This window comes from Maritimibacter fusiformis, assembly GCF_008086115.1.
In the GTDB taxonomy this organism is placed as follows: Bacteria; Pseudomonadota; Alphaproteobacteria; order Rhodobacterales; family Rhodobacteraceae; genus Muriiphilus; species Muriiphilus fusiformis.
The window spans coordinates 54,654-275,886 of the sequence record NZ_VSIY01000006.1 but is presented as its reverse complement, the minus strand read 5'-3'; the positions used below and the strand labels follow the sequence as shown (position 1 = coordinate 275,886).

Sequence of the window (221,233 nt, the reverse complement as noted above, 5' to 3'; positions counted from 1 at the left end):
TCGTCTGGGCCGTGGCCTGCAGGCTGAACGGCACAGCGTTGTTGAGAAACCCCATCACCAGCAGCGCGCCCCACAGGCGGGGATCGCGCGGCAAGGGAAAACGCCGCCACAGCACGTAGGCCCACAGAACCAGTGTCGCCCAGAGCACCCGGTGCGTGACCACATGCAACGGCACCATGGTGTCGAGCAGCGTGCGTGTCGCAAGGAAACTGCCGCCCCAGATGAAGGCGAGCATCGCCATCAGGAACCAGGCGCGCGGAGAGAGGGAAGCTTGGGTCATGCCCCCGCTCTAGCCCGGTCCGCACGGCGAGGCGACCCGGAATTTGCGCATTGTGGGATACCGGCCCAGCCGCGCATGCCGGTGGCCCGGCAAAAGGCCGACGCGGGGCCACGCGGGCCGGCTTCCCGTGGCTTGACCCGATCCGGGCCGGCAACTACGGTTGCCCGTCCCGACAGGTGGGAAAACTCCGAAATGATATTCCGCCACGTGCGCCGCGAATTGCCCAAGATCGTCGATCCGACAAGGTTCGGGGGCAGGCTGCGCTTCGCACAGGGCCGCCTGGGCTTGAACGACTTCATCCGAATCAAGGACACCCCGTTGCAGAACGCGGGCTTCGGCGTGCCGAAGTATCCGATGGCCGACCTCGCCGACATGCCGCGCCGGGTCTATCTCTATTGGGACAAGGGGTTCGAGCAGGCGCCCGAGTTGGTGCGCATCTGCGCGAAAAGCTGGCGCGTTCAGAACCCCGACTGGGAGATCACGCTGCTCGACGCCACCGCCGCGCAGACGATCGTCGACCGAACCGCCTTGCCGGCCAACATCCGCGAGGCGCATTATTCCGACATCCTGCGCACCCGGCTTCTGGCGCAACACGGCGGCGTCTGGGCCGATGCGACCCTGCTTGCGCTGCGCCCGCTGGACGACTGGTTGTTGCAGATCATGACACAGACCGGGTTCTTCGCGTTTTCGCGCGAAACCCGCGACCGGATTATGGCAAGCTGGTTTCTGGCCGCGCGCAAGGACGATGCGGTCGTCGCGGCGATCGACGCCAGGGTGCAGAGGTTCTGGAACGGCGACCGCCCCGATCCGCTGCCGTATTTCTGGTATCATTACCTCGTGGAATACCTGCATCGCACCGACCGCCGCGTCGCACGCGCCTGGGTCGACATGCCCGGCCTCAACGCCCACCCGATGCTGTTGATGTTCCTGGCCTACAAATACCGCACGGATCTCGGCCCGCATGTCGACCTGATCCGGGCAATGCCGCTGCAAAAGCTCAACTACAGAATCGGGATCGACACTGGTGCGCTTGAACGCGATGTGCGTCTCATCGCGCCCGCACTGGCCGATCGGCTGTTCTGACCGGCGGGCGGGCGAAATCGCATCACGCCAGCATGTCGACGGACACCCGCGATTGCAGCCCGATCATCCCCAGAATCCCCCAGACCCCGGCCCGCAGCGCGTTGCCCCACAGCTTGACCGACCCGGTGGCCGCCATCACGATCGTGCCGCGCCGGCCATAGACCGAAAACGCGCTCGAGGCGCAGGCCACCTCCGGCGTCAGCCCGGCCCAGGAAAAGCTCAGCCAGGCGCGCCAGACGTGAAAACCCTCGGTCACCAGCAAGATCTGCGGCGTATCCTCGAGGAAGGGCTTGGAAAACAGCGCGTTCTGCAGCGTCGAGGCCGACAAGGTCTCGGCACTGATCGCCTCGATGGGTATGCCTGCAGCCACCGCGCGCGCCTGCATCAGCCCGCCCCCGGTCATCCCGTCCCAGCCGCCGCCCGTCAGATGCAACCGCGGCGCCGCGCCCCGGTCAAACAGCGCGATGGCCGCGTCGATCCGGTCGCGCGCATCGGCATTCAGATCGCCATCCTCGAACCCGGCGCCGGGCACAACGATAACGTCGAACCGCCCCGCGATGCTGTCGCAGGACGGCGAGAAATACGCCGATCCCAGCGTCACCGCCGCTCCTGCCACGAACGCCACCAGGGCGGCGATTGCGCCCTTTCGGATCACTCCCACTCGATGGTGCCCGGCGGTTTCGAGGTGATGTCATAGGTCACGCGGTTGATGCCCTTGACCTCGTTGATGATCCTGGTCGCGGTCTCGCCTAGGAACTCGTGGCTGAACGGGTAGTAGTCCGCCGTCATGCCATCCACCGAGGTGACCGCGCGCAGCGCGCAGGCGAAATCGTAGGTGCGTCCGTCGCCCATCACGCCGACCGTGCGCACCGGCAGGATCGCGACGAAGGCCTGCCAGATCTCGTCGTAAAGCCCGTGGCGGCGGATCTGGTCGATATAGACCGCGTCGGCCTTGCGCAGGATCGCCAGCTTTTCGCGGGTGATCTCGCCGGGGCAGCGGATCGCAAGGCCGGGGCCGGGGAAGGGGTGGCGGCCGATGAAACTGGCGGGCAGGCCCAGTTCGTGCCCCAGCGCGCGCACCTCGTCCTTGAACAACTCGCGCAGCGGCTCGACCAGCTTCAGCCCCATCTTTTCGGGCAGGCCGCCGACATTGTGATGGCTCTTGATGGTGACGCTCGGCCCGCCGGAGAACGACACGCTTTCGATCACGTCGGGATAGAGCGTGCCCTGGGCCAGGAACTCGGCCCCCTCGATGCCGCCCGCGTATTTCTGGAACACGTCGATGAACAGCCGCCCGATGGTCTTGCGCTTTTCCTCGGGGTCCGAAACGCCCTCGAGCGCGCCGAGAAACAGCTCGCTTTCCTCGGCATGGATCAGGGGGATGTTGTAGTGGTCACGAAACATCGCCACCACCTCGTCGGCCTCGTTGTGACGCAAAAGGCCATGATCGACGAACACGCAGGTCAGGTTCTCGCCGATCGCCTCATGGATCAGCACGGCGGCCACCGAACTGTCGACTCCGCCCGACAGGCCGCAGATGACCTTCTTGTCGCCGACCTGTTCGCGGATCAGCCGGATCGCCTCGTCGCGGTAGGCCTCCATCGTCCAGTCGCCGGTAAAACCCGCCAGGCGCACGAAATTCTCGTAAAGCGTCCTGCCGTTCGGGGTGTGATGCACCTCGGGGTGGAACTGGACGGCATAGAAGCGGCGCGCCGGGTCGGCGGCTATCGCGAAGGGCGCGCCGGGCGAGGTGCCCAGAACCTCGAAACCCGGGGCCAGGGCCGCGACGTGGTCGCCGTGGCTCATCCAGACCTGCTCGCGCCCCTCGAGAAACCAGCCGAACAGGAAATCGTCCGACCGGCCCGCCGGCTCGACATAGGCGCGGCCGAACTCGGCGGTGGCGTGTTCGCCCGCCTCGACGGTGCCACCAAGGTCCTGCATCATCACCTGCTGGCCATAGCAGATGCCCAGGATCGGCACGCCCAGTTCATAGACCGATTTCGGCGGCCGCGGCGAGCCGGGGCGCATCACCGAATCCGGCCCGCCGGAAAAGATCACCGCCTTGGGCGCGAAGGCATCGAGAAAGGCATCGTCGACCTTCTGGTAGGGATGGATTTCGCAATAGACGTTGAGTTCACGCAGGCGCCGCGCGATGAGCTGCGTCACCTGGCTGCCGAAATCGATGATGAGAAGGCGGTCATGCTGGGTCATGCCGCTGATTAGGACGCGCCCGCGCGGCTGGCAAGGCTGAATGGGGGGTTTGCGCCCCCCACGCGCCCAAACTTGCAACCCGGACGTGGGGGGCAGACAGCCCCCCGGCGCGGTGTCGTTTTCGCGCGCGATAAGTCGCAAACCCGAGAGGGCTTCGACGCGGCCCGCGCTATCACGGGGAAACCTTGTCGAGGAGAGCGCGCGATGACCGATGAGAGCACAACCACCGACCCCACGCCACGCCGGACCCGGGGCGGCGGCGGGGCCGCGCGCCGGGCCGCGCGCAGCCAGGTCAGTTTCGACGTGTCCCCGGTGATCCAGCGGCGCATCCGCGACTACGATCTGCTCGACGACGAGACGCTCGACATCATCGAGCGCAACGCCGAGACCGTGCTGGAAGAGATCGGCGTCAATTTCGTCGAGAACCCCGCCGCGTTGGAGCGCTGGCGCGAGGCCGGCGCCGATGTGCGCGGCGAGCGGGTGCATATTCCGCGCGGGTTGGCGCGCAAGCTTTGCGCCACCGCACCCGCGTCGTTCGTCCAGCACGCCCGCAACCCGGAGCGTTCGGTCGAGATCGGCGGGCGCAGCCTGGTGCTGGCCCCGGTCTACGGCCCGCCCTTCGTGCGCGACGTGGCGGGCGGGCGGCGCTATGCCACGATGGCGGATTTTCGCAACTTCGTGCGCCTCGGCCAGATGTCGAAATGGCTGCACCATTCCGGCGGCACGGTGTGCGAGCCGACCGACGTGGCCGTCAACAAGCGCCATCTGGACATGCTGCTGGCGCATATGACGCTGTCGGACAAGCCGTTCATGGGCTCGGTCACCGAACCCAGCCGGGCGGCGGATTCGGTCGAGATGGCGGAAATCCTGTTCGGCAAGGACTTCGTTCAGGCCAACACGGTGATGACCAGCCTGATCAACATCAACTCGCCCCTGACCTTCGACGCCACCATGATGGGGGCGCTGGAGATCTATGCCGCGGCCAATCAGGCCTGCATCGTCTCGCCCTTCGTGGTCGGGGGCGCGATGGCGCCGGTGTCGGTGGTCGGGACGCTGACCCAGGTTCTGGCCGAGGTGCTGGCGGGGGTGGCCTATTCCCAGCTCGTGCGCCCCGGTGCCCCGGTGATCGCGGGGGCCTTCGTCACCTCGATCGACATGAACTCGGGGGCGCCCACCTTCGGCACGCCCGAAGCCAGCCAGATCACCTATGGCGCCGGGCAGCTGGTGCGTCGTCTGGGCCTGCCGTTCCGCTCGGCGGGGGCTTTCACGGGGTCGAAACTGCCCGATGCGCAGGCCGCCTACGAGACCGCCAACAGCCTCAACATGGGGCTGTTGTCGGGCGTCAACTTCATGCTGCACGCCTGTGGCTGGCTCGAGGGCGGGCTGGTCGCGAGCTTCGAGAAATTCGTGATGGACGCCGACCAGTTGGGCGCGCTGCACAAGCTGGCCGCGGGCGTGCCCGCCGACGAGGCGGCGCAGGCGATGGACGCGATCCGCGAGGTCGGGCCGGGCGGGCATTTCCTGGGCTGCGCCCATACGCAGGCACATTTCCGCGAGGCTTTCTGGCGCTCCGACATGCTCGACTACAAGCCGTTCGAGACCTGGGACGAGGAGGGCGCGCGCGACACCGAGGCACTGGCCAGCGCGCGGGTCGCCAAGCTTCTGGCCGACTACCGCGAGCCGGGCATCGACATCGCCCGGCGCGAGGCGCTGGAGGCCTATGTCGCCGAGAAGAAGGCCTCGATGCCCGACGCCTTCGCCTGACATCACGCGCCCGGGTGGCGGATGACGCGCGGCGCAAGGCGGGCCTCGGCCAGAAGCGCGATCAACACGTCGACATGGCGGGTCGGCGAATAGCCGGCCCGGCCCGTGCGCCGGTCTTCGTCCATCCGCGTTTCCTCGGCAAACAGACGCTCGAACGCCGCCCGGGGCGATGGCGGCGTCGGGCTTTTCGTCAGGCGCTTGAGGTCGCGGTCGCGGTTGTAGTCGGCCAGCCCGATGCGGGCGGCCCGGATCAGAAGGCTGGGGCGGCGCAGGCGGGCAAGGCGGGTCATCGCGTCGGTCATGGTGGCTCCTTTCGCTGAGTCGCACCACTTTGCCACAACCTTAACGGGTGTTGCGCAAACCCGCCACCTTGCGCACGCAGGGTTCAACAAACCTGAATTTTTATGCCTCAAGCTGCACTTCCACGCCGCGATTAACGTCCCGGTAACCATTTGGGCAGAAATATGTCCACGAAGTAATCGCCCTAGGGTTGTTTTCAATCCCGGGGGAAGGGAAGGGAGCGCCATGACGCCGGGGGGCAGCCATGGACATGACACGGGGGTCGCTCCGGCCTGGTTGCCGGACGCGATGCGCACCTATCTGGCGCATACCGAGGGCGGCCTGCCGATAAGGGCGCTGGCGCGGCGCGCGGGGTGCCATCCCTCGACGGTGCTGCGCCAGGTCCGGCGCACCGAAACCGCGCGCGACGATCCGCTGGTGGATGCCGGGCTCGACCGGCTGGGACGGATCTGGCGCCATCACGGCGGGCGCTGCGCAGACGATACAGACATCAGGGGAGACAGGATGCCGACGACCAGACCGAAAATGGAGGCCGCGCCCGACAGCGCCGAGACGCTGCGCGTGCTCAGGGCGTTGTGCGAACCCGACACGCTTCTGGTGATCGCCGCCGGGATCGAGGATGCCGTGGTGGTCTACAACGCCAGCGGCGACCGGCCGGTGCGCCGTGCGGTGCTGACCCGTGTGCTGGCCGAGGAACTGGCCCTGCGAGGGCTGATCTCAGGCAGGCAAAGCGGGCGGATCGCGCGCTATGCGATCACCGCCGCGGGGCGGGCCGAGGCCGGGCGGCTGATGGCGGCGCGCGAATCGCGTTGCATGTCGGCGGTCGGAAAGACCGGCGGCACGACACGAGAGGCCGTCGTCACGCCATTTCCCGACCGCGCCGCGGGGCGAAACCGGGGCGAGGCGTCACGCCGCCCGGTCGGGGCGGATGCGCCGCTGCATGTGCTGGCGCGTCGCAGCCGCCCGGACGGCACGCCCTATATCGGCCCCGAACTGGTGGCCGCGGCGATCCGGTTTCGTGAAAGCTTCGAGATCGCATCGCTGGGCAACGGGCTGACCGGCGACTGGAGCCGGCTGATCGCCGGGCGGATCGACGGCGGCCAGGGCGGCGGGCGCGGGGGCAGGGACGGCGGCCCGACCCGGCGGCTCGAGGCGGAACAGAGCCTTGCCGCGGCGATCCGCGCGCTGGGGCCGGAACTGGCCGAGACCGCGATCATGGCGATCTGTCAGGAAAAGGGCATGGAAACGGTCGAGCAGGCGCTCGATTTTCCGGCGCGCTCGGGCAAGATCGTTCTCAGGATCGCGCTCAACAGCCTGGCGCGGCACTACGGCACGACGGGCGGCGACGGCTTCGAGATGATCTCGTGACCGCGCGCCGGATCAGTGGTCGGCGCCGTCGCCGTGCGGCCGGATCAGGATGATGTCGAAGTCGATCCCGGGCGCGCAGGCCCGGATCTCGCGCCGCACCAGGGCAGGGTCGGGGATATGCGCGGCCACCGCGCGGTAGCGGCCGCGAAACCCGGCCTCGGCCAGCGCATGCGCCAGGTCGATGCAGTCGAAGGCGTCCGACACCAGCGGCGAGAGGATGACATCAGGCTCATGCAGGGCGAGGCTGGCGGCGCTGATATCGTGAAACCGCAGGACCACCAGATCCGGGCCTTCGGCGACCGGATCGTCATCGCGGCCACAGACCGCGATGCAACGCAGGGCTGAGGCGGCTGCCGTTGCCCGTCGTTTGCCTGTTGTCCGCGTCAACCTGTTGCGAACCGTGCGCTGCATTCTGCACCTCGCCGATGCTCTGGATGATCGCAAAGCCTGCTCTCGTTGCAATTATAAGGCGTTTCAATAGCAGCACAATCCCCATTGGCGGGTAGCGATCAGGGGGCAGGCGATGGGGAATTCGAAGGGTGAATTGAGGCAAGCATGAGTCGCATAATCAGTATTATGTAATAGATCTGTTAACCACAGGGCGGACACGATGCCAGCCGCCTCGCGCCTGCCACCATTGACCCCGGCCCGGTGACAAATTGGTGACGTGGCCACGGCCACCGCCACGCCACTTCGTGAAAAACCATTAATTACATATGCCTGGAGCGCAACATTGACCAGACACCTGACCCGGCGGATGCAGCGGCGCGCGGCGTCTTGCGCTTGACACCACGGCGCCGGGTCGCAAACCTTGCCGAGACCCTGGCGAGGACCTTGGTTCTGATCACCGTTCGCCAGGATGGTGTTGAGAGTGCCGCCCTGCGCGAACCCCGGAACGGTCCGATGCGCGGGCGGGTTTTAGGGGGTATCATGCTCGAATACTTTTCGCGATTGGCAGCGGCGACCAGCCAGGATGACGCCTGGAAGCTGCACTGCGAACAGATGGCGGAATTCGGGTTCGATCGGTTGCTGTTCGGCTATGCCCGCTATTGCCGCCCCGATGGGTCGGACAGGACGGACGATGTGCTGTTTCTGTCAAATCACGACCCTGCCCTGACCCGGCGTTATGTCGAGGACGGGCTCTATCGTCACGACCCGGTGCTGAACTGGGCCGCACGCCATGTCGGGGCCCGGTCCTGGCGTGACGCCATGACCAGGGCGGTTCAGGACGACAGCCGGCTGGAGAAAAGCCGCTCGCTGCACAGTCTGATGAACGTGACCGCCGGGTATTCGATCGCGTTCGCGCATCCCTCGGCGCGCTGTCGCGGTTTCATCCACCTGGCCGCGCGGCCGGACCTCGACCAGGACGCGGTCGATGCGATCTGGCACAGGGACGGCCGCCTGATCGAAACCATGAACCACATCCTGAACCTCAAACTGATGGCCCTGCCCCGCAGCGGCCAGCGCGCGCCGTTGTCCGAGCGCCAGCGCGAGGCGCTGGAATGGGTCGCGGACGGCAAATCCTATCGCGACATCGCGGCGATCATGGGGGTGACACAAGCGACGGTGGAAAAACACCTGCGCCTGGCCCGCGGCAAGCTGGAGGTCGAGACCACCGCGCAGGCGATCCTGAAGGCGGCGATCCAGAATCAGATCTTTCAGGACTGACCCGCCTGCGGCGTGAGTTGTCAGGCGCTAACATGCCTGTTTTACAAGGGTATGGGTTACCCCACTTTGCGGCGGGCCGGTTTCGCGCGCACACTCGTGATGTTCCGTGAGTGGGGCTTTGGCCCGGGAACCCGGGATGAGGGCCCGCGATTACGGCACCCCTCATCCCGACCACGGAACACGGTGTGCGACCGTCCCTCCTGCACGCCGACAGCCGGGTGTGGCGGCCGCGACCTCCCCGCGGCGCAGTGCAAGTGCTGATGATCGGCCCCGACGCGATGGGGAACATGAAAACGGCGCCGACCTCAACAGGTCGGCGCCGAGATCGTATCCGGCCCGCGCGGTGGCGGGCGAAACGGATCAGCCCTGCGCGGCTTTTGCCACTTCGGCGGCGAAATCCTCGGTCTTCTTCTCGATGCCTTCGCCCACTTCCATGCGCACGAAGCCGACGATTTCCGCGCCGGCCTCTTTCGCGGCGGCTGCGACGGTCAGGTCGGGGTTGATCACGAAATCCTGACCCAGAAGCGTGACTTCCGACAGGTATTTGTTCATCCGACCCTCGATCATCTTTTCGATCACCGCTTCGGGCTTGCCCGACTCGCGCGCGATCTCGATCTGGATCTGGCGCTCTTTCTCAAGCACCGCCGGGTCGAGGTCGGCCTCGCCCAGGGATGCCGGGTTGGCCGCCGCGATGTGCATCGCGACCTGCTTGCCGAACGCCTCGTCGCCGCCCTTGAGCGCGACCAGGACGCCGATCTTGCCCATGTTCTCGGCGGCGGCGTTGTGGATGTAGCTGGCCACCACGTCGCCCTCGACCGACGCCATCCGGCGCAGGGTCATGTTCTCGCCGATGGTGGCGATCTTGGCGGTGATGGTCTCGGCCACGGTCTTGCCGCCGAGGTCGGCCTGGGCCAGTTCCTCGATATTCGACACGCCGGTGGCGGCGTTTGCGATGGCGGCGACCATCGACTGGAACTCGGCGTTCTTGCCGACGAAATCGGTTTCCGAGTTGACCTCGACCGCGACGCCCTTGCCGCCGGCCACGGCGACGGCCACAAGGCCCTCGGCGGCGGTGCGGCCGGATTTCTTGGCGGCCTTCGCCAGGCCCTTGGTGCGCAGCCAGTCGACCGCGGCCTCCATGTCGCCGTCGCTTTCAACCAGGGCTTTCTTGGCGTCCATCATGCCCGCGCCGGTCATTTCGCGCAGCTCTTTCACTTGTGCGGCTGTGATTGCCATCTCTCGGCTCCTCTTGAAGGAAGTCGCCTGGGCGGGGTCCGGCCCCGCCCGGCGAGGGGTTCGTGATAATCGCGGACCTCAGTCCTTGTTGGCCAGATCGTAGGGCGCGTCCTTGGCGATCGCATCGTCGTGCACAGCCTCGTCGCTGACCGCGACGGTGTCCTCGGCGTTTGCCGGCGTCTTGACCACGTCTTCTTCCGGGGCCTCTTCGAGCGCGCCGAGATCGACGCCGGCGGCGCCAAGCTGGGCCGACATGCCGTCAAGGGCGGCGCGGGCGACCAGGTCGCAATAGAGCGCGATGGCGCGCGCGGCGTCGTCGTTGCCGGGGATGATATAGTCCACGCCATCGGGCGAGCAGTTGGTGTCGACCACGGCCACGACCGGGATGCCCAGCTTCTTCGCCTCGGCGATGGCCAGGTCTTCCTTGTTCACGTCGATCACGAACAGAAGGTCCGGCACGCCGCCCATTTCGCGGATACCGCCCAGCGAGGCCTGCAGTTTGGCCTGCTCACGCTCCATGCCCAGGCGTTCCTTCTTGGTCAGGCCCTCGGCGCCGGCTGCGAGCTTTTCGTCGTATTCCTTCAGCCGGTTGATCGACTGCGACACGGTCTTCCAGTTGGTCAGCGTGCCGCCCAGCCAGCGGTGGTTCATGTAGTATTGCGCCGATTTCTCGGCGGCCTCGGCGATCGGCTTGGCGGCCTGACGCTTGGTGCCCACGAACAGGATGCGGCCGTTCTTGGCCACGGTCTCGCGGATCACGTTGAGGGCGGCGTCGAGCATCGGGACCGTCTGGGTCAGGTCGATGATGTGAATGCCGTTGCGGTCACCATAGATGTATTCGCCCATACGCGGGTTCCAGCGTTGGGTCTGGTGGCCGAAGTGAACGCCAGCTTCAAGCAGCTGACGCAATGAAAACTCGGGGAGCGCCATGTCCATGTTCCTTTTCCGGTTTGCGCCTCGGCGGGGCGTCAAGGGCAGATGCCCAACCGGCGGACCTGTGCGGGATGTCTCCCCGCAAGGCCCAAACCCCGCCTGTGAAGTGCGCGCGTCCTACGCCTGTTGACAGCCTATTGCAACCCCCTCGCGTGGCTGCGACAAACTCTCATGCAAACTGCACACGACATTCTCTGCATCGGATCGGTCCTGTGGGACATCGTCGGGCGTGCGCCGGGGCCGATGGTGTTCGGCGCCGACGTGCCGGGCCGCATCCGGCGCATTCCGGGCGGCGTTGCGCTGAACATCGCGATGGGGGTCAGGCGCTTCGGGATGCGTCCGGCGCTGATCTCGGCGGTGGGGTGCGATGCAGAGGGGGACGAGCTGATCGCGGCCTGCGGCGAGATGGGGCTGGTCTGCGATTACGTGCTGCGCGACGAGCACCTGCCGACCGACCGTTACATGGCGATCGAGGATGTGGGCGGGCTGGTCGCGGCGCTGGCCGATGCGCATTCGCTCGAGGCCGCCGGGGCGCGCATTCTGGAGGCGCTCGAGGATGGCCGGCTGGGGTCGGCCGAGGCGCCCTACCCCGGGCCGATCGCGCTTGACGGCAACCTGACCGAGCCGCTTCTGACCGAGATCGCCGTCCGTCCGACCTTTGCCGCCGCCGACCTCAGGGTCGCCCCGGCCAGTCCCGGCAAGGCGACACGGCTGCGCCCGCTGATCGGCCACCCCGGCGTCACCTTCTACGTGAACCTCGAAGAGGCCGGGCTGATTCTCGGCACCGTCTTTACCAGCGCCGACCGCGCCGCCGAGGCGCTGATCGCCGCCGGCGTGGCGCGCGCGCTGGTCACCGATGGCGCGCGGCCGGTCGCAGAGGGGCGCGCGGAAGGCGTGATCACCGACCACCCGCCGGTCGTGACGGTGACACGCATCACCGGCGCGGGCGACACGCTGATGGCGGCGCATATCGCGGCGGACACGCGCGGAATGGCGCGCGACGCGGCGCTTGCGGCGGCGCTCACGGCGGCTGCGACCTATGTATCGGGGGGCGATCCGTCCTGGACGGATGCGGTGGCTGCGCCATGAGGCGCCGATTTCCCGTGACGCGCCCCCGCCCCTTGACGCGGTTCCCGGCACTTGGCATGGCGGCGGTGCCCGGATACGCGGATCTTTTTCAACATCGCCATTAGCACCGAGGAGCCTTTCAATGTTCACCCTCACCAAATCTCCCGAGGTCGCCGACGCGCTCGCCAATGGCCGGCCGGTGGTGGCGCTGGAATCGACCATCATCACCCACGGCATGCCGTTTCCCCAGAACGTCGAGACCGCCCGCGCGGTCGAGGAACTGATCCGCTCCGAAGGCGCCACGCCCGCCACCATCGCGGTGATCGAGGGACGGCTGCACATCGGGCTGACCGCGGATGAACTCGACACCCTGGCCGGGTCGAAGAACGTCGCCAAGCTGTCGCGGGCCGATCTGGCCGCCTGCATCGCCACCGGCGGCACCGGGGCGACGACCGTGGCCTCGACCATGATCGCGGCACATCTGGCCGGCATCCGGGTGTTCGCCACCGGCGGCATCGGCGGCGTGCATCGCGGCGCCGAGACCACATTCGACATCTCCGCCGACCTGCTGGAACTGGCGCAAACCCCTGTGACGGTGGTGGCGGCGGGGCCCAAGGCGATCCTTGATCTGCCCAAGACGCTCGAGGTGCTGGAAACCCACGGCGTGCCGGTGATCGCGGTCGGGCAGGATGCCTTTCCGGGCTTCTGGTTCCGCGATTCGGGGTTGAAAAGCCCGCTGCGCATCGACGACCCCGCGGCCATCGCGCGCGCCGCCGACACGCGTGCGGCGATGGGGCTGGCGGGTGGCCAGCTTGTCGTCAACCCGATCCCCGAGGCCGACGAGATCCCGCGCGAGGTGATGATGCCGGTGATCGAAGCCGCGCAGGCGGCGGCGGCGGACCAGGGCATCGCGGCCAAGGATGTGACGCCTTTCCTGCTCGACCACATCTTCCGCGCCACCGACGGCGCGTCGCTGACCGCCAATATCGCGCTGGTCGAAAACAACGCCCGCCTTGCCGCCCGCATCGCGCTGGCGTTCGGATCAACTGGCTGAGAGGAACGCCGGCGAGCCTTCCCATATTGCCGGCACCGCTCTAAGACCCTACATTCGCGCGGTAGGCGTGGACAGGGCGCATGGATCTCAAGGACCTCAACCAACTGGCCGAAGAAGGCGAACCGCAGCGCAGGCGGTTTCGCCCCTTTGCCGGGCTCAGGAACAACTTCCTGGCCGGGCTGGTCGTCGTTGTGCCGATCGCCATCACGCTGTGGCTGATCTGGACCTTTGTCGGCTGGATCGACAGCTGGGTGCTGCCCTTCGTGCCCTCGGCCTATCACCCCGACGCGCTGATCGACCGCTTTTTCGGCGATGCGGCCTGGTTCAAATGGCTGTTCGGCGAGGAAAACGTCCACGTCAACGTCCGCGGCGTCGGCGTGGTGCTGTTTCTGGTCTTCACCGTTCTGGTCGGCTGGCTGGCCAAAGGGCTGATCGGCCGCTCGCTGCTGAGCTGGGCCGAAAGCCTGGTCGACCGGATGCCGGTGGTGCGCTCGCTCTACAGCGGGGTCAAGCAGATCGCGGTGACGGTCTTTGCCCAGACGGAGTCGAAATTCGACACCGCCTGCCTGATCGAATATCCGCGCAAGGGGATCTGGGCGCTCGGCTTCATCTCGACCAGCGCCAAGGGCGAAATCGACAAGCGCATCCCGGTGGATGAGCCGCTGCTCTCGGTGTTTCTGCCGACCACGCCGAACCCGACCTCGGGTTTTTTGCTGTTCGTGCCGCGCCATTCGGTGATCGAGCTGGACATGACGGTCGAGGACGCGGCCAAGCTGGTGATCTCGGCCGGGCTGGTCTATCCCAACGGCAAGGAACCGGGCAAGGTGGCCGAAGGTCCGGTCCTGTCGCCCGAGACAGATCCGGCCGCCGGCAAGGCATGATCGCCGCCGCGGCCACCGGATTTTTCACCGGCTTTTCCCTGATCCTCGCCATCGGTGCGCAAAACGCCTTCGTCCTGCGCCAGGGGCTGATCGGGCAGCACGTCTTCTGGCTGGCGCTGTTTTGCGCCGGGTCGGACGCGGCTCTGATCGCGGCGGGGGTGGCCGGGTTCGGCGCGCTGACCGCCGCCCTGCCCGCGCTGCCGCTGGTGATGAGCCTGGGCGGCGCGGCGTTCCTCGTCGTCTATGGTGTCTCCCGGCTGATCGCGGCCTGGCGCGGCGGGCATCGCCTGGAGGCGGCGGGCGGCGGGCGGGCGCTGTGGCCGACGCTGGGAATTGCGGCGGCGTTCACCTGGCTCAACCCGCATGTCTACCTCGACACGCTGGGGCTGATCGGGGCGGTCTCGACCGGCTTTGCAGACCCCGGTCCCAAGCTGGCATTCGGCGGCGGTGCGGTGGGCGCGTCGTTCGTGTTCTTCTTCGGGCTGGCCTATGGCGCGCGGCTGCTGGCCCCGGTCATGCGCTCACCCCGAGCCTGGCGCGGGCTGGACGCGCTGATCGGTGTGACGATGCTGGCGATCGCGGCGAAACTGATCCGGGGCGTCTTGTGAACCGCTGATCCGCTTCGGCGCAAAAAAAGACGCTGGCACAAGGCCAGCGTCAAGTCATTGAGGCAGGTTTCATACAGGCAAGAAACCTATCGAGCAGTGCCCCCTTTATAAGCCGTCTGTCGCGTCTGTCCAAGCTAAAAGTTTGAAAAGCCACGCTCCCGCCTCTAGGCTCGGTCCATACGAAACAAGGCGCTGAGAGGATTGTCCCGAAAATGGCACCAGTGTTTTTCCCCCGAATCCTTGCGAAAACCCGCGCATTCCTTGGCCTCGCGGGCGTTTTGTCCGCCCTTGCCGCACCGCCGGCGATGGCCGAGCCGATGCACGGGATCGCGATGTATGGCGATCCGGCGTTGCCGTCCGATTTCACCGCCCTGCCCCATGTGAACCCCGATGCGCCCAAGGGTGGACGAATCGTTTTCGCCGAATCGGGCAGCTACGATTCGCTGCATCCGGTGATCCTCAAGGGCCGCGCGCCGTGGCAATTGCGCTTCATGCTGTTCGAAAGCCTGATGGGCCGCAGCTATGACGAGCCGTTCACGCTCTACGGTCTTCTGGCCGAAACCGTCGAGACACCGCCCGACCGAAGCTGGGTCGAATTCACCCTGCGCCCCGAGGCGCGGTTTTCCGATGGCAGCCCGGTGACGGTCGAGGACGTGATGTGGTCCTACGAGGTCCTGGGCGAAAAAGGCCACCCGCGCTATGCCGCCGCCTGGGACAGCGTTGCCGCGATGGAGCAGACCGGCCCGCGCTCGGTGCGCTTCACCTTCAACGAGGAAGACCGCGAATTGCCCCTGATCATGGGGCTGCGCCCGATCCTGAAAAAAGCACAGTGGGAGGGGCTGGATTTCGAGGCCTCGGGGATCGCCGTGATCCCGATCGGCTCGTCGCCCTACGTGATCGACGATTTCGAGACCGGGCGCCACCTGACGCTGCGGCGCAATCCCGACTACTGGGGCCGCGACGTGCCGTTCATGCAGGGCCAGGCCAATTTCGACGAGATCCGGTTCGACTATTACGGCGACGGCGACGTGGTGTTCGAAGCCTTCAAGGCCGGCGAGGCCTCGACCTACCGCGAGACCAACGCGGCGAAATGGGCGACGCAATACGACTTTCCGGCGGTGGCGCGCGGCGACGTGGTGCTGTCGGACATCCCGCACCAGCGCCCTACGGGCATGAACGGTCTGGTGATGAACACCCGCAGCGATGTGTTCAAGGACTGGCGGGTGCGCGAGGCGATGATCCGGGCCTTCAACTTCGAGTTCATCAACCAGACCCTGAACGGCGGCACCCTGCCCCGGATCGAAAGCTATTTCGACAACTCGGTGCTGGGCATGGCGGTGGGCGAGCCTGCCGAGGGTCTAGTGGCCGAGTTGCTGGCGCCCTTCGCCGATGACCTTCTGCCCGGCGTGATAGAGGGATATGCCTTTCCGGTCTCGGACGGGTCCGAACGCAACCGCGCCGGCATCGCCGCCGCCATCGACCTGATGGACGAGGCCGGGTGGACGGTGCAGGACGGGGTGATGGCGGATGCCGACGGCAACCCCTTCAGCTTCGAGATCGTGGTCAGCCAGAACGCCACCGAAAGCCGGCAAATCATCGACATCTATGCCGCCGCCCTTGGCCGGATCGGCATCACGCCGAAGATCACCGCGCTGGATTCAGCGGCCTTCACCGAGCGCACCAAGGGGTTCGACTACGACATGATGCCCTATCTATGGGGTCTGTCGCTGAGCCCTGGCAATGAGCAGAAGCTCTATTGGGGCAGCGAACTGGCCGACGAAGAGGGTTCGCGCAACCGGATGGGGGTGAAAAGCCCGGCTGTCGATGCGATGATCGACGCGATCCTGACCTCGACCAGCCAGGAGGAGTTTCGCGCCGCGACCAAGGCGCTCGACCGGCTGTTGACGGCGGGGCGCTACGCGATCCCGATCTGGTATTCCAACGTCTCGCACGTCGCGCACGTCAAGGAGTTGCGGTATCCCGAGCGGCTGCCGATGTATGGCGACTGGCTGGGGTTCCAGCCGGAAGTCTGGTGGTGGGAGGAGTAGGCTCGACACACTTCGCGCGCCGATGTTTGCGGAGTGGAGGCTCGACGCGCTTCGCGCGCCGATCCGGGTGTGTGCTTTCAGTTGGTTTAATACCCCCATTTCAGTGGGTTTGATACCGGAAGAGCCAAGCAGTCCCGAGCCTATCCGGGATGGGTTGGCAACGTCCAGCTATCCCTGTTGGCGTTTCCACCAGGCGTGAATGGTGCTTTTTCCGACGCGGCGGTCGGGTGGGAAGTGGGCGGCGACCTGGGCTGCGATCTCTTCGAAGGTGAGGCGGTCGATCCGGGCGCGGATGAATGCGGCGAGTTCGGGGTCGGTGTCGATTTTCGGCGGGCGGCCCGAGCGGTGTTCGCGCCGGTGGTCGGTGGCCGGGGGAAGGGGCGCAAGGGTGGTTTGAACGGGGCCTTGAAGGACGGTTTCAGCCACATCTTCAAGGTCGCGTTCAAGACGGTCGAAACGGTCCATCTGACCACGCACCAGACCTTTCAACTCGGCAATGATGGCGAGGGCGTTTTGCAGCGGGCCGGGATCAACTGTCATGGCGTTCTCTCCTGGGGCCAGCGGAAGGGCCGGACCGGGCGCACCGGGTGAAGAGGAAACCCCGATGCCTGGCCCGACCTTCCCGCTGGCGTCTTGCCGGGACACCCCGACCGGCAAGGAGGTCAGCCGTCCAGCGCGTCGGGCGCAAGCCCGAGCTGATCGGCAATGGCGAGGGTGAGCGGGTCGCGGCTCGGGCTGCGGGGGACGGCGGCGTTGAGCGCGGGACTGGTGAAGAGATGGGCATAGGTGGGCGCGGCCGAGGACATGAAGGCGTCAAAGCTCTCCGGGTTCTGGTGGCAGAGCGCGACGGCCCAGTCGCGCATTGCGGGGGTCAGATAACCCGCATCCATCGCCGCCGTGACCTTGATCTCGGCTTCGCGCGCACTCATCGTCGCGGTGCGGGTGTTGCGTTCGGCGAGAAGCTCGTTTACCGCCTTGATGGGAACGTATTTCGAGGGGTCGGGATCGCCGCCGAGCGCGTCGATCCTGGCAAGGGTCGCATCGATCCCGGCATCGGGGGCAAGCCCCAGCGCCTCGGCCACGCGGGCGAGGTCTTCGGTCATGGTGTCCTCCTGACTGGAAAGGGCGGTGAGTTCGAGGTTTGGCCGGTGCACCAGGCTTGCGCCCTTGAGGCGCACAACCTCGCCATTTGGGCGATGGGTGAGCACCGGGCTCAGGTAGCGGTATTCGCGGTTGGCGATCATGTTGCGGGCGCGTTCCGTCCACACCACGCGGCCCCAGATGCCACTGGTCTTGAGCACCAGGTCCTTGATCCACCCGGCCGCCGGAACCGGCCCGCGTCCCCGGCGCGCGGGATCGTCGCCCTGGTGCTCGTAGTCGATCACCAGATCGAGCCCCTGGCTGAGCGAGGCGCTGACCACGCCCTCGGGGTTGCCGAGGACGAAGCGCCGCCCGTCCCGCCCCCTGATCTCGCCAAGGGGCAGAAGGTGCACCAGGTCCGGGGCGGTCTGACCCGTGCCGAGGTCCGGCCCCCGGCAAAGTGCTGTGGCAAGTTCGGTCATGGCACTCACGCGACGTAGGGCGTGACGATCAGCTCGGCCGTGCCCTTCCAGGGGTTAGAGCCGCCGCCGTCATTGGTCTCGGTGTTGAGGACGTGGCGCGCCGCGTCTTCCAGGTCGGGCGAGACCACAAGAGCCGTCGGGTTGATCCCGAGGATACGGCCCTGGTCGCCGCGCAACATCTGCATCGCGGCGCGCGCCGCCGCATAGTTGGCTGCGGTCAGATCAGCCTTCGATCCGAAGGCGAGTTGCCACAGGCCGAGCCCCGCATTCACTCGGGCGCGCACGCCATACCGGTAGATGTCGGTCATGAACACGGTCGGATCATTCGGCGCGGTGATGTTCTGGAACTCGTATTTCTCGCGCTCCTGCCAGATCAGCGGCTTCACGGCGCGCGACGTGTCGAGCAGAAACCAGGCGGGGCCGGTCCCTGTCTGGATGTTGCTGACCGTCACGTCGACCCCGCCCGCATCCTTGGCCGGATGGTCGGGGTCGAAGAACGGTTGCCCGTCATAACCCAGCTCAGTGAAGCCCGCCTTGAGCAGGCCGAACACCAGTTCGTCGGGGTGTTGGCGTGCAAGGTGGCCCATCTCGGCGAACATCGGCTTGAACACCCCGAGACGGTCATCGGCGATATCCTCGCGGCGGACGCCCACGGTGCTTTCGAACTTGCGGTTGGTGATCGAGAAGCCATGCGCTTGCAGGTCTTTCACGATCCGCTCGCCGTCGAGCCATTCGCGCAATTGCGGAAACTGCCCGAGCCAGCCGTAGGTCTCGTCGCGCCCGCCCGAGGGCACGGTCATCGCGACCTTTTCGAAATGCGCGGGCGCGGCCGCGTAGGCATCGGTGTAGGTGGTCTTGAAGCCCTTGAAGGCGAGGGCGAGCGCCTGGTCATTGACGATCATCTTGGGGGTCCTTGGTGGTGAACTCGGTGTCGATCAGAAGTCCGCGCCGGGCGAGCTCCTTTTTGTTGCGGGTAACGGTGCGGATGTGGCAGCCGATGGATCGGGCGATCTGCGAGGACGACTGGCCGTCACGAAACTGCGAATAGATCGCCCAACGCAGCCGGACAGACCGGTTGGCGGGGCCCATCGGGATCAAGATCGTCCCCCAGCCGATTTCCGTGCGAAGCCATTCGCTCACCTCGTGGTGCGGACGCCCGGCCGTGGTTTTGGTGCGCCGCACGGAATACTGCCGCCCCGCCTTATCGGCGAGAAAGGCGCGGACCATCTCTGCGCCCAATGCGTCTTCCATGCTCACCAGGAGGTCGGGCATGGGGATGCCGATGGCCCGGCAGTCGCTCACGGACGGGATTGGAAGCGTATCGGTTGCGCTGGTCGAGGTCATGCCCGCACCATGCGTCAACCCTGACAGCGATCATACCATGACACCTGACAGGGGGTGCGGCTGGGGGGACGTCACATCCCCCGCAACCCGAGGTTGGCTAGACGGGAAACTTGGCTCAGCCGCTGCACCTGGAGGGGCGGTCATCCCTCGCGGTCCAAGCCGGTGCCCATGGCTCAGGTGCACGCCGTTGATGGCCCAGTTTCGCGCGAAATGCAATGCCGAGCGCCAATCCCGCCGAACCACCGCGCCAGACTTCGCCGTTAAATACCCCTTAAACGGGTCAGGAGCGGCGCAAGGGTGTCTTTGCACCCCACCCACCACCGCGCGTGGAAAGGCCGCTCAGCGGCCCGCTCAGGGGCCGGAACAAATGAGGGGCGGTGCACCTGCAATGGCACCGCCCCTCCAGGCCGGGCAGAATGGACGAACCGCCCGACCCGTTCACGCCGCGCGAGACTTCATCACCTTGAGCGCGGTGATCGCCTTGCGCGCGGTTTCGAACGCCAGAAACCGAAGGCTTGAAACCTTGAAGGTCCGTCCGAGCCACTTGTTCAACTCGTCTTCGCCCTTGTAGGCGTGATGGGTGTATTCCGCCCAAAGCGTGCGGATCAACTCAAGCTGGGCAAAGCTCGCCATGCCCGGCCGCGTGCCGTAGTCCTTGCCGCGCGACGAAGCTGGCGCGAAGCCGCTCCATTCGAAATAGCCCATCACCAGGTTGAAGCCCTCGCGGTCCAGCTCGGTGGAACTGGTGACCCCGGCAAGCTGCACCAGGATCAAGCGGTATTCGGCATCGGTGAACCCGAGCTTGGTGCGCGCGACGTGAATGAGCGCCTTCTGTTTGTTGCTCAATGCCATGATCATTTCCCCCTGTTGGCGTTGCGTGCCTGGTAGACGGCTCTCTGGAGCTTCGTGAAATGGCGCATCAGCGTCGCACCGTCCGTGTCGGCCTTGTGCCCCATGGCGATCCCGGCCAGGTAGCAGAGCGAGGCCGCGCCCGGCTCTTCGTTCAGCCAACCGCCGGAGAGCCCGTTGTGAAGCGTGGCGAGGGCTTCCGCCGCATGGCCGAAGAGGTATTGCGCATCTTCGAGCGCTTGCCCCACCTCGTCCGCATCCTGTGCGGTCATGTGCAGCGAGACCGGAAATTCCTCAGTCGCGTAGCGCTGTTGTTCGGTCTTCACCTGGTCGGCCGACTTGCCGGAAACGTAGATCGCGCGGCCCTCGTCTGCCATCCGCTGGCGAAACTCATGGTCCGTCTCGACCCGCTGTTTGTTGCCTTTGGTCATTGCGCACCGCCTTTCTTTTTAAGGTGCAAGTCGCCTGCCCACTTCCCGCGCGCGAGCAAGCCGCCCAACGCCTGGAACGCGGCGATCTCATCCTCACCCCCGTTGGCTTCAATGAAGCGTTCAAGGGTCGCCATGGCGATCAGGAGCCCGCGCCGCTGAGCTGGCGTTGCCGGGATCAACAGGAGGTCGCGCCCCCGGAATTCCTTCACCTCGGCATCCGTTAGCGGCAAGGTGATGTTCAGGTTAGACATGGGCACCTCCTATCCGATGGAGATTGAGGTATTCGATTGCGGCCAGGACGTGCTTGGGCTCGATCCGGCCGCCGCCGGCTAACCGGGCGGCATGGCTTGTGATGGTCTCGACATAGCCGAGTCCGCCTTCCCGTCGCGACACCTGATAGAGGGCTTCGACCGATGCCGCGTCGGAAACACCGCGTTGCGCCGCCACCGCTTCGACGTCGCCGCGCTCTATGGTCCGCACGACAAGGCGACGGCACTGGCCGGACCGTCGCCACAGGCCCGCCCGCTTGTCGGATATTTCCAAGAGCGACAGATCGCCGACGAAGGCGATGGAGAAACACGCCTCTTCGGACATGGCGCGCAGCCAGTCGAATGCCGACCAATCGTCGGCCCCGCGAGTATTGCGCCGGACCAGATACTGCGCCTCATCCACAAGCAACAGCCCGTCGCATCCGATCGCCTCGCCGATGCGCTGCCGTTCGGCCATCAGGTTGCGCCCGTTCGGCGCGCCCATGTCCAGGAGCTGCATGAGCTGACAGGCAACGCCCCAAGGACCGCCCCCGCCGTCAACTGCGGTGAACATGACTGCATCGGGCCGCCCTTGGCGGAAGTGGTGAAGCGTATCGGTCTTGCCGATACCCGGCGCCGCCGCGATCAGAGTGATCCCGCACCAGGTCGCGCCAGCCAGGTCGATTGACCGCAGGATGTTTTGCGCTGTGGGCGTCATGACGAAACCACCACGCACGGGCGGTGCCTCGGGCTTCTTGTCGAACTGGAATACTTCTGCCATCATGGCCTCCATTAACCTTGCGGGCGTCGCCCGCGTTGAATGGCCCGGCGGGTGGTGTCAGCACTCGCCGGGCCGCCTATCGCCCGTAGCGGGACCTTTCGATCCCGTTCACACGGTCGAGTTCCGCCATCATTTCCTCCGTCAACACGCTCTTGGGCTTTGCCTGCCGTTTCGGTTTGGGCGGCTTGAGCGTTGCCTTGATCGGGGAATTGAACTGCCCCTTCACCACGTCCTTGGCCCCCTCGAAGGGTTCGGGGTCGGGACCGTCGAGCGCAGCAAGCGCGCGCTCAAAGTCTTTGCGTTTCATTCTGTCGTTTTCCGCTTCGCCGGCGGCCACGGCTTCCCGCGCGGCCTTGCGGTTGCGGGCCGCGTCGCGGATGCCGTCAACACTGCCGTAGGCCCCGGACTTCACCGGCTCGATGCCTTCGCATATCAGGTGTCCGTTCTCATCGAACGCGAGCGCGGGCGTGCTGAAATCGTCCGGGTCCCGGCCGAGCAAGATGCGCTTGCCGGTGCCGTGATAGGGCAAGAGTTTCTCCTGTGTGGAAGGGCCGCCGTAGGCCCAACCGTTGCGGCGCACCTGCCCGAACCGATCAACGGCAACGGGCGTGTAGATTAGCCCGGCCAGATAGAGCTGACGTGCAGTCGGCCTGCGGGTCACGCGATCCGCGAGACCTTCGCGGAACGCCTGTTCATAGGACCGGCCGCGCGCACCGTGAGACCGTCGCCCTTGCTCGCTGTTGTGCCGTCTGACCTCGCGCTCGATCACGCGCAACGCGGTTTCCAGCGGAATGGGCTTCACATCCGCGCCGGGGCTGGCGCCGGGCTTGTGGCCCGCGTGAGCCCCCTTGAACTCCGGCCGGTCGTAGATCACCCGAGATAGGGTCGCGAAGGTCCGTTCCGCGATCTTGGCTTGGCCGTTGCCGGGCGTAGCGAAATGAAGCTGAATGCCCATGATCTGACAGATACCCGGCGGCTGCACACCTTCCGGCTTTTTGCCACCATTGCGGAACCGGAACACGTTGCCGCCCGCCACCAGGTGCCCGGCAAAGGCCGCGCCGTTGTCAGTATAGAGACGATCAAAGATGCCGTATTTCTCGCAGGTGCGCTTGATCAGGCGCACTGTCGCGGCCGCGTTTTCGCTGGTCGCCAGCTCCCAATCAAGAACGTGGTTCGATGCCACATCCACGAGGGCGAGGAAGGTGGCGCGCACCGCCCGGCCGTCGCCGAAATCAACCCAGAAATCCTTGGTGCGCCCGTCCAGCGAGACCCATTCGAGCACCTCGCCCGGCTTGTCCCGTGTGGCCGGAATGGCCAGCCGTTTGACGGCTTCCGCCCGTCCGATCCTCGCCGCGAGCCGTTGTGCCTCGGGAAGCGCCTGCCAACGGCGATAAACAGTCGAAGGTGACGGCCATGCCCAGCCTGTCTTGGCAGCAACGTCCCGCGTGTCGCGCCACGCTTGTTTCAAAGGGAAATCCGGCCCGGCATTGCGGATCGTGGTCAGGAAGAACCGCCACGCATCGCGGCCGATCTCGGCCGAGCGCGCCGCGCCCTGGTATTTGTCCAGGAGCGCCGGGGCGAAGTTGATCGGATCGACCCCGCGAACGGCGCTCAAGATGGCCTTCAAGCGAGGTTTGGAATGGCCTTCAACACCGAACTGTTCATGCACCAGGGCGAGGCGCTCGGTCCAAGGCACACGCGACCCAAGCGCGACCAGGAGCCGCGCCACCGCCGCCTTGCGTTCCGCCCGTTCGCGCCGCGACGGCGACGCCTGCCAGAACTCATCGTGCGCCGCGTCGTCATAGGTGCCGGGGTCAAGGTGGAACTCTTTGATCTTGCAGCGGAGATAAGCAAGCCGAACATCGCTGGGGAGCTGCGCCAACTCCACCGCCTCGGCTTCCCCGCCGTTCACGGGAAGGCGAAACGTCGGGATGTTGTGCCGGGCCAGCCATTTCGACGCGCTTGTCCTATCTGAAGGGATGCGCCCAAGCCCTAATAAGCTCCTGACGAATATCATTTTCCACCCTGCACCAAAGCGGCTTCCTTTACCTTTTCCAGCAGAGTTTGAGCTTTGGGTCCCCGCCATTCGCCCAACAAGGCTTTGGTCAGGTTCTGGCGCTTTACCCCATGCGCCTCGGCCCAGCGAGACAGAGAAGTACCCTGCAACACCAAGCCCGCGCGAACGGCTTTCAAAAGTTCCGGCGAAGGGTTAGTATTCGATGTGAACAAGGCAATCTCCATGTCTTCGCATGTGAAGTATGCACGTCGCATTGTGAAGTTTCAAGAGGCATTCATGACCGAGACCGTCGAAGCCGTGATCGAGCGTTTGAAAAAGGCTTTTCACGTGAAAACCGAGGCTGATCTTGCTCGCGCGCTAATGATCGGCCAGAGCACAATCTCCACTTGGAAGGCACGCGGGAGAGTACCGGAAAGAATCGTACGGATCGCAGCCGGAGAGACGACGCCAACCTTGGGGCGGGCCCCGGTTTCTTGGTGGGGCGACGAGAATATCGCCCTGGGTCTGGCATTGGTCCGTTTTGGTCGGCTGGTTTGTAAAGAGATCAGCAAAGAGGATTTTCGGGCCAGTCTTGCCATCGCAAGCCGTCCAGGGGACTTCTGGTCACTGTTTCTTCAAGCGCAAAAGGACCTTCGCGCGGAAGCTGAGAAGACCGCCGACGGTAAGGTCTCGAGCGCCCTTCCTATCATTCTTCACGATGATGCTGCCGACCCCGAACGCTCAATGGTGCGAGATCGCGAAACAATCGAGGCGGGGCGGTCAAGAATCGAGTTTTCCGATGGAACGAAGGTTGAGCTATGAGGTGTAGGGTGTGGGCAATCTTGCACACACCTTGCAAATCGGCCCGTTGAAAACATTGCGTTTTTTACTGCAATTTTCTGTGTCAAACGCGGTTTTCCGCGCACACCGCCCCCCAGCGGTATCAAACCCACTGAAATCGCCACTCCATAACATATTGAAAAGGCGTGATGAAATTTTCGAGGGGGTTCAAATCAGTTGAAAGCCGTCACCGGGGGAGGGCCAGCCCTCCCCTCCCGGGGTATTTTCCGGAGCAAAGAAGGGGGCGTATCAGCGGGCTGTCAGCGCGTCTGTCAGGACGGCCCTGACAACGGCGGGGTCGACATCGTCCGCCACGAAAGCCTCGCCGATGCCGCGCGCCAGCACGTAGCGCAGACGCCCCGCCTCGACCTTCTTGTCCTGGGCCATCAGCGCCAGCAGCCCGTCGGCATCGGGCAACTCGCCGGGAATGTCGGCAAGGCGGCGCTTCATGCCCATCGCGGCCAGGTGTTCGACAAAGCGCGACGGTGCCTCCTGGCTCATCAGCCCGAGGCGCGCCGAGGTCTCGAACGCCAGCGCGCAGCCGATGGCCACGCCTTCGCCATGCAACAGCCGGTCGCTATAGCCGGTCGCGGCCTCGAGGGCGTGGCCGAAGGTGTGGCCGAGGTTCAGAAGCGCGCGGTCGCCCTGCTCGGTCTCGTCGCGGGCCACGATATCGGCCTTCATCCGCACCGACCGGCGCACCGCCTCTTGCCGCAGGGCGCGGTCGCCCGCCGCCAGGTCGGGGCCGTGGTCTTCGAGCCATTCGAAGAAGGCGAGACTGCCGAGACCGCCGTATTTCACCACCTCGCCGTAGCCCGCCAGGAAATCGCGCGGGCTGAGCGTGTCGAGCAGGTCGATATCGGCCAGCACCAGCGAGGGCTGGTGAAAGGCGCCGACCAGGTTCTTGCCGTGCGGCGAGTTGATGCCGGTCTTGCCGCCGACCGAACTGTCGACCTGGGCCAGCAACGTGGTCGGGATCTGCACGAAGCGCACGCCGCGCCGCAGGATCGCGGCGGCAAAGCCCACGAGGTCGCCGATTACGCCGCCGCCGAAGGCCACGACGATATCCTTGCGCTCGACCTGCCGTTCCAGCAGCCATTCGACCACCTCGGTCAGATGCGCCCAGCTCTTGGTGGTCTCGCCCGGCGGCAGCACCAGCGTCTCCGCCTCGATCCCGGCGCGGGCCAGCCCGGTGATGAGCGCGTCGAGATGCAACGCCGCGACGCGCTCCTCGGTCACGATGGCGACGCGGGGGCGGTTGAGAATCGGCGCGATTTCGGCTCCGGCGCGGGAAAGCAGACCTGAGCCGATGCGCACCTCGTAGGCGCGCGCGCCAAGCTTGACCTCGACCACATCCATCAGCCTGTCTCCTCAAGCACGTCGGGCCGGGTCAGCAGCACCTCGATCACCCGGCCGGTCATGTCGGCGATGGAATAGCGCGCCTTGGCATCGACCACCAGATCGGCCTTGGCATAGTCCGGCTCGCGCGCCGCACAAAGCGTGTTCAGCGTGGCGCGCGGGTCGGGGGTGCGCAGGAGGGGTCGTGTGTTCTTGCGCCGCACGCGCTCCCACAACAGATCCGGGTCGGCGCGCAGCCAGACCGCCACCCCGGCGGCTGAAATCGCCTCGCGGTTGGCGGGCGCGAGATAGGCGCCGCCGCCGGTCGACAGGATGCGCGGGCCACCTTGCAGCAGGCGCGCCAGCACCTCGCCTTCGCGGTCACGAAAGAACGCCTCGCCGTCACGTTCGAAGATCTCGGGGATGCTCATGGCCGCCGCCCTGACGATCTCGTCGTCCGAATCGACGAAGGCCACCCCCAGCCGGCGGGCCAGCGCCTGCCCGACCGCGGTCTTTCCCGCGCCCATCATGCCGACCATGACGACCGGTTTTTTCAGACCATAGCCCAAACTGGCAGCACCTTGCCGAAACTTTCCCTCGCGCCTCAATGGTGTGAACGCGTCGGAAATGCCATATATGAATCGCCCGCGGGAAAAAACCTGTGAAAAAAGAGGGGGCGGGAAGATGTTGTGGCGCCTGGTCAAGTTTCTGTTGCTGGTCGTGGTCCTGGTCGGGATCGGATTGTCGGTGTTCGCCTACCTGGGCGACCTGTCGCCCACGCCGCGCGAGCAAAGCCTGTCGGTGACGCTGGATGCGAACTAGGGCGGCGGCAGTCCTGGCGCTGGCGGGCCTTGCCGGCGCAGCCATGGCGCAGGACGCCGGCGCGCCGATGTCGGCGATCCCGTGGCTGTCGGATTCGGTTGCCACGCCGCAGGCCGTGCCGGGCGGCGAGGACGGACTGCCGCGCGTCGACGAACCCGCGGTCACCCCCGGCGCCCCGATCGCCACCGTCACCGTCACCACCTTGGGCGGCACCCGCCCCGACGCGATCGGCATCCTGCCCCCGAGCGTCACCGGCCTGCCGGGCGATCTGTGGGGCCAGTCGCGGCCCGAGGACATCGCCCGACGTTTTCGCGAACTGCCCGACGAAACCCTGCCCGCGATCAGCGCGCTGGCCTATCGCCTGCTGCTGGCCGAGCTTGACCCGCCGGTGATGGAAACCGCCGAGAACGGCGCCGCGATCTTCCTGGCCCGCGTCGACAAGCTGCTGGAGTTAGGCGCGCTGGATCAGGCCGAGGCGCTGCTGGAGCGTGCCGGGCCGCAAAGCCCGGAGGTGTTCCGGCGCTGGTTCGACGTGACGCTGCTGATCGGCGAGGAGGACAAGCTGTGCGAAGTGCTGTCAGACACGCCGGAGTTGTCGCCGACCTACCAGGCGCGGATCTTCTGCCTTGCGCGGATGGGCGATTGGGACGGGGCGGCCTTGCTTTTGGGCACCGGCAGCGTGCTGGGGCTGATCCCCGAGGACGACGCCGACCTGTTCGCGCGCTTTCTCGACCCGGACCTCTTTGAGGAAGAACCGCCCCTGCCCCTGCCCGACCAGCCCACCCCCCTGACCTTCCGCATGTTCGAGGCGATCGGGCAGGCGATTCCGACCAATTCGCTTCCGGTGGCCTTCGCCCAGGCCGACCTTCGCGCCAATATCGGCTGGAAGGCCCGTGTCGAGGCGGGCGAACGGCTGGCGCGCACCGGCGCTGTCAGCGACAACCAGTTGGTCGGGCTTTACACCGAGCGCCGCGCGGCGGCATCCGGCGGAGTCTGGACCCGGGTCGAGGCGCTGCAAACGCTCGAAGCGGCGCTGGAAGCCGAGGACCGCGAGGCGATTGCAGCGGCCCTGCCGCCGTTATGGAACAGCCTGTCGGCGGCGCGGGTGGAGGTGCAGATCGCACATGTTCTGGGCGCGGACCTGGCCGGGCTGGGCCTGCCGGGTGAGGCCGGGCGCATCGCCTTTCGCATGGGGCTTCTGTCGCCGGACTACGAGGCGGTGGCCATGGCCGGGCTGCCCGAGGCGGCTGGGCCGCTCGACCGGGTGCTGGCCGGGGTGGCGCGTGGGCAGGTCGAGGGGCTGACCTCGACCGAGGCGCGGGCGCAGGCGGTGATCGACGGTTTTGCCGCCGAGGGGCCTCCGGCGCGACTGGCCGACCTCATCAACGGGGACCGGCTGGGCGAGGCGATCCTGCGCGCCATGGCGCTGTTCAGCGACGGGGCGCCGGGCGATCTGGACCAGATCACCGATGCGCTGGCACTGTTTCGCGCCGTGGGGCTTGAGGAAACCGCGCGGCGCGCGGCGCTTGAATACCTGGTGCTGGACCGGAACGGATGACCCTGTCGGGCGAAGCGGCGCGCTGGATATCGACCTTTCTCGATGCTCAGGCGGCGGAACTGGACGCGGCGCAAAACACCCTTCTGGCTTATGGACGCGATCTCAAGGACTTCGCGGGATTTCTTGAGGCGCGCGGGTCGGATTTCGCCACCGCGCGCCGGGCCGATATCGAGGCCTACCTGGTGAGCTGCGAGGCCGAGGGGCTGGCCGCCGCGACCCGGGCGCGGAGGTTGTCGGCGGTCAAGCAGCTTTATCGTTTTGCCTATGAAGAGGGCTGGCGCGCCGACAACCCGGCCCTGCGCATCACCGGCCCGGCCAAGGCGCGGCGCCTGCCCGGCACGCTGAGCGAGGCCGAGGTCGAGGCGCTCTTGGCGGCGGCGACCCGGCACGGGCGCAGCCCGACCGACCGGCTGCGCAACACCTGCCTGATGGAACTGCTCTATGCCACCGGGATGCGGGTGAGCGAACTGGTCGGCCTGCCCGCCAGCGCGGCCCGTGGCGACCCCCGGATGCTTTTGGTGCGCGGCAAGGGCGGCAAGGAACGGCTGGTGCCGCTGTCGGAACCGGCCCGCGCGGCGCTGGCGGCGTGGCTGACCGTCCGCGACGACGCCGAAGCGGCGAAACCGCCGCCGCAGAAACCCTCGCCCTACCTGTTCCCGTCGCGCGGCAAGGCCGGGCACCTGACCCGGCACCGGTTCCACGGGCTGATCAAGGAGATCGCGGTGGCCGCCGGGGTCTCACCCGAAACGGTCACGCCGCACCGGCTGCGCCACGCTTTCGCCACGCATCTTCTGGCGCACGGCGCCGATCTGCGGGCGATCCAGACACTGTTGGGCCATGCCGACGTGTCGACCACCGAGATCTACACCCATGTGCTGGAAGAAAGGCTGCGCGAACTGGTGCTGACGCGTCACCCGCTGGCGAAAAAGACCTGACGCGCCCTACCCGCCGCCGCCATAGAGCGCCGCCGCGCGGTCCTCGAACGCCTTTACCGAGCGGCGCATCGCCTCGTTGAACACCACCCCGATCAGCTTTTGCAAGACCGCGCTCTTGAACTCGAAATCCACGAAGAACTCGATCTCGCTTTTCTCGCCGAGATCGCGAAAGACCCAGTAGCTCTTGAGATACTTGAACGGCCCGTCGAGATAGCTGGTGTCGATGCGCATCTTGCCGGGGTCGAGCACGACACGGCTGCCGAAGGTTTCCCGGAACACCTTGAAGCTGACCACAAGGTCGGCCTCCATCGCCACGGTCCCATCCTCGCGCTCGGTGCGCATCCTGACGCGGGCGGCGGATATCCAGGGCAGAAAGGCGGGGTAGTGCCCGACATCGGCAACCAGATCGAACATCTGCTGTGCCGTATAGGGCACGATCCGTTTTTCCGCATGTGTCGGCATGTCGCCCTTTCCTTGCGTGACCTTGGCCGCAGATGTCATAGGATGGGCCGAAACTTCAAGGGGGGTGCCATGTCGGCGCGGCCATATGTCATCGACGAAATGATCTCGGCCAAGGCGATCGCCGCCCGGATCGAAGCGCTCGCCCGCGAGATCACCGAGGCGTTTGGCGACACCGACAAGCTGGTGGTGGTGGGGCTTTTGCGCGGCTCGTTCGTGTTCATCGCGGACCTCGTGCGCGAGTTGGATCTGCCGGTCGAGGTCGACTTCATCGAGGTCAGTTCCTACGGCGACGCCACCGAGTCGAGCCGCGAAGTGCGCATCCTCAAGGACCTGCGCGGCGAGATCGCGGGGCGTGACGTGCTGGTGGTCGAGGATATCGTCGACACCGGCCATACGCTGAAACACGTGGTCGGCTATCTCGGGGCCAAGGGGCCGAAGCGGCTGCGCACCATCGCGCTTCTCGACAAGCCCACACGGCGCGAGGTCGACGTGAAGGCCGACTGGACCGGGTTCGAGATTCCCGACCGTTTCGTGGTCGGCTATGGCATCGACTACGCGCAGCGCAACCGCAACCTGCCGCATATCGGTGCGGTCCGGTTCACCGGGTAACACCCCGCAATGATGAACCCGCGCCACTTTTTCCGCATGGCCAAATGGGCGCGCAGGCCGCCCTCGTCGAAACAGGTCAAGCTGGTGCTCGGGATCATCGTCGTGGCGCTGGTCATCTTCGGGCTGGAACGGCTGTTCGGAACGCCCGACTGGATGATCCTGAACGACATGCCGCGCGGTGGACGGATCAACCGATAGTCGCGGCAGCACCCAGCAGCCGCGCGGCCTCGCGCTCCAGGGCCCGCACCAGCATGTCGCACACCGCGCGGATGCGTGGCACATCGGCCATGTCGGGATGGCTTGCGACCCAGATGTCGGTGACCATCGGCGGCATGGCGTCGGCCAGCCGTATCAGCCTCTGATCCTCGTCGCCCAGCACGCAGGGCAGGATCGCCCGGCCCTGCCCCGCTGCCGCCATTTCCCGCAGGACAACGAAACTGTCGGCCCGACCGGTGATCCGTTCCGCCGCCACGTTGGCGCGCAGCCATTCCGACGCCGGCAGCGGCGCGAGGCTGCCCGTCATTCCCAGCCAGTTGCCGATCGCCGGGCCGGTGGCATAGACCGCAAAGCCCATCTGGCAGGCCCGCACCCCGGTCAACCCGTCCGGCAGGCTGCGCGCCGGGCGCACCGCGATATCGGCATCGAGCCGGCCAAGGTCGAGATGCAGGTTCTGCGAATTCAACTCGATGGTCAGGTCGCCCTCGCCCGCCTGCAGCGTCTCGACGATGCCGGGCATCACCGCCAGGCACAGCGTGTCGGTCGAGGTCACCCGCACCACCCCCGCAAGCGGCGACCGCGCCGCCGACATCACCCGCTCGACCCCGAGAACGGCGGATTCGGCCTGCTCCATCGCCGCGATCACCTGCGCGCGCCGCGGCGCAACGCGGTAGCCGCGCGCGGTGCGGTCGAAGATCGTCACATCCAGGTCGCGTTCGAACCCGGTGATGCGGCGCAACACCGTCGCATGGTTGACCCCCAACGCCCGCGATGCCCCGGCCAGCGACCCCGCGCGCGCCACCGCCAGGACAAAGCGCAGGTCATCCCAGTTCATGTGACGCATTTTTGCACAGACCCCCTGCAAAATTCCCGAGTTCACAGGGATTTTCTAACAGATAGAGTAGGGATGGGCCAAGTAATCCCATGTTCATCCCATGTTCAGGAGGTTTTCATGTCGTTTTCCCGCTCCCTCGTCCTCGGTCTTTCCGGGGCCGCCCTTGTCGCCGGTGCCTTGTTCGCCGCCAGCCATGCCGAAAAGAACCCGGCCGTCGAGGCGCGAAAATCGCTGATGCAGCTCATGGCCTTCAACCTCGCCCCCATCGGCGCCATGGCCAAGGACGAGATGCCCTATGATGCCGAGACCGCCAGCACGGCCGCCGGCAACCTCCTGACGCTCAGCCGGGTCAGCGTCGGACCGATGTTTCCCGAGGGCAGCGACAGTTTCAGCCGCGACGACACCCGCGCCCTGCCCGAGATCTGGGACGACATGGCCGGATTCAGCGCGCACCTCAGCGATCTGACCGCCGCCGCCGAGGCGATGGTCACCGCCGCCGGCACCGATCTCGATGCACTCAAGCAGGCGATGCAGCCGCTTGGCGGGGCTTGCGGCGGTTGCCACAAGGACTTCCGCCAGCCCGAGTGACGGCGATGCGCTGGCTGGTTCGCCTTGCCATTCTGGCGCTGATCGTGGTGGCGGTCGGCCTTTGGCTCACGCGCCCGAGAACCGACGCGCCCGACCTGTTGGCCGGGCTGGTGCCCGATGCGGACAACGGCGAACAGGTGTTTCACGCCGCCGGCTGCGCGTCCTGCCACCAGCCCGAGAAGGCCACCGACGAGACCAGGCTGGTGCTGTCGGGCGGCCAGCGCTTCCCCTCGCCCTTCGGCACCTTCGCCGCGCCCAACATCTCGTCCGACCCCGAGGCCGGGATCGGCGGGTGGTCGGCGCTGGACCTGTGGAACGCGTTGCACCACGGCACTTCGCCCGAGGGACGCCATTACTACCCGGTGTTTCCCTACGGCAGCTACACGCGGATGGCGCCGCAGGATGTGGTCGATCTGCACGCCTTTCTCGAAACCCTGCCCGCCGACCCCACGCCGAATGCCGCCCACGACGTTCCGTTCCCGTTCTCGATGCGCACCGCCCTCGGCGGCTGGAAGCTGCTTTTTCTCAATGATGACTGGGTGATGCAGGGCGATCTTTCGCCACAGCTTGAACGTGGCCGCTACCTTGTCGAGGCGATGGGGCATTGCGCCGAATGCCACAGCCCGCGCAACCTGCTGGGCGGGCTCAAGACCGGGGCCGACTGGATGAGCGGCGCGCCCAACCCCGCCGGGCGCGGCAGTTTTCCCGACCTCACCCCGCCCGAGATGAGCTGGAGCGAGAGCGACCTGGTGGAATACTTCACCTCGGGCTTCACGCCGGATTTCGACACCGCCGGCGGCCACATGGCGCTGGTGGTCGAAAACCTGGCGCACCTGCCCGAGGCCGACCGCGCCGCCATTGCAGCTTACGTCAAGGCGCTGCCGTTGGACTAGGTTCAGTCGTCGGCCTGCGCCTCGGCGCGCGACTTGCCGTGCACGTCCATCGCCAGCGTCGCCGCCATCAGCCCGCCCAGATCACCATCGAGCACCCCCTGGGTATCCGAGGTCTCATACCCGGTGCGCAGATCCTTGACCATCTGGTAGGGCTGCAGCACGTAGCTGCGGATCTGGTTGCCCCATCCGGCCTCGCCCTTGGCCTCGTGCTGGGCGTTGATCTCGGCGTTGCGCCGGTCAAGCTCCAACTGGTAAAGCCTTGATTTCAGGGCCTTCATGGCAATGTCGCGGTTCTGGTGCTGCGATTTTTCCGAGCTTGTCACCACGATCCCGGTCGGGATGTGGGTGATGCGCACGGCGGAATCGGTGGTGTTGACGTGCTGTCCGCCCGCCCCGGACGAGCGGTAGGTATCGAGCCGGATATCGGCGGGATTCACCTCGATCTCGATATTGTCGTCGACCACCGGATAGACCCAGACCGACGAGAACGAGGTGTGCCGCCGGGCCGCGGAATCGTAGGGCGAAATCCGCACCAGCCGGTGCACGCCGGATTCCGATTTCAGCCAGCCATAGGCGTTGTGGCCGGTGATCTTGTAGGTCGCGGATTTGATCCCCGCCTCTTCGCCGGGCGTTTCCGACTGCAACTCCACGTCATAGCCCTGCCCTTCGGCCCAGCGGACATACATCCGCGCCAGCATCGCGGCCCAGTCGCAGCTTTCGGTGCCGCCGGCGCCGGAATGCACCTCGAGAAAGGCGTCGTTTGCATCCGCCTCGCCGTTCAGAAGCGCCTCGAGCTCGGCGGCGGCGGCCTTGTCGCGCAGGGTCTTCAACGCGGCCTCGGCGTCGGCCACCACCTCGGCGTCGTCCTCCATCTCGCCCAGTTCGATCAACTCGACCGAGTCCGACAGGTCCTGCGCCATCGCGGTGTAACCGTCGATCGCATCGGCCAGCGCCTGGCGTTCGCGCATCAGCTTTTGCGCGCGCGCCGGGTCGTCCCACAGGGTGGGATCTTCGGTCATCGCGTTGAATTCCTCAAGCCGGTGCTCGGCAGTCTCCCAGCCGATCCGTTGCCTGAGCAGCGCAAGCGACTTCTCGATCGCCTCGACGTTGTTCTGCGCCTCTGCGCGCATGATGCTGCCTCTCGGGTTCAGTCCGTTCGGCAGGGATGTATCGTTCCCGGCCCGGCGGTTCAAGCGCCGCCGGTCAACGGGTGCGCAGCGACAGCCCCTGGTGGAACACCTGCACGCGGGCCGGATCGGCTGTCAGCTTGACGGTCTGGCCGCGCAGATCGCTGTGGGTGCCCGGCAGCTTGGCGATCATCGGATCGGCGTCGCCTTCAGCCTTGAAGTAGAGCAACGTCACCTCGCCAAGCGCCTCGACATAGTCCACCGCGCCTTCGAAGAACACGTGCTCGCCTTCCTCGGCGATGCGGAAATCCTCGGGCCGCACGCCGACATTGACCTCCTGGCCCTTCTCGGCGGCCTGGGTCTCGATATCGGCGATGGCGATGTGGCCATGGGTCAGGTCGATCTCGGTCTGCTTGCCGGTGCCCTTGATCGTGCCGTGCAGCAGGTTCATCGCGGGCGAGCCGATGAATTGCGCCACGAACTCGTTTTCCGGGCGCTCGTAGAGGTCGAGCGGGCTGCCCATCTGGGCGATGCCCTTGTCGGCCAGCACCACGATCTTGTCGGCCAGCGTCATCGCCTCGACCTGGTCGTGGGTGACGTAGATCATGGTCGAGTCGGGCATCGATTCCTTGAGTTCGGCAATCTGGATGCGGGTGGCCACGCGCAGCGCCGCGTCGAGGTTCGAGAGCGGTTCGTCGAACAAATAGACCTTGGGGTCGCGCACGATCGAACGGCCGATTGCCACGCGCTGCCGCTGCCCGCCCGACAGTGCCTTGGGCAGGCGGTCGAGATAGTCGGTCAACTGCAACAGCCCCGCCGCCTTGCGCACCGCCGCGTCGATCTCGGACTTCGATTTCTTGGCGATCTTCAGCGCGAAGGCCATGTTGTCATAGACCGTCATGTGCGGATACAGCGCGTAGGACTGGAACACCATGGCGATGCCGCGCTGGCTGGGCGGCACGTCGTTCATCACCACCCCGTCGATCTCGAGCGTGCCGGAGGTGATCTTTTCCAGCCCCGCGACCATTCGTAGGAGCGTGGACTTGCCGCAGCCCGAGGGGCCGACGAACACGATCAGCTCGCCGGTGGCGATGTGCATGTTGATGTCCTTGAGGACTTCGACCTTGCCGCCGTAGACCTTCCCGACATTGGTGAGTTTCAACTCGGCCATGGTTTTCCTCTCCTACGCGCGCGCCTTGGCCCGCAACATGATGCAGGGCTGCCAGTGGCCCAGGTGCACCTTTCCGTCCGCGCCCGGATGTGCGCTGTTCAACTCCGCGCCAAGCCAGGTCCAGTCGCCCGCGGGCGGCGTGATCGTGACCGGCGCTTCGCCCATGTTGAGCGCGAAAAAGATCTCTTCGCCCGCGTGGCGGCGGGTGAAGCTCAGCACGTTGCCCTCGACCGCGAGCGCCTCCAGCGTGCCCTTCATCAGGGCCGGATGGGCATGGCGCAGCGCAATGGCGCGGCGGTAGTGGTGAATCAGCGCGCCTGGGTCGGCCTCGGCAGCCTCGACCGACAGGGCCAGGTGCTCGCCCGGCACCGGCAGCCATGTGCGTGGTGCTGTGGAAAACCCGCCCGAGGCGTTGGAGCGTTCCCAGACCATCGGCGTGCGGCACCCGTCGCGGCCCTTGAACTCGGGCCAGAATTCGATGCCGTAGGGGTCTTGCAGGTCGTCGAACCCCACTTCGGCCTCCGGCAGCCCCAGTTCCTCGCCCTGGTAGATGCAGGCCGAGCCCTTGAGGCACATCATCAGCGTGGTGAAGCCGCGCAGCGCCGGCGGCGTCAACTGCCAGCGGGTCGCGTGGCGGGTGACATCGTGGTTGGAATAGGCCCAGCAGGCCCAGCCATCGGCGGCCACCTCTTCGACCTTGGCCATCACCTCGGCGACATAACCCGCCGTGGGTTGATCGCCCGACAGAAGCTCGAAGGCATAGCACATCTGCATCAGGTCATCGCCGGCGGTGTATTCGCCAAGAATCTCCAGCCCGCGCTGTTCGTCGCCCACCTCGCCCACGGCGGCGGCATTGAACGGCTTCATCACCGCGCGCAGCTTTTTCAGGAAGATCAGGTTTTCCGGTCGCGACTTGTCGTAGAGATGTTCCTGCCAGTTGTAGGGGTTCACCGCGGGCGCGGTGCGCGAGGTGCGCAGCGCCGGGTCGAGCGGCGGGTTGTTCCTGAGTTCCTTGTCGTGGGTGTAGAAGTTGATCGTATCGAGGCGGAACCCGTCCACGCCACGCTCGAGCCAGAAGCGGGCGACATCCAGCAGCGCGTCGTGAACCTCGGGCTCATGGAAGTTCAGGTCCGGCTGCGAGGTCAGGAAGTTGTGCAGGTAATACTGCATCCGCCCGCCATCCCACTGCCAGGCCGAGCCGCCGAAGATCGACAGCCAGTTGTTGGGCGGCGTGCCGTCCGGGTTGGCCTCGGCCCAGACATACCAATCGGCCTTGGCATTGTCGCGCGAGGCGCGGCTTTCCTTGAACCACGGGTGCTGGTCCGAGGTGTGGCTGAGCACCAGGTCGATCATCACCTTGATGCCAAGGGCATGGGCGGTCTCGATCACCGCGTCGAAATCGGCCAGCGTGCCGAACATCGGGTCGACATCGCAGTAATCGGCCACGTCATAGCCGAAATCCTTCATCGGCGAGGTGAAGAACGGCGAGATCCACACCGCATCGACCCCAAGCGAGGCGATGTAGGGCAACCGCCGGACGATGCCCAGTAGGTCGCCGACCCCGTCGCCATTCGAATCCTGATACGAGCGCGGATAGATCTGGTAGATCACCGCGCCGCGCCACCAGTCCGGGTCTTTTGCCAGATGTGTCATCCTGGGCGCCTCATCCTGTGCCGTCATTCAACCCCTCACTTCACCGAGCCGGCCAGAAGGCCGCGCACAAGGTATTTCTGCATTGCAAAGAACACGATCAGCGGCACCGAGATCGACACGAAGGCCGCGGTGGCCAGGATTTCCCAGTTGCCGCCCCGGGTGCCCAGAAGCTCGACGATCTGGTTGGTCATCACGGTGGTTTCGCCGGAGGCGTCGATCAGGAACACCTTGGCGACCAGCAGGTCGTTCCAGGTCCAGAGGAACTGGAAGATCGCGAAGGACGCGAGCGCCGGGAAACTGAGCGGCAGGATGATCTTGGTGAAGATCTGGAAATCCGTGGCCCCGTCGACCTTGGCATTCTCGATGATGTCGCGCGGCAATCCGACCATGTAGTTTCGAAGCAGATAGATCGCCAGCGGCAGCCCGAACCCGGTATGGGCCAGCCAGACCCCGAGGTAGCCCTTGCCTATGCCGATCCCCAGGTGCAGCTTCAACAGCGGGATCAGCGCCAGTTGCAGCGGCACCACCAAAAGCCCGACGATGACGGCGATCAGAAGCGCACGGCCCCGGAAATCCATCCACGCCAGCGCATAGGCGGCAAAGGCCGCGACCACGATCGGGATGATCGTCGCCGGGATCGTCACGGTCAGCGTATTGAAGAACGCCCGGGCCATGTTGTCGGTGGGCGAGCCGGAAAACAGCACCGTCTTGTAGTTGTCGAGCGTGAACTCGGGCGGCGTCACGGCGGTGGCAAAGATGCGCTGGCCGCGCCCGGTCAACTGCTCGGCGTCGCCGGTCCAGACGTAGTCGCCATTGCTCTCGACCGTCATCGTCTCGCCGTCGCCAAGATCGGCGGTCTCGCCCGCCTCATAGGCCGAAATCTCGCGCGACGAGGTGCCCCAGACGCTGATTTCCGCCTCGGAGCCGGTGGCGAACAGGTTGCCCTCGACGACGAAGACACCGTCCCTCTCGACGCGCTCGTCATCCGGGTCGCCGGTGCGCAGAACGAGGTTCTGCTCGGACGGGAACATCGCCTTCCACCAGCCCGAGGTGGCGATCTGGTCGGCGGTGCGGAAAGATGAAATCAAGAGCCCCAGCGTCGGGAACAGCCACAGCACGACCAGAACCACGACCGAGATGTTGACCGCCCAGGTCAGGCTCGACTTGGTGCCTGCGATATTGTCCATGTCTCTGCCCCCTCAGCGCATTTCGCGGCGCGCGGTGCGCACGTTCCAGACCAGGATCGGCAGGACCAGCAGCATGATCACCATCGCCGAGGCCGATCCGATGCCCCAGTCGCCGGCGCGAAACAGCTTGTCATACATGTAGTTGGCCAGCACCTGCGTCTCCCACTGGCCGTTGGTCATGGCGAACACGATGTCGAAAATCTTGAGCACGGTCAGCGTGATCGTCGTCCAGACCACCACGATGGTCCCGGCGATCTGCGGGATCTTGATCTTGAAGAAAATCTGGAACGGATTGGCCCCGTCGACGATCGCCGCCTCGATGGTTTCCTCGGGAATGCCGCGCAGTGCGGCCGACAGGATCACCATGGCAAAGCCGGTCTGAATCCAGACCAGCACGATCATCAGGAAAAAGTTGTTCCAGAACGGCGTGGTCAGCCAGGTGTGCGGCTCACCGCCAAGGCTCACGACAATCGCGTTCAGGATGCCGATCTGTTCCTGGTCGATCGGGCGGAAGTCATAGACCAGTTTCCAGATCACCGCGGCACCGACAAAGCTGATCGCCATCGGCATGAAGATCATCGACTTGGCGACGCTGCCCCATTTCAGCCGGTCGGTAAGCTGCGCGACCAGAAGGCCGAACACCGTCGACATCGCCGGCACCACCAGAAGCCACAGGAAGTTGTTGCGCACCGCCTCCCAGAACTTGGGCTCGTCCATCATCTTGGCGTAGTTGTCGACGCCCACGAATTCATAGGTGAATGCCCCGCCGCCGCCGGGCACCGGCACCCGCTCGGTGACGGACAGGCGCAGCGTCTCGACCACCGGGTAGGCAAGGTAGAGGCCGAGCGCGAACAGCGCCGGGAACAGGAAAAGCCAGGGGCGGATCAGGTTGGCGCGGTTGATGTTCTTGCCGATATTCTTGCCGCGGGCCGGAAAGATCACCTTGTCGAGCACCTGGTTGGACAACCAGAAATAGGCAAGGCAGCCGCCGACACCCAGAACGATGGTCATCAAGCCTTGAAGTGCCGGATTCATCGCGTCCTCCCCCATAGTCCCTGAACTGTGGTCCGGGTATCAGCCTACGCGTCTTGACGCGCGCATGGCAATTCTTTCCCGGGGAACCTGCTGGTCGGGTCCGGGCCACACGGCCCGGACCCATCTTGTTTCGGCGCGTGCGCCCTACGGCCAGCTTGCCTGGATGTCGCTGGCGACCTCTTCGGCCGACTTGCCGCCGACATAGTCGACCATGCCGGTCCAGAACGATCCCTGCCCGACGGCGGGCGGCATCAGGTCGGAGCCGTCAAAGCGGAAGGTGGTCGCGCCCAGCAGGATCTCGTTCATGCCGCGCAGCGTGTTGTCCGAGAACACGCTGAGGTCGACGCCCTTGTGCGGCGTGAGGAAGCCCTTGCGCGCCATCCACAGCTCGTTCGCCTCGACCGTCTCGAGGAAGGTGATCAGGTCATGCGCCGCAGGGCTGTCGTTGGTGATCGCCCAGAGCGTGCCGGCCCCCAGGACCGGGTTGCCCAGGTCCTTGTCGGCGTAGGACGGGAAGTAGAAGAAATCGGCATCCTCGCCCACCACGGTGCCTTCGGGGAAGAAGGACGGGATGAACGACGCCTGGCGGTGCATGTAGCACTGCGGCGGCGACGAGAACAGGCCCTTGGGGCTGTCGCGGAAGTCGGTGGTGGCCACCGCACCGGCACCGCCGGCGACGAAATCGTCATTGCGGGCGAACCAGCCGAACTCCTCGATCGCGGCCACAACGCGCGGGTCGTCGAATGGCATCGCGTTGGAGACCCAGTCGTCATAGACCTCCGGCGGCTGGGTGCGCAGCATCAGGTCTTCGACCCAGTCGGTCGCCGGCCAGCCGGTCGCGGCGCCCGAGCCCAGCCCGATGCACCACGGCGTGCCGCCATCGGCGACGATCTGCTCGGTCAGCGCCTTCAGGTCTTCCATGGTCTCGGGCACCTCATAGCCCGCGTCCTCGAAGTTCTCGGGCAGATACCAGACCAGCGATTTCAGATCGACCTTGTAGAAGAAGCCGAACAGCTGATCGTTGCCGTCAGCATCCGGGAACGTGCCCAGATCGACCCAGGATTGGCCGGCGGCGTAGTTTTCGCGAATCCAGTCGTCGGTGCCATCGGCCAGCGGCGTCAGGAACCCCTTGGCGGCCAGGCTGGCGGCCAGCGCGGGCTGCGGGAACACGGCGACGTTGGGGGCGGACCCCGCCTCGGCGTCGATCACGATCTGCTGTTCGAAGCTGTCGGAGCCGACATAGCTGACGTCGTGGCCCGAGGCTTTTTCGAAGGCGTCGAGCACGACTTGCACGTGCTCCTCGTCCGCGCCGATCCACGGCCCGGCGATGGTGATTTTCTCGGCGGTGGCAGAGCCGGCCGAAAGCGCCAGCGTTGCTGCGCCGGCAAGAAGTGCATGTCTCATGTGATCCTCCCAGATGCGCGCCGAACATCGGCGCCAGAAATAATCCACCATGGCTCGGGACGGTCATCGACTCACCCCAAAGCGCTTTGGATGGCGCAACCGTCGCCGATGGGCTCGTCCCTGTCAACGATCCAGATCAGACCGGGCCGAAAAAAGCTATGTTATCGCAGCAAAATCGCTTTCCACCGGTTTCTTTTGACCTTTCCGGCAAGCCGGATTACCGTCCGAAGTTACCCAAACCGCTTTGAAGTGCTTGCGCCGCCCATGAAACTGAAAGACCTCTCGGACCTGCTGCAACTGTCGCAGACCACCGTCAGCCGGGCGCTGAACGGCTATCCGGAGGTGTCCGAGGCGACCCGCAAACGCGTGATGGCGGCGGCCGAGGCGCATGGTTACAGGCCCAACATGCGCGCCCGCAGCCTCGCCACCGGGCGCGCGATGGCGATCGGCCACGTGATCCCGCTGGCCTCCAAGCACGAGATGGTCAACCCGGTCTTCGCCGACTTCATCGCAGGCGCCGGCGAGGTCTATTCCGCCAAGGGCTACGACATGCTGATCTCGATCGTGCCGGACGAGGAACAGGCCCGCGCCTACCGCGAGTTTCGCACCCGCGGTTCGGTCGACGGCATCATCGTCCACGCCCCCAAGGTCGGCGACCGGCGCATCCACCTGCTGAACGAGATCGAGATGCCCTTTGTTGTCCATGGCCGCGCATCGGACGCCAACGAGCCCTACAGCTGGGTCGACATGAACAACACCCGTGCCTTCCGGCGTGCCACCGACTTCCTGCTCGACCTCGGGCACCGGCGAATCGCGCTGATCAACGGGCTGGAGAACATGGACTTCGCGATCCGTCGCCGCGCCGGGTTTCAGGAGGCGCTGGACGCGCGCGGCCTTGCCCCCGATCCCGACCTGATGTTCGCCGACGAGATGACCGAAAGCTACGGCCACGACACCGCCCGCGCGCTTCTGGCCCGCCCGGATGCGCCCACCGCCTTCCTGGTCTCGTCGATCATCCCGTCCATCGGGGTGCGCCGGGCGATCGAGGAATTGGGGCTGCACATGGGCCGCGACATCTCGGTCATCACCCATGACGACGAGTTGAGTTACCTCAAGAACGGCGCGGATGTGCCTGTTTTCACGGCCACACGATCCTCGGTGCGCGAAGCGGGACGGCGCGCCGCGCGGATGCTGCTCGAGATCATCGAAGACCCCGACAGCGGCGCGCGCCAGGACCTGCTCGAGGCCGAGCTGATCCTCGGCCAGTCCACCGGCCCGGCCCGCGCCTGACCCCTCTTCAAGGATTGCCATGCAGTTTTCACGCTCAGACTTCCCCGACGACTTCCTGTTCGGCACCGCCACCTCGGCCTACCAGATCGAGGGTCATTCCTTTGGCGGCGCGGGGCAAACCCATTGGGACAGCTTCGCCGCCACACCGGGCAACGTCGCCAAGGCCGAGACCGGCGCCACCGCCTGCGACCACTACCACCGCTGGGAGGCCGACCTCGACCTGGTCGCAGCGGCCGGGTTCGACGTCTACCGATTTTCGACAAGCTGGGCGCGGGTGATGCCCGAGGGGCGCGGCGCGCCCAACCCCGAGGGGCTGGATTTCTACGACCGCCTGATCGACGGGATGCTGGAACGGGGGCTGAAGCCCGCCGCGACGCTCTATCACTGGGAACTGCCCTCGCCCCTTGCCGATCTGGGCGGCTGGCGCAACCGCGATGTCGCCGGGTGGTTCGGGGACTTCACCGAAGTGATCATGGGCCGGATCGGTGACCGCCTATGGTCGGCGGCCCCGATCAACGAGCCTTGGTGCGTGTCCTGGCTCAGCCACTTCCTCGGCCACCACGCCCCCGGCCTGCGCGACATCCGCGCCACCGCGCGCGCCATGCACCACGTGCTTTTGGCGCATGGCACCGCGACCGCCGCGATGCGCGGGCTTGGCATGACCAACCTCGGCGCCGTGTGCAATTTCGAATATGCTGCGCCCGCTGACGACAGCGCGGAAACACGCGCCGCAACAGAGACTTACGACGCGATCTATAACCAGTTCTTCCTCTCCGGCATCTTTCGCGGCACCTACCCCGAGGCGGTGCTGGCGGGGCTGGAGGCGCATATGCCCGACCGCTGGCAGGACGACATGGCCCTGATCTCGCAACCCGTCGACTGGTGCGGGCTGAACTACTACACCCGCAAGCTGATCGCCGCCGCCCCCGGCCCCTGGCCGGGCCTCGCCGAGGTCGACGGGCCGCTGCCGAAAACCGAGATGGGATGGGAGATCTACCCGGACGGGCTGCACCATTTCCTGGCCATGGCCGCGCGCGATTTCACCGGCGACACGCCCTTGTTCGTCACCGAAAACGGCATGGCGGCACCGGACCGGATCGCAAACGGCAAGGTGCAGGACGACGACCGCATCGCCTACATCGACGCCCACGTCGCCAAGGTCCGACAGGCGATTGCCGAGGGCGTGCCGGTCAAGGGCTATTTCGTCTGGTCGCTGATGGACAACTACGAATGGGCGCTGGGCTATGACAAGCGTTTCGGCCTCGTGCATGTGGATTTCGACACGCTTGAACGCACCCCCAAGGCTTCGTATCACGCGCTTGCCAAGGCCCTGACCCGGAGCTGACCATGCCCCCGCGCCCCGCCAACCTCTATTCGCTGCTCGCCGATATCGGCGGCACCAACACCCGCGTGGCGCTGGCCGAGGGCACGCGGCTGTTGCCCGATACCATCCGGCGCTACTGCAACGCCGACTACCCGGGGCTCGAGACGGTGCTCGGCACCTATCTCGCCGACGAGGGCAACCCCGATTGCGCCGGGGCCTGTGTCGCCGTGGCCGGGCCGGTGCGCGACGGGGCCGCAACGCTGACCAACCTCGACTGGACGATCGACCTGGCCACCGTTGCGCGGGCCGCGCGGGCGGAAAAGGTTTCGATCCTCAATGACTTGCAGGCACAAGGTTACGCGCTGGGCCATTTGCCCGCGGCATCGCTGCGCCCGATCGTCGAGGGACCCGCGCCGCGCCCCGATGCCACCCGCCTGGTGATCGGGGTCGGCACCGGCTTCAACTGCGCACCGGTCTACGAGACTGCGGCGGGGCGGTTCGTGCCGCCGGCCGAAGCGGGCCACGCCAACCTGCCCATCCGCACCGAGGAAGAACTGGAACTGTGCCGCGAGCTTGAGACTGCGCACGGGTTTCCGGCCATCGAGGACGTCTTGTCCGGGCGCGGGCTGAGCCATGTCTACGCCTGGCGCGCCCGGCGCGCGGGTGCGCCGGCCGAATTGTCGGGAGCCCAGATCATGCAGGCGGCGGAGGCGGGCCAAGACCCGATCGCCACCGACACGATCCGGTTTTTCGTGCGTATCCTCGGCACCGTCACCGGGAACCTGTCACTGATCCACCTGCCGTTCGGCGGCGTCTTTCTGGTCGGCGGCGTGGCACGCGCCGTCACGCCTTGGCTGGGGCGGATGGGATATGGCGATGCCATGCGTGACAAGGGCCGGTTTGCCGGGTTCATGAAGAACTTCGCCGTGACCGTGATCGAGGACGACTACGCGGCCTTGACCGGATGCGCGCACCACCTCGCGAACCTGCGTTCGATTGTGCCGACCGCGCGACGTTGACAGCCGGCCTGCGCCGAGATGCGCCCCGGTCGCGTTTTGGCAGCGTCGCCCAAACGAAATCCAACCCGGGCCGCTTCAGGAAAGCCGCCGGGGGTTCGCTACACGCGGTTCGGCGAACGCAAGGCGCGGAATTTGGTCTTCGGCCGAAGACGTGACCAACCGCAGCAACACAACCATAGACGCCAAGGCTTTCGCGCCGCCACAATGCGGCCGTGCCGGACCGCCGTGGAACGGCGACGGGGTCTAGGCAAACGCATCGACGTCGCCGAGCTCGACGACGATGGCGAGATTCCATAGGGCGACAAGCTCATCCTCCTGGGCTTGGGCCTCTTCTTTCGACCCTGCGTGGATGCGTTCGACCCGAAATCCCAGATGTTCGAACCCGGATCGGTGAACGTGGCTCAGGATGACGGGGAACGTGTTTCGTTCCATCGCGGCCGCGACGAGGCGCGCGGCAATGGGACGAACATCGGGTGGCGCCGCGCGCACGCGCACGCCGAAGCGTGCAGCCGAGCAGTCAGCCAGCGGCCATAGAAGAGTGGTGGGTCGCGCGACCTGCCCCCTACTGTCGGCGCTGTCATCCTGCAGCCGTGGGCCGCTTGCCGCGGGCTCCGGCACGGTGCCGGCGGCACTGGTGCCAATCTCGGGTATCGCCCCCACCGCCAACCTGGACGTCATCTCAAGCCAGTCTTCTCGCGTCATCCTGTCCTCCCGATATGTATGCCGCGGCCTCTGCATTGCCCGGGCGGCGCAGTGTTGCGTCGTTCAGGCGGCGTCGCAATTCGTCGGTGCCGCCGTCCGCAATCAGCGCCCCGAGGCGGCGTTCCAGCAGCAGCAAATCCTCCGGCAACACCATTTCGGCCAGCCCGCGGTCGACGGCGGAACGAGCCCGGCGTTCCTGGTCGTCCATGAAGGGCGCGGTCTGCGGCACGAAAAGCGCGGGTATCCGGTTGTAGAGCATTTCGTGAAACGAATTGTAGCCGACCGCGGTGACCACCAGATCTGCGGCCTGCGCCAGCCGCAACGCATCGAGCGAGCGCACGACGCGGGTGTTGTTCCACAGCATCAGTCCGGGGGCGACCTGGGCGTTCGGCCAGACCACCACGAGGTGCAGGGTGTCAGGCCGGGCTTCCAATGCGGCGGCTATCGTCTGAAGTTGGGGACCCCGATCTGCGGCCTGACCACCGCCGAGCATCGACACGACCATCCGGTCGAAGTCGCGGCCCAGGTGGCGCGCAATCGCCGCGCGCGTGGACCTGTTTCGTGCGGCGTTGGTTGAGGCCGCCTGGACGATCGGGCCGACATGGCGGATATGCGCCCCGAACGAGTAGTGCTGATTGAGTTCATCGAACGCCTCCTCCGGCACGATCACCTGGTTGAAGACGTGTTCGCGCGATAGTGCGGCGGTGTTGGTCTGGTGCGTCCGCCACAGCCCGCGCCGGATCCAGGTCGCGTCGAGCCCGCGTTCCTGGATCGTCCGATAGATCGAATCGAACACGAATACGCCGTCGAAGATCAGCCGGTCACCCGGTGAAAGCCAACGTCCGAGCCTGCGGTGATTCACCATGTCGTTGGCGAAGGGATCAACATGTGCCGCGCTTTTCTGCACCAGCGGACGACAGGGGAATCCGCGACGCTCGATCAGTTCGACGCAGCTGGGAAATGCGGTGAAGGAAACAGCGTTGCCGGCGGGCATTTCGCGCGCGATCAGCGCACATCGCTGCGCGTGCCCAAGCCCGACACCGTTGGTCGGCAGGAACATCGTGCGTGGCGCCCGTTCGGGGGCACCCTTCGACGTGAGCATGGCGCACGTCGCGCCGGGATCGCGCCCGAATGGCAGGCAGGAGGCTAGGTTTTCAAGCCGGTTTCGCCGTGTCCATTCGCTGGCGCGGACTTCGGCCTTGATCTCTGGCAGCCGTGGCAGGATCTCGTGTTCGACGAAGCCGGGAATGAGCGCAAGCGTCTGGGGGCCGCGCACCACGGGCGCGCCTGAGGCTGCGAGAGACCCGACCTCGGTGCCGTCGATCACCACGCCGCCGCGCGCGAGCACCTCGGCACAGATCTGACCTATGCGCACACCGGGGGAGCCCGCTCCCATGATCACGGCGATATCGGTTTGTGAACCCAGCGTATCGGGCGCAAGCTCGGCATAGGCGTAGACGCGGCGCAACCCGCCCGGTCCGCCGCGCGCTTCGAGCGCCGCCTTGCCGCTGGCCGATGTGATGGTTGCCGCCAAGATCGAGCGGCTGGCGTCGAGTTGGGCGAGGCCGCCGGCATTGTCGGGGTGTTCAGCGAGGTCGCCCGGCAGGTAGAGGAGTAGACGCGGGAGATTGGTGGCGACCGGCGCGTCCGACGGATGGAGAGCGCCGAGGAGAGGTGCGATGCAGCCGGAGATCAGGGGCGCGGGTTGTAACTCGGTAAGGTCGATCACCTCGGGTTCTCGTCCGATGGCAAAAGCGATACGTCCACCGGCCCCAAAGCGTTCCTGGCGGGATGCAAAGCGGCCCAGGGCGACGACCGGGCGGTCCGGCTCAAGCGCATAGCTGCGCAGGCTTGCGAGCGTTGCGTCGGAGACGGAGTTGGCGGCCAGCACGATGACGCCGTCGGGTGCGCCGCGATCGGGCCGCACCGCCAGCGACGCAAGGTCGTATTTTTGGGTGCGGTGCAGGGGTTCGGGCAAGGTCCGGTCGTCGAGCACCGCCGGGTAGCCGGCCCGCCGGAGGCTTTGGGCGAAGATCAGGCGCGCTTCGAAACTCTGGTCGGTTCGCTGACCGGCGTCGATGATGATCATGCAGCTCTTTCCCTTTCGGCCATTCTGGCCGCAAACATGGTGCCGAAGCGCTTTGCCGAATAGGCCGCAAGGTCAGCCTGGGCGCGGCAGACCCGGTCGCGGTATCGCGACGGGGCGGCGAGGTGGTGTGACACGACCTGGTCCACGTCCGCGGGCCGCGCGCCGATCACGCCTTTGCCGAAGCTCTGCGCCGTGTCGCGGTCGGTGATCACCAGTTTGCCCGCGGCGATGGCTTCGGCGATGACCCGCCCGAAACTTTCGCGCCAGGTGGGTGCGGTGAAGTAGACGAAGATGTCGATGCCGGCGAGGAAGGCATCCACCGGCATGGCGCGGAACGGCTCAAGCCGCCAATGCGGGCGTGTCGTGCCCTCGGCGATGAAGGTGTCGGCGCCCAGGATCAGGTTGGTCTCGGCATGCGCCGGGAAACAGGCCTCCATCGCCGCGAGGTCGGGGAATTTCTCGTAGCCGGGGCGCGAATGGCGGCCGCGTCGGTCGCGCGGCGCGGTGCTGGGGGCGATGAGGTCGAAATCGCAGATGTTGAACCAGTCCTCCGGCAATACACCCCAGTGGGACCAGGCCGGGCGATCTGCCAGCCAGGACATGACGCCGGCCCGGTTGGACGGCGAGATCGGGGCGAGGGTTTTCTGTGCGGCCAGTGACGCCCGGTCGATAAGGTCGAGGCAATTGTCCATGTCGAACCCCTCTGCCCCGCCCGGGCGGATCAGGTTTTCGTGGGTCACCACGATCAGGCTGCGGGCCAGGATGCGCGGCGCGAGGGTCCGGTCGAACTTGAGAAAGGCCGGGTTGTGCAGGATCACCCGGTCGGCAGAGATCGCGGGCGGGTCCCAGACCAGATCGAGGCCCAGATCCTCCAGCGCCTCGGCCAGGACCGGGGCCGGGTCCGCACCCCGGAACATGGCCGAGGTGATACCGTAGACCGACACCCGGTAGCCAAGCCCGCAGACCACCCGCAACTCCCGCGCCACCGCCGAAGAGGTGCCGCCGGGAAAGCGGGGGTCGAGGATATAGGCGATGTCCGGCAACGCTGCGGCGGAAATCATCGCCGCCGCCTCAATAGGAATCCCTGGCCGCCGCGAGCGCATCGAGACTGGGCCGCGAGGCCGGGGTGATCGACGCGATGGTGCCGCTGGCGACTTCGGCCAGGAACCGGCGCAGTTCCGTGGCCAGCGGATCGTCGCCCTCCAGCAGCGCCGGGTTGGCGGTCAGGAAGGCGCGCAGCCTCTGCCATTGTCCGGTCGCGATCAGTTGTTCGATCTGCACCAGTTGGCTGAGCGAAAAGGCCGCCTGTGCCCCCTGCCCGCCCACGGTGAGCATCAGTGCGGTGACGATTGCGACGAGTTTTCCATTTGCCATGACGAGTCCCTCCAGATGGTCATTCGGAGGAACTAAACACCACAGGCATTAAGGAACGGTTACGCCCCGGCCAGATCCGACCGGGGCGCGCAATCTGTCCGGATCAACGCGGCGCCATGCGGATCGCGCCGTCGAGGCGGATGACCTCGCCGTTCAGCATCTCGTTTTCGGCGATGTGGCGGGCAAGGGCGGCAAACTCCGCCGGATCGCCCAGGCGCGAGGGGAACGGCACCTGCGCGGCGAGGCTGTCCTGCACCTCTTGCGGAAGGCTTTCGAGCAGCGGCGTCAGGAAGATGCCGGGCGCGATGGTGGCCACGCGCACACCGTCACGGCTGAGGTCGCGGGCCATCGGAAGCGTCATGCCCGCGATGCCGGCCTTGGAGGCGGCATAGGCAAGCTGGCCGATCTGGCCCTCGAAGGCCGCGACCGAGGCGGTCGAGAGGATCACGCCGCGCTCGCCCGAGGCGGTCAGCGGCTCGGCGGCGACCATGCCTTCGGCGGCTTGCGAGGCGCAGTTGAAGCTGCCGATCAGGTTGACGCCGATGACCTTGGCGAACAGGGCCGGATCGTGGGCCACGCCCTTGGCCACGGTCTTGGACGCGGGCGCGATGCCGGCGCAGTTCATCATCACGCGCTCCTGCCCGATCGCGGCGCGGGTGGTGGCAAATCCCGCGCGCACGCTCTCGGGGTCGGCGACATCGACGCGGGCAAAGACCCCGCCCAGTTCCTTGGCGATGGCCGCGCCCGCCTCTTCGTTGAGGTCGAAGATGCCGACCGGCGCGCCGGCCTCGGCAAAGGCGCGGGCGACTGCCGCGCCCAGGCCCGATGCGCCGCCGGAGACGACGATGGGGGTGTCTTTTGAAATCTGCATGTCCGGTCCTCCCGATTAGGTTCGCGGGCCGGGGTAGCAGCCGCCCGGGCGCGGCGCAATCGGGGACGCAGCGTCTATTGCGCGGCGATCCCCTGGGGCGCGTCATCGACCGGGGCAAGGGCGCGCATCGCCTGGTATTGGCTGAGAAAGACCTGGCCCGACAGCGACCCGAGGAAATGCGTGCGCGCGAGGCGGTCCATCACCGGCCCCTTGACCTCGGACAGGTGCAGGGTGATGCCCATGTCGGCCAGCCGCCGGTCGATGTCTTCGAGGCTTTCCAGCGCCGACAGGTCGATCACGTTCACCGCCGAACACATCAGCACCACGTGTTTCACCGGCTGGCCGCGCCCGATCCGGTCGAGCAGATAGTCCTCGATATAGCGCGCATTGGCGAAATAGAGGTTTTCGTCCAGCCGGAGCGTCACCAGCTCGGGGTGGGTCAGCACGTCGTGGCGGTTGATGTTGCGGAAATGCTCGGTGCCCGGCACCAACCCGACCTCGGCGATGTGGGGCCGCGAGGTCTTGTAGAGATAGAGCAGGATCGACAGGACCACGCCCGCCGACACCCCGGCCTCGACCCCCAGCCCCAGCGTCAGGGCGATGGTGGCGGCGACGGCGATGAAATCGGCCTTGGAATAGGCCCAGGTGCGCTTGAGGATCGAGAAGTCGACCAGGCTCAGCACCGCAACGATGATGGTGGCGGCCAGCGTCGCCTTGGGCAGAAAGAAGATCAGCGGCGTCAGGAACAGGGCCGCGAGCGTGATGCCGATGGCGGTGAAGGCGCCGGCGGCCGGGGTCTCGGCGCCCGCGTCGAAGTTCACCACCGAGCGCGAGAAGCCGCCGGTCACCGGAAAGCCGCCCGACAGCGCCGAGGCGATGTTGGAGGCGCCAAGGCCCACAAGCTCCTGATCGGGCTGGATGCGCTGGCGGCGCTTGGCGGCCAGCGTCTGGGCGACCGAGATCGACTCGACGAAGCCGATGATCGAGATGATGAAGGCCGACCCGGCCAGCGACGACCACAGCGACAGATCGAAACTGGGAACGGTCAGGGGCGGCAGGCCCGACGGCACGTCGCCGACGATGGCCACGCCCCGCTCGGCCAGGCCAAGGCCCCATGTCACCAGCGTCGTCGCCACCACCGCCATCACCGGGCCGGCCTTGGCCAGAAGATCGGCGAGGCGCGCAGGAAGGCCCAGCCGGATCACCGCGGGCTTCAACCCCTTGCGCACCCAGAATAGGAACGCCGTGGCGCTGGCGCCGATTGCCAGGGTGATCATGTTGGTCTCGCCCAGATGGGCGATCAACGAGCCTGCCAGCGCGAACAGCGAATGTCCGCCCGCATCGATCCCGAGGATGTGTTTGAGCTGCGACACCGCGATGATGATGCCCGAGGCTGTGATGAACCCCGCGATCACCGGGTGCGACAGGAAGTTCGCGATGAAGCCCAGCCGAAACAGGCCCATCACCAACAGCATCAGCCCGGACAGGAACGCCAGCGCGATGGCGGCCACGATGTAGTCAGAGGTGCCCGGCAGCGCGAGGTTGCCCACCGCCGCCGCGGTCAGGAGCGACACCACCGCCACCGGCCCCACGGCCAAGGCCCGCGACGTGCCGAAGATCGCATAGGCGATGAGCGGCAGGATCGAGGCGTAAAGCCCCATTTCCGGCGGCAACCCGGCCAGCAGCGCATAGGCCAGCGATTGCGGGATCAGCATGATGGTGACGATCAGCGCGGCAACGCTGTCGGATGTCAGCGCGCTGCGGTCATACTGCCGCCCCCAGTCGAGAATGGGCAAATAGCGGCGCAGCGCCCCCGTCGCGGGGCGGTGAACGGAACGGGCCATGGCGGCGTCCTCGGTGTTTGAACGGGTCTCGGGATCGCGCCCCGGCGCGGCGGTGCGCCGGAACGTCTGGTGGAGTGCGTCGGGTGTGCTCAGCCCGCCTTGCGGGCCTTCACGGCGTTATAGAGGATCTCGCACCGCGTGCCGGTGCGGCAGAAGGCAAAGACCTTGCCCGGCGTCTCGGCCATCGCCTTGGCAAACCCGTTGATCGCGTATTCCGTCGGGTTGCGGTCGGCTTGCGGCACATAGCGCGGCTCGATCCCGTGGGCGCGGCAGGTGTCCGCGATCTCGTCCCAGTCGGGCTGGCCGGCCTCTTCGCCATCGGGGCGGTTGCACATCACGCATTTGTAGCCGGCAGCGGCGATCCTGGGCACGTCTTCGGGACCGATCTGCCAGGCCACGGTGACCTGATCGTCCAGTTCCTTCCAGTCCATGACCGCCGCGCCTTTCATAGCGTGTTCACCGGCACCTTGAGGAAGGTCTTGCCATCCTTGTCCGCCGGCGGCATTTCACCGGCGCGCATGTTGACCTGAAGCGACGGGATGATCAAGCGCGGCATCGCCAGCGTCGCGTCGCGTTCGGTGCGGAACTTGACGAAATCCTCCTTGGTCTTGCCACGTCCGACGTGGATGTTGTGTTCTTTTTCCTCGCGCACGGTGGTTTCCCACTGGATATCGCGTCCGTTCGGGCCGTAGTCGTGGCACATGAACAGCCGGGTGTCCTCGGGCAGGCTCAGCACGCGCTGGATCGAATCGTAGAGCGTGCCGGCATCGCCGCCGGGGAAATCGGCCCGCGCCGAGCCGCCATCGGGCATGAACAGCGTGTCCCCGACAAAGGCCGCATCGCCGACCACATGGGTCATGCAGGCGGGCGTATGGCCGGGCGTGTGCAGCGCGACCACGTCCATGCCGCCGATCCGGTAGGTATCGCCATCCTTGAACAGCCGATCGAACTGGCTGCCGTCGCGCTGGAACTCGGTGCCTTCGTTGAAGACCTTGCCGAAGGTGTCCTGCACCACGGTGATCTTCTCGCCGATGCCGATCTTGCCGCCCAGCTTTTGCTGGATATAGGGCGCGGCGGACAGGTGGTCGGCGTGGACATGGGTTTCGATCAGCCATTCCAGCTTGAGGCCGTTGTCCTCGATATGCTTGATGATCTTGTCGGCGTGTTCATAGGTGATGCGCCCGGCGGCATAGTCGATGTCCATCACGCTGTCGATCACCGCGCAGGCGTTGCTGTCGGGGTCTTTCACCACGTAGGAAATCGTGTTGGTGGCCGGGTCGAAGAAGGCTTCGACCTCGGGTTTGATCGAAGGGTCGACGGGTAGTTGCATCGCAAGGTCTTCCATGTCTCGCATCCGTTTCTGCCGGGCAGATGATCCGGCCTGACGCGCGCGCGGCGCGGGGTGGATTGACCCCGGCGCGCCTGTGCGCCGGGTGGGTTTTCCCTTATCTAGGGTGCGGGCGGGGGTCAGTAAAGGGTCATATGCCATCTTTTGAATTTGTTTCCCATTCCCCCTGCCCCCGGCGTCACGCCGTGGCGAAGACCCGCGCCAACCACGACCGCTGGATCGCGGCACGGGCCAGCAGGATGCCCAGGATCATGGCCCCGACAAAGATCAGGACCGCCGGATCGCCGGTGCCAAGCGCCGGTAACGCCGCCCCCGGGCAGAACCCCGAGATGCCCCAACCGATGCCGAACACCGCCGCGCCGCCGACGAGCTTGGCGTCGATTGTGCGGCTGGTCGGCACCTGGAAACGGGGCGAGAACAGCGGCCGTTCGCGGCGGAACACCAGCCGGTAGCCGATGGCGGTCACCACCAGCGCCGAGACCATCACCACCAGAAGCGTCGGGTCCCAGATCCCGGCAAAGTCGAAAAAGTTCAGCACCTTGGCCGGGTTCATCATGCCGCTGATCGCAATGCCGACGCCAAAGCCCAGTCCGGCGAGATAGATGAGAAACAGTCGCATGGCTCAGCCTCCGATCACGTGGCGGATCACGAAGACCGTGGCCGCCGTCGATGCCATGAACGTCGCCGTCGCCACGATCGAGCGCGGCGACAGGCGCGCCAGCCCGCAGATGCCGTGGCCCGAGGTGCAGCCTGACCCGTAGGTCACCCCTGCCCCGACGATCAGCCCGCCGACCACCAGCATCCAGGTCGACACCGGCACCTCGATCGCCGGCATCTGCCCGGTTACGGCGAATACCGCCACCGGACCCGAGATCATGCCCGCCATCAGCACCGCCCGCCAGGCCCACTCGCCCGAGGACGACGGCGACATGACGCCGGCCAGGATGCCGGTCGCGCCGAATACATTGCCGCGCAGCGCCATCAGCAGCACGGCCCCCAACCCGATCATAGCGCCACCAACTGCGGCGCTCACCGGTGTGAACGTCGTTTCGATCATCTGTTCTTGCCTCACTCAAGATATGTCTGTTCGCAAGGCCAGCTTGCATACGCCCGCCGGCGGATGCAACCGTGTATTCAGATAAATGAATTTGTTGTGATCGGCACCACCGCCCCGCCCGGGTCAACCGGACGGGGCCGTATGGGCCGCGGTCGCCTGATGCGCGCTACATGCCCGTGGCCGCGCGCGCGATCTCGTCGAGCAGCGCCTCGACCTCCTGCATCGGGCCTTCGGGCAGATTGCGATAGCCGACCGCGACCTCACCGTCGGCCTCGGTGACGAAGATGCCATAGGGGCAATGGGCGATGTTCATCGGGTCGGCCTCCATCACCTTGCGGCTGAGGACGGCCGAGCAGAACAGGTAGATGTCCGCCGCCTCGAAGATGGTCGCGCCCGAGCCGACATCGACGCCGGTGCGGTTGAGCATGTCGCCGGTGTGGCTGACATAGTCGATCACCAGCCCCTTGCCGATGATGGCGTTTTCCACGGCGAAGGTCGCGTCTTCAAAGCTGCCGTCGTAGGCATAGGTGGTCGCCTGCCCGCCCGAGGGGCCGTTGGCGAGGGCGCCGGTCACGGTGGCAAGCGCCAGTGCGGTGCCCAGGATCAAGGTGCGCATCATCTGTCCTCCTGTGATGGTCCGAAACGAAAATGGCAGGGCCGCGCGGGCCCTGCCATGATCGAGGTCAATGGGGTGTTCAGCCGAAGATGTCGGCCGAAATCCCCTCGTACCAGCCGATGCTTTCCTCGTAGGTCTGCTTGCGCAGCGCCGCATCCTCGCCGGGCTGGCTGATGAAGCTCTCGACCGAGGCGATCTTTTCGTCGGTCGCCTCGTAGGACGCGCCGACCTTGACGCCGTTGTCGGTATCGATCAGCGACCAGCAGGTGTTCGAGTACTTGGCCGGGAACATCTTGGAATCGGTCAGCGCCGCGCGCACCGACATCGCCGCAACCTTGGCCTGGCTGTTGGCCGAGAAGCCCGATTTCGGCATGTCGCCCTGCGCCGAGGCATCGCCGAGAACATAGATGTTCTCGTCCGCCCGGCTTTGCATCGTGTGCGGCGACACCGGCGCCCAGTTGCCGTCGTTGATGCCGGCGGCCTCGCAGATGATCCCCGCCTTCATCGCCGGGATGACGTTGCAGACATCGACCTTTTCGACGCTGCCGTCGATATCCACCGTCATTTCGTCGGCATTGACCGAGACGTTGTTGCCGCCGAAGTCGGGCCCGATCCGCTCGACCATGCCGGGATAGTTGTTGTTCCACCCCTCCTCGAACAGCCCCTGCTTGGAGAACTTCTCTTTCGGGTCGATGATCAGGATCTTCGCCGTCGGATTGATGTCGCGCAGCAGGTGCGCCACCATCGACACCCGCTCATACGGCCCCGGCGGGCAGCGGTAGGGGTTGGGCGGCGCCACCATCGCGAACAGCCCGCCCTCGGGCATCGCCTCGATCTGGGCCTTGAGCAGTTCGGTCTGCGAGCCGGCCTTGTAGGCGTGCGGCATGGCGTTCTGCTTGGTCACGTCCCAGCCGGGCACCGATCCGTCGACAAAGTCGATGCCGGGCGACAGGATCAGCCGGTCATAGGGCAGCGTGTCACCGCCGGCCAGTGTCACGGTCTTGGCATCGCGGTCGACCCCGACGGCATAGTCGTGGATCACGTTGATGCCGTATTCCGAGGCCAGGGTGCCGTAGGAATGCGCCAGGCTTTCGATCGTGCGGAATCCGCCGATGTAGAGGTTCGAGAAAAAGCAGGTGTAGTAGGTGCGCGTCGGTTCGACCAGGGTGACGTCGATCGCGCCATCCGCATCCTTGGCGATATAGCGCGCCGCCGTGGCACCGCCGGCGCCGCCGCCGATGACCACCACCTTGGGCTTGCCGCCGTGGCTGGCGGCATAGACGTGTGGTGCGGCCAGCGTCGTCGCGGCAACCCCCGCGGACGCGGCCATGAAATGGCGTCTGTTCAGTTTCATGTTGTTATTCCTCCCGTGGTTTCTCGGACCGGGCTTCGCCTCACTCGAGGCCCTCGAAATACGCGGCCAGCGCCGCGATCTCCTCGTTCGACAGCCGCCCTGCCATCATCTGCATGACGGGGTGCGGTCGCACTTTTTCCTTGTAGGCGTGCATTGCGACGACGAAATCCTCGCTCGGCCAGCCGATGATCGCCGGAATGCCCTGGTCGTCGCCGTCCAACTGGTGACAGGTCGTGCACTCGCTTGACAGATATTCACCATAATCCTTGTCGCCCTGCAAAGCGAGGATGTCTTCGCTGAGTTCGACTTCGCGCGGCATCGCGGTCGGCGCCGCCTCGGGGATGTTGGCCGGGCTGGCCGAGAATTGCCGCAGATAGGCCAGCACATCGGCCCGCTCTTGGGGGTCGTCGAGCCCGTCGAAGTTCATCCGCGTGTCCGACGCGAACGCCTTGGGGTTCTCGATATAGGCCCCGAGCGCGTCGAAATCCCAGAACAAGCCATCGGCGCCCATCCGTTTCAAGCCGTCGGAATACCGCTTGAACCCCTCGAGCGAACCGGCACGCCGCCCGAAGATGCCATTGAGATGCGGCCCGACCCGGTTGAACGCGTCCGGGCCGACCATGTGGCAGGAAAAGCATTTGCGGAACACCTTGGCGCCCGCTTCGGCGTCACCAAAGCCGCTCTGCCCGGCGGCGGGGGCGACCAGCGCGAGATAAAAGGCGGCGAAAACAACGGGTCCGGGTCTTGTCATGGCTCAAGACTAGCCGAATGGGATCGTTCCGACAATAATATTCATACGTATTGGTTTCGGAATTTGTCACAAATGACATTCATCTTTTGCTGCAGGTGCAACATTATTGCGGCGCCTGCATCATTGCCATATCTCGACCTCCTGACCCTCCTCGCGCATCCGGTCGGCGCGGGCCTGCAACCAGCGCTGGAAATTCGGCTCGTCGCGGTAGCCGTCGCTGGACACGTAGTCGAGCGCGGCAAGGTGGTGGAACGGCTTGAAATAGCCCGGCAGCACGAACACCAGCGCGTCGAGCGCATCCGTCGGCGGCGCCTCGCCGTCGCCCATGGTGAAAAACAGCGTGGTCGGGGTGAAACTGGCCCCGAGGCTGCGCACGAAGTCCTTTTCCGGCATGACGCGCCCGTCGAAATCGGTCACCTCGCGCGACCCCCACATATCGAGCTGCACCACGAGGTAATTGTCCTCGATCGCCGTCACGATGTCCTCGCGGGCGAAATTGACGTTGTGCATCTCGGCGCAATAGGGACAGCCGCGTTGTTCGACCAGCACCAGCAGATCCTTGCCCGCCGCGTTGGCCTCGGCCAGATCCTCGGCCATGTCGAGGAATGTGTCGGCGAGGAAGGGTTGTTTGTGCAGCCCGTCATCACCGACCTCGGCGGCGAAACCGGGCGCGGCGAACAACGCCAGCGCCAGCGCGATGCGAACGATTGCGGTCATCATGTCCTCCCTTTGGCGCAGGATAGCACAGTCGCGCCCTGCACCGCTTCACATCCGGGCGAGGCTCAGGCGCCCGCCACCTCGACCGAGGTGTTCGGCGCCACCGTGACGGTGCCCAGCCGGCGCACATGGTCCTCGACCACGTCCCAGATCGGCGGGCCCTCGGTGCCCTCGTTGACGCTGGCCCAGCCGGCAACGACATAGCTCTGGCCCGGGTCGATCGCCTCGCCGCTCGACAACAGCACCATTTCGGAAATCCGCTCGCCCTGCGGCTTTGCGATGTCGATCCGGTAGCCAAGGCCGCCGACCCGCACCATGTCGCCGCCCTGCTGGTAGTAGGGGTCGGGATTGAACAGGTTGTCGGCCACGTCCTCCAGCACCACCTTGAGGAATTCCCCCGTCATTTCCGTGCGGTAAGCCTGTCCGTAGCTCATCGAGGTGACGTTCCAGATATCCTCGCGGGTGATGTCCGCCCCCGGCAGAAGCGACGGCCCCCAGCGCACGCCCGGGCTCAGCGCGATCTCGGCATCGCGCTCCGAGATCAGCGCGTCGCAGATCAGGTCGTCCCAGGAGCCGTTGAAATTGCCGCGCCGGAACAGCAGGCTGTCGGTCCGGCCGATCACCTCGGTCAGATCATCCAGATAGGGCGCGCGTTCCGCCTCGATCGCCGCCGCGACCTCCGGGTCGGGCGCGATCACGTCGGAAAATACCGGGATCAGCTTGTGGCGAAAGCCCATCATCCGCCCGTCGCGCACATCCAGGTCGACGCGGGCGACGAACTTGCCGTTCGACCCCGAGGCGACGATCAGCGTCTCGCCCACCAGCACCGGCTCGGGCAGCGCGTCATGGGTATGGCCCGACAGGATCACGTCGATGCCCTTGACCTGCCCGGCCATCTTGCGATCCACGTCAAAGCCGTTGTGGCTGAGGCAGACCACCAGGTCGGCCCCCTTGGCGCGCACCTCGTCGACCATCTGCTGCATATGCGCATCGCGGATGCCGAACGAGTATTCGGGGAACATCCAGCCCGGGTTGGCAATCGGCATATAGGGGAACGCCTGCCCGATCACCGCGATGTTCACGCCGCCCCGCTCATAGAATTCGTAAGGCTTGAACAGCTCCGCCGGCTCGTCCCACTCGGCATCGAAAATGTTCTGGCCCAGGGCGGCGAAGGGCAGACCCTCGACGATCTCGGCCACCCGCGCGCTGCCCAGCGTGAATTCCCAGTGAAAGGTCATGGCGTCGGGTTTCAACGCGTTCATCACGTTGACCATGTCCTGCCCCGCCGTGTGGTGACAGGTGTAGGAGCCATGCCAGGTGTCGCCGCCATCGAGCAGGAGCGCATCGGGCCGCTCGGCCCGGATCGCCTTGACCACGGTGGCCACCCGGTCGAGCCCCCCGACCCGGCCATAGCTTTGCGCCAGCGCCGAAAAATCGTCATGCGTCAGCGCATAGGCCGAGGCCGAGCCGTCCTCGATGCCATACCGCGCCCGGAAATCCGCGCCGGTCAGATGCGGCACCTTGCCCTTCGCGGCGCCGACCCCGATGTTGATCGAAGGCTCGCGGAAATGGATCGGCACCATCTGGGCATGGATGTCGGTGACATGGATCAGCGAGACGTTGCCGAAGGTGTCGAACCCGAGCAGATCGTCCTGGGTCAGCCGCTGTTGCGCCGCCAGCCGCGCCCAGTTGCCGAAACCCGAAGCCCCGACCAGCGCCGAGGCCGCCATCGAAACCTGCAGAAAATCACGCCGTGAGATCATCGCAGCCCGTGCCCTTCATCTTGGTGAAAATACTCCGGGGGGGCCGGGGGGCTGGCCCCCGCTCCGGTCGGGCCGGCAGCGCCGGCCCGATCCCCGTCAGTTGCGCACCGACGGTCCTTCGACCGACAGCCCGTTGCCCCGGCTCGCGACATAAAGCTCGAGCGCCACGAATTCCGGGCTGCCCGGGTTGAAGGTCTCGGCCCTGGTGTCGCGCACGCAGCCCTTGAAGCGGCTGTGGACCCCGTTCAGCTTGGTGTTCTTCAGCCGGTAGGTCGGAAAGCCGTTGGTCTGGCCCTGGCTGAGGTGGTCGGCGCGGATCATGTTGCCGTAATTGTCCTCGTGACAGGACGCGCAGCTCAATTCGAGCTGGCCGAACCGGGTGTAGTAAAGCTCGCGCCCCATTTCCCAGGTTTCGGCGGCGGGTCCGTCGATCGCCACGTCCATCGGCATCCCGCGCGACACCGAGGCCAGAAGCGCCTCCATCGGGATCGACTGGCCCTTGTCGGTGCCCCAGGGCTCGGCGCCCATCCGGTTCACCCGGCAGTCGTTCATCATCATCTGGAGGGTGAAGACTTCGCCCGCGGTCTCGTTCCATTTCGGATAGACCGGCCGGACCCCGGCCATGTCCTCGGGCGCGCCGTGGCAATCGGCGCAGGCCTTGCCCTCGCTGCCGTCGGGCGTCGCCCAGACCTCGCGGGCCGCGTCGACCCAGATCATCCCGGGGTTGTCGAAATCGTCCATTTCCATCGATTGGGTCTCGTCGCTGCGAAAGCGCCAGCCCGACAGGATCTCGTCGAAGGCCCCGTCAAGATGCGCCGGGGCGGCGGTGCGGGTGACGATCTCGATCTCGCCGTTGATGATCAGTTCGGCGTTCTCGTCCGCCAGCGCCGGCGCAGCCGCGAGCGCAGCGGCGAATCCGAGCGCCGCGAAGTGAAGCGTGTTCGCTTTCATGTTGTTTTTCCTCCCTGTGCCCGGATCACCCGACGGTGATCGGGCTTGACGCCTCGTAGACCGAGCCGTCGTCGTCATACCAGGTGAAGCTGAACTCGCCGCTCGCATCGACCCTGGCTTCGAATTCGAAATACGGGTTCGTCGAGATCGCCGGCTCCATCTTCACGTCGACCACGGTTTCGCCGTTCAACGCGCAGACGAAGCGGTTGATGATCGAACGCGGGATCACGTTGCCGTCGCCGTCCTTGCGCAGGCCCGACTCCATCGGGTGACTGATCAGGGTCTTGAGCGTGACGACCTCGCCAGCGGCGGCGGATTTCGGGGCCTTGACCCGGGGTTTCACACCAGATGCCATGTTTTCTTCTCCTTTTTCCGGGTGCCGCTCAGCCGCCGCAGCCGCCGATGGTGACTTTGATGGTGGCGCTGGTCTGGATGAAGCTGCCATCGGCCATGCGCGCGATGGCCAGCACATCCTGGGTGCCGGCCAGGCGAATGCGGGTCGCGGCGGTCTGCGACCCGGCGGCGGGACCGAAATTGAAGGTCGCGACCGGCGGCGACGGGTTGCCGGTGGCCAGGATCAGGATCGCCTCGGCGCCCGGGGCGGAGACGCCGATCGGCACGGTGTTGCCGTTCTCGGCGATCTCGGGCGCCTCCAGCGTGATGTCGCCGGTCCCGATCTCGGCCCCGCCGGTGAATTCCGCGATCTTTTCTTCCGCCGCGGCAGTCGCGCGCAGCGGCAGCATCGCCACCGCGGTTGCCCCCAGCCCGATGGCCAGCGCGTCACGTCGAGTGAGTTTCATGTAGGTCTCCCGTTGTTCAGGTGGTGTCAGGCGCGTCAGTCGAGCGTCATCAGGAACGCCACCGCGTCCTCGATCTGCTGGGCGGTCAAGAGCGGGCCGAAGGTGTCGTCGGCGGCCTTGCCGGTATAGGCCTTGCCCGGGCGGATGAAGCCGTCGACACGGTAGAACGACGGCATCACGCTGTCCGGAAAGACCTCTTTCGAGTTGACCAGGATGGCGCGCAGCTCGGCCTCGGTCCAGCGGTCGCCGGCCCCGTCGAGCAACGGCCCGACCTCGCCGTGAAACGGCACGTCGGCCAGCGCGGTGACCTCGTGGCAGGCGATGCAATTGCCGATGGATTTCGACGACAACACCTTGGCGCCCTCGGCCGGATCACCGGCCACCCCGGTCAGCGATTGCGGGATGGTGCCGTCCTGCCAGACGACATCGCCCGGGGCAACGGTGTCGGCGTGCGCGACCCCCAGCCCCGCAACCCACAGCACGAGCGTGAATACTCTGCGCTTCATGTCTCCTCCCTGAATTTTTTCTTTTTGGTGGTCATGGACGCTAGCGGGGCTGCGACATTTTGACAACAACAAATTCTGAAACTTGAATTAATATTTCTCAAAACCACTGTGAATCGAAACGAAGTTCCGCTGGCGCCGGATCTGAAAAGACCAGTGTTCTCCGAGACATGGCGCGCGTCAGTCCCCTGTGCCCGCCCCCTTGGCCTCCTGGCGCGCGTTGAACATGCGGGCGTGGTATTTCTGGAAATTCTCGCCGCTCAGGTAGCCCTCCTCGTTGACCCAGACCAGCAGATCCCACATCGTCTCGGCCCCGAACGCGCCCGGCAGGGTGACCGCCGCCGCCTCGGGCGCGCTGACCCCGTCGTCAACCTCGGGCGGAAAGAACATCAGGGTCGGCGTGAACATCACACCCCATTTCATCGCCATGTCCTTTTCGGCCAACGCCTCGCCGTCGAAATCGGTGACCTCGACATCGCCGAACAGGTTCATCTGCACCACGAAGTAGTTGTCGCGCACATAGGCGTCGATGTCCGGTCGGCTCAGCACATCCTCGTGCATCTTGCGGCAATAGATGCAGCCGCGCTGCTCCCACATGACGAGCAGCCGCTTGCCCTCGGCCCGCGCCTCGGCAAGGTCTTCTGCCATGTCCTTGAAAGTGTCGCGCATGTAGTCGGTCTTGTGCAGACCGTCATCGCCCATCGTCGCCCCGATTGCGGGCAGCGCCATGAGAAAAGCGGTCACGAAGCCAAGGAAATGTCGCATCTGTCGTCCTCCCGGTTTCAACCCATGTTCGAGAACACGGGGAAAGTTTCGATCATCCAGTTCGAGATCGCGTTGACCGATCCGGTCGCGATCAGGGCGGCAAAGACGATCAGCATCACGCCGAGCACCTTTTCGACCACCGGCATGTATCTGCGGTTCTTCGCCATGAAGCGCAGGAACGGCTTGGCGAACACCGCCGCGATCACGAACGGCGCGGTCATGCCCAGCCCGAACACGACCAGCAGCGTGCCGCCCTGCCACAACGTATCCTTCATCGAGGCGACGAACAGGATCGAGGCCAGCACCGGCCCGACACAGGCGGTCCAGCCGAACCCGAAGGCCAGCCCCATCACGTAGGCGCCGACCACGGTCGAGGGGTCCATTTTCGACTGCACCCGCGCCTCGCGCATCAGAAACGGGATGCGGATGATCCCGAGAAAATGCAGGCCGAAGACGAAGATGATCGCGGCGGCGGCGTAACTCAGCACCTCGCGCCACTGGGCAAAGACCTGCCCCAGCGCCGTCGCGCCCAGCCCGAGCAGCGCGAAGATCGTGGTCACGCCGAGCGCGAAGAGCGCCGCTGACACGACCAGCCGGCGCTGCGCCCCGGGCGCGATCTCGTCCTCGCCCTGCAGTTCGGACATCGAGATGCCGGCCATGTAGCTCAGGTAGAAGGGCACCATCGGCAGGATGCAGGGCGTGAAAAACGCAACGAACCCGGCCAGCGCAGCGCCGCCATAAGAGATTTCACCGAACATCCGTCCTCCCGGGCGCCCTGTCTTTTCCGCCGTTTCGGCCGGCGTTCACGCAACATTCTTGATCCTGACGCATTGTCAAATTATGATCCGTGCAAGCGACCGGTCAAGGGACTCGACCCCATTGGATGTTTTTTCGCTCCGCCGGCTCCTACATTCTGGGGCATTTGCGCTTGTCGCCGCGACCGCGCAGGCTGCGGATCTGGTGATGGTCGAACAACCCGGCTGCGTGTATTGCGCCGAGTGGAATGCCACGCTCGGCCCGATTTACCCCAAGACCCCGGAGGGCGCCTTTGCGCCCTTGCAGCGCGTGCAAAAAGCCGCACTGAACGAGTCAGGTATCGCCTTCGCCAGACCGGTCGTCTATACTCCGACCTTCGTGCTGGTCGAGGATGGCGCCGAGATCGGCCGGATCGAGGGCTATCCGGGCGAAGATTTCTTCTGGGCCATGCTCGGGCTCATGCTGGCCGCCAAGACCGACTATGACCCCGACCGCGGGGCCGGTGGCGACGAATTGAATTGACCGTCCGTTCCCGCTAAGGGAAACGGACCCGAACAAGTGAATTGTTGGGAGAAACCGGATGACCCTGCCCGTGATACGGGAAGACATGTCGGAAGATGACATGGACAAGATGATGGCCAGCGCCTGCGACGCTTCGGCGCTCTTGAAGGCGATCAGCCACGAAGGGCGGCTGATGATCCTGTGCCATCTCGTCACCGGCGAGAAATCGGTGACCGAACTGGAAGAATTGCTTCACGCCCGCCAGGCGGCAGTGTCGCAGCAGTTGGCCCGGCTCCGGCTGGAAGGGCTGGTGACGCCCCGGCGCGACGGCAAGGCGATCTATTATTCGCTCGCCGACGACCGGCCCCGGCGCATCCTCGAAGTGATCTACGAAATGTTCTGTTCGGTTCCGAAACAGGCGCCTGCGGGCGAGATCGACTAGCGTTTCGGCCTCGTCGCGCGGGCCGGACCAGTCGTGAGCGTTTTCTCTGCGCGTTTGCCACGGATGCAAGGGGGGCGGCGGTTCAGCACCCCGCCCCGGCGCAAAGATATGAAAACCCTGACCGAGCCTGGCTGCGCCTAGCCCTTGGGCTTTCGGGGTTTGCGCGGCGTCGCGCCCGATCCGGCGGGTTTGCCGGCCAACGACAGGCGCGCCCGGTTCTTCTTGCTCGACGGCTTGCCGACCGGCGGTTTCGGTCCCTTGGGGCGGCCTTCCGGGCTTGCCGCGCGCTTCGGCTTTGCCGCGCCGGACTTGTAGGGTTTCCAGCCTTTGCCCTCGCCCGCCGCGCCCGGCTTGGGCTTGCCGTGCCGCGGCTTGGTCTTGTGGGCCGGTTTTGCGCCGCCCTTGGGTTTTTTCGCCCGAGGTTCGGGCGCATCGTTCCAATCGACCGGCGTTGTCGTTCCGAGTGTTCTGGCCTTGGGCGCAGGGGCCGCGCTGTGCGGCTCGGCGGCCCGCGGCGCCTGTTCCTTCGGGCGGGCGGGCCTTTCGGGCCTCGGCGCACGGTCGAAACTCGGGGGCGAGTCCAGACGGGTCAGCGCAGCCCCGCCTTCCAGCGTCATCGCCGGGCCGATTGCCGCGAGAAACCCGGCGACCGCACCTTCGCGCAGTTCGATCAGCGAGACATCCGGCTGAATGCGGATCGCCCCGATATCGTCGCGCGACACGTTCCCCAACTTGCACAGCATGGGCAGCACGCGCCTTGGTTCGGCGCCGACCGCCGCGCCGCCTTCCAGCGAGAACCACACGCTGGGGCCGAACGGGGCGCGCGGTTTGGGCGCCTCGTTCGCGTCGGACAGGTCTTCGGGGGCCGAATGACGCTCGCGGTAGAGCCGGAGATAGGCGGTGGCGATCTGTTCGGCGGTGAAGGTTTCGCACAACGTCGTCACGATGGCGCGGTCGGATTCCTCCGCCGGCTCATGCCAGTCAGGACTGGCGAGCATGCGCTGCTCATCCTTTGCCGAGACCGCTTCGGCCGAGGGCGCCTCGGACCATTGCGCCGTCAGCTTGGCCCAGCCAAGCAGCCGCTCGGCCTTCTTGCGCGCGGCGGGCGGCACGATCAGGGCGCTCACGCCCTTGCGACCGGCCCGGCCGGTGCGCCCGGAGCGGTGCAAAAACGTGTCCTGGTTGGTCGGCAATTCGGCGTGGATCACCAGATCGAGGTTCGGCAGGTCGATCCCGCGCGCCGCCACATCGGTGGCGACGCACACCCGCGCGCGTCCGTCGCGCATCGCCTGCAAGGCATGGGTGCGTTCGCTCTGCGACAGTTCTCCCGACAGGGCGACGACGGAAAAGCCGCGGTTGGACAGGCGCGTCGTCAGCCGGTTGACCATCGCGCGCGTGTTGCAGAATACGATGGCGTTGGGGGCCTCGTAGAACCGCAAGACGTTGATGATCGCGTTCTCGCCGTCGCGCGCCGAAACCCTGTAGGCGCGATAGTCGATATCGGCGTGCTGGCTCGCGCCGCTGGTCGTGGCGATGCGCACCGCGTCCTTCTGATAGCTCTGGGCGAGCCTGGCGATGGCGGCGGGCACCGTGGCCGAGAACATCAGGGTCTGGCGTTCGGCCGGAGCGTTTTCCAGGATGAACTCGAGATCCTCGCGAAAGCCCAGGTCGAGCATCTCGTCGGCTTCATCGAGGACAACCGCCTTCAGGGCGCTCAGGTCGATGGAGCCGCGCATGATGTGGTCGCGCAGCCGTCCGGGGGTCGCCACCACGATATGCGCACCGCGTTCCAGCGCACGGCGTTCGTCGCGCATGTCCATGCCGCCGACGGTCGAGGTGACAACGGCCCCGGTATTGGCAAACAGCCACGCCAGTTCGCGCTTGACCTGCATCGCCAGTTCGCGCGTCGGTGCGATCACCAGCGCCAGAGGGGCACCGGCGGGATCGAAGACATCGCCGTCCCCCAGCAGCCCCGGCGCAATCGCGAGGCCGAACCCAAGGGTTTTGCCGGACCCCGTCTGGGCCGAAACCAGCAGGTCCTGGCCGACGATATCGGGGTTCGTCACCGCCTCCTGAACAGCGGTCAGCGACGTATATCCGCGCGTTTGCAGCGCATCTGCCAAGGTCTTCTTCACAGCCGTTCCACGTTCGTTGAGTTGCTTGGTGTCCGGGCGGCCCGCAATCATTTGCCAACCGACAAGGGCGCGCGTGTACGCCCTTGGGAGAGGGATGTATAGGTCTGTTGCGGATCGCGTGACCACGACGGCGACCCCGACACCTGCCAGAAAGGCGTGTTGGTCCGCGAGGCGGCCGCCGCAAACGACCGATATTGCCCTGATCCAGCCCCGGCCCCGGCGCATCACCGCCCGCCCGGCGCGATTTTCCTTGATCACAACCCCCGACCTCTGCGCAGAATGATCCGTGACGCGCGCCAAAGCGGCGCGCAGCCGACACCGCGTCCGAGGGGAGGAGGGCACGATGTTCGACATCATCAGCGATGCCAACCTGGCGGCCCTCGCCGGGCTGGTTGGTGGCGTGATGCTGGGTCTTGCGGCCCGGCTGGGCCGATTCTGCACCCTGGGCGCGATCGAGGACATGCTTTATGCCGGGTCCACCGTCCGGATGCGGATGTGGGGCATCGCCATCGGCACAGCGCTGATCGGAAGCTTCACGCTGATCGCCACCGGCCTGCTGGTGCCCGCCGAGGCGGTCTATCTGCGCTTTGCCTGGGTGCCCTGGGCCTCGGTCGCGGGCGGGCTGGTGTTCGGCTATGGCATGGCGCTGGCGGGCAATTGCGGATTTGGCGCGCTGGCACGTCTGGGCGGCGGCGATCTGCGCGGGCTTCTGGTGGTGCTGGTGATGGGGTTGTCGGCCTATGTCGCGCTGTCCGGTCCGTTGGCGCGGCTGCGGGTCGCGCTGTTTCCCGAACGCGCGCTGGCCCCGGGCGAGGACTTGCCCGGGCTGGCGCATCTGGCCGAACGGCTGACCGGGGTTTCGGCGCCGCTGATCGGCATCGCGCTGGGCGCGGTCCTGATCGCGGTGACGCTGGCCAGCCCCGAGATGCGCAATCGCAAGGCGCTGCGACAGGCGCTCTGGGGCGCGGTGGCGGGGCTGGCGGTGGTGTCGGGCTGGGCCGCGACGCAATGGATCGCGGCCACCGGGTTCGAGCCGGTGCCGGTCGAGAGCCACACCTTTTCCGCCCCGCTGGGCGACAGCATCATCTACCTGATGACCTCGTCCGGCGGCGCGCTCAACTTCGGGGTCGGCTCGGTCGCGGGGGTGCTGCTCGGGGCCTTCATCGGCTCGTCGATCCGGCGGCATTTCCGCTGGGAAGCCTGCGAAGACCCGCGCGAATTGCGTCGTCAACTGGCCGGCGCGGCATTGATGGGGCTTGGCGCGGTGGTGGCCTTCGGCTGCTCGATCGGCCAGGGGCTGTCGGCGTTCTCGGTGCTCTATTACGGTGCGCCGGTGACATTCCTCGCCATCTTCGCGGGCGCGGCGCTGGGCCTCAGACACCTGATCTCCGGCTTTGCGCCCGCCGAATAACCCGGGTGCCTTTCGCATCCGCGCGTCACCGGCTAGGGTCGCCGAAAGGCGGCAGGACAGGCAGCACATGACAGAGACCTTCACCCCGGGGCCCGGCAAGAGCCGCGATCTGCGCGATGCGCTTGGAACCTTTGCGACCGGCGTGACGGTGGTCACGGTGGCCTCGCAGCATGGGCCGCTGGGCATTACCGCCAACAGTTTCGCCAGCGTCTCGCTCGATCCGCCGCTGGTGCTGTGGTGCCCGGCCAAGGCGTCGCGCCGCTTTGAGGCTTTCGTCACCGCCGAGCATTTCGCCATCCACGTGATGGGCGAACACCAGGACGCTCAGACGGTCGGGTTCTCGCGCTCGGGGACGGCTTTCGACACCTGCGACTGGACGCCGTCAGAGCACCAGGTGCCGCTGATCGCGGGCTGCCCGGCGCGGTTCGAATGCACCACCCGCGACCGGATCGACGCCGGCGACCACGCCGTGATCATCGCGCGCGTGACCCGCGTGACGACCGAGCCGACCCGGCCCCGGCTGTTTCATGCGGGTATCTACGGCGGGTTCACGCCGCTGAACTGAATCGCACCTCAGGGCATCAGGATCGAGCGGCGATCGTAGCTGGCGCTGTCGGTGGTGCCGTCGTCGTAGTCCAGATCGATCTTCACGGTCTCGATCGAGCCCAGCGGATAAACGGCATGCAGCGGTTGCTCGGGGGACTTGATCGCGTTGGGCTTGGCTTCGTCCGCATGACACGGTTCGCCCTGCCAGGTCTTCGACGGTTCGCCATTGACCGAGTAGCGGATCGAATCGAGACCGCAGCGCCAGTCCATCAAATGCGTGAAATCGAGCAGATCGTTGCCATCGAACTCACGCACCGAAACCCAGTTGGCGCGGGTCGCGTCGAGGATCGGCCTGATCTCTTCGGCGGTGGTGAACTGCTGCGCATAAGCCGGCGCAAGCGCCGGCAGCGCCAGCATGAGCGCGGCAGTGGTCAGGGTCTTGAGATTCATTGTCGCTCTCGCCTCATTTCGTCGTCACGCGGCTTTCCCTCGCGCCGCGTGCGCCTATAGTGACAGAAGTTTCAGGGGCAGGCAAAACACGGATGAGTGGATCAGCGGAAAACCCTCCGGCGTTCAACGTGATGGTGGTGGGCCAGGCCGGGCGGCTGCAATACGAAGCCCTGTTGTTCGCCTCGTCGCTGCGGCTGGCCGATCCCGGCTTTTCCGGGCGGCTGATCGTGGCCGAACCCCAACCCGGCGGCGCCTGGGAGCGCGAGACCCGCATCGCGCCCGATGTGCGCGCCGAGCTTGAGCATCTCGGCGCCGAGATCATCCCGTTTCAGGCGGTGCATTTCGGCCAGTCCTATCCGCAGGGCAACAAGATCGAGGGGCTGGCGACCCTGCCCGAGGGCGAGCCGTTCGTGTTCTTCGACAGCGACACCCTCGTCACCGGCCCGCTGTCGCAGGTGGCGTTCGATTTCGATCGCCCATCGGCCTCGATGAACCGCGAAGGCACATGGCCCGAGCCTGAATTATACGGCCCCGGCTACAGCGACATCTGGGCCGCGCTTTATGACCGCTTCGGGCTGGATTTCGCCAGTTCGCTCGACCCGGCCCAGCCCGAGGAATACTGGGAGCGCTATCTCTATTTCAACGCCGGCTGGTTCTTCGGTGCCGATCCGACCCTGTTCGGCCAACGTTACCTCGAAACCGCGCTGGCGATTCGCGACGATGCGCCCGAGGAACTGGCGCTGCAAAGCCTCGATCCCTGGCTTGACCAGATCGCGCTGCCGCTGGTGATTCACGGGCTTGGCGGCGGGCGGCCCGGGCCGGAGCTGGACGGGCTGGACGGCGACGTGACCTGCCACTGGCGCGTGCTGCCGCTGGCCTACGCGCGCGAGAGCGACCGGGTGATCGCGGCGCTGGAGGCGGCGGCGGCGCCCAACCGGATCAAGAAGGTGCTCAAGGGCTACGACCCGATGCTGCGGATGATCTACCAGGGGCGCGGGCAGAAGGTGCGCGACATGTTCGACCGGGACGACCTGCCCACCAAGGAAAAGAACATCCGCAACCAGATCAAGCGGGCCGGCTACTGGATGCGGTGAAGCCTAGATGATCCGCGCGCCGAGGGTCTCGGCCCAATGCGCCAGCCGCGCCGCGCCCACTCGCTCACGGGCAAGCGCCGACAGTTTGGGGTCGAGCCGTTCGACAACCTCGACGGTGATCGCCTTAGTGTCGGTCCAGGCCGTCTGCATGTCACCACCCAGCCCTGCCCCCTGACGCAGCATGAAACGCACCCGGTTCTCGAAGGATGCAGGGTCCGGCGTGAGCTTCAGCCAGACCCCGGCCCCGATCCGAACCGACGCGATGGCCCAGTCTTCCTTGCGCTCGCGCCACTGTGCCTTCGCTGCGCGCCGGTCCATTTTGTCCATACATCTTGACCTTGCTTTAACCCGGGTATAAATGCGGCGTAGCTGATTAATATCCGGGTGTAAATATGACAACCGACAGGTTCACCGCCTTTCAGGGCAGCAAACGCATCGCTCAAGGCAGCCGCGAGGCGCTTGCCCGAGAGCTTTCGCCCCTTGGCCCGCATCCCGAAGGTCTGCTGGTCTTTTCCGACGACAGCGGCAGCCAGACCGACCTCGACCTGACCGGCACCGCCCCTGCCCCGCGCGGGCGGCCCAGGCTGGGGGTGAAGGCGCGCGAGGTCACGCTTTTGCCCCGGCACTGGGACTGGCTGGCGCGTCAGCGCGGCGGGGCGTCACCGGCGCTGCGTCGCCTGGTCGAAGAGGCGATGCGCGCCGACCGGGATGGCCCGACCCCCGACGCCGCCTATCGCTTTCTCAGCGCCATCGCGGGCGATCTGCCCGGCTTCGAAGCCGCGATCCGCGCGCTTTACGCTGGCGATGCGGACGGGTTCGCGGCGGCGATGGACGGTTGGCCCGGCGACATCCGCGACCACGCGCTGACGCTGGCGGGTTATCCGGCCCCCTACCCCGCGAACACCTGAGCCATGTCGCGAAAGCCCTTGATCTCTATGGGGTTTCCTGACGGGTCACGGAAAAACATGGTCCATTGCTCGCCCGGCTCGCCCTCGAACCGGACGGTCGGCGCAATCACCCAGTCGGTGCCCGCCGCCTCCAGCCGGTCGGCCAGCGCGCGCCAGTCGTCGTAACCCAGCACCACTCCGAAATGCGGCATCGCCACCATGTGCGCGCCCACCTTGCCGGTGTCGGCGGTCGCGAACGGCGTGCCAAGATGCAGGCTGAGCTGATGGCCGAAAAAGTCGAAATCCACCCAGCTTTCGGTCGACCGCCCCTCGGTGCAGCCCAGAACCCCGCCGTAAAAGGCGCGCGCTGCCGCGAGGTCGGTCACGTTGATGGCAAGATGAAAGGGTGTGGGCATGGCGAACCTCGGTATGTCATTCGTCCCGACCCTATCGCGTCCGGAACCGGGTTCCACTGCCAAATCGACGAAAGAAACAGAGTTCTTTTGTCACCCATTCCACACACATGCGATTGCCCGGCTGCCGGAAATCCCATAGCGTCCGCGCAACGCAAGAATGGAGAACCACATGAGCGACGACAACACCCTGGCTTTTGACACCCTGCAGGTGCACGCCGGCGCCGAGCCGGACCCGGCCACTGGCGCCCGGCAGGTGCCGATCTACCAGACCACGGCCTATGTTTTCCGCGATGCCGACCACGCGGCGGCGCTGTTCAACCTGCAGGAGGTCGGCAACATCTATTCGCGCCTGACCAACCCGACGGTCTCGGCACTGGCCGCGCGGATCACGGCACTCGAGGGTGGCGCGGGCGGCGTCTGCACCTCGTCCGGTCACGCCGCACAGATCATGGCGCTTTATCCGCTGATGGGGCCGGGGCTGAATATCGTCGCTTCGACAAGGCTTTACGGCGGCACCTACACGCAGTTCACGCAGGTCTTCAAACGCTTCGGCTGGGAAACCAAGTTCGTCGATTTCGACGACACCGCGGCGGTCGAGGCGGCCATCGACGACAACACCCGCGCGATCTTTTGCGAGACCATCGCCAACCCCGGCGGCTATATCACGGACCTCGATGCCATTTCGGCAATTGCCGACAAGGCGGGCGTTCCGCTGGTGGTCGACAACACCTCGGCCACGCCCTACCTGTGCCGCCCGATCGAGCACGGCGCGACGTTGGTGGTGCATTCGGTCACCAAATACCTGACCGGCAACGGCACCGTCACCGGCGGCGCCATCGTCGACTCGGGCAAGTTCGACTGGTCGGCCTCGGGCAAGTTCCCGTCGCTGTCCGAGCCGGAGCCGGCCTATCACGGGCTGAAGTTCCACGAGGCGCTGGGGCCGATGGCCTATACCTTCTATTCCATCGCGGTGGGGCTGCGTGACCTTGGCATGACGATGAACCCGCAGGGCGCGCATTATTCGCTGATGGGGATCGAAACGCTGTCTCTGAGAATGCAGAAACACGTCGAGAACGCCGGCAAGATCGCGGCCTGGCTGGAAGCCGACCCGCGCGTCGAGGCGGTGACCTATCCCGGCCTCGCCTCGTCGCCCTATCACGACCGGGTCGCGCGGATCGTGCCCAAGGGCGCGGGCGCGCTGTTCACGGTCGCGCTGAAAAGCGGCTATGAGGGCTGCGTCAAGTTCGTCGGCGCGCTCGATCTGTTCAGCCATGTCGCCAACCTGGGGGACACCCGTTCGCTGGTGATCCATCCGGCCTCGACCACGCATCGTCAGTTGTCCGCCGAGCAACGTGCGGCCGCCGGGGCTGCCGACAACGTCGTGCGCCTGTCGATCGGCACCGAGGATGCCGACGACCTGATCGCCGACCTCGATCAGGCGCTGGCCAAAGCATCAGCCTGATTTCGGGCCGCAGAGACAGGAAAGCCCCGTGCAGCGCGCGGGGCTTTTCCTTTTCATTCATGAGGTTGCGGATGTCAGATCATCCATCCGACCCCGCCATCAGCACCGCCGACAGCGGCGCCAGCGTGACCGTTTGCGCGCGGTTGCCAAGGCTCCATTCCAGCAGCGCCTGGATCGTGTCGGGCCGCGCCCGCGCGACCACGATCACGCCCCGCTCGCCACGCGCCCGGAAGGCGGCGTTGTCGAGAAAGCGGCGGATCACCACCGGCGCCTGGCCTTCGCCGTCGAGGTCGCGAAACACCAGCCCGGCGGCAACGCCTTCCTTGATCGCGGCCTTGTGGCCGGTGTTCAGCCCTTGCGGAAAGCTGACCAGCCCGTGCCCGCTCTCGGCCAATCCGGCGGCGACCTGCACCGCCCCCGCGCCCAGGGTCTGAAAGCCCGAGGCTTCGTCGACCATCGCGGCGACCGTGCGCTCCAGAAGCGACGCATAGGCCTCGAAGGTCACGGCGACATCGGTGGCGGTCGCACCCTCCGGCAGGGGCACGCTCAGCACGGTTTCGGCCCCGAGCGCGCGGTAGTAGCCCAACGCGTTCGCCGCATCGGGCGTGGCGGCATCGACCGCGACGGTGATCGGAAACGGCAGCTTGTCGAGATCACCCAGCCCGACCCGGTCAGGCCCCTGATCGAGCAGCAGAAACGCCATCATCGGCTGGCCCGAAGGCGCATCGAAGGGAATGGCGTTGCGGGTGAGCGCCGGCTCGCGGCCCGGCAGGGCGGCGATTTCCGGCGGGGCCGCGCCGATCGAGGGCAGGCGCCCGGTAATCACGCTGGCCGCACTGTCGCTTGCCGGTGTCTCCGGCTCCGGCTCGGGCTCGGGGGCGGGCGTGGCCGGCAGGCGCGGGGCCGGTTTCGGAGGCTCGGCGGGCACCACGACCATCGGCGGCGCGGTCCCGGTGTCGGGGGCGGTGTCGGGCGTGCCGGCCTCGGCCATGTCCGGCGTTTCGGTCGCGGCCGGCTCCGGCGTTTCCTCCTGCGGTGCGGCCTTTGGCGCATCGCCCGGCGCGGGGTCGTCCATCGCGTCCGCCGCCGCCATGTCATCGTCGGCCACGACCGGCGCCGGCGGCACCTCGGGCGCAAGGGGCTGTTCGGGCGAAGGCGGCGGGGTCTGGCGCGCCGGCTCTGCGGCGGAGGGGGCAGTGCTGCCCGCGGCCACACCGCCGGGTGCGCCGCCGTCATCCGCCGGCGACACCGGGGCCTCGGGCGCATCGCTTGCGGCCTCGGGCATCGGCGCGGGATCGGCCACCGGCTCGCCCGTCTCGGCGTCGGCCGGGGCCGCCATCTCCGGCGCATCCAAAGGCACCTGCGTCACTTCGGGCGCAGGCGGCGTGCGGGGCGCAGTGTCGGCGCCGGCCGCGGCCAGGTCGGCGGCCTCGACCGCCTCGGCCTCGGGCGGCACCTCGGACAAGGGTGCGCGCACCGGCCCGGTGGCCAGCGAGGCGATGCCCAGCCCCACCGCCGCGACGACGACGCCGGTCACGATCCCAGACAATACCCCGCGTGCCAAATCCGCCCCCTGTGCTTGCTCTGTGCCTGTCTCGTTTCCACCGGCGCGGCCCTTGACCCCGGGCGATGGCTCTGAACATGTATAGCGCGAGTGTTTCGACAGAAAACCCCCTTTGCCGGACAGGCCGCGCATGATCCTCTTGATCGACAATTACGACAGCTTCACCTACAACCTCGTGCACTACCTTGGCGAACTGGGTGCCGAGGTGAAGGTGGTGCGCAATGACGCGCTGGGCGTCGACCAGGCGATGGCGCTCGGTCCCGAGGCCATCGTGCTCTCGCCCGGCCCCTGCACGCCTGACCAGGCCGGCATCTGCCTGCCCCTGACGTTGGCCGCCGCCGAGGCGGATGTGCCGTTGCTGGGCGTGTGCCTGGGTCACCAAGCGATCGGACAGGCGTTCGGGGCTAGGATCGTGCGGGCCGATGCCATCGTGCACGGCAAGGTCGCCGAGATCGAGCACAACGGCAAAGGCGTGTTCGCGGGCCTGCCCTCGCCGCTCAAGGCCACCCGCTACCACTCGCTGACGGTGGCGCGCGACAGCCTGCCCGACTGCCTCGAAGTGACGGCCTGGGTCGAGGACGGCACCATCATGGGGCTGCGCCACCGCACCAAACCGATCGAAGGCGTGCAGTTCCACCCCGAATCCATCCGCTCGGAGCATGGCCATGAGATGCTGAAAACCTTCCTCGACCGGGCGAAAATCCCGGCATGAGCGACACGATCAAAACCCTGATCGGGGCGGCCTGCGAACGCCCCCTGACCCGCGCCGAGGCCGAACAGGCGTTCGAGATCCTGTTCGAAGGCGAGGCCACGCCCAGCCAGATCGGCGGTTTCCTGATGGCGCTGCGCACCCGCGGCGAAACCGTCGAGGAATACGCCGCCGCCGCGCACGTGATGCGCATGAAATGCAAGCCGGTGCGCGCGCCGAAGGGCGCCATCGACATCGTCGGCACCGGCGGCGACGGGCGCGGCACGCTCAACATCTCGACCGCCACCGCCTTCGTGGTCGCGGGCGCCGGTGTGATCGTGGCCAAGCACGGCAACCGCAACCTGAGTTCGAAATCCGGCGCGGCGGACGCGCTGGGGCAGATGGGCGTCAACGTCATGGTCGGCCCCCAGGTGGTCGAGGAGGCGCTGAAAGAGGTCGGCATCGCCTTCATGATGGCGCCCATGCACCACCCGGCCATTGCCCATGTCATGCCCAGCCGGCAAGAGCTTGGCACGCGGACAATCTTCAACATTCTCGGACCCTTGACCAACCCGGCGCAGGTGAAACTTCAACTGACCGGCGCGTTCTCGCGCGACATGATCCGGCCGATGGCCGAGACCCTCAAGGCGCTGGGCAGCGAGCGCGCCTGGCTGGTGCATGGCAGCGACGGGACCGACGAGTTGTCGATTGCGGGCGTGAGCCATGTCGCGGCGCTGGAAGGTGGCGAGGTCACCGAACGAGAGCTGCACCCCGAGGACGCGGGCCTGCCCCAGCATCCGTTCGAGGCGATCATCGGCGGCACGCCCGAAGAAAACGCCCGCGCCTTCCGCGCGCTTCTGGCTGGCGAGGCCTCGGCCTACCGCGACGCGGTGCGCTTGAACGCCGCCGCGGCACTGGTGGTATCCGGCAAGGCGGCAAACCTGTCCGAAGGCGTCGAGATGGCCAGCGCCTCGATCGACTCGGGCGCCGCCCGCGCCAAGATCGAGGGGCTGGCCCGCGTCACCTCGGCGGTCTGACCCCCGCCACGCTCACAGCACCCGATCTAGCGCCGCGATCAGCCGGTCGACCTCGGCCGCCGCGGTGTAGTGCACGAAACTCAGCCGCAGCACGCCCTTGTCCGGGTCGATCCGCATCGCCTCGAGCGGGCGCTGGCCGTAGAAATTGCCGCCCTCGGCCATGATCCCCTGCCCGGCCAGTTCGGCTGCCGCCGCCGCACCGGGCCCGGCCAGTTCCACCGCGACCGTGGGCGCGCGCGCCGCCGCGTCGGTCGGGCCGATCAGCCGCACCGAGTTTCGCGCCGACAGATAGTCGAGCAGGGGTTGCAGCTGCGTGCTTTCATGCGCGCGCATCAGGTCATGGGCATGACGCGCCGCGCCCGCGCCCGCCTTGGGGCCGCCATGATGCGCCGACAGCGCCTCGAGATAATCCGCCATCCCCGCACTTGCCGCCACCTGGGCATGGTCCGGCCCGGCCGGGGTGAAACGTTTGTAGAGCGGCCCGGCGTTGAAATGATGCGCCTGGTTGGGCAACAGATCCCCCAGCGCGCGGCGGATCACCATGATGCCCTGGTGCGGCCCGTAGGTCTTGTAGGCCGAAAACAGGTAGATATCCGGCCCCATCATCCCGACATCGGGCAGGCCATGCGGCGCATAGCTGACCCCGTCTACGCAGACGAAGGCTCCGGCGGCATGGGCCAGCGCAGTGATCGCGGCGACATCGTTGATCTCGCCCACGATGTTGGAGACATGCGGAAACACCACCAGCCGCACCTTTTCGTCAAGCAGCGCATCCAGCCCGGCGGGGTCGAGGTGTCCGGTCGCGGGATCGACCCGCCATTCGCGGATCTCGATCCCGTCCGCCTCCAGCCGCCGCCACGGGCCGGAATTGGCCTCGTGGTCCTGGTTGGTCACCACGATCGCCTCGCCCGGCTGCATGAACTGGCGAAACGCCTGTGCCAGCACATAGGTGTTCTGGGTGGTCGAGGGGCCGAAGCTCAGCTCGTCGGTGGCGACCCCCAGCATCGCGGCCAGCCGCGCGCGGGCCTCGTTCATCTCCTCGCCGCCCAGCCGGCTGGCCTCGTAGGGGCCATAGGGCTGCACCTTGCGCTGAGTATAGAACCGCGTCAGCCGCTCGATCACCGGGCGCGCGGTATAGCTGCCGCCGGCGTTTTCGAAAAACGCCTGATCTTGCAGCGATGGTTCGGAAAACGCGGGAAACTGCCCCCGCACCCAGTCTATGTCGAGCGCCATGAAAACCTCCGTTTTGCAGGGTTTTATGGGGCTGACCGGCCGCGCTGTCCACCGGACAAAATGCCCCCGGCGCCCACGGGCGCCGGGGGCGACAGAAAGATCAGGCGCGGCGTTCGGCCCTCAGCCCTTTCCAGATCGCATAGCACATCACCAGAAGCACCAGCGTGAACGGCAGGCCGGTCGAGATCACCATGCTTTGCAGCGAGGCAAGCCCGCCCGCCGACAACAGGAGCACGATCGCCACCGCGCCCTCGAAGATGCACCAGAACACCCGCTGCGGCACCGGCGCATCGACCTTGCCGCCCGCGGTGATGGTGTCGATCACCAGAGAGCCGGAGTCCGACGAGGTGACGAAAAACACGATCACCAGCACGATCCCCACCAGCGACGTGATCGCGGTCAACGGCAGCATGTCCAGCATCTTGAACAGCTTGAGCTCCAGCGGCGCGTCCTGGGCCGCGGTATAGCCGTCCTGAATCACCTGCTGGATGGCGGTTCCGCCGAACACGCTCATCCACAGCACACAGACCAGCGACGGCACCAGCAGCACCGCGATGATGAACTCGCGAACGCTGCGGCCCCGGCTGACGCGGGCGATGAACATTCCGACGAAGGGCGACCAGGAAATCCACCAGGCCCAGTAGAAGCTTGTCCAGCCCTGCAGGAAGTTCACATCCTCGCGCCCGACCGGATTGGACAGCGACGGCAGGTATTGCACATAGGCCAGCAGGTAGTCGAGAAACCCGGTCAGGATCGCCAGCGTCGGCCCGACGATCAGCACGAAGGCCAGCAGCAGGAACGCCAGCCCCATGTTGATCTCCGACAGCACCTTGACGCCCCCGTCCAGCCCGCGCAGCACCGAAATCAGCGCGATCGCGGTGATGCCCGAGATCAGCAGAACCTCGGTTGTCGGCCCCACCGGCAGGCCGAACAACTCGTTCAGCCCCGCATTAGCCTGGGTCGCACCGAAGCCCAGCGAGGTGGCCAGGCCAAACAGGGTCGCGAACACCGCCAGCGTGTCGATGACATGGCCCCACCAGCCCCACACCCGCTCGCCCAGGAGCGGGTAGAAGGCCGAGCGGATGGTCAGCGGCAGGCCCTTGTTGTAGCTGAACAGGGCCAGCGCCAGCGCGACGATGGCGTAGATCGCCCAGGGGTGAAGGCCCCAGTGATAGATCGTCGCCGCCATGCCCAACCGGACCGCGTCGGCCTCGTTGCCCGCGGCCCCGCCCAGCGGCGCCCAGTCGGTGCGCACGCCGCCTTCGGAGGCGATGCCGCCCATGGCAGAGGAGAAATGCGTCATCGGCTCGGCAACGCCATAGAACATCAGGCCGATGCCCATGCCGGCGGCGAACAGCATCGCGAACCACCCGACATAGGAATAATCCGGCGTCGCCTCGGCGCCGCCCAGGCGCACCTTGCCCAGCGGCGTCACGATCAGCATGAGGCAGAACAGCACGAAAATGTTGCCCGCGCTGAGGAAAAACCAGTCGAAGCGCTGCGTCACGAAATCGAAACTCGCCGAGAACGCCCGGCCCGCCTGTTCTGGCAGCGCCAGCGTGTAGAACACGAAGGCGACGATCGTCAGCCCCGAGATCAGGAAGACCGGGTTGTGGATGTCCAACCCGAACGGTCCGATCGAGGTTTCGATGTTGTCCTGTCCGATCTCGTAATCGGTGTCGATCAGATCGGCGCGGCCCTCGGGCGCGGGAATGCCTTGCGGATCACTGTCGCTCATTGTCGAAATCCTTCCCTGTTGGAAATTCTCTTGCTGGGGCGCATCAGCCGCGCACCACGAGGACCGAGGCCCTGGCATGCGCCGCAATCTTGCCGCCGTTCGAAGGCCAGATGTAATCCATCAGCCCCGGCACGTGGCTTTGCATCACCACCAGGTCCGCCCCGGTCGCGTCGACCGCACGCAAGAGCGCGTCGTCGACCTCGGTGGTCGGATCGTGCGCCATGGCGGCATGGGCATCGGCGTTTATGCCGTGCAGTTCGGCCTGACCGGCGGCGAACTCGCCCAGAAGCCGTTTGAACTCCTCGGGGTTGTGGGCCAGCTTGCCCGGCGTCGCGGTGCCGACCCCGACATAGGTCACCTTCGCGCCCCAGTGCGCGGCCAGGTCCGCCGTCACCTTCAAGGCATGTGACAGCCTGTCCTGATGCGCCAGGTCCACCGGCGCCATGATATGCTGGAACATGGTCTCTCCCGTTCGCGCGCGGGACAGGTCCACCCGATGTCGTCCGGGCAAATGCCCTCGCGTCGTCGTTCAGGGGGGTGGCCCGGCGCCTCCGAACCACGTCCGCCCGGGGTCAGGCTAACGTGAAACCCGGGCGGATGGCAAAGAGGTGCGGCGGTTTTCCGGGCGAAACCGACATGCGGCGGCACCGGGGATCGGGCGGCAGGCGGGCGGCGGCGCGTGCCCGCAGACGCGGCCAGCCCGGCGCACGCAGACGCCGGGCGGGAATCGGGATTGGCTCGGATCGACTGCGGCAGGCCGTTCAGGCGTTCACATCGACCACGACGCGCCCCTTGACCTGCCCTTTCAGAATGTCGGCCCCAAGGCGTGGCAGGTCGGCCAGTGTTGCCGGCTCCACCATCGCTTCGAGCTTGTCCATCGGCAGATCGCGGGCAATCCGTGCCCAGGCGCGCAGGCGGTTGTCGTAGGGCTGCATCACGCTGTCGATGCCCAGCAGGTTCACGCCCCGCAGGATGAAGGGCGTGATCAGCGCGCCCTCGATCGCGGCGCCGCCGGCCAGGCCGATCGCTGCCACCGATGCGCCGTAGTTCATCTGCTTGAGCACCCGGCCAAGCATCGCACCGGCCACCGCGTCGACGCAGCCGGCCCAGCGTTCGCTTTCCAGCGGCTTGCGCGTCACCTCGGTCAACTCGTCGCGGGCCACGATCTCGGTGGCGCCAAGGTCGCGCAGGTAATCCGCCTGTTCCGGCCGGCCGGTGACCGCCGCCACCTCGTGCCCAAGCTGCGCCAGGATCGCGGTCGCGACCGAACCGACGCCGCCCGCGGCCCCGGTCACCAGCACCGGGCCCTTGCCTGGCACCAGCCCGTGATCCTCGAGCGCCATCACCGCCAGCATCGCGGTCAGCCCGGCGGTGCCCACCGCCATCGCCTGCCGCGTGGTCAGGCCTTCGGGCAAGGGCACCAGCCAGTCGGCCTTGACGCGCGCCTTCTGGGCATAGCCGCCCCAATGCACCTCGCCCACCCGCCAGCCGGTCAGCACCACCTTGTCGCCGGGCGCATAGCGCGAATCCTCCGACGCTTCGACCGTGCCGGCGAAGTCGATGCCCGCGACATGCGGGTAGTTGCGCACCAGCCCGCCGCCCTTGGGCGACAGGCACAGCCCGTCCTTGTAGTTCACCGTGGAATACTCGACCGCGACGGTCACGTCGCCTTCGGGCAGTTGCCCCTCGTCGATCTCGGTGATCGCGGGGCTGGCCAGCCCGTCCTCGCCCTGTTGCAACAGAAGTGCCTTGAACATGGTGTCTCCTTTCGGTCGCTTGCCTGCACGCCCCGCGCGGCACCCGTGTGATACCGGCCACAAACGGCAATGAGAAGCCCAGTCCTCGCCTCTCCCGGTTGACTGTCGCCGGGCGGCGGTCAGGATAAAGGCAGGATCGGGGGTCTGTTGCGCGTGGCCATTTTCGGCGTGGAGGTGACGCAGGCACCGATTTGGACTGACCGGGGGAGCCATGCATCTGAGAGCCGTAATCCTTGCGCTGGTCGTCCTTGCCGGGATGATACCGCCGGAAGGGGCCGGCGCGCAGACCCGATACACCTCGTCAAGCACCGGTCTTTACTGGGAATGGGGCTCGTTCAGGGACGGGTGCAACGGCGATTGCGCGCTGACGGTATTTGGCGGGCGCCACACCTCGGTTCGGATGACCAGCGCCTTCGGCATTGCCGATTTCACCAACGGCGATTTCGGTTTCGTGCCGATGGTTCCGGTCTGGGACTGGCCGTGGGAGGATACCGGACTGGTCGGCGGCGCCTATTCGCGGCGGCTGGCCTCGTTCGGCTACGAACCCTGGGGCGACCTTTTCGACATCGAGGCCGAGCTTGGCATCGCGCAACGCTTTGGCGATCAGGACGAAACCGAGGTCTGGGGCGCGCTCTATTTCCGCTGGAAGGCGTTTCCCTGGAACAGCCTGCTCTACACCACGGTCGGGGTCTCGACCGGGCTGAGCTATGCCAGCGGCGTATCGGACTGGGAAAAGGGGACCAGCGGCACCAACGAGGGGTCGCGCCTGTTGCACTACCTGTCGCCCGAGATCACCTTCGCCCTGCCCGACCGGCGCGACCGGGAACTGGTGTTCCGCTTCCACCACCGTTCGGGCGGCGGCGATTTCTTTGCGAGCGACATTTTCAACCACGCCGACGGCGGATCGAACTACGCCACGGTGGGCCTGCGCTTTCGGTTCTGAGGCGGGGCCGCGGGATCTCGCCGCCCCCGGCCCGGCGCAATTGCAGATTCCAGGCGAACATGAAGTTCACCGAAAAGCTGCCCCGGGGTGCTGGTGGTGGCGCCGTTGTTGCTGTCTCCGACATGGCTATCCAGCCCCTCGACGACGATCAGGCGCACCAGGCCGCCGTTCGGGCCGTCCGCCGGACGGGCGCAATCATCGGTTTGCGCCTCGATGGGAAAGCTGCCGCATTGCGGCAGGTTCGACTACGCGCCTGCGGCGCCCGCGATGATCTAAAAAGCTGCAATCCCAATATCTTGCAATACGAGTTTCATGTAAAACATTGCCTGAAAACGCACCGGCAAGGGCCAGCCATGCCGCCAGATCGCTGCCCGGCCCACATTTAAGGCAAGCGTCACGCAATCCCTTGAGATTGCCGCGCCCTGCGCCTATATTCGTCTTGTCCTTCGGGACTATGGACATAAACGCGCTCGTAATAAGCGGATCGGACCCGGGGGCGGTACCCGGCGGCTCCACCAAAATCCCTTTGTTGGGGGGACATGGGGCCGAAACAGGATCGACGAACGTCTAAAGGAGATTGCTTTGTCCCGGTGAGGTACCACCGTTATCGGTCCGTAAAGCATAATTGCCAACAACAATCGTGCTCCGGCTATGGCTCTGGCTGCTTAAGCAGTCCGAGTTGCCGAAACTTAAGTCCTTGCGCCTAGCCGCGTAAGGCGGGGTTCGCAGGCACCTGGCAACAGAAGCCTGCACTTTCCCTTTTGCCAACACGTCAGAGTTCCCCGCCGCCGGCATCGCGGCCCGTGGCGACGCAATCGGGATTCGCGGCTTTTCTTCGATCCCGAATCCCCTATTGTGGGGGCGAACCGGCCCAGAGGATCAAGATGTCGGACGACGAGATCGACTATGGCAACATGATGCACGACGCCATGCGCGGGTTGATCCGCGACGTGCTGGCGCGCGTGGCCAAGACCGGGCTGCCCGGTGAGCATCACTTCTTCATCAGCTTCGACACCGGGCACCCGGATGTCGAGATCGCGGACTGGCTGTCGGACCGGTTTCCCGCCGACATGACCATCGTGATGCAGCACTGGTTCGACGATCTCGAGGTCGATGACGACGGTTTTGCGGTGACGCTGAATTTCAACGACCAGCCCGAGCGCATGTATGTGCCCTACGACGCGATCCGCACCTTCGTCGACCCCTCGGTCGAGTTCGGGCTGCGCTTTGAATCGCAGGAAGCCGAGAACATCGAGAAAGCGCCGGAGGAACCCCGCCCCCTGCGCGAGCCGCGAAAGGACGGCGAGGATGCGCCCGACCGCGCCGAGGAGGCATCGCGCGCCGCCGAGGTGGTCAGCCTCGACAGTTTCCGCAAGTAGGCAGCTTTCGCAAACGGGCGCCCCTGCGACCCCTTGCATCCCATCGTATACCATATTGAAATTGCACTTTCGGCGCGGCTTGGTATGTAAGCCGCGACCAATCGCATCAAGAGGGCTGCCCGATGACCAAGACCCGCACCGAGACCGACAGCTTCGGCCCGCTCGAGGTTCCCGCCGACAAGTATTGGGGCGCGCAGACCCAGCGGTCGCTGATGAATTTCCCGATCGGTTGGGAGCGCCAGCCGGTCGCCATCGTGCGCGCTCTGGGCGTGATCAAGCAGGCCTGCGCCGAAGCCAACAAGGCCGCCGGCGGGCTCGACGCGCGGCTGGCCGACGCGATCATCGCGGCGGCGGGCGAGGTGATCGAAGGCAAGTTCGACGACAACTTCCCGCTGGTCGTCTGGCAGACCGGGTCGGGCACGCAGTCGAACATGAACGCCAACGAGGTGATCGCCAACCGCGCCATCGAGATCCTGGGCGGCGAGATCGGATCGAAAGACCCGGTCCATCCGAACGACCATTGCAACATGGGGCAAAGCTCCAACGACACCTTCCCGACCGCGATGCACATCGCCACGGCCACATCGGTGCGCGACGTGCTGTTGCCGGGGCTGGAAAAACTCGCCGCCGGGCTCGAGGCCAAGGCAGGCGAGTTCAAGGACATCATCAAGATCGGGCGCACCCACACCCAGGACGCGACCCCCCTGACGCTGGGGCAGGAGTTTTCCGGCTATGCCCACCAGATCCGCCAGGGCATCGCGCGGGTAAAGCTCACCCTGCCCGGCATCTACGAGCTTGCCCAGGGCGGCACCGCCGTCGGCACCGGGCTGAACACCCGGCCCGGCTGGGGCGAAGAGGTCGCCGCCAACATGGCGCGCATCACCGGACTGCCCTTCGTGACCGCGCCCAACAAGTTCGAAGCCCTCGCTGCACATGACGCGATGGTGTTCATGTCGGGCGCTTTGGCCACCGTCGCCGGGTCATGCTACAAGATCGCCAACGACATCCGTTTCCTTGGTTCCGGCCCGCGTTCGGGGCTGGGCGAACTGATCCTGCCGGAGAACGAGCCGGGGTCGTCGATCATGCCCGGCAAGGTCAACCCGACCCAGGCCGAGGCGCTGACGCAGGTTGCTGCCCACGTCATGGGCAACGACGCCGCGATCAAGTTCGCAGGCAGCCAGGGGCATTTCGAGCTGAACGTCTACAATCCGATGATGGCCTACAACCTGCTTCAGTCGATCCAGCTTCTGGGCGACGCCGCCGACAGTTTCACCGAACGCATGCTGAACGGCATCAAGGCCGATGAGCAGCGGATCGGCAAGCTGATGCGCGAAAGCCTGATGCTGGTCACGGCGCTGGCGCCCACCATCGGCTATGACAACGCCACCAAGGTCGCCAAGACCGCCCACAAGAACGGCACCACCCTGAAGGAAGAGGCGATCGCGCTGGGCTTTGTCGATGCCGAGACCTTCGACCGCGTGGTGCGGCCCGAAGACATGATCGGTCCCAAGGGCTGATGGCCAAGGTCGCGTCCCTGTCCAAGGCCCGCAAGACGCGCGCGCGCGACGAAAAGCGCGCGGCTGCGGACGCGAACGCGGTGAAATACGGGCGCACCGGGGCCGAGAAGGCGGCGGACAAGGCGCGGGCCTACAAGGCCGCGCGCGATCTCGACGGGAAAAAGCGCGAATGAGCGCGCGTCCGGCCAAGCATTCGCTGACGCTCAAGGGCCACCGCACCTCGGTGTCGCTGGAGCCCGAGTTCTGGCAGGCCTTCCGCGACATCGCCGCCGCCGAAGGCAAGGGCATCAACGAACTGGCCGCCGAGATCGACGCGGCGCGCGGGGTCTCGGCGGGGCTGGCCTCGGCGATCCGGGTCTATGTGCTCAGGTATCACGCCGGGGGAAAAACCTGAGGCGGTTGGGCAAAAAAGCTTCCAATCCCGACTCTGATTTGTAACTTTCCCCCCCCTGAGGGGGAGTTTCCATGATCAAATCCATTCTAGCAGCCGCGGCAGTCATGTTTACGGTCGGGACCGCGCAGGCCCAGACCTTCGAAGGCGCGACCGCGCGGTTCGAATTTCTGCACTACGACGATGGCGCAGGGTTCACCCTGTCGCAGGTGAACGCCGGCGCCGATGCCGCGTTCCGCTTTTCCAGCGGGTTCGGCGTGCAGGTCGGTGTCAACGGCATGACCGAGGTAGCCAGTTCCGACCCGTTCCTGACCTTCCAGACCATCGGCGGCGTGGCGGTTCACAATTTCTACGACGTGTCCGGCACCACCCGGCTGGGCGCGCTTGTGGCCTATGACACCTTCAACGGCGGCGACTGGTTCCTCGGGGCCGAGGCGACCTATGTCAGTGGCCCCTGGCGCCTCGAGGCGCGCGGCGGGCATTATTTCTCGTCCGTGGAACCGGCCTGGCTGCTCGAAGCCTCGGGGTCTTATGCCGTCAGCGACCGATTTCGCCTGCGCGGCTATCTGCGCAACATCGACTACGGTGCGGGCTTTGGCTATTACCGTCTCGCCGGGGTGGGGGCGAGCGTGGCCGTCACCGATCAGATCTCGTTCTATGGCGATTATGCTCTGATGTGGAACGACTTCGGCAAGCCTCCGGTCTATCGCGGTTCGGTCATTTCGGCGGGGCTGACGTTCCGGCTGGACGGGGCCGGCGACAGCGACCGCATGTTCACCTACAAGCCGTATTACTAGGGGTTTGTTGACCACGACCGCGTCGCGGCCGGCGCGATATCGAGCGCATCGTCGGCTGGGCGGCGTTCGGAGTTGAGTTGCGGCGGCGCGGCTTTCACGCGGTCGAAAACGCCGGGCAGATGGTGATCATCTGCAACACCGAAATGGTGCGTGTGGTCTGCTGAGGCTGCGGGCAAGAGCTTTCCGAAGGCTCTTGCCAAGATCATTCGGAATGATCCTGGCCGCTTCGGTGCGCCTTTCAGTATACAACCGCATACCATCTTCCCACGCGCTCCGATCTGCGCTAGAAGGCGCCAACCGATTCACAAACAGTCAAGGAGCGCCCCATGACGAAGATCAAGGTGGACAACCCCATCGTCGAGATCGACGGCGACGAGATGACCCGGATCATCTGGGACATCATCAAGAAAAAGCTGATCGAGCCCTATCTCGATGTCGACCTGCTCTACTACGACCTTTCGATCCAGAAACGCGACGAGACCGACGACCAGATCACCATCGACGCCGCCGAGAAGATCAAGGAAGTCGGCGTCGGCGTGAAATGCGCCACCATCACGCCCGATGAGGCGCGCGTCGAGGAATTCGGCCTGAAAAAGATGTGGCGCTCGCCCAATGGCACGATCCGTAACATCCTGGGCGGCGTGGTGTTCCGCGCCCCGATCATCTGCTCGAACGTGCCGCGCCTTGTGCCGGGCTGGACCAAGCCGATCGTCGTCGGCCGCCACGCCTTTGGCGACCAGTATCGCGCCACCGATTTCCGCTTTCCGGGCAAGGGCAAGCTGACGATGAAATTCGTCGGCGAGGACGGCGCCGTGATCGAGCACGAGGTGTTCGACGCCCCCGGCGCCGGGATCGCGATGGGCATGTACAACCTCGACGCCTCGATCTACGACTTCGCCCGCGCCTCGCTCAACTATGGCCTCAACCTTGGCTGGCCGGTGTATCTGTCGACCAAGAACACCATCCTCAAGGCCTATGACGGCCGCTTCAAGGATATCTTCCAGGAAGTCTACGAGGCCGAGTTCGCCGACAAGTTCAAGGCAAAGGGCATCCACTACGAACACCGCCTGATCGACGACATGGTCGCGGCGGCGCTGAAATGGTCGGGCGGCTATGTCTGGGCCTGCAAGAACTACGACGGCGACGTGCAGTCCGACACCGTGGCGCAGGGCTATGGCTCGCTCGGGCTGATGACCTCGCAACTGATGACGCCGGACGGCAAGATCGTCGAGGCCGAGGCGGCGCATGGCACCGTCACCCGCCACTATCGCCAGCACCAGAAGGGCGAGGCGACCTCGACCAACTCGATTGCGTCGATCTACGCCTGGACCGGCGGGCTCAAGCACCGCGCCAAGCTCGACGACAACAGCGCCCTGATGCAGTTCGCGGAAACGCTCGAAAAGGTGGTGGTCGACACCGTCGAAGGCGGCCAGATGACCAAGGACCTGGCGCTGCTGGTCGGCCCCGACCAGAAGTGGCTGACCACCGAGGGCTTCCTCGACGCGGTCGACGAGAACCTGCAAAAGGCGCTTGCCTGATCCGGGCCGCCTGACGAAACCACCTGCAAAGGCGGCATCCCGGTGCCGCCTTTCGCTTTTTTCGCCGCGCGCACTGGCGCGGTGCTGCGTGCGGGCGTAGCGTCGGCCCCGACAGCGGACCACAGAGACCATGATGCAGAGCCATAACGCCGTCGAGGCGCAGATCACCTTTCCCAGCGAAGACCTGGCACTTGCCGCCGCCGATCGGCTGGTCGGTGCCGGTCTGATCGCCTGCGGGCAGATCGCGCGCATCGCCTCGGTCTATACCTGGCAGGGCCGCACCGAACGCGCCGAGGAATGGCTACTGACCGCCAAGACCACCCGCGCCTGCCTGACCGCGCTCGAGGCCGACATCCGCGCCCATCACCCGGACGAGGTGCCGCAGATCACCGCACTTGCCATCGTCGGGGGCAGCGCCGATTACCTCGACTGGGTTGAAACCACCTGCAAAGCCCCGGATTGACCATGCCCTACCTGATCCTGTTCATCGCCGTCGTCGCCGAGACCATCGGCACAACCGCGCTGCAAGCCAGCCAGCAATTCAGCCGGCTGGTGCCGTCGCTGATCGTCGTCGTCGCCTATGCGGTCAGTTTCGCGCTGCTGGCCTGGGCCTTGAAGTTCATGCCGGTGGGCATCGCCTATGCGATCTGGTCCGGGCTGGGCATCGCGATGATCGCGGTAATCGGGTTCATCGTGTTCGGCCAGCGGCTCGACCTGCCCGCGATCCTCGGCATGGCGATGATCCTCGGCGGCATCCTCGTCATTCACCTGTTCTCGAACACCGGACCGGCCTGACCCATGCTCCTGCTCTCGTCCCCTCCTGACCGGCATTCGCCGGTCGAAGACCTGATCGGCTTTCTGTCCGGCACCGTGCTGGTTGCGGTTTCGGTGCAGTTTCTTCAGGCCGCCGGGCTGATCACCGGCCAGATCGCAGGGCTGTCGCTGATCGTCGCCTACATGGGTGGCTGGTCGTTCGGGATGGTGTTTTTCGTGCTGAACCTGCCGTTCTATGCCTTCGCGCTGGCGCGGATGGGCTGGCGCTTCACGCTCAAGACCTTCCTTGCCGTGGCGCTTTTGTCGGTCATCACCGACCTTCTCAGCCGCTTCACCACGCTCGAGGTCACGCACCCCGCGGTCGCGGCCCTTGCCGCCGGCATCCTGGCCAGCGCCGGGCTGGTGATCCTGTTTCGCCACGGCGCCTCGCTGGGCGGGGTCGGGATCATGGCGCTTTACCTGCAGGACCGGGCCGGGATACGGGCCGGGCTGGTGCAGTTGGTGTTCGACCTGGGCGTGCTGGTGCTGGCGCTGTTTTTGTTCCCGCTCACGGTTGTGGTATGGTCCTTCGCGGGGGCAGCACTTCTCAATATCGTGATCGCGCTCAACCACCGCCGCGACCGCTACATCGCGAAATAGAGCCTTTTTCGTTTTCGCACTGGCAATTGCTGCAACCGCGCTGTAATGCCGCGCGATGCAGACAAAGGACGCGTTCATGGACCTTCGCAATATTGCGATCATCGCCCACGTTGACCACGGCAAGACCACTCTGGTGGACGAATTGCTCAAGCAATCGGGGGCGTTCCGCGAGAACCAGGCGGTGGCCGAACGCGCGATGGACAGTAACGACATCGAGCGCGAGCGCGGCATCACCATCCTGGCCAAGGCCACGTCGGTCGAGTGGAAGGGCACGCGCATCAACATCGTCGACACGCCGGGCCACGCCGATTTCGGCGGCGAGGTCGAGCGCATCCTGTCGATGGTCGATGGCGTGGTGCTGCTGGTCGACGCCGCCGAAGGGCCGATGCCGCAGACCAAGTTCGTCACCGCCAAGGCGCTGGCGCTGGGGCTGCGCCCGATCGTGGTGCTCAACAAGGTCGACAAGCCCGACGCCGAGCCAGACCGGGCGCTGAACGAGGTGTTCGACCTGTTCGCCAACCTCGGCGCCGACGACGACCAGCTTGATTTTCCGCATCTCTACGCTTCGGGCCGCTCCGGCTGGGCCGATGCCACGCTGGATGGGCCGCGCAAGGGCCTGGATGCGCTGTTCAAGCTGGTGGTGAACCATGTGCCCGCGCCGCGCCAGATCAAGCGCCAGGGCGAGGATTTTCGCATGCTCGCCACCACGCTGGGCGCCGATCCGTTCATCGGCCGCATCCTGACCGGCCGCGTGGAATCGGGCCGTCTCAAGACCGGCGCGACGGTGCAGGCGATCAGCCGCATCGGCCAGAAGATCGAACAATTCCGGGTGTCCAAGATCCTCGCCTTCCGCGGCCTCGGCCAGCAGGAGATTCCCGAGGCGATTGCGGGCGACATCGTCACGCTTGCCGGCATGTCCAAGGCCACCGTGTCGGACACGATCGCCGCACTCGCGGTCGACACCCCCCTGCCCGCCCAGCCGATCGACCCGCCGACCATCTCGGTCACCTTCGGGATCAACGACAGCCCGCTCGCAGGCCGCGACGGCAAGAAGGTGCAAAGCCGCGTGATCCGTGAGCGCCTGATGAAAGAGGCCGAAAGCAACGTCGCCATCAAGGTCACCGACACGCCGGGCGGCGACGCCTTCGAGGTTGCGGGCCGCGGCGAATTGCAGATGGGTGTGCTGATCGAGAACATGCGCCGCGAAGGGTTCGAACTGTCGATCTCGCGCCCGCAGGTTCTGTTGCGCGAACAGGACGGCGTGACGCTGGAGCCGATCGAGGAAGTCACCATCGACGTCGACGACGAGTATTCCGGCGCGGTGATCGAAAAGATCACCGGCGCGCGCAAGGGCGAGCTGGTCGAGATGAAGCCCGCGGGCACCGGCAAGACCCGGATCATCGCGCATGTGCCGTCGCGCGGGCTGATCGGCTATCACGGCGAGTTCCTGACCGACACCCGCGGCACCGGCGTTCTGAACCGGGTGTTTCACGACTGGGCGCCGCACAAGGGCGCCATCGAGGGCCGGCGCGCGGGCGTGCTGATCTCGATGGAGGCGGGCGAAGCGGTGGCCTATGCGCTGTGGAACCTCGAAGAGCGCGGCAAGATGTTCATCGGGCCGCAGGAAAAGGTCTACCAGGGCATGATCATCGGCGAACATGCGCGGGAAAACGATCTCGAGGTCAACCCGCTCAAGGGCAAGAAGCTGACCAACGTGCGCGCCTCGGGCACCGACGAGGCGGTGCGGCTGACACCGGCCACGATCTTTTCGCTGGAACAGGCCATCGCCTATATCAACGACGACGAACTGGTCGAAGTGACACCGAACGCGATCCGCCTGCGCAAACGCCACCTCGACCCGCATGAACGCAAGCGCGCGGCCCGGGCCGCCGTATAGCCGGGGCTGCCAGCCGCGTCGCCGGGATGATAGGGTCGAACCCTGTCACGAAGATGGGAGCGAGCCATGCAGAAGCTGCAAGTTCAGGGCGTGCACCACATCACGCTGACCGGGGCCGACCGGCAGACCTCGATCGACTTCTGGCAGGGCACGCTGGGGATGCCGTTCGTGTTCGAACAACCCAACCTCGACACGCCGGGCGAGAATCACCTCTATTTCGACCCCGGCGACGGGCGGCTGATCACGGTGTTCACCCACGAGGCGCGCAAGCCCGATCCGTCGCCCACGCCGCGCGGGGCGGGCAATCTGCACCACCTTGCGTTCAACGTCTCCGCCGCCACCTTTGCCCAGGCGGTCGAGCGGCTTGCTGCGCGCGGGATCACGCATTCCGGGGTGAGGGATCGCGGCTTCATGGACTCGATCTATTTCCGCGACCCGCTGGGGCTGTTGATCGAACTGGCCTGCTACAGGTTCGAGCCGCCCGCCGGGTTCAGCCATGCCGATGTGCTGCGCGAGGCGCATCTCATCCGGGTGGCACGCAATGCCCACGCCATCGCCCCCCCGCACCTTGCCGACGCCATCGAGCGGCTGGTGGCCCGCCGACACGGCGCCGGAGCCGAGGACGACACGGCGAACTGATCGGATAGTCCGGCAGGCGCTCAGGGCGCGGTCTGACCGGATATCAGCTTTCCGGGTCCTGGTAGACGCCCTGTTCCTTCAACGCGTCCACAACCTCGCGCGGCACGTATTCCTCGTCGTGTTTGGCAAGGATTTCCGAGGCCTCAAAAACCCCGTTCACCAGTTTGCCGGTGCCGATCATGCCCTGGTTTTCCTCGAAGAGGTCGGGCAGGATGCCGGTAAAGACCACCGGCACCGAGGCGCCGCCGTCGGTGACGGAAAAGCGGATGGTCTCGCCGTCGCCGCGCACCAGCGTGCCCTCTTCGACCAGCCCGCCAAGGCGGAACACCTCGTTCGGCGCGGGCGGCTCTTCCATCACCTGCACCGGCGAGCGGAAATAGTTGATGCCATCCTGAAAGGCATAGCCGATCAGCCCCGTCGACAAGATCAGCGCCAGAATTGCGATCACGATGACCTGCACCCGGCGGCGCTTTTTCAGACCCTTCATTCCGGCCATGTCAGCCTCCTAAGGAAAGACCGGGGCCAGCATCAGCCCGGTGGTTTCGTCTTCGCCCAGCATCAGGTTGGCGTTCTGCACCGCCTGCCCCGATGAGCCCTTGGCGAGATTGTCAAGCGCGGCCACGACCAGCGCGCGGCCCGGCGTCCGGTCCCCGATCACGCCGATATGGCACAGGTTCGAACCCGTGACCTGCCCCGTCCCCGGTGCCTGCCCGAACGGCAGAACGTGGATGAACGGCTCATCGGCATAGCGCGCGGCCAGCACCCGGTGGATGACCTGCGCGTCGCCCTCGACATAGCAATCGGCGAGGATGCCGCGATTGATCGGCACCAGGTGCGGCGTGAAGGTGATGCGCACATCGCGCCCGGCAATGGCGGAGAACTCCTGGTCGAACTCGCCCAGGTGCCGGTGCTTGCCGCCCTGGGCATAGCCCAGGACATCCATCGCCCGCTCGGCGAACAGCATGTTTTCCTTGAGGCTGCGCCCGGCACCGGACACCCCGTTCTTGAGGTCGCAGATGATCCGGTCGAGGTTGATCAGCCCGTTCTCGATCAGCGGACGCAGCGCGTATTGCACGGTCGCCGCGTTGCAGCCGGTGCCGGCCACAAGCCGCGCACCCCGGATGTCGTCGCGGTAGAACTCGGTCAGGCCATAGACCGCCTGTTTCTGAAGCTCGACCGCCACATGCGGCGCGCCATACCATTTTTCGTATTCCGCCGGGTCGCGCAGACGGAAATCGGCGCCGAGGTCAACGACCTTCACGCTGTCCGGCAGATCGCGCACCAGCGCCTGACTGAGGCCATGTGGCAAGGCGGCGAAGGCCAGGTCGACGCCCGAGAAGTCGATGTCCTCGATGGTGGTCAGCACCGGCAAGTCGAGGTGGGCCAGGTGCGGATAGACATCGGCCATTCGCTGCCCGGCCTTGCGGTCAGCCGACAGGGCGACGATCTCCATCGTCGGATGCGTGGCGATGAAGCGGACAAGCTCGGCGCCGGTGTAGCCGGACGCGCCCAGGATGGCGATCTTGTGGGTCATGGCGGCCCTTCGTGCGTTCGCAGATGAGATAGGGGCAAATCCGGTCCGGCGCAATCACGCCGGCTCGAAAGTGATCTTTCGCCGCAGGAAGCGGGTGGCCTGGTCGGACACCTTGCGCGCATCCCCGGTGGTCAGAAATCTTGACCGCGTGCCCGGCCCGGTCATGCCCGGGTGGCGGGTGAGGTAATCGGCAAGGCTGGCCGCGACCAGCCCGGCCTGGCTGAAGACCGCCACGCCTTCGCCCAGGGCGTCCTGAAATACCTGTTGCATCAGCGGGTAATGGGTGCAGCCGAGCACCGCCGCATCGGGCCCCGGCATCTTGCGCTTGAGCGCATCGACATGGCTGCGCACCAGCGCTTCGGCCAAGATCAGGTCGCCCTCCTCGATCGCGTCGACCACGCCGCCGCAGGCCTGCGCCTCGACATCGACGCCGATGGCGCGAAACGCAAGCTCGCGCTGAAAGGCGCGGCTGGCCACGGTGGCGGGGGTGGCGAACAGCGCCACGTGCTTGACCGCCACTTCGCGCGGCGGCGAGTTGTCGCCCCATTGCCGTTCGGTCAGCGCCTCGATCAGCGGCACGAAAACGCCCAGCACGCGCTTGCCCTCGGGCAATCCGCCCTCCTGCATCCGCCTGAGTGCGGCCGCCGAGGCGGTGTTGCAGGCCAGGATCACCAGGTCGCAGCCCTCGTCCCAGAGCCGCTCGACCGCGTGTTTGGTCAGGGCGAAAATGTCGTCGGCGTCGCGCACCCCATAGGGCGCATGGGCGTTGTCACCGAAATAGACGAACGGCACTTCGGGCAGACGCTGCGATACCGCGTCGAGCACCGTCAGCCCGCCAAGACCCGAATCGAAAATTCCGACTGCCATCTGCCTGTCCTGCCTGTTTTCGCGCCACAGGGATAAGCCGGTCAGGGGCGGAAATCCATCGTGAATTCGACCCCGGCGGGTGCGCTCAGCCCTCGCGCAGCGACCTGCGCATGATCTTGCCGGTGGCGGTCAGGGGCAGGCTGTCGACGAAATCCAGCGCACGTGGCGCCACGTGAGGACTGACCTTGTCGCGCACCCGCTGGATCAGGGCGTCGCGCAGGGTATCGCTTGCGGTGCCGTCGCGCGCGATGACAAAGGCCTTCACCACCTCGGTGCGCAGCGCGTCCGGCACGCCGACCACCGCCGCCATCACCACGTCGGGGTGGCCGTTCAGGCAATGCTCGATCTCGGACGGCCCGATCCGGTAGCCCGCCGAGGTGATCACGTCGTCGTCGCGGCTGACAAAGCCGACATAGCCGTCGGCGTCCATCATGCCGAGGTCGCCGGTCTTGAGCCAGTCGCCGATGAATTTCTCGGCGGTCTTCTCGGGCTGGTTCCAATAGCCCAGGAACATGACCGGATCGGGGCGCTTCACCGCGATCTCGCCGGTCTCGCCCCGGGGCACCTCATGCCCATCCGCGTCGATGATCGCCACCTCGTGGCCCGGCACCGGCTGGCCGATCATGCCCGGGCGAACCTCCATCGCGCTGGCCATGGTGTTGACGACCAGGTTGCATTCGGTCTGGCCGTAGATCTCGTTGATCGGCGCGCCCAGCACCTCGCGCCCCCAATCCAGCAGGTCCGGCCCCAGGCTTTCGCCGCCGGAATTGATCGCGCGGATATCGACCGCCTCCGGCACGCTGGCCCGGCGCATGAGTTTGAGCGCGGTCGGCGGAAGGAACAGGGTGCGCACCTTGTGCCGGGCGATCAGGTCAAAGGCGCGGTCGGGGTCGAACTTGCGCATCCGGTGACTGATCAGCGGCACGCCGTGGTAGAGGCACGGCATGGCCAAGTCCATCAACCCGCCGATCCAGGCCCAGTCGGCGGGGGTCCAGCCGACATCGCCGGGCTGCGGAAACCGCTCCAACTGGCACTCGATGCCGGGCAGATGGCCCAGCAGCACCCGGTGGGCATGCAGCGCGCCCTTGGGCGGGCCGGTGGTGCCGGAGGTATAGACCAGAAGCGCCGGATCGTCGGGGCCGGTCTCGACCGGCGGGATCGGCCGGGCGGCTTCGATCTCGTCCCAGAGGTTGCGCACAGGGGCCGATGCGGGATCGGTCGCGTAGACCTCGGCGAGGTCCGGCAGGTCGGCGCGGATGGCGTCGATCTTGGCCAGCCCGCCCGCGTCGGTCACCACCAGTTTCGCACCGCTGTCGGCCAGCCGGAAGGACAGTGCGTCGGGTCCGAACAGCGAAAACAGCGGCAGCACGATGGCGCCGCGCTTTTGCGCCGCGAAATGGGTGATCAGCACCTCGGGGCCCTGTTCCAGCAGCACCCCGACCCGGTCGCCCGGCCCGACGCCGCGCGCGGCGAAACTGGCCGCCAGCCGGTCGGAGGCGCGTTTGAGCTGGCCATAGCTCCAGGTCGTTGCAGCCCCATCGGCGGCGACATGGGTCAACGCAAGGCGGTCGGGGTCATCGCGCGCCCAGGAATCGCAACAGGCCTCGGCGATGTTGAACCGGGCCGGGATGTTCCAGCGAAAATTGGCGCGAATCTCGTCCCAGGTGCCCCAGTGCCGGATCATGCGGCGGTCGGTCATTTCGCGAACACCTCAAGCTCGTGTAGGCCGGTCAGCCCGACCTCGAGCAGCCTGAGAGCGGCAAGCGAAATCCGGCTGCCCGCCCCCGCCGGCCCGTCGATCGGGCGCAGTTCAAGCTGCACGCTCTTGCCGTTGGCTATGGCGACCACGCGACCCGGCCCGGCCTGCGTCACCAGGGGCGTTTCCAGCCAGAACCCGGGGTTGGCGGGGCTGCCCAGGGCGGCCACCGTGCGCCCCAGCCGCGCCTCTCCCGCCGGTTCGGGCGCGGCCACGGCGGCGGCGCGCTCCTCGGGTGTGGTGGTATCGAAGGCGTCCGCCGTCGCGGCCCCGCGCGGCACCACGGCCCCGCCCGCATCGGGGCGCGGCATCGGGCGGGTCATGCCCTCGGGCGGCGCAAGATCCGGCGCGGTGCCGGTCAGGCTGCATGCAGAGAGGAGCAGGACAAGGGCGAGACTGCGTTTCATGGCCCGAGGTTACGGTCAATTCGGCGTGCAGACAACGGCCAAGGCTTGTCCCCGGCGCGCGCCCGGCATAGCTTGACCATATGACTCAGGCATCACTCATCGACCCGTTCCAGCGCCCGATCACCTATCTCAGGCTGTCGGTCACGGATCGCTGCGATTTTCGCTGCACCTATTGCATGGCAGAGGACATGACCTTCCTGCCGAAAAAGCACCTTCTGTCGCTGGAAGAGCTCGACCGGCTGTCCACCGCCTTCATCGGGCTCGGCGTGCGCAAGCTGCGCATCACTGGCGGAGAGCCCTTGGTGCGCAAGGATATTCTCAAGTATTTCAACGCCATGTCGCGCCACCTTGAAAGCGGCGCGCTGGACGAATTGACACTGACCACCAACGGCTCGCAGCTTGCGCGCTTCGCGCAGCCGCTGTTTGACGCGGGCGTGCGGCGGGTCAATGTCTCGCTCGACTCGCTCGATCCCGACAAGTTCGCCGAGATCACCCGCCGTGGGCGGCTCGATCAGGTTCTGTCCGGCATCGACGCGGCGCAGGCGGCGGGGCTGCGGGTCAAGATCAACGCGGTGGCGCTCAAGGGCTTCAACGAGGACGAGTTGTTCGACCTGGTCGACTGGTGCGCATCGCGCGACATGGACCTGACCTTCATCGAGGTCATGCCGATGGGCGACGAGGGCCACGAGGACCGGATCGACCAATACTGGCCTCTCACCGACCTGCGCGACCGTCTGGCGGAGCGCTTCACCCTGACGCCGCTGGCCGAGCGCACCGGCGGCCCGGCGCGCTATGTGCGGCTTGAGGAGAGCGGGCAGAAGATCGGCTTCATCACGCCGCTCACGCATAATTTCTGCGAAAGCTGCAACCGGGTGCGGATGACCTGCACCGGCGAATTGTTCATGTGTCTCGGGCAGGAGGACCGCGCCGACCTGCGCGCGCCCCTGCGCGCCGCGCCAGACGATGACGGCCCGCTGATCGCGGCGATCCGCGAAGCCATCTCGCGCAAACCCAAGGGGCACGATTTCGACTATTCGCGCCAGCGCCCCGAGGGCCAGGTCAGCCGCCACATGAGCCATACCGGCGGCTGAAGCGTGAACCTGTTGTGGACACGCCCAAGTGAGCAGCTACATCTTGCGCGCGCACCCCGCCCCGCCATAGGGTAAGCACGGGTTCGACGGGGCGCGCGGTTTGAGGCAGGCACAGACACGGCACAGGGGTATTCTTCGCACGCTCGTGGTGGTCGCGGCGGTGCTGATCGGCGTGACGCGGGCCGTTGCCGGGCCGCTCAGCGTCGAAACCCTGGCCGAAACCTTCGAGCCGTGCGAGCTGTTGCACCTCACCCGGCGCGGATATCCCGGCTGGCGCGGGGCCGAGGCCCGGCCCGAGGTCGTCACCCGCCGCAGCCTGCAGGCGCTGGCCGATCACGCCGCCACGCTGTCACCCTCCCTGTCCGAGCGGGGCAGCTTCCCCCTGCAACAGGGCGCGGCCAGTTCGATCCAGGCGGCGCAGGTTTACCGGCGGCTGGCCGTGTTGCTGGACGATGCCGGGCTGGCGTTCAACGAAGGCTACGGTTTCAACGATGTCGAGGCGATGGCCGAGGCGGCGCATGACCGGCTGCGGGCCGCACGCGGCATTCACGCCTGCGTCACCTTCAAATGGGCCAACAAGCGGCCCGACATGTTCATGCAGCCTCTGTTCGAGGTCGATTTCCAACGCATCGCCGCGCTGTTCTCGCCGGCCGCGTTCGAGCGCCAGCGCGACTGGCCGCGCGATCCCGATCTGACCGCGCGCGAAGCCTTCGAACTGCGCGCGACCCGGCTGGCGACCTTCTATTTCGAACTGCTGTTCGACGTGGTCGGCAAGGATAAGGGCGATTTTTTCGGCAAACTTCACAAGCGGTTCACCGCCACCACGGTCTGCACCGACGAGGCAACGATTTCGCAGGGTTTCCTGGCCGATATCCTGATCGCCGAGGGCTTGCTGACGAAGTTCGAACTGATCCGGCCCAGCCGCTATGCCCATCGCCGCCCGCCGATGGGCATTCCCTTTGCCGAGGCGCTGTCACCGATCAACGATATCGGGCAGTTGACTGACCATTTCGCACCGATCCTGGTGCGCAAGGGCGACGGGCTGCTTTTGGTCGTCGACAGTTGGGTCGAGGATGGCGGGCTGCCGTCGCATATCGCGCGGCTCGGTCCCTGGAGCGATCAGCGCGAGAACGAAAACGTGGTGTCGCTGACCGCGCGCCGGGATCATGTCGTCGACCGGTTGATGGATCGGGTGGTGCTGGAACCGGACGGCAGCAAGCTGCGGGTGCGCCGGGCAACCGCGGCCTTCGACGAGGTGCAGGAGTACCTGCTGGCCAGCCATTTCGGCGGGCATCGCCCGGCATCCCTGCCCGATCCGCGCTCTGTCAGCCTCGACCAGGTGGATGGGCGCTGGGTCGGCGTGATGCGATTCGGGCGCTACTGACGGGTCCGGTGGCGGGCGCGGGCTGATCGGGATCGTCGCCCTTCTTCTCGCGCATCAGCCATTTCGTCGGCAACATCAGCCAGGCGGTCGCGATCCAGAACAGAAGCTCGAACAGCGCGTTGCTGCCTGGTGCTTTCTGGCCCTTGAGCCGCGCCGGAAAGGCGTCGAAGGTGTTGCCCAGCAGGTTGCCGAAAAAGATCACCCGGATCATCAGCATCACGTCGCGCGCGGTGGTCTCGCCATAGAAGTCGTTGAGCCGCGCGGTCATGTCGGGGTCCGGCTGGCGGTTGGTTTCGGCGTAGTGCTGGGCGTAAAGCAGTCCCGGCAGTTCGTGCTCGGTGGCCGAGGCTTCGAATTGCAGATCGAACATGCTTTGCATTTCCTCCTGGCTCATGCCGCCCTCAACCGCCTGCTTGGCGTGAAACCAGGTGCAATAGGTGCAACCGTTGATCGCGGTCACCACCATCATGATCTTGCCGATGAAATCGCGGCCGACCTCGGGGTTCTTCATCGCCCGCCCGATCGCGCGACCGTGCGAGATCAGGTAGCCCAGGTCGCTGAACAGCAGCGACGGGGTAAAGATCTTCTTGTCATAAACGTCCGTGCGGTTGGTCGTGTCGGTCATGGTCACGCCCCCCTTTCACATTACAGGTGGGCATGTGATAGGGTTATTACAACGAGGCGGGTCGTCGCGGCTGGGGGCTCACAGGCTCGGGCCGCGTTCAAGCCTCGACCCGTCGGTGAAACGCGACAGCCGGAACCGGGCCAGGTCATGCCCCGGATCGCGGCCCATCACGAGGTCGGCGGTGATGCGCCCGAAGGCCGGGCCGATGCCGAAGCCGTGACCGCACATGCCGGTCGCGATGGTCAGGCCCGGCCGTTGCGCGGCGCGATCCACCACCGGCACAAGGTCCGGCAGCGTGTCGATCATCCCGGCCCAGGCGCTTTCGATCACGGTCTCGCCAAGCCCCGGGAAGGTCTCGGAGAAGCCGCGCGCGGTGCGGGCGACGATGCGCATGTTCGGCGCGGGGTTCAGCACCCGCATCCGCTCGAACGGCGAAATCGCGTCGGGCGACCAGCGGCGCGGCGTCGTCCAGGCATCGGGATAGTGCCGCGGCGCCGCCGGGCGAAAGGCTGTGGCGAACGGATTCGAGATGATTTGCGGCAGATAGCGGGTGAAGGCGCGAAAGGCATCGGGGCCGATATCGAACTCGTGGTGGGCCTCGGCGGCCAGGGTATAGCCGCCATCGGCGCGCCTGCGAAACGCCAGCCGATGATCCAGCGCGCCACCAGCGAAAACCTCGTGCATCGGCCGGGTGCGCATCGCGGTGCCGCGCACCGACAACTGCGGGATGGACACGCCGGCATGGCGCAGCAAGAGCGACGACCATGCCCCGCCGGCCACCACGACCTCGGGGGTCGCGATGCGGCCGCGCTCGGTCACCACCCCGGTCACGCGCCCGGCCTCGTGCTCGATCGCGCGCGCGGCGCAGGCTTCGATGATCGCGACCCCGGCGCAGACAGCCAGCCGGGCGATGGCGGGCACCGTGACGAACGGTTCGGCGCGCATGTCGGTCGGGGTCCAGAGCGCGCCGGGCCAGCGCATCGCGGCCTCGGGCAGCAGCCGTGCGACCCCGTCGGCATCGAGAATCTGTGACGACACGCCAAATGGCGCCGCCCCCTTCAGCCAGTCCTCGAATTCGGCCAGCTCGCGCGCGTCCCTGGCCAGGTAGGCAACGCCCCCCTGTGTCAGCGAAATATCGGTATCGACCTCGGCGGCGAGGGTCGGCCAGATCGCCTGCGCCTCCTGCGCAATAGGGATCTCGGCGAAATCGCGGCCCTGAACCCTGATCCAGCCCCAGTTGCGGCTGGATTGTTCGCCGGCCACCCGGCCCTTTTCCACGACTACCACCCTGCGCCCGGCACGGGCGAGGAACAGCGCGGTGGAAATGCCGATCACCCCGCCGCCGATCACCACGCAATCGGCGCTGTCGGGCAAGGGCGCATCATGGGCGACGGGGTTGCGTTCGGAAATCGGAAACGGGGTCATGGTCATCGAGACTCCTTCAAGGCCGGGTGGGAGATGCAGCGATCATTCCGGGTGTTGGCGGGGTGCGGCAAGGACCGCCGCAAGCCTGTCGAAATAGCCCGCCACCAGCGCCTCGGCGCCCGCCCGGCTGTCTGCCTCGGCATAGACGCGGAACTCGGGCGCGTTGCCGGAGGGGCGCAGGTGGACGACCTCGCCACTGTCGAAGGTCACGCGCAACCCGTCGGTCTGGTCGATGCCGGCAATCTCTCCGGTCGGCTCGAAGAAGGCGGCGCGCGCGGCGGCATCGCCTGACAGGTCCGCGAGCAGACTGCGCGCCCTGGCGGGGTCGATCCGTTGCACCCGGTTGGCGGCGGTGAAGCGCGGCGGCAGGTCGGCAATCAACCCGGCAAGGGTGCCTCCGGCGGCGCGCGCGGCGGCGAGTGGCGCAAGGATGGGCAGGAGTGCATCGCGGGTCATCAGGGGCGGGAGCGTCCCCGCCGCCGCACTGGCCGCGAACCCGAGCAGAAAGCCGCCGTTGGCTTCGAACCCGACCACCTTCGCCGCCGGGTCACTGTCCAGCACCGTCTCCATCGCCGCCACCACATAGGGCGAGCCGATGCGCGTCAGCGTGGTGTCGAACAGCCCCGTCACCATCGAGTTGGACGACACCGGAGTCACCACCCTTTGCGCCCCCAGCGCCTGCGCGGTCAGCACGCCCAGCACGTCGCCGGGAATGACCGCGCCGGTCCCGTCCGTCAGCATCGGCCGGTCGCCATCGCCATCGGTCGAGGCCACTGCATCAAGCCCCTGCCCCGTGCACCATTCGGCCAGCATCGTGCGGGTTTCCGGGTCGACCGCCTCGGTATCGACCGGGATGAAGGTGTCGGAGCGCGCCAGCGGCACCGGCGCGGCGCCAAGTGCGGCCAGCACCTCCACCAGCACGTCGCGCGCCGCCGAGGAATGCTGGTAGACCCCGATCCGCAGCCCGGCCAGCGCATCCGGCCCGAAGGCAGCCGCGTAGCGGGCGACATAGCCCGACCGCGCGCTGGCGCTGGTCGTTCCTGTCCCGGCCCGGCCCTCTGGCGCCGCCCCGGCGCGGTAGGCTGCCGTGATCGCGGCCTCGTCTTGCTTGGTGATCTCGCCGGTCGCGCGGTAGAACTTCAACCCGTTGCGGTCTGCGGGAATGTGGCTGCCGGTGACCATCACCGCGGACGATCCCGCCGCCATCGCCGCAAGCGCCAGCGCCGGGGTCGCAAGCGCGCCGCAATCCACCGTATCGACACCCGCACCCTGGGCGGCGGCGATCACGGCGGCGGCGATGTCCGGCGAGGACGGGCGCAGATCGCGCCCGACGAAGAGCGGCCCTTCCGGCGGACAGGCGGCCAGAAAGGCCCGGGTGTAAGCCGCGACCGTCGCCGCATCCAGCTCGGTCACGAGCCCGCGCAGGCCGCTGGTTCCGAAAGACAGGGACATGGCCGCCTCCGCTGATGTTCTTTGCGGTTGATTATGCCAATCGCGGGGGCGGCTCAACCGCAATGCCGATGCGGGATGCCCGCAGGCGCCCGCTGCTGCCATTCAGGGTTGTGCTTGGCTTGCGTTGCAAAGAAGATGCCGAAAAGCATCAATTCAGGCAGGAAACCAATGATCATTCCAGTCATCCTCTGCGGCGGATCGGGCACGCGGCTTTGGCCGTTGTCGCGGCAATCCTACCCCAAGCAGTTCGTGCCGCTGATGGGCGAGCGGACCCTGTTCCAGGCCTCGGCGCTGCGCCTGTCGGGCAAGGTTGGCGGGCTGGATTTCGCACCGCCCGTGGTGCTGACCAACTCGGATTTCCGCTTTATCGTCACCGAACAACTGGCGGGCGTGGGCATCGACTCCGGCGCCATCCTCATCGAACCCGAGGGGCGAAACACCGGCCCCGCCGTGCTGGCCGCGGCGCTGCATGTCGCGCGCACCGACCCCGAAGCGGTGATGCTGGTGGCGCCCTCCGACCATGTCGTCACCGACCTGGGCGCGTTCCACGCGGCCATCGCGCAGGGCTTGTCGGCGGTGGCCGATGGCAAGCTCGTGACCTTCGGCATCGCGCCCACCCATCCCGAGACCGCCTATGGCTACCTCGAGCTTGCCGAAAGGCCGGACGGCAACGGCGCGCCGGTCGCACTGTCGCGCTTCGTCGAGAAACCGGATGCCGCGCGCGCCGCCGAGATGCTCGCCGCCGGCACCTACCTGTGGAACGCCGGCATTTTCCTCGTGAAGGCCGCCGACATCATCGCGGCCTTCCAGACCCATGCGCCGGACCTGATCGCGCCGGTCAGTGCCGCCGTCGAGGCGGCCGAGCCCGACCTCGGCTTTCTGCGCCTCGCCGCCGAACCGTGGGCGGACGCCGAGAACATCTCGGTCGACTATGCGGTGATGGAACGCGCGGGCAACCTGGCCGTGGTGCCGTTTTCCGGCGGCTGGTCGGACCTTGGCGGCTGGGACGCGGTCTGGCGTGAGGCCGGGCCGGATGCGCGCGGCGTCAGCCTGTCGGGCAACGCCACCGCGATCGACTGCGACAACGCGCTGATCCGGTCGGAAAGCGACCGGCTCGAGGTGGTGGGCATCGGGCTGAACAACATCATGGCCATCGCGATGAACGACGCGGTGCTGGTCGCCGACATGTCGCGCGCACAGGACGTGAAACAGGCGGTGTCGGTCCTCAAGGGCCGCAACGTGGCGCAGGCCACCACCTTTCCGGTCGACCACCGCCCCTGGGGCTGGTTCGAGAGCCTCGTGATCGGCGAGCGATTCCAGGTCAAGCGCATCCACGTCCACCCCGGCGCGACCCTGAGCCTGCAAAGCCATGTCCACCGCTCGGAACACTGGATCGTGGTCTCGGGCACCGCCAAGGTGACGGTGGACGACGAGGTCAAGCTGGTGGCCGAGAACGAGAGCGTCTATATCCCGCTGGGCGCGCGCCACCGGATGGAGAACCCCGGCAAGGTGCCGATGGTGCTGATCGAGGTGCAAACCGGCAGCTACCTCGGCGAAGACGACATCGTGCGTTACGAGGATGTCTATGCGCGCGGCCAGGGGGCCAAGGGCTAGGCGCGCGTGGTCAGCCGCCGGAGCAACCCGCCGCGTTTCGGGCGCGGGCCGATGAGGTCGTCCATCCAGGCCTCGACGCGCGCGCCGGGCACGATGGTCTCGCCCCGCGCGACTTCGGCGAACAGAAACTCGGCCAGCGGCACGATGGCGTCGCGCATCTTCGGCGCGCGGAAGATCTCCAGCGCCACGTCCTCAAGCTCGAACCAGATATCCTCCGGTTCGCGCCGCCCGTCGAGGCCCGAGATCAGCCGGCACAATTCGTCGATCCGCGCCACGTCGCCGGTGCAGCACGACGCGGTGGCACACGCGTGATCCTCGGCGATCTGGCCGCCGAACAGCTCGATGCAGCGGTTTTCCAGCACCGTGGTCAGCGAGCGGAAGGTGTTGCCCAGCACCTTGTCGCTTTCCATGACCGGCGGGCGCGGGCGCATCTTGACGCTCAGCACCCGAAACCCGAGCGCGCGTGCGGTCAGGGCATGGCCCGCCTCGTAGACCGCGAGCCGAAAGGCGAGGTCGCCGCAGCGGCCCTCGGGCAGCGCGCAGGGGTCGGTTTCATGCATGTCAGGTGTCCGTCGCGCTTTTGTCATCCGCCGGTTCGCGCACGGGGTCCGGTTCCGGCAAGGGCGTCGGGTCCGGTTCGGGCGCGGGCTTGGCCGAGGGGTCGGCATAGCGGTCGTTGAGGTTCTGGATATGGCCCGCGACGGTGTCGCGCAGCGTGCGCAGCCGGGCCTCTGTGCGCCGGGTCCAGCCTGCGGGCGCGCGCAGGAAAATACTGCGAAACCAGCGCGTTCCCTTGAGAAACGCGGATTTCAGATCAAGATCGACTTCGCCGTAATCCTCGGGCAGTTTTTTCGCGATGCGTTTGGCCATCATGCCGCGCGCCCAGAAATGCACCGCCGCGAACATCACACCGATGGCCAGCACGACCGCCAGCGCCTCGATCCGATGCGCCGCCAGCCAGTCGACCGAGAACACCGCCGCCGACGGCCACCAGCCGAACAGCGACAACAGCCCGCCGGTCGCCGCCAGCCCCAGCACCAGGGCGCCCGCGTCGATCATTGCCACGCCCCGGCGCCAGCGCTGCCGCGCGGCCTGAAGCTGGGGCAGAAGGTCATGCTCGATCTCTTTCGCCACCGTCTCGATGAAGCTGACGATGCGGTAGTTGCGGTGCAGCTCGACCTCGTCGATGCGGGCATGGATGCGGGCCAGGTCGGCGTCGCGCTTGGCCTGGAACCGGGCGCGGCGGGTGTGATCGGCGATCGGCACCGCCGCGTCTTCGTTGTAGATGGTGAAGAACTGGCCCGACGACAGCCCGGCATGGGCCAGCGCGCGTTGCCAGGCGCCGGTGATGTCCTCGGGGTTGTCTTCCATCGCGGCAGTGTCGATCTGGTTGAGGATATAGAGGAATTTCGACGCGTCGGTGCGCTTGGCGGTGCGCGCGACAAGGTGCTCCAGCGTGTCCTGCATCGCCCCCGGTTCGGGGTGGCGGGCGTCGAAGAACACCAGCACGAGGTCGGACAGGTCGATGATGTGATCGGTGATGCGCAAGGTCGAGCGGCGCTGGTCGTCGGCATCGAAGCCGGGGCTGTCGATGATGATCTTGTTGGCGATGGTCGGCTGCTGGGTGGTGCGTAGTTGCAGATAGCTCTCGATATGCTTGCCCTCGCCCTTTGCCACCTTCTCGATCTCGCTGGAAATCCGGTAGAACGGAAAGCGCGGGTCGGCGTCGAGCGCGGTGCCCGGCAGGGTGCGGTTGGCGGTGGTGTCCGAGGTGCGCTGGCAGATCACGGTGAACTTGTCGTCGACCGCCTGGTTGCCGGTGTCCTGTATCTTTTCACCGATGAAGCTGTTGATGAAGGTCGACTTGCCCGAGGAAAACGTGCCCATCACCGCGATCAGCGGCCACCACGAAATGCGCGACGCCAGCGAGGTTTCGCGCCCGATCAGGCCCATGCGGTAGAGGATCTTGTCGAACTTGTAATAGGTCGGCAGCACCTCCAGCAGCACCGGGTTCTCGGCCTGTAGGTGACGTTCGAGACGCGTCAGGCGGTTGGCGAGCGACTGGTTCATCTAAGGCTCCCTTTCGCCCCCCGTTTAGCGGTTTTGCAGCCGGGCGGCGAGGGTCTCGGCCTTGCCGGGGTCGATTTGGCGCAGGACGGGCAGAAGACCGCCGGCGCGGGCGAATTGATCTTGTGCGATCAACAGGTTGGCGGCTTCGAGATAGGCGGTCGCGGCGGCCGGATAGTCGCGCTGGGAAAAGTGCAGATTGCCAAGCTCGCCCTTCAGGTCCGGGTTGTCGGGATGGGCGCCGGCCAGCGCGATCAGTTGCGCCCTGGCCCCGGCGATGTCGCCCGCCCAATAGGCCGCGCGCGCGGCGTTGATGGCGGTGGCGAGGTCGGCCTCGGTCACGGTGTCCGGCTGGGTGGCGGGCTGGACGGCAGGCGTCGGCGCGGCCACCGGCGTGGCGGGTTGCGCCGGGCTGGGCGCCGGTGCGGCGGGGGCGGCGACGGCCGGGCGCGGCATCGGCGCGGGCGTCTCGGCGGCGGGCAGGTCGCCCGCGACAAGCCGCATCAGGTTGTCGCGCTTGAACACCCCGACCACGGCGAGCGTCAGCACCAGGTAGATCAGGACTAGGCGAAGGATCGGCATCAGCATCGGGGTCGCTCCTATCGGGCCGGGCCATGGATCGCGCGCGCCAACGCATCAAGCTCGCGCGCCGCCTTGCCGCCCGGCTCCAACTCGCCCGGCGCCAGCCCTTCCGAGAACGACCGGCGAAAGGCCAGCCGCTGCACCAGTCTGGGTTGCAAGGCCTCGATCCCGGCCAGTGCGGTCAGCGCCGCCACGGTCTCGGCATTCTCGCGCGAGCGCGGGTGCGGGTCGGCACGGTTGACGAAGCCCAGCACCTCGGGCCGGTCGCCCTCGGCGCGTTCTTCGGCAATGATTTCAAGGAAATGCTGGGTCGCCCAGATGTCGGCCTGCGACGGCGTCACTGGCACCACGATGCGCCCCGCCGCGCGGATCGCGGCCCGCATCGCGCCGGAGTCCGACAGGCCGACATCGGCCAGCCATTGGCCGGTGGTCTTGCCCCGGTCGGGCAGCGCATGGGTGACGGCCAGCGTCGGCTCAAACCCCATCTCGTCGCGGATTTCGGCCACGTCGGTGACGGTGCGCTGCGGGTCGAGGTCGCAGATCGTCACCGAATGGCCGCGCGCCGCCAGCCAGACGCCCATGTTGAAGACGATCGTGCTCTTGCCGGTGCCGCCCTTGAAATTGGCGTAGAGTGTCAGCATTGCCGCCCCCGCCGCGCTCAGTTGCTGCCAGCCGGCGGGATCGGCGGGGCCGGCATCTCGATCCGGGTCCAGCCTTCGGGCACGTTGAACAGCGCCGGGTCGACCGGGCCGACCGCGATGTCCTCGAGGCTGCGGCTCTCGCCCGAGGGCAGAACCTCGCGGATCTCGACGCGCAGTTCGGGGTCATAGAACCATTCGCCGCTTTGCGGCGGCTGGCTCGGGCTGGTGGCCGCGATGCTCCAGTGTTCGACGGTGCGGCCAGACAGCTCGACCATCGCCTTGAAGGTCATCTTCATCTGGCTGCCGTCCGGGTAGGTCTGGCGCAGCGCGCGGTGGCGCGCGCCGTCCCACAAGATACGCGTCACGCCCTCGGCGCCGGGGGTGGCGATGTCCCAGATCTCGGCGGTGATGCCCGAGGCGACCTCGGTGCCGATGAAGGTGCAGACCAGCATCGGGTCGCCCTCCTGGCACGGCGGCAGGTAGCCGACGCCGCCGGGATCGGCGGACGGGGCGCCGCGCATCTCGAAAAAGCTATGTGCGGCCGGGTCGAGCAGATACATCACGCCCTCGGCGCGGCGGATGATCTGGACCATGTCGCGGCCGTTCTCGGTGTATTCCATGCGCATGTCGGGGCCGGATTTGATCACGCGGCCCGCGTTCACCGTGCCATCGGGCAGACGGTGCAGCGCGGTGGCCGAATAGGCCGGCGGCGCGTCGGTCTGGGCCGCCAGGGGCAGCGCCAGCGAAAGCGTCAGGGCCAGGGTGCCCATGGCGCGGGCGGTCAGCGTTTTCAGGGTCATCGACGGGCCTCCGATCTCGGCAGGGGGTGCCCGCCCCCCGGGCCTGGGGGGCGGGCGGTGTCATGCAAGACCGGTCCGATTACTCGGTCGGGGCCTCGGGGGCCGGCGTCTGCGGCGCGTCGCCGGTATCGCCGGGCGCGGGTTGGGCGCCGGGCGCGGGCATCTGGCCCGGCTGCATCGGCGGCATCTGGCCCGGCTGCATCGGCATCATGCCCGGCTGCATCGGATAGCCCGGCGCACCGTAGTAGGGGTTGCCGTAGTAGGGGCCGTAGCCGCCATAGCCCTGGTTGTAACCCTGGCCATAGCCCTGACCGCGGCCACGGGCATTGGCATCGCCCGAGAAGCCGAAGTTGAACGACCCCGAGCCGTCGCCGTCACCGTCGAACGGGCCCCAGTTGTTGCCCCAGTTGTTGCCCCAACCGTTGTTCCACGGCATCCAGCCGCCGTTGTTCCACGGGCCACCCCAGCCGCTGTTGTTCCAGGGGCCACCCCAACCGCCGTTGTTCCACGGACCATAGCCGCCATAGCCGGGGCCGTAGCCGCCGTAGCCCGGCGCATAACCGGGGGCATAGCCGCCGTATCCGGGGGCATAGCCCGGGCCCCAGCCCTGGGCGGCAGCGGTGGTGACGAGCGCGCCGGACAGGCCGGCGGCGATGGCGACAGTGGCGAGAAGCTTGCGCATGTTCTCAACTCCCTTTCAAACGTCCCGTGTCCAGGTTTGGAGACCGGCACCGGGACGCATGCCATGCTCCAACTTCTTGCGCCCGAGGGCGCGGTCGACTGCCTCGGCTTCGTCAGAAGCCGAAAGGCGAAAACCCTCCCATCGGCATGCCGAGGCCGCTGGGCCCCCAGCCGCTGGTCGGGCCATTCCATCCGGTGCCGTAGGCCGGCAGGCCGTAGCCGGTTGCGCCATACCCGGGCAGGCCGTAGCCCGCCCCGCCATAGCCGGGCATTCCATAGCCGCCCGGCACGCCGCCATATCCCGGCACGCCGCCAAAGGACGGATAACCACCGCCATAGGGGTAGGCCGTGGCGGGATAGCCGCCGCCGTAGGGATAGGCCGTGGCCGGATAGCCGCCGGTCACGACCGGCGCGCTCGGGTAGGCGGACAGGTAGCCATAGCCGCCGCTCAGCGGCAGCCCGGCATAGGGCGGCACCACCGCCCCGGCGCCCGGCGCGACAGGTGCGACCGGCTGGCCGGGGGCCACCTGCGGCTGGGCCGGGGTCGCGGTGACGGTCGGGGCCGACAGGCGCGCCTCGAGGTCGGCCGGCGCATAGGTGCCGGTTGCCGGTTGCGGCGGTGCGACCGGCGCGGTCGCATAGCCGGTTGCTGCCGGGCGCTGGCTCCAGGGGTTCGCGTTCTGGGCCACGCCCGGCGCGGCCAGAAGGCTCAGCACGAGGCCACCGGCAAGGGCCTGGGTTCGGTGCATCACTGGCCACCTCCGCCTTGAGGCATCACCCAGCCCGGTCCACCCCAGCCCGGTTGCGGCGCACCCCATCCGGGTGGCTGCATCCAACTGCCCTGCGGTTGCCAATAGGGTTGCGGCACGTAGGGCTGATTGGGTTGCCCCTGCCGCCCGACCCCCGGCACCGGGGCATAGTCGGCACCAGGTCCGGTCGCGGCCGGCGCATCGCCCACCGGCACGCCCGGCGCGGGTTGCTGCATCCAGTAGGGCACGCGCATGCCGGCCTGCGGCCCCGGAAACACCGGCGCGGGGCGCTGGCTGACGCCGGGCTGCGAATAAGGCATCGGCACCGGCATCAGCGGATAGGGTCCGGGCACCGGCGGCGCGGGCAGTTGCATCTGCGCAGCGGCGGGCGTTGCCAGACCGGTGACGAGCACGGCGAGCAGCGCGAGCGATCTGGCGGCGGGCCTAGTCATTCCTGCCTCCGTCCTGTCCCTTGAGCCGGATGCCCCGCCGCCCCGGCGCGGGCTTGCTGGCCGGTTTCGCTGTGCGCTTGTCGGCGGCCCTGCCAGCGGGCTTTTGTGCCGGTTTCTTCGCGGGTTTCTTCGGCGGCGCCTTGGCAGACGGTTTCGCCGCAGTCTTGGCGCGCGGCTTGGCGGCAGGCTTCGGGGCCGGCTCCTTCACCGGCGAAGGCGCTGGGGCCGGTTCCGGCGGCACGGGCGCGGCGGCGGCCGTGGCCATCGCCGGGCGCTCCTGGCGCGGGGCCAGGGCCGAGACCAGCTTGCGCAGGCCAAGCGCGATCAGATCAACCATGAGCACCACGAGGTCGACCGCCCCGCGCAGCACCGCGACCAACCCGCCGATCAGCCCGCCCCCTGCCCCGCGCTCGGCGCGCGCCCGCGCCAGCGCGGTTTTCGGGTCCTGGGGCGCGGCCACTCCGCCGCCGCCCATGTCATCCTCGCCCGCCGAATTCAGCAGCGCCTTGCGGAAACTCACGCAGCCCAGCGGGATCACCACCAGCGTGAGCAGTGTCGAGACCAGCCCGCCGAACATCAGCGAGATCGCCATGCCCTGGAAGATCGGGTCCGACAGGATCACCGACGACCCCGCTATCAGCGCCGCGGCGGTGATCAGGATCGGCCGGGTCCGGGTCTGGCAGGCGTTGATCACCGCGTCCTGCACATCCATGCCGCGCCGGACCGCGTGCATCGAGAAATCGACCAGCAGGATCGAGTTTCGCACGATGATCCCGGCCAGCGCGATGAAACCGATCATCGAGGTGGCGGTGAACGACGCACCGAACAGCCAGTGCCCCGGCACGATTCCGATCAGGGTCAGCGGGATCGGCGCCATCACGATGGCAGGCAGGGTGAAGTTGCCAAACTCCCAGACCACGAGGATGTAGATCAGGATCAGCGCCGCGCCGAAGGCAAGGCCCATGTCGCGGAAGGTCTCGTAGGTGACGGTCCATTCGCCGGTCCATTCCAGCGCCGAGGCCATGCTGTCGGCGGGCGGACCGATATAGTTGGTGTCGACGCGCACCCCGTCGGGCGTGGTGTAGCCGTCCAGCAGGTCTTCCATCTCGAAGATGCCGTAGATCGGCGCGCCCAGCCGCCCGGCGACGTCGCCGGTGACGTATTCGACCGCGCGCAGGTCCTTGTGATAGACCGGGTCGTCGATCTGGAACTGCTCGAAATGGCCCAGTTCGGTCAGCGGGATCATCGCGCCGGAGGCCGAGGGCACCGGCAGTTGCCCGAGCCGCCCGAACTGGCCGCGCAGCGCCAGCGGCATCTGCAGGTAGATGAAGCGGGGTTCGACCGCGCGTTCGTTCTTGACATCGCCCAGGATGAAGCCGCCCATCACCATGTCAAGCTGGCGGTTGATATCCTCGACCGAGACACCCCGGCGCGAGGCTTTTTCGCGGTCGACCACGAAGCGCCATGACGGATAGGGCGCCTGCAGGTAGGCGTCGACATCGACGATGGTCTCGGCCTGCTCGAACAGCGCCTCGACATCGCGCGCCACGGCACGCCGGGTGGCCGCGTCGGGGCCGTAGATCTCGGCCACCATGGTTTGCAGGACCGGCGGGCCCGGCGGCATCTCGACCACCTCGATGCGCGCGCCAAGGCTGCGGGCGATCGGGGTCAGGATCTCGCGGGTGGCGGCGGCCATATCCTCGGACGACCGGTCGCGGTCATGCTTGGGCACCAGCTGGACCTGGATATCGGCCTGCCACGGATCGGCGCGCATGTAGCTGTGGCGCACAAGGCCGTTGAAGTTGAACGGGCTGGCGGTGCCGACATAGCTTTGCAGCGCCACCACTTCCGGCAGGGCAACCAGTTCCTCGGCCAGCCGCGCCACCACGTTGGCGGTCACCGGCATCGGCGTGCCCTCGGGCATGTTCACGGTGACGTTGTATTCCGGCTTGTTGTCCTTGGGCAGCATCTTGACCGTCACCGAGGTGGTGTAGAACAGCCCGAGGCTTGCCACGAACACCGCCAGCAAGCCGACGGCAAAGGCCCAGCCGTTGACCCGCTTGGTCAGGAGCGGCACCAGCAGACGCACGAAAAAGCGGTTCAGCGCGAGGTTCTGGCGATGCTCTTTCGCCTGGGCCTTTTCCAGCAGGTGCATCGGCGGGCGGATGCGCTGCGCCAGCCACGGCGTGAAGATGAAGGCGGCGAACAGCGAGAACAGCATCGCCACCGACCCAAGCGCCGGGATCGGCTCCATGTAGGGGCCCATCATGCCCGACACGAAGCCCATCGGCAAAAGCGCCGCGATCACCGTGAAGGTGGCCAGGATGGTCGGGTTGCCGACTTCGCGCACCGCATCGACGTTGCAGCTTTCGCTGCACTGGCCTTCCTCGAGCCAGCGGCGATAGATGTTCTCGACCACCACGATGGCGTCATCGACCAGGATGCCGATGGAAAAGATCAGCGCGAACAGCGACACCCGGTCGATGGTGTAGCCCAGCAGGTAGGCGGAAAAGACCGTCACCAGGATCACCACCGGGATGACGATCAGCACCACCGAGGCGGCGCGGATGCCAAGCGCCAGCCAGATCAGCACGGTCACCGCGCCGGTCACCACGAACAGCTTGAAGATCAGTTCGTTGACCTTCTCGTTCGCGGTCTCGCCATAGTTTCGGGTGACCTCGACGGTGACGTTGTCGGGGATCAGGTCGCCCTGCAGCCGCTCGACATAGGCCAGCACCGCATCCGCGACGCTGACGCCGTTCGACCCGGCCTTCTTGGCCACCGCGATGGTGACGGCGGGTGCGCCGATCGGGGCCAGCGGGCCGTGGGCCGCGTCAGCCGCCGCGCCGTGACCGTCGTGGCCATAGGCGGGGCCGGTGTAATAGCTGACCATCGAGGTCGCGTCGTCGGTGCCCTCGGTCACCAGTGCAACGTCGCGGATATAGGTGGGCTGGCCCTGGTGCACGCCGACCATCAGGTTCTCGATGTCGCGCGCCGAGGTCAGGAATGCCCCGGTATAGAGCGTGAACGAGCTTGCCCCGGCCTCGACCGTGCCGACGCCGCGTTCGGAGTTCGCAGCCCGAATGGTGCGCGCGATCTCGTCCAACCCGATGCCGAAACCCGCCAGACGCTCGGGGAACACCTCGACCTTGATCGCGTCCGAGCGCCCGCCGACGACAAAGCTCTGGGCCGTGTTGGGCACTTCCTTGAGCCGCTGCATCACGTCGAGACCCAGCGCGCGCAGCGCGCCCTCGTCGACCTCGTGGCTCCACAGCGTCAGGGTCACCACCGGCACGTCATCGACGCCCTTGGGGCGGATCAGCGGCTGGCTCACGCCCGGCGGGATCTTGTCGAGGTTCGAGGCGATTTTGTCGTTGAGCTTGACCAGCGACGGCCCCATCTCTTCGCCGACCTCGAATTGCACCGTCACCATCGCGCCGTCACGCTCGGAGGCGGAAAACACGTGCTCGACGCCCGGGATCTCGCTCATCAACCGCTCCAGCGGATCGGTGGCGAGCGAGGCGACCTGCTCGGCGGACATGCCGGAATAGCTGAAGAAGATGTCGACCATCGGGACCGAGATCTGCGGGTCTTCCTGTCGCGGCGTCAGCGCCAGCCCGGCCAGACCCAGCGCCAGGCAGGCCACCAGCAAGAGCGGCGACAGCGGCGAGGTGATGAAGGCCTTGGCCAGGCGCCCGGCCAGGCCCAGGCCTTCGGCCCCGGGGTCGTCCCTGTTCTGGTGGGGGTGGTCGGTCATGGCGGCCCCCTACTGTCCGGACACCAGCGAGGCGGGCGGATTGAGGATCACCACCTCGCCGCCCGACAGGCCCGACACCACCGACACCCGGCCATCGGCCAGCGGATAGCCGACGCGCACGATGCGCAGCGAGGGCCGGCCATTATCCAGAACGAAGACCGAGGGCAGGCTGCCGCGCCACAAAAGCGCCTCGGCGGGCACCGCGGTCTGGGTCTGCACCGGCACCGAGGCGTCGGGCACGGTCACCTCGGCATACATCCCCGGCCCGCCCGGCGTGCCCAGCGGCAGGTCGAACTTGACCGTCACCGTGTGGCGCATCGGGTCGGCGACGGGGTAGATCTGCGCCACCTTTGCCTCGACCTGCGCGCCGGCATCGAGCCGCGCGGGCACCAGCATGCCCTCGGCCAGACCGGCGGCCAGGCGCACCGGCACGTCGGCCTCGACGCGCAGGTAGTCGACGAAGGCATAGGTCACCAGCGGCATGCCCGGCTGCACGGTGTCGCCGACCTCGACATGCTTGGCCACGACGATCCCGGCAAAGCCCGCCACCGACTGATAGTCGCGCAGGCCCGCGTCGATCGCCTCGAGGTTGGCCTGGGCGGCGGCCAGCGCGTTCTGCGCCTGATCGACGCCGACGCCTTGTGCGTAAAGGTCGGCCTGACGCTCCAGCCCCGGGTTGGACTGGCCGGTCATCGAGGAAAAGCCGCGGGTGAAGAACTGGTCGAAGGTGGCCGGAACGCCCATGCCGGGAAAGCCGGTGACGGAGTTGACGCGCGGCGAGTAAAGCTCGCGCGAATACTGCATGTAAGAGTTCCTCAGCGCCGCCTCGGCCTGGTAGACCTGGCTCAGCGCCGCGCGGCGCTGGGCGGCGAGGTTCTGATCGTCGAGGCGCACAAGCACCTCGCCCTCTTCGGCCCGGTGCCCCTCGGCGCCCGCGAGAAAGGTCACGATCCCCGGCGCCTGGGCCGACAGCGTCACCTGTTTGAACGGCACCACCGTTCCCCCTACGGTTGCGCTGCCGCCGATCTGGGCGGTCACCACCGGCGCGGTCAGGAAATTGCCGGCGATGGCGGAATAGGCGGGGGTTTCGGCGAAGCTCGCCGTGGCGGCGAGGCTCAGGACTGCGGCGCAGAGTGCGTGACGTCCAAACGGTCCCATCGTCGTTCCTCAAGGCTGAGACAGAAAATAGATCTTTCGCATTCGAATATCGTAATATTCGTATGTCTAAACATGTTTGGCGAAAATTTCATTGATTTTTGTCAGAGTCAGCGCTCACACCGGCAAATCGCGTCACTTTGGCGCAGATTTTCGGGCGATTTCCCGGCGCTCGCCGGGGTGCGGGACTGGCGATCCGGTCTTTTTCAGGCGTTACCTGCGCGCCTGAGACCGAATGCCCGGCCCCGCGCACTCGCCGTTAGCGCGAAACGATTCGCGGTCCGCTCGCCCCTGTCCCGGTCAGAACGGGAACGGGCCACCGCCGAACATGTAGGAGGCCGGATTGGAGAAGGCATAGGATGCCCGCCCCACATCGGCGATCATCCGGGCGATATTGGCGGTCATCGCCTGCATCGTGCCGGTCATCTGCGCCATCCGCCCGGTCATGTCGCCGATGTTGCCGCTCATCGCGGCGATATCGGCGGACATGCCAGCCATGGTCCCTTCCATCCGCCCCATGCTGTCGCGCATCGCGACCATATTGACGTTGATGTCGTTCATGTCGACGACCATGGATTTGAAACTGCCGTTCAACTCGACCATCACGTCGGTCATCACGTAGACCTGCCGCGACATGCCCCACATCACCCAGGTGAAAACCGCCATCACGATGACGATGCCCAGGGTCATGGCCCCGATGAACCCGCCGCTGTTGACCCTGCGATACATGCCTGTGCCCTCCCGCACCGGGTTGCCCGCGCCCACGAGGTCTGGCCCGGCGAACACATCGTCATCTTGCAATATTTCTAACTGATATTCTCTGGCAAGCCATTCCTGCGCGGCATCGCGGCGCAGGCGGACGCCATGGTTTCGGCATCAAGAGGCCCCGGACCTGCCCTGACCATGCCCATCTCGGGTGCGATGCTTGCCTTACGGACCTTCCCCAGAAGAGGGCCGACAGGGCACCGCAACCGAAGCCCGCGCAAGCGCCGGGCCGAATACGGAGAAGCGCAGATGGCGTCATTCACCGACCCCAGGAGCCGGACCAACCCCGAGCCGAAACGCACCCGCGTGGACACCCAAGACAGGTCCGACAACAGCACCCGCACCCGGCCAGAGCCGAAGCCGGTGCCGGTTCTCAAGCCGATCTTCACCGACTGGGCCGCATTCTGAATTGAACCTGCGCGCCGGGCGGGCATAGTGGCGGCATGACATGGCTATGCGTGCCCGACCGATGAGATTGGTCCTCCTGCTCCTGCTGCTCGTCGCCGCCCCCGCCCGGGGCGAGAGGCTGCGCTTCACCCTCGACGGTCATGCGCGCGAGGTTCTCGTCACCATCCCCGAACACCTGCCCGACCCGGCGCCGCTGATCCTGGTGCTGCACGGGGTGCTTGAAAGCGGCCCGCGCATGGCGACCACCACCCGCCACCGGTTCGACGCACTCGCCGCCGAACAAGGGTTCGTCACCGCCTATCCAAGCGCCCTGCACCGGGTCTGGAACGTCGGCGAAGGCCCCGGCGCGGCCCGGCTGGTGCCGCCGCGCGATGACCTCGCCTATCTCGATCAGGTCATCGCGGCGGTCGACACGCAGGCCCGGATCGACCGCGACCGCATCTATCTGGCCGGGTTTTCGCAGGGCGGCATTATCGGGCTGTCCTATGCCTGCAAGCGCGCAGGCGTGCTGGCCGGCGTGGCGGTGGTGGGGATGACCTTGCCGGCGATGCTGCGCGACGATTGCGCCGATGCGCCCGCCTTTCCGTTGCTGCTGATCCACGGCACCGACGACCCCATCGTGCCCTTCGACGGCGGACGGATCATTTCCGGCTGGGGCACCGACATGACGCTTCTCAGCCACGATGCAAGCATAGCCTTCTTCGCCGATCAGGCCGGATGCACGGGGGTCGGCGCGGTCACGACCCGTGACGCGCTGGACGATGGCACCGCAGCGGAACGCAGCGACTGGGCCGGGTGCGATGTGCCGCTGGCCGGTGTCAGGATCACCGGCGGCGGGCACAAATGGCCCTCGGGCGGGCCTGACCTGCCGTTCATCGGGCGCGCGACCTTCGAATTCGACGGCGCGACCGAGATCTGGGAGTTCTTTGCGACCCTCGAATAGGGCGTGTCCTCAGCCGCGAAACCCGGTCGCCACCACGAATTTCTCCGACGAGTCCGAGCGGCTGGCTGGGGGTTTGACGTTCACCACCTTGGTGAACTTCTGCTTGAGAAGCTTCTGCAACTCGCCCTCGGCGCCACCGGCCAGCACCTTGGCCACGAAGGTGCCGCCCTCGTCGAGCACGTCGAAGGCGAGATGTGCCGCCGCCTCGCCCAACGCGATGATGCGCAGGTGGTCGGTCTGCTTGTGGCCGGAACTGGCCGCCGCCATGTCGCTCATCACCACGTCCGCCTTGCCGCCCAGCCAGGCCTTGACCTGGTCGTCGGCCCCGTCCGCCATGAAATCGAGCTGATGCACCTCGGCGCCCGCCACCGGCTCGACCTCCTGCAGGTCGACACCCAGCACCCGACCCACCGGCTTGCCCCTGCGCGTGCCAAGCGCATTCACCCGCTCGACCGCGACCTGAAGCCAGCCACCGGGCGCCGAGCCCAGGTCGACCACCCGCGCGCCGGGCTTGAGAAAGCCGACCTTGTCGTCCAGCTCGAGGATCTTGAACGCCGCCCGCCCGCGGTAGCCCTCGGCCTGCGCGCGCTTGACGTATGGGTCGTTGAGCTGCCGCTCCAGCCAGAGCGTCGACGAAAGCTTGCGCCCGCGCGCAGTCTTGACCTTGACCCTCAGATCGCGCTCGCCGCGCCCGGATGTGCGTTTTGCCATTGTCTCACCTGTCTCGATCCAAGCCGTCTACACCCGATCGCGCCTGCGGGAAAAGCTCAGAACGGTCCGCCTTCCAGCACCCCGTCCGACGACATCTGCGAATAGAGCAAGCCCTCGCGCAACCCACGGTCCGCCACCGACAGCCGGTCGGTCGGCCAGATCCTGAGCAGCGCCTGCAGGATCGCCGCCCCAGGCATGATCAGCGTCTGCCGGTCGCGCCCGATGCGCGGATCGGCCCGCCGTCCCTCGGGCCCGGCGGCCAGATAGCCGCGGATCACCCGGTCGATCTGTTCCGAGGTCATGCGCAGCCCGTCGACCTTGTTGCGGTCATAGCGTTTCAGCCCCAGATGGGTCGCGGCCACCGTCGTCACCGTGCCGGAGGTGCCGATGATCTGGAACCCTTCCTTGGCGGTCTCGCGGTGGAAGGGCGAAAACTCGCCAAGCTGCTCCTCGAAGAACCAGCTCATCAAGGCAAAGCGCCCGGCGTCGTCCTCGACATCGTCGAACTGCTCGCGCAGCGTCGCCACGCCCCAGGGCACCGAGATCCAGTCGACCACGCGCGCCGCCGGAAACGGCCCGATCTCGCCGGCAAAGCCCGAGCGCAGCCGCATGATCGCGCGCGGCCGTTCCATCGCCGGCACCTGCGACAGGTCGATCCACACCAACTCGGTCGAGCCGCCGCCGATATCGACCACCAGAAGCTGTTCGGTCCGCGTCGAGACCAGCGGCGCGCAGGACACGACCGCCAGCATCGCCTCTTCCTCGGGCTTGATGACCTCGAGCCGCAGCCCGGTCTCACGCTCGACATAGCGCATGAAATCGCTTGAATTGGTGGCCCGCCGGCAAGCCTCGGTGGCGACCAGCCGCATCCGGGCCACCTCGTGCTTGTGAAGCTTGCGCTGGCAGATCTTCAGGGCCTGCACCGTGCGCGCCATCGAGCCACGGCTCAGCCGTCCCGAGCCGCCCAGCCCCTGTCCGAGCTGCACGGATTTCGAGAATGAATCGACCACGTGAAACTGGCTGCCCTTGGGTTGAGCAATCAGCATGCGGCACGAGTTGGTTCCGAGATCCAGAGCCGCATACAGGCTGTCCGGATCCGGCAGTTTCGGCGCGGGTGGCTCGACCGGCTTTGGGAACGCGCCCGCACCCTTGGGACGCCTGGGCGCCATCGTTACGCCCTCCAAATCGTAGTTGCCTCAAAGGTAGTGGCCCGGCGGCGATCTGGCAAGCGCCGTGGCCCTGCGCCATGATGATAATGAGAAGAATTCAAGCCGTCGGCGCTGGTCCGGGCGGGGTTTACCGACTATGGCTTCTGCTTGAAACGTCGCTTCCCGCGCGCGGTTCGTCGATATCCGGCGCCGCCTGCCCGCGTCGAGCGCGTATCAGCGAACAGAAGACCTGAAAGGACCGAGATGCCCGACCTTACCATCGTCTACTGGCGCGACATCCCGGCCCAGGTGATCGTCGGCAAGGGTCGGGCCGCCGCCAAGGTGCAACTGCCCGAACGCTTCGAGCAGGCCATCGACCGCGCCGCGATGGCGGCGGGTGCGCGCGACAGCACCGCCTATCTCGAGGATTGGCGCCGCGTCGGGCCGGTCGCGGTCGAAGGCGAACCGCGCGCATTGGCCGAGGCCGAGGCCGCCCGGCTCGATGCCGAATACGACCGTGACCACCTGAAACGCCTGATCGCCAACCACGGCCGCGCCTGAGCGCCCCCTGCCCAACCCCATGAGGACCACATGACCCGCACCGTTCTGGAAAGCGCCACCAAGTCCGTCACCATCGGCTTTGACGAGCCGTTCTGCGTGATCGGCGAGCGTATCAACCCCACCGGCCGCAAGAAGCTGGCCGCCGAGCTCGAGGCCGGAGACTTCACGACCGTCGAGCGCGACGCGGTCGCCCAGGTCGCCTGCGGCGCCACGGTGCTCGATGTCAACGCGGGCGTGGTCTACAACTCCAACCCCAACCCGAACGAGACCGAACCGCCGCTGATGACGGCGATGCTGGAACTGGTGCAGGGCCTGGTCGACGTGCCGCTCTGCATCGACTCGTCCGTGCCCGCAGCACTCGAAGCCGGGCTGAAGGTCACCAAGGGCCGTCCGCTGGTCAACTCGGTCACCGGCGAGGATGAGCGGATGGAGTTCGTGCTGCCGCTGGTGGCGAAATACAACGTGCCGGTGGTGGCGATCTCGAACGACGACACCGGCATCTCCGAAGACCCGGATGTGCGCTTCGCGGTCGCCAAGCGCATCGTCGAACGCGCGGCGGATCACGGCATTCCCGCGCATGACATCGTGGTCGACCCCCTGGTGATGCCGATCGGCGCGATGGCGACGGCGGGCAAACAGGTGTTCGCGCTGGTGCGCCGCCTGCGCGAGGAACTGGGCGTCAACACCACCTGCGGCGCCTCCAACATCTCGTTCGGCCTGCCGAACCGGCACGGCATCAACAACGCCTTCCTGCCGATGGCCGCCACCGCCGGCATGACCTCGGCGATCATGAACCCGCTGGCGCTGCCGGTGAGCCAGGCCAAGATCGCCGAGAAGAAGGCCGAGGTTCAGGCCGCCGGGATCGTCCTGCCCGACGACATCGACGACGAGACCTTCGTCACCCTGTTCGGCCTCGGCTCGACCGCCTACAAACCCGGCAAGGAGATGGAAGCGATCCGCGCCGCCAACCTCCTGCTCGACAACGACCCCAACGGCGCCGAATGGATTCGCTTCAACCACGCGGCCTCGGGTGGCGAAAGCCGTGGCGGGCGCGGCGGGCGCGATGGCGGACGCCGGCGGCGCCGGGCCTGATCCCCTTCATCCGGGCTTCATCTTGGCCAAAATACTCCGGGGTTCGTTCAGTTTGCGTGCAAACTGGACGTGAGGGGCAGCGCCCCTCCCCCTTTGGCAACCTGCGCGCCGCAGGCGCTCTGCCGGGTCAGGCCTACGCCTCCAGTTCGGCATCCCAGTAGAGGAAATCCATCCAGCTGTCGTGCAGATGGCCCGGCGGGAACTTGCGGCCCAGGTTCATCAGTTCCTCGGCCCCGGGCTGGCGCGGCGGTTTGCGCAATTGCATCCCCGACTGGTGCAGCGCCCGCGCGCCCTTGCGCAGGTTGCACCGCGAACAGGCGGCCACGACATTTTCCCAACTCGTGACCCCGCCGCGCGCGCGCGGCACCACGTGGTCGAAGGTCAGATCGCCCTTGGCCCCGCAATACTGGCAACGGAACTCGTCACGCAGGAACAGGTTGAAGCGGGTGAAGGCCACGCGTTTTTGCGGTTTGACGAAGGATTTCAGCACCACCACCGAGGGGATCCGGATCTCCAGCGAGGGCGAGCGCACCACCTCGTCATATTCCGCGATGATGTCGACCCGATCCAGAAACGACGCCTTGATCGCCTCCTGCCAGGGCCAGAGCGACAGCGGGTAGTAGGACAGGGGCCGGTAGTCTGCATTCAGGACCAGCGCCGGGTGCGCGCGGGGGTTGGCGTGCTCTCGCACGAAATGTGTCCTGAAGTCGCTGTCCATGTCGCGCACAGCCCGCCTAGCCCTTGCCATCCATGCAGGGCGGGGACATCCCCCCCCGACACGGTTTCGTTGCGGACTATATATGGGTCAGACGGTCTGACAACCCCATCATATGCGCATCACGAACAAGGGAACGTGGCCCGGGGACACGACCAGCGCAGGCCGGTCCGCCGTTCACCGGGCCTCGGGGTCGATCCCCAACCGCTGGGCCATGAAGGTCAGCGCCACCGACAACCCGTCCGGCGCGATGCCGTGGCCGGTGCCTTCCATGATATGCCCGTAGACATCGAACCCCGCCGCCTCGAGCGCCTTGCCGGCCTCGTGGAAATGCCCCGGCGGCACCATCTCGTCCTGGTCGCCATGCACCAAGAGCACCGGCGGGCGGCTCAGGATGCCCTGGCCGAAACTCTCGGGGTCGAGCACACGGCCGGAAAACGCCACCAGCCCGGCAATCTCGCCCGCCCGGCGCGGCACCACCTGCAGCGCCATCATCGAGCCTTGCGAGAACCCGAACACGATCAGCCTGTCGGGCGTTATCTCTTCCTGTTCAAGCACCTGGTCGATGAAGGCGTCGATGTCCTCGGCCGCCCGGATGGCGCCCGCGGTCATGTCGGCCTCGCTCGATCCGTCGAGCCAGGGGATCGGGAACCACTGGTAGCCCATCGGGTTACCCGCGCAGGGTTCGGGCGCATCCGGCGCGATGAAGGTGGTGTCGCGCATATGCGGCCCCAGCGGGTCAGCCAGCCCCAAAAGGTCGGCGCCGTCGGCACCATAGCCATGCAGAAACAGCACCACCGACGTGGTCTTCCCCGATGCCGCCGGACGGCGTTTGAAGGCCAATTCTCTCGTCATGCCCTGATCCCTTCCCTCGTGGTCATCACCCGGTAATAAGCCCAGAGCAACCGGGCCGCAACGCCCCGCCATGGCGACCAATCGTCCGCCATCGACCGCAGCGCCGCCTCGCGTGGCCGCGCCTCGAGATCGAACAGATCCCGCGCCGCCTCCTGCAACGCCAGATCGCCCGCGGCGAAAACATCGGCCCGCCCCAGCGAGAACATGGCATAAATCTCGGCGGTCCAGCGCCCGACCCCCGGCACCGCGACCAGCGTGGCCACGACCTCGGGATCGGGCATGGATCGCAACGCCCGGTAGTCGATCCCCGCCCGCGCCAGCGCCCCGGCATAGCGGATCTTCTGCCGGCTGAGGCCCACTGCGCGCAAGTCGTCCTCGCTGGCATCGGCCACCCTGCCCGCCTCGTCCAGACCCGCCGCCTGCATCCGCCCCCAGATCGCCGCCGCCGAGGCGGTCGACACCTGCTGGCTGACGATCGCGGCCAGCAACTCGGCAAATCCGTCCGGCTTTCGCCGCAGCGGCAAAGGGCCGGTCCGCTCCAGCGCCGCCGCGAATCGCGGCTCGCACGCCGCCAGCCAGTCGGCGCCCTCGGCCACATCCTCGGCGCTCTCGATGATGCGCCCGATCACAACAGCCGCTCCAGCCACGCAAGCGCGCCGTCGACGTTGTCGACCTGCGCGCCCTGCGGCGCTTCTGGACGGCGGATCAGGATCACCGGCAGCCGCAACAGGCGCGCGGCAAGCAGCTTGGCCCGCCCGGCCTCGCCGCCTGCATCCTTCACCACCAGCACGTCGACCCCTTCGCGCGTGAACAGCCGCACCTCCTCCTCGACCGAGAACGACGGCCGCCCGACCACGAACGCCCCGCCCGCAAGGGGAAACCGCGCCACCGGCGGATCGATCACCCGGCACAGCACCCGCCGGCCCGACAGGTTGGCGAACCCGGTCAGCGACTTGCGCCCGGTGGCCAGGAACACCGTCGCGGTCTCGGGCAGATGCAGGGCCACCTCGTCCGGGCGGCCGACAAAGGTCCAAAGGTCGCCCTCTTCGGCCTGCCAGCCGGGGCGGATCAGGCGCAGATACGGCAGGTCAAGCCGGGCGCAGATCTGGTGCGTGCGGTGCGAGATCCGCTCGGCAAACGGATGCGTCGCATCAATGACCGCCGTCAAGTCGCTGTCTGAAATGATTTTTTTCTGCGCGTCCTCGCCACCGAACCCGCCGCGCCGAACCGCCACGCCCAGATCCGCCGGCACCCTGGTCTCGCCCGCCAGCGAGGCCGTGACCTCGACGCGCGGATCGCCCGCGAGCCGCCGGCAAAGCGCCCGCGCCTCGCCCGTCCCGGCCATCACCAGAACCCGCTTCATGGCCCGGCACGCGCGATCACCGCGCCCTCCCGGTCGACCACCACCACGTCAAACGACATGGCGGTGCCGAACCGCTCCCGCACCGCGCCCAGGGCGCGCTCGGCAACCGCCTTGGCCAGCGGTGCCCCCACGATTTCATAGGCTTGCAGCGCGGTATTCACCTGTGCGATGCGCGCGTCGCCAACCAACTGCGCCAACGCGGGCAGGTCGACCTGGCTGCGCGCGGAATGCAGGTCGATGGCGCCCTGGCCCAGCTTGGTGATCTTGCCGATGCCGCCGCCGATCGTCACCCGCGCCACCGGGTGTTTCACCAGGTATTTCAGCATCCCGCCGGCGAAATCCCCCATGTCGAGCATGGCATGGTCCGGCAACCCATAAAGCGCCTGCACCGCACGCTCGCTGGTCGCCCCGGTGCATCCGGCGACATGCGTTTGCCCGGTCGCGCGCGCCACGTCGATGCCGCGATGGATCGAGGCGATCCAGGCGGCGCAGGAAAACGGCCGCACCACGCCGGTGGTGCCCAGAACCGACAGGCCGCCAACGATGCCCAGCCGAGGGTTCCAGGTCTTGGCCGCCAGGGCCTCGCCGCCGGGGATGGAAATGGTGATCTCGACATTGCCCGGGCGGCCATGCCGCTTCGCCATCTCGGCCACCACCCCGGCCATCATCTGCCGCGGCACCGGGTTGATGGCCGGCTCACCCGGCGCGATCGGCAGGCCGGGCCGGGTTACCGTGCCGACCCCCTGGCCTGCCATGAACCGCACACCCTCGCCCGCCTCGCGCAGCCGTGCCACGATCAGCGCGCCGTGGGTCACATCCGGGTCGTCGCCTGCGTCCTTGGTGATGCCCGCCTCGGCCCAGCCCGACCCTTCGGCCCGGTGCGCCACCGCGAATGTGGGCGTCTCGCCCTTGGGCAGTGTGATGGTGACGGTTTCGGGAAAGGCCCCGCCCCACAGCCGGGCCAACGCCGCCTTGACCGCGGCGGTCGCACAGGCGCCGGTGGTCCAGCCCCGGCGCAGTTCGGGCTTTGGCGGATCGTCCATTTCGCGACTATAGGCCTGCCCTACGCCAGAACAAGGCCACCCCGGACCCCGGTTTCATCTTGGCCGAAATACTCCCGCCGGAGGCGCGCCGCGCGTCAGCGCGGCGCCACCTCACCCGGCCACCCTGATCTGGGCCATGCGCCCAAGCTTGGCGGCCAGCACAACCCAGGGCGAGCCGTGGAACACGAGGTCGAAGATGTCGATGGCCGCACGCAATTCGCCCGCACCCAGCATCCTGAGCTTTTCCCAGACATGCGGCTCCGGCAGGAAGGGCGCCAGCCCCAGTGTCGCGGCGAGGATCAGTGCCGTCGTCAACGGCAGTTTGTCGAGCAAGCGCATGGCAGCCCCTTCATATTCAATTTTATGAATGTAAATGCACCACGATCAGGGCACAACCCGCAGGACTTCACGATTTCGGGAAATGGCGCGGTTGACGGGACTCGAACCCGCGACCCCCGGCGTGACAGGCCGGTACTCTAACCGACTGAGCTACAACCGCGCATGGACTTTTCGTCCGGGGCTTGGCAGCGGTGGCGCGGTTGACGGGACTCGAACCCGCGACCCCCGGCGTGACAGGCCGGTACTCTAACCAACTGAGCTACAACCGCCCGCTGCTGGGCACCATATAGGGCGCCGTGCCGCCGGGTTCTAGAAGCGCCGCGCCGGGGCGTCAAGCGCTTCCGCGTCCGGGCGCACATTTATTTACGCCGATCCATGCCGCGCCGTCGACAGGGTCCGGTGCACCCCGCCCTCGATATGCCAGACCACGCCCTGGCCACGCGGCAATTCGGCCATCGCCGCACGATCAAGCCCCAGCACAAGCCCGCGCAGCACCAGAAGCGCGATCCCGTGGCCGACGATGATCGTGGGGCCAGCCAGATCGGCCAGCACTCCCTCGATCCGCGCGCAAATCCCGTCAAAGCTCTCCCCGCCCGGAGCGGTGAAATGCCAGCCGAACGGATCGGCCCCGCGCCGTGCCTGGCTATCGGGCCAGCGTGCGAAGATTTCGGCGTCGGTCAAGCCTTGCCACGCCCCCATGCCCACCTCGACCAGGCGCGGGTCGGGCCGCGCGGTCACGCCGACCGGCGCCAGCGCGAGGCGCGCGGTTTCTGCGGCGCGGATCTGCGGCGAGGTCAGCGCGGCAAACGCGCCGCCGCGCCCCGCCAGATCGGCGGCCAGCACCTGCCCCATCGCCGCCGCCTGGGTTCGGCCCATGTCGCTTAGCGGGCTTTCCAGCCGTCCCTGGTGGCGGCCGAGGCGATTCCATTCGGATTGGCCGTGGCGCATCAGGTAGAGTTCCGGCACGAGCAGCCCCACGGCTAACCCCTTGTTCTGTTGGGATAGTAGAACCCGATTTCACTTTTCCGACTGCCGCCCATGCAAATCCGCAACAGTCGCGCGCCCACCCGCGCCCCGGCCCCAACGACATGTTGCAGAGGGGCCGCGCGCGGCAACTACTGGTCGGCAAGACCTTGTAGGACTTTTGCCTGGGGGGGCATAGGTGCTTAACCGAAGAGACCTGATCCTCGGATCGGGCGCCGCGATTGCGGGTGGGACTTTGCTGAAACCGGGGGCGGCGTTTGCCGCCTCGTCCCGCATTGCGCTGCCCACCGATATCGAGGCCGGTGACCTGATCACCGTCACCGCATCGCCGACACATGAGAAATACGTCGCGATGACGTTCGACGACGGGCCGCACCCGACATTGACCCCCCAGCTTCTGGATATCCTCAAGGCCCGCGGCATCCGCGCCACCTTCTACGTGATCGGGCGCAACGTCAGCCGCTATCCGGACATCGTCAAGCGCATGGTCGACGAGGGCCACGAGATCGGCAATCACACCTGGCGCCACCCGGTGCTGTCGCAGCTCGGCACCGCCTCGGTCCTGCGCGAGCTCGACCGCACCGCCGAGGCGGTGTTTCGCGCCGTGCAGCGCATGCCGGTGACGATGCGCCCGCCCTATGGCGCGCTGACCGCCAGCCAGCGCCGGATGGTGCATGACGAACGCGAGATGCCGACGATCCTGTGGTCGGTCGATACCGAGGACTGGCGGCGACCGGGATCGAGCGTCGTGGCCGACCGGATCGTCGCCCACAGCCGCCCCGGCGCCATCGTGCTGACCCACGACATCCATTCCCCGACCATCGCCGCGATGCCCTCGGCGCTCGACCGGTTGATCGAGGGCGGCTACAAGTTCGCCACCGTGTCGATGATCCTGGGCCGGCGCGACTGGACCAAGCTGCGCTGGCGCCTGCCGCAGACGGTGGTGGCGAAGAACTGAGTGGCGTCGGTCTGGTGGGTGATGAGGGACTCGAACCCCCGACATCTTCGGTGTAAACGAAGCGCTCTACCAACTGAGCTAATCACCCGACGTGGCGCTGATAGCGGGGCCGCGGTCTTGGCGCAAGTCCCGGTGCGGCCCCCTCACCGGGGCGGCCTGTTTGCGGCCGGGTCTCGCGCCCGCATCCATCCAGCCCGCTCCAAACCCGTCTTGCGCCGACGACCCGCGCCAAACACCGGCGGCTGCCCGATGCGGCAGATCGGGGATTCGCGGACCACGGCCTGTTACTTCCAGTAAAATTCTAAGAAAAATCCATTGCTTCCGACGTGCAGCGAAGATTAATTAACATTTGATTACCCGCGAATAACAATGTTGACTGGCCTTCAGATGCCACGCCGGACAGGACAGTCCCGGTGGTGGCACAACGAGGGGGCGAGGGAAAACCCACTCCGATCAGGCGACAGGCGCAGCCAAGGCGGCGTCCGTGCCACGAATTGCGTTGGAACCTAGGGAGGGGCGCATGGCAAAACGCATTCGCGTTCTGAACGCGTTTATCTGGATCGGGGGCGGCATATTCGTGCTCATCATATGGGCGCTGGCGATCGTGGGGGCGATCTGCCTTTGGTCCCGATACACCGAGCAATCCGCGATCCCGCCGCATGTCGGGCCCTCGACGGTCGTGCAGCGTGCAGCCCTGCGCCAGACGACGCGGCAGCCCACACTTGCGATAGCGGGTTACACGGAAAACAGTCTGGCCATGCGGGGCGTGGTGGGTGATGAGGGATTTGAACCCCCGACATCTTCGATGTGAACGAAGCGCTCTACCACTGAGCTAATCACCCGGCCCGGGGTGTTTAGCCCTACTCCGCGGCCTCTGCAAGAGGGTCTTTCCCCTCGGGATTGCGCTTTTTCCGGCGCAGTTTCAGCACCACCATGTCCGCGCCGCCAACAGCCTTCTGGCGCTGCACCTTGACCGTGCCGAGCGGTTGCAGCTTGAGGTTCTGGCCCGCGGTCAGCGCCTCCCCCAACTCGTCCAGCATGGCTTCCATCACCTGACGGGTGTCGCTTCCCTTCACGCCCGGGGTGCGGGCCTTGAGGCGGGCGAACAGTTCCTTTTTGCTCAACACCTGCCCCGGCGCCGCCTCGGCCGCCGTCACGCCCTGGACCGGCGCCTTGGTCGTGGTCTGCGGGGTGGTTTTCGCGGTCGTGGACTTGACCACCTTGGCCTTGGTCGCCTTTGGTTTGGCGGTTGCCGATGCCCGCGTGGTGGCGCGCTTGCGCGGAGTGCTGGCTGCCTTTGTCGTAGCCATGTTTTGACTGCCCTTCGTTTATTGTCCCGTTCCTCGAAACAATACGCCAGCAAGGTATTGAAATCCAGTGAATCAGGGCCTCCGCGATGGTTTGGTGACAATTCGTCACCGGATGGTCACGCTTGACAGAACAGCACCGACTGAGGTGAGGTGGATCGGATAATCAGGGGGGATTTATCCGATGAAACACTTCGCATTGACCGCGGCGCTCGCCACAGCGGTCCCGACCGCCGCGCTCGCCGAGACCAGCGCCCAGCCGGTGATGGACCCGGTCTTCATCACCCAGAACGCGACATCATCCGATGACGACCTGCTGGCGCCGCTGCTGTTCGTCGCCTTCGTGCTGGCCGCAATGGCCGCTGTCGCGGGCGGGCCTATCGCGGTTGTCGGGAATGCGTCGGACGCGCGTCTCAAGACCGATGTCACCCGGGTCGGCACGGCGGACAACGGGCTGCCGCTCTATCATTTCCGCTATCTCGGCCAATCGCAGGTCTGGGAAGGCGTGATGGCGCAGGATGTGCTGGCCCACACGCCGCAGGCGGTTTCCGAACTGGGTGGCTATTACATGGTCGATTACGGCAAACTGGGGCTGGAGATGCGTGCGGTCGACTGATAGCTGTAGCGTTGTGAATACGTTCAAGACTCTGGAGGGGAACATGAAACGCATACTCAAGACCGCCGCGCTGGGCGCCGCGCTCATGGTCGGCACGATGGCCGCACCGGGCTTCGCGGATACCGCCGCGGCACCGGTGATGGACGAGGTGTTCATCATGCAGGACGCCGCCACCAGCCTGACGGACCAGGCACTGGCGCCGATCCTGTTCGGGCTGTTCGTCATCTTCGCGCTCACCGCGACGCCGGTGCTTCTGCCGGTTTGATCCCGGGCATCCTGGCTGCATCACGCCGCGGCTGACTGCAGACCACCGACAAGGAAAGGCGCGCCACGAGGGCGCGCCTTTTTTCGTTTCAAGCTGGCGGTGGCTCAGTGCGCCACCTGCCCCGCGGATTCGTCCTTCGACTTCAGCGCCGCGGCGGCCTCTTCGGCGGCCTCGTCCCATTCCACCGGCTCGGGCTTGCGCACCAGCGCGTGCTCGAGCACGTCGCGCACGTTGGTGACCGGGATCAGCGTCAGCCCCTCTTTCACGTTGTCGGGGATCTCGGCCAGGTCCTTCACGTTCTCCTCGGGGATCAGAACCGTCTTGATCCCACCCCTGAGCGCGGCCAGCAGCTTTTCCTTCAGGCCCCCGATCGCCAGCACATTGCCGCGCAGCGTGACCTCGCCGGTCATGGCGATGTCCTTGCGCACCGGGATCTGGGTCAGGACCGAGACGATGGAGGTCACCATCCCCACCCCCGCCGACGGCCCGTCCTTGGGCGTGGCGCCTTCGGGCACGTGGACGTGGATGTCCCATTTCTCGAACTGCGGCGGCTTGACGCCGATGTCGGGCGCGATCGAACGCACGAAGCTCGAAGCCGCGTCGATCGATTCCTTCATCACGTCGCCCAGCTTGCCGGTGGTCTTCATCCGGCCCTTGCCGGGCAGGCGCAGCGCCTCGATCGACAACAGATCCCCGCCCACGCTGGTCCAGGCCAGCCCGGTGACGACGCCGATCTGGTCTTCCTTCTCGGCCAGGCCATAGCGGAACTTGCGCACGCCCAGGTAATCCTCGAGCACGTCGGGGGTAATGCTGACCACCTTGGTGTCGCCCCGGATGATCTTGGTGACCGCCTTGCGCGCGGTCTTGGCGATCTCGCGCTCGAGGTTCCGCACCCCGGCCTCGCGGGTGTAGTAGCGGATGATGTCGGTCAGCGCCTCGTCGGTCAGCTCGTATTCACCCTTTTTCAGGCCGTGGTTCTTGACCTGCTTGTCGATCAGGTGCTGGCGGGCGATCTCGCGCTTTTCGTCCTCGGTGTAACCGGCCAGCGGGATGATCTCCATCCGGTCCAGAAGCGGCGACGGCATGTTGTAGCTGTTCGCCGTGGTCAGGAACATCACGTTCGACAGGTCGTATTCCACCTCGAGATAGTGGTCGACGAAGGTCGAGTTCTGTTCCGGGTCCAGCACCTCGAGCATGGCCGACGCCGGGTCGCCCCGGAAATCGTGACCCATCTTGTCGATTTCATCGAGCAGGATCAGCGGGTTGGTGGTTTTCGCCTTTTTCAGCGCCTGGATGATCTTGCCCGGCATCGAGCCGATATAGGTGCGCCGGTGGCCCCGGATCTCGCTCTCGTCACGCACGCCGCCCAGGCTGATGCGGATGAACTCGCGCCCGGTGGCGCGGGCCACCGATTTGCCAAGGCTGGTCTTGCCCACGCCCGGCGGGCCGACGAGGCACAGGATCGGGCCTTTCAGCTTTTTCGAGCGTTGCTGCACCGCGAGGTATTCGACGATGCGTTCCTTGACCTTTTCGAGCCCGTAGTGATCGTCATCGAGCACCTTCTGGGCGTTGTTCAGGTCTTTCTTGACCCGCGATTTCTTGCCCCACGGGATCGACAGCATCCAGTCGAGGTAGTTGCGCACAACCGTGGCCTCGGCCGACATCGGGCTCATGTTCTTGAGCTTCTTGACCTCGGCCTCGGCCTTTTCACGCGCCTCTTTCGACAGCTGCGTCTCGGCGATGCGCTTTTCCAGTTCGGCGACCTCGTTCTGACCTTCGCCATCGTCGCCCAGCTCGCGCTGGATCGCCTTCATCTGTTCGTTGAGGTAGTATTCGCGCTGGGTGCGCTCCATCTGCGACTTGACGCGGGTCTTGATCTTCTTCTCGACCTGCAGGACGGACATTTCGCCCTGCATCAGCCCATAGATCTTTTCAAGCCGCGCGGCGATCGACAGGGTTTCAAGCAACTCCTGCTTTTCGGCCACATCGACGCCCAGATGCCCGGCCACGAGGTCGGCCAGCTTGGCCGGCTCGGCGGTTGCGGATACCGCGGCCAGTGCCTCTTCAGGGATGTTCTTCTTGATCTTGGCGTAGCGCTCGAACTCCTCGTCCACCGACCGGGTCAGTGCCGCCACGGTGTCGGCGTCGCCCAGGGTTTCCTCGAGCACTTCGGCCTCGGCCTCGAAATACGAGGCGTTTTCGTTGAAGGCGTGGATCTTCACCCGCGCCTGGCCTTCGACCAGCACCTTCACGGTGCCGTCGGGCAGTTTCAGCAGTTGCAGCACATTCGCCAGCACGCCGACACGATAGATGCCCTCGGCCTCGGGATCGTCCACCGACGGGTCGATCTGGCTGGCCAGAAGGATCTGCTTGTCATCCGCCATTACCTCTTCGAGCGCGCGCACGCTTTTTTCACGCCCGACGAAAAGCGGCACGATCATGTGCGGGAACACCACGATGTCGCGCAACGGCAGCACCGGGTGGATTTGGGTTTTTTGCTCGGTCATCTTTTTTCCTTGTCTGGCAAGACGGTCCGGCCCCGGCTTTGGCAGCTCTGCCCGTCTCCTGTTCGCGGTCGTTAATAAATTGGGGACGCTTTCCCCGGATTCAACCGCGGCCCGTGTCGGTGACGACATTGTGCCTGCGCGGATACCGCGCGGCAAGGGCGGCGGCGCCTCAATTCGGACGATTTTACGAAATCCTGTGGGTAACACAGGCCGGTGCCACCGGATATGGCGGGCAGGCCAATTCGCAAGGGCCCCGGACCCGGCCAGAATGCCGCGTCGCTCCTCAGATCGGGTCGATGTCGCCGCCGGCGCGTCCGGCGTGGAAATCCGCCTCGAACCGGGCGAAATCCCCCGCCGCTATGGCGGTGCGCATGCCGTCCATCAGGTCTTGATAATAGCGCAGGTTGTGCCAGGTCAGCAGCATCGACGAGATGATCTCGCCAGCCCGGAACACATGGTGGAGATAGGCCCGCGAATAGCCCCGGCAGGCCGGGCAGGCGCAGTCTTCGTCCAGCGGGCGCGGGTCGTCGGCGTGGCGCGCGTTCTTGATATTGACGACGCCCCGGCGGGTGAACGCCTGCCCGGTCCGGCCCGAACGCGACGGCAGCACGCAATCCATCATGTCGACGCCGCGCCCCACCGCGCCGACGATGTCGTCGGGCTTGCCCACGCCCATCAGGTAACGCGGCTTGTCCTCGGGCAGCATGTCAGGCGCATAGTCGAGCACGCCGAACATCGCCTCCTGCCCCTCGCCCACCGCCAGCCCGCCGATGGCATAGCCGTCAAAGCCGATGGCCTTGAGCGCCTCGGCGCTTTCACCGCGCAATTCCTCGGTGACGCCGCCCTGCTGGATGCCGAACAGCGCATGGCCCGGCCGGTCGCCGAACGCCTCGCGCGAGCGTGCGGCCCACCGCATCGACAGGCGCATCGACTCCGCCACCCGGGCTTCGTCCGCCGGCAGCGCCGGGCATTCGTCGAAACACATCACGATGTCGGAGCCCAGGAGCCGCTGGATCTCCATCGAGGTTTCCGGGCTGAGCATGTGGCGCGAGCCGTCGATATGCGAGCGGAACGACACGCCCTCCTCGGTCAGCTTGCGCAATTCGGCGAGGCTCATCACCTGGAAACCGCCCGAATCGGTCAGGATCGGCCGGTCCCAGTTCATGAACCGGTGCAGGCCGCCCAGACGTGCGATGCGCTCGGCCCCGGGGCGCAGCATCAGGTGATAGGTGTTGCCCAGCAGGATGTCGGCTCCGGTCGCGCGCACGCTCTCGGGCAGCATCGCCTTGACCGTGGCGGCGGTGCCGACCGGCATGAAAGCCGGGGTGCGAATGTCGCCGCGCGGGGTCGAGATCACCCCGGCCCGCGCGCGGCCATCGGTGGCGTTCAGGGTGAACCGGAATGTCGCGCTCATCTGGGGTCTTTCGGCTTGGGTTTTCCTGCTTGTCGCGCGAATCCGCACGCCACACAAGCAAGGCGACGGCTTTGCGCCCGCCTAGCGCCGCTCCAGCACCAGCGCCGCGGTGCCGCCGGGGTCGGCGATCCGGCGCACCGGATATTGCTGTGCGAACCGCAGCGATGTCGCCTTGACCGCGATCAGCGGCGCGTCCCCATCGGACGCAAGCACCCGGGCGAAACGCCAGTCGTCACCGGGCGCCACGCCGCGCCGCATTTCGACCAACCCGGCGAAGATCAGCTCGTTGTCCAGCGACGAAACCCTGTCCACCACCGGCGTCTCGCCCCAGTCGGTCGACATCGCCGAAAAGACCGAGCGCGGCCCGGCACAGCAGGACGGATCGGGCGGCACATAGGGCTCGGCCACCGGCGGGCGAACCGCAGGCACGCCGATCATCCCGGCATGGATCGGGATCTCGCGCCGGAAATGCGGCGTGACCTCGCGCATCACCCCGGCGGCGTTCAGCAGGTAGGCGGCGAAGGAAATGCAGCCGCCACCCTCGAACCGGCCCGGATCGAGCAGCATGCTGTAGCGGGTCTGCGGCTGGTTCGGGTGGGTCAGGAACCGGGTCAGGGCGGCGCGCAGGTTCTCGCATTCGGCGCGACCGACCTCGATGGCGGTCACCACGCCACCGCCGGACGCAAGGCGTTCCATGTGATCGCGCCGATGCCCGCCCTCGGGATAGAGCGACCCATCGGTGAAGGTCGAAAAGAACGGCGCGAACCCCCAGCCCTGCGCCATCATCGTCTGTCCGACATTGTCCCCGGCGCCGGTCATCGAAGCCATGCCCCGATGCGCGCCGCATTGCCAGCCGACGATGGCGTGACCGATCTTGGTGTCGGCCTCGATCTCGGCGGTCGGGTCGGTCAACCCGCGCACCAGCGAGGCCCGCGCAACCTGCGCATTGCGCAGGTCGAAGGGATACCTGGTCGGCAGAAACGCGACGGTGACATAGTCGCGGCTCCGCGGCAGGCCAAGTTGCTTGAGATAGGCCGGCCAGTCGGCTTCTTCATACGGGGCGAGCACATCGGTGCGGCCCGGCTCCACCACTGGCAACTGTTCGATCGCGTTGGAAGAACAGGCGCCGAGAACGGCCAGGCCAACGACCCCGGCCAAACTCAACCAGCTCACCCTGCCCCGATAAAACACCCGGCACCGTCCCTTTTCCTTCCGGTCGAACCTAGGGCAAGGGACTGACAGGCATCAATAAAAAAGCCGCGCCTGCGGTCAGGCTGCGACGATCTGATCCAGCTTGGCGGCGCAGATGAAGTCGTTTTCGCTGAGTCCGTCGATGGCGTGGGTGGTGAAGGTCACCTCGCAATAGCCCCAGCCGAAAGCGATGTCGGGGTGATGCCCCTCCTTGTCGCCGACGAAGGCGGCCACGTTGGCGGTGTAGACCGGCTTGGCAAAGCCCTTGAATTCGAACCGGCGCACCAGCTTCACGCCATCCGTGGTCCAGTCATCGTGCAACTCGGCCTTGAAGCCCGCCACCTCGTCTTCGGTCAGGGGCGGCACGCCGCCTTCGCAGGGCACGCAATGCTTGTCGGTCAGGTTGCAGGTGGTCATTGCCAATCTCCTTCAGGACGCGGCCCGGTCCGGGTCCGCAGGCTCGTAAAGCGGCGCGAACAGGCCTTGGGTCCGGGCCGCGCGCACATCGGCCAGCAGGTCGCGCTCGGCCGCCCGGAACAGGTCGTCGATGTCGTCCATTACGTAGTAGAGCGGCTGATGGATGTCTATCCGGTAGGGCGTGCGCAGGATGTCGATCACGTCGAAGGGGCGATGTTCGGGGCCGTCCGACACGCTCCACGGCAGTTCGGTCGGACTGGACGCCAGCCCCGACCCCAACGCCTTGAGCTCGCCGTCTTCGCGGGTCAGCCCGAACTCGATGGTGAACCAGTAAAGCCGGATCAGCCAGGCGTGATCAGCCTTGTCGGCCCGCACCCCGGCCTGCCCGATGGCATGGGTGAAGGCGGCGAACCGCGGGTCGGTCAACAGCGGCGTGTGGCCCCAGATTTCGTGGAAAATGTCCGGCTCTTCGATATAGTCGAATTCCTCGCGGGTCCGGATGAAGGACGCCGCCGGGAACGCCTTGTCGGCCAGCATCCGGTAGAAACGCCCGAAGGCGATCAGGGCCGGAACCGGCTCGACCCGCCAGCCGGTCAGAGGTCCGAGCACCGCCGAAACCTCGCCGGTCTGCGCCACCCGGTCGCGCGGCAGGTCCAACCGGTCCAGCCCCTCCAGATAGGCCCGCGCCATGTGCCGGCGGACATTCGGTGCCTGCCGGGCCACGAGGTCGCGCCAGACGGCGTTTTCTTCCGGGGTATAGGCGATGTGGCCATCGGCATCGGGGGTTTTCGCGACATGACGGCTGGTCTTTGGCATGGCGTCCTCCTTGCGCATTGCGGCGAACCTTACGGCAAAGTTACCCGAGAGATTCGGGAATTGATTTGCGTTTCGGGTGCGGCTTTGCATCCTCTTGGGAAACATTTTCTACCTGAACTGTGTAATGAGCAAAGATCATCCCCCACTCGATGAAACCGACAAGCGCCTGTTGTCGATCCTCCAGCGCGACGGGCGGATTTCCGTGCAGGATCTCGCGGCCCAGGCCGGTCTGTCGACCTCGCCGTGCTGGCGCAGGCTGCGCAAGCTCGAACAGTCCGGCCTGATCGCGGGCTACGCCGCGCTGATCGACCCGCGCCGGATCGGGTTGAGCGCGCGGGCCTATGTTCACGTCTCGTTGATCGACCACGGCGAGGACACCATCCGCCGCTTCGATGCCTTCGTGGCGCAGGACGACCAGATCGTCGAATGCGCCTCGGCCACCGGCACCGACGACTACATCCTCAAGGTCGTGGCCCGCGATGCCGAAGGGCTGGAGCGCTTTTTGATGCAGCGTTTGCTGGGGCTTGGGCTGGTGCGTTCCTCGACCACGCATTTCGTTCTGCGCGAGAAAAAGCGAACCACCGCGCTGCCGCTCGATCTCGACTGACCCGGCGCGGCCTGCGGGTTGCGCGGGGGCGAAGGGCGACAATTTGGCCAAAACCCGCCCCTAGACCTCGGAAAAAAGAAATCCTATATGTTCGGTCAGGATTACAGGAAACGCGCGATGAACAGTGAGACACCCGAAATCGAGGGCGCCCCGATCATCAAACCCTCGTCGACCGACCACCCGCTCTACCCGGCCATCGTCGAGGCGTGCCGGACGGTCTATGACCCGGAAATCCCGGTCAATATCTACGACCTGGGGCTGGTCTACACGATCGAGATATCGGACGCCAACGAAGTTCACATCCTGATGACCCTGACCGCGCCGGGCTGCCCGGTGGCGGGCGAGATGCCCGGCTGGATCACCGATGCGGTCGGGCCGGTCGATGGGGTCCAGTCGGTCTCGGTGGACCTGACGTGGGACCCGCCCTGGGGCATGGACATGATGTCGGACGAGGCGCGGCTGGAACTGGGCTTCATGTGATCGCGTGACGCGCGGCCCTGCTCTGCGCGCCCCTTGAGCGGCACGCCCTGACGCCCTAGGTTGACAGGGCGAACAAGGAGACCAGACATGTTTTCGATCCCCGGCAAGCAGGCGGTCGCGATGACCGACACCGCCGCCAAGCAAATCGCCAAGCTGATGCAGAAGGATGGCCACCAGGGCCTGCGCATCGGCGTGAAGAAGGGCGGCTGCGCCGGGATGGAATACACCATGGAATACGTCGACGAGGTCGACCCGCTGGACGAGATCGTCGAGCAGGACGGTGCCCGGGTGATGATCGCGCCGATGGCGCAGATGTTCCTGTTCGGCACCGAGATCGACTACGAGGTCAGCCTGCTCGAATCGGGCTTCCGCTTTCGCAACCCCAACGTCTCCGAGGCCTGCGGCTGCGGCGAGTCGATCAAGTTCGACGAAAGCATCGGCCAGGACGGGTGAGCGTCAGCGACAGCGACATCGCCTTTTTTCACGAGCTGTTCGATGGCCTGGGCGGCATCACCCACAGGAAAATGATGGGCGGCCTGTCGATCTACCGCGACGGGCAGATCTTCGCGATCCTGTCCTCCTCCGGTCAGATCTACCTGAAAGCCTCCGGCGCGTTTGCCGAAACCCTCGCCGCCGTGGGATCGGTGAAATTCGAGATGGAAGACGGGCGCGGCATGAATTACTGGACCCTGCCCGACGCCGCCCTCGACGACGCGACCCTCGCCTGCGACTGGGCTGAAAGGGCGCTGGCCGCGCTCTGACCCCCCGTTCCATTCGCCGCACCGCTTGCGCATTGCGCCCCTTGCCGTTTTCGCTAGGCTTCGGCTCGCAACACAACGGGAGAAGTCACATGCGGCGCGGACTTGCGGCAGGCAACTGGAAAATGAACGGCACCGGCGCCTCGCTGGCCGAGATCGAGGCGCTGACGGCGGCCCATCCCGACCCTTCGGTCGATATCCTGATCTGCCCGCCGGCCACGCTGCTCGCCCGGATGTCGGACGCGGTCGCGGGCGGCCCCGTCGCCACCGGCGGCCAGGATTGCCACGCTGCCGTTTCGGGGGCGCATACCGGCGACATCTCCGCCGAAATGCTGCTCGACGCGGGCGCCAGCCACGTGATCGTCGGCCACAGCGAGCGCCGGGCCGATCACCATGAGGCCGACGCCGACGTGCGCGCCAAGGCCGAAGCGGCGATGCGCGCCGGGCTGGTCACGGTGATCTGCCTGGGCGAATCTCTGGCCGAGCGTGAGGCCGGGCGCACGCTCGACGTGATCGGGGCGCAGCTGGCCGGCTCGCTGCCCGACGGGCTGACCGGGGCCAATGCGGTGATCGCCTATGAGCCGATCTGGGCGATCGGCACCGGCAAGGTTCCGACGATTGCGCAGATCGCCGAGGTCCACGATTTCATCCGCTCCGCACTGGTCGAACGTTTCGAGGGCGAAGGCGACAAGATGCGCATCCTCTATGGCGGATCGGTCAAGCCGACGAACGCCGCCGAGATCTTCGCGGTCGCCAATGTCGACGGCGCGCTGGTCGGGGGGGCAAGCCTCAAGGCCGCCGATTTCTCGCCGATCATCGCGGCGCTCGAGGGGGCCTGAGCCTCCGGCCCGGGGGCGCTGCCCCCAACGTTCAGTTTGCGCTGCAAACTGAACGCCCCCGGAGTGTATGAGCCAAGATGAAGGAGCGGGGATGAATCACGACGAGTTGGCTAATTGGTCCAAACGCGCGGCGGATTGGGCGCGCGACTATCACGCCGGGTTGCGCGACCGCCCGGTGCGGCCCGACATCGCACCCGGAGATTTCCGCAAGCTGATCGAGGCGCCGGTGCCGGAACAGCCCGAGCCGGTCGAGGCGATCTTCGACGATTTCGCCCGGCTGGTGCCGGATGCAACGACCCATTGGCAGCACCCGCGGTTCTTCGGCTATTTTCCGGCCAATGCCGCGCCGGTCTCGATGCTGGCCGAGCAGCTTGCCAATGCGATGGCCGGTCAGGCGATGCTGTGGCAGACCGCGCCGGCGGCCAACGAGATGGAGGCGTTGGTGGTTGACTGGCTGCGCGACGCCGTCGGCCTGCCCGGGGATTTCACCGGCACGATCCACGACAGCGCCACCACCGCGACGTTTTCGGCGGTGTTGACGATGCGCGAGCTGGCGTTGGGCCATGAGGGTTTGCGCGCGGGCCTGTCAGGCCAGCCGCGCCTGCGCCTCTATGCGTCGTCAGAGACGCATTCCTCGGTCGACAAGGCGGCGCGGCTGTCAGGGATCGGGCAAGACAACCTGGTCAAGGTGTCGGGGCGCGCGGACGATCCGCTCTACTCGATGGACCCCGGGGCGCTCGACGCCGCGATCCGGGCTGATCTGGCGGCGGACATGACCCCCGCTGGGGTGATCCTGGCCACTGGCGGCACCTCGGTCGGGGCCTGTGACGACCTTGCCGCCTGCATCGCGGTGGCCAAGGCGCATGGGTTGCCCACCCATGTCGATGCCGCCTGGGCAGGATCTGCGATGATCTGCGAGGAATTCCGGCCGCTCTGGGCGGGCGTCGAGGGCGCCGACAGCATCGTCTTCAACCCGCACAAGTGGCTGGGCGCGCAGTTCGACTGCTCGGTCCAGTTCCTGCGCGATCCGGCGCCGCAGATCGCCACGATGGGGTTGCGCCCGGACTATCTGAAGACGCAGGGCGCCAATGAGGTGGTCAACTACAACGAATGGACCCTGCCGCTGGGCCGCCGCTTTCGCGCGCTGAAGCTCTGGTTCCTGCTTCGTGCCGAGGGGCTGAGCGGATTGCGCGCGCGCATCCGCAACCACGTCGCCTGGGCCAATGAGGCAGGCGATGCGCTGGCCGCCCTGCCCGGCGTCACCATCGTGACCGAGCCGATCCTGTCGCTGTTCACCTTCCGGCTGGAGGACGACGCGGCGACCGCCGACCTGCTTGAACGGATCAACCGCGACGGGCGCATCTACCTGACCCAGACCAGCCGCGACGGGCATTTTCTGATCCGTGTGCAGGTGGGACAATTTGACTGCACGCGCGACGATGTCATGATGATCGCATCTGTGGTTCACGAGTTGATGGGAGGTCGACCATGAAACGCCTTTTCGCCCTGTTTCTGGTGCTTTGGCCCGCCTTTGCCGCTGCGCAAAGCTGGCCCGTCTATGAAAACGTCTACGTCAACGATTACGCCAACGTCATCGAGGAAGGGGCCGAGCAGCGCATCATGTCGCAACTCAAGGCCCTGCGCGAGGAAACCGGGGTCGAGGCGACCGTCCTGACCATCTACACCCGCTGGGGATTTGAAAGCACCGGCAGTCTCGAGAATTTCGCCACCGGACTGTTCAACCATTGGGGCATCGGCAATGCCGAACGCAATGACGGCATCCTGATCCTGGTAGTCTCGGAAGATCGCGAAATGCGGGTCGAGCTGGGGTCGGGCTATGGCACCGCCTTCGACCGCGAGGCCAAGGACATCATCGACCGGGTGTTCCTGCCCGAATTCCGCGACGGCGATTTCTCGACCGGGATCGAGGCCGGCACCGACGCGGTGATCCAGCGAATCGCGCGGGTGCAGGCGGCGGGCGAGGAACCCGCCGGTGGCGGCGCAGGCGGCGGCGGCGGTGGCTGGATCTTTGGCGGTTTCGCGGCACTCTTTGCCGGGGTCTTCGCGCTGGCGGCCTTTGGCGGACGCATCCGAGACCGGTTCTCGCGCTGCCCGTCCTGCGGCAAGCGCGGCATTCGCACCAGGAAGAACGTGCTGGAGAAAGCCACCCGCACATCGACCGGCAAGGGCGAACGCGACGTGACCTGTCCGCATTGCAACTATCACGACACGGTCCTCTACACGATCCCGAGGATCACCCGGTCGTCATCGTCCTCGGGCGGGTCGTTCGGCGGCGGATCGTCTTCCGGTGGCGGTGCGTCCGGGCGCTGGTAGGGCAAGCGCCCGTCGGCGACGTTTTGCCGGTTGTGACCGGGGGCGCAACGTCACCCGATGACCGGTCCGTGCGCTGCGTTAAGATGATCGCAAGCCCTGCCCCATAGGATCGACCGCATGACGCTGCCCCAACTGCCTCAATTGCCACATTCGCTGGCCGAACACATCGCCGACGGCGTCATGCACGCCCTGGGTGTGGTGGCGGCGGTGGCGGGCACGGTCGTGCTTCTGACCTGGGCGGCGATGTCCGTCCCGGTCGATCGGATCGTGCCGCTGGTGTTCTATTGCGTCGGGATGCTGCTGTCGTTCGGGCTGTCGGCGGCCTACAACATGACGCTGCACGCCCGCGCGCGGGCCATCCTGCAACGCTTCGACCATGCCGCGATCTACCTGATGATCGCCGGCACCTATACGCCGATGGCCCTGATCGGCATCGGTGGCGGGCGCGGCATCGCGCTGGCTGCGGGGGCCTGGGGGATCGCGCTGATCGGCGTGGTGCTCAAGCTGGCCTTCTTCCACCGCTGGCAGGCGCTGGGGTTCGTGCTTTACCTGGCGCAGGGCTGGCTGGGCGTGATCGCGGCCTGGCCGCTGATCCAGTCGCTGCCGATGGTGACGTTGGTGCTGATCGTGGTTGGCGGTCTGATCTTCACGCTCGGCACGATCTTCCATCACCGCGACCACTGGCCGTTCTCGCGCGCCATCTGGCATGGGCATGTGCTGGCCGCCTCGGCCACGCATTACGCTGCCGTGATCATGGTGGCCGGACTGTCATGATTCTCTCGCGCGCGCGCGGAGAATCGCCGCGAAGGTGAGGGTTTTCGCCTGGATGCAGGCTCAGGCCCCGGATTTTTCCATCAGGGCGAGCCAGTCATCCTCGGCCGTGGCCAGTTTTTCCTGACGTTCGGCAAGGGCCTGCGTGGCCTTGTTGAACTTGACCGGCTCGCGGGTGAACAGATCCGGGTCCGACAGCAGTTCCTCCAGTTTCGCGATCTCGGCGGACAGCCGGTCGATCTCGTCGGGCAGCGCCTCGAGCCGGTGTTTTTCGGTGAAACTGAGGCCGGATTGCGTGGGCTTTTCCACCCGCGGCTTTGCCGGCGCGGCCTTGGCCGGCCTGGCGGCGGGCCTGTCGTCGGCGGCCGCCGGTTGGGTGCGTTGCGCCAGTGTGTCGGTCCACCCACCGGCATGAATGGTGACGCGCCCGTCTCCGTCCATCGCGATGGTGGTCGCGGCCACACGGTCGAGAAAATCACGGTCGTGGCTGACCAGAAGCACCGTGCCGTCGTAATCGGCCAGCAGTTCCTGCAACAGGTCCAGAGTCTCGACATCGAGATCGTTCGTCGGCTCGTCCAGCACAAGCAGGTTCGAGGGCTTGGCCATGATCCGGGCAAGGATCAGCCGCGCCTTTTCCCCGCCCGACAGCGCACGCACCGGCGCGCGGGCCTGGGCCTCGTCGAACAGGAATTCCTTGAGGTAGCCGACCACGTGTTTCGGCGCACCGCGCACCATGATCTGGTCGGCCTTGCCGGAGACGCGCAATTCCTTGTCACCGACCAGGTTCTCCCAAAGCGTCGCGTCCTCGTCGAGCGTGGCCCGATTCTGGTCGAACACCGCGATCTCAAGCCCGGTGCCGAGCTTCACCTGGCCCTCGTCGGGCTCCAGGTGGCCGATCAGCATTTGCAAAAGCGTGGTCTTGCCCGCCCCGTTCGGCCCGACCAGCGCGACCCGGTCGCCGCGGTTGATCAGAACCGAGAAGTCGGAGACGATCCGCCGCCCGCCAAGGGTCTTCGAGATACCCCGCGCCTCGATCACCCGTTTGCCGGATTTCGGGCCGGACTCCAGCGCCATCGCCGCCGCACCCTGGCGCCGGATCTGGGCGGCGCGGTCCTCGCGCATCGCCTCGAGCGCGCGCACCCGGCCCTGGTTGCGGGTGCGCCGGGCCGAGATGCCCTCGACCGCCCAGCGGGCCTCGGCCTTGATCTTGCGGTCGAGCTTGTGACGCGCCATGTCCTCGTCGGCCCAGACCTTGTCGCGCCAGGCCTCGAAATCGGCAAAGCCGCGTTCCTGGCGGCGCACCACGCCCCGGTCGATCCACAAGGTCGCCCGGGTCAGGGCGCGCAGGAACGCCCGGTCGTGCGAGATGATCACGAAACCGGCGCGGCTGGCGGCAAGCTCATCCTCGAGCCAGGCGATCGCCTCGATGTCGAGGTGGTTGGTCGGCTCGTCGAGCAGCATGAGGTCGGGCGATTCGGCCAGCAGCTTGGCCAGCGCCGCGCGCCGCCTTTCGCCGCCCGAGGCGGTCGCGCAGGGCGTGTCGGGGTCGAACTTCAACCCCTCGGCGGCGCGTTCGACGCGGTAGTCCTCGCCCGGCTCCAGCGCGCTTGCCGCGAACTCTCCCAGTGTGGCGAAGGCGGACAGGTCCGGGTGCTGCTCCATGTAGCCGGTCGAGGTGCCGGCGGGCAGCACGCGGCTGCCGGTGTCGGGTTCGACCAGCCCGGCCATCACCTTCATCAACGTCGACTTGCCCGATCCGTTGCGCCCGACCAACGCCACCCGGTCGCCCGGGTGCACCACCAGGTCGAGACCCGAGAACACCGGGTTGCCGCCGAAGGTCAGCGAGATGTCGGTCAGTTGCAGAAGCGGTGCGCGGGCCATGGGGCGGAGGTATCCGGGGGCCGGGGCGGCGTCAACTCGACTGCGATGCCGAGCGCAGGAGCTTTTTGCGCCCCTCCGGCACCGCGCCGACATCTAGCCCCGTAAAGACGTGCAGCGTGCCCAGATCGCGGTCGATCACCGCGTGGCTCGACACCCATCCCCCCATCGCGAGATAGGTGCGCAAAAGCGGCGGCATCACCCGAAGGGCATGGGTCGGGTCGGGGTCGACGATGGGATTGTCGGCGAAATCGAAGACCTCCGGCGCCTTGACGCCGGGGCGCCAGCCCTCGGGCGCAAGGTGACGGTCGCGCAGCAGCGCCAGGGCGTCGAGATAGGGTGTGGTGTCGTTGCCGCGAAACGAGGTGCAGCCGAACAGAAGCCGCGCGCCGCTCGATTCGATGACGATGGCCGGGGCGGCCCAGGCCAGGCGCAGGATATCGGCATCCTGCACCCCGGGCGTGATGCAGAACCGGCCGATTTCGGCCATCGGGCTGGCATAGTCCAGAAGCCCGGTCAGGTCGTAGAACTGCGCCGAGTAGCTTCGGCCAATCTCGGCCCCCGAAGCGAGGGACAGGACGCGAAAACAGCTTACAAGTTCGCCGCTGTCGCGGTCCTCGATCAGAACGTGCCGGCAGATCGGATCGAAGGCGTCGGCATCCGAGGTCGGGCCTTTTCCGGGGCGGAAGACCCTTGCGCGCAGGGCCTGGGCGCGGGCAATATCGCCCGGGTTTTCGGCCAGCCGCGCGGCATAGCGGCCCTTTTCGATCAACGCCTTGTGAGACAAGGAACCCCCCGGGATGTTGGCGCATGCCAGCGCCGCGCCTACATATGCAACCGAGGCGGCCCGATGGCAAGCCTGCACCCAGCCCAGAGGAGACCGCAATGGACCAGAAAAAGAGGCCCGTGACCAAGTCCGATGCCGAGTGGCGGGCGCAACTGTCGGACCTGGCCTATGAGGTCACGCGCAACCACGGCACCGAACGCCCGTTCACGCATGACGACTTTCCCGAGGCGCCGGGCCGCTATTCCTGCACCTGCTGCGGGGCGCCGCTGTTCGACCAGGTCGACAAGTTCGATGCCGGTTGCGGCTGGCCCAGCTTTACCCGGCCGCTGGACGAGGCGCCGGTGGGCGAAAGCCGGGACGACCGGTTCGGGATGCGCCGCACCGAGGTGCATTGCGACAATTGCGGTGCCCATCTCGGGCATGTCTTTCCCGATGGCCCCGGCCCCGGCGGCTTGCGTTATTGCATCAACGGGGTGGCAATCGACTACACCCCGAAGGATGAACCCTCGTCCTGAGCAGGCTGCTCGGCCCGGCGGCCGCCGGGCCGCCCCTGCGATCAGCGATTGTTGATCAGGTTGCGGATCGCGCTCGCGCCGCCCAGGCCGCCGAACAGCTGGTCGAGGATCGAGACGCCCTTGATGTTCGAATCAGTCACACGGCGCGACAGCACCACGACCTGGCCACGTTCGAGCCCGAAGCGTTCGATGTTCTCGACCACGCCGTCCTCGTCGAAGCTGATCGCGACCACTTCGCGCTCGGTCTCTTCGGGGGCCTGGTAGGTCTGGTGCTTGAACTCGCTGCGCACGTAATACCAGCCGCTTTCGGCCAACAGCCCCGAAGCGCCCGGTTTGCCGATGATCGAGGCCACCGTGGTGCGGGTGTCAAGCCCGACCGCGATTTCCTCGAGGTCTTCATCCGTCGGGATGAACCCATGATACCGGTAGACCGGGGAACATGCGGCAAGGGCGACAAGCGCCAGTGCTGTCACCAAGGTTCTTACCAACCAGCCCGCGTTCGACATACCGCCCCCCTTGCCTTGTCCGGCTTGTTCTGGCTATCGGCTTACATAAGGATAGCGCGTTATTCAAGAAACGAAAGACCGAGAACGCCATGAGCGACAGCAATGCAACGCAACAGCCCGGCCCGGTCCTGAGGGTTTCGGGACTCGTGGCCCGGCAGACCCAACCGGTTCTGGCCCTGCCCGACGCCGAGGCGCGGCGCCGGATCGCCGACGACCTCGGTCTTCTGGACCTGCGCAAGCTGCGCCTCGAGGGGCGGCTGGAACCCGAGGGCCGGCGCGACTGGCGGCTGGTCGCGCGCCTGGGCGCCACCGTGGTGCAGCCCTGTGTCGTCACGCTCACCCCCGTCACCACCCGGATCGAGGAAACCATCAGCCGGGTCTGGCGGGAAGAATATGCCGAGCCGGAGGGCGACGAGGTCGAACTGCCCGATGAGGTGGACGACGAACCGCTGGGGGCAGTGATCGACATCGGCGCGGTGATGGTCGAGGCGTTGGCGCTGGCGCTGCCGCTCTATCCGCGCGCCGAGGGCGTGGGACCGGGCGATGCTGCCGTGACCGAGCCGGGCAAGGCCGCCCTGACCGACGAGGACGTCAAGCCCTTCGCCGGGCTGGCCGGCCTGCGCGACAAGCTGGGCGGCGACGAGGATAGCGACAGCTGAGCGCGCTTGAACGCGCGCCGCGAATCCTGTTAGAGGGCACAGAAATACCTTGCGCGCGGGCAAAATCGCACTATGTTCCGCGCTTCTTCATGTGATGGGTTGGACAGCGGGCGCGTTTGCGCATATAGGCGGTCAGACTCAGAAAACACCGGGCCCCGGACCGATCCGCACGGCCCCCGAATATCGAGGTTTGGACATGGCTGTCCCGCAGAACAAAGTCACGCGGTCGCGCCGCAACATGCGCCGCAGTCACGACTCCCTTGTGGCCGCGAACCCGAACGAATGCCCGAGCTGCGGCGAACTCAAGCGCCCGCACCACGTCTGCCCGTCCTGCGGGTCCTACAACGACCGCGAAGTCGTGGCGATGGTCGACGAGGCGGTGTTCGATGACGAGGACGCGGCGTAAGCCGCGCCCCGTCTCCCCGGCCCAGACATGGCGGCACTGACCGAGCTTAACAAGACCGGGACCGTGCCCGCCGGGACGCAGAGAATCGTTGTATCGGTCGACGCCATGGGCGGCGACCTCGGGCCGGCAACCGTCGTTGCCGGTCTTGCCATGTCCGCGCGCGCCAATCCCGGCATCGCCTTCATCCTGCACGGCGACAGGGCCGAGCTTGACGGGCTTGTCGCCAAGCACCCCGAACTCGCGGGCCGCTGCGATGTGCGCCACGCCGAGGGCGTGGTGACGATGGACGACAAGCCGGCGCAGGTGCTCAGATCGGGCAAGAACACCTCGATGTGGTCGGCCATCGACGCGGTGCGCGACAAGGAGGCCGAGGTCTGCGTGTCCTGCGGCAACACCGGCGCGCTGATGGTGCTGTCGATGATGCGCCTCAGAAAGCTGCCGGGCATCAACCGCCCGGCCATCGCCTGCTACTGGCCGTCGACCAACCCCGGCGGATTCAACGTGATGCTGGATGTCGGCGCCGATGTGCGCGCCGACGAGATGGACCTCATGCAATACGCGCTGATGGGGGTGAGTTTCGCCCGCAACAGCCTGGGCCTCGCCCGCCCCCGGGTCGGGCTGTTGAATGTCGGCACCGAGGATCACAAGGGCCGGTCCGAGATCAAGGCCGCCGCCGAGCTGATTCAGGACGCTGCCGAAAGCGGCACCTTCGAGTTCATCGGCAATGTCGAGGGATCGGACATTCCGTCGGACAAGGTCGACGTGGTGGTCACAGACGGCTTTACCGGCAATGTCGCGCTGAAGACCGCCGAGGGCACGGCGCACATGTTCAAGGGGTTCCTCAAGGCGGCCTTCACGGCGACGCCGCTGTCGCGGCTGGCTGCGATGTTCGCCTCAACCTCGCTCAAGCGCCTGTCGGCCCGGATGGACCCGCGCCGGGTCAATGGCGGGGTGTTCCTGGGGCTGACCGGCACGGTGGTGAAAAGCCACGGATCGGCCGACCCGACCGGCATCGCCGCGGCGGTGCAACTGGCCCATGACCTGGCCCGGTCGGGCTTCAACGACAAACTGGCTGCGCGGGTTGCATATGTCCCCGTGGCGCGTCAGGATGACGCGGACAAAGACGCCGAGCAGGACACAGCATCGAAATGACCAAACGCGCGGTGGTCCGGGGGGTGGGGCATTATCTCCCCGAACGGATCGTCCCAAACTCGTGGTTCGAGGACAAGGTCGACACCTCCGACGAGTGGATTCGCTCTCGCTCGGGGATCGAGCGGCGCCATTTTGCCGCCGAGGGGGAAACCACGTCGCAAATGGCCATCGCGGCCGCCCGCGCGGCGCTGGACGACGCCGGCATGGAGGCCGGGCAGATCGACGCGGTGATCGTCGCCACCTCGACGCCCGATCTGACATTTCCCTCGGTCGCCACCATGGTGCAGGAGGGGCTGGGGCTGCGGCGCGGCTTCGGGTTCGACGTGCAGGCGGTCTGCGCCGGATTCGTCTTCGCCCTGACCACCGCCAACGCGCTGATCCTGTCGGGTCAGGCCGAGCGGGTCGTGGTGATCGGGGCCGAGACCTTCTCGCGCATCCTGGACATGACCGACCGCGCCACCTGCGTGCTGTTCGGCGACGGGGCCGGGGCGCTGGTGCTCGAGGCCGCCGAGGGCACCGGCACGCCCGAAGACCGCGGCATCCTGGCCTCCGATCTCAATTCCGACGGCCGCCATCGCGACATGCTCTATGTCGACGGCGGCGTGTCCACCACCGGCACCGCCGGCGTGGTCAAGATGCAGGGCAACCCGTTGTTTCGCCAGGCGGTCGAGAAACTCGCCGCCACCGCCGACGCGGCGCTGGCGCGCGCCGGACTGGGACATGACGATGTCGACTGGATCGTGCCGCACCAGGCCAATCTGCGCATCATCCAGGGCACCGCGAAAAAGCTGGGCGTGTCGATGGATCACGTGGTCGTCACGGTGCAGGATCACGGCAACACCTCTGCCGCCTCGATCCCGCTGGCGCTGTCGATCGGCAAGGCGCGCGGCCAGATCAAACAGGGCGATCTGATCGTCACCGAGGCCATCGGCGGCGGCCTGGCCTGGGGTGCGGTGGTGCTGCGCTGGTAGTTGCCTCAAACTCTGAGGCCAAACCGTTGATCTTGACTTGAAAACCCGATGCGCCCATGCTTGCGGCACCGATTTCTGCCAGGGGGACGCATGACTGGAAAAACCTTGACCCGCATGGACCTGAGCGAAGCGGTGTTCCGCGAGGTGGGTCTGTCACGCAATGAAAGCGCGCAACTGGTCGAAAGCGTGCTGGGTCACATGTCCGATGCACTGGCGCGCGGCGAGACGGTGAAGATATCGTCCTTCGGCACGTTCTCGGTGCGCGACAAGGCCGCGCGCGTCGGCCGCAACCCGAAAACCGGGGAAGAAGTGCCGATCCTGCCGCGCCGGGTGATGACCTTCCGCCCCTCTCACCTGATGAAGGAACGCGTGGCCGCTGGCAACCGGCGCTAGACCCGGACCCGAGCATCACCACGACAACCGGCAGCGACACAGGCGGCGATATGGACCAGAAGTCACCCGAGGCATTCCGCACCATCAGCGAGGTTGCCGAATGGCTGGGCGTGCCCACCCATGTGCTGCGCTTCTGGGAAAGCCGCTTTTCGCAGGTCAAACCGGTGAAACGCGCCGGCGGACGGCGCTACTACCGGCCCGCCGACATGGAACTGCTCGGCGGCATCCGAAAACTTCTGCACGAAGACGGCATGACGATTCGCGGCGTGCAGAAGCTGTTGCGCGAACAGGGCGTGAAGCATGTCGCGGGCATGTCGCCGCCGCTCGACCTCGGGGCCGAGACGCAGGACGTGACGCCCTCCAACGTGGTCGATCTGTCGGAACGCCGCGGCGAGGACACCGAAGAAGCGGACGACAGCGCTTGGGAGGCCGAAGCGTCAAGCGCGCCGGAGGCGGAAACGTCCGCTGAGCCGGAGCCGGATCGGGCCGACGACGCGGCATCGGAGCCGGACGAAGAGCCTGACCCCTTCTGGCGGGACGACTACACCCCCACGCCCGACGATGCGGACCCGTTCGAAAGCCCCGAGCGCGTCGCGTTTCATGCCAATGACGCCGAGCCCGACGCCTTTGAAGGGGCGGAGATGGACGAAGCCCCGCCGCCCGCCGATTTCACCCCGCCGGAGCCCGACCCGGAACCGATGCCGGAAGCGCCCGACCCGGCCGACCCGATGGCCAGCCCCGAGGCGCTGGACTTCGCGGCCCACGAGGCCGAGCCGGAGACGACCGAAACGGGGCCGGAACCGCCCGCCGACGCCGAACCGGCACCCCCTGCCCCGGCGGTCCATCGGCCCGCTCTGGTGATGCCCGATATCGGCCCCGACCCCGACGACGGTGCGTTCTATCCCGACACCGCGCCGGTGGCCGCACAACTTCGGGCCGCACGCGCCGCCGAGGTCGATTTCCCGGTCGAAACGCTGTGGGCGCTGGCCGACCGTCTGGGCGCGCTGGCCAGCCGGACCGGCGCGGATTCGCCCCCCCGGGGCTAAACCGAAAACATGCGCATTGCACCTTGCCCCCGCGCGCAAAACCGCTATGTAGATGCCCACGTCGGGCTATGGCGCAGTCTGGTAGCGCGTCCGTCTGGGGGACGGAAGGTCGCAGGTTCGAGTCCTGCTAGCCCGACCAATTCCGACGCCGGAACCGGCCCCGCCCGCCCAGACCTGTGGCGGGCGTTTGCTTGTCCAGCATGAGGACGCGATGACCACTCAAGCCAGCAAAGACACCGGCACAGACACGGGAACCGGCGTCCTCCCCAGCCAGGAAATCGCCGGGATGGTGCGCGACGGCCTCATCACCGCCGACCCCGAGATCACCGCCGACCAGATCCAGCCCGCCTCGCTCGACCTGCGGCTTGGAACGGTCGCCTACCGGGTGCGCGCCTCGTTCCTGACGGGTGCGGGCGCCACCGTGGCCGAACGCCTGCACGAGTTCGAGATGCACCGGATCGACCTTATGGACGGGGCGGTGCTGGAAAAAGGCGCGGTCTACGTGGTGCCGCTGATGGAGGGGCTGGCGCTGCCCGAGGGCATTCAGGCGGTGGCGAATGCGAAAAGCTCGACCGGGCGGCTGGACCTTCTGACCCGCGCCATCACCGATGGCGGCGTCGAATTCGACCGGATCGCGCCGGGCTATCACGGCCCGCTCTATGCCGAGATCTGTCCGCGCAGTTTCTCGGTTCTGGTGCGCCCCGGAATGCGGCTCAACCAGATCCGGTTCCGGCGTGGGCAGGCGGTGCTGAGCGATGCCGAGCTCAGCGCACGCCATGCCGATCAGCGGCTGGTGGACGGGCCGGCGGTGATCGACCACGGGCTTGGTTTTTCGGTCGACCTGAAACCGCGCGAGGGCGACCTGGTCGGCTTCCGCGCCAAGCCGCACACCGGGGTCATCGACCTCGACAAGATCGGCCACTACGACCCGGCGGAATACTGGGAGCCGATCCACACGCGCGAGGGTCGCATCATCCTCGACCCCGGCGCCTTCTACATCCTGGTCAGCCGCGAGGCGGTGCATATCCCGCCCGATTGCGCCGCCGAAATGGCGCCATACCTGGCGATGGTGGGCGAATTCCGGGTGCACTACGCGGGCTTTTTCGACCCCGGGTTCGGCCATGACGCGGCGGGCGGCAAAGGTTCGCGCGGGGTGCTCGAGGTGCGCTGCCACGAGGCCCCGTTCGTGCTGGAGCACGGGCAGGTGGTGGGCCGGCTGGTCTATGAACGCATGGCCGCGGTGCCCGATACGCTCTATGGCGCGGGCATCAAGTCGAACTACCAGGGCCAGGGGTTGAAGCTGTCCAAGCATTTCCGGGTGGGTTGAGGGCGCCCGTTCGGGTCTAGCGCATGCGTCGCGTCAAACGCGCCGCCTGACGGGCGCGCTTGGCGGCCTGGCGGGCCTGCCGGGTCTGGCGGCGTTCTTCCGGTGTCATGTCCTGTTTCGGCTTGCCACGGCCCGCGGCCAAGTCGATGCCGGCGTTGATGCCGCGGTTCATCGCGCGGCGCATCACCATGCGCGTGATCATCCGGATTATCTGTTCGATATTCATGGCTGCCTCGTGTTTTCGCGACATTCTACCAGATCGGACGACCCCGCCCAACCCCGCACGCCGGTCGCGCTATTCCTCGAACAGTTCCGACTGGTCGCCATCCTCGCCGTCGTCGTCCTCGTCGCCCGGACCACCCGGCGGCGGGCGGTTGTCGAGCAGCCCGGCGGCGCGCAACTCCTTCAACCCGGGCAGATCGCGCGCACTTTCCAGCCCGAACTGGTCGAGAAACTCGGGCGTCACCACGAAGGTCACCGGGCGGCCCGGTGTCATCTTGCGCCGGCCAAAGCGAATCCAGCCCTGTTCGATCAACAGATCGACCGTGCCGCGCGACACGCTGACGCCGCGTATCTCCTCGATCTCGGCGCGCGTCACCGGCTGGTGATAGGCGATGATGGCCAGGGTCTCGATCGCGGCGCGGCTCAGCTTGCGCTCTTCCACGACCTCCTTGTGCATCAGGAAACCGAGATCTGGCGCGGTGCGGATCGCCCAGGCATCCCCGACCCGGACCACCTGCACGCCCCGCCCCTCGTAGCGTTTGCGCAGATGCGCCAGCGCCTCGGCGGGGTCCGAGCCATGCGGCATCCGCGCGGCCAGGTCGCTGACCGGCACCGGATCGGCAGAGGCGAACAGGATCGCCTCGACCATGCGTTCCTGCTCGCCCATCGGCGGGGCTTCGAACAGGCTTTCGGCGGGGGCCTGGGGGTCGTCGTCCTCAGCCATCGTGCCTCTTTCGTATCTGGATCGGCGCGAACGTGTCCGACTGGCGTATCTCGACCGCGCCGGTCTTCACAAGCTCCAGCGAGGCGGCGAAATTCGCCGCCGTGGCCGAGCGGCGCCGGCCTGGATCGACCTGCCAGCCCTCGGGCAGATAGCTGGTCAGGTCGGTCCAGTCGCCGGCAAAGCCGATCAGCCCGCGCATCCGCTCCAGCGCCTCTTCCAGCGTCATCACCGCGTCGCGGTCCATCACATAGGGGCGAAATTCGTCCTTGGTGCGGATGCGGGCATAGGCCTGCATCAGGTCCATGAGGGTCGCGGTATAGGTCACGCGCCGGGTGCGGCGCACGTCCTCGGGGATGCCGCGGGCAAAGAAATCGCGCCCCAGCCGGTCACGCGCCATCAGGGTGGCGGCCACTTCGCGCATCGCCTGCAGGCGTTCGAGCTGATAGGCCAGATGCGCGGCGAGTTCCTCGCCCGATGGCCCCTCGTCGCCGGGTTCGGGGGGCAGCAGCAGGCGCGATTTCAGAAACGCGAGCCAGGCCGCCATCACCAGGTAGTCCGCCGCCAGTTCGATGCGCAGGTGACGGGCCTTCTCGACAAAGGCCAGGTATTGCTCGGCCAGTTGCAGCACCGAGACGCGGCGCAGGTCGACCTTCTGGGTGCGCGACAGGGTCAGGAGCAGGTCGAGCGGGCCTTCGTAGCCGTCCACATCGACGATCAACGCCTCGGCGGCCATCCGTTCGGATACCGACAGAACGTCGGCCTGAAACTCATCACCCGCCATGTCACGTCCGGCCTGTCATCAGATCGTGAAATTCGGCCTCCAGCGCGGCGATGTCAATGGCGCGCGGTGCGCGGCGCCAGCCCAGGGCGGCCTCGGCGCGGGCATTGGCGGCATCCGACAGGGAGCCTGCGGCCTCGGTCACGGCCCGCATTTCGGACATGTCGCCTTTGCAATGCAGGATCACGTCGCAGCCGGCTGCGAGTGCGGCGCACGCGCGGCTGGCGACGGGGCCGCTGAGGGCGCCCATCGAGATATCGTCGGTCACCAGCAGGCCGCCAAAGCCGATGTTCTCGCGGATCATCGTGATCACCGCGGGCGAGGTGGTCGCCGGGTTGTCGGGGTCGAGCGCCTCGAAGACCACATGCGCCGTCATCGCGATCGGCAGGTTGGCGACCGCCTCGAACGCCAGGAAGTCGCTGATTTTCAGCGCCTTGAGCTTGTCGGACACGCGCGGCAGATCTTCGTGGCTGTCGCGCGTGGCGTGGCCGTGGCCGGGGATGTGCTTGGCCACCGGCAGCACGCCGCCATCGACCAGCGCACTGGCCACCGCGCCGGCGATATCGGCCACATGCACCACGTCGTCGCCATAGCAGCGGTTTTTCAGGACCGGATGGGTATCGGGCCGGGCGATGTCGAGCACCGGCGCGCAATTGCCGTCGATGCCCACCGCCCGCAGTTCGTCCGCGATCAGGCGATAGCGCAGATACATCGCGCGCGCGGCGTGACGCCTGGTCTGGCGAACCTGGTCCAAAGGCGGAAGCCAGTCGCGCCAATGCGGCGGGCGCATGCGTGCCACGCGTCCGCCCTCCTGGTCGATGAACACCGGCGCCTCGCGCCCGACGGCGTCGCGCAACGCGACGGTGAGCGCGCGAAGCTGATCGGGGTTTTCGACGTTGCGGGCAAACAGGATGAAGCCCCAGGGCTGCGCGGCGCGGAAAAAGTCGCGCTCGGCGGGGGTAAGCACCGGCCCCTCGCATCCAAGGATGTAGGCGCCCGGTCGGCTCAACGCGTCACGACCGGGATACAGGGCGCCTGCCCGGCCATCATCGCGGCACAGAAGCGGCGCGCGTCCGACAAATCCTCGAACCCCATCGCGCGCAGGCGATAGAAGGTCTTGCCACCCGATTGCGCACGCTGGATCACCCGGGATTTGCCGTCGAGAATATCCTCGAAGCGGCCGGCCAGCCGATCCCACTCGATGCGCGCAACCTCTTCGCTGTCAAAGGCGCCAAGTTGCACCAGCCGCGTGCCGGTCGGGATGGTTTCGGGGTCAACTTCACGCGCGCCGGACACGGATTCGATGACCGGCGCGACCGAGCTTGCCGGCGTCAGCGCGGCACGGGTCACCAATTCCGCAGGGCGCGGCGCCGGGCGCGGCGACAGGGTGACGCCGGGCACGCTGGCCGGGATGCGATCAATGTCGGCGGCAAGTTCATCTGCTGCGGGTGTTTCGGGTGCCTCGGGCGTCTCGGCCATCGACAGATCGGCCTCTTTGCCCGTCAGCGGCGCGACACCTTCGCTGACCGCTTCGGCCAGCGCCATGGCGACGGCCATCGGGTCGGGCTCGGCGCTTTCCACGGCGGCTGCGGGCATCTCGTCGGCTTCGGCTACCGGCACCGCGACGACTTCGGCGCCGCTGACTGCCGGGCGGTCTTCTTCGGCCAGCGCGACCGGCGCCGGCGCCAGGGTGACGCTGTCGGTCGGCCCTTCGGCCTGACCCTCGGCGGCGATGGTGTTGACCGCCAGACCCTGGTAATCCGCCGCCACACCGCCGGGATTGTCGGGCTGCACCCGCATCGGCCCCTCGAGCGCGCGCACCACCGGGATGCCGGTCACGTCACGCATCACCAGCGTGTAACCCCAGTTCCCCAGCCCCGCGATCAGCGCGACCGACAGGAGCGCGCCAAGCACGTGCAACGCCCGGCCCACGCCGGAGGACGCGCCGGAAGCTGCGGGGATGGATTGCGTCGTTGTGGTGGAGTCGGGATAGCCGGCGTTCATGCCGCCCCAGTCCGCTGCTGCCATGTCTCGCCTCTTTCCGGCGTTGTGGCGCGAACGCGCGTCGCCGGTTTTCTGTTCTGCCTCTGTATCCCCGGAACCTGCGTGCGCCTGTCGTCAGCGCATCTCTTCGGCCGGGGTCACGCCCAGAATACCCAAACCCGCGGAAATCACAACGGAAACGGCCCGGGGTAGCGCGATTTTCGCCGATGTTGCATCCGCGTCACCCTCCTGGATGAACCTGAGTTCCGGCTGATCGTTGCCCCGGTTCCAGAGCGCGTGGAAGTCCGAGGCCAGCTCATAAAGGTAGAACGCCACACGGTGCGGCTCATGGGTGCGGGCGGCGATTTCCACAAGGCGCGGCCATTCGGCCAGCTTGCGCGCGACGGCGAATTCGGCGGCATCGGTAAGCACCGGCGCGCCCGCGGCAATGCCCGCTTCGGCGGTCTTGCGCAGCACCGAATGCACCCGTGCATTGGCGTATTGCACGTAGAACACCGGGTTGTCGCGGCTTTGTTCGAGCACCTTGTCGAAGTCGAAATCGAGCGGCGCGTCGTTCTTGCGCGTCAGCATATGAAAGCGCGTCACGTCGCGCCCGACCGCATCGACCACGTCGCGCAGGGTCACGAAGGTGCCCGCGCGCTTGGACATCTTGAAGGGCTCGCCGTTCTTGTAGAGCTTGACCAGTTGCGTCAGCTTCACGTCGAGCGGCACCTTGCCGTCCGACAGCGCCGACACCGCCGCCTTCATGCGCTTGACATAGCCGCTGTGATCGGCGCCGAACACATCAATAAGCTGATCGAAGCCCCTGGAAATCTTGTCATAATGATAGGCCACATCGGGCGCGAAATAGGTCCAGGAGCCGTCCGATTTCATGATCGGCCGGTCCACGTCGTCGCCATGCGCGGTGGAGCGGAACAGGGTCTGCTGGCGTGGTTCCCAATCGTCCGGCAGCTTGCCCTTGGGCGGCTCCAGCGTGCCCTCGTAGATCAGCCCCTTGTCGCGCAGCGTGTCGATGGCGGCCTCGATCCGGCCGGTGCCGTAGAGCGATTTCTCCGAAAAATACACGTCCATCTCGACCCCGAGCGTGGCAAGGTCGTCGCGGATCATGTCCATCATCTTTTCGGTGGCGAAATCGCGTATCTCGGCCAGCCAGACCGCTTCGGGCTGATCGAGCCAGCGGTCGCCAACCTCGCGCGCCAGTTCCTCGCCCACCGGCACCAGGTAGTCGCCGGGATAAAGCCCCTCGGCGATCGCCGGCACATGCCCCAGCGCCTCGCGGTAGCGTTCATAGGTCGAGCGTGCCAGCACATCGACCTGCGCGCCGCCGTCGTTGATGTAGTATTCGCGCGTCACCTCGTGGCCGGAAAACTCCAGCAGGCTGGCCAGCGCATCGCCGAACACCGCGCCGCGGGTATGGCCGACATGCACCGGCCCGGTGGGGTTGGTCGAGACGAATTCGACGTTGACCTTCTGCCCCGCCCCCATGTCCGAGCGGCCATAGTCGCCATCCTCGGCCAGCACGGTCTCGATCAACCCGGCCCAGACCTGCGGGGCAAGGTCGAGGTTCAGAAACCCCGGCCCGGCGACCTCGGCGCGCGCGATGCGCGGATCGGCGGCCAGCCTCGCGGCCAGCACCTCGGCGATGTCGCGCGGCCTGACCCCGGCGGGCTTGGCCAGCACCATCGCCGCGTTGGTCGCCATGTCGCCGTGCGCGGCATCGCGCGGCGGCTCGACCGCCACGGCGTCAAAGGCCAGCCCCTCGGGCAACGCGCCCTCGGCGGTCATCGCGTTGAGGCTGTCGATCACGAGCGCGCGAATATCGGCAAACAGGTTCATTTTCCGCATCCTTAAGGGGTCCGGCGCGGTCTAGCACAGAACACGGCAAGGTCAACGGGGCGGCTGCCGCGTAGCCCCGAATCGGCCCGGCGTGCGCCGGTCAATCCGCCCTTCCCGGCCTTTCGTCGCCGTCCCCTGCCGCGATCAGGCGTGCGTGGGTTTCGAACGCGAAACGGTCGGTCATGCCGGCGATGTAGTCGGCCACGATGCGCGCCAGCCGGGTCCGGTCGCCCGCCTGCGCCACGTCCTTGCGCCATTCCGCCGGCAGCAGGTCGGGACGGGACAAAAACAGTGGGAACAGGTCTTGGACCACCTTCGTCACCCGGGTCCGCATCGCCACCACTGATGGCGCGCGATACATGCGCTTGAACAGAAAGTCGCGGATCTCGGTCAGGTCGGCCCAGAGCGGCTCCGAGAACCGGATCACCGGCCGCCCGGCATGGCGCACATCCTCGACCGAGCGCGGATCGAGATCGCCGATCAACCGTCGCGAGGTGACCAGCACATCCTCGACCATCACCCCGAACACCCGGCGCAGGGCCTCGTGCCGGCGCCGGTCGGCCTCAAGCCCGGGATAGCGCCTGTCGACCTCGGCGAAGGCCGGGCCGACGATGGGCAGGCCGCAAATCTCCTCGACCGAGAACAGCCCGGCGCGCAGTCCGTCGTGCAGGTCGTGGTTGTTGTAGGCGATGTCGTCGGACAGAGCCGCCACCTGCGCCTCGGCGCTGGCATGGGTGTGCAACTCGAGGTCGTGCCGAGCGTTGTAGTCGGCCAGCGCCACCGGCAGGTCGCCGGTGACGGGACCGTTGTGTTTGGCAATGCCTTCAAGGGTTTCCCAGGTGAGGTTCAGACCGTCGAACTCGGCATAATGACGCTCCAGAACCGTCACGATCCGCACCGCCTGCGCGTTGTGGTCGAAGCCGCCGTAGGGCTGCATCAGCGCGTCCAGCGCATCCTCGCCGGTGTGGCCGAACGGGGTGTGGCCAAGGTCATGGGCCAGCGCCACCGCCTCGGTCAACTGCTTGTTCAGGCCCAGAACCCCCGCGATGGTGCGCGCCACCTGCGCCACTTCGATCGAATGGGTCAGCCGGGTGCGGTAATAGTCACCCTCATGCTCGACGAAGACCTGGGTCTTGTGCTTGAGCCTGCGAAACGCCGAGGAATGGATGATCCGGTCGCGGTCACGCTGAAAGGCGGTGCGAAAGGCGCTTTCGTCCTCGGGAAACAACCGCCCGCGCGTCCGTTCGGGATCGCTGGCATACCTGGCGCGCATCGCGGCCCCCATCCTGTCCTGTCGTCACGGTCGATTTACGCGGCGGTTCTTGCCGCCCCGTTCCACACCCCATATATTCCCTTGAGCGAACAGAATAAACATGGGGAACGACCATGGATCTCACCCTGCCCCCGAAAGTGACCGCGCGGGCCTTTGCGCGGCTGCACGAAATCGGTGCCAAGGACGCCGGCAAGGCGCTGCGCGTCGCCGTCGAGGGCGGCGGCTGCTCGGGCTTTCAATACGACATTTCGCTCGACGATCCCGCCGAAGGCGATCTGGTGCTCGAGGGCGAAGGCGAACAGGTGGTGATCGACGAGGTGTCATTGCCGTTCCTCGCCGATGCGGTGATCGACTTCACCGAAGAACTGATCGGCGCGCGTTTCGTGGTGCAGAACCCCAACGCCAGCAGTTCCTGCGGCTGCGGCACCTCGTTCTCGATGTAGGCGTCGCGCGGGGCGTGAGGCTTCGGTCTCATCGCCCCCTGCCCGCACCGCCCTCGCCCGGCCAGGTCGTCACGTCGCGCTTGCACCGCCAGGCCCGGTCGGCTTTGGTCGCGGCGAAGGAGACAGCCATGACCGCCCCCGCGCCGCCGACCGGCAGGATGCAGAGCATCGCCCCCGGCATTCGCCGCATCATCGCCCCGAATCCCTCGCCGATGACGCTCTGGGGCACCAATACCTTTATTCTGGGCGAAGGCGAGGTTACCGTGCTCGACCCCGGCCCGCCGATCCGCGCCCATTACGACGCGATCCTCGCAGGGCTCGCCGCCGGCGAACGGGTGGCCAGAATCGTGGTCACGCATGCCCATATCGACCACTCCCCCCTCGCCCGGCCCCTGTCCGAGGCGACCGGGGCAAAAGTGCACGCCTTCGGCCCCGCCACCGCCGGCCGCTCCGAGGTGATGCGCGATCTGGTGGCGCGCGGCATGTCGTCGGGCGGCGAAGGCATCGACCACGATTTCGTGCCGGACGTTCCGCTTGAGGATGGCGAACGGGTCGACATCGGCAACGGGATGTGGATCGAGGCGGTCTGGACTCCCGGCCACCTCTCGAACCACCTGTGTTACGCGTTGGACGACGCGCTTTTCACCGGCGATCACGTGATGGGCTGGGCCTCGACCCTGATCTCGCCGCCGGATGGCGACCTGACCGCCTTCATGTCCTCCTGCCGCAAGCTGGCCGCCCGAGACGATCGCATCCTCTACCCCGCCCACGGGGACGAGATCGCCGACCCGGCCGCGCGCCTGGCCTGGCTGATCGCTCACCGCGAAAGCCGCGAGGCCGAGATCCTGGCCGCCCTCGCAAGCGGACCGGCCACTGCCACCGAACTGACCCGCGCGATCTACACCGACACGCCGCTGGCCCTGATCCCGGCCGCCGAACGCAACGTTTTCGCCCACCTGATCGACCTCACCAACCGCGCCATCACCCGTGCCACCCCGCGCCTGAACATCAACGCCCGCTTCCATCGCATCTGAAGCGAAAAATCTGCCTCCAACCCCTTGCGCCGCCCATGCCTTGTTGCTACATCGCCCTCGCGTGTTCCGGCGTAGCTCAGCGGTAGAGCAGTTGACTGTTAATCAATTGGTCGTAGGTTCGATCCCTACCGCCGGAGCCAAAAATCCTCAGCAAGTCAGATGACTGCGCGACATCCTGCAAGAGATCGCGCCGGGCGCCGCGTGCCTGCCGCCCGCGAACAGGCTCGTTGCGTCCGTTTGCCTGCCAATCCGCCTGGCCCCCCTGTCCCGTCTACCCCATGTTTTCCGCACTGGCAGGGGCTCCCTGTTCCCGGCGTTTCTTTCGTCGGTCGCGGTCCTTCAGCGCCTCGAAGCCGATGATCACGTCCAGGAGTTCTGTGGTGATCTCGCTCTGGCGGACGGATCGTGTTTCCGCGGTCAGAGCCTCCAGTTGTTCGTCGACCGACTGTTCGGCCTGGCTCATCCGCGCGAGCCGTGCCGCATTCTCGGTGACCAGCGCCTCGGCGGCGGCGCGGTAGAGGTCGGCGAACAGGTAGCTGCGGATCAGCGCCGCCAGAAGCCGGTCGGGCGGAAGGCTGAACCGGGGCAGGCTGCGTGAGGTCCAGGGGCGTTTGGCAAGCGCGCCGATCAGGACCGGATCGAGCGGTAAAAGGCGCCGGGTTTCAGGTGTTTGCTGGCCGTAAGCGGTGCGTTGCATGAACACCAGCGACACGGTGATCGCGCCGGTTGCACTGGATCGGCGGACGGCGTCGAGCCGGGTGATCAGGCTGCTGGCTAACCGCGCCAGGCCGTCCGCGGTGGCGGGCGGCAGCAATGTTTCCTCGGGCGGGATGCCCTGCCCGATCAGGGCGTCTTCCATCTGCGCGCCGACGCAGATCACCCGCGTGGCCTGCGGATCATCCATCCCGAGCGCGACCTCTTCGGCCAGAACCTCGTTGTAGTTGCCGCACAACCCGTGGTCGGAGCCGAAGGCGATGATCACCGGCACCGCGCCCTGGTCCGGCTCATCCGGCAGCGGGCCGTTGCGGTGCAGGAACGCGTGGAACCCGTCGAGCACCGTTTCGCGATAGGCCTCGATCGCGTGGGCGGCCTGTTCATAGGGGCGGGCGTTGATCGCCGACATGGTCTTCATCGTGCGCACGATGCCGCGAATGCTGCGCATCGTCTCGGTGCGGTGCGTCAGAAGTTCAAGCGTTTGCGCCATCGGCCCCTGCCCTCGTCGCCATCGCCTGTCGGGCCAGATCCACGACCCGCACACGCGTCTCATCGGTCAGCTTGCCGTCTTCGGCAAGGAGTGCCGCCAGACCGCAATCATCGGCCCGGATCGCCGCGCGGATCACGTTCATCGCCGGCGCGACCTGCTTTTCGTCCAGATCATCGAGCAACCCCTCCATCGCGGCCAGCAGCACCGCAAGCTGTTCGGTGGCTGGCATCGGATCACGCTCGGGCTGGCGCAGCGCCGCACGCACGGCGGCACCGCGCGCCAGACGGGCCCGCGTGGCCTGATCCAGCCTCGTGCCGAACCGGGCGAACCCCTCAAGCTCCTCGAACTGCGACAGCGTCACCCTGAGGTTGCCCGCCACTTCGCGGAACGCGCGCGCCTGTGCCTTGCCGCCGACGCGGCTGACCGACACGCCCAGATCGACAGCGGGGAACTGGTTTTTGCGCACGAGGCCGGGCGACAGGTAGATCTGGCCGTCGGTGATCGAGATCAGGTTGGTCGGGATATAGGCGGACAGGTTCTCGGCCTGCGTCTCGACCACCGGCAGCACGGTGATCGAGCCGCGCCCGCCGGTGAACTGGCCGGCGCGCTCCAACAGCCGCGCATGGACATAGAAGATGTCGCCCGGAAACGCCTCGCGTCCCGGCGGGCGGCGCAGGAGCAACGACAATTCGCGGTAGGCATGGGCGTGACGGGTCAGATCGTCCATCACCACCAGCACGTCGCGGCCCTTGGCGGCGAAATACTCGGCCATCGACATGGCGGCATAGGGCGCGATGTAGACCAGCCCCGGCGCGTCTTCGTCACCGGCGGCAATGACGATGGAATTGTCCATCATCGCGCCATCGCGAAGCGCACCGATCACGCTGGCCACCGCGTCGCCGCGCTGGCCGATGGCGCAATAGATGCAGATGACGCCGGTGCCCTGCTGGTTGAGGATCGTGTCGACCGCGATCGAGGTCTTGCCGGTCTGGCGGTCGCCGACGATCAACTCGCGCTGCCCCATCCCCACCGGGACAGCGGCATCGATCGCCTTCAAGCCTGTCGCAAGCGGGCGCATGACGGCGGAGCGGTGCAGGATATCCGGCGCCTCGATCTCGATCGGGTGCAGGATGGCCGCATCGACCGGCCCGTGCTCGTCGCGCGGCTGGCCCAGGGCATTCACGACCCGGCCCAGAAGCGCCGGGCCGACCGGGACGCTGACGACCTCGCCGGTCCGCCGCACATCCTCGCCCAGGCGCAGGTCATCCGACGGGCCAAGCAGCACGACGCCAAGCCGGCCCGGCTCCAGGTCGAACACGATCCCGCGCACGCCCGAGGCGAACTCGAGCAGCTCGTCCGACAGCGCCCGCGCGAGGCCGGTGACGATGGCGATGCCGTCGCCCACCTCGGCCACGCGGCCGATCTCGCTGACCCGCGGGGCGGGCGGCGGGCTGTCCAGCAGCGCCTGCACCAGATCGCGCGTGGTCAGGACCGGTCCGGCGTCATGCGGCATCGGTCGACCCCTGCGTCACCTGTGTCGCGGCCCGCCCGGCCCGGTCCTCCAGCACCGCCTCGAGCCCGTCGAGATAGCTGTCCAGCGTCCAGCCGACCTGCGCCCCGCCCAGCCGCAGGTTCAGACCGGGCCCGAGCGACGGGTCGGTGTCGAAGCGCAGCGTGAAACCCGGCAGGACCGAGGCGGCCTCGTTGACCAGGCGCTCGGTGGCTTCGGGCGAAAGCGGCGCGCGGGTCAGCACCACGGCCTCGCGGCTGTCGCCGGCGGCGTCGCGCAATTCGTCTGCAACCTCGCGAAGCCGTGTCACGGTATGGGCGACGATGCGTTCTTCGAGCGTTTCGTCGGCAAGGTCCGACAGCGCCTTGCGGGTAAGCGACAGCAGCGCCTCGGCGCCGCTTCGGTGCAATTCGGCAGTGAACCTGCGCGCCTCCTCGGCGCGTTGCGCCTCGCGCTCGGCCTCTTCCCGCGCCAGGCGTTTGCGGGTCTCGGCCAGGATCGCGTCACGCTCGGCCTCGGCGGCGGCGCGGGCCTCGTCCAGCGCACCGGCCTGCCCGGCGCGCAGCTTGGCGATCAGGGCCTTGTGCTCGGCCTCGGCGGTCTCGGCAGCCTCGCGGATCTTCGCAGCCTCGGCCATCCGTTCGGAAATCTCCTTTTCCCGCGCGTCGATCCCGTCAAGGATCGGGCGATAGAGAAACCGCTTCAGCAGCCAGATCAGAACCAGGAAGTTGACGATCTGGGCGCCGACCGTGATCCAGTCGATCGACATCTCTAGCCGCCCGTGCCGGGTGCTGCCGCTTCAAGCGCCGCATTCCAGAACGGGTTGGCGAACAGCAGGATCATCGCGACGACGAAACAGTAGATCGCGGTGGATTCGATCATCGCGAGGCTGACGAACAGGGTGCGCGACAGCGTCGATGCCGCATCCGGCTGTTGCGCGATGGCGTTGAGCGCGCTCGAGGCCGCCCGGCCCTCGCCAAGCGCCGGGCCCAATGCGCCGAACGAAACGGTGAAGCCCGCCGTGAGGATCGAGATTGCGGCGATGATGGCAAGGTCGGTCATGTCTGTTCCTTTGCGTTTTTGGCATCGTCCGGTGGCGCCGGGGCCGTGGCGGACGAGATGTAGACGGTGGCGAGAATGGCGAAGATGTAGGCCTGGATGACGCCGGTCAGCAGGCCCAGCATGTCCATCACCACCGGAAAGAAGAAGGGGGCGACGCCCAAGAGGATCGCGGCGATCACCGCGCCGCTCATGATGTTGCCATAAAGCCGGATGGCGAGCGAGATGCCGCGCGAAACCTCACCGATGATGTTGAACGGCAGCATGAAGACGGAGGGCTCCAGATATGTGCGCAGGTAGCCGCGCACACCCCGGCTGCCGATGCCGAACATCGGCACTGCCACCAGCACCGACAGCGACAGCGCCGCGGTCGTCGAAAGCGAGGCGGTGGGGGAGTCGAAACCCGGCACCACCGTCAGCAGGTTCGAGACCACGATGAACAGAAACAGCGTGCCGGTGAAATAGAGCAGCCGCCCGTCGCGGCGTTGCGAGATCTCCTCGATCTGGCTCTGGATCAGGCCCACGATCACCTCGAGCGTGGTGCGCCAGCGGTTCGGCGGCACATCCGGGCGCAGGTTGCGGGTGATCAGCACCGATACGCCGGTCAGGAGCGCCATGATCACCCAGGTGTTGACGATCGTGGCGTTGATGGCGATGCCGCCGAGGGTGAAGATGATGGTGTCGTCGGGGGTCAGTTCCATCACGCGGCCTCATGCGCCGAGCGGGGGCGCGCGAAGGCGATGATGCCGAAGCGCACGACGAGGAAGGCCAGCGCAAAGCCCGCGAGGCTTGCCGCCCCCTGCCCGGCCACCAGCCAGCCGACCGCCAGCAAGGCGCCGATGCGGATGACGCCGCTTAGAAACAGCACCGGCAACGGGTGCCGCGCGCGCAGGGCCAGTCGCATGCCCCAGGCCAGACCGGCAAAGAACAGCGCGCTTGCAAGCGCACCGGCCAGCGCGCCAAGCCCCAGCATGGTCCAGTCAATTGCCATCATTTTCCGTCTCCTTCCTTGCCGATCCAGCCCCAGGCGATGACCGCGCCCACCACCACCCCGCCAAGCAAGAGCGCGATGGTCCACGAGAAATCCTGTGGCGCCACGCGGTCCAGCCACATCCCGAGGAACGCGCCGCCCACGGTCGGCACCGCGATCGACCAGCCGATCATGCCGAAGGTGCCGATGCCGCGCAGCGGGCTTGGCCCCGGATTGTCGCGCGCCGCCTTCATGCGCCGCGCGCGCTGGCCGATGTCCTTGGCCGATTTGTCGTCTTCATCGCTCATGAGTGCGGCTTTCGAAGGCTGGCAAACCGTCGCACCATGTCGGCCTCGAGCCGCGACAGGGCGGCACGGGCGACCTTTTCCTCGTCTTCAAGCCCCGCGAAACTGTCCGCGACGGTATCGCGCAAGGCGTCCAGGTCGTCGCTTTCCACGCCGCGGCGCACCACCACGTCGAGCTTGTGGCCCTTCTTGACCAGCAGCCCTTCGTCGATGCCGAAAATCCGTTCGTCCCCATCCGGCAATCTGATCAGCAACACCGACGCGACCAGTTCGGTCACGAAATCCACATGGTTGGGCAGAATACCGAACCCGCCATCGGCCGCTTCACCGCGCAGGCCCACCGCCGTCCCTTCGAACAAAACGCGCGAGGGCAGCCGCAGACAGACCTGCATTTCCGTGGCCATCGTCATGCCGCACTCGCCTTCAGTTCGGACAGCGCGCCGATCATGTAATAGGCGCTTTCCGGCAGGTCGAAACTGGACTGGGCCAGGATCTCCTCGCAGCCGTCCAGCGTTTCGGCAATCGTCACCAGCCGCCCCGTGGTCCCCGCCGAGGCGGTCACGGTGAAGAACGGCTGGGTCAGGAACCGCTCCAGCCGGCGGGCGCGCGCGACGGTGGCGCGGTCATGGGCCGACAATTCCTCGATCCCCAGCATGGCGATGATGTCGCGCAATTCCTCGTATTCCGCCAGCGTCCGGCGCACCGCGCGGGCGATGTCGTAGTGTCGTTGCCCCACGACCCCCGGCGTCAGCATCACCGAGGTCGAGGCCAGCGGGTCGACCGCCGGATAGAGCCCTTCGCTCGCGCGTTTGCGCGACAGCACCACCGAGGCCGACAGGTGCGAGAAGATATGCGCCGCCGCCGGATCGGTGAAATCGTCGGCGGGCACATAGACCGCCTGGATCGACGTGATCGAGCCCTTGCGCGTCGAGGTGATGCGTTCCTCCAGCGCCGCAAGCTCGGTCGCCAGTGTCGGCTGGTAGCCGACCCGCGACGGCATCCGGCCCAGAAGGCCCGACACCTCGGACCCGGCCTGCACGAAGCGAAAGATGTTGTCGATCATCAAAAGCACGTCCTGGCCGCGGTCGTCGCGAAAATACTCGGCCATGGTCAGTGCCGAATGACCGATGAGAAAGCGCACGCCCGGCGCTTCGTTCATCTGGCCAAACAGCATCACCATCTTGTCGCGCACGCCCGCCTCGCCCATTTCGCGCCACAGCTCCTCGGCCTCGCGCGAGCGTTCGCCGATGCCGCAAAACAGGCTGACGCCGTGGTGATGCTCGACCGTGTTGTGTATCAACTCGCTGAGCAGAACCGTCTTGCCCACGCCCGCGCCGCCGAACAGGCCGGTCTTGCCACCGCGTTCGATGGGCGACAGCAGGTCGATGGCCTTGATCCCGGTCTCCAGCACCTCGGCGCGCAGCACGCGTTCGGACAGGGGCGGCGGTGGCCGGTGGATCGGGCGATGCGCGCTTGCCACCGGCGGCGGCAGCCCGTCGAGTGGCTCGCCAAAGATGTTCAGCATCCGGCCCAGCACCGCCTCGCCCACCGGCACCTCGATCCCCGCGCCGCTGGCCGTCACGTCCACACCCAGCCCCAGGCCCCGCACCGGGCCGAGCGCGATGCAGCGCACGACACCTTCGCCGACCAGCGACGCGACCACCATGGCGACACCGCCGGCATGCACCAGATCGTTGATGCGCGGCGCCTTGCCGGTAAAGGCCACGTCCACGACACCGCCGCGCACGGCGACGACGGTTCCGGCCTGGTGGCCCGTGTCGGTTCGACCCTTCATGCCTTTCTCAACCTTTCGCAGTCTCGTCCATCTGCGCGCGGCGTTGCCACGGCCTGATCGCGCGGTCCCTGCCCGGCCGACCGCAAGCCCCGCCGACCTTGCGCCATCGCGCCACCCGCCACATTGATCTGTATTAAACATATTGGCATTTGTCGCCTGCCCTCTCGCGCAGTGGTGCGGATCGGCGGGGCCAGTCCACCGATCCGCCGGCAAATGAAAGACCGGCGAGTTGACCTGGATCAGTGCATTCCGCGCCGGAAGCGGCTAGGGTTCGTGAGCTTCCCCGAACATCGCAGGAAAGGACTGCAAGATGGCATCCCGTGAGAACACCACCGCGGCCGATGAGGACGCGCTGAACGCCGCTCAGGTGGAATTCAGCCTCAACCCGGCTTTCTTCGCACCCCGGGCACAGGATTACTGGACGGCTCAGGAACAGATCCTCAAGGAGCTTGAAAACTTCACCTCGGCCTGGTTCCGGCGCCGGCATGATGCCGCGCGTTCGATGGTCGAGGCCCGCAGCCGGATCGCCTCGGACGCCCCGACAGACCCGGCAAGCGTGATGCGGGAGATCTCGGAGTGGCAGACCGGCGTGATGGAGCAACTGGCCCAGGACGCCAAGGAATACGCCGACATGATGGCGCGATGCGCCGGTGCGCTCGTGCAGGGTGCGGGCGTGGCGAAGGGCGAAATCGACGGCGAACCGGAAAAGGCCGCGACACCCGACAAGCCCTGACCGACACTCACCTGCGGCGGCGTTCATCACGGCCGTCACGCGCGGCACCTGCGGCCAGCACCTTTTGCGCCGCTCGCGCCAGCACCTGCTCTTCGTCCGTGGCGAGCACCAGGACCGGGAACCGGCTTGACGGCGTTGTCAGGCAAGGCCCGCCTGCCCGGTTCGCCGCCTCGTCCAGCTCCGCCCCAAGCCACGCCAGTTCACCGACCAGGCGCGCGCGCAGGGCGGGGATGTGTTCGCCCATGCCGCCGGTCAGCACCACGGCGTCAACTCCGCCCAGGGCCGCCGCCAGCGAGCCGAAGCTGCGCCCGCAGCGGTAGACGAAGAAATCCACCGCCTCGGCAGCCTCGGGGCGGTCGCTGGCCAGCAGGTCGTTCATCTCGCCGCTGATGCCCGACACGCCCAGCAGGCCGGAGCGTTCATAGAGAAGATCGCGCACCGCCTCCGGGCTGTAGCCGCGATCCATGATCAGATGCAGCACCACGCCGGGGTCGAGCGCGCCACTGCGCTGGCCCATCGGCACGCCATCGAGCGCGGTCAGCCCCATCGTGGTGGCGATGCTTTGCCCGTTCCTCATCGCGCACATGCTGACGCCCCGCCCCAGTTGCGCCACGATGACCCGCTTGGCCGCCAGATCGGGATAGGAGCGGCGCAGCGCGCCCGCGATGTAGTCATAGGACAACCCGTGAAAACCGTAGCGCAGGATGCCATCGTCGCTCAACGCGCGGGGCAGACCGAAAATCTGCGCATGGCGCGGCTGCGTGCGGTGAAACGCCGTGTCGAAACACGCGATCTGCGGAATATCCGGGAAGTGTTCCTTGAGCCGCCGGATCGGGCGCAGGTTGTGCGACTGGTGGCTCGGGGCCAGCGGCTCCAGTTTTTCGAGGCCCGCCAGCACGCCGTCATCGACCAGCACCGGCGCGGCGTGATCCGCGCCGCCATGCACGATGCGATGCGAAAAAGCGGCGATCCTGCCGATGCCGGACAGGTCATCCAGACGCGCGAGCATATGCGTCAATGCCTCGGGATGGGCATCGTCGGCGCTTTCGGGCGCACCCAGGTCGGTCTCGTGCTGCGTGCCGGTGGCGGGATCGCGCTCGGTCAGAGCCATGCCGTCCGGCAGCCCGCGAATGTGAAAGCTCCTGATCGGATGCGGACCATCGTCGGCCAGGCGAAAGACGCCGCAGCGCAGGCTCGACGACCCGGCGTTGAAGGTCACCAGCAGGGTTTCAGACATCGACCGCGCTCCCGGCCCGCTTGGCGGCCACGACAAGTCCGACCAAGGCGGCAGAGGCGCAGCGCTGTGCCACCGTGTCGGCCCGGCTGGTCAGCGCGATCGGGACCGCCGCCCCCATAACGATGCCCGCCGTTTCGGCATGGGCCAGGTGGTCAAGATCCTTGACCAATATGTTGCCCGAGACCAGGTCCGGCACGATCAGGATATCGGCCTGGCCCGCGACCTTGGACACGATCCCCTTGATCGCCGCCGCCCGTGGCGAGATCGCGAGGTCCATCGCCAAGGGGCCATCGACATCGGCCCCCGTTATGGTGCCACGGTCCGCCATCTTGCTGATCGCGGCGGCGTAGACGGTCGACTCGATCTCTTCGTTGATGTTCTCGGAGGCCGACAGAAGTGCGACCTTCGGGCGCTCGATCCCCAGCGCATGGGCGAGGTCGATGGCGTTGGAAGTGATATCGCGCAGCGTCATCAGGTCCGGCCGGATGTTGATCGCGGCATCCGACACGAACAGCAGCCGCGCATAGCTGGACACGTCGATCACGAAGACATGGCTCATCCTGCGCTCGGTGCGCATCGCCTTTTCCGCGATCACCGCCCGCATCAGCACATTGGTTTTCAAGGCGCCTTTCTTCAGTCCATCGACCTCGGCGATCGCGGCCAGATTGACCGAGACGCGGGCGGCCTCTTCGGGGGTTGCGGCCGCAACGATCCGGGTCGTGCCCAGATCGGCGCCGGCCTCCTCGGCGGCCTGCCTGATCTGTGCCTCCGGGCCGACCAGAACAGCCTCGATCAGGCCCCTTTTCTGGCTCTCCAGCGCACCGTTGAGGCTGGGGGCGTCCACCGGGCAGACCACGGCAACCCGAACCGGGCCGACCTCGCGCGCCAGGAGTTCGAGCCGTTCCAGCCGGTCCAGCCGAAAGCCTGCCGGCGTGTGTGCGGTCGCGAATTCAGTCATGGTGATCTTTCGTGTCCTGGGGGCCGGTCAGCGTTGGAAGACGTAAGTGCCGGGCGCATCTTGCAGCGCGCCTGCCCCGCTGTCAGCGCCGCCCATCACCGGCGGCGCGCCAGTGCCGCTGGACTGCGCGCGCAGCCAGGTCACGAATTCCGGCCACCACGACCCATCGTTCACCGGCGTCCGGGTGCGCCAGTCCTCGGGCGGCACGTAGTTGGCCGCGTTGGGCGTCACCGTCATCTGGTAGGTGCGCCCGGCATGGCCGGGCTCGCTGACGATCCCGGCGTTGTGCCCGCCCGATGTCAGCACGAAGGTGATTTCGGTGTCCGACAGGATGTGCAGCTTGTAGACCGATTGCCACGGCGCCACATGGTCGCCGGTGGTCGAGACGCAGAACACCGGCACGGAAATATCCGTGATCGCGACCGGCTTGCCGTCCACCTCGAACTGGCCCTGCGACAGCTGGTTTTCGAGGTAGAGATTGCGCAGGTATTCGCTGTGCATCTTGTAGGGCATCCGGGTCGCATCGGCGTTCCAGGCCATCAGGTCGAACATCTCCTGCCGCTCGCCCATGAGGTATTCGCGGACATTGCGCGACCAGATCAGGTCGGTCGAGCGCAGCAGTTGAAACGCCCCGGCGATCTGCTTGGTGTCCAGATAGCCCTGATCCCACATCATGTGCTCAAGGAACGACACCTGGCTTTCGGTGGTGAAAAGCTGCAATTCGCCGGGGTCCTTGAAATCGACCTGGGTGGCCAGCAGGGTCATGGATTTCAGCCGGTCGTCGTGATCGCGCGCCATCTGCGCCGCCTTGGCCGACATCAGCGTGCCGCCGAGGCAATAGCCCACACCGTGAACCTTCGTGTCGGGAACGATCCCGCCAACCGCGTCCAGCGCATCGCTGACCGCGTCGATATAGTCCTGCATCCCCAGGTCGCGATCCCCGGCATCGGGGTTGCGCCACGAGATCATGAACACGGTAAAGCCCTGTTCGACCAGGTAGCGCACCAGCGAATTGTGCGGCGACAGGTCGAGGATATAGTATTTCATGATCCAGGCCGGCACGATCAGCAGCGGCTCGGAGGCGACGGTCTCGGTCTCGGGCGCATACTGGATCAGTTCGAACAGGTGCGTCCGGAACACGACCTTGCCCGGCGTCACGGCGACGTCGCGCCCCGGCAGGTAATCCTCGGCCCCGACCGGGGGCTTGCCCGCGCTCGACCGCTGCCAATCCTCGATCAGGTTCTGCATGCCGCGGACCAGGTTGGCGCCGCCTTCACGGGTGGTCTGGGCAATCACCTCGGGGTTGGTCCAGAGCGTGTTGGAGGGCGACAGCATGTCGAGCACCTGGCGCGCGGCAAAGGACACCACGCGCTCTTCGTTGCGCGACATGCCGTCGATGTCGTTGGTGGCGTTGTACCACCATTGCTGGGTCAAGAGGAAATTCTGGTAGATCAGGTTGAACGGCCATTGCTGCCATTCGGGGGCATCGAACCGCTTGTCATGCGGCAAGGGCAGGATGCAGGGGTCCACCTGGGTCTGGCCTGCCTGCTGTCCGGCGGCAACCGCAAGCCGTGTCGCCTTTCGCGCGGCTTTCTCGGCCAGTTGCACCTGCTTTGCGGGCGAGCCGGCCAGATGCACCCACCAGTTGAAAAAGCTCGACGACAATCCGAACGGCGTCACCCCCATCGTGAAGCGGGCCAGATGTGCCTTGGTGGCGTGATCGAGGCTTTGGGTGCTGTAATTGTCGGGGCGAACCCGGTCGCAGCGCAGGCTCAACTCCGGCGAGATCGGTTCCATGGACGGGTCGATCTCGGGCGACTTGGGGTCGGGCGATTTGTTTTCGGCACTCTTTTCAGGCCGGGGATGGATCGGAAGAACCTTGCCTGACTGGTCTTCTTTTTTCTTGCGCGACTGCGACATGGTTTTTCCGTTCATCGTTCGAATTCCTGCGGGCACAACCGCACGGATAAACGGCCACGGATGCGGCCATCACCATCCATGAAGTCATCGCATGTCGCTCTTGCAATGCCGGTGCGCCAAAGGGTCGCCCACCCAACCAGCCGCCGTGCCCGGATATGCAGGCCCAATTCAGTCCTGCGGAAACAACGTGCGTATTTCCTCGGGCACCATCCGCTTGATATCCTCCACTTGCCCTTTCGGCACCCGTGCCGCGATCATGCCCAGAACCGCGCGCGCCGCGCCTTCGGGGTTCATGTGAATGGCCCCTTCAAGTGCATCCTCCACCTTCTTCAGAAATTCCGCCCGCGTGCGAAAGCTCTCGGGCTTGCCGCTGGGACGGTAGTTTTCCCAGTATATTCCGCGAATAAGAAGCGGCAGGTTCGAACTGAGGTCAAACGCCTCGTCCACGGTCAAACGGTCGCGCAGCGCCCAGAGCACCGAACGCAGGGCGTGAAACTGTCGCTGCGTGTCGGGGCCGACCGCGTCGCTCTTGCCCACGTCGTTCAGCCAAAGATGGGTTTGTTGCAACGTCCTGTCGAACGTATCCAATCCGGTCTGGGTCATCATATTCACCTTTTCTGTCGTGGCTGGGAGCGCGTCGTGATCTGTTTTCCGAAGCATCCCCGGCCAGGGCCGGGTTCTACGCGCTTCGGTCACTCAAACGGGCAGAAGCGCCCGCCAAAATAATCGACGCCGCCGGAGTGTGGTGTCCGGTGGCGCGGTGCGGTCGCTTTCGGTTCTGGTCGCGACCACAAGCCTCCGGCTTTTCGACGGTTTGCGCAAGGCGGGTAAAAAAAATGGGCGCTTTGACGCCGACTGCTAAAAAAAACGAGGCAGGAGGGCAATTGCCGATTTGGCGAACGAAAAATCGCGGAATATGCAGCGCGTCACCTCGGCCAGTGGTCAACGTCCCGCGCTAAGATATCAAGCCTTCCCGGCGCGACAACATCGCCCGTTGTAAGCCCCGCGGCCAAGGCACATCTACTATAGTAGAGGGTATCCACGTTCATGCGCGATGTGACCGTGGATCGTGTAAACACCAAAATCCGTTGCTGCGAAGGAATTGCGTGATGAAGCTGAAGACTGACACTTGGGTCGTTGTGGCCAATGGCAACAAATATCTTCTCCTCCAGAATTTCGGCTGGCCCGATCATCTCGATTTGCGTGTGATGAAACATGACGAGATCGACGTGCCGCAGACCCAGGACCTCGCGCGCGACCGAGCCGGGCGCGAGCAGGCGAAATATCGTCCGGGAAGCTCGGGCCACAAGCAGGTCGATGCGCACGAGGCAAGGGAAACGGCTTTCGCCAAGGCGTTGGTCGCCAAGCTGAATGAACGGGCACAGCAGAAACGGTTCAAGGATATCGTGATCATTGCGGACCCCGAAACCCTGGGCGAAATGCGGCCGACATATAGCGGGCAGCTCAAGGAGCTTCTGGTCGGCGAAATTCCGAAGGATCTCACGAATCTCACGATCCCCGATATCGAGGCGGTCGTGAACGCGGCCTGACGACCCGGGGCGGGCAAACCGGCACCAGGGCAGCCGCCCTGGCGGCTTTAATCTGCAAGACCGCCGGTTTCGCTCACCTTTCGATGGACACCGGCGGCCCCGTTTTCAAGCCGATCCCGCGTGACCGGCATTCTAACTACGATTGACAAGGAGCATCAGATGCAAATCCCCCTTGAACTGTCATTTCAACACCTTGAACCCGAAGACGAGATCAAGGACTACGTCCGCGAAAGGGTCGACTACCTCGGCCAGCTCTACGACGGCATCACAAGCTGCCGGGTCCATGTTGCGTTGCCGCAGCACAGCAAGCAGACGGGCCACACCTATGACATCACGATCGAGGTCAGGGTTCCCGGCACGGAACTGGTGGTCAGCGATCGCAAGGGCAACCGGCCCGAGCGCCAGCATCTGCGCATCGCATTGCGCGATGCCTTTGCGATCATCGAGCGCGATCTGAAGATCTATCGGCAGAAGATGCGCGGCGAGGTCAAGACGCTCGACGGGATGCTGCAAGGCACGATTGCCGAGATCCGGCATGACAGGGACTTCGGGCAGATTCAGGCCACCGATCGCAGGCTGATCTATTTCCATCGCAATTCCGTCATTGACGGCAGTTTCGACAAACTGAAGGTCGGGGATACCGTCGAACTGGTGGCACGCCATGACGATAGCGAGATCGGCCCGCAAGCCAGCACCGTCCGCCAGATCAGCCCCCTGAAATATCAGCCGTAGCGGCGCGAGGGGCGCCGGGTCGGGGCGCAAAGGACGATTGGCCGCCCGCGAATCCCTGGGGGTCGCGGGCGGAAAGGACGGCCGTGTCACGCGGGCGTTTGCGCGCTGTCGGTTATGACATCCCGCGCCGCGCCGGGCGTCAGAGGTCAGTCGACGAGGGCCGCCTGCAATGTCGCGGGCGTGTGCATCCGGTCATAGAGTTCCGTCACCACCGCACGCCGGTCGCGGCCCCGCGTTCGGTCGAGGAACCGTCGCACCGCGTCGTCACCGCACCAGTAGGCATACAGGAACGGCGCGCGCAGCTCGTGTGAAAGGAACGCAAGCCGGCGTTGGGTCTTGTGCGCGTCCTGATAGGAACCATCGGCAATCGCGTTTGCGGCATCCTCGATGGACTTGCCCTGTTCGAACACCATCCAGGCCGCATTGCAGCGCAGCGCGCTGCGCAACCGTTGCAGGGCGATACCGGCCACATCCTCGGGGCCGTCGATCCAGTCGAGCAGGTCGATGCCGTTGTCGGCGATGCCTTCGAACAGTGGGCTCGAGGCCGAATTGGTGACCACCTGGGCCCCCTCGAGCGACATCTCTCCGCGCGCCACCAGCGCCTCGCGCCGGGCCAGGTGCACCAGGTGACCGGGAAACGCCTCGTGGGTCGCCAGGTGCTTGAGCGCGGCCTCGGTATAGTCGAACTCCAGGTTCAGCCACAGCCGTCGCCCCGGATAGTCGCAATAGGCCGAATAGGGCTTGTCGTGCACGCCGACCGGTTCGATCCAGTCGTCACCGATATCCAGCACCAGGCGGCGCGACCGCTCCTGCGCTTCGCGCGAAAGGGCGGCGAGTCGCGCGATCACCTCTGCCTCCGGCACCCGGCGGTCGGCTTCCCAGCGGCGCACGTCCCCGGCAAGATCCCCGGTGCGATACCCCAGCGCGTCGAGCGCATCGCGCAATTCGGCGCGGTAGCCGTCGAGCACGGTATCCGGGATCACCGTGGTGACGACGCGCAGTTGATCCTTGAGCCGTTGGGCAAAGCCGATCCGCTCGCCCGAGAACATCCGCGCCAGCGAGATCACCGACCCGGTCATTTCATCCAGCCAGCCAGCCGCGTGGGCATCCGTGGCCTCCGACGCGATCCGCGCGTGCAGGGCATGCAACGCATCGAGCGCCTCGGCCCAGTCCCGCAGCGGACGCGGCGCCACATCCGCGACCGCGACCGGGATCAGGCCCTCGCTGTTCAACTCCGACGCCTCGGTCAGACCGTCGCGGTAAAGCCGGTCGACGCCGGCGGTCAGTTCGGCAAGGTCGCGTCCAAGCGTCATCGCCCGCCCTCCCCCAGCGTGTTCTTGAAGAACCGGCCCCGCGTCATGATCGCGCACAAATGCGCCCCGTCGCCGGCCAACAGCGAAATGTCGGTCAACGGATTGCCGTCAAGCACCAGCAGGTCGGCCGAGGCACCCGGCGCGATCACCCCGGCCTCACCCTCGAGACCGCAGAGCGCCGCCCCGGTCAGGGTCAGTGAGCGGATGATCTCGGCGGGGTTCAGAACCTCCGCCAGCAGGTCGATTTCGAGGCAGTGATACTTGCGCAGTCCGCCCAGCAGATCGCTCCCGAACGCCATCGGCAGACCGGCTGCCCGCATCCGCTCCAACGACCTGCGACCGCCCTCGCGCACCGTGTCGATCTTGGCGATGCTGTCGGCCCCGAGGCCAAGGGCCGCGCCTTCCCGTGCCAGCGCCTCGTAGGCGACCAGCGTGGGCACCGCGACACAGCCATGCTCGGCGGCAAATGCTGCGGTTTCGGGCTCGATCAGGTTGCAATGCTCCAGCGAATGAACCCCGAGTTCGACGCAACGCCGGATCGCCCGGTCGGTATAGACATGCGCCGAGACGTAGAGGCCGGCATTCTCGGCCTCCTCTACCGCCGCCAGGATCTCGTCGCGCGAGAACTGGATCGAGTGGATCGGGTCATTGGGCGAGGAGACGCCGCCATTGGCCATGATCTTGATGAAGCGCGCGCCCTCCTTGATGTAGGTCCGGCAGACCCGGCGCACTTCGTCGACCCCGTCGACCAGCACCCCCATCGACCCCAGCCGTTCGGACATGATGCCGGGCCGGTCGTCGGTGCGCGCGCGAAGGTCGCAATGGCCGCCGGTGGTTGAAAGGCCCTTGCCGCAGATGATCAGCCGCGGCCCGGCGATCAGCCCCTCCTCGACGCCCAGAACCAGCCCGTGATCGGCGCCGCCCAGGTCGCGGATGGTGGTGAACCCACGCGACAATGTCTCTTCCATCACGCGGGCCGCGCGCAGGGCGGCAAGCGAGCTCGGCGCGATCATGTTGTCCCACAGCGCCAGGGTCTCGGCGACCACATGCATGTGACAGTCGATCATGCCGGGCATCACCACGCGGCCGTCCAGCGCGATCTCGCGGGCGCCGTCGGGTGCCGGGGTGCCGATGCCGGTATCGGCGATCCGGCCGTCCTCGATCCGGATCGAGACGTTGTCGGTAAGCGCACCGGCGGCGGGGTCCAGCAGCCGGGCGCCGGTCAGAACGAGGGTGTCTTGTGTCATGGTGTCCTCAACGGTGGTGACAGGCAAGCAGGCGGCCATCGGCGCGCGGGCTCAACGCCGGTTCCTCGGCGCGGCAACGTTCGTCGGCCAGCGGGCACCGAGTGCGGAACGCGCAGCCCGACGGTTTGGCCGTGGCCGAGGGAACGTCCTCGAAGCCGGCGGAAAACCGGTGCCGCCGGCGCGGGTCGAGCGACGGCGTCGACCCCAGAAGAAGCTCGGAATAGGGATGCGCCGGCGCCGCGAACAGCGCCTCGCGCCGGGCCATCTCGACGATCTTGCCCAGATACATCACCGCGACGCGGTTCGAGATGTGCTCGACCACCCCGAGATCATGGCTGATGAACAGGAAGGCGACGCCCAATTCGTCCTGCAGATCCTCGAGCAGGTTCAGGATCTGCGCCTGGACCGACACGTCGAGGGCCGAAACGGGCTCGTCGCAGATGATCACGTCCGGGTTCAACATCAGCGCGCGGGCGATCCCGATACGCTGGCGCTGGCCGCCGGAAAACTGGTGCGGGTAGTTCTCGGCCTGGTCCGGGCGCAGGCCGACCCGGTTCATCATCGCAAACACCGCCTCCCGGCGTTCCGCGGTTGTCCCGATCCGGTGAATCTCCAACGGTGCGCGCAGGATGTCGCGCACCCGCTGTCGCGGGTTGAGCGACGAGAACGGGTCCTGAAACACGATCTGCATGCGTTGGCGAAACCGGGCAAGGTCGCGGCCCGTTTCGCTGCCGACGCGGGCACCGTCGAAGGTCACTTCGCCATCGGTGAGTGGCACCAGCCCGGTCAGCGCAAGCCCGGTCGTCGACTTGCCACAGCCGCTTTCACCGACCAGCCCCAATGTCTCGGCCCGACCGATATCGAAGCTCACCCCGTCCACCGCACGCACCGCGCCAACCTGGCGCTGGAACACGCCCTGGCGGATCGGAAAATGGACTTTCAGCCCGCGCACGGACAGGAGCGGCGCGGGCGGCGGCGCCATCGCGTCATCCAGCATGGTCGATCTCCCAGCAGGCGGCAAAATGGCCCGGGCGGTGTTCCTCGAGCGGCGGCCGCTCGATTTTGCAGCGGGGGGTTGCTAGCGGGCAGCGCGGCGCGAAGGCGCAGCCGGCGGGCAGATCCCACAGCGCCGGCACGGTGCCGGGAATGTCGGTGAGCCGCTTGCCCGCAGCCGCCCCGCGCGGGATCGCCCCCATCAATCCCCGGGTATAGGGATGCAGCGGCTCGTCGAACAGGTCGGTGATGCCCGCTTCCTCGACCCGGCGACCGGCATACATCACGATCACGCGGTCGGCGGTTTCGGCCACCACCGAAAGATCATGGGTAATCAGCAAAAGCGCGGTGCCGCTGCGGCGCTGCAGGTCGGCCATCAGGCCCAGTATCTGGGCCTGCACGGTCACATCGAGCGCCGTGGTCGGCTCGTCCGCGACGATCACCGAAGGCGCACAGCACAGGGCCAGCGCAATCATCGCCCGCTGGCGCATTCCGCCGGACAATTCATGCGGATATTGCTTCGCACGGCGCTCGGCGTCGGGCATCTGCACGCCGCGCAGCGCCTCGACCGCCGCCGCCCATGCCTTGCGCCGCGTTCCGCCACGGTGGCGCGCAACCGCTTCGGCGATCTGTGCGCCCACCGTCATGACCGGATTGAGAGCGGTCAGAGGCTCCTGAAAGATCATCGCGATCCGGTTGCCGCGCAAATCCTCGACCGCGCGCTCGCCAAGTTCCAGAATGTCCGTCTCGCCCAGCCGGATCGCGCCCCGGTCGATGCGCGCGCCCTGCGGCAGCAGGCGCAGCAGCGCGAGTGCGGTCATCGACTTGCCGCAGCCGCTTTCACCGACGATGCACAGGGTCTCGCCCGGCGCCACGGCGAACGACATGTCGTCGACCACCGTGAAGCTGGTATCGCCCAATGCGATCCTGATGCGCATGCCGGACACCTCGATCGCCGGCGCGGGCGCGCTGGCGGTCCCGGCGGCGCCTTCGGAGAGCGCGGCGCCGCTCAAGGCGTTGCCCCCTCCAGATTGCCGACCATCCAGCCGTAATCGCCCGCCTCGACGATGTTTCGCGTGAGATGCCCCATGATCATGATGCCGTTGTCGAACGGCGCGGTGACCTCTTCCAGCACCTCGAAGGTATAGGGGCTGACGACACGAAACAGCGGCGTTCCACCGGCGACCTTTTCGCCAAGCAGCGGCGACAGCGGCTCGACCCAGCCGCCCTTGGTCGGGCGGATGCCCGCGATCTCGTTCACCACCGTCTGCGCCGGGAGCGCGGATTCCGCGCCGTCGATCACGCCCTTGTGGCGCAGCATGTTCAGAACGCCGGCGACGATGCGCGCAATGTACGGGCCCTGGTCGACAACACCGCCGCCCAGTTCGATCACCGCCGCGGGCACGCCGCGCGGCATCGTCACGTCCTTGGTGGTGCCCCCGAAATTGGTGCCCTGCTTGCCGTCATCCGGGCGATAGAGGATCTTCGAGCCGAACGCGCGGCTCAACCCCTCGTCGTTCAGCAGGTAGACATAATCCACGGTCGGCCGGTCGGTGCCGGAGTGCAGGTCGATGTGAATGTCGATCTTGCCGAGAAACTCGCGCGTCAGCGCGGCGGCAAGCTGTTGCGAATAGGTGCCTGCGGGATCGCCCGGAAACTCGCGGTTCAGGTCGCGTTGATCCAGCGGCGAAAAGCGGGAATTGACGATCATCGCGGTCGGGTTGGCCACCGGCAACAGCCGGACCCGCCCCTTGATCCGCATGTCCTTGAGGATGTGATAGAGTTCGAGGATCGCCTGGCTGCCGCAATTCTCGTTGCCGTGGATCGAGGCCGAGATGCCAACCAGCGGCCCGTCTTCCTCGCCGACAAGGTCGGTCATGTTGAGCACCGCATCGGTGCCGCAGGCCAGCGTCGTGAAGGCCGGGGCGAGTCGAACGATTTCCTTGGTCATGTCTGCTCCTGTGTTGTGGGCGGCGGGTTCAACCCTTGCCGCGGGTCAGTCTGCGGGGATCGAGCACGTCGCGCAGCCCGTCCCCCAATAGGTTGAAGCCCAGAACGGTCACCATGATCGCCGCCCCCGAGATGATCGACATCCACGGCTCGTCACGGATGAAGCGGGTGCCGTAGCTGAGCGACCAGCCCCAGGTCGGCGCCGGCGGCGGCAGGCCGAAGCCGAGAAAGCTCAGCGCGCTTTCCCAGATGATCGCGGTGCCCAGCCCGAGCGAGGCCAGCACCGTGATCGGCCCGAGCGAATTGGGCAGGATCTCGCGAAACAGGATGCGCGGCGACGAGGCTCCGAGCGCCTGGGCGGCCTGCACGTAGTTGCGTTCGCGCAAGGACAGGGTGGTCGAGCGCACGACGCGGGCGTATTCGGTCCAGCTCACCACCACCAGCGACAGCGCGACATTGAAAAGGCCCGGCCCCATCACCGCGACGATCGCGAGCACCAGCACCAGCGGCGGAAACCCGAGGAAAATGTCGGTGATCCGCATCAGCACCATGTCGACCCAGCCGCCGAAATACCCGGCCACGAGGCCGACGACAGTGCCGATCAGCGCCGAAGCCGTCACCGCGATCAACGAGATCGACAGCGAGATCCGCGCGCCATAGACCAGCCTGCTCCACAGGTCGCGGCCGAAATTGTCGGTGCCCAGCAGATGCGCGGCCGATGGGCCCGAAAAGCGGTTCGTCATGTCCATCTGGGTCAGGTCATGGGTTGCGACCAGCGGCGCGAACACCGCAAGACCGACGATCGTCAGCGTCAGCGCCGCGCCGATCAACAGCGACGCGTTGCGCAGCACCGGCGGCAATCCGATCCGGCGGGCAAGGCTTTTTTTCATCGGAGTATCGCTCATGTCGTCACTTCAACCTGATGCGCGGGTCGACCGCGGCATAGAGCAGATCGACCGTCAGCGTGATCAGCGCGTAGATCATCGCGAAGGTCAGCACGATCCCCTGGATCAGCGGAAGGTCACGCTGGGATATGGCCGAGATGGTCAACTGCCCCAGACCCGGCCATGCAAAGATCGTCTCGGTCAGGATGGCACCGCCCAGCAAGGCGCCGAAGCGCAGCCCGATCACCGACAGAACCGGCAACAGGGCGTTTCGCAACCCGTGTTTCCAGACCACCGCCCGGCTGCGTATGCCCTTGGCCCTGGCGGTGCGGATGAAATCCTCGTTCAGCACCTCGAGCATCGAGGTGCGCACCAGCCGCGAGATCACCGCCGCGGAATTCAGCGCCAGCGACAGCGCGGGCAGCGCGATATGCGTCAGGGACTCCCACAGCGGTGCCGGATTGCCGATCAGCGCCAGGCCGAACGCCTCGACCAGCGGCTCGCCCCGTCCGATCGCCGGCAGCCAGCCAAGCTGCACCGCGAACGCCAGCATCAGAAGAAGTGCCAGCCAGTAGACCGGCATCGAAATTCCCAACTGCGCGAACAGCATCGCCGCGGCGTCGATCACGCCCCCCTGACGGATCGCCGCGACCACGCCGAGGAACACACCCAGCGCCACCGACATCAACAGCGCCACGACCGCGAGTTCGACGGTCGCGCCGAGCCGGCCCAGGATGATTTCCGAAACCGGTGCGTTCTGAAAGATCGACCGGCCCATGTCACCCTGCAGCAGGTTGGCGATATAGCCGCCCAGCCGGAGATACCACGGATCGTCCAGCCCCAGCGCGCGGCGCAGCGAGGCGATTCCCTCGGGCGTTGCCTCCTGCCCGAGAAGGACCGCGGCCGGATCGCCGGGGATGAGCAGCAGAAGGCCGAATGTCACCGTGACGATACCCAACGCCATCGGGACGAACAGCAGCAGTCGTCGGATGATATAGGCAGCCATGTGGACTGGTCCTCACGCGTGAACTGGGGCCGCCGACAGAACCGGCGGCCCGATGTTTTCCTGGGTTTCAGATCCCGATCACTCGGCGGACGGCATCCCGATCAGCCCGCGGAACGTGCCGCGCGGGTTCGCCTCGATCTCGCCCAGCTTGTCCTTGTCGAAGAACATCTGGTAGCCCTGATAGGAGATCACGTAGTAGGGCAGTTCCTCGGCGATGATCGCGGCGGCCTTCTGATAGGCATCGGCACGTTCGCCCTGGTCAAGCGAGGTGCGCGCCGCTTCCAGCAGGGCATCGACTTCGGGGTTCGAATAGCCGCCCCAGTTGAGCGAGCCGCCGGTGGTGAACTGGGCATAGGTCATCCGGTCGGGATCGACGATATTCAGCCAACCCAGCAGCGCGATCTGGTGCTGCCCCTGTTGCACATAGCCGGTCGAGAACGACGGCCAGTCCGAGATCTTCACCGACGCATCGACCCCGGCCTGCTGCATCATCGCCTGCAGGAATTCGACCGACTGCACCCGGTTCGGGTCTTCGGAATGGGTCGAGAGCGTGATCGCCAGGGTCTGCCCGTCCTTGTCGAGGAACCCGTCGCCGTCACTGTCGCTCCAACCAAGCTCGTTGAACTTCGCCACGGCGCCGTTCAGATCGAAGGTCGGTTGTTTGATGTCGGGGTCATAGGCCCAGGACGACGGCAGGATGACCGAATTGGCGACCTCGTCGACACCCTGGTAAATGTCGTTCACGATCGTTTCCTGGTCGACCAGCATCGCGAATGCCTGGCGCATGGCGGGGTCGTTCAGCATCGGGTCGGCGGTGTTGAAGTTCAGGTAGGTCACGCCCAGGCCCGCCATGATCGCTGCGCCGAACCGTTCGTCTTCGGCCAGACGCTTGATATCGTTGGGCGACAGCGGCGCCTGGATCACGTCGAGGTCACCCGCCTCGAAGGCCTGGGCGCGCGCGGAGTTGTCGCCGACGATGCGGATGTCGACCGCCTTGGTGGACGGAGCCCCGGCCCAGTAGCTGTCCGAGGCTTTCAGCACGATCTCCGAGCCGCGCTTCCAGCTTTCCAGCACCATCGGGCCCGCGCCGACCGGCTCCAGCGCCAGGTCACCGCCGGCCTCGGCGTAGTCCGAGGGCACGATTCCCATGTCGAGATAGCTCAGCAGCGGCGCATAGGGTGTCGAGAGGTTGAAGCGCACGGTCAGGTCGTCGACCGCCTCGACGCTTTCGATCGGGGTGTAGAGCGCCCGCTGCGGCGCGTTGAAATCGGGATCGGTGATCGTGGTGAAGGTATAGACCACGTCCTCGGCGGTCAGCGGCGAGCCATCCGAGAACACGAGCCCCTCGCGCAGCTTGAAGACCACCGTTTTCGGATCGGGCGACTCCCAGCTTTCCGCAAGGTCCGGCACTGCCTCGAGCGTCGGCGTCAAATGCACCAGCCCGGCGTAGATCAGGTTGATCGTGCGATACGCGGTGGTATCGCGCGCCAGCCGCGGATCGAGGGTTCCGGCATCCACATCGGTGCCGATCACCAACGCCTCCTGGGCCAGCGCCGTGTTGGTCGCGAACAGCGTCAGCGCCGCCGCGGCCACGCTTGCGAAAAGATCTTTCCTGGTCATGTATCCATCTCCTGTTGTGGTGTGTTGATCAAGCCGTCAACCGGTCTTGGCCGTCTGGCCCCGTTCGTTCGCGGCGACCTGCGCCCGAGCTTCGCGTAACGCCGCCAGCTTCGGGGCAAGTTCGTGTTCCAGCACGGCCTTGTCCGGCGCGTGCCGGTATTCGAAACAGGGCACACCCGGCCGCACCATACGCGCCACGTGATCGGCCCCGGTTGCGTAGATCACCGCGTCGGACTCGGACAGCAGCGCCTCGAGGTCGGGCGCGTAGGACCAGCTCACCCGGATGTCCGAGACATGGGGGGCAAAGCGCTGCACGCTAGGCCGCATGATCGCGATGTAATCCTTGAGCTGGGTGATCGCGGCCACCCGGGCGCGCGGATCGAGCGCCGCCAGCGCCTGACGCGTCTCGTCCGACGGAATGAACCGCAAGCCCAGAATCGGGGCATCGGGCACGATTGCGGCCAGCTCGCTTTCGCGATGAAGGAACGTCAGCACCAGATCGGCCGAGTCGCACATCTGCCGCGCCCCGGCATCGGCGCGCAAGACGTCGAATGTCACCATCGAGATCCGGTCGTTCGGTGCCAGATAAGGGCGCACCGCATCGACGTAGTCGGCGCCCGGCCCCTCGAAGATGACCGCGAACACGATCCTCAGGCCGCGCTGCGAGCGCCGCATTCGCGCCTGACCGTTGATCATCGCGATCAGTTCCATCGGCGAATAGCCCAGGCGCTCGGCCTTGTTCAGAAGCACCGCGACATCGGTATGCAGCGCGGTAGAGCCGTGATCGGCCAGTTGCGGAACCGAAAGACAGGTATAGGCCCCCGACCCCTTGCGAAGTTCCAGAAGCCCGGCATCGCGAAGATCCTGATAGACTTGGGCCACCGTAGCCTGCGCGATGCCCAGATCGGCGGCCATCCGGCGCACCGAAGGAAGTCGCGTCCCCTTGGGCAGATCCCCATGCGACAATTCATAGCTGAGCAAACCGAACAGCTGCCGCCCCACCGGGACCGGCAGAGATTTGTCGATACAGCTTTCGTCGAAGTCGAAGGACAAAGTGATATATCCGTTTAGATCACTTTGATCATGCCTGCGCCGACAAGATTCGCGCAAGGAAAATATCGGTGCCCACTGTAATATTGGTTCAGCACACTATCAGGGCTTGGTTTTTTCCGAACTTGTTCGCGTGTTGCCCTGCCGTTTTTCCGGCTTTATTGCCCTTTACAAAGGAATTACCCGGCCACTACCGTCAGGAAAATCGGAACGAAGATCTCCGAATCAACGCTTGGATAGCACGGTTATTCAGAAAGACGCAGAAGGGAAAGCGCGACCATGGACTATGTCAATCTTGGTAAAAGTGGCCTGAAAGTTTCGCGCATCGGGCTGGGATGCATGACCTTCGGCTCGCCCGACTGGGCGCCTTGGGTGCTGGATGCGGACGCCTCGGCGCCGATCCTGGCCGAGGCGGTCGAGCGCGGCATCAACCTGTTCGACACCGCCGACATGTATTCGAAAGGCGCCAGCGAAGACGTCCTGCGCGACAAGCTCCTGCCCCTGCTGCCGCGCCACAAGATCGTGCTGGCGACGAAACTCTACAACCCGATGAGCGACGACCCCAACGACCGCGGCCTGTCGCGCAAGCATGTCTACGACGCCGTCGATGGCAGCCTGCGGCGCTTGGGCACCGATCACATCGACCTGCTGCAACTGCACAGATTCGACTACGACACCCCGCTCGAAGAGACGCTTGACGCCCTCAATGACGTGGTGCGCGCCGGCAAGGTGCGCTATCTCGGCGCCTCGTCGATGTTCGCCTGGCAGTTCATGAAGGCGCTTGGGCTTCAGCGCGCGAACGGCTGGGCACAATTCGTCTCGATGCAACCGCACTACAACCTGATCTACCGCGAGGAAGAGCGCGAAATGCTGCCGCTTTGCCGGTCCGAAGGGATCGGCGTATTGCCCTGGAGCCCGCTCGCGCGCGGCGTGCTGGCCGGCAAGCGCAAGTCGACGCGCGCCGACAGCGACAAGGTGGCGAACGCCCTTTATGACAGCGCACGCGCCCAGGACGAGGCGATCGCCGAGGCGGTGCGAGAGGTTGCAGACGCGCGCGGCGTGTCGATGGCCCGGATCGCCTATGCCTGGGTCGCCACGCGCCCTGGCATCACCGCGCCGCTGGTCGGCATTTCCCGCCCGGAGCTTTTCGACGATGCCATCGCGGCGCTCGATATCACGCTGGACGACGACGAGGTCGCGCGGCTCGAAGCGCCCTATCGGCCGAAACCCGTCGCCGGCCACCAGTGATCCCGCGGCCCTTGCGCCGTTGGGCCGCTCACCCTTGGGTCGGGTGAACGGCCGCATGTGACGACCGGTGGGGCACTAGGCAAAGGTGGTCGCGCCCGCCCAGCAGTAAGCGCGCGCGCCCCACCGGCCGGGAGGTCCGAACCGGCCCCGGCTCATCCCGTTTGGCGTCAGGACACGGGTTTCAGCATCTCGAAGTCGCATCCCTCGTCGGCTTGCGTGACCTCGCTGGCATAGAGGCGATCATAACCGCGCCGCTCGTCCAGTGGCTGGATCGAAGGCGTCCATTCGGCGCGCCGGCGTTCCAGTTCGGCCTCGTCGACCAGCAGATCGAGGCGCTTGTTCGCGACAGAAATCTTGATCCGGTCCCCGGTCCGCACCAGCGCCAGCGGCCCGCCGATCGACGCCTCGGGCGCGACATGCAGCACGATGGTCCCAAACGCCGTGCCGGACATGCGGGCATCGGAAATCCGCACCATGTCCTTGACGCCTTTTGAACTGAGCTTCTTCGGGATCGGCAGATAACCCGCTTCCGGCATGCCGGAATCGCTCTTGGGCCCCGCGTTCTGAAGCACCATGAAGTCGTCGGCGGTGATGTCCAGATCGGGGTCGTCCACCCGGCTGGCCAGATCCGCGAGCGAGGAAAAGACGACCGCCCTGCCCTCTTTCTCGAACAGCGAACTGTCGGCGGCAGAGCGTTTGAGGATCGCCCCGCGCGGTGCCAGGTTGCCGAACAGCGCGACGAGGCCACCGACCGGTTCCAGCGGCGCATCCGCCCCCGAGATCACCCGGCGGTCGACATAGCCGGGGTCCTGCTCCAGCCGGTCGCCCAGCGTCTCGCCGGTGACCGAGACCGTGTCGAGGTGAAGCAAGGGTTTCAGTTCGCGCAACACGGCCCCGACGCCGCCCGCGAAAAAGAAATCCTCCATGTAGTTCGACCCGACCGGCTTGAGGTTGACCAGCACCGGCGTGGTGTCGGAAAGTTCGTTCAGACGTTCGAGCGATATGGTGTGACCAAGCCGCCCGGCTATGGCGGTCAGGTGGATGATCGCATTGGTCGACCCGCCGAGGGCCAGCAAAACGCGCAGGGCGTTCTCGATCGACTTTTCGGTGATGACCTCGCTCGGTCGGATCGGGTTCGCTATCATCCGCGCGGCGGCAAGGCCCGATGCCTCGGCGGCGCGCAGGCGGTCGGCATGAACCGCCGGGATCGCCGCCGTGCCTGGAAGCGACATGCCCAGCGTCTCGGCGATGCAAGCCATGGTCGAGGCGGTTCCCATCACCGCGCAGGTGCCTGCGGTCGTGGCAAGACGCCCCTCGATATCATTGATCTCGGGCTCGCCGATTTCTCCCGCCCGATACTTGCCCCAGAACCTGCGGCAATCGGTGCAGGCCCCCAGCCGTTCGTCGCCATAGCGCGAGGTCATCATCGGCCCGGCCACCAGTTGCACCGCCGGCAGGTCGGCAGATGCCGCCCCCATCAGTTGCGCGGGCACCGTCTTGTCACAGCCGCCCATCATCACGACCGCGTCCATCGGCTGGGCGCGGATCATCTCTTCGGTGTCCATCGACATCAGGTTGCGGAACTTGAGGCTGGTGGGGCTGAGAAACACCTCGCCCAGCGAGATGGTCGGAAACTCCAAGGGCAGCCCGCCGCCCAGCAGCACGCCGCGCTTGACCGCTTCCAGAAGCTCCGGGAAATGCCGGTGGCAGTTGTTGAAGCCCGAAAAGCTGTTGGCGATGCCGACGATGGGTTTTTTCAGAACCTCGCGCGAATAGCCCATCGAGGCGGCAAAGGAATTGCGCAGGTAGACCGAGAAATCCCGGTCGCCGTAGTTGGTAAGCCCGCGTGCAAGGCCCTGTTCCTTCTCGTCGCTCATGATTGGCGGCCAATCGGTTCGATGCGGGTGCGGACGTATTTCGGATTGAGGTAATCCATCACGCCGAGCGAGCCGCCCTCGCGCCCCATGCCGCTTTCCTTGATGCCGCCGAACGGCGCTTCGGCGGTGGCCAGAAGCATCTCGTTCACCCCGACCATGCCGACCTCGAGATCCTCGGAAGCACGGGTGGCAAGGCTGAGGTTGTTGGAAAAGACATAACCGGCCAGGCCGAACGGCAGCGCGTTGGCCCGCTCCATCACCTCGTCATAGTCGCGGAAGGTGGTGATCGGCGCAATCGGGCCGAACGGCTCCTCACGCATCACCAGCGCCTCGTCGGGCACCTGACCCAGCACGGTCGGTTCGAAAAAGTAGCCCGCGTTCATCGATTTCGGACGCGCGCCACCGGCCAGAACCGACGCGCCAAGGCCGACCGCGTCGCTGACCATTTCCTCGATTGTGGTCAGGCCCCGGCGGTTGGCCATCGGCCCCATCTGCACTCCGTCGTCCAGACCGCGACCCAGCTTCAACCCCTTGGCAACCTCGGCAAAGGCACCGGCGAAGGCCTCGTATTGGCTTTCGTGGACATAGAAGCGCGTCGGCGAGATGCAGACCTGTCCGCAATTGCGAAACTTGGTTGCCGCGCAGGTCCGCGCCACCGCTTCGGCGTCCACGTCGTCGAAGATCACCACGGGGCCATGCCCGCCAAGCTCCATCGACACCTTCTTGACGCCATCGGCGGCCAGCCGCAGGATTTCCTTGCCGACCGGGACCGACCCGGTGACGCTGACCTTGCGCACGATGGGCGAGCGGATCAGCCGCTCCGCGATCATCGAGGAATTGCCGGTCAGGAAATTCACCGCCCCCGCCGGAATGCCCGCATCGTGACAGGCGGCGACAAGGGCCGCACAGCTTGCCGGGGCTTCACCAGCCGGCTTGATGATGATCGAACAACCCGCACCCAGCGCCGCCGCGATCTTGCGCGCGGGCAACAGCGCCGGAAAGTTCCACGCCGAAAAGGCCGCGACCACGCCGACCGGCTGATAGATCACCGACATGCGGCTTTCGCCGGTGCGGCCCTCGATGATCTGGCCGTAGATCCGCTTGGTTTCCTCGGCATACCACTCGAACTGGTCCGCCGCCGCGTTGGTCTCGCCGCGCGCTTCGGCAATCGGTTTGCCGGTTTCCAGCGACATCAACGTGGCAATCGTCTCGACCCGCTCACGGATCAGATCGGCGGTCTTGCGCAACAGCGCGGCGCGATCCCAGGTGCCGAAGCGGCGCCAGGTGGCAAAGCCCGACTGGGCCGCGGCAAGGGCGGCGTCGACATCGTCCTCGGTTGCCATCGCAATGGTCCCGAGCGCCTCTTCGGTGGCGGGATCGGTGACGTTGCGGGTTGCCTTGCCGCTGGCGGCGCGCCATTCGCCGCCGATGAAGAGATTTAGGTCGTGATACACTTCTCGATCCTCCTGAGGTGTTCCGAGATGGACTTGATTAGCAAGTTCGCCTCGGCACACCCTTGATGAATTTCGGTTTTCGGCTCCGGGGTCAGATCATCTGTTCGACATAGCGCGCCTGCACATCGTCGACCCAGTTGCCGACATTCCAGCTGCCATAGGCCCCCATTCCGGCGGTCTCCTCGGGCCCGTCATGCACCGCGATGTGCACGAGCGAAAGCCCGTCATGCGCGTAGGCCTGCTCCAGCGCGGCGCGCAGGCTTTCGGCGTCGAACCCGGCATGCAGCGCCTTGACCCCCGAGACCGCGCCCGCCAGCGCGACGTAGTCGACCGCGACCCCGTCGTTGGTGCGGAACTCCTCGCCGTATTGCGCTGCCTGCAGGCCGGAAATCGCCGCCATCCGGCGGTTGTCGAACAGCGCGATGATGCCGCGCACGCCATGCTCGACCGCGTCGATCAGCACCTGCGGGTTCATCATGAACGACCCGTCGCCGGTAAAGGCGATGCCGTATTTCGGCGCATCGACGCCCGCCGCCCCCAAGAGCGCCGAGACCGCGAAGCCCATGTAGGACGCCCCCGTCTCGGTGACGGTCTGACCCGGCGCGTCGTCCTCGACGATCTGGAAGCCGTTGGCCTGAACGTCGCCCGCGTCAAAGAACTTGACCGCGTCCTTTTCCTTGGCGAAGGCCGCGACGGTATGGATCGCGGCGGGTTGGCCCAGCACCGGACGCCCCCACACGGCGTCCTCGAACGGGGCGGCGTTGATCCGCACTGCCTTGAACGCGGTCCACTCGGCCTTCTTGTCCTCGCAGGCCTTCAGCCACGCGCCGCGATCCCCTGCAGGCGCCGCTTCGATCAGACCGGCGATCACCGCCGCGATGTCGCCCGGCAGGCAGGTGGTGTTGGCATAATGCGCCAGATCGTTGAAATCGCCGTTGATGTTGATCACCGCCTTCGCCTTGGGATAGCCGATGCCCGAGCAATCCGCTTGGCACACGCCGCGCGATCCGATCATCACGACCAGGTCGGCCTCGCCCATCGCATAGTTGCCGCTGATCGACCCCTTCGAGCCGCCCACGTGCATGTTCTGCGGGTGGGCATCCGGCAGCACGCCAGTCGATCCCGGCGACAGGACCACCGGCGCGCCGATATGTTCGGCCAGACGCCGCACCATGTCGGCGGCGCTTCGGGTGCCGCCGCCCGCCTTGATGACCGGGCGCTCGGACTTCGCCAGAACCGCGACCGCCTCGGCAAAGGCATCGTCATGCGCCGGCGCCATCGGCGGAATGCGGGTTTTCTGCGGCAGGGTGGCAAGGTTGACCCGCACCCGCGCCGGCTGGGTGTTGATCGGCAGAAGCACGAAGAACGGACCGGCCTTGTAGGGGTGATGCACGCAGGCGGTGCCCCGACGCAGGCATTCGCGCAGCGCCTCGGGTGTGTGCAGCGTATAGGATTGCCCCATCAGCGCCGCCATCTGACCGAACAGCCCCTGCGCCGGTTTGGGCACCTGCTGCATGTTGTAGCCTTCGCCGCGCGTCGTCTCGTCGCCGTAGATGTGATAGACGCCGATGCCGTTGGACGCCGCCGCCAGCGACCCCGCCATCGCCTGCAACCCGCCGGGACCGATCGAGGTTACCACCGCCGGGGTCTCGCCATAGACCCAGGCATGCGCGGTCGCGGCATGGGCCATTTCAACCTCGTTGCGGCAGTTCACGACACGGGTGACGCCTTCTTCGGTATAGATGCGAAGGATTTCGCCCAGATCGGTCGAGCCATGCCCGAAGATCGCGTAATAGCACCGCACCTCCTGTTTCAGCAGGCCGACCACCAGCGCCTCGGACAGGGTCAGGTCCACGATCGTCGGCAGCGCGCCGCTGGCAAGCGCGTCAGACAGGCCGCCCGCCGATGCGATGGCTTTCGCCCGCGCGCGGATCTCTCGGGCCAGGGGCGTGTCTGCGGGCTTAATTGGACTGGGTTGATGCATCGGACTTAACCTTCGGACTGGATTTGGCGAAATAGGCGCGGACGGATTTGAACAACTGGATGCCGACGATGAGGAACGCGACCAGCAGGAATCCGGCTGCGGGCACAGAGGTGTAGAAGATGTCGAGCCTGCCCTCGGACAGGATCATCGCGGTTCGGAACTCGCGCTCGATCGACGGGCCGAGCACGAGGCCGAGAATGATCGGCGTCAGTGGTATCCTGGCCCGGTTCAACCCGTAGGCCATCGCGCCAAGCACGGCCGCGGCAACCACGTCGAACACCGAGTTGCGGATGGTGAAGGCCCCGTAGCCGCACATGATCACGATCCCCACCGCCAGGAGATGCGCCGGCACCCGCAGCAGTTGCACGAAAAAGCGGATACCGAGAAGCTGGATCGCCACGACAAACGCATAGGCCGCCACGATGGCCAGGTAGATCTCGTAGATTTCCAGCGAATGCTCCAAAAACAGCATCGGGCCGGGGATCAGCCCGTGGATCAACAGCCCCGACAGCAGGATCGCGGTGGCCGGGTCGCCGGGAATGCCGAGCGACAGAAGCGGGATCATCGCGCCCCCTGTCACCGCGTTGTTGGCGGTCTCGGGCGCCACGACGCCTTCCATCGCACCTTGGCCAAACTTCTCGGGGGTCTTGGATGTCTTCTTGGCATGGGCATAGGCGAGAAACGCGGCAATCGGGCCGCCGGTGCCCGGAATCGCGCCGACGCCGGTGCCGATCAGCGAGCAGCGCAACATCAGCCAGAAGTTCCTGGCGAGGTCGCGGATCGACGGCAGTTCGGCACGCACATCCGCCAGCTCGTTGAGTTCCCGGTCGGAGCGGTAGTGTTGAACGAAGGCGTCGATCACATGCGGCACCGCGAACAGGGCGATCATCGCGACCAGGATGTTGATGCCCTGCTGCAAGGTGATGGTGCCGAAGGTCAGCCGCTGCATGCCGCTCATCTCGTCAACGCCGATGGTCATCACCATCAGGCCGATGATCGCACCGATCAGCCCCTTGACGATGGAGCCGGCGGACAGGCCGCAGATCGTCGACAGGCCGAAGATCAGCAGCCCGAAGGTTTCGGCAGGGCCGAACCGCATCGCGAGACCGGCCACGAAATCGACCGAGAACATCATGATGATCAGGCTGACGAAACCACCGAAGGCCGACGCGACCACCGCCGTCCCCAGCGCCAGCGATGCCTTGCCGTGGCGGGTAAGTGGATAGCCGTCGAGCACGGTTGCCGCCGCCGAAGGGGTGCCCGGAATGCCCAAAAGGATCGCGGACACCGAACCGCCCGTCATGCCGCCGATATAGGTGCCGAGCAGCAATCCGATAGCCGGAGCGGCGTCGAGCGCGAAGGACATCGGCACGACCAGCGCCATCGCCACGGTAAAGGTCAGGCCCGGGATCGCACCGAAAATGACCCCGAGCAGGCAGCCCGAAAAGATCGCGATCAGCGTCACCGGCGAGACGGTGACCTGCAAGGCGGCAATCAGTAAATCCATCTGGTGTCGTCCCCTGTCGGTGTGATCGCGCCGGTCCTCAAAACAATGAAATCCAGGTGCCGCCTGGCATGTAGGCCCCGAGCACCTTGCCGAAGACCAGCCAGCAGCCAAACGTGATCCCCAGCCCCATGCCGAGCAGAACCAGGATCCTGCGCTCCTTCAGGATCAGCAGGAGCGTCACGACGGTCGGAAAGGTCGCGACGACAAAGCCCAGTTTCTGCATCAGGTATCCGTAGATCGCGATGGTTGCGCAGACCGTCACGAGAACCTGAAGACGCAGCCGCAGCGCGGTCCGCGCGGCTTTTCTTTCAGGTCCGTTGGCGTCTGCGCGCGCCGCGGGGACAGGCTCTGCCTCCCGGCGGCGATTGCCAAGGCTCGCGCCCACGAGGATGGCCGAAAGTGCCATCAGCACAAGCCCGAGAACAAGCGGGAAAGCCCGGGGCCCGACACCGGAGCCCGTGGGGACAGTGACGTAGACGATCACGACCCAGACAACCGACAGAACGAACAGACTCGCGCCGGTTGCCAGGTCGCGGCGGTTGGAATGCCCCGGGGTCTCCATGGTCTTATTGCGCTTTCAGGCCAAGGTCGGCCATCAGCTTGCCGATGATCGCGTCATCACGCGCAATCAGCTCGCCGAACGCCGCGTGGTCCTCGAAATCGGGGACGAACCCCAGGGTTTCCGATGCCTCCTGGAATTCGGCGCTGGCCACGGCCTTCTCGGCAGCGTCCTGCAGCACCATGATCACGTCATCCGGGGTGCCGGCCGGCGCCGCCAGACCGCGCCACATCTCGATGTCGATCCCCTCGGCACCGCTCTCGGCGCAGGTCGGGATGTCGGGCATCGCCGGCACCCGCTCGGCGCTGGTCAGGCACAGGATACGCAGGGTGCCCGCCTCGTGGTGCGAGATGAACTGGCCCGGCCACTGCACCGCCGCGTCGAGACGCCCGGCCAGCAGTTCCACAGGCGCGCGGCCCTGGTCATAGGGCACGTTGATGGCCTGGTCGGAAAGACCGACCGCCGCCAGCAGCGCCTCGGTGGTGAGGTGGGTGAACGAGCCGTCGCCCGAGGCCCCGATCTTGAGCTTCTCGCCGGAGGCCAGCAGGTCCGCGGCCATGTCGCCGATGGTCTCCCAACCGGAGTCGGCACGCACCGCGATGGCGGGCACCTCGGTGCTGATCTTGGCGATCGGCGTGAAGGCGGTGTAGTCGAAATCGATCTTGCCGCTGTGGAAGCTGGTGCTGATCGAGTTCGAATTCCACACGATGTTGTAGCCGTCGGCGTCCATCGAATGCACGTATTGATACCCGACCGAGCCGCCGCCGCCCGAGCGCATCACCGGCACGACAGGTTCGGGCAGGTTCTTGGACATCAGATCGGCCAGCAACTGGCCGATGGTCTGCGCCGTGCTGCCGAACAGGATCGTCATCTCGACCGGCTTGGTCGGAAACTCCTGCGCGCTGGCGCTGGTTGCAATGGCGGTCGCCGCAACTGCCCCGATCAGGGCTGTTTTCAGTTTTACAGGCATTATTCTCGCTCCCTTTTGAAACATTGTCATGTGTTCAAGTTGTTGGTTCATGGCCACTTCACCGTGGCTCTGTTGTTGTTTTCCTGGTGTCGCGTCCGGGTTTCCTCCTACTCGGGGCGCTGCGACAGGGCCCAGGCATCGCGGATCACGCGCTTGGCGTTCGCCAGAATGATCTCCGAGACCTCGCCGGCCAGAACCGGGCGCACTTCGGCACTCACGATCGGGCGCACGGGCTTGTCGAAAAACCCGCTCTTGGTCAGTTCACGAAAGAACGTCACCACTTCGGCGGTATCGGTCTCGCCGCCGGGAATCCCGAAGCGCGGCTGGATATCGCCATAGGCCGGGTGCGACTTGTCGCGGAACACGCAGTTTCCGAGATGGACCGCGTCAAGGAACTCCGCCAGCAGCGGGATGCTTTCCTCGGGGGTCTCGTCGAGCAGCGGGAAGTGGCTGAGGTCGGTCAGAAGCCCGAAGTTCGGATAGTCCGGGCGGATCGCGCGGGCGATGTCCAGCGCATCGCCAACCGGACCGATCAGGTTCTTCTTGTCGATCGCACGGTCGAAGATCTTGAGCGTGAGCGCCAGCCCGTCCTTTTCCTCGTTCGCGTGATCGAGGATCTGGTGCAGCGAGTCGGTCAGCAGCTTCTTGGCCTCTTCGCGCTTGGCATCGCCCGGATCTTTCCCCGCGATCAGCCGCACCACCTCGGCGCCGAGCTGGCGCGCTTCGTCGACCGAGCTTTTCACCGCGTCGACCGCCTTGGCGCGCTCGCCGGCGTCGAAGTGGTTGAGGTTGAACTTGTTGCTCAGCATCTTGGGCTGCGTGGCATAGGCGACCGACAGATGGCTCTGGTCAAGGATATGGCGGGCCGTGTTGCGCACCCGGTAATCCTTCATCCAGCCGACCTCGACCGCGGTCCAGAACTCGTCGGCGCAGATCTTCTCGAGCGTCTCGACAATCGGACCCGCGCCGGTCTCGATACCCGGAAAGGCCTTGAAATGAACGATGCCGACGCGCATCGCGCTATACATAGAAGTCTCCAACGTCGTGTTCTCCCTGGTGGTCTTCACACTTGTTCCGCCGTGGCGGGGCGCCTTGGCAGGCTCAACGTCACTCAGCCGCGATCCCCTCGTTGCGGCGCCGCTTTTCCTTCAGGCCTTGCAGGATCTTCTCCGGCGTCGCCGGCAGCGAGGTGATGCGCACGCCGATGGCGTCATAGATCGCGTTCATGATCGCGGGCGCGGTCGGAACCAGCGCAGGCTCGCCGATGCCCTTGGCGCCCAGCGGGCTGAGCGGATCGCGGTCCTCGACGAGGAACGAGGTGATCTCGGGCACGTCGAGCGCGGTCGGCAGGATGTATTTCGCAAAACCGTGGGTCGTGGTGTGGCCCTCGACTGTCTGGTAATCCTCCATCAGCGCCTGACCCAGGCCCTGAACGATGGCGCCTTCGATCTGGCCCTCGATGCCGCGCGGGTTGATCGCCCGGCCCACGTCATGCGCAGCCCAGATGCCCAGCACCTGCACCTCGCCGGTCACGGTATCGACCTCGACCTCGGCGACCTGCGTGCCGAAGACATAGACCTGCCAGGGCGCGCCCGACCCGTCGACCGGGTCAAGCCCGGTGCCGTGGGCGGTGAAGCTGCCCGACCCGACCGGCACCACGCCGCGCCCCTTGCAGATCGCGACGGCCTCGGCCATCGTCATCGACTTGTTGGTGCCTTCGGCGTGCAGGATACCGTCGAAGGCGTGCAACAGCGTGGCCTCGACATCCCAGTATTCGGCGATTTCCGCGAACAGCTTCTCGCGGGCTTCGCGGCAGGCAAGCGCAATCGAATTGCCGACCATGTAGGTCTGGCGCGTCGCTCCGGCATGGGCCGCCTCGGGCGAGCGCGCGGTGTCGTTGTCGCCCAGCGTCACCTGTTCGGGGCGGATGCCAAGCTCTTCCGCCGCGACCTGGGCCAGCAGCGTCAGGATGCCCTCGCCGATCTCGGTGACACCGGTCACGACCTTGGCGGTGCCGCCGTCATCGAGTTCCGCCCAGGCACCGGCGCGATCAATCGTGGCGGTGCGTGCGATGCCATACCAGGACGCCGCGACGCCGCGTCCTCTGACCGTGCGTTCCATCAGGCAACCCTTTCCTTGGTTTCGGGCCCGGCGGCGAACCGCTCGCCCAGCTTGCAGGGTTCGCGGGTGCCCGCGCCGTGGGTGTCGCCGCGTGTCGCACCGCGCACCGTCGGTGCACCGGCCTCCCAGCGCGAGCCCTTCTCGGCCGCGTCCAGCACCATGCCGAGCGAGGCGGTGCCAAGCTTTTGCTGGGTATGGGTCAGCGATCCGGGCTTCATCATGTTGCGCCGGCGAATTTCGAACGGATCGAGGCCGAGTTTCTCGGCGGCCATGTCGACCATGCTTTCGGTCGCGAACTGGACCTGCATGCCGCCAAAGCTGCGAAACGCGCCGGACGGCGTGTTGTTGGTATAGACCACCGTGGTGTCGACCTTGAGATTGTCGATCTCGTAGGGACCGCAGGACAGGATCGCCGCCTTGCGCATCACGCCTTCGGACGACATGCCGTAGGCGCCACCGTCCGACAGCATGTCGAACTCCATCGCGGTGATCCGCCCGGCGCGCGTCAGCCCCATGCGGACCTTCGAGCGGGACGGATGCCGCTTGGCGGTGCTGACGATGGATTCCTCGCGGGTAAAGACGATCCGCACCGGCTTGTGGGTCTGCATCGCGGCAAGCGCCAGCATCCCCTGGTAGATCATGTCTTCCTTGCCGCCGAAACCGCCGCCCACCGGGCTCATGATGAAGCGCACCTTCTGGATCGGCCGGTCGATGATCGCCGCCAGCATGTGGCGGTGGTGGGTGATGTTCTGGCTGGGCGAAATCACCGTCACCACGTCGTCGTGATCGACATAGGCGATGCCCGCCTCGGGTTCGAGATAGGCATGTTCGACCTGCTGGGTCGAAAAGTTTTCCTCGAGGATCAGGTCGGCGGCGGCAAACCCGGCCTCGATGTTGCCCTTGCGCAGCGGGATGTGCTTGACGATGTTGTCGGGCGCATAGTCGTGCAGCACCGGCGCGCCGGGCGCCAGCGCATCCGCCGCGTCGAACAAGCCGGGGAGTTCGCGGTAGGTGACCTTGATCCCGGCCAGCGCGCGCCGGGCGCTGCGCTCGTCGGTGGCGGCGACGGCCGCAACGGCCTCTCCGACATAGCGCACCTTGCCGCGCGCCATGATCGGCTGGTCGTGAACGAAGACGCCGAAACCATCGACACCGGGCACATCCTCGGAAGTAATCACGCATTCGACCCCCGGCATGGCCCTGGCCGCCGAGGTGTCCATCGACACGATCTCCGCATGCGGGTGCGGCGAGCGCAGAACCGCCATGTGCAGCATGTCGGGCATGATCATGTCGCCCGCGTATTTCAGGCGACCCGCCACCTTGGCCGGCGCGTCGATCCGGCGCACGCTGTTGCCGATGTAGCTTTCGCCCACCGCATCGGCTTCGAGCGCCGCAGGGCTCATCCGCCCCGCGATCACGTCGCGGGCCAGTTCGACCGCCTCGATGATCTTGGTATAACCGGTGCAGCGGCAGATGTTGCCGCCCATGCGTTCCTTGATCTCTTCATGCCCGGCATCCGGGTTGTCGCGAAGGGCCGAGGTCGCGGCCATCACCATGCCCGGAATGCAGTAGCCGCACTGGCTCGCCCCGGTCTTGTAAAAGGCGCGCTGGATGACGGTGAGGTCGCCGGGGCGCGCAAGCCCCTCGACCGTCTCGATGCGGGTGCCCTCGGCCTTGGCGGCGGGCATCAGGCAGGATTTCACCAGCTTGCCGTCGACGAACACCGAACAGGTGCCGCATTCCCCCGCGCCGCAGCCTTCCTTGGTGCCGGTCATGTTCAGATCGTCGCGCAGCACGTCGAGCAGACGCAGGCCGGGGTTGATCCGTTTCGCCACGGTCCTGCCGTTGACTTCGAAATTGAGTTCGAGTTCAGGCATTGGCTGTCTCCTTTTCCTCGGACTGAGCGCTTTGCGCCGCATGCGCCAGCGCATCCTCGACGGCGGCGCGCACGAAACCGCGCACCACGGTGCGCCGGTAGTCGACGCGCGTGCGCGACGCGACCAGGTCGACCGGCCCGGCGCTGGCACGCTCGATCAAGTCGGCGCTGATTGCCTTGCCGCGCAGCATCGCCTCGGTTTCGGTCAGCCGCATCGGTTTCGGCCCGACACCGCCGAGCGCGAGGCGGACATCCTCGAAGACCTTGCCCGACGGATCGGTCTTGACCACCGCGGCGCAACAGACCGACGAGATCACCAGCGAGCGCCGCTGCCCCACCTTCTGGTACGACCCGCCATAGCCCGGCAGCGCATCGACCGTGACCGCCACGACGATCTCGCCCGGTTTCAGGTCGGTGCGGCCCGGGCCGCTGATGAAGTCGGCGACCGGCATGGTGCGCGTGACCACGGTGTCACCGTCAAGCCGCGCAATCTCGATATCGCCGTTCAGGGCGATCACCGGCGGCGTGCCGTCGGCGGCGGGCGACGCGTTGACGAGGTTGCCCGCCAGCGTCGCCTGTTGCCGGATCTGATCGTCGGCGAACCAGACCGAACAGAACGGCATGCACGGCAGCGACCGGGCCAGAACCGGATCGGTCAGGAAATCCTGCCAGACGACATTGGCCCCCAGCCTGATGCGGCCGTCCTTTTGCTGGTAGCCGGAAAGTTCCGCGACCCGCGACAGGTCGATCAGCGTGTCGATCTCGACATCGCCCGCCCGCCCCTCACGCGCCCAGGGCAGGATGTCGGTCGCCCCGGCGATAAGCCGGCTGCCTTCCGGGGCGCCCCGCCACAAGGCGAGCGCCTCGGCCAGGGATTTCGGCATCTGATAGCTGCGGCAGCTAAGCATCGAATTTCTCCCGGAATCATGCGCTTGCGTTAGCGTTTTCTTGCGGGCGGCAGCCTATTCGGCTGCCACCTTCTGACGTGCGGCGTGTTTGTTTTTCACGACCACCTTGATCGCGTCCTCGACCCGATCCTTGGCGTAACGGATGGCCTCGAGCAGGTCGTCCATGTCGAATGTATGGGTGTGGATCAGGGTGCTGTCGAAGCGCTTCTGGCGCATGAAGGCTTCGGCCCGGTGGGTGGCCGATTTGCCCTCGCCGCGGATGCCGTAGAGATAGATGTTGTTGCGCACGAGATGGGCGATATCGACTTGCGGGTTCTCGCCCGGAAAAGCCGCAAGGCAGATCCGTCCGCCCCGGTTCACCATCTGCGCGGCTTCGTTGATGCCGTTGGGCGCGGCCGAGCATTCCAGCACGTAATCGACGCCCATTCCGCCATTCAGACGCTTGACCGCCTCGACCGGGTCTTCCTTGCGCACGTTGATCACGTGGTCGGCACCCAGTTTCTTGCCGATCTCGAGCCGGTTGTCGCGGGTGCCCGTCAGAAAGACCGGCTGCGCCCCCAGCGCCTTGGCGACGGCGACACCCATCAGGCCGATCGGCCCCGGGCCGGTCACCACCACGCTCTCGCCGGCGACAAGCCCGCCCAGTTCGGTCAGGCCATACATCGCGGTGCCGGCGGTGACGACCAGAGTGGCCTCTTCATCCGACATCGAGTCGTCGACGTGAACCAAGGTGTTGATATTGTTGACCTGGTATTCGCAGAACCCGCCGTCGGTGGTGAAGCCGTTGGCGCGATGCCCCTTGTTCACGTCGCCGTAGTTCTTGCCGTAGTTGTGGCACGAGGTGTACATCCCCTGCCGGCAGCGCTTGCACTGGCCGCAGCCGGCGTGGATTTCCACGGTCACGCGCTCGCCGATCTGGTATTCGTCCACACCCGGCCCGAGTGCAACGACCGTTCCCATGTATTCGTGCCCCGGCGTGAAATTCTTGTTGAACGGATCGCCGCCTTGGATCTCGGCGGGCGGGCCGTGGTAGATGATCTCGAGATCGGTGGCGCAGATGGCGACGGCGTCGACCCGCACCAGGACTTCGGCCTTGGCAGGCACCGGCACGTCCTTCTCGACCAGTTCAAGCTCACCGGGGTTGTTCAGCACCCAGGCCTTCATCTTGTCCGGCACCGGAAAGTCTTTGCTGGTCTTCACATTCGCTGGCATTGCCATTGGGATCCTCCAAAGTTGTCTTGTCGGTTTATGTTCGCTTGCTCAGTAGCGGCTGACCTTCAGTCGACCTGAAAGCTCCCGCGCGTATTGTGTCACCTTGCGGATCACGAATTCCCGCTGCTCGCCGCTGAGGCTTCCGGCCGGGAACGAGGCCGAGATCGAGGCGACCACGGTGCCGCTTTCATCGCGAAGCGCCGCGCCGATGCAGGCGACGCCCTCGCGCAGTTCCTCATTGTCCTCGGCATAGCCGTTGCGTCGCACCAGCCGCAGATCGTCCATCAGTTCGGACAGGCTGACGATGGTCTTGTCGGTGAACCGTTGCAGGCCGTTTTCGGAAATCACGTTCGCGACGACCTGTTCGGGCAGCCAGGCCAGGATCGCCTTGCCGGTCGCGGTGGCATGCGTGGCGCGCATCTTGCTGATTTCATCGGCTTCCTTGACGACCGATTGCGCGCCCGCGACGGTGAATTTCGTGATCAGGAACATGCCGTCGAACACGGCAAGCTGGACCGTCATGCCCAGTTCTTCCGCCATTTCGACAAGGGTCGCGCTGGTGATGTCGGCAATGTCCAGCTTGCGCTGGCTGCGTTCCGCCAGTTCCTGCAATTTCGACGACAGCATGTATCCGCGATTGCGCCCGGTCCGAAGGACATAGCCGCGCTCGACCAGCGTCGTGACGAGATGGTGGCAGGTCGAGACATTGAGGCCCGCCGCCTGCGCCAGTTCGCCCAGCCCGAGCGGCTGCTGCCGTGCGACCAGGATCTCGATGATCTCGAAGGCGCGATCGACCGACTGGATGGTCTTTACCGGCTTGCCCGCCGCCTTGGAGTCAGGCCGATCCGACACCGCCGCGTCACGCGCATCGCGCGCTGCGATCCCTTGGGTCACCTCTCGACCGATGCTGTCGTCTGTTGCCACTGGAGAGTCTTCCTGACTGCCATCGTTCGCAACAACCCTGTCGTTTTCGGAAATGTTAGTCAAATACTTTTCATCAATTCAAACCGTTTTTCATAATATGAAATTCTATCCTTTGTTGACAACCATCGGCCCTCGTCTATTTAACTCGGGAAACAGCGGCTATTGGGCGGGAACCGAAAGATGAGTGTCAGCTATCTCGTTTACGTGAGTGCGGCAAAACGCGGCCTGAATGCGGCGGATCTGGAGGCGATTCTCGATGAAAGCCGGGCCTACAACGCCGAACACGACATCAGCGGCCTGCTGATCTTCGCCGGGTCGAAGTCCGGTGGTCCGGGCAGCTTCATGCAGGCGCTCGAAGGCGATGCGAAGGAAATCGAAACCCTGCGCGCCAGGATCTTCGCCGACCCAAGACATCACACCAAGGTTGTCCTGGAACGCGGTGAAAAGCCTTCGCGGGACTTCGCCGACTGGTCGATGGCGTTCAAATCGGTCTCGGCGTCGGACCTCGACGAACATCCGGCGTTCAAGGACCTGGGCGAGGCGCATTTCCTCGATCGGTGCGGCCGAGACGGCGCCGAGGGCGCGCTCAGGTTCCTGTGCGAATTCTGGAACGCCGCCAGCTGAGCGCAAGCAAACTGGTGTCCCATGAAAACCAGTGCTTTATGCTGCACTCTTAAGGAAACTTCTGAACGACACCCTCCGCAAGCACCGACCGCGCACGAGGCGGGATTTGGGACCGTGCCCTGATCTCGCCGCCGCGCCTATTCCACCCAGGCGGTTCCCGGTTCGACCCGGGCGCAGAACTCGCCGGCGACGGTGCGGCTGGTTTCGACCATGGCGCGGATCGTGTCCTGCTGGGTCAGGGCCTGGTAGGACGCCACCACGGGCATCGGCGGCAACGGCTTGCTGACGTTCAGCGCGCAGAGCTGCCCCGACTTCAACTCGCGTCGAATCGACACTGCCGGCAGGGCGGCGACGCCGAAGCCGTCGATCAGCAGGTTGACGATCGCATAGAGCGAGTTGCAGCTTGTCAGGTTGGTGGCCAGCAGTTTCTCGTCATGGAAATACGGCGCGAGCATCAGAAACGGCGGCGATGCTTTCGCGAACGAAATGATCGGCAGCCGCGCCAGATCGCCGGGCGTGTAGCGATGCCCGGGGTCGATCAGCCGCGGTGACCCGGCCCAGATCATCTGCAGCATGCAGGACGAAAAGCTGCGGAAGCCTTCGTCGATCAGCGGCTGAATGGCGAAGGCCACGTCCAGACGGTCGGCCATCAGCCCGGCCAGCAATGGCGCGGTGCCATCGACCGTCAGCTCGATCTGGACGCCCGGGAACCGGGCATGCAGCGCGTCGATGAGGTCGGGCATCCATGTTGCGGCCACCGTGTCGATGGCCCCCAGCCGCAGCGGGCTGGAGCGCTTCAGCGTCGAGCCGGACAGCTTGGCGGACACCTGGTCGAGTTCGTCCAGCGCCGCCTCGAAGCCCTTGAGCACCAGTTCACCCGCATCGGTCAGACGAAACACACCGCTGCCGCGCTCGATCAGGCGGCTGCCGTATTTGCGCTCGATCGCGGTGAGGCGGCTCGAGATCGCCGGTTGCGTTGTGTTCAGTTCTTCCGCGGCGCGGCGGAAATTGCGCGTGCGGGTCAGGACAACGAAGGTCCTCATGTCAATCGTGCGCATCTGCCCCCCGTGGAACGCGGGTGGCACCCGGCCTCAAGCGTAGTTCTGGCACCGCGTCTTCGCCATTGATGATAGCAGCGCGGGCGCCGGGCGCAAGCCGCCTGCCCTAGCGTGCCAGCACGCGCAACTGCTCTGGATCAATGGTCAGGCCGACCTCGTCCCCCGGCTCGACAAGGACCGAGTTCGGGGCGTTCAGGCTGATCCGCTGACCCGCCAGGTCCAGCATGTAGCGGTGCCGCGCCCCGAGAAAGACGCGGATCGCCACGCGGGCCTTCAGGGCGCCATCGGTGTCGGCCGGCACGATCTTCAGGTCTTCCTGCCGCAACAGCAGCATGCGTTCGCCCCGCTCGGTCTGGGTTTCGGGCAGTGCCAGCACCTGGTCATCGGCGAACCGGGCAACCGGCCCATCCTCCACCGTGACCGGCAGCAGATTGGCGGCCCCGAGGAAGAACGAGGCAAAGCCGGTCTCGGGGGCGCTGTAGATCGCGCGCGGGCTGCCCTGTTGCTCGATCTGGCCATCGTTCAGCAGCACCACGCGATCCGACAGCGACAGGGCCTCTTCCTGATCGTGGGTGACGAAGATCGTGGTGAGGCCCAGCTTGTTGTGGATCTCCATCAGTTCGACCTGCATCTCCTCGCGCAGGCGCGCGTCGAGATTGGACAAGGGCTCGTCCAGCAGCAGGACCTGCGGGCTGGACACGATCGCGCGCGCCAGCGCCACGCGCTGCTGTTGCCCGCCCGAGAGTTGGCGGATTCTCCGGTCGGCCAGATGTGCCAGTTGCACGGTGTCGAGCGCCTTGACGACCCGCTCGGCCTGTTCCTCGCGGCTGCCCTGCCCGCGCATCCGCAATGGAAACCGCACGTTCTCGGCAACCGTCAGGTGCGGCAGCAGCGCATAGGACTGAAACATCATCGCGATGTCGCGCTTTTCCGGCGGAAGGCTGGTGACATCCTTGCCCGCAATGCTGACCGTCCCGCCGCTGACGCGCTCCAGCCCGGCGATGATGCGCAGCAGCGTGGTCTTGCCACAGCCGGACGCCCCGAGCAGCGACACGAATTCGCCCGACTGGATGTCGAGGTCGATCCCGTGCAGCACTTCGGTGCGGCCAAAGGATTTCTTGATCTGGCGGAGGGTAAGGTCGGACATTCAGGTATTTGCCACGCGGTTCAGGCCAAGAAGCCGGTCAAGAAGGACGATCAGCGCCACGGTCAGCACGATCATCATGGTGGAAACCGCCGCAACCGTCGGGTCAGGCGAGAATTCGAGTTGCCCGTAGATCTGCACGGGCAGCGTGTTCAGGCCGGGATTGCGCAGGAACAGCGACAACACCGCCTCGTCGAACGAGATGTTGAAGGCAAAGAAGGCCCCCGCCGCCAGACCCGGCCGGCATTGCGGCAGCACGACATGCCAAAGGCGGCGCAACCAGCTCGCACCCATCGTGCGGGCGGCCTCTTCCAGAAACGGGTCGCTCTCGGCCAGCACCGCCAGCGTGGTGCGGATCACATAGGGCAGCGCCACGACCGTATGCGCGATCCAGAGCGCGACGAACGAGGTGGTGCCGAACATCGAGCTCCACAACATCAACATGCCGATGGCGAAAATGATGCTGGGAATGACCAGCGGCGACAGAAAGAAGGATTCCAGTGACTGCCTGTTCTTGCGCCGCGACAGCGCGATGGCCGCCGCCCCGCCGATCACGGTCGCGGAGACGGTGACAAGACCCGCCAGGCGCAGCGACAGCCAGAACGCCTCGACATATTCGCGCGATCCCAGCGCCTTGCGATACCAGTCGAGCGAGAAACCCTGCGGCGGAAACACGATGAACTGGCTTTCGGAAACCGACACGCCGATCACCACCACCAATGGCGCCAGCAGCAACAGGGCGGACAGGATCACGAAGCCCCAGGCCAGCCAGCGCAGCCATGTCGGGATCGCCTTAACCATGTCGCGCACCAAGCCGCAGATAAGGGATCAGGACCAGCGCAAGGCCAAAGAACAGGATCACCGACTGCGCGGCGGCAAAGTTCCAGTCCAGGGTCTGCGTCACGCTCTTGTAGATCGACCCGGCCAGAACCTCGATCCGCGCCCCGCCCAGCAGGCTCGGGGTGATGAAGGACGAGGCCGACAGCGTGAAGACAAGCAGCGAACCGGCCACCACGCCGGGCATCGACAGCGGCAGCACCACCCGCCTGATCGTTTGCAGAAAGCTGCAGCCCATGGTCCGCGCGGCTTCTTCCAGCCGCGGGTCGAGGCGCGTGAGAACGCCCAGCAGGCTCAGCACCATGAAGGGCAGCAACACCTGCACCATGCCCAGAATGATCGCCGACTCGGTGTGCATCAATGAAAAGCTCCGGCCGACCAGCCCCATTTCGCGCAGCATGGTCGCCAGCGGCCCGGACCGGCCCAGCAGGACCATCCAGCCGAAGGTTCGCACCACCACCGAGGTCATCAGCGGCAGGATCACCATCACGATCAGCCAGAGCCGCGCCTGCGGCCCGACCCGCGAGGTGATATAGGCCAGCGGAAAACCGATGGCCGCGGTGAGTGCCGTGATCACCAGCGACAGGCGAACCGTGCGCCACAGGATCGACGGGTAATAGCCGTCCTGAAAGAACCGCGCAAAGTGCTCGAACGTCACCCCGTCAGGCCCCATCACCGACAGCACCAGCATCCGCATGATCGGCAGGATGAATCCCAGGACCAGCAACGCCAGTCCCGGGAATAGAAACAACCAGGCTTCCCTGCGGTTCGTCATGTGCTATCGTCCCGCTGCCCGGGTTTGCTTCAGCGCGCGATCGTCTTGCCCCAGGCCTCGACCCAGGCCGACCGGTTCGCCTCGATGGCGACGGGGTCGAAGCGCATCAGGCCGGCGGTCGCGTCGGGGCCGTAGACGACCGAGGCGGCCACGTCATCGGCCAGGACCGTTTTCGCGTTCGTCGGCGTGTAGCGCAGCGCCTCCGAGAAACAGGCCTGGGCTTCCGGCGACAGTTCCATGTCGATGAACTTCGACGCAAGCTCGACGTTGTCGCGTCCGGCAACGAGATTCGCGGTGATGAAGCTGGCCGGTGTGCCCTCTTCGCCCTGCACGAATTTCACGTCCAGACCGGCCGCTTGCAGCGTGTAGGCATAGTCCGAGGCATAGGGGGCGATCCAGGCGTCGTTCTGGGCGAACTCCTGCTGGATTTCCGGCGACTTCGAGACCACGATGGCGCCCTGCTCGAGCAGCTTCGCAACCGCGTCGAGGCCAGGCTGGATGTTCTCCAGCGTGCCGCCCGAAATCTGGTTCAGCATCAGCATGCCGATCATGCCGTAGCCGTTCGAGATATCGGTCAGCACCAGCCGGTCGCTGTATTCCGGGTTCAGAAGATCCGCCCACTTGGTCGGAGCTTCGGGCATCTTGTCGGCGGCATAGACCAGCCCGACCGCGGCGATCTGGTAGGCCGGGCCTTCGCCGTTGGCGATGCCGGTCTTCGCGAAATCATAGACATCGGCCAGGTTGGGGACCAGTTCGGGGTCGATCGGCTGCAACAGCCCTTCGCTCGCGCCGACGATCTCCTGCCCGCCCGAGAAGTGGATGACGTCGAACTGCGGCGCATCCTTCTGGGCGCGGATCTGCGCGAAGGCGTCGGCGGAATAGGCGGTCACGATGTTGACCTTGGCGCCGGTGGCGGCTTCGAACGGGTCGATGACGCAGGCGCGGTGCGCCTCTTCATAGGCGCCGCCGAACGAGTTGATGGTGATCTCCTGGGCCATGGCCGGGACCGTGAAAAGGCCGATGGCGACCGAGCCGAGAAGACTGCGTGAGGTGATAATCATGGTGATTCCTATTTTTGGGCTACGGAAAAACACGGATCGTGCCGCGGCGGCTGGAGAACCGCCGCGGGGCAGTCGGGTCAGACGTGGCGGCCAAGCTCGACCATACGCTCGCCCTTGCGGCGAATGATACGGCATTGCTCGACCACGGCGTCGAAATTTTCGGTGATACGGCCGAAGAAGTTCGGGGCGGTCCAGCCGATCGGACCGGCGGTGCGGGCGCCCTCGTCGTAGACAAGGCCGATTTCCCAGAACTCGTCGGGGTCCATCTTGAAGAAGTTTTTCGGCTGATGGAACCACAGCAACTCGCCCGGCGCCGGGAAGCTGGTGATGTTTTCGGGGCCGATGCTGGTTGGATCGAAGGTCCGCGCGCTTTCGGGCAGACCCATCATGATTTCGGGTCCGGTATACGAGGCGTGAAGCGCCGGCCACTGCACCGGCTCGTGCAGCGCCCCCCAGATCGCGTCACAGGTCTTGGGTGCGGTTTCCTCATAGAGAGTGATGATGCCCGTCACGTCGGCATCGAGAAATTTCATATAGAGTTTGCGGTTCGACATGATGATGATTCCCGTTGATTTCCTTCCATAGCAACAGAAACAGGGGAGTTCGTCCAATCCAATTGGGGCATGTGAGCGATAAGTTTGTCTTATGACTGGTGTGACCCGCGATCCGGAACGTGTGTTGGAGCCTGGAAAAGGTGTTGCACCAGCGCGAACCCGGCTTTGCGACCTTTGGGGGCGGAAGGTTGCGAGCGCTGTCAGCGAAAACTTTGAAGACATAAGAAAAATCCGGCCGCAGCCGGATCGGGAGAATGCTTTCGCTAGGGCAAGTGGCGGAGCGAGAGGGATTCGAACCCTCGAGACGGTTTCCCGCCTACACACTTTCCAGGCGTGCGCCTTCGACCACTCGGCCACCGCTCCGTGCCGCGGTATCTACCCTTGCTGCAACCGGGCTGGCAAGGGGGGGCGCGGCGAAATATCCGTCAGTCGGTGCCGCAGACCAGGCCCGGGGCGGCGCGCACGGTGTTGAGGCCCGCCGCGGTCGGGGCGCCGGTTGGTGCGGCGCTGCCCCACCAGTGATTGAAATTCTGCATCGCGCGGGCCGATCCGGGGCCCCATTTGCCGTCGATCGGGCCTTGGTAGCAGCCGACGCGGGACAGTTCCGACTGCAGCGCGCGGGCGAGATCGGCATCCGGCGCGGCGGGCGCAGGCGCCGGGGCGGCAACGGGGGGCGGCGGCGAACCGGAGAGATAGGCATCGAGCGCGGATTGCGAGCCCGCGCCGAAGCGACCGTCGAGCGCGCCGGCGTAATAGCCGCGATCCGCGAGGTATCGCTGCACCCGGACCGGTGCGCTGGCCGACACGCTGTCGAACACGGCCAGCGCCGCGCCCCGGTCCTGCCGGGCGAGTGCCAGGAACGCGTCGACAAAACGCGTGGCTTGCCCGGTCTGGTCGAGCAGCATCAGCGCCCGCAGGTAACCTTCGGACAGGCCGCTTTCCCCGGCCATCAGGAAATACTCGATGGCGCGCGGATTGTCGGTGGTCACACCGATGCCATTCTCATAGAGCGCGCCCAGTTCGATCCAGGCGGCCCCGACCCCGCCGTCGCCCGCGCGCTGGAACAGCGGCAGGGCGCGGCGCGCGGCCGCGTCCCACCCGGCCTGATCGCCGGAATAGGCCCGGTCCATGATCGCCATCGCCTCGCGATAAGCGTCCGTGGGGGTCGTGGCAGGGGGCGTGGCGGACGCGGGCGGCGTGGCCGGGGCCTGCGATGCGGTGCCGGTCAACGCGGCCAGCCGGGCCTCGGCGATCACCCGGAACACGCCCCGAGGGAACTGGTCGAGATAGGCCCGATACATTGCCGGGTGGTCGCTGTCCTCGATCGCCTCCCAGAACGCGAGGTCGAGGGCCGCATCGGCCTGCGCGGTGCGCGGCGCGGTGTCGGTTTCCAGCGCGCCGGTGTCGTCGTCCAGCGGCACCGGCTCATCCTCGGGCGGGCGGCATTCGAGCCCCTCGCCGCATTCCATCGCGTCCGTGGGGTCCGCAACCGGAACATCTTTGGCGGGCCGGCAATCGGGGCCGATGCAACCAAGGGCGGTCGCGCCGGGCATGGAGGCCTCGCAGGCCGCCGCCAGCGCCGCGCGCGCGTCCTCGGACGGGGACAGCGCCGTGTCGGTCACCCGCAGATAATAGTTCATGCAGTCCGGGGTCAGAGACACCGACCCGACCGCGTCGCAGACCCGGGCATAGCCCGGGGCCATCAGGCTTTCGAGCTGGGCATGGATCGCGGCCTCTTGGCAGGGGTCTTGCGTCGCGGTCGCCTGAGCCAGGGTCGGCTGGATCATCGCCAGCGCCACGGCGCCAAGGATCAGGGCGGGTTTCAAGGTGGCTGTTCGGGCGGTCATCAGCATCACGTGCCTCCGGGTTCGGGGCCTTTCGGCCCGGCCTCGACATGATGCAATTATACCCCCTTGGCGCTTGCGCGCCCATGTGACACGTCGCCAAGGGATTGAAATGGAACCTCTATCCGGCAGGCGGTCAGGTCAGCCGGGCCAGCTTGCCTTGAGCGAAAAGGACAGCGGCAGCCAGGGCTTGTCGGGCCAGGCATACATCCCCCCGGGCGCGGGTTGCAGCGTCGAGAACATCGGCCACGGCACCCGGTCATGTTCATGCAGCCAGTCGAGGTGCAAACCCGCGCCTGCCAGCGCGGTCAGGACTTCGCCCATCCGGTGATCCCACCAGTATTCGTGGCCCGCCGTCAGCTTCGGAAAATCGCCGGTGTAATCGACCGGCGCTTCGTCGTGCCACAGGCCGAAATCGAAATAGGGCACACACCAGCGTGGCCGGCCCTCGGAATCGGTGCCGTTCTCGGTGGCGAACACCATTGCGAAGGGGTGCCCCTCGGCCAGGTAGAGCGTGCCACCGGGCCGCAGGAGCGCCGCGATCACGGCCGCCCAGCCGTCGAGATCCGGCAGCCAGCCGATCGCGCCCCAGGTCACGAACACCATGTCGAACGGCCCGTGGTCCGCCAGCGCGGCGGGGGCGTCATAGAGATCGGCCTCGACGAACCGCGCCCGGTCGGCCAGCCCAAGCTCATCGGCCAGGGCGGTTGCCGAGGAGATGGCGGTCGGGGAGAAGTCCAGCCCGGTCACGTCCGCGCCCTTCTGCGCAAGCGTCAGGCTGTCGCGTCCGAAGTGGCATTGCAGATGGGTGATGCGCAGCCCCGCGACCTCGCCGATCTCGGCCTCCTCGATCGGGTGCAGGACGGCCCGGCCTTCGCGCAGCGGGGTCAGGTCGTAGGCATCGGCCTTGAGGTGGATGCCCACGCGCTCCTCCCAGGTGGCGCGGTTGGCGCTGCGCCAGTCCTTGGGGAGTGCCTTGTCGGTCATGCGGATTCACCCTTCAGATCAAGCTCTTGCAGATGGATATTCACGCGCCGGTTCAAACGGCCCTTCTTTTCAACCTTGCCAACCCGCATCTGCCCGATCTCGCCGGTGCGCGCCACGTGGGTGCCGCCGCAGGGCTGCAGATCGACCTGTGCCTCTCCCTCGCCGATGCGGATCAGCCGCACCCGGCCCGCGCCCGAGGGCGGGGCGACCGACATGGTCTTGACCAGCCCCGGGTTGGCGGCAAGCTCGTCGTCGGTGATCCAGTCGGCGCTGACCGGCAGATCACGGGCGATCAGAGCGTTCAGCGCCTGTTCGATCTCGGCCTTGTCGCCCGGCGGATCTTCCATCGCAAAGTCCAGCCGGCCTTTTTCCGGGCCGATCGCCCCGCCGGTCACCGGAAACGGCAGCACCACCGACAGAAGGTGCAGCGCCGTGTGCACCCGCATGTGACGGTGGCGCAGCTCCCAGTCGATTTCCTGCATCACCTGCGCGCCCACGGTCGGCAGCGCCGCGCCCTCGGCGGGCATCAGCACGATGTCGGGACCGGCGCCCTTGACGGTGTCGGCCACCGCCATCTCGCCGCCGTCCCAGCGCAGCACGCCGCGGTCGCCCGGCTGGCCGCCGCTGGTCGGGTAGAACAGGCTTGCATCCAGCACCACGCCGCCGCTTTCGGTCAGCGCCGAGACGGTGCCCGGCGCCTCGACCCGGTAGGCGTCGTCGCGAAACAGGGGTCTAGTCATCGTTGTCCTCCCGGCCATAGCCGAACGTGTCTGTCATGTCGTCTTCGTCCAGCGCCTCGCGGGCCTGGTCGACCGTCTCGGCCCGGTTTGCCTTGCGCCGGGATTTCCGGGGCTTGTCGGGCTTGGGCGCCGCGCCCGCGCCCAGCCCGGTCAGGGTCTCGGGATTGCGCAGCCAGATGTCGCGCTGCGCGAACGGGATCTCGATGTTCTCGTCGCGGAACCGGCGCGCGATCTCGTGGTTCATGTCGCTGCGCACGCTCAGCACGAAATTCACGTCCTTGAGGATCGCGCGGATCTCGAAGTCGAGGCTGTCGGCGCCGAACCCCATGAAATGGGCGGACGGTGCCGGGTTGATCGCCACCAGCGGGTGATCCTTCGCGACCTCGAGCAGAATCTCCTCGACCCGCCTTGTGTCGCAGCCATAGGCGACGCCGACCTTGACGATCACCCGGCCGATCAGGTTGCCGCGGGTATAGTTGGTGACCACGCCCGAGATCAGGTCCGAGTTGGGGATCACCACGTCGGTGCGGTCGAAGGTCTCGATCCGGGTCGAGCGCACCGAGATGTCGCGCACGTAGCCCATATGCCCGCCCACGTCGATCCAGTCGCCCTCGGACACCGGCCGCTCGATCAGAAGGATGATGCCCGAGACGAAGTTCGACACGATGTTCTGCAGGCCGAAACCGATCCCGACCGACAGCGCACCGGCGACGATGGCCAGTGACGACAGGTCGATCCCCGCCGATGTGATCGCCACGACGGCGGCGAGGAAGATCCCGACATAGCCGACCCCCGAGGTGATCGCGTTCTGCCCGCCGATATCCACCTCGGTCTTGGGCAGGATGGTCGAGCCCAGCATGCCCTGGATCAGCCGGGTCAGCATGAAGCCCAGCGCGAACACCACCACCACGGTCAGCACGTCGCCGGGGGTGATCACCGTTTCGCCGAAGTGGATACCGGCGCCGAGGCGCGCCCAGAGCTCGGTCAGTTCGGTCACCCGCCCGCCCCAGATCAGCAAGAACAGCGGCAGGGTGGCGAGCGCAATGCCGAAGCTGATCAGCACCGGGATCAACGCCTCGCGCGCCTCGTCGCGCGAACGGCGGGTGACGACGCCATAAATGTCGACGAAGAACTGGTGCAGGATCAGGATCACCGCGATCACGAACAGCGTCACCAGCGTGGGAAACAGCAAAAACCGCCCCAGCTCGACATAGCCCAGCGCCGCCAGCGCCGGCCCGAGCACCCCGACGATGGTCAGGATCGTGCCGAGAAAGCCGAGCGAGCGGTCGAAGAACCCGGCCCCGTCCGCCTCGGCGCGCGCCTGCACCAGGTTGACCCGGAACACCCGCCCGATCCGCAGCAGCGCCAGCCCGGTCAGCACCAGCAGCGGCCATTGCAGCACCGCAACGCTGGCATCGGAATAGCCGTCCAGGTCGCCCAGTTGCAGCACGGTCATGGTCAGACCCGCGAACAGACCCGAAACGGTGGTCTGGAACCGCCCCTCGCGCGAGCGCCATTCGGGCACGGCGACGATCTGCCAGGACGCGCCCGGCAGGCCGAACACCTGCATCCCGACCCAACGCGCCACGAAATAGAGAACCGCCGTGACCGCGAGCGCCGTCAGCAGCAGGCGCCCGCGCGCATCGAGCACCAGCGCATTGTCCAGCCCCAGAACAATCGCGCCCACCCCCAGAAGCGGCACCGCGACCTGCACGATGGACAACACGAAGCCCATCGCGCTGCGCGCCGGTCCCTGCACGCCGGCGCGGACCTTTTCGCCGGCCCGCCGGACCACGCGCTGTCCGAAGATCAACAGCCCCAGACCGGCCAGCAGGAACACAGTCGCCGCCGCCATCGCACCGCGCACCTGGGCCCATTTGATGTCGTTCTGCCAGGTGTCCGCCGCCGACGCCCAGGCCAGCCGCAGGCTGCGGCCAAGGTCGGACACCGCCGGCAGCCAGAACGCCGGGTTCAGCGGCGACGGCCCGATCTGCGTCAGACCGGCGGTCTGGCGTGCCCTCAATGTCTTGTCGAGTTGGCCGATCAGCGTGTCGGCCCGCACATGCGCCAGTTCGGCGCGCTTGACCGGGGCGACCAGGGCGTCAAGCTGCTCGGTCAGCGATTGGCGGGTGGCCGCGGTCGACGGCATCTCGCTGTCGGCGTTTTCGGGTTTCGGGCCAAGCGCCGCGATCTGGGCGCGCAGGGTCGCAATTCGGACCGCGTTGGCCGAACGTGCCTGGGCAAAGCGTTCGCGCCAGGTGGTCAGCTCGCCGCGCAGGCTTTCCAGCACCGAGGTCGACACCCGGCCCGATTCCAGCGCCTGCTCGACCCGTTCGGCCAGCTTCACCCAGGCCTCGTAGTCCAGCGTGCTGCCATCCGAGGCGATGACGGGCGCGGCCTCGGGGGCCGACACCTCGGCGTCGGTCGCGGTCTCCTCGGCGGCGGCCGGGCTTTCCTCCTGCGCCTGTGCCATCGACACGGCGGAGAACAGCATCAGCGCCAGCAGCGCGGCGAGGGAAATCAGGCGGCGCGTCATCACTCGCTTTCACGCATGTCGGGCAGATCGACCGGCGCCCGCTCGAGCCAGCCCGGAACCGGAAGGTTCTTGTCGCGCAGGAACGCCGGGTTGAACAGTTTCGACTGATAGCGCGTGCCATAGTCGCACAGCACCGTGACGATGGTATGCCCCGGCCCCATCTCGCGCGCCATGCGCACCGCGCCCGCGATATTGACCCCGGACGATCCCCCCAGCACCAGCCCCTCGCTCTCGGCCAGATCGAAGACGTATGGCAGCGCCTCGTCGTCGGGCACCTGCCAGGCCATGTCGGGGGTGAACCCCTCGAGGTTGCCGGTAATGCGCACCTGCCCGATCCCCTCGGCGATCGAGCCGCCCTCGATCACGAATTCGCCGGTGGTGTAATAGCTGTAAAGTCCCGCACCCATCGGATCGACAAGGCCGATCTTGACGCCCTTGGGCGCCAGCGCCATCGCCACGCCCGCCAGCGTGCCGCCGGAGCCGACGGCGCAGACGAAGCCATCGACCTTGCCGCCGGTCTGGTCCCAGATCTCCGGCCCGGTGGTGTCGATATGGGCCTGACGGTTGGCGGTGTTGTCGAACTGGTTGGCCCAGATCGCGCCGTTCGGCTCGGTCCTGGCCAGCGCTTCGGCCAGCCGGCCGGAATAGCGCACGAAATTGTTCGGGTTGCGGTAGGGCGCGGCCGGCACTTCGACCAGTTGGGCGCCCGCCAGCCGCAGCATGTCCTTCTTTTCCTGACTCTGGGTCTCGGGGATCACGATCACCGTGCGAAACCCCATCGAGGCCCCGACCAGCGCCAGCCCGATGCCGGTGTTGCCCGCCGTGCCCTCGACGATGGTGCCGCCGGGCGCAAGCGCGCCGCGCGCCACCGCGTCGCGGATGATCCACAGCGCAGCCCGGTCCTTGACCGACTGGCCGGGGTTCATGAACTCGGCCTTGCCGAGGATCTCGCAGCCGGTCGCCTCCGATGCGGCCTTGAGCCTGACCAGGGGCGTATTGCCCACCAGCTCCGATAGATCCCGCCGGATATCCATGCTGTCGCACTCCCTGGCTCGCGTCCGTGTTGAATGTGTAGGGTCGGCGCGGGCGGAACTCAAGCAACCCCGCGCCCCGGACGGCGGAAAGGTGCGGCCCGACCGTCAGCCGCGCAGCCGATCCCGGTGCAGCGCCAGCCAATAGGCCGACATCACCAACGGCCCGGTCCCCGCCTCGCCACTTTCCACAAGCTGCATCAGCCGGTCGAACCCAATCACGTGTGCGCGAATATCCTCGTCCTCGTGATCGACGCCGCCGGTCTCGCCGTCGCGTCCGGCCAGATCGGCGATGCCGACATAGGAAAAGATGAACTCGGCCACCGCGCCCGGGCTGGGGTAATACTCCGCGACATCGTGCAGCGCGCCCACCGCCAGCCCCGCCTCTTCGCGCGCCTCGCGCCGGGCGCAGTCCTGCGGGGTTTCGCCCGCGTCGATGCGCCCGGCAATCGGCTCCAGCGTCCAGGGATGCGGATCGCCGCGCAGATAGGGCGCGGCGCGGAACTGCTCGATCACCAACACCTCGTCGCGGGCCGGATCATAGGGCAGCACCGTCGCGGCATCGCCACCGACAAAGCCCGCCCGGGTGACCACCGGGCTCATGCCCCCGTCAAAGCGTCGATGCCGCAGATCCTGTTCCTCGAGCATGAAATAATCGCAATACGGTCGCCGCAGGCGGAGCTTTTCGACATCCGCGCCCGATGCGAACCGGCTGCGCAGCGTGGTCGGTGCCGGGGCGCGCGCCCTGACCCGGCTGGCCGCGCGCATGGTGATCGTCGGCCAGCGCCGCGCCAGGTCCTCGGGCGCGATCGCGCCGAAATAGCCCACCGCCTCGGCCGCCGCGGCGATCCAGATATCGGCCCAGTCGCGCGCCCAGTCCTCCAGCCGCCACGGCCCGTCCGGCGTGTTCGCCCCATTCTCGGGAAAATAGGCCAGCGCCTGCGCCGGCCCGGCCGCGGTCTCGACCGACACCTTGCGCAGCCGGTAGCCGAACCCAAGCTCGAAGAAATCCGCCCGCGCCCGCGCCTCGGCATCGGGGGTGATCAACAGCCCTTGTGCCCGCTCGCCGGGGACAAGCATCGGAAAGGCTTCGCCGCGCACCCGGCAGACCGCATGGCCCGGCAATGTGGCCGGCACCGCCTCGCCGGCCCCCGGCCCCAGAACCGCCGCGCGCAGGCCGTCATGGCACAGGGTGCCGAACAGGAACAATGGCAACTCGCTCACCGAAACCGCGCCGCCACCCGCTGCGTCACGACCCCCACCACGACCGCGCCGATCAACAGCGCCAGCACCACGTCGATCTGCGCCGCCACGACCAGGTAATCCACCGCGATGCGAAACACGTCGACCACCGCCTCGGGCGGGTTGTCATAGGATTTGCGCAACGACCGGCGCACCATCTCGACGATGGAAAAGGTCAAAAGCACCCAGAAAACATGCGTTAACACGCTGGTCAGCCCGACGCTCACGGCCTTGCCGCGGCCCCGGTCGAGCCTGCGTCCGGTATAGCTCCACCCGACGATGAGGCCGAAGCCCGCCGCGACCGGGCCGAACCATCCCACCTGAGTCTCCGGCGGCAGGTAGGTGACGATCAGGATCGACACGCCCCAGCCGAGCCCGGCCAGCATCAGGGCGGCGACAAGTCGTGCGGTGGTGGGCATCTGGCCTCCCGGGGTTCTCAGCCTCGGCCCCACTGTCCGGTGTCGCGCGCCGTGGCGCAAGACCGAATTCGCCCGCTCACCCGGCCTTTTGCGCCTCATAGGCGGCCAGCGCCCGCGCCCGCCCCTCGGCCAGCCCCACCACGGGTTCGGGATAGGGCACCGCGCGCGACAGACCCCAGCTTCGCGGCACCGCCTCGAAGTAGCTCAAGGCGGTTCTGCTCGGCCGCGCCCGGCCTTCGGCGATCCAGCGGTCACGATAGGCGCCATCGGGGTCGAACTTCGCCGCCTGCGTCTCGGGGTTGAATACCCGGAAATAGGGCGCGGCGTCGGGGCCGGAGCCCGCCACCCACTGCCAGCCCATCGCGTTGGCCGCCGGGTCCCAATCGGTCAGATGCTCGGCGAACCAGTCCAGCCCGATGCGCCAATGGGTCATCAGGTGCTTGGTCAGATAGCTCGCCACGATCATCCGCGCCCGGTTGTGCATCCGCCCGGTCACATACATCTCGCGCATCGCCGCATCTACGAAGGGCACGCCGGTCAGGCCCCGCTTCCACGCGACGACCTCGGGCGCGTCCGGGTCGGTGGCCCAGGGGAACCCGTCCCACTCGGCGCGCCAGTTCTGCCGTGGCAACTCGGGGAAATGGTAGATCAGGTGATAGGCGAACTCGCGCCACGCAACCTCGCGCAGAAAGGTCTCGGCCCCTGCCACGCCCTCTTCGCGCGCGCGCTGCCCGGCCTGCCAAAGCTGGCGCGGCCCGATCTCGCCCCAGGCCAGGTGCTCGGACATGCCCGAGGTCGCATCCTCGGCGGGAAAGTCGCGGCGCGCGGCGTAGTCCGCCAGCCGTTCGGCCAGGAACGCCTCCAGCCGCGCCTGCGCCGCCGCCTCGCCGGGGCGCGCGTGACCGGCCACGATCTGCGCGCCGCGCCGCATCCCCGCCGCCATCCGCCAGCTTTCCAACCGCGCACTGACCGGCCAGCGATCTGGCGCGACCAGCCGGGCGGGCGCCGGCAGGGCCTCCCCGACATCGCGCCCCCGCACCGCCCGCCAGAACGGCGTGAACACCCGGTAAGGCCCGCCCTGCCCGGTCGCCACATCCCAGGGCGCGAACAGAAGCTGCCCCGGGAAACTCTTCGCCTCGATCCCCCGCGCCACCAGATCGGCCTTGACGCCGGTGTCGCGCCGGATCGCCTCGGGATCATGGCATCGCGTCCAGAACACGGCACCCGCCCCGGTCTCGGCAATCAGCCGCGCCAGAACCTCGTCCGCCGCGCCGCGCGCCAGGATCAGCCGGCTGCCCCGCGCGGCCAGCTCATCCCCGAGCGCCGCCAGCGCCAGCCCCAAGCGAAACCTTGGCGCCGCGCCAAGCGCCTCCACGCTCTCGTCATGGATGAATACCGGGATCAGCGGCCTGCCGCTCTGTGCCGCCGCATACAGCGCCGGATGGTCCGCCAGCCGCAGATCGCGGCGCAGCCAGACCAGGATGGGGGTTCTATCGCTCATGCCACGTCTACGCCCCATCCCGACCGTTGGATGAGTTTCGCCCTTGCCCTTCCTTGTTCTTCAAATACCTTCGGGCAGGTTCGGTTTGCATGCAAACCGGACCCGGGGTGAAACCCCGAACAAACCGATCGAGCGCGCCGCAGGCGCACCTTTTGACACCGCCGAGGATGCGCTATGCCCCAGATCAACCCCAACCTCGCCCGGACGACACCGCCGCCGGTGATGGAGGCGCGGCGCTGGCTCGATGGCGTGACCTTCCCGCAAAACCGCCCGCTGATCAACGTAAGCCAGGCCGCCCCGGTCGAGCCGCCGCCGCCCGCCCTGCGCCAGGTGATGGCCGACACCGCGCTGAGCGATGACGGCGCGCATCTCTATGGCCCGGTGCTGGGCCTGCCCGCCCTGCGCGCCGAGGTCGCCGGGCGGACCGCCAAGCTCTACCGCGGCACCGTTCGCGCCGATCAGGTCGCCATCACCTCGGGCTGCAACCAGGCGTTCTGTGCCGCGATGGCCACGCTGGCCGCACCGGGCGACGAGGTTCTGCTGCCGGTGCCGTGGTATTTCAATCACAAGATGTGGCTCGACATGACCGGCGTTGCCGCCGTGCCCCTGCCCACCAATGCCGAGCTTCTGCCCGACGTGGCCGAGGCCGAGGCCCGCATCACCACCCGCACCCGCGCCATCGTGCTGGTCACGCCCAACAACCCCGGCGGCGTCGAATACCCGGCCAACCTGGTGGCCGCTTTCCGCAATCTCGCGAAAACCCACGGCCTTGCGCTGATCCTCGACGAGACCTACCGCGATTTCGACAGTCGCCCGGCCCCGGCGCACGACCTTTTTGCACAGCCCGATTGGGACGACACACTGATCCACCTTTATTCCTTCTCCAAGGCCTACCGGCTGACCGGCCACCGCGTCGGCGCGCTTCTCGCCAGCCCGGCGCGGCTGGCCGAGGTCGAGAAGTTCCTCGACACGGTGGCGATCTGCCCCAACCAGATCGCCCAGCACGCGGCGCTTTGGGGGATGCGGAATCTCGACCAGTGGCTGGCGGGCGAACGGGCCGAGATCCTCGACCGGCGCGCGGCGATCGAGGAAGGCTTCGCCCGGCTTCCCGGCTGGCGGCTGCGCGGCGCGGGGGCCTATTTCGCCTATGTCGAGCACCCGTTCGACACCTCGTCCGACGCCCTGTGCAAACGCATGGTGGCCGAGATCGGCGTCCTCGCCCTGCCCGGCACCATGTTCATGCCCGAGGGAGACGCCTCCGGCGCCCGCCAGATCCGTATCGCCTTCGCCAATATCGACCGGGACGCCATCGCGGCCCTGTTCGCGCGGTTGCGCGCCCTCGCCTGACCGTGCCGCTTGCGCGCCCGGCGGTGTCGCGTCCGCGCACTTGCACCTGGCCCCCTCTGCGCTACAAGGACCCGAACGGAGCGCGCGATGACCGATACAGATACCGGCAAGACCGGCCCCCTCGTGATCTTCACCCCGTCGGGCAAACGTGGCCGGGTCGACCCCGGCACGCCAGTGCTGACCGCCGCGCGCCAGCTTGGCGTCGACCTTGATTCGGTCTGCGGCGGGCGTGGCATCTGCTCCAAGTGCCAGGTCACGCCGGGGGTGGGCGAGTTCGCCAAGCACGGGGTCACCGTCGCCCCCGACGCGCTGTCGCCGTTCAATTCGGTCGAGGAACGCTATGACCGCATCCGCGGCCTGAAATCGGGGCGCAGGCTGGGCTGCCAGGCGCAGATCCTCAAGGACGTGGTAATTGACGTTCCCCCCGAAAGCCAGGTCCACAAACAGGTGGTGCGCAAACGCGCCGAGGCGCGCGACATCGTGCTCGATCCGGCGATCCGCCTGCAGTATGTCGAGGTCGAGGAACCCGACATGCACCACCCCTCGGGCGACCGCGAGCGTCTGCTGGCGGCGCTAGGCGAGGCCACCGGACTGGCCGGCATCAAGTTCGATCATCACCTTCTCCCCACCCTGCAACCCGTTCTGCGGCAAGGAAAATGGGCGGTCACCGCGGCCCTGCACCTGCGCCCCGAACCGACCGTCACCGCGCTCTGGCCGGGGTTTCACGAGGGCGGCATTCACGGCCTTGCCGTCGACCTCGGCTCGACCACCATCGCGGGACACCTGGTCGATCTGGTCACCGGCGAGGTGATCGCCTCGTCCGGCCTGATGAACCCGCAGATCCGCTTTGGCGAAGACCTGATGAGCCGGGTCAGCTACGGCATGATGAACCCCAGCGGCGCGGACGAGATGACCCAGGCGGTGCGCGACGGGCTGAACCGGCTGTTTGACGAGCTGGCCACCGAGGCGGGCATCGACAAGGCCACCATCCTCGACAGCGCTTTCGTGATGAACCCGGTGATGCACCACCTGTTTCTCGGGCTCGATCCCTATGAGCTTGGCCAGGCCCCCTTCGCGCTCGCCACCGGCGCGGCGCAGGCGTTGCGGGCCGCCGAGATCGGGCTCGACCTCGCGCCCGGCACCCGCGCCTATGTGCTGCCGCTGATCGCGGGCCATGTCGGGGCCGATGCCGCCGCCGTGGCGCTGTCCGAACAGCCGCACAAGTCCGACGACCTTGCACTGGTGGTCGATGTCGGCACCAATGCCGAGATCTTCCTGGGCGACAAGTCCGGCGTGATGGCCTGTTCCTCGCCCACCGGCCCGGCCTTCGAGGGCGCGCAGATTTCATCCGGCCAGCGCGCCGCCCCCGGCGCGATCGAGCGGGTCGAGATCGACCCGGTCACCAAGGAACCCCGCTTTCGCGTGATCGGCAGCGACCTGTGGTCGGACGAGGACGGCTTTGCCGAGGCCATCGCCAGCACCGGGCTGACCGGCATCTGCGGCTCCGGCATCATCGAGGCGGTGGCCGAGATGCGCATGGCCGGCATCGTCGATGCCTCGGGGCTGATCGGCGCGGCCGACAAGTGCGGCACCGAACGCAGCATTCCCGACGGGCGCACCCATGCCTATGTGCTCTGGCAGGGCGACGAGGACAGCCCGCGCATCCTGGTCACCAACGGCGATATCCGCGCCATCCAGATGGCCAAGGCGGCGCTCTATGCCGGGGCGCGGCTGCTGATGGACAAGCGCGGCGTCGACACGGTCGACCGGGTGGTGCTGGCGGGGGCGTTCGGCGCGCATATCTCGCCCAAGCACGCGATGGTGCTGGGGATGATCCCCGACTGTCCGCTCGACAAGGTCACCTCGGCGGGCAATGCGGCGGGCACCGGTGCGCGCATCGCGCTGTTGAACATCGGCGCGCGCGACGAGATCGAGGCGGTGGTGCACCAGATCGAAAAGATCGAAACCGCCGTCGAGCCGCGCTTTCAGGAGCATTTCGTGAACGCCACCGCGATGCCCAACGCCGCCGAGCCGTTCCCGCATCTGGCCAGCATCGTGACCCTGCCCGACGTGGATTTCAACGCCGGGGGCGAGGGCGGCGGTCGTCGCCGCCGCCGCCGGGGTCAGGGCGACAGCTAGGCCGCGCGGGGCCGGATCTCGGCGCGCAACTGCTCACCGACCGCATGGCGCGCGTGCTCGATATCGTGGTCGCTCTGGACGTGCAGCCAGAAATCGGCGGCGGTCGAGAAATACCGCGCCAGCCGCAGCGACAATTCCGCATCGACCCCGAGATCGCCCGCGATCAGCCGCGCGATGCTGGTTTCGGTCACGCCGATGGCATGGGCGAGCGTGCCGGTCGTGATGCCGTTGGGGGTCAGGAACTCGTCGCGCAGCACCGCCCCCGGCGTCGGGCAGAGGTAGATCGGCGTCGCGGCCTCGGCCGGGGCCGGCTCGGCGATTTCCTCTTCCACCGGCAACCCGGCGGCCTTCCACGCGGTCAGCCCGCCCTCCATATGCACCACCCGGCGATGGCCGGCCTTGAGCAGCATCCGTGCCGCCGCCGCCGACCGCTTGCCGATGGCGCAATGCAGCACCACCGGCTTGTCGGTCAGCACCGGAAACACCTCCGCCTCGAACGACGACAGCGGCAGCAACAGCGCACCGGCGATGTGTTCGAGGTCGTATTCGCGGGTCTCGCGCACGTCGACCAGCACCACCTCGCCCTCGACAAGCCATTGGGCCACGGTCTCGGGGGTGACGGTCACGATGTCGGTCGAAATGTCCTTGGGCATGAAAGCCTCCTCAATCGAAAATCGAATTGAGAAGGTGATAGCAGCCGGGCCGGGAAAAAGTCCGCCCCAAGCCACGCCGCGCGGCGCGACGGCGGACCAGCGGCATTGGCGGAAGCGGAACATTGTTCCGGTTCGGGCCGGGAATGGGCGCGAATCACGCCCCGTGCGCACAAAAAAACGGCGCCCCGCGGGACGCCGTTCCTGTCAGTCGGTCTCGGGTGCCTTACGAGGCTTCCGAGATGAACTTCACCGCATCGCCGAAGGTCTGGATGGTCTCGGCGGCGTCGTCGGGGATTTCGATGCCGAATTCCTCTTCGAAGGCCATGACCAGCTCGACGGTGTCGAGGCTGTCGGCGCCGAGGTCGTCGATGAACGAGGCCGATTCCGTGACCTTGTCCTCTTCAACGCCGAGGTGCTCGACAACAATTTTCTTCACGCGATCTGCGACGTCGCTCATGGTAAATCCTCACATATTTCAGGCACATGACCTGTTTCATTCGACCCGGCTGGGCCATCTCGTCGCCCCGGAAATCGACACCGGGACCGCCCCGGATCGAGGCGAAAACCTGCGCACCCTTTAGCACAAACCGCCCGGCTGGCAAACGGTTTGTCCCGCCGGCCGGCGCTGTTCGCGCGCCGTCATCCCAGCATCGCCATGCCGCCGTTCACATGCAGCGTCGCGCCGGTGACATAGCCGGCCTCGGGCGCCGCCAGATAAAGCACGGCGGCGGCGATTTCTTCGGGCGTGCCCATGCGCGCGGCAGGGATCTGGGCGTTGATCTTGCCCTTCTGGTCGTCGGTCAGCTTTTCGGTCATGGCGGTGGCGATAAAGCCGGGTGCGACGCAATTGGCGGTGATCCCGCGCGAGGCGACCTCGTAGGCGATCGACTTGGTCATCCCGACCATCCCGGCCTTGGAGGCGGCATAATTGGCCTGACCGGGGTTGCCGGTGGCGCCCACGATCGACGAGATGTTGACGATCCGGCCCCAGCGCGCCTTCATCATGCCCCGGATCGCGCCCCGGCACAGCCGCATGGTGGCGGTCAGGTTCACGTCCAGAACGGTTTGCCAATCCTCGTCCGACATCCGCATGAACACCTGGTCGCGGGTGATGCCGGCGTTGTTCACCAGGATATCCAGCCCGCCCATCGCCTCTACGGCGGCCTTGGGCAGCGCATCGACGGCGTCGGGGTCGGACAGGTTGCAGGGCAGCACATGCGCACGCTCGCCCAGTTCGGCGGCCAGCGCCTCGAGCGGTTCGGTGCGGGTGCCCGACAGGCCCACGGTGGCCCCGGCGCCGTGCAGGGCGCGGGCGATGGCGCCGCCGATGCCGCCCGATGCGCCGGTCACCAGCGCGCGTTTTCCAGTCAGATCAAACATTTTTCTTCCTTTTTGTGTCGCCGGTCCGCCCCCGTGCGGGGCGGTCGCATGGCGGCGCGCGCCGCCGTTTCCCGGCCTATCCGTTCAGTGCCGCAGCGGCGGCCTTCACCTCGTCGGGCGTGCCGATGTTGTGCGTCGCGATCTCGCGGTCGATCCGGCGGATCATGCCCGACAGCGCCTTGCCCGCGCCGATCTCCCAGGTCTCCGTGACGCCGCGTTCGGCCATGTCCAGCACGCTTTCGCGCCAGCGCACCGAGCCCATCACCTGCTCTACCAGAAGCGAGCGGATGGTGGTCGGATCGGACACCGGCGCGGCCGCGACATTGGCGATCAGCGGCACCTTCGGGCGCGCGATGTCGACCTGGCCGAGCGCCTCGGCCATCGCCTCGGCGGCGGGCTGCATCAGGGCGCAGTGAAAGGGCGCCGACACCGGCAGCAAGAGCGCCCGCTTGGCCCCGCGCGCCTTGGCGATCTCGACCGCGCGCTCCACCGCCGCCTTGTGGCCGGATACCACCACCTGTCCCGGGTCGTTGTCGTTCGCCGCCTGGCAAACCTCGCCCTGGGCGGCCTCCTCGGCGACCTCGGTGACGGTGTCGAAATCCAGCCCGAGCAGCGCCGCCATCGCGCCCACGCCCACCGGCACGGCGGCCTGCATGGCCTGGCCGCGCAGCCTGAGCAGCCGTGCGGTGTCGGCGACGGTCAGCGCCCCGGCGGCGGCCAGCGCGGAATACTCGCCCAGCGAATGCCCGGCGACGAACGCCGCCGCCTCGATCCCGACCCCCTCGGCCTCGAGCGCGCGCATCGCCGCGAGCGAGGTGGCCATCAGGGCGGGCTGGGCGTTTTCGGTCAGGGTCAGCGTGTCCTGCTCACCCTCCCAGATCAGCGCCGAGAGTTTTTCGCCCAGCGCCTCGTCGACCTCGTCGAACACGGCGCGGGCCTCGGGATAGGCCCCGGCCAGTGCCTGCCCCATGCCGATGGTCTGCGCCCCCTGCCCCGGAAATACAAATGCGCGGGTCATCGCCCCTCCCTCTTGTCTGGTCGGTCTCGGGATAGCGTGCCGGGAAAGCCTAGGCAATCGCACCGCACAAAAAAGACCCCGCGCCGCGGTGGCGGAGCGGGGTCGGGGCCTCGTTCGGGTGCGCGGCTCAGGCGACGCGGCGCGGCACCACCTTTTCGGCCTGCCGGTGCACCGGTTGTGCCGGCGCCGGCGGCTCGGCGGCGCGCTGCAGGTCGCGGGTGATCCGGTCGCGCAGGCGCTCGAGCTCGTCCTGCTTGCCGGTCGCGATCTCCAGCGCATCGTTGCCGGTGCCGACACGCAGGAACAGCCGGG

Annotated in this window: 232 protein-coding genes, 7 tRNA genes and 1 other RNA gene (2 of these 240 only partly in view); 80 read left to right on the top strand and 160 right to left on the bottom strand. The window is 66.6% G+C overall.

Annotation, left to right across the window (positions count from 1 at the left end; genetic code table 11):
* Positions 1–280, bottom strand: the start of a protein-coding gene (locus FVF75_RS10360) for a DMT family transporter (protein WP_148377892.1). It extends 638 nt beyond the left edge of the window; the window shows 280 of its 918 coding nt (coding positions 1–280); it begins with the start codon at positions 278–280; its stop codon lies off the left edge, out of view.
* A gap of 192 nt (positions 281–472) precedes the next feature.
* On the opposite strand from FVF75_RS10360, the gene FVF75_RS10355 reads away from it, so the two are divergent.
* Positions 473–1,363: a capsular polysaccharide synthesis protein gene (locus FVF75_RS10355; protein ID WP_187393042.1), complete on the top strand. Its 891-nt coding sequence runs from the start codon at positions 473–475 to the stop codon at positions 1,361–1,363.
* Between the two features lie 22 nt (positions 1,364–1,385).
* Here the strand turns inward: FVF75_RS10355 and FVF75_RS10350 are convergent, their stop codons facing one another.
* Positions 1,386–2,024 (bottom strand): YdcF family protein, encoded by a 639-nt coding sequence (locus FVF75_RS10350; RefSeq protein ID WP_148377890.1) that lies wholly within the window; start codon positions 2,022–2,024, stop codon positions 1,386–1,388.
* Complete coding sequence (guaA, locus tag FVF75_RS10345; RefSeq protein ID WP_148377889.1) at positions 2,015–3,574, bottom strand: glutamine-hydrolyzing GMP synthase; 1,560 nt, start codon at positions 3,572–3,574, stop codon at positions 2,015–2,017. Before guaA ends, FVF75_RS10350 begins: the two co-directional genes overlap by 10 nt.
* Positions 3,575–3,778: 204 nt before the next feature.
* Here guaA and FVF75_RS10340 point away from each other — a divergent pair, with 204 nt between their 5' ends.
* Positions 3,779–5,338: a trimethylamine methyltransferase family protein gene (locus FVF75_RS10340; protein ID WP_148377888.1), complete on the top strand. Its 1,560-nt coding sequence runs from the start codon at positions 3,779–3,781 to the stop codon at positions 5,336–5,338.
* A 2-nt stretch (positions 5,339–5,340) separates the two neighbouring features.
* Here the strand turns inward: FVF75_RS10340 and FVF75_RS10335 are convergent, their stop codons facing one another.
* On the bottom strand, positions 5,341–5,640 hold the full coding sequence (locus FVF75_RS10335) for a DUF6477 family protein (RefSeq protein ID WP_148377887.1): 300 nt from the start codon (positions 5,638–5,640) through the stop codon (positions 5,341–5,343).
* A 286-nt stretch (positions 5,641–5,926) separates the two neighbouring features.
* Here FVF75_RS10335 and FVF75_RS10330 point away from each other — a divergent pair, with 286 nt between their 5' ends.
* Positions 5,927–7,006: a DUF6456 domain-containing protein gene (locus FVF75_RS10330; protein ID WP_148377886.1), complete on the top strand. Its 1,080-nt coding sequence runs from the start codon at positions 5,927–5,929 to the stop codon at positions 7,004–7,006.
* 12 nt (positions 7,007–7,018) lie between these two features.
* Here the strand turns inward: FVF75_RS10330 and FVF75_RS10325 are convergent, their stop codons facing one another.
* Positions 7,019–7,417, bottom strand: a complete 399-nt coding sequence (locus tag FVF75_RS10325; RefSeq protein WP_148377885.1) for a hypothetical protein — start codon at positions 7,415–7,417, stop codon at positions 7,019–7,021.
* A 519-nt stretch (positions 7,418–7,936) separates the two neighbouring features.
* Here FVF75_RS10325 and FVF75_RS10320 point away from each other — a divergent pair.
* On the top strand, positions 7,937–8,674 hold the full coding sequence (locus FVF75_RS10320; protein ID WP_166127442.1) for a LuxR family transcriptional regulator: 738 nt from the start codon (positions 7,937–7,939) through the stop codon (positions 8,672–8,674).
* Positions 8,675–9,034: 360 nt separating this feature from the next.
* On the opposite strand, the gene tsf is transcribed toward FVF75_RS10320, so the two are convergent.
* The gene (gene tsf, locus FVF75_RS10315) at positions 9,035–9,910 is read right to left on the bottom strand and encodes a translation elongation factor Ts (RefSeq protein WP_148377883.1); all 876 of its coding nucleotides are present in this window, start codon (positions 9,908–9,910) and stop codon (positions 9,035–9,037) included.
* Between the two features lie 78 nt (positions 9,911–9,988).
* Positions 9,989–10,840, bottom strand: coding sequence for a 30S ribosomal protein S2 (rpsB, locus tag FVF75_RS10310; protein WP_148377937.1), 852 nt, complete (start codon positions 10,838–10,840; stop codon positions 9,989–9,991).
* A gap of 174 nt (positions 10,841–11,014) precedes the next feature.
* Here rpsB and FVF75_RS10305 point away from each other — a divergent pair, with 174 nt between their 5' ends.
* From FVF75_RS10305 to FVF75_RS10285, 5 genes are all read left to right on the top strand, one after another.
* A complete protein-coding gene (locus tag FVF75_RS10305) occupies positions 11,015–11,932 on the top strand; it encodes a PfkB family carbohydrate kinase (protein ID WP_148377882.1) in 918 nt (305 codons plus the stop codon).
* A gap of 121 nt (positions 11,933–12,053) precedes the next feature.
* The gene (locus FVF75_RS10300; RefSeq protein WP_148377881.1) at positions 12,054–12,965 is read left to right on the top strand and encodes a pseudouridine-5'-phosphate glycosidase; all 912 of its coding nucleotides are present in this window, start codon (positions 12,054–12,056) and stop codon (positions 12,963–12,965) included.
* Positions 12,966–13,045: 80 nt separating this feature from the next.
* Positions 13,046–13,846, top strand: coding sequence for a DUF502 domain-containing protein (locus FVF75_RS10295; protein ID WP_148377880.1), 801 nt, complete (start codon positions 13,046–13,048; stop codon positions 13,844–13,846).
* Positions 13,843–14,454 (top strand): LysE/ArgO family amino acid transporter, encoded by a 612-nt coding sequence (locus FVF75_RS10290; protein WP_148377879.1) that lies wholly within the window; start codon positions 13,843–13,845, stop codon positions 14,452–14,454. The genes FVF75_RS10295 and FVF75_RS10290 overlap by 4 nt, the downstream gene beginning before the upstream one ends.
* 212 nt (positions 14,455–14,666) lie before the next feature.
* The gene (locus FVF75_RS10285; protein WP_148377878.1) at positions 14,667–16,502 is read left to right on the top strand and encodes an extracellular solute-binding protein; all 1,836 of its coding nucleotides are present in this window, start codon (positions 14,667–14,669) and stop codon (positions 16,500–16,502) included.
* Positions 16,503–16,670: 168 nt separating this feature from the next.
* On the opposite strand, the gene FVF75_RS10280 is transcribed toward FVF75_RS10285, so the two are convergent.
* The 10 genes from FVF75_RS10280 to FVF75_RS10235 all read right to left on the bottom strand — a co-directional run bounded on the left by FVF75_RS10280 (position 16,671) and on the right by FVF75_RS10235 (position 23,958).
* Complete coding sequence (locus FVF75_RS10280) at positions 16,671–17,042, bottom strand: hypothetical protein (RefSeq protein WP_148377877.1); 372 nt, start codon at positions 17,040–17,042, stop codon at positions 16,671–16,673.
* Between the two features lie 122 nt (positions 17,043–17,164).
* A complete protein-coding gene (locus FVF75_RS10275) occupies positions 17,165–18,064 on the bottom strand; it encodes a phage protease (protein ID WP_148377876.1) in 900 nt (299 codons plus the stop codon).
* Positions 18,065–18,069: 5 nt separating this feature from the next.
* Complete coding sequence (locus FVF75_RS10270) at positions 18,070–18,966, bottom strand: Mu-like prophage major head subunit gpT family protein (protein WP_148377875.1); 897 nt, start codon at positions 18,964–18,966, stop codon at positions 18,070–18,072.
* On the bottom strand, positions 18,953–19,408 hold the full coding sequence (locus FVF75_RS10265; protein WP_148377874.1) for a helix-turn-helix domain-containing protein: 456 nt from the start codon (positions 19,406–19,408) through the stop codon (positions 18,953–18,955). The genes FVF75_RS10270 and FVF75_RS10265 overlap by 14 nt, the downstream gene beginning before the upstream one ends.
* A gap of 438 nt (positions 19,409–19,846) precedes the next feature.
* Entirely contained in the window at positions 19,847–20,260 is a 414-nt protein-coding gene (locus FVF75_RS10260; RefSeq protein ID WP_148377873.1) for a regulatory protein GemA, read from the bottom strand.
* 2 nt (positions 20,261–20,262) lie between these two features.
* On the bottom strand, positions 20,263–20,688 hold the full coding sequence (locus FVF75_RS10255) for a hypothetical protein (protein ID WP_148377872.1): 426 nt from the start codon (positions 20,686–20,688) through the stop codon (positions 20,263–20,265).
* Positions 20,685–20,939 carry a hypothetical protein gene (locus FVF75_RS10250; protein ID WP_148377871.1) on the bottom strand — a complete coding sequence of 85 codons (255 nt, stop codon included), beginning with the start codon at positions 20,937–20,939 and terminating at the stop codon, positions 20,685–20,687. The genes FVF75_RS10255 and FVF75_RS10250 overlap by 4 nt, the downstream gene beginning before the upstream one ends.
* Positions 20,932–21,717, bottom strand: coding sequence for an AAA family ATPase (locus tag FVF75_RS10245; RefSeq protein WP_187393040.1), 786 nt, complete (start codon positions 21,715–21,717; stop codon positions 20,932–20,934). Before FVF75_RS10245 ends, FVF75_RS10250 begins: the two co-directional genes overlap by 8 nt.
* Before the next feature lie 76 nt (positions 21,718–21,793).
* Entirely contained in the window at positions 21,794–23,734 is a 1,941-nt protein-coding gene (locus FVF75_RS10240; RefSeq protein WP_187393039.1) for a transposase domain-containing protein, read from the bottom strand.
* Complete coding sequence (locus FVF75_RS10235) at positions 23,731–23,958, bottom strand: hypothetical protein (RefSeq protein ID WP_148377868.1); 228 nt, start codon at positions 23,956–23,958, stop codon at positions 23,731–23,733. The genes FVF75_RS10240 and FVF75_RS10235 overlap by 4 nt, the downstream gene beginning before the upstream one ends.
* A 52-nt stretch (positions 23,959–24,010) precedes the next feature.
* On the opposite strand from FVF75_RS10235, the gene FVF75_RS10230 reads away from it, so the two are divergent.
* Positions 24,011–24,535 carry a helix-turn-helix domain-containing protein gene (locus FVF75_RS10230; protein ID WP_187393038.1) on the top strand — a complete coding sequence of 175 codons (525 nt, stop codon included), beginning with the start codon at positions 24,011–24,013 and terminating at the stop codon, positions 24,533–24,535.
* A 267-nt stretch (positions 24,536–24,802) separates the two neighbouring features.
* Here the strand turns inward: FVF75_RS10230 and aroB are convergent, their stop codons facing one another.
* A complete protein-coding gene (gene aroB / locus FVF75_RS10225; protein ID WP_148377866.1) occupies positions 24,803–25,912 on the bottom strand; it encodes a 3-dehydroquinate synthase in 1,110 nt (369 codons plus the stop codon).
* Entirely contained in the window at positions 25,912–26,460 is a 549-nt protein-coding gene (locus FVF75_RS10220) for a shikimate kinase (RefSeq protein WP_148377865.1), read from the bottom strand. The genes aroB and FVF75_RS10220 overlap by 1 nt, the downstream gene beginning before the upstream one ends.
* A gap of 115 nt (positions 26,461–26,575) precedes the next feature.
* On the opposite strand from FVF75_RS10220, the gene FVF75_RS17560 reads away from it, so the two are divergent.
* From FVF75_RS17560 to FVF75_RS10210, 3 genes are read left to right on the top strand one after another with little or no spacing between them, the layout of a single operon-like run.
* Positions 26,576–26,713, top strand: coding sequence for a hypothetical protein (locus tag FVF75_RS17560; RefSeq protein ID WP_166125631.1), 138 nt, complete (start codon positions 26,576–26,578; stop codon positions 26,711–26,713).
* A complete protein-coding gene (locus FVF75_RS10215; RefSeq protein WP_148377864.1) occupies positions 26,703–28,271 on the top strand; it encodes a hypothetical protein in 1,569 nt (522 codons plus the stop codon). The genes FVF75_RS17560 and FVF75_RS10215 overlap by 11 nt, the downstream gene beginning before the upstream one ends.
* On the top strand, positions 28,268–29,206 hold the full coding sequence (locus tag FVF75_RS10210; protein ID WP_148377863.1) for a tyrosine recombinase: 939 nt from the start codon (positions 28,268–28,270) through the stop codon (positions 29,204–29,206). Before FVF75_RS10215 ends, FVF75_RS10210 begins: the two co-directional genes overlap by 4 nt.
* 6 nt (positions 29,207–29,212) lie before the next feature.
* Here FVF75_RS10210 and FVF75_RS10205 read toward each other — a convergent pair whose 3' ends face one another.
* Entirely contained in the window at positions 29,213–29,668 is a 456-nt protein-coding gene (locus tag FVF75_RS10205) for a type II toxin-antitoxin system RatA family toxin (protein WP_148377862.1), read from the bottom strand.
* 69 nt (positions 29,669–29,737) lie between these two features.
* On the opposite strand from FVF75_RS10205, the gene hpt reads away from it, so the two are divergent.
* Positions 29,738–30,277 carry a hypoxanthine phosphoribosyltransferase gene (gene hpt / locus FVF75_RS10200; protein WP_148377861.1) on the top strand — a complete coding sequence of 180 codons (540 nt, stop codon included), beginning with the start codon at positions 29,738–29,740 and terminating at the stop codon, positions 30,275–30,277.
* A 36-nt stretch (positions 30,278–30,313) separates the two neighbouring features.
* The gene (locus FVF75_RS10195) at positions 30,314–30,475 is read left to right on the top strand and encodes a hypothetical protein (RefSeq protein ID WP_246138058.1); all 162 of its coding nucleotides are present in this window, start codon (positions 30,314–30,316) and stop codon (positions 30,473–30,475) included.
* Here FVF75_RS10195 and FVF75_RS10190 read toward each other — a convergent pair.
* The gene (locus tag FVF75_RS10190) at positions 30,465–31,328 is read right to left on the bottom strand and encodes a LysR family transcriptional regulator (protein ID WP_166127473.1); all 864 of its coding nucleotides are present in this window, start codon (positions 31,326–31,328) and stop codon (positions 30,465–30,467) included. The genes FVF75_RS10195 and FVF75_RS10190 overlap by 11 nt on opposite strands.
* Positions 31,329–31,445: 117 nt before the next feature.
* Here FVF75_RS10190 and FVF75_RS10185 point away from each other — a divergent pair, with 117 nt between their 5' ends.
* Together FVF75_RS10185 and FVF75_RS10180 are read left to right on the top strand one after the other, a co-directional pair.
* Positions 31,446–31,916: a c-type cytochrome gene (locus FVF75_RS10185; RefSeq protein ID WP_148377858.1), complete on the top strand. Its 471-nt coding sequence runs from the start codon at positions 31,446–31,448 to the stop codon at positions 31,914–31,916.
* Between the two features lie 5 nt (positions 31,917–31,921).
* The gene (locus FVF75_RS10180) at positions 31,922–32,809 is read left to right on the top strand and encodes a c-type cytochrome (protein WP_148377857.1); all 888 of its coding nucleotides are present in this window, start codon (positions 31,922–31,924) and stop codon (positions 32,807–32,809) included.
* 2 nt (positions 32,810–32,811) lie between these two features.
* Here the strand turns inward: FVF75_RS10180 and prfB are convergent, their stop codons facing one another.
* From prfB to FVF75_RS10150, 6 genes are all read right to left on the bottom strand, one after another.
* Positions 32,812–33,939, bottom strand: coding sequence for a peptide chain release factor 2 (prfB, locus tag FVF75_RS10175; protein ID WP_148377856.1), 1,128 nt, complete (start codon positions 33,937–33,939; stop codon positions 32,812–32,814).
* A 73-nt stretch (positions 33,940–34,012) separates the two neighbouring features.
* Positions 34,013–35,107 carry an ABC transporter ATP-binding protein gene (locus tag FVF75_RS10170; protein WP_148377855.1) on the bottom strand — a complete coding sequence of 365 codons (1,095 nt, stop codon included), beginning with the start codon at positions 35,105–35,107 and terminating at the stop codon, positions 34,013–34,015.
* A gap of 12 nt (positions 35,108–35,119) precedes the next feature.
* Complete coding sequence (locus FVF75_RS10165; protein ID WP_187393037.1) at positions 35,120–36,760, bottom strand: alpha-amylase family glycosyl hydrolase; 1,641 nt, start codon at positions 36,758–36,760, stop codon at positions 35,120–35,122.
* A gap of 35 nt (positions 36,761–36,795) precedes the next feature.
* The gene (locus FVF75_RS10160) at positions 36,796–37,947 is read right to left on the bottom strand and encodes a carbohydrate ABC transporter permease (RefSeq protein WP_148377854.1); all 1,152 of its coding nucleotides are present in this window, start codon (positions 37,945–37,947) and stop codon (positions 36,796–36,798) included.
* Between the two features lie 12 nt (positions 37,948–37,959).
* On the bottom strand, positions 37,960–38,982 hold the full coding sequence (locus FVF75_RS10155; protein WP_148377853.1) for a carbohydrate ABC transporter permease: 1,023 nt from the start codon (positions 38,980–38,982) through the stop codon (positions 37,960–37,962).
* A 144-nt stretch (positions 38,983–39,126) separates the two neighbouring features.
* A complete protein-coding gene (locus tag FVF75_RS10150; protein ID WP_148377852.1) occupies positions 39,127–40,386 on the bottom strand; it encodes an ABC transporter substrate-binding protein in 1,260 nt (419 codons plus the stop codon).
* A gap of 264 nt (positions 40,387–40,650) precedes the next feature.
* On the opposite strand from FVF75_RS10150, the gene FVF75_RS10145 reads away from it, so the two are divergent.
* Genes FVF75_RS10145 through FVF75_RS10135 form a run of 3 tightly spaced genes read left to right on the top strand, consistent with a single transcriptional unit; the run spans position 40,651 to position 44,019 of the window.
* On the top strand, positions 40,651–41,676 hold the full coding sequence (locus tag FVF75_RS10145) for a LacI family DNA-binding transcriptional regulator (protein WP_148377851.1): 1,026 nt from the start codon (positions 40,651–40,653) through the stop codon (positions 41,674–41,676).
* Between the two features lie 19 nt (positions 41,677–41,695).
* Complete coding sequence (locus tag FVF75_RS10140; protein ID WP_148377850.1) at positions 41,696–43,021, top strand: GH1 family beta-glucosidase; 1,326 nt, start codon at positions 41,696–41,698, stop codon at positions 43,019–43,021.
* A gap of 2 nt (positions 43,022–43,023) precedes the next feature.
* The gene (locus FVF75_RS10135) at positions 43,024–44,019 is read left to right on the top strand and encodes a glucokinase (protein ID WP_148377849.1); all 996 of its coding nucleotides are present in this window, start codon (positions 43,024–43,026) and stop codon (positions 44,017–44,019) included.
* 243 nt (positions 44,020–44,262) lie between these two features.
* Here the strand turns inward: FVF75_RS10135 and FVF75_RS10130 are convergent, their stop codons facing one another.
* The 21 genes from FVF75_RS10130 to FVF75_RS10030 form a co-directional block, all read right to left on the bottom strand.
* Positions 44,263–44,721 (bottom strand): hypothetical protein, encoded by a 459-nt coding sequence (locus tag FVF75_RS10130; protein WP_148377848.1) that lies wholly within the window; start codon positions 44,719–44,721, stop codon positions 44,263–44,265.
* A complete protein-coding gene (locus tag FVF75_RS10125) occupies positions 44,699–46,810 on the bottom strand; it encodes a glycosyltransferase (protein ID WP_148377847.1) in 2,112 nt (703 codons plus the stop codon). Before FVF75_RS10125 ends, FVF75_RS10130 begins: the two co-directional genes overlap by 23 nt.
* Entirely contained in the window at positions 46,807–47,871 is a 1,065-nt protein-coding gene (locus FVF75_RS10120) for a glycosyltransferase family protein (RefSeq protein WP_148377846.1), read from the bottom strand. Before FVF75_RS10120 ends, FVF75_RS10125 begins: the two co-directional genes overlap by 4 nt.
* 10 nt (positions 47,872–47,881) lie before the next feature.
* Complete coding sequence (locus tag FVF75_RS10115; protein WP_148377845.1) at positions 47,882–48,184, bottom strand: hypothetical protein; 303 nt, start codon at positions 48,182–48,184, stop codon at positions 47,882–47,884.
* 103 nt (positions 48,185–48,287) lie between these two features.
* Positions 48,288–49,055 carry an SDR family NAD(P)-dependent oxidoreductase gene (locus FVF75_RS10110; RefSeq protein ID WP_148377844.1) on the bottom strand — a complete coding sequence of 256 codons (768 nt, stop codon included), beginning with the start codon at positions 49,053–49,055 and terminating at the stop codon, positions 48,288–48,290.
* A 74-nt stretch (positions 49,056–49,129) separates the two neighbouring features.
* Complete coding sequence (locus FVF75_RS10105) at positions 49,130–50,899, bottom strand: SulP family inorganic anion transporter (protein WP_148377843.1); 1,770 nt, start codon at positions 50,897–50,899, stop codon at positions 49,130–49,132.
* A gap of 89 nt (positions 50,900–50,988) precedes the next feature.
* Positions 50,989–51,348, bottom strand: a complete 360-nt coding sequence (locus FVF75_RS10100) for a protein tyrosine phosphatase family protein (protein WP_148377842.1) — start codon at positions 51,346–51,348, stop codon at positions 50,989–50,991.
* Positions 51,345–52,244, bottom strand: coding sequence for an MBL fold metallo-hydrolase (locus FVF75_RS10095; protein ID WP_148377841.1), 900 nt, complete (start codon positions 52,242–52,244; stop codon positions 51,345–51,347). The genes FVF75_RS10100 and FVF75_RS10095 overlap by 4 nt, the downstream gene beginning before the upstream one ends.
* Before the next feature lie 181 nt (positions 52,245–52,425).
* On the bottom strand, positions 52,426–52,866 hold the full coding sequence (locus FVF75_RS10090) for a DUF6691 family protein (RefSeq protein WP_148377840.1): 441 nt from the start codon (positions 52,864–52,866) through the stop codon (positions 52,426–52,428).
* Between the two features lie 3 nt (positions 52,867–52,869).
* Positions 52,870–53,304, bottom strand: a complete 435-nt coding sequence (locus FVF75_RS10085; RefSeq protein ID WP_148377839.1) for a YeeE/YedE family protein — start codon at positions 53,302–53,304, stop codon at positions 52,870–52,872.
* Between the two features lie 166 nt (positions 53,305–53,470).
* On the bottom strand, positions 53,471–53,920 hold the full coding sequence (locus tag FVF75_RS10080) for a DUF302 domain-containing protein (protein ID WP_148377838.1): 450 nt from the start codon (positions 53,918–53,920) through the stop codon (positions 53,471–53,473).
* Between the two features lie 79 nt (positions 53,921–53,999).
* Positions 54,000–55,274 (bottom strand): NAD(P)/FAD-dependent oxidoreductase, encoded by a 1,275-nt coding sequence (locus FVF75_RS10075; protein WP_148377837.1) that lies wholly within the window; start codon positions 55,272–55,274, stop codon positions 54,000–54,002.
* 40 nt (positions 55,275–55,314) lie between these two features.
* Positions 55,315–56,025 carry a c-type cytochrome gene (locus FVF75_RS10070; protein WP_148377836.1) on the bottom strand — a complete coding sequence of 237 codons (711 nt, stop codon included), beginning with the start codon at positions 56,023–56,025 and terminating at the stop codon, positions 55,315–55,317.
* Between the two features lie 120 nt (positions 56,026–56,145).
* Positions 56,146–56,742 (bottom strand): thioredoxin family protein, encoded by a 597-nt coding sequence (locus FVF75_RS10065; protein WP_187393036.1) that lies wholly within the window; start codon positions 56,740–56,742, stop codon positions 56,146–56,148.
* Between the two features lie 65 nt (positions 56,743–56,807).
* Positions 56,808–58,505 (bottom strand): thiosulfohydrolase SoxB, encoded by a 1,698-nt coding sequence (gene soxB, locus FVF75_RS10060; RefSeq protein ID WP_148377834.1) that lies wholly within the window; start codon positions 58,503–58,505, stop codon positions 56,808–56,810.
* A 96-nt stretch (positions 58,506–58,601) separates the two neighbouring features.
* Positions 58,602–59,456 carry a sulfur oxidation c-type cytochrome SoxA gene (gene soxA / locus FVF75_RS10055; protein WP_148377833.1) on the bottom strand — a complete coding sequence of 285 codons (855 nt, stop codon included), beginning with the start codon at positions 59,454–59,456 and terminating at the stop codon, positions 58,602–58,604.
* Positions 59,457–59,481: 25 nt separating this feature from the next.
* Positions 59,482–59,811, bottom strand: coding sequence for a thiosulfate oxidation carrier complex protein SoxZ (soxZ, locus tag FVF75_RS10050; protein WP_148377832.1), 330 nt, complete (start codon positions 59,809–59,811; stop codon positions 59,482–59,484).
* Positions 59,812–59,839: 28 nt separating this feature from the next.
* On the bottom strand, positions 59,840–60,256 hold the full coding sequence (gene soxY / locus FVF75_RS10045; RefSeq protein ID WP_148377831.1) for a thiosulfate oxidation carrier protein SoxY: 417 nt from the start codon (positions 60,254–60,256) through the stop codon (positions 59,840–59,842).
* Positions 60,257–60,291: 35 nt separating this feature from the next.
* A complete protein-coding gene (gene soxX, locus FVF75_RS10040; RefSeq protein ID WP_148377830.1) occupies positions 60,292–60,762 on the bottom strand; it encodes a sulfur oxidation c-type cytochrome SoxX in 471 nt (156 codons plus the stop codon).
* Positions 60,763–60,939: 177 nt separating this feature from the next.
* A complete protein-coding gene (locus FVF75_RS10035) occupies positions 60,940–61,524 on the bottom strand; it encodes a thioredoxin family protein (protein WP_148377829.1) in 585 nt (194 codons plus the stop codon).
* A 17-nt stretch (positions 61,525–61,541) separates the two neighbouring features.
* The gene (locus FVF75_RS10030; protein WP_148377828.1) at positions 61,542–62,282 is read right to left on the bottom strand and encodes a cytochrome c biogenesis CcdA family protein; all 741 of its coding nucleotides are present in this window, start codon (positions 62,280–62,282) and stop codon (positions 61,542–61,544) included.
* Positions 62,283–62,487: 205 nt separating this feature from the next.
* Between FVF75_RS10030 and FVF75_RS10025 the strand changes: the two genes are divergently transcribed.
* Together FVF75_RS10025 and FVF75_RS10020 are read left to right on the top strand one after the other, a co-directional pair.
* Complete coding sequence (locus FVF75_RS10025) at positions 62,488–62,802, top strand: thioredoxin domain-containing protein (protein WP_246138057.1); 315 nt, start codon at positions 62,488–62,490, stop codon at positions 62,800–62,802.
* Between the two features lie 58 nt (positions 62,803–62,860).
* A complete protein-coding gene (locus tag FVF75_RS10020; RefSeq protein ID WP_148377827.1) occupies positions 62,861–63,223 on the top strand; it encodes an ArsR/SmtB family transcription factor in 363 nt (120 codons plus the stop codon).
* Between the two features lie 137 nt (positions 63,224–63,360).
* Here FVF75_RS10020 and FVF75_RS10015 read toward each other — a convergent pair whose 3' ends face one another.
* Complete coding sequence (locus FVF75_RS10015; protein ID WP_148377826.1) at positions 63,361–65,358, bottom strand: DEAD/DEAH box helicase; 1,998 nt, start codon at positions 65,356–65,358, stop codon at positions 63,361–63,363.
* Between the two features lie 343 nt (positions 65,359–65,701).
* Here FVF75_RS10015 and FVF75_RS10010 point away from each other — a divergent pair, with 343 nt between their 5' ends.
* Entirely contained in the window at positions 65,702–66,769 is a 1,068-nt protein-coding gene (locus FVF75_RS10010; RefSeq protein ID WP_148377825.1) for a YeeE/YedE family protein, read from the top strand.
* Between the two features lie 67 nt (positions 66,770–66,836).
* The gene (locus tag FVF75_RS10005; RefSeq protein ID WP_148377824.1) at positions 66,837–67,334 is read left to right on the top strand and encodes a flavin reductase family protein; all 498 of its coding nucleotides are present in this window, start codon (positions 66,837–66,839) and stop codon (positions 67,332–67,334) included.
* Positions 67,335–67,342: 8 nt separating this feature from the next.
* Here the strand turns inward: FVF75_RS10005 and FVF75_RS10000 are convergent, their stop codons facing one another.
* Positions 67,343–67,765, bottom strand: a complete 423-nt coding sequence (locus FVF75_RS10000) for a hypothetical protein (RefSeq protein ID WP_246138056.1) — start codon at positions 67,763–67,765, stop codon at positions 67,343–67,345.
* Positions 67,766–67,857: 92 nt separating this feature from the next.
* Between FVF75_RS10000 and FVF75_RS09995 the strand changes: the two genes are divergently transcribed.
* A complete protein-coding gene (locus tag FVF75_RS09995) occupies positions 67,858–68,859 on the top strand; it encodes a hypothetical protein (RefSeq protein WP_148377823.1) in 1,002 nt (333 codons plus the stop codon).
* Between the two features lie 3 nt (positions 68,860–68,862).
* Here FVF75_RS09995 and FVF75_RS09990 read toward each other — a convergent pair whose 3' ends face one another.
* On the bottom strand, positions 68,863–69,186 hold the full coding sequence (locus FVF75_RS09990) for a GIY-YIG nuclease family protein (RefSeq protein WP_148377822.1): 324 nt from the start codon (positions 69,184–69,186) through the stop codon (positions 68,863–68,865).
* A 65-nt stretch (positions 69,187–69,251) separates the two neighbouring features.
* Between FVF75_RS09990 and FVF75_RS09985 the strand changes: the two genes are divergently transcribed.
* Entirely contained in the window at positions 69,252–69,767 is a 516-nt protein-coding gene (locus FVF75_RS09985; protein ID WP_148377821.1) for a DUF2239 family protein, read from the top strand.
* On the opposite strand, the gene FVF75_RS09980 is transcribed toward FVF75_RS09985, so the two are convergent.
* Positions 69,749–70,162: a VOC family protein gene (locus FVF75_RS09980; RefSeq protein ID WP_148377820.1), complete on the bottom strand. Its 414-nt coding sequence runs from the start codon at positions 70,160–70,162 to the stop codon at positions 69,749–69,751. The two genes, FVF75_RS09985 and FVF75_RS09980, sit on opposite strands and share 19 nt — an antisense overlap.
* A 169-nt stretch (positions 70,163–70,331) precedes the next feature.
* Between FVF75_RS09980 and FVF75_RS09975 the strand changes: the two genes are divergently transcribed.
* A complete protein-coding gene (locus tag FVF75_RS09975; protein ID WP_148377819.1) occupies positions 70,332–71,624 on the top strand; it encodes an O-acetylhomoserine aminocarboxypropyltransferase/cysteine synthase family protein in 1,293 nt (430 codons plus the stop codon).
* Positions 71,625–71,703: 79 nt separating this feature from the next.
* Here FVF75_RS09975 and FVF75_RS09970 read toward each other — a convergent pair whose 3' ends face one another.
* On the bottom strand, positions 71,704–73,161 hold the full coding sequence (locus FVF75_RS09970; RefSeq protein ID WP_187393035.1) for a divergent polysaccharide deacetylase family protein: 1,458 nt from the start codon (positions 73,159–73,161) through the stop codon (positions 71,704–71,706).
* A gap of 157 nt (positions 73,162–73,318) precedes the next feature.
* Between FVF75_RS09970 and FVF75_RS09965 the strand changes: the two genes are divergently transcribed.
* Both FVF75_RS09965 and trpD read left to right on the top strand, forming a co-directional pair.
* Positions 73,319–73,900 (top strand): anthranilate synthase component II, encoded by a 582-nt coding sequence (locus FVF75_RS09965; RefSeq protein ID WP_148377817.1) that lies wholly within the window; start codon positions 73,319–73,321, stop codon positions 73,898–73,900.
* Positions 73,897–74,913, top strand: a complete 1,017-nt coding sequence (gene trpD, locus FVF75_RS09960; RefSeq protein ID WP_148377816.1) for an anthranilate phosphoribosyltransferase — start codon at positions 73,897–73,899, stop codon at positions 74,911–74,913. The genes FVF75_RS09965 and trpD overlap by 4 nt, the downstream gene beginning before the upstream one ends.
* A gap of 12 nt (positions 74,914–74,925) precedes the next feature.
* Here the strand turns inward: trpD and FVF75_RS09955 are convergent, their stop codons facing one another.
* The 4 genes from FVF75_RS09955 to FVF75_RS09940 form a co-directional block, all read right to left on the bottom strand.
* Positions 74,926–76,146: an aminotransferase class V-fold PLP-dependent enzyme gene (locus FVF75_RS09955; protein ID WP_148377815.1), complete on the bottom strand. Its 1,221-nt coding sequence runs from the start codon at positions 76,144–76,146 to the stop codon at positions 74,926–74,928.
* A 100-nt stretch (positions 76,147–76,246) separates the two neighbouring features.
* Positions 76,247–77,884, bottom strand: coding sequence for a BCCT family transporter (locus tag FVF75_RS09950; RefSeq protein ID WP_148377814.1), 1,638 nt, complete (start codon positions 77,882–77,884; stop codon positions 76,247–76,249).
* 43 nt (positions 77,885–77,927) lie between these two features.
* The gene (locus tag FVF75_RS09945) at positions 77,928–78,344 is read right to left on the bottom strand and encodes a universal stress protein (protein ID WP_148377813.1); all 417 of its coding nucleotides are present in this window, start codon (positions 78,342–78,344) and stop codon (positions 77,928–77,930) included.
* Positions 78,345–78,645: 301 nt separating this feature from the next.
* Positions 78,646–79,641, bottom strand: a complete 996-nt coding sequence (locus tag FVF75_RS09940; RefSeq protein ID WP_148377812.1) for an MDR family oxidoreductase — start codon at positions 79,639–79,641, stop codon at positions 78,646–78,648.
* Positions 79,642–79,852: 211 nt separating this feature from the next.
* Between FVF75_RS09940 and FVF75_RS09935 the strand changes: the two genes are divergently transcribed.
* The 14 genes from FVF75_RS09935 to FVF75_RS09870 all read left to right on the top strand — a co-directional run bounded on the left by FVF75_RS09935 (position 79,853) and on the right by FVF75_RS09870 (position 90,155).
* Positions 79,853–80,584 carry a hypothetical protein gene (locus FVF75_RS09935; protein WP_148377811.1) on the top strand — a complete coding sequence of 244 codons (732 nt, stop codon included), beginning with the start codon at positions 79,853–79,855 and terminating at the stop codon, positions 80,582–80,584.
* Positions 80,585–80,643: 59 nt separating this feature from the next.
* Positions 80,644–80,970, top strand: coding sequence for a hypothetical protein (locus FVF75_RS09930; RefSeq protein WP_148377810.1), 327 nt, complete (start codon positions 80,644–80,646; stop codon positions 80,968–80,970).
* Positions 80,971–80,986: 16 nt separating this feature from the next.
* Positions 80,987–81,338, top strand: a transfer-messenger RNA (tmRNA) gene (gene ssrA, locus FVF75_RS09925).
* A gap of 130 nt (positions 81,339–81,468) precedes the next feature.
* Positions 81,469–81,963: an SspB family protein gene (locus tag FVF75_RS09920; protein WP_148377809.1), complete on the top strand. Its 495-nt coding sequence runs from the start codon at positions 81,469–81,471 to the stop codon at positions 81,961–81,963.
* Positions 81,964–82,085: 122 nt separating this feature from the next.
* A complete protein-coding gene (fumC, locus tag FVF75_RS09915; RefSeq protein ID WP_148377808.1) occupies positions 82,086–83,480 on the top strand; it encodes a class II fumarate hydratase in 1,395 nt (464 codons plus the stop codon).
* A complete protein-coding gene (locus FVF75_RS09910) occupies positions 83,480–83,653 on the top strand; it encodes a DUF4169 family protein (RefSeq protein WP_148377807.1) in 174 nt (57 codons plus the stop codon). The genes fumC and FVF75_RS09910 overlap by 1 nt, the downstream gene beginning before the upstream one ends.
* On the top strand, positions 83,650–83,874 hold the full coding sequence (locus tag FVF75_RS09905; RefSeq protein ID WP_148377806.1) for a ribbon-helix-helix domain-containing protein: 225 nt from the start codon (positions 83,650–83,652) through the stop codon (positions 83,872–83,874). The genes FVF75_RS09910 and FVF75_RS09905 overlap by 4 nt, the downstream gene beginning before the upstream one ends.
* Positions 83,875–83,978: 104 nt before the next feature.
* Positions 83,979–84,668 (top strand): hypothetical protein, encoded by a 690-nt coding sequence (locus FVF75_RS09900; RefSeq protein WP_148377805.1) that lies wholly within the window; start codon positions 83,979–83,981, stop codon positions 84,666–84,668.
* A gap of 326 nt (positions 84,669–84,994) precedes the next feature.
* The gene (locus FVF75_RS09895) at positions 84,995–86,206 is read left to right on the top strand and encodes an NADP-dependent isocitrate dehydrogenase (RefSeq protein ID WP_148377804.1); all 1,212 of its coding nucleotides are present in this window, start codon (positions 84,995–84,997) and stop codon (positions 86,204–86,206) included.
* 133 nt (positions 86,207–86,339) lie between these two features.
* The gene (gene cutA, locus FVF75_RS09890) at positions 86,340–86,669 is read left to right on the top strand and encodes a divalent-cation tolerance protein CutA (RefSeq protein ID WP_222861217.1); all 330 of its coding nucleotides are present in this window, start codon (positions 86,340–86,342) and stop codon (positions 86,667–86,669) included.
* Positions 86,670–86,671: 2 nt separating this feature from the next.
* The gene (locus FVF75_RS09885) at positions 86,672–87,001 is read left to right on the top strand and encodes a DMT family transporter (RefSeq protein ID WP_148377802.1); all 330 of its coding nucleotides are present in this window, start codon (positions 86,672–86,674) and stop codon (positions 86,999–87,001) included.
* Positions 87,002–87,004: 3 nt separating this feature from the next.
* On the top strand, positions 87,005–87,619 hold the full coding sequence (locus FVF75_RS09880; RefSeq protein WP_148377801.1) for a YitT family protein: 615 nt from the start codon (positions 87,005–87,007) through the stop codon (positions 87,617–87,619).
* A gap of 76 nt (positions 87,620–87,695) precedes the next feature.
* Positions 87,696–89,516: a translational GTPase TypA gene (typA, locus tag FVF75_RS09875; RefSeq protein WP_148377800.1), complete on the top strand. Its 1,821-nt coding sequence runs from the start codon at positions 87,696–87,698 to the stop codon at positions 89,514–89,516.
* Positions 89,517–89,582: 66 nt separating this feature from the next.
* Complete coding sequence (locus FVF75_RS09870) at positions 89,583–90,155, top strand: VOC family protein (RefSeq protein ID WP_148377799.1); 573 nt, start codon at positions 89,583–89,585, stop codon at positions 90,153–90,155.
* A 43-nt stretch (positions 90,156–90,198) separates the two neighbouring features.
* Here the strand turns inward: FVF75_RS09870 and ccmE are convergent, their stop codons facing one another.
* The 5 genes from ccmE to FVF75_RS09845 form a co-directional block, all read right to left on the bottom strand.
* A complete protein-coding gene (ccmE, locus tag FVF75_RS09865; RefSeq protein WP_148377933.1) occupies positions 90,199–90,642 on the bottom strand; it encodes a cytochrome c maturation protein CcmE in 444 nt (147 codons plus the stop codon).
* Between the two features lie 18 nt (positions 90,643–90,660).
* On the bottom strand, positions 90,661–91,689 hold the full coding sequence (gene argC, locus FVF75_RS09860; RefSeq protein ID WP_148377798.1) for an N-acetyl-gamma-glutamyl-phosphate reductase: 1,029 nt from the start codon (positions 91,687–91,689) through the stop codon (positions 90,661–90,663).
* Between the two features lie 54 nt (positions 91,690–91,743).
* Positions 91,744–92,556, bottom strand: coding sequence for a glutamate racemase (locus FVF75_RS09855; RefSeq protein ID WP_148377797.1), 813 nt, complete (start codon positions 92,554–92,556; stop codon positions 91,744–91,746).
* A gap of 85 nt (positions 92,557–92,641) precedes the next feature.
* Complete coding sequence (locus FVF75_RS09850) at positions 92,642–94,240, bottom strand: AMP-binding protein (protein WP_148377932.1); 1,599 nt, start codon at positions 94,238–94,240, stop codon at positions 92,642–92,644.
* 11 nt (positions 94,241–94,251) lie between these two features.
* Complete coding sequence (locus FVF75_RS09845; protein WP_148377796.1) at positions 94,252–94,719, bottom strand: D-galactarate dehydratase; 468 nt, start codon at positions 94,717–94,719, stop codon at positions 94,252–94,254.
* Positions 94,720–94,799: 80 nt separating this feature from the next.
* Here FVF75_RS09845 and moaA point away from each other — a divergent pair, with 80 nt between their 5' ends.
* Positions 94,800–95,810: a GTP 3',8-cyclase MoaA gene (moaA, locus tag FVF75_RS09840; protein ID WP_148377795.1), complete on the top strand. Its 1,011-nt coding sequence runs from the start codon at positions 94,800–94,802 to the stop codon at positions 95,808–95,810.
* 100 nt (positions 95,811–95,910) lie between these two features.
* Positions 95,911–97,194: a hypothetical protein gene (locus FVF75_RS09835; RefSeq protein WP_148377794.1), complete on the top strand. Its 1,284-nt coding sequence runs from the start codon at positions 95,911–95,913 to the stop codon at positions 97,192–97,194.
* Here FVF75_RS09835 and FVF75_RS09830 read toward each other — a convergent pair.
* The 4 genes from FVF75_RS09830 to FVF75_RS17860 form a co-directional block, all read right to left on the bottom strand.
* On the bottom strand, positions 97,136–97,819 hold the full coding sequence (locus FVF75_RS09830) for a carboxymuconolactone decarboxylase family protein (protein ID WP_148377793.1): 684 nt from the start codon (positions 97,817–97,819) through the stop codon (positions 97,136–97,138). The two genes, FVF75_RS09835 and FVF75_RS09830, sit on opposite strands and share 59 nt — an antisense overlap.
* A gap of 78 nt (positions 97,820–97,897) precedes the next feature.
* Entirely contained in the window at positions 97,898–99,244 is a 1,347-nt protein-coding gene (locus FVF75_RS09825) for an NAD(P)/FAD-dependent oxidoreductase (protein ID WP_148377931.1), read from the bottom strand.
* A gap of 42 nt (positions 99,245–99,286) precedes the next feature.
* Positions 99,287–100,696, bottom strand: coding sequence for a phosphohexomutase domain-containing protein (locus FVF75_RS09820; protein ID WP_148377792.1), 1,410 nt, complete (start codon positions 100,694–100,696; stop codon positions 99,287–99,289).
* 53 nt (positions 100,697–100,749) lie between these two features.
* Entirely contained in the window at positions 100,750–100,872 is a 123-nt protein-coding gene (locus FVF75_RS17860) for a hypothetical protein (protein WP_281289598.1), read from the bottom strand.
* Here FVF75_RS17860 and FVF75_RS09815 point away from each other — a divergent pair.
* Positions 100,865–102,310, top strand: coding sequence for a mannose-1-phosphate guanylyltransferase/mannose-6-phosphate isomerase (locus FVF75_RS09815; RefSeq protein WP_148377791.1), 1,446 nt, complete (start codon positions 100,865–100,867; stop codon positions 102,308–102,310). The two genes, FVF75_RS17860 and FVF75_RS09815, sit on opposite strands and share 8 nt — an antisense overlap.
* Here FVF75_RS09815 and FVF75_RS09810 read toward each other — a convergent pair.
* The 11 genes from FVF75_RS09810 to FVF75_RS09760 form a co-directional block, all read right to left on the bottom strand.
* The gene (locus FVF75_RS09810; protein WP_148377790.1) at positions 102,307–102,870 is read right to left on the bottom strand and encodes a hypothetical protein; all 564 of its coding nucleotides are present in this window, start codon (positions 102,868–102,870) and stop codon (positions 102,307–102,309) included. The two genes, FVF75_RS09815 and FVF75_RS09810, sit on opposite strands and share 4 nt — an antisense overlap.
* Before the next feature lies 1 nt (position 102,871).
* A complete protein-coding gene (locus tag FVF75_RS09805) occupies positions 102,872–104,380 on the bottom strand; it encodes a dynamin family protein (protein ID WP_148377789.1) in 1,509 nt (502 codons plus the stop codon).
* Between the two features lie 24 nt (positions 104,381–104,404).
* Positions 104,405–104,965, bottom strand: coding sequence for a hypothetical protein (locus FVF75_RS09800; protein ID WP_148377788.1), 561 nt, complete (start codon positions 104,963–104,965; stop codon positions 104,405–104,407).
* Positions 104,966–104,976: 11 nt separating this feature from the next.
* Positions 104,977–105,600, bottom strand: a complete 624-nt coding sequence (locus FVF75_RS09795; RefSeq protein WP_148377787.1) for a nucleotide-binding protein — start codon at positions 105,598–105,600, stop codon at positions 104,977–104,979.
* A gap of 17 nt (positions 105,601–105,617) precedes the next feature.
* Positions 105,618–106,400, bottom strand: a complete 783-nt coding sequence (locus FVF75_RS09790) for a hypothetical protein (RefSeq protein ID WP_148377786.1) — start codon at positions 106,398–106,400, stop codon at positions 105,618–105,620.
* 79 nt (positions 106,401–106,479) lie between these two features.
* A complete protein-coding gene (locus FVF75_RS17555; protein ID WP_187393034.1) occupies positions 106,480–107,082 on the bottom strand; it encodes a hypothetical protein in 603 nt (200 codons plus the stop codon).
* A gap of 112 nt (positions 107,083–107,194) precedes the next feature.
* Complete coding sequence (locus FVF75_RS09780; protein ID WP_148377785.1) at positions 107,195–107,830, bottom strand: hypothetical protein; 636 nt, start codon at positions 107,828–107,830, stop codon at positions 107,195–107,197.
* Positions 107,830–108,282, bottom strand: coding sequence for a hypothetical protein (locus tag FVF75_RS09775; protein WP_148377784.1), 453 nt, complete (start codon positions 108,280–108,282; stop codon positions 107,830–107,832). Before FVF75_RS09775 ends, FVF75_RS09780 begins: the two co-directional genes overlap by 1 nt.
* Entirely contained in the window at positions 108,275–112,039 is a 3,765-nt protein-coding gene (locus FVF75_RS09770) for an efflux RND transporter permease subunit (protein WP_148377783.1), read from the bottom strand. The genes FVF75_RS09775 and FVF75_RS09770 overlap by 8 nt, the downstream gene beginning before the upstream one ends.
* 9 nt (positions 112,040–112,048) lie before the next feature.
* Complete coding sequence (locus tag FVF75_RS09765) at positions 112,049–113,197, bottom strand: efflux RND transporter periplasmic adaptor subunit (protein ID WP_148377782.1); 1,149 nt, start codon at positions 113,195–113,197, stop codon at positions 112,049–112,051.
* A gap of 297 nt (positions 113,198–113,494) precedes the next feature.
* Entirely contained in the window at positions 113,495–113,995 is a 501-nt protein-coding gene (locus FVF75_RS09760; protein ID WP_148377781.1) for a hypothetical protein, read from the bottom strand.
* 213 nt (positions 113,996–114,208) lie between these two features.
* Here FVF75_RS09760 and FVF75_RS17550 point away from each other — a divergent pair, with 213 nt between their 5' ends.
* Together FVF75_RS17550 and FVF75_RS09755 are read left to right on the top strand one after the other, a co-directional pair.
* A complete protein-coding gene (locus FVF75_RS17550) occupies positions 114,209–114,367 on the top strand; it encodes a hypothetical protein (protein WP_187393033.1) in 159 nt (52 codons plus the stop codon).
* A gap of 61 nt (positions 114,368–114,428) precedes the next feature.
* Positions 114,429–115,310, top strand: a complete 882-nt coding sequence (locus FVF75_RS09755) for a CE1 family esterase (protein ID WP_187393032.1) — start codon at positions 114,429–114,431, stop codon at positions 115,308–115,310.
* A 9-nt stretch (positions 115,311–115,319) separates the two neighbouring features.
* Here FVF75_RS09755 and FVF75_RS09750 read toward each other — a convergent pair whose 3' ends face one another.
* The gene (locus FVF75_RS09750; RefSeq protein WP_148377779.1) at positions 115,320–116,021 is read right to left on the bottom strand and encodes an RlmE family RNA methyltransferase; all 702 of its coding nucleotides are present in this window, start codon (positions 116,019–116,021) and stop codon (positions 115,320–115,322) included.
* A gap of 56 nt (positions 116,022–116,077) precedes the next feature.
* A complete protein-coding gene (locus tag FVF75_RS09745) occupies positions 116,078–117,190 on the bottom strand; it encodes a Ppx/GppA phosphatase family protein (protein ID WP_148377778.1) in 1,113 nt (370 codons plus the stop codon).
* Positions 117,191–117,433: 243 nt separating this feature from the next.
* Between FVF75_RS09745 and FVF75_RS09740 the strand changes: the two genes are divergently transcribed.
* Both FVF75_RS09740 and FVF75_RS09735 read left to right on the top strand, forming a co-directional pair.
* Complete coding sequence (locus tag FVF75_RS09740; protein ID WP_148377777.1) at positions 117,434–117,730, top strand: virulence factor; 297 nt, start codon at positions 117,434–117,436, stop codon at positions 117,728–117,730.
* Positions 117,731–117,760: 30 nt separating this feature from the next.
* Positions 117,761–118,822: a methyltetrahydrofolate cobalamin methyltransferase gene (locus tag FVF75_RS09735; protein WP_148377776.1), complete on the top strand. Its 1,062-nt coding sequence runs from the start codon at positions 117,761–117,763 to the stop codon at positions 118,820–118,822.
* Between the two features lie 133 nt (positions 118,823–118,955).
* On the opposite strand, the gene FVF75_RS09730 is transcribed toward FVF75_RS09735, so the two are convergent.
* The 9 genes from FVF75_RS09730 to FVF75_RS09690 all read right to left on the bottom strand — a co-directional run bounded on the left by FVF75_RS09730 (position 118,956) and on the right by FVF75_RS09690 (position 124,115).
* The gene (locus FVF75_RS09730) at positions 118,956–119,540 is read right to left on the bottom strand and encodes an HNH endonuclease (protein ID WP_148377775.1); all 585 of its coding nucleotides are present in this window, start codon (positions 119,538–119,540) and stop codon (positions 118,956–118,958) included.
* Positions 119,541–119,714: 174 nt separating this feature from the next.
* On the bottom strand, positions 119,715–120,392 hold the full coding sequence (locus tag FVF75_RS09725) for an alpha/beta hydrolase (RefSeq protein ID WP_148377774.1): 678 nt from the start codon (positions 120,390–120,392) through the stop codon (positions 119,715–119,717).
* A complete protein-coding gene (locus FVF75_RS09720; protein ID WP_246138055.1) occupies positions 120,389–121,021 on the bottom strand; it encodes a DNA-3-methyladenine glycosylase family protein in 633 nt (210 codons plus the stop codon). The genes FVF75_RS09725 and FVF75_RS09720 overlap by 4 nt, the downstream gene beginning before the upstream one ends.
* Entirely contained in the window at positions 121,018–121,755 is a 738-nt protein-coding gene (locus FVF75_RS09715) for a cobalt-precorrin-6A reductase (RefSeq protein WP_148377773.1), read from the bottom strand. The genes FVF75_RS09720 and FVF75_RS09715 overlap by 4 nt, the downstream gene beginning before the upstream one ends.
* Entirely contained in the window at positions 121,752–122,798 is a 1,047-nt protein-coding gene (locus FVF75_RS09710) for a cobalt-precorrin-5B (C(1))-methyltransferase (RefSeq protein WP_148377772.1), read from the bottom strand. Before FVF75_RS09710 ends, FVF75_RS09715 begins: the two co-directional genes overlap by 4 nt.
* A 111-nt stretch (positions 122,799–122,909) precedes the next feature.
* The gene (locus FVF75_RS09705) at positions 122,910–123,137 is read right to left on the bottom strand and encodes an RND transporter (protein ID WP_148377771.1); all 228 of its coding nucleotides are present in this window, start codon (positions 123,135–123,137) and stop codon (positions 122,910–122,912) included.
* An 83-nt stretch (positions 123,138–123,220) separates the two neighbouring features.
* Positions 123,221–123,297, bottom strand: a tRNA-Asp gene (locus FVF75_RS09700).
* A gap of 32 nt (positions 123,298–123,329) precedes the next feature.
* A tRNA-Asp gene (locus FVF75_RS09695) sits at positions 123,330–123,406 on the bottom strand.
* A 94-nt stretch (positions 123,407–123,500) separates the two neighbouring features.
* Positions 123,501–124,115: a histidine phosphatase family protein gene (locus FVF75_RS09690; RefSeq protein WP_246138054.1), complete on the bottom strand. Its 615-nt coding sequence runs from the start codon at positions 124,113–124,115 to the stop codon at positions 123,501–123,503.
* A gap of 184 nt (positions 124,116–124,299) precedes the next feature.
* Here FVF75_RS09690 and FVF75_RS09685 point away from each other — a divergent pair, with 184 nt between their 5' ends.
* The gene (locus FVF75_RS09685) at positions 124,300–125,079 is read left to right on the top strand and encodes a polysaccharide deacetylase family protein (protein WP_148377770.1); all 780 of its coding nucleotides are present in this window, start codon (positions 124,300–124,302) and stop codon (positions 125,077–125,079) included.
* A 12-nt stretch (positions 125,080–125,091) separates the two neighbouring features.
* Here the strand turns inward: FVF75_RS09685 and FVF75_RS09680 are convergent.
* From FVF75_RS09680 to FVF75_RS09670, 3 genes are all read right to left on the bottom strand, one after another.
* A tRNA-Val gene (locus FVF75_RS09680) sits at positions 125,092–125,167 on the bottom strand.
* 679 nt (positions 125,168–125,846) lie between these two features.
* Positions 125,847–125,921, bottom strand: a tRNA-Val gene (locus FVF75_RS09675).
* A gap of 18 nt (positions 125,922–125,939) precedes the next feature.
* On the bottom strand, positions 125,940–126,389 hold the full coding sequence (locus FVF75_RS09670; RefSeq protein ID WP_148377769.1) for an HU family DNA-binding protein: 450 nt from the start codon (positions 126,387–126,389) through the stop codon (positions 125,940–125,942).
* 181 nt (positions 126,390–126,570) lie between these two features.
* Between FVF75_RS09670 and FVF75_RS09665 the strand changes: the two genes are divergently transcribed.
* Both FVF75_RS09665 and FVF75_RS09660 read left to right on the top strand, forming a co-directional pair.
* Positions 126,571–127,002 carry a tail fiber domain-containing protein gene (locus FVF75_RS09665; RefSeq protein ID WP_148377768.1) on the top strand — a complete coding sequence of 144 codons (432 nt, stop codon included), beginning with the start codon at positions 126,571–126,573 and terminating at the stop codon, positions 127,000–127,002.
* A gap of 43 nt (positions 127,003–127,045) precedes the next feature.
* On the top strand, positions 127,046–127,267 hold the full coding sequence (locus FVF75_RS09660) for a hypothetical protein (protein ID WP_148377767.1): 222 nt from the start codon (positions 127,046–127,048) through the stop codon (positions 127,265–127,267).
* 104 nt (positions 127,268–127,371) lie between these two features.
* On the opposite strand, the gene lon is transcribed toward FVF75_RS09660, so the two are convergent.
* The 5 genes from lon to phhA form a co-directional block, all read right to left on the bottom strand.
* A complete protein-coding gene (lon, locus tag FVF75_RS09655; protein ID WP_148377766.1) occupies positions 127,372–129,774 on the bottom strand; it encodes an endopeptidase La in 2,403 nt (800 codons plus the stop codon).
* Positions 129,775–130,057: 283 nt separating this feature from the next.
* Entirely contained in the window at positions 130,058–131,188 is a 1,131-nt protein-coding gene (tgt, locus tag FVF75_RS09650) for a tRNA guanosine(34) transglycosylase Tgt (protein ID WP_148377765.1), read from the bottom strand.
* Between the two features lie 81 nt (positions 131,189–131,269).
* Positions 131,270–132,361, bottom strand: coding sequence for a hypothetical protein (locus FVF75_RS09645; protein WP_148377764.1), 1,092 nt, complete (start codon positions 132,359–132,361; stop codon positions 131,270–131,272).
* Positions 132,362–132,457: 96 nt separating this feature from the next.
* Positions 132,458–132,796 carry a 4a-hydroxytetrahydrobiopterin dehydratase gene (locus tag FVF75_RS09640; RefSeq protein ID WP_222861215.1) on the bottom strand — a complete coding sequence of 113 codons (339 nt, stop codon included), beginning with the start codon at positions 132,794–132,796 and terminating at the stop codon, positions 132,458–132,460.
* Between the two features lie 12 nt (positions 132,797–132,808).
* Positions 132,809–133,612, bottom strand: coding sequence for a phenylalanine 4-monooxygenase (phhA, locus tag FVF75_RS09635; RefSeq protein ID WP_148377762.1), 804 nt, complete (start codon positions 133,610–133,612; stop codon positions 132,809–132,811).
* A 124-nt stretch (positions 133,613–133,736) separates the two neighbouring features.
* On the opposite strand from phhA, the gene FVF75_RS09630 reads away from it, so the two are divergent.
* The 8 genes from FVF75_RS09630 (at position 133,737) to trhA (ending at position 139,404) form a co-directional block, all read left to right on the top strand.
* Positions 133,737–134,219 (top strand): Lrp/AsnC family transcriptional regulator, encoded by a 483-nt coding sequence (locus FVF75_RS09630; protein ID WP_148377761.1) that lies wholly within the window; start codon positions 133,737–133,739, stop codon positions 134,217–134,219.
* Positions 134,220–134,336: 117 nt separating this feature from the next.
* The gene (locus FVF75_RS09625) at positions 134,337–134,699 is read left to right on the top strand and encodes an SUF system Fe-S cluster assembly protein (RefSeq protein WP_148377760.1); all 363 of its coding nucleotides are present in this window, start codon (positions 134,337–134,339) and stop codon (positions 134,697–134,699) included.
* 87 nt (positions 134,700–134,786) lie between these two features.
* Positions 134,787–135,152, top strand: coding sequence for a HesB/IscA family protein (locus tag FVF75_RS09620; RefSeq protein ID WP_148377759.1), 366 nt, complete (start codon positions 134,787–134,789; stop codon positions 135,150–135,152).
* A complete protein-coding gene (locus tag FVF75_RS09615; protein ID WP_148377758.1) occupies positions 135,149–135,460 on the top strand; it encodes a TfoX/Sxy family protein in 312 nt (103 codons plus the stop codon). The genes FVF75_RS09620 and FVF75_RS09615 overlap by 4 nt, the downstream gene beginning before the upstream one ends.
* An 89-nt stretch (positions 135,461–135,549) precedes the next feature.
* Positions 135,550–136,296: a triose-phosphate isomerase gene (tpiA, locus tag FVF75_RS09610; protein WP_148377757.1), complete on the top strand. Its 747-nt coding sequence runs from the start codon at positions 135,550–135,552 to the stop codon at positions 136,294–136,296.
* Positions 136,297–136,387: 91 nt separating this feature from the next.
* Positions 136,388–137,788, top strand: coding sequence for a pyridoxal phosphate-dependent decarboxylase family protein (locus FVF75_RS09605; RefSeq protein WP_148377756.1), 1,401 nt, complete (start codon positions 136,388–136,390; stop codon positions 137,786–137,788).
* Positions 137,785–138,630, top strand: a complete 846-nt coding sequence (locus FVF75_RS09600) for a TPM domain-containing protein (RefSeq protein ID WP_148377755.1) — start codon at positions 137,785–137,787, stop codon at positions 138,628–138,630. Before FVF75_RS09605 ends, FVF75_RS09600 begins: the two co-directional genes overlap by 4 nt.
* A 117-nt stretch (positions 138,631–138,747) precedes the next feature.
* Positions 138,748–139,404 carry a PAQR family membrane homeostasis protein TrhA gene (gene trhA / locus FVF75_RS09595; protein WP_148377754.1) on the top strand — a complete coding sequence of 219 codons (657 nt, stop codon included), beginning with the start codon at positions 138,748–138,750 and terminating at the stop codon, positions 139,402–139,404.
* Positions 139,405–139,464: 60 nt separating this feature from the next.
* Here the strand turns inward: trhA and FVF75_RS09590 are convergent, their stop codons facing one another.
* Together FVF75_RS09590 and FVF75_RS09585 are read right to left on the bottom strand one after the other, a co-directional pair.
* Positions 139,465–141,282, bottom strand: a complete 1,818-nt coding sequence (locus FVF75_RS09590) for an ABC-F family ATP-binding cassette domain-containing protein (RefSeq protein ID WP_148377753.1) — start codon at positions 141,280–141,282, stop codon at positions 139,465–139,467.
* A 31-nt stretch (positions 141,283–141,313) separates the two neighbouring features.
* Positions 141,314–142,066, bottom strand: coding sequence for a GNAT family N-acetyltransferase (locus FVF75_RS09585; protein ID WP_148377752.1), 753 nt, complete (start codon positions 142,064–142,066; stop codon positions 141,314–141,316).
* Between the two features lie 98 nt (positions 142,067–142,164).
* On the opposite strand from FVF75_RS09585, the gene msrB reads away from it, so the two are divergent.
* Positions 142,165–142,581 carry a peptide-methionine (R)-S-oxide reductase MsrB gene (msrB, locus tag FVF75_RS09580; protein ID WP_148377751.1) on the top strand — a complete coding sequence of 139 codons (417 nt, stop codon included), beginning with the start codon at positions 142,165–142,167 and terminating at the stop codon, positions 142,579–142,581.
* Positions 142,582–142,622: 41 nt separating this feature from the next.
* Here the strand turns inward: msrB and FVF75_RS09575 are convergent, their stop codons facing one another.
* Positions 142,623–143,087, bottom strand: a complete 465-nt coding sequence (locus FVF75_RS09575) for an outer membrane protein assembly factor BamE (RefSeq protein ID WP_148377750.1) — start codon at positions 143,085–143,087, stop codon at positions 142,623–142,625.
* Between the two features lie 89 nt (positions 143,088–143,176).
* Here FVF75_RS09575 and FVF75_RS09570 point away from each other — a divergent pair, with 89 nt between their 5' ends.
* From FVF75_RS09570 to FVF75_RS09535, 8 genes are all read left to right on the top strand, one after another.
* Positions 143,177–143,746, top strand: a complete 570-nt coding sequence (locus tag FVF75_RS09570) for a YceD family protein (RefSeq protein ID WP_148377749.1) — start codon at positions 143,177–143,179, stop codon at positions 143,744–143,746.
* 196 nt (positions 143,747–143,942) lie between these two features.
* Positions 143,943–144,152 (top strand): 50S ribosomal protein L32, encoded by a 210-nt coding sequence (gene rpmF / locus FVF75_RS09565; RefSeq protein ID WP_148377748.1) that lies wholly within the window; start codon positions 143,943–143,945, stop codon positions 144,150–144,152.
* Positions 144,153–144,179: 27 nt separating this feature from the next.
* Positions 144,180–145,304, top strand: coding sequence for a phosphate acyltransferase PlsX (plsX, locus tag FVF75_RS09560; RefSeq protein ID WP_148377747.1), 1,125 nt, complete (start codon positions 144,180–144,182; stop codon positions 145,302–145,304).
* On the top strand, positions 145,301–146,275 hold the full coding sequence (locus FVF75_RS09555) for a beta-ketoacyl-ACP synthase III (protein ID WP_148377746.1): 975 nt from the start codon (positions 145,301–145,303) through the stop codon (positions 146,273–146,275). The genes plsX and FVF75_RS09555 overlap by 4 nt, the downstream gene beginning before the upstream one ends.
* A 90-nt stretch (positions 146,276–146,365) precedes the next feature.
* Complete coding sequence (gene ihfA / locus FVF75_RS09550; protein ID WP_148377745.1) at positions 146,366–146,668, top strand: integration host factor subunit alpha; 303 nt, start codon at positions 146,366–146,368, stop codon at positions 146,666–146,668.
* 50 nt (positions 146,669–146,718) lie between these two features.
* On the top strand, positions 146,719–147,714 hold the full coding sequence (locus FVF75_RS17740) for a MerR family transcriptional regulator (RefSeq protein WP_246138053.1): 996 nt from the start codon (positions 146,719–146,721) through the stop codon (positions 147,712–147,714).
* Positions 147,715–147,776: 62 nt separating this feature from the next.
* Positions 147,777–147,853 (top strand) — tRNA-Pro (locus FVF75_RS09540).
* Between the two features lie 72 nt (positions 147,854–147,925).
* The gene (locus tag FVF75_RS09535; protein WP_148377744.1) at positions 147,926–149,041 is read left to right on the top strand and encodes a 2'-deoxycytidine 5'-triphosphate deaminase; all 1,116 of its coding nucleotides are present in this window, start codon (positions 147,926–147,928) and stop codon (positions 149,039–149,041) included.
* 16 nt (positions 149,042–149,057) lie between these two features.
* Here the strand turns inward: FVF75_RS09535 and FVF75_RS09530 are convergent, their stop codons facing one another.
* The 7 genes from FVF75_RS09530 to FVF75_RS09500 all read right to left on the bottom strand — a co-directional run bounded on the left by FVF75_RS09530 (position 149,058) and on the right by FVF75_RS09500 (position 155,878).
* Positions 149,058–149,267, bottom strand: a complete 210-nt coding sequence (locus FVF75_RS09530; protein ID WP_148377743.1) for a hypothetical protein — start codon at positions 149,265–149,267, stop codon at positions 149,058–149,060.
* Positions 149,268–149,336: 69 nt separating this feature from the next.
* Positions 149,337–149,987 (bottom strand): SMC-Scp complex subunit ScpB, encoded by a 651-nt coding sequence (gene scpB / locus FVF75_RS09525; protein WP_148377742.1) that lies wholly within the window; start codon positions 149,985–149,987, stop codon positions 149,337–149,339.
* Positions 149,980–150,768 (bottom strand): segregation and condensation protein A, encoded by a 789-nt coding sequence (locus tag FVF75_RS09520; protein ID WP_148377741.1) that lies wholly within the window; start codon positions 150,766–150,768, stop codon positions 149,980–149,982. Before FVF75_RS09520 ends, scpB begins: the two co-directional genes overlap by 8 nt.
* 1 nt (position 150,769) lies before the next feature.
* The gene (locus tag FVF75_RS09515; RefSeq protein WP_148377740.1) at positions 150,770–151,774 is read right to left on the bottom strand and encodes a glycoside hydrolase family 3 N-terminal domain-containing protein; all 1,005 of its coding nucleotides are present in this window, start codon (positions 151,772–151,774) and stop codon (positions 150,770–150,772) included.
* Complete coding sequence (locus tag FVF75_RS09510; protein WP_148377739.1) at positions 151,771–152,793, bottom strand: SPOR domain-containing protein; 1,023 nt, start codon at positions 152,791–152,793, stop codon at positions 151,771–151,773. Before FVF75_RS09510 ends, FVF75_RS09515 begins: the two co-directional genes overlap by 4 nt.
* Positions 152,794–152,883: 90 nt before the next feature.
* The gene (gene argS / locus FVF75_RS09505) at positions 152,884–154,605 is read right to left on the bottom strand and encodes an arginine--tRNA ligase (protein WP_148377738.1); all 1,722 of its coding nucleotides are present in this window, start codon (positions 154,603–154,605) and stop codon (positions 152,884–152,886) included.
* Positions 154,606–154,705: 100 nt separating this feature from the next.
* Positions 154,706–155,878 carry a deoxyguanosinetriphosphate triphosphohydrolase gene (locus FVF75_RS09500; RefSeq protein ID WP_148377737.1) on the bottom strand — a complete coding sequence of 391 codons (1,173 nt, stop codon included), beginning with the start codon at positions 155,876–155,878 and terminating at the stop codon, positions 154,706–154,708.
* A gap of 113 nt (positions 155,879–155,991) precedes the next feature.
* Here FVF75_RS09500 and FVF75_RS09495 point away from each other — a divergent pair, with 113 nt between their 5' ends.
* The 3 genes from FVF75_RS09495 to FVF75_RS09485 all read left to right on the top strand — a co-directional run bounded on the left by FVF75_RS09495 (position 155,992) and on the right by FVF75_RS09485 (position 157,495).
* Complete coding sequence (locus tag FVF75_RS09495; RefSeq protein ID WP_148377736.1) at positions 155,992–156,321, top strand: HesB/IscA family protein; 330 nt, start codon at positions 155,992–155,994, stop codon at positions 156,319–156,321.
* Positions 156,322–156,449: 128 nt separating this feature from the next.
* Positions 156,450–157,355, top strand: coding sequence for an MBL fold metallo-hydrolase (locus FVF75_RS09490; RefSeq protein ID WP_148377735.1), 906 nt, complete (start codon positions 156,450–156,452; stop codon positions 157,353–157,355).
* 65 nt (positions 157,356–157,420) lie between these two features.
* Positions 157,421–157,495 (top strand) — tRNA-Asn (locus tag FVF75_RS09485).
* Positions 157,496–157,626: 131 nt separating this feature from the next.
* Here FVF75_RS09485 and FVF75_RS09480 read toward each other — a convergent pair.
* The 9 genes from FVF75_RS09480 to atpD are packed head-to-tail and all read right to left on the bottom strand — an operon-like array spanning position 157,627 to position 164,198.
* Complete coding sequence (locus tag FVF75_RS09480) at positions 157,627–158,559, bottom strand: F0F1 ATP synthase subunit gamma (protein ID WP_148377734.1); 933 nt, start codon at positions 158,557–158,559, stop codon at positions 157,627–157,629.
* On the bottom strand, positions 158,543–160,072 hold the full coding sequence (locus FVF75_RS09475; protein WP_148377733.1) for a F0F1 ATP synthase subunit alpha: 1,530 nt from the start codon (positions 160,070–160,072) through the stop codon (positions 158,543–158,545). Before FVF75_RS09475 ends, FVF75_RS09480 begins: the two co-directional genes overlap by 17 nt.
* Positions 160,062–160,838, bottom strand: a complete 777-nt coding sequence (locus tag FVF75_RS09470) for a F0F1 ATP synthase subunit B family protein (RefSeq protein WP_148377732.1) — start codon at positions 160,836–160,838, stop codon at positions 160,062–160,064. Before FVF75_RS09470 ends, FVF75_RS09475 begins: the two co-directional genes overlap by 11 nt.
* Positions 160,839–160,840: 2 nt before the next feature.
* A complete protein-coding gene (locus FVF75_RS09465) occupies positions 160,841–161,131 on the bottom strand; it encodes a F0F1 ATP synthase subunit C (protein WP_148377731.1) in 291 nt (96 codons plus the stop codon).
* Positions 161,128–161,829: a F0F1 ATP synthase subunit A gene (locus tag FVF75_RS09460; protein ID WP_148377730.1), complete on the bottom strand. Its 702-nt coding sequence runs from the start codon at positions 161,827–161,829 to the stop codon at positions 161,128–161,130. The genes FVF75_RS09465 and FVF75_RS09460 overlap by 4 nt, the downstream gene beginning before the upstream one ends.
* Complete coding sequence (locus tag FVF75_RS09455; protein WP_148377928.1) at positions 161,829–162,119, bottom strand: N-ATPase subunit AtpR; 291 nt, start codon at positions 162,117–162,119, stop codon at positions 161,829–161,831. Before FVF75_RS09455 ends, FVF75_RS09460 begins: the two co-directional genes overlap by 1 nt.
* On the bottom strand, positions 162,119–162,406 hold the full coding sequence (locus FVF75_RS09450; protein WP_148377729.1) for an AtpZ/AtpI family protein: 288 nt from the start codon (positions 162,404–162,406) through the stop codon (positions 162,119–162,121). The genes FVF75_RS09455 and FVF75_RS09450 overlap by 1 nt, the downstream gene beginning before the upstream one ends.
* Positions 162,403–162,813: an ATPase gene (locus FVF75_RS09445; protein WP_148377728.1), complete on the bottom strand. Its 411-nt coding sequence runs from the start codon at positions 162,811–162,813 to the stop codon at positions 162,403–162,405. The genes FVF75_RS09450 and FVF75_RS09445 overlap by 4 nt, the downstream gene beginning before the upstream one ends.
* On the bottom strand, positions 162,810–164,198 hold the full coding sequence (gene atpD / locus FVF75_RS09440; RefSeq protein ID WP_148377727.1) for a F0F1 ATP synthase subunit beta: 1,389 nt from the start codon (positions 164,196–164,198) through the stop codon (positions 162,810–162,812). Before atpD ends, FVF75_RS09445 begins: the two co-directional genes overlap by 4 nt.
* Positions 164,199–164,508: 310 nt before the next feature.
* On the opposite strand from atpD, the gene FVF75_RS09435 reads away from it, so the two are divergent.
* Positions 164,509–164,931, top strand: coding sequence for a hypothetical protein (locus FVF75_RS09435; RefSeq protein ID WP_148377726.1), 423 nt, complete (start codon positions 164,509–164,511; stop codon positions 164,929–164,931).
* Positions 164,932–164,938: 7 nt separating this feature from the next.
* On the opposite strand, the gene FVF75_RS09430 is transcribed toward FVF75_RS09435, so the two are convergent.
* The 4 genes from FVF75_RS09430 to FVF75_RS09415 all read right to left on the bottom strand — a co-directional run bounded on the left by FVF75_RS09430 (position 164,939) and on the right by FVF75_RS09415 (position 169,649).
* On the bottom strand, positions 164,939–166,168 hold the full coding sequence (locus FVF75_RS09430) for an acetate/propionate family kinase (RefSeq protein ID WP_148377725.1): 1,230 nt from the start codon (positions 166,166–166,168) through the stop codon (positions 164,939–164,941).
* Positions 166,161–167,126 carry a bifunctional enoyl-CoA hydratase/phosphate acetyltransferase gene (locus FVF75_RS09425; protein WP_148377724.1) on the bottom strand — a complete coding sequence of 322 codons (966 nt, stop codon included), beginning with the start codon at positions 167,124–167,126 and terminating at the stop codon, positions 166,161–166,163. Before FVF75_RS09425 ends, FVF75_RS09430 begins: the two co-directional genes overlap by 8 nt.
* A gap of 27 nt (positions 167,127–167,153) precedes the next feature.
* Positions 167,154–169,061 carry a PHA/PHB synthase family protein gene (locus FVF75_RS09420; RefSeq protein ID WP_246138052.1) on the bottom strand — a complete coding sequence of 636 codons (1,908 nt, stop codon included), beginning with the start codon at positions 169,059–169,061 and terminating at the stop codon, positions 167,154–167,156.
* Between the two features lie 153 nt (positions 169,062–169,214).
* Entirely contained in the window at positions 169,215–169,649 is a 435-nt protein-coding gene (locus FVF75_RS09415; RefSeq protein WP_187393031.1) for a DUF2267 domain-containing protein, read from the bottom strand.
* A 506-nt stretch (positions 169,650–170,155) separates the two neighbouring features.
* Here FVF75_RS09415 and FVF75_RS09410 point away from each other — a divergent pair.
* Positions 170,156–170,596 carry a host attachment family protein gene (locus FVF75_RS09410; protein WP_148377722.1) on the top strand — a complete coding sequence of 147 codons (441 nt, stop codon included), beginning with the start codon at positions 170,156–170,158 and terminating at the stop codon, positions 170,594–170,596.
* 120 nt (positions 170,597–170,716) lie between these two features.
* Positions 170,717–171,328 (top strand): HPF/RaiA family ribosome-associated protein, encoded by a 612-nt coding sequence (locus FVF75_RS09405; protein WP_148377721.1) that lies wholly within the window; start codon positions 170,717–170,719, stop codon positions 171,326–171,328.
* A 146-nt stretch (positions 171,329–171,474) separates the two neighbouring features.
* Here the strand turns inward: FVF75_RS09405 and FVF75_RS09400 are convergent, their stop codons facing one another.
* From FVF75_RS09400 to FVF75_RS09360, 9 genes are all read right to left on the bottom strand, one after another.
* Positions 171,475–172,641, bottom strand: a complete 1,167-nt coding sequence (locus tag FVF75_RS09400; protein ID WP_148377720.1) for a hypothetical protein — start codon at positions 172,639–172,641, stop codon at positions 171,475–171,477.
* Positions 172,638–173,888 (bottom strand): metal-dependent hydrolase family protein, encoded by a 1,251-nt coding sequence (locus FVF75_RS09395; protein ID WP_148377719.1) that lies wholly within the window; start codon positions 173,886–173,888, stop codon positions 172,638–172,640. Before FVF75_RS09395 ends, FVF75_RS09400 begins: the two co-directional genes overlap by 4 nt.
* Positions 173,889–173,895: 7 nt before the next feature.
* The gene (locus tag FVF75_RS09390) at positions 173,896–174,885 is read right to left on the bottom strand and encodes an ABC transporter ATP-binding protein (protein ID WP_246138051.1); all 990 of its coding nucleotides are present in this window, start codon (positions 174,883–174,885) and stop codon (positions 173,896–173,898) included.
* Positions 174,875–175,894: an ABC transporter ATP-binding protein gene (locus FVF75_RS09385; RefSeq protein WP_246138050.1), complete on the bottom strand. Its 1,020-nt coding sequence runs from the start codon at positions 175,892–175,894 to the stop codon at positions 174,875–174,877. Before FVF75_RS09385 ends, FVF75_RS09390 begins: the two co-directional genes overlap by 11 nt.
* Positions 175,891–176,832, bottom strand: coding sequence for a succinylglutamate desuccinylase/aspartoacylase family protein (locus FVF75_RS09380; protein WP_148377718.1), 942 nt, complete (start codon positions 176,830–176,832; stop codon positions 175,891–175,893). The genes FVF75_RS09385 and FVF75_RS09380 overlap by 4 nt, the downstream gene beginning before the upstream one ends.
* Positions 176,833–176,860: 28 nt before the next feature.
* A complete protein-coding gene (locus tag FVF75_RS09375; protein WP_246138049.1) occupies positions 176,861–177,736 on the bottom strand; it encodes an ABC transporter permease in 876 nt (291 codons plus the stop codon).
* A gap of 4 nt (positions 177,737–177,740) precedes the next feature.
* Positions 177,741–178,721 (bottom strand): ABC transporter permease, encoded by a 981-nt coding sequence (locus FVF75_RS09370; protein ID WP_148377717.1) that lies wholly within the window; start codon positions 178,719–178,721, stop codon positions 177,741–177,743.
* Between the two features lie 78 nt (positions 178,722–178,799).
* Entirely contained in the window at positions 178,800–180,341 is a 1,542-nt protein-coding gene (locus tag FVF75_RS09365) for an ABC transporter substrate-binding protein (RefSeq protein WP_148377716.1), read from the bottom strand.
* 36 nt (positions 180,342–180,377) lie between these two features.
* Positions 180,378–181,394, bottom strand: coding sequence for a GntR family transcriptional regulator (locus FVF75_RS09360; protein ID WP_148377715.1), 1,017 nt, complete (start codon positions 181,392–181,394; stop codon positions 180,378–180,380).
* A 276-nt stretch (positions 181,395–181,670) separates the two neighbouring features.
* Here FVF75_RS09360 and FVF75_RS09355 point away from each other — a divergent pair, with 276 nt between their 5' ends.
* A complete protein-coding gene (locus tag FVF75_RS09355; protein WP_148377714.1) occupies positions 181,671–182,639 on the top strand; it encodes an aldo/keto reductase in 969 nt (322 codons plus the stop codon).
* 167 nt (positions 182,640–182,806) lie between these two features.
* Here the strand turns inward: FVF75_RS09355 and FVF75_RS09350 are convergent, their stop codons facing one another.
* From FVF75_RS09350 to FVF75_RS09295, 12 genes are all read right to left on the bottom strand, one after another.
* Positions 182,807–184,516, bottom strand: coding sequence for a dihydroxy-acid dehydratase (locus FVF75_RS09350; protein ID WP_148377713.1), 1,710 nt, complete (start codon positions 184,514–184,516; stop codon positions 182,807–182,809).
* Positions 184,513–185,970, bottom strand: a complete 1,458-nt coding sequence (locus tag FVF75_RS09345; protein WP_148377712.1) for an NAD-dependent succinate-semialdehyde dehydrogenase — start codon at positions 185,968–185,970, stop codon at positions 184,513–184,515. Before FVF75_RS09345 ends, FVF75_RS09350 begins: the two co-directional genes overlap by 4 nt.
* A 91-nt stretch (positions 185,971–186,061) precedes the next feature.
* On the bottom strand, positions 186,062–187,954 hold the full coding sequence (locus FVF75_RS09340; RefSeq protein ID WP_148377711.1) for a thiamine pyrophosphate-binding protein: 1,893 nt from the start codon (positions 187,952–187,954) through the stop codon (positions 186,062–186,064).
* Positions 187,932–189,461: a tripartite tricarboxylate transporter permease gene (locus FVF75_RS09335; RefSeq protein WP_148377710.1), complete on the bottom strand. Its 1,530-nt coding sequence runs from the start codon at positions 189,459–189,461 to the stop codon at positions 187,932–187,934. The genes FVF75_RS09340 and FVF75_RS09335 overlap by 23 nt, the downstream gene beginning before the upstream one ends.
* 37 nt (positions 189,462–189,498) lie before the next feature.
* On the bottom strand, positions 189,499–190,023 hold the full coding sequence (locus FVF75_RS09330) for a tripartite tricarboxylate transporter TctB family protein (RefSeq protein ID WP_148377709.1): 525 nt from the start codon (positions 190,021–190,023) through the stop codon (positions 189,499–189,501).
* Positions 190,024–190,027: 4 nt separating this feature from the next.
* Positions 190,028–190,990 carry a Bug family tripartite tricarboxylate transporter substrate binding protein gene (locus tag FVF75_RS09325; protein ID WP_148377708.1) on the bottom strand — a complete coding sequence of 321 codons (963 nt, stop codon included), beginning with the start codon at positions 190,988–190,990 and terminating at the stop codon, positions 190,028–190,030.
* 107 nt (positions 190,991–191,097) lie between these two features.
* Positions 191,098–192,018: a sugar phosphate isomerase/epimerase family protein gene (locus tag FVF75_RS09320; protein WP_222861213.1), complete on the bottom strand. Its 921-nt coding sequence runs from the start codon at positions 192,016–192,018 to the stop codon at positions 191,098–191,100.
* Between the two features lie 79 nt (positions 192,019–192,097).
* Positions 192,098–193,111, bottom strand: a complete 1,014-nt coding sequence (locus FVF75_RS17855) for a xanthine dehydrogenase family protein molybdopterin-binding subunit (RefSeq protein WP_148377707.1) — start codon at positions 193,109–193,111, stop codon at positions 192,098–192,100.
* Positions 193,111–194,988 carry a molybdopterin-dependent oxidoreductase gene (locus tag FVF75_RS17850; RefSeq protein WP_148377706.1) on the bottom strand — a complete coding sequence of 626 codons (1,878 nt, stop codon included), beginning with the start codon at positions 194,986–194,988 and terminating at the stop codon, positions 193,111–193,113. The genes FVF75_RS17855 and FVF75_RS17850 overlap by 1 nt, the downstream gene beginning before the upstream one ends.
* Positions 194,981–195,895 (bottom strand): FAD binding domain-containing protein, encoded by a 915-nt coding sequence (locus FVF75_RS09305; protein WP_148377705.1) that lies wholly within the window; start codon positions 195,893–195,895, stop codon positions 194,981–194,983. Before FVF75_RS09305 ends, FVF75_RS17850 begins: the two co-directional genes overlap by 8 nt.
* Before the next feature lie 54 nt (positions 195,896–195,949).
* Positions 195,950–197,113, bottom strand: a complete 1,164-nt coding sequence (locus FVF75_RS09300; protein WP_148377704.1) for a zinc-dependent alcohol dehydrogenase — start codon at positions 197,111–197,113, stop codon at positions 195,950–195,952.
* A gap of 42 nt (positions 197,114–197,155) precedes the next feature.
* On the bottom strand, positions 197,156–198,031 hold the full coding sequence (locus FVF75_RS09295; RefSeq protein WP_148377703.1) for an IclR family transcriptional regulator: 876 nt from the start codon (positions 198,029–198,031) through the stop codon (positions 197,156–197,158).
* 180 nt (positions 198,032–198,211) lie between these two features.
* On the opposite strand from FVF75_RS09295, the gene FVF75_RS09290 reads away from it, so the two are divergent.
* Positions 198,212–198,655, top strand: coding sequence for a BLUF domain-containing protein (locus FVF75_RS09290; protein ID WP_148377702.1), 444 nt, complete (start codon positions 198,212–198,214; stop codon positions 198,653–198,655).
* Between the two features lie 137 nt (positions 198,656–198,792).
* On the opposite strand, the gene FVF75_RS09285 is transcribed toward FVF75_RS09290, so the two are convergent.
* From FVF75_RS09285 to FVF75_RS09215, 15 genes are all read right to left on the bottom strand, one after another.
* Positions 198,793–199,713, bottom strand: a complete 921-nt coding sequence (locus FVF75_RS09285; protein WP_148377701.1) for a LysR family transcriptional regulator — start codon at positions 199,711–199,713, stop codon at positions 198,793–198,795.
* 106 nt (positions 199,714–199,819) lie between these two features.
* Positions 199,820–200,860, bottom strand: a complete 1,041-nt coding sequence (ccmA, locus tag FVF75_RS09280) for a heme ABC exporter ATP-binding protein CcmA (RefSeq protein ID WP_148377700.1) — start codon at positions 200,858–200,860, stop codon at positions 199,820–199,822.
* Positions 200,861–201,658 (bottom strand): ABC transporter permease, encoded by a 798-nt coding sequence (locus tag FVF75_RS09275; protein ID WP_148377699.1) that lies wholly within the window; start codon positions 201,656–201,658, stop codon positions 200,861–200,863.
* Positions 201,651–202,469 (bottom strand): ABC transporter permease, encoded by an 819-nt coding sequence (locus tag FVF75_RS09270; RefSeq protein WP_148377698.1) that lies wholly within the window; start codon positions 202,467–202,469, stop codon positions 201,651–201,653. Before FVF75_RS09270 ends, FVF75_RS09275 begins: the two co-directional genes overlap by 8 nt.
* A 29-nt stretch (positions 202,470–202,498) precedes the next feature.
* Complete coding sequence (locus tag FVF75_RS09265; RefSeq protein WP_148377697.1) at positions 202,499–203,530, bottom strand: ABC transporter substrate-binding protein; 1,032 nt, start codon at positions 203,528–203,530, stop codon at positions 202,499–202,501.
* 77 nt (positions 203,531–203,607) lie between these two features.
* The gene (locus FVF75_RS09260; protein WP_148377696.1) at positions 203,608–204,084 is read right to left on the bottom strand and encodes a DUF3830 family protein; all 477 of its coding nucleotides are present in this window, start codon (positions 204,082–204,084) and stop codon (positions 203,608–203,610) included.
* 273 nt (positions 204,085–204,357) lie between these two features.
* A tRNA-Ser gene (locus FVF75_RS09255) sits at positions 204,358–204,447 on the bottom strand.
* A gap of 62 nt (positions 204,448–204,509) precedes the next feature.
* Positions 204,510–205,937 (bottom strand): peptidoglycan-binding domain-containing protein, encoded by a 1,428-nt coding sequence (locus tag FVF75_RS09250; RefSeq protein WP_148377695.1) that lies wholly within the window; start codon positions 205,935–205,937, stop codon positions 204,510–204,512.
* Between the two features lie 132 nt (positions 205,938–206,069).
* Positions 206,070–206,915 (bottom strand): class I SAM-dependent methyltransferase, encoded by an 846-nt coding sequence (locus tag FVF75_RS09245; RefSeq protein WP_148377694.1) that lies wholly within the window; start codon positions 206,913–206,915, stop codon positions 206,070–206,072.
* A complete protein-coding gene (locus FVF75_RS09240; protein WP_148377693.1) occupies positions 206,912–207,655 on the bottom strand; it encodes an alanyl-tRNA editing protein in 744 nt (247 codons plus the stop codon). The genes FVF75_RS09245 and FVF75_RS09240 overlap by 4 nt, the downstream gene beginning before the upstream one ends.
* Complete coding sequence (locus tag FVF75_RS09235; RefSeq protein WP_148377692.1) at positions 207,648–210,191, bottom strand: DUF3772 domain-containing protein; 2,544 nt, start codon at positions 210,189–210,191, stop codon at positions 207,648–207,650. The genes FVF75_RS09240 and FVF75_RS09235 overlap by 8 nt, the downstream gene beginning before the upstream one ends.
* Positions 210,191–211,225, bottom strand: coding sequence for a cysteine synthase A (locus FVF75_RS09230; RefSeq protein ID WP_148377691.1), 1,035 nt, complete (start codon positions 211,223–211,225; stop codon positions 210,191–210,193). The genes FVF75_RS09235 and FVF75_RS09230 overlap by 1 nt, the downstream gene beginning before the upstream one ends.
* 105 nt (positions 211,226–211,330) lie before the next feature.
* Positions 211,331–212,446 (bottom strand): NUDIX domain-containing protein, encoded by a 1,116-nt coding sequence (locus FVF75_RS09225; RefSeq protein WP_148377690.1) that lies wholly within the window; start codon positions 212,444–212,446, stop codon positions 211,331–211,333.
* Complete coding sequence (locus FVF75_RS09220) at positions 212,443–212,883, bottom strand: TrgA family protein (protein ID WP_187393030.1); 441 nt, start codon at positions 212,881–212,883, stop codon at positions 212,443–212,445. Before FVF75_RS09220 ends, FVF75_RS09225 begins: the two co-directional genes overlap by 4 nt.
* A 76-nt stretch (positions 212,884–212,959) precedes the next feature.
* Positions 212,960–214,384 (bottom strand): cryptochrome/photolyase family protein, encoded by a 1,425-nt coding sequence (locus FVF75_RS09215; RefSeq protein ID WP_148377688.1) that lies wholly within the window; start codon positions 214,382–214,384, stop codon positions 212,960–212,962.
* Positions 214,385–214,558: 174 nt separating this feature from the next.
* Here FVF75_RS09215 and FVF75_RS09210 point away from each other — a divergent pair, with 174 nt between their 5' ends.
* Entirely contained in the window at positions 214,559–215,731 is a 1,173-nt protein-coding gene (locus tag FVF75_RS09210; protein ID WP_148377687.1) for an aminotransferase, read from the top strand.
* An 87-nt stretch (positions 215,732–215,818) separates the two neighbouring features.
* Positions 215,819–217,870 (top strand): ASKHA domain-containing protein, encoded by a 2,052-nt coding sequence (locus tag FVF75_RS09205; protein ID WP_148377686.1) that lies wholly within the window; start codon positions 215,819–215,821, stop codon positions 217,868–217,870.
* Here the strand turns inward: FVF75_RS09205 and FVF75_RS17545 are convergent.
* The 5 genes from FVF75_RS17545 to FVF75_RS09180 form a co-directional block, all read right to left on the bottom strand.
* Positions 217,867–218,523: a HigA family addiction module antitoxin gene (locus FVF75_RS17545; RefSeq protein WP_187393029.1), complete on the bottom strand. Its 657-nt coding sequence runs from the start codon at positions 218,521–218,523 to the stop codon at positions 217,867–217,869. The genes FVF75_RS09205 and FVF75_RS17545 overlap by 4 nt on opposite strands.
* Before the next feature lie 223 nt (positions 218,524–218,746).
* Complete coding sequence (locus FVF75_RS09195) at positions 218,747–218,980, bottom strand: acyl carrier protein (protein WP_005645147.1); 234 nt, start codon at positions 218,978–218,980, stop codon at positions 218,747–218,749.
* A 182-nt stretch (positions 218,981–219,162) separates the two neighbouring features.
* The gene (fabG, locus tag FVF75_RS09190) at positions 219,163–219,903 is read right to left on the bottom strand and encodes a 3-oxoacyl-[acyl-carrier-protein] reductase (protein ID WP_148377685.1); all 741 of its coding nucleotides are present in this window, start codon (positions 219,901–219,903) and stop codon (positions 219,163–219,165) included.
* Positions 219,904–219,979: 76 nt separating this feature from the next.
* The gene (gene fabD, locus FVF75_RS09185; protein ID WP_148377684.1) at positions 219,980–220,921 is read right to left on the bottom strand and encodes an ACP S-malonyltransferase; all 942 of its coding nucleotides are present in this window, start codon (positions 220,919–220,921) and stop codon (positions 219,980–219,982) included.
* Positions 220,922–221,048: 127 nt separating this feature from the next.
* Positions 221,049–221,233, bottom strand: partial view of a hypothetical protein gene (locus tag FVF75_RS09180; protein WP_148377683.1) — the 3' end only. 451 nt of this gene lie beyond the right edge of the window; the window shows 185 of its 636 coding nt (coding positions 452–636); its start codon lies beyond the right edge, outside the window; the stop codon is at positions 221,049–221,051.

Coding starts and splice junctions, on each gene's coding strand:
- soxZ (WP_148377832.1), bottom strand. CDS start 59,811: ATGGCATCTGGTGTGAAACCCCGGGTCAAGGCCCCGAAATCCGCCGCC.
- FVF75_RS10025 (WP_246138057.1), top strand. CDS start 62,488: ATGGTCGAACAACCCGGCTGCGTGTATTGCGCCGAGTGGAATGCCACG.
- FVF75_RS09800 (WP_148377788.1), bottom strand. CDS start 104,965: ATGCTGATGCCGATCCTTCGCCTAGTCCTGATCTACCTGGTGCTGACG.
- ccmA (WP_148377700.1), bottom strand. CDS start 200,860: ATGTCCGACCTTACCCTCCGCCAGATCAAGAAATCCTTTGGCCGCACC.
- FVF75_RS10250 (WP_148377871.1), bottom strand. CDS start 20,939: ATGTCTAACCTGAACATCACCTTGCCGCTAACGGATGCCGAGGTGAAG.
- FVF75_RS17545 (WP_187393029.1), bottom strand. CDS start 218,523: ATGCCCAAGGACATTTCGACCGACATCGTGACCGTCACCCCCGAGACC.
- FVF75_RS10000 (WP_246138056.1), bottom strand. CDS start 67,765: ATGAATCTCAAGACCCTGACCACTGCCGCGCTCATGCTGGCGCTGCCG.
- phhA (WP_148377762.1), bottom strand. CDS start 133,612: ATGCCAAAGACCAGCCGTCATGTCGCGAAAACCCCCGATGCCGATGGC.
- FVF75_RS09260 (WP_148377696.1), bottom strand. CDS start 204,084: ATGTCGAACCGCAAACTCTATATGAAATTTCTCGATGCCGACGTGACG.
- FVF75_RS09455 (WP_148377928.1), bottom strand. CDS start 162,119: ATGGCAATTGACTGGACCATGCTGGGGCTTGGCGCGCTGGCCGGTGCG.
- FVF75_RS17860 (WP_281289598.1), bottom strand. CDS start 100,872: ATGATCATTGGTTTCCTGCCTGAATTGATGCTTTTCGGCATCTTCTTT.
- FVF75_RS09745 (WP_148377778.1), bottom strand. CDS start 117,190: ATGGCGCCCAGGCGTCCCAAGGGTGCGGGCGCGTTCCCAAAGCCGGTC.
- FVF75_RS09555 (WP_148377746.1), top strand. CDS start 145,301: ATGACCAAACGCGCGGTGGTCCGGGGGGTGGGGCATTATCTCCCCGAA.
- FVF75_RS09820 (WP_148377792.1), bottom strand. CDS start 100,696: ATGTCCCTGTCTTTCGGAACCAGCGGCCTGCGCGGGCTCGTGACCGAG.
- FVF75_RS10265 (WP_148377874.1), bottom strand. CDS start 19,408: ATGACCTCGACCAGCGCAACCGATACGCTTCCAATCCCGTCCGTGAGC.
- FVF75_RS10125 (WP_148377847.1), bottom strand. CDS start 46,810: ATGATCATCATCGACGCCGGTCAGCGAACCGACCAGAGTTTCGAAGCG.
- FVF75_RS09250 (WP_148377695.1), bottom strand. CDS start 205,937: ATGCTGATGACCGCCCGAACAGCCACCTTGAAACCCGCCCTGATCCTT.
- FVF75_RS10230 (WP_187393038.1), top strand. CDS start 24,011: ATGACCGAGACCGTCGAAGCCGTGATCGAGCGTTTGAAAAAGGCTTTT.
- FVF75_RS10170 (WP_148377855.1), bottom strand. CDS start 35,107: ATGGCCGAGTTGAAACTCACCAATGTCGGGAAGGTCTACGGCGGCAAG.
- ihfA (WP_148377745.1), top strand. CDS start 146,366: ATGACTGGAAAAACCTTGACCCGCATGGACCTGAGCGAAGCGGTGTTC.
- FVF75_RS09410 (WP_148377722.1), top strand. CDS start 170,156: ATGAAGCTGAAGACTGACACTTGGGTCGTTGTGGCCAATGGCAACAAA.
- typA (WP_148377800.1), top strand. CDS start 87,696: ATGGACCTTCGCAATATTGCGATCATCGCCCACGTTGACCACGGCAAG.
- fabG (WP_148377685.1), bottom strand. CDS start 219,903: ATGTTTGATCTGACTGGAAAACGCGCGCTGGTGACCGGCGCATCGGGC.
- FVF75_RS09640 (WP_222861215.1), bottom strand. CDS start 132,796: ATGACCACCTGCAACCTGACCGACAAGCATTGCGTGCCCTGCGAAGGC.
- fumC (WP_148377808.1), top strand. CDS start 82,086: ATGACCAAGACCCGCACCGAGACCGACAGCTTCGGCCCGCTCGAGGTT.
- FVF75_RS09605 (WP_148377756.1), top strand. CDS start 136,388: ATGAATCACGACGAGTTGGCTAATTGGTCCAAACGCGCGGCGGATTGG.
- FVF75_RS09425 (WP_148377724.1), bottom strand. CDS start 167,126: ATGACTGAATTCGCGACCGCACACACGCCGGCAGGCTTTCGGCTGGAC.
- FVF75_RS10135 (WP_148377849.1), top strand. CDS start 43,024: ATGCCCCCGCGCCCCGCCAACCTCTATTCGCTGCTCGCCGATATCGGC.
- FVF75_RS10305 (WP_148377882.1), top strand. CDS start 11,015: ATGCAAACTGCACACGACATTCTCTGCATCGGATCGGTCCTGTGGGAC.
- FVF75_RS09855 (WP_148377797.1), bottom strand. CDS start 92,556: ATGGCAGTCGGAATTTTCGATTCGGGTCTTGGCGGGCTGACGGTGCTC.
- FVF75_RS10065 (WP_187393036.1), bottom strand. CDS start 56,742: ATGACCGCAATCGTTCGCATCGCGCTGGCGCTGGCGTTGTTCGCCGCG.
- FVF75_RS09270 (WP_148377698.1), bottom strand. CDS start 202,469: ATGACGAACCGCAGGGAAGCCTGGTTGTTTCTATTCCCGGGACTGGCG.
- FVF75_RS09320 (WP_222861213.1), bottom strand. CDS start 192,018: ATGTATAGCGCGATGCGCGTCGGCATCGTTCATTTCAAGGCCTTTCCG.
- FVF75_RS10245 (WP_187393040.1), bottom strand. CDS start 21,717: ATGGCAGAAGTATTCCAGTTCGACAAGAAGCCCGAGGCACCGCCCGTG.
- FVF75_RS10215 (WP_148377864.1), top strand. CDS start 26,703: ATGCGAACTAGGGCGGCGGCAGTCCTGGCGCTGGCGGGCCTTGCCGGC.
- FVF75_RS09275 (WP_148377699.1), bottom strand. CDS start 201,658: ATGGTTAAGGCGATCCCGACATGGCTGCGCTGGCTGGCCTGGGGCTTC.
- FVF75_RS09395 (WP_148377719.1), bottom strand. CDS start 173,888: ATGACACAAGACACCCTCGTTCTGACCGGCGCCCGGCTGCTGGACCCC.
- FVF75_RS10120 (WP_148377846.1), bottom strand. CDS start 47,871: ATGATTTCCGCCGCAGCGTTGCCGGACATCGCCTATATCCTCGACCCC.
- FVF75_RS09465 (WP_148377731.1), bottom strand. CDS start 161,131: ATGACCGACCTTGCCATCATCGCCGCAATCTCGATCCTCACGGCGGGC.
- soxA (WP_148377833.1), bottom strand. CDS start 59,456: ATGAAAGCGAACACGCTTCACTTCGCGGCGCTCGGATTCGCCGCTGCG.
- FVF75_RS09950 (WP_148377814.1), bottom strand. CDS start 77,884: ATGAGCGACAGTGATCCGCAAGGCATTCCCGCGCCCGAGGGCCGCGCC.
- FVF75_RS10210 (WP_148377863.1), top strand. CDS start 28,268: ATGACCCTGTCGGGCGAAGCGGCGCGCTGGATATCGACCTTTCTCGAT.
- guaA (WP_148377889.1), bottom strand. CDS start 3,574: ATGACCCAGCATGACCGCCTTCTCATCATCGATTTCGGCAGCCAGGTG.
- trpD (WP_148377816.1), top strand. CDS start 73,897: ATGAGCGACACGATCAAAACCCTGATCGGGGCGGCCTGCGAACGCCCC.
- FVF75_RS10190 (WP_166127473.1), bottom strand. CDS start 31,328: ATGAACTGGGATGACCTGCGCTTTGTCCTGGCGGTGGCGCGCGCGGGG.
- FVF75_RS09510 (WP_148377739.1), bottom strand. CDS start 152,793: ATGGCAGCAGCGGACTGGGGCGGCATGAACGCCGGCTATCCCGACTCC.
- atpD (WP_148377727.1), bottom strand. CDS start 164,198: ATGAAGGGTCGAACCGACACGGGCCACCAGGCCGGAACCGTCGTCGCC.
- FVF75_RS10080 (WP_148377838.1), bottom strand. CDS start 53,920: ATGCGCACCTTGATCCTGGGCACCGCACTGGCGCTTGCCACCGTGACC.
- FVF75_RS09365 (WP_148377716.1), bottom strand. CDS start 180,341: ATGACCAGGAAAGATCTTTTCGCAAGCGTGGCCGCGGCGGCGCTGACG.
- FVF75_RS09325 (WP_148377708.1), bottom strand. CDS start 190,990: ATGCCTGTAAAACTGAAAACAGCCCTGATCGGGGCAGTTGCGGCGACC.
- FVF75_RS10240 (WP_187393039.1), bottom strand. CDS start 23,734: ATGATATTCGTCAGGAGCTTATTAGGGCTTGGGCGCATCCCTTCAGAT.
- FVF75_RS09600 (WP_148377755.1), top strand. CDS start 137,785: ATGAAACGCCTTTTCGCCCTGTTTCTGGTGCTTTGGCCCGCCTTTGCC.
- FVF75_RS09660 (WP_148377767.1), top strand. CDS start 127,046: ATGAAACGCATACTCAAGACCGCCGCGCTGGGCGCCGCGCTCATGGTC.
- trhA (WP_148377754.1), top strand. CDS start 138,748: ATGACGCTGCCCCAACTGCCTCAATTGCCACATTCGCTGGCCGAACAC.
- FVF75_RS09215 (WP_148377688.1), bottom strand. CDS start 214,384: ATGAGCGATAGAACCCCCATCCTGGTCTGGCTGCGCCGCGATCTGCGG.
- FVF75_RS09245 (WP_148377694.1), bottom strand. CDS start 206,915: ATGACCGACAAGGCACTCCCCAAGGACTGGCGCAGCGCCAACCGCGCC.
- FVF75_RS09725 (WP_148377774.1), bottom strand. CDS start 120,392: ATGACGAGAGAATTGGCCTTCAAACGCCGTCCGGCGGCATCGGGGAAG.
- FVF75_RS09355 (WP_148377714.1), top strand. CDS start 181,671: ATGGACTATGTCAATCTTGGTAAAAGTGGCCTGAAAGTTTCGCGCATC.
- FVF75_RS09305 (WP_148377705.1), bottom strand. CDS start 195,895: ATGCTTAGCTGCCGCAGCTATCAGATGCCGAAATCCCTGGCCGAGGCG.
- FVF75_RS10320 (WP_166127442.1), top strand. CDS start 7,937: ATGCTCGAATACTTTTCGCGATTGGCAGCGGCGACCAGCCAGGATGAC.
- rpsB (WP_148377937.1), bottom strand. CDS start 10,840: ATGGCGCTCCCCGAGTTTTCATTGCGTCAGCTGCTTGAAGCTGGCGTT.
- FVF75_RS09780 (WP_148377785.1), bottom strand. CDS start 107,830: ATGCACCGAACCCAGGCCCTTGCCGGTGGCCTCGTGCTGAGCCTTCTG.
- FVF75_RS09470 (WP_148377732.1), bottom strand. CDS start 160,838: ATGTCGATCGACTGGATCACGGTCGGCGCCCAGATCGTCAACTTCCTG.
- FVF75_RS09755 (WP_187393032.1), top strand. CDS start 114,429: ATGAGATTGGTCCTCCTGCTCCTGCTGCTCGTCGCCGCCCCCGCCCGG.
- FVF75_RS09995 (WP_148377823.1), top strand. CDS start 67,858: ATGAGTGGATCAGCGGAAAACCCTCCGGCGTTCAACGTGATGGTGGTG.
- FVF75_RS10010 (WP_148377825.1), top strand. CDS start 65,702: ATGTTCGACATCATCAGCGATGCCAACCTGGCGGCCCTCGCCGGGCTG.
- FVF75_RS09805 (WP_148377789.1), bottom strand. CDS start 104,380: ATGAACCAGTCGCTCGCCAACCGCCTGACGCGTCTCGAACGTCACCTA.
- FVF75_RS10270 (WP_148377875.1), bottom strand. CDS start 18,966: ATGATCGTCAATGACCAGGCGCTCGCCCTCGCCTTCAAGGGCTTCAAG.
- FVF75_RS09375 (WP_246138049.1), bottom strand. CDS start 177,736: ATGAGCGATACTCCGATGAAAAAAAGCCTTGCCCGCCGGATCGGATTG.
- FVF75_RS09910 (WP_148377807.1), top strand. CDS start 83,480: ATGGCCAAGGTCGCGTCCCTGTCCAAGGCCCGCAAGACGCGCGCGCGC.
- FVF75_RS09390 (WP_246138051.1), bottom strand. CDS start 174,885: ATGCTGGATGACGCGATGGCGCCGCCGCCCGCGCCGCTCCTGTCCGTG.
- FVF75_RS10325 (WP_148377885.1), bottom strand. CDS start 7,417: ATGCAGCGCACGGTTCGCAACAGGTTGACGCGGACAACAGGCAAACGA.
- FVF75_RS10330 (WP_148377886.1), top strand. CDS start 5,927: ATGCGCACCTATCTGGCGCATACCGAGGGCGGCCTGCCGATAAGGGCG.
- FVF75_RS10355 (WP_187393042.1), top strand. CDS start 473: ATGATATTCCGCCACGTGCGCCGCGAATTGCCCAAGATCGTCGATCCG.
- FVF75_RS09795 (WP_148377787.1), bottom strand. CDS start 105,600: ATGCTGACACTCTACGCCAATTTCAAGGGCGGCACCGGCAAGAGCACG.
- FVF75_RS09370 (WP_148377717.1), bottom strand. CDS start 178,721: ATGGCTGCCTATATCATCCGACGACTGCTGCTGTTCGTCCCGATGGCG.
- FVF75_RS09575 (WP_148377750.1), bottom strand. CDS start 143,087: ATGTCGAACGCGGGCTGGTTGGTAAGAACCTTGGTGACAGCACTGGCG.
- FVF75_RS09205 (WP_148377686.1), top strand. CDS start 215,819: ATGACCGATACAGATACCGGCAAGACCGGCCCCCTCGTGATCTTCACC.
- FVF75_RS10070 (WP_148377836.1), bottom strand. CDS start 56,025: ATGACAAGACCCGGACCCGTTGTTTTCGCCGCCTTTTATCTCGCGCTG.
- FVF75_RS17550 (WP_187393033.1), top strand. CDS start 114,209: ATGGCGTCATTCACCGACCCCAGGAGCCGGACCAACCCCGAGCCGAAA.
- FVF75_RS09220 (WP_187393030.1), bottom strand. CDS start 212,883: ATGCCCACCACCGCACGACTTGTCGCCGCCCTGATGCTGGCCGGGCTC.
- FVF75_RS09900 (WP_148377805.1), top strand. CDS start 83,979: ATGTTTACGGTCGGGACCGCGCAGGCCCAGACCTTCGAAGGCGCGACC.
- hpt (WP_148377861.1), top strand. CDS start 29,738: ATGTCGGCGCGGCCATATGTCATCGACGAAATGATCTCGGCCAAGGCG.
- FVF75_RS10295 (WP_148377880.1), top strand. CDS start 13,046: ATGGATCTCAAGGACCTCAACCAACTGGCCGAAGAAGGCGAACCGCAG.
- FVF75_RS10195 (WP_246138058.1), top strand. CDS start 30,314: ATGGCCAAATGGGCGCGCAGGCCGCCCTCGTCGAAACAGGTCAAGCTG.
- FVF75_RS09265 (WP_148377697.1), bottom strand. CDS start 203,530: ATGATTATCACCTCACGCAGTCTTCTCGGCTCGGTCGCCATCGGCCTT.
- FVF75_RS17555 (WP_187393034.1), bottom strand. CDS start 107,082: ATGCGCAAGCTTCTCGCCACTGTCGCCATCGCCGCCGGCCTGTCCGGC.
- FVF75_RS09940 (WP_148377812.1), bottom strand. CDS start 79,641: ATGTTCAAGGCACTTCTGTTGCAACAGGGCGAGGACGGGCTGGCCAGC.
- FVF75_RS09330 (WP_148377709.1), bottom strand. CDS start 190,023: ATGGAGACCCCGGGGCATTCCAACCGCCGCGACCTGGCAACCGGCGCG.
- FVF75_RS10285 (WP_148377878.1), top strand. CDS start 14,667: ATGGCACCAGTGTTTTTCCCCCGAATCCTTGCGAAAACCCGCGCATTC.
- msrB (WP_148377751.1), top strand. CDS start 142,165: ATGGACCAGAAAAAGAGGCCCGTGACCAAGTCCGATGCCGAGTGGCGG.
- FVF75_RS09815 (WP_148377791.1), top strand. CDS start 100,865: ATGATCATTCCAGTCATCCTCTGCGGCGGATCGGGCACGCGGCTTTGG.
- FVF75_RS09935 (WP_148377811.1), top strand. CDS start 79,853: ATGCATCTGAGAGCCGTAATCCTTGCGCTGGTCGTCCTTGCCGGGATG.
- FVF75_RS10115 (WP_148377845.1), bottom strand. CDS start 48,184: ATGGCAAATGGAAAACTCGTCGCAATCGTCACCGCACTGATGCTCACC.
- moaA (WP_148377795.1), top strand. CDS start 94,800: ATGACTCAGGCATCACTCATCGACCCGTTCCAGCGCCCGATCACCTAT.
- FVF75_RS09235 (WP_148377692.1), bottom strand. CDS start 210,191: ATGACGCGCCGCCTGATTTCCCTCGCCGCGCTGCTGGCGCTGATGCTG.
- FVF75_RS09500 (WP_148377737.1), bottom strand. CDS start 155,878: ATGCGCGCCAGGTATGCCAGCGATCCCGAACGGACGCGCGGGCGGTTG.
- FVF75_RS09830 (WP_148377793.1), bottom strand. CDS start 97,819: ATGACCGACACGACCAACCGCACGGACGTTTATGACAAGAAGATCTTT.
- tsf (WP_148377883.1), bottom strand. CDS start 9,910: ATGGCAATCACAGCCGCACAAGTGAAAGAGCTGCGCGAAATGACCGGC.
- FVF75_RS09340 (WP_148377711.1), bottom strand. CDS start 187,954: ATGCATCAACCCAGTCCAATTAAGCCCGCAGACACGCCCCTGGCCCGA.
- FVF75_RS09985 (WP_148377821.1), top strand. CDS start 69,252: ATGACAACCGACAGGTTCACCGCCTTTCAGGGCAGCAAACGCATCGCT.
- FVF75_RS09535 (WP_148377744.1), top strand. CDS start 147,926: ATGACCACTCAAGCCAGCAAAGACACCGGCACAGACACGGGAACCGGC.
- FVF75_RS09380 (WP_148377718.1), bottom strand. CDS start 176,832: ATGACCAAGGAAATCGTTCGACTCGCCCCGGCCTTCACGACGCTGGCC.
- FVF75_RS10140 (WP_148377850.1), top strand. CDS start 41,696: ATGCAGTTTTCACGCTCAGACTTCCCCGACGACTTCCTGTTCGGCACC.
- FVF75_RS10155 (WP_148377853.1), bottom strand. CDS start 38,982: ATGAATCCGGCACTTCAAGGCTTGATGACCATCGTTCTGGGTGTCGGC.
- FVF75_RS09975 (WP_148377819.1), top strand. CDS start 70,332: ATGAGCGACGACAACACCCTGGCTTTTGACACCCTGCAGGTGCACGCC.
- FVF75_RS09895 (WP_148377804.1), top strand. CDS start 84,995: ATGACGAAGATCAAGGTGGACAACCCCATCGTCGAGATCGACGGCGAC.
- FVF75_RS10205 (WP_148377862.1), bottom strand. CDS start 29,668: ATGCCGACACATGCGGAAAAACGGATCGTGCCCTATACGGCACAGCAG.
- FVF75_RS09630 (WP_148377761.1), top strand. CDS start 133,737: ATGAGCAAAGATCATCCCCCACTCGATGAAACCGACAAGCGCCTGTTG.
- FVF75_RS09705 (WP_148377771.1), bottom strand. CDS start 123,137: ATGCGCTTGCTCGACAAACTGCCGTTGACGACGGCACTGATCCTCGCC.
- FVF75_RS10255 (WP_148377872.1), bottom strand. CDS start 20,688: ATGACCAAAGGCAACAAACAGCGGGTCGAGACGGACCATGAGTTTCGC.
- plsX (WP_148377747.1), top strand. CDS start 144,180: ATGGCGGCACTGACCGAGCTTAACAAGACCGGGACCGTGCCCGCCGGG.
- FVF75_RS10275 (WP_148377876.1), bottom strand. CDS start 18,064: ATGACCGAACTTGCCACAGCACTTTGCCGGGGGCCGGACCTCGGCACG.
- FVF75_RS10150 (WP_148377852.1), bottom strand. CDS start 40,386: ATGAGACATGCACTTCTTGCCGGCGCAGCAACGCTGGCGCTTTCGGCC.
- FVF75_RS09625 (WP_148377760.1), top strand. CDS start 134,337: ATGAACAGTGAGACACCCGAAATCGAGGGCGCCCCGATCATCAAACCC.
- FVF75_RS10100 (WP_148377842.1), bottom strand. CDS start 51,348: ATGAAAGGCGCGGCGGTCATGGACTGGAAGGAACTGGACGATCAGGTC.
- FVF75_RS10180 (WP_148377857.1), top strand. CDS start 31,922: ATGCGCTGGCTGGTTCGCCTTGCCATTCTGGCGCTGATCGTGGTGGCG.
- FVF75_RS09965 (WP_148377817.1), top strand. CDS start 73,319: ATGATCCTCTTGATCGACAATTACGACAGCTTCACCTACAACCTCGTG.
- tgt (WP_148377765.1), bottom strand. CDS start 131,188: ATGAGCGCGACATTCCGGTTCACCCTGAACGCCACCGATGGCCGCGCG.
- FVF75_RS09730 (WP_148377775.1), bottom strand. CDS start 119,540: ATGGACAGCGACTTCAGGACACATTTCGTGCGAGAGCACGCCAACCCC.
- FVF75_RS09450 (WP_148377729.1), bottom strand. CDS start 162,406: ATGAGCGATGAAGACGACAAATCGGCCAAGGACATCGGCCAGCGCGCG.
- FVF75_RS09590 (WP_148377753.1), bottom strand. CDS start 141,282: ATGGCCCGCGCACCGCTTCTGCAACTGACCGACATCTCGCTGACCTTC.
- FVF75_RS09520 (WP_148377741.1), bottom strand. CDS start 150,768: ATGGCGGGTGATGAGTTTCAGGCCGACGTTCTGTCGGTATCCGAACGG.
- FVF75_RS09230 (WP_148377691.1), bottom strand. CDS start 211,225: ATGGATATCCGGCGGGATCTATCGGAGCTGGTGGGCAATACGCCCCTG.
- FVF75_RS10105 (WP_148377843.1), bottom strand. CDS start 50,899: ATGGCCCGTTCCGTTCACCGCCCCGCGACGGGGGCGCTGCGCCGCTAT.
- FVF75_RS09400 (WP_148377720.1), bottom strand. CDS start 172,641: ATGACGCTTGGACGCGACCTTGCCGAACTGACCGCCGGCGTCGACCGG.
- FVF75_RS10235 (WP_148377868.1), bottom strand. CDS start 23,958: ATGGAGATTGCCTTGTTCACATCGAATACTAACCCTTCGCCGGAACTT.
- FVF75_RS10165 (WP_187393037.1), bottom strand. CDS start 36,760: ATGACACATCTGGCAAAAGACCCGGACTGGTGGCGCGGCGCGGTGATC.
- soxY (WP_148377831.1), bottom strand. CDS start 60,256: ATGAAACTCACTCGACGTGACGCGCTGGCCATCGGGCTGGGGGCAACC.
- FVF75_RS09240 (WP_148377693.1), bottom strand. CDS start 207,655: ATGACTAGACCCCTGTTTCGCGACGACGCCTACCGGGTCGAGGCGCCG.
- FVF75_RS09670 (WP_148377769.1), bottom strand. CDS start 126,389: ATGGCTACGACAAAGGCAGCCAGCACTCCGCGCAAGCGCGCCACCACG.
- FVF75_RS09930 (WP_148377810.1), top strand. CDS start 80,644: ATGAAGTTCACCGAAAAGCTGCCCCGGGGTGCTGGTGGTGGCGCCGTT.
- FVF75_RS09990 (WP_148377822.1), bottom strand. CDS start 69,186: ATGGACAAAATGGACCGGCGCGCAGCGAAGGCACAGTGGCGCGAGCGC.
- FVF75_RS09415 (WP_187393031.1), bottom strand. CDS start 169,649: ATGACCCAGACCGGATTGGATACGTTCGACAGGACGTTGCAACAAACC.
- tpiA (WP_148377757.1), top strand. CDS start 135,550: ATGCGGCGCGGACTTGCGGCAGGCAACTGGAAAATGAACGGCACCGGC.
- FVF75_RS09290 (WP_148377702.1), top strand. CDS start 198,212: ATGAGTGTCAGCTATCTCGTTTACGTGAGTGCGGCAAAACGCGGCCTG.
- FVF75_RS10130 (WP_148377848.1), bottom strand. CDS start 44,721: ATGACGCGAGAAGACTGGCTTGAGATGACGTCCAGGTTGGCGGTGGGG.
- FVF75_RS09195 (WP_005645147.1), bottom strand. CDS start 218,980: ATGAGCGACGTCGCAGATCGCGTGAAGAAAATTGTTGTCGAGCACCTC.
- FVF75_RS09495 (WP_148377736.1), top strand. CDS start 155,992: ATGGATCTCACCCTGCCCCCGAAAGTGACCGCGCGGGCCTTTGCGCGG.
- FVF75_RS09810 (WP_148377790.1), bottom strand. CDS start 102,870: ATGCATGAAACCGACCCCTGCGCGCTGCCCGAGGGCCGCTGCGGCGAC.
- FVF75_RS09420 (WP_246138052.1), bottom strand. CDS start 169,061: ATGAACGGAAAAACCATGTCGCAGTCGCGCAAGAAAAAAGAAGACCAG.
- FVF75_RS09710 (WP_148377772.1), bottom strand. CDS start 122,798: ATGGACGATCCGCCAAAGCCCGAACTGCGCCGGGGCTGGACCACCGGC.
- FVF75_RS09740 (WP_148377777.1), top strand. CDS start 117,434: ATGCCCGACCTTACCATCGTCTACTGGCGCGACATCCCGGCCCAGGTG.
- FVF75_RS09435 (WP_148377726.1), top strand. CDS start 164,509: ATGGCATCCCGTGAGAACACCACCGCGGCCGATGAGGACGCGCTGAAC.
- FVF75_RS09880 (WP_148377801.1), top strand. CDS start 87,005: ATGCTCCTGCTCTCGTCCCCTCCTGACCGGCATTCGCCGGTCGAAGAC.
- FVF75_RS09665 (WP_148377768.1), top strand. CDS start 126,571: ATGAAACACTTCGCATTGACCGCGGCGCTCGCCACAGCGGTCCCGACC.
- FVF75_RS10030 (WP_148377828.1), bottom strand. CDS start 62,282: ATGTTCGGTGAAATCTCTTATGGCGGCGCTGCGCTGGCCGGGTTCGTT.
- FVF75_RS10110 (WP_148377844.1), bottom strand. CDS start 49,055: ATGCAGATTTCAAAAGACACCCCCATCGTCGTCTCCGGCGGCGCATCG.
- FVF75_RS09300 (WP_148377704.1), bottom strand. CDS start 197,113: ATGGCAATGCCAGCGAATGTGAAGACCAGCAAAGACTTTCCGGTGCCG.
- FVF75_RS10005 (WP_148377824.1), top strand. CDS start 66,837: ATGACAGAGACCTTCACCCCGGGGCCCGGCAAGAGCCGCGATCTGCGC.
- FVF75_RS10085 (WP_148377839.1), bottom strand. CDS start 53,304: ATGATCGAAACGACGTTCACACCGGTGAGCGCCGCAGTTGGTGGCGCT.
- FVF75_RS09850 (WP_148377932.1), bottom strand. CDS start 94,240: ATGATCCGGCACTGGGGCACCTGGGACGAGATTCGCGCCAATTTTCGC.
- FVF75_RS10095 (WP_148377841.1), bottom strand. CDS start 52,244: ATGGAAGACCTTGCGATGCAACTACCCGTCGACCCTTCGATCAAACCC.
- FVF75_RS09920 (WP_148377809.1), top strand. CDS start 81,469: ATGTCGGACGACGAGATCGACTATGGCAACATGATGCACGACGCCATG.
- FVF75_RS10260 (WP_148377873.1), bottom strand. CDS start 20,260: ATGGCATTGAGCAACAAACAGAAGGCGCTCATTCACGTCGCGCGCACC.
- FVF75_RS09750 (WP_148377779.1), bottom strand. CDS start 116,021: ATGGCAAAACGCACATCCGGGCGCGGCGAGCGCGATCTGAGGGTCAAG.
- FVF75_RS10340 (WP_148377888.1), top strand. CDS start 3,779: ATGACCGATGAGAGCACAACCACCGACCCCACGCCACGCCGGACCCGG.
- FVF75_RS10035 (WP_148377829.1), bottom strand. CDS start 61,524: ATGCGACATTTCCTTGGCTTCGTGACCGCTTTTCTCATGGCGCTGCCC.
- cutA (WP_222861217.1), top strand. CDS start 86,340: ATGCAGAGCCATAACGCCGTCGAGGCGCAGATCACCTTTCCCAGCGAA.
- argC (WP_148377798.1), bottom strand. CDS start 91,689: ATGACCCACAAGATCGCCATCCTGGGCGCGTCCGGCTACACCGGCGCC.
- soxB (WP_148377834.1), bottom strand. CDS start 58,505: ATGATCTCACGGCGTGATTTTCTGCAGGTTTCGATGGCGGCCTCGGCG.
- FVF75_RS09430 (WP_148377725.1), bottom strand. CDS start 166,168: ATGTCTGAAACCCTGCTGGTGACCTTCAACGCCGGGTCGTCGAGCCTG.
- scpB (WP_148377742.1), bottom strand. CDS start 149,987: ATGGCTGAGGACGACGACCCCCAGGCCCCCGCCGAAAGCCTGTTCGAA.
- FVF75_RS09460 (WP_148377730.1), bottom strand. CDS start 161,829: ATGGAACTGACCCCCGACGACACCATCATCTTCACCCTCGGCGGCATC.
- FVF75_RS10335 (WP_148377887.1), bottom strand. CDS start 5,640: ATGACCGACGCGATGACCCGCCTTGCCCGCCTGCGCCGCCCCAGCCTT.
- FVF75_RS09735 (WP_148377776.1), top strand. CDS start 117,761: ATGACCCGCACCGTTCTGGAAAGCGCCACCAAGTCCGTCACCATCGGC.
- FVF75_RS10300 (WP_148377881.1), top strand. CDS start 12,054: ATGTTCACCCTCACCAAATCTCCCGAGGTCGCCGACGCGCTCGCCAAT.
- FVF75_RS09715 (WP_148377773.1), bottom strand. CDS start 121,755: ATGAAGCGGGTTCTGGTGATGGCCGGGACGGGCGAGGCGCGGGCGCTT.
- FVF75_RS09765 (WP_148377782.1), bottom strand. CDS start 113,197: ATGGGACCGTTTGGACGTCACGCACTCTGCGCCGCAGTCCTGAGCCTC.
- FVF75_RS09845 (WP_148377796.1), bottom strand. CDS start 94,719: ATGAAACGCAGTCTCGCCCTTGTCCTGCTCCTCTCTGCATGCAGCCTG.
- FVF75_RS09775 (WP_148377784.1), bottom strand. CDS start 108,282: ATGACTAGGCCCGCCGCCAGATCGCTCGCGCTGCTCGCCGTGCTCGTC.
- fabD (WP_148377684.1), bottom strand. CDS start 220,921: ATGACCCGCGCATTTGTATTTCCGGGGCAGGGGGCGCAGACCATCGGC.
- FVF75_RS09955 (WP_148377815.1), bottom strand. CDS start 76,146: ATGGCGCTCGACATAGACTGGGTGCGGGGGCAGTTTCCCGCGTTTTCC.
- FVF75_RS09885 (WP_148377802.1), top strand. CDS start 86,672: ATGCCCTACCTGATCCTGTTCATCGCCGTCGTCGCCGAGACCATCGGC.
- FVF75_RS09475 (WP_148377733.1), bottom strand. CDS start 160,072: ATGCCGCATGACGCCGGACCGGTCCTGACCACGCGCGATCTGGTGCAG.
- FVF75_RS09790 (WP_148377786.1), bottom strand. CDS start 106,400: ATGACCCTGAAAACGCTGACCGCCCGCGCCATGGGCACCCTGGCCCTG.
- FVF75_RS09870 (WP_148377799.1), top strand. CDS start 89,583: ATGCAGAAGCTGCAAGTTCAGGGCGTGCACCACATCACGCTGACCGGG.
- FVF75_RS10290 (WP_148377879.1), top strand. CDS start 13,843: ATGATCGCCGCCGCGGCCACCGGATTTTTCACCGGCTTTTCCCTGATC.
- FVF75_RS09905 (WP_148377806.1), top strand. CDS start 83,650: ATGAGCGCGCGTCCGGCCAAGCATTCGCTGACGCTCAAGGGCCACCGC.
- FVF75_RS09620 (WP_148377759.1), top strand. CDS start 134,787: ATGTTTTCGATCCCCGGCAAGCAGGCGGTCGCGATGACCGACACCGCC.
- FVF75_RS17560 (WP_166125631.1), top strand. CDS start 26,576: ATGTTGTGGCGCCTGGTCAAGTTTCTGTTGCTGGTCGTGGTCCTGGTC.
- FVF75_RS09530 (WP_148377743.1), bottom strand. CDS start 149,267: ATGAATATCGAACAGATAATCCGGATGATCACGCGCATGGTGATGCGC.
- FVF75_RS17855 (WP_148377707.1), bottom strand. CDS start 193,111: ATGGAACGCACGGTCAGAGGACGCGGCGTCGCGGCGTCCTGGTATGGC.
- FVF75_RS09770 (WP_148377783.1), bottom strand. CDS start 112,039: ATGACCGACCACCCCCACCAGAACAGGGACGACCCCGGGGCCGAAGGC.
- FVF75_RS10160 (WP_148377854.1), bottom strand. CDS start 37,947: ATGGACAATATCGCAGGCACCAAGTCGAGCCTGACCTGGGCGGTCAAC.
- FVF75_RS17850 (WP_148377706.1), bottom strand. CDS start 194,988: ATGCCTGAACTCGAACTCAATTTCGAAGTCAACGGCAGGACCGTGGCG.
- FVF75_RS09825 (WP_148377931.1), bottom strand. CDS start 99,244: ATGACCCCGTTTCCGATTTCCGAACGCAACCCCGTCGCCCATGATGCG.
- FVF75_RS09945 (WP_148377813.1), bottom strand. CDS start 78,344: ATGTTCCAGCATATCATGGCGCCGGTGGACCTGGCGCATCAGGACAGG.
- FVF75_RS09980 (WP_148377820.1), bottom strand. CDS start 70,162: ATGCCCACACCCTTTCATCTTGCCATCAACGTGACCGACCTCGCGGCA.
- FVF75_RS09350 (WP_148377713.1), bottom strand. CDS start 184,516: ATGAGCGACGAGAAGGAACAGGGCCTTGCACGCGGGCTTACCAACTAC.
- FVF75_RS10280 (WP_148377877.1), bottom strand. CDS start 17,042: ATGACAGTTGATCCCGGCCCGCTGCAAAACGCCCTCGCCATCATTGCC.
- FVF75_RS09285 (WP_148377701.1), bottom strand. CDS start 199,713: ATGCGCACGATTGACATGAGGACCTTCGTTGTCCTGACCCGCACGCGC.
- FVF75_RS10075 (WP_148377837.1), bottom strand. CDS start 55,274: ATGAAACTGAACAGACGCCATTTCATGGCCGCGTCCGCGGGGGTTGCC.
- FVF75_RS17740 (WP_246138053.1), top strand. CDS start 146,719: ATGGACCAGAAGTCACCCGAGGCATTCCGCACCATCAGCGAGGTTGCC.
- lon (WP_148377766.1), bottom strand. CDS start 129,774: ATGACCGAGCAAAAAACCCAAATCCACCCGGTGCTGCCGTTGCGCGAC.
- FVF75_RS09480 (WP_148377734.1), bottom strand. CDS start 158,559: ATGGCGCAAACGCTTGAACTTCTGACGCACCGCACCGAGACGATGCGC.
- FVF75_RS09570 (WP_148377749.1), top strand. CDS start 143,177: ATGAGCGACAGCAATGCAACGCAACAGCCCGGCCCGGTCCTGAGGGTT.
- argS (WP_148377738.1), bottom strand. CDS start 154,605: ATGAACCTGTTTGCCGATATTCGCGCGCTCGTGATCGACAGCCTCAAC.
- rpmF (WP_148377748.1), top strand. CDS start 143,943: ATGGCTGTCCCGCAGAACAAAGTCACGCGGTCGCGCCGCAACATGCGC.
- soxX (WP_148377830.1), bottom strand. CDS start 60,762: ATGAAGCGCAGAGTATTCACGCTCGTGCTGTGGGTTGCGGGGCTGGGG.
- aroB (WP_148377866.1), bottom strand. CDS start 25,912: ATGGATGTGGTCGAGGTCAAGCTTGGCGCGCGCGCCTACGAGGTGCGC.
- FVF75_RS09335 (WP_148377710.1), bottom strand. CDS start 189,461: ATGGATTTACTGATTGCCGCCTTGCAGGTCACCGTCTCGCCGGTGACG.
- FVF75_RS10020 (WP_148377827.1), top strand. CDS start 62,861: ATGACCCTGCCCGTGATACGGGAAGACATGTCGGAAGATGACATGGAC.
- FVF75_RS09490 (WP_148377735.1), top strand. CDS start 156,450: ATGACCGCCCCCGCGCCGCCGACCGGCAGGATGCAGAGCATCGCCCCC.
- prfB (WP_148377856.1), bottom strand. CDS start 33,939: ATGCGCGCAGAGGCGCAGAACAACGTCGAGGCGATCGAGAAGTCGCTT.
- FVF75_RS09445 (WP_148377728.1), bottom strand. CDS start 162,813: ATGACGATGGCCACGGAAATGCAGGTCTGTCTGCGGCTGCCCTCGCGC.
- FVF75_RS10185 (WP_148377858.1), top strand. CDS start 31,446: ATGTCGTTTTCCCGCTCCCTCGTCCTCGGTCTTTCCGGGGCCGCCCTT.
- FVF75_RS09210 (WP_148377687.1), top strand. CDS start 214,559: ATGCCCCAGATCAACCCCAACCTCGCCCGGACGACACCGCCGCCGGTG.
- ccmE (WP_148377933.1), bottom strand. CDS start 90,642: ATGAAGGGTCTGAAAAAGCGCCGCCGGGTGCAGGTCATCGTGATCGCA.
- FVF75_RS10090 (WP_148377840.1), bottom strand. CDS start 52,866: ATGCGACTGTTTCTCATCTATCTCGCCGGACTGGGCTTTGGCGTCGGC.
- FVF75_RS10145 (WP_148377851.1), top strand. CDS start 40,651: ATGAAACTGAAAGACCTCTCGGACCTGCTGCAACTGTCGCAGACCACC.